Source organism: Pseudomonas sp. EA_5y_Pfl2_R50, assembly GCF_963970475.1.
Taxonomy (GTDB): domain Bacteria; phylum Pseudomonadota; class Gammaproteobacteria; order Pseudomonadales; family Pseudomonadaceae; genus Aquipseudomonas.
In genome coordinates, this window is sequence record NZ_CAXAPT010000005.1 from 167320 (window position 1) to 394014 (window position 226695).

Annotated in this window: 213 protein-coding genes, 2 pseudogenes and 2 riboswitches (1 of these 217 only partly in view); of the genes and pseudogenes, 108 read left to right on the plus strand and 107 right to left on the minus strand. The window is 59.9% G+C overall.

The window, feature by feature from the left end; genetic code table 11:
* The 5 genes from AACY19_RS10645 to AACY19_RS10665 all read right to left on the minus strand — a co-directional run.
* A protein-coding gene (locus tag AACY19_RS10645; RefSeq protein WP_339450202.1) for a flavin-containing monooxygenase crosses the window boundary here: on the minus strand, nucleotides 1–567 show its 5' end (the start). It extends 753 nt beyond the left edge of the window; 567 of the gene's 1320 nt are visible here — the first part of the coding sequence; its start codon is at nucleotides 565–567; its stop codon lies off the left edge, out of view.
* Nucleotides 568–877: 310 nt separating this feature from the next.
* Nucleotides 878–1096, minus strand: a complete 219-nt coding sequence (locus tag AACY19_RS10650) for a hypothetical protein (protein ID WP_339450203.1) — start codon at nucleotides 1094–1096, stop codon at nucleotides 878–880.
* 87 nt (nucleotides 1097–1183) lie between these two features.
* Nucleotides 1184–1681 carry a PaaI family thioesterase gene (locus AACY19_RS10655; protein ID WP_339450204.1) on the minus strand — a complete coding sequence of 166 codons (498 nt, stop codon included), beginning with the start codon at nucleotides 1679–1681 and terminating at the stop codon, nucleotides 1184–1186.
* An 8-nt stretch (nucleotides 1682–1689) separates the two neighbouring features.
* Complete coding sequence (locus AACY19_RS10660) at nucleotides 1690–2847, minus strand: GGDEF domain-containing protein (RefSeq protein WP_339450205.1); 1158 nt, start codon at nucleotides 2845–2847, stop codon at nucleotides 1690–1692.
* Between the two features lie 247 nt (nucleotides 2848–3094).
* Nucleotides 3095–3343, minus strand: coding sequence for a hypothetical protein (locus AACY19_RS10665; protein ID WP_339450206.1), 249 nt, complete (start codon nucleotides 3341–3343; stop codon nucleotides 3095–3097).
* Between the two features lie 169 nt (nucleotides 3344–3512).
* Between AACY19_RS10665 and AACY19_RS10670 the strand changes: the two genes are divergently transcribed.
* Together AACY19_RS10670 and AACY19_RS10675 are read left to right on the plus strand one after the other, a co-directional pair.
* Nucleotides 3513–4157, plus strand: a complete 645-nt coding sequence (locus AACY19_RS10670; protein ID WP_339450207.1) for an ATPase — start codon at nucleotides 3513–3515, stop codon at nucleotides 4155–4157.
* An 86-nt stretch (nucleotides 4158–4243) separates the two neighbouring features.
* On the plus strand, nucleotides 4244–4585 hold the full coding sequence (locus AACY19_RS10675) for a hypothetical protein (protein ID WP_339450208.1): 342 nt from the start codon (nucleotides 4244–4246) through the stop codon (nucleotides 4583–4585).
* 104 nt (nucleotides 4586–4689) lie between these two features.
* On the opposite strand, the gene AACY19_RS10680 is transcribed toward AACY19_RS10675, so the two are convergent.
* The 4 genes from AACY19_RS10680 to yghU form a co-directional block, all read right to left on the minus strand.
* Entirely contained in the window at nucleotides 4690–5409 is a 720-nt protein-coding gene (locus tag AACY19_RS10680; protein ID WP_339450209.1) for a phytanoyl-CoA dioxygenase family protein, read from the minus strand.
* A gap of 144 nt (nucleotides 5410–5553) precedes the next feature.
* Nucleotides 5554–6747 carry a GAF domain-containing sensor histidine kinase gene (locus AACY19_RS10685; protein WP_339450210.1) on the minus strand — a complete coding sequence of 398 codons (1194 nt, stop codon included), beginning with the start codon at nucleotides 6745–6747 and terminating at the stop codon, nucleotides 5554–5556.
* A gap of 140 nt (nucleotides 6748–6887) precedes the next feature.
* Nucleotides 6888–9065 carry a TonB-dependent siderophore receptor gene (locus AACY19_RS10690; RefSeq protein ID WP_339450211.1) on the minus strand — a complete coding sequence of 726 codons (2178 nt, stop codon included), beginning with the start codon at nucleotides 9063–9065 and terminating at the stop codon, nucleotides 6888–6890.
* Nucleotides 9066–9284: 219 nt separating this feature from the next.
* Nucleotides 9285–10124, minus strand: a complete 840-nt coding sequence (gene yghU / locus AACY19_RS10695; RefSeq protein WP_339450212.1) for a glutathione-dependent disulfide-bond oxidoreductase — start codon at nucleotides 10122–10124, stop codon at nucleotides 9285–9287.
* Nucleotides 10125–10410: 286 nt separating this feature from the next.
* Between yghU and AACY19_RS10700 the strand changes: the two genes are divergently transcribed.
* A complete protein-coding gene (locus tag AACY19_RS10700) occupies nucleotides 10411–12198 on the plus strand; it encodes a thiamine pyrophosphate-requiring protein (RefSeq protein WP_339450213.1) in 1788 nt (595 codons plus the stop codon).
* 135 nt (nucleotides 12199–12333) lie between these two features.
* On the opposite strand, the gene mntP is transcribed toward AACY19_RS10700, so the two are convergent.
* From mntP to AACY19_RS10720, 4 genes are all read right to left on the minus strand, one after another.
* On the minus strand, nucleotides 12334–12897 hold the full coding sequence (gene mntP, locus AACY19_RS10705; RefSeq protein ID WP_339450214.1) for a manganese efflux pump MntP: 564 nt from the start codon (nucleotides 12895–12897) through the stop codon (nucleotides 12334–12336).
* An 8-nt stretch (nucleotides 12898–12905) separates the two neighbouring features.
* Nucleotides 12906–13077: riboswitch (yybP-ykoY riboswitch) on the minus strand.
* Nucleotides 13078–13139: 62 nt separating this feature from the next.
* Complete coding sequence (locus AACY19_RS10710) at nucleotides 13140–14159, minus strand: hypothetical protein (RefSeq protein ID WP_339450215.1); 1020 nt, start codon at nucleotides 14157–14159, stop codon at nucleotides 13140–13142.
* 57 nt (nucleotides 14160–14216) lie between these two features.
* The gene (locus tag AACY19_RS10715) at nucleotides 14217–15185 is read right to left on the minus strand and encodes a hypothetical protein (RefSeq protein WP_339450216.1); all 969 of its coding nucleotides are present in this window, start codon (nucleotides 15183–15185) and stop codon (nucleotides 14217–14219) included.
* A 281-nt stretch (nucleotides 15186–15466) separates the two neighbouring features.
* The gene (locus AACY19_RS10720; protein WP_339450217.1) at nucleotides 15467–16285 is read right to left on the minus strand and encodes an alpha/beta fold hydrolase; all 819 of its coding nucleotides are present in this window, start codon (nucleotides 16283–16285) and stop codon (nucleotides 15467–15469) included.
* 272 nt (nucleotides 16286–16557) lie between these two features.
* On the opposite strand from AACY19_RS10720, the gene AACY19_RS10725 reads away from it, so the two are divergent.
* From AACY19_RS10725 to AACY19_RS10740, 4 genes are read left to right on the plus strand one after another with little or no spacing between them, the layout of a single operon-like run.
* A complete protein-coding gene (locus AACY19_RS10725; RefSeq protein WP_339450218.1) occupies nucleotides 16558–20310 on the plus strand; it encodes a hemagglutinin repeat-containing protein in 3753 nt (1250 codons plus the stop codon).
* Entirely contained in the window at nucleotides 20264–20878 is a 615-nt protein-coding gene (locus AACY19_RS10730; RefSeq protein ID WP_339450219.1) for a hypothetical protein, read from the plus strand. The genes AACY19_RS10725 and AACY19_RS10730 overlap by 47 nt, the downstream gene beginning before the upstream one ends.
* A complete protein-coding gene (locus tag AACY19_RS10735) occupies nucleotides 20842–21309 on the plus strand; it encodes a hypothetical protein (protein WP_339450220.1) in 468 nt (155 codons plus the stop codon). Before AACY19_RS10730 ends, AACY19_RS10735 begins: the two co-directional genes overlap by 37 nt.
* Nucleotides 21306–21878, plus strand: a complete 573-nt coding sequence (locus AACY19_RS10740) for a hypothetical protein (protein ID WP_339450221.1) — start codon at nucleotides 21306–21308, stop codon at nucleotides 21876–21878. The genes AACY19_RS10735 and AACY19_RS10740 overlap by 4 nt, the downstream gene beginning before the upstream one ends.
* A gap of 52 nt (nucleotides 21879–21930) precedes the next feature.
* On the opposite strand, the gene AACY19_RS10745 is transcribed toward AACY19_RS10740, so the two are convergent.
* Nucleotides 21931–23124, minus strand: coding sequence for an IS4 family transposase (locus AACY19_RS10745; RefSeq protein ID WP_339450222.1), 1194 nt, complete (start codon nucleotides 23122–23124; stop codon nucleotides 21931–21933).
* A gap of 47 nt (nucleotides 23125–23171) precedes the next feature.
* On the opposite strand from AACY19_RS10745, the gene AACY19_RS10750 reads away from it, so the two are divergent.
* The 4 genes from AACY19_RS10750 (at nucleotide 23172) to AACY19_RS10765 (ending at nucleotide 25274) form a co-directional block, all read left to right on the plus strand.
* On the plus strand, nucleotides 23172–23582 hold the full coding sequence (locus AACY19_RS10750; RefSeq protein ID WP_339450223.1) for a winged helix-turn-helix transcriptional regulator: 411 nt from the start codon (nucleotides 23172–23174) through the stop codon (nucleotides 23580–23582).
* A gap of 106 nt (nucleotides 23583–23688) precedes the next feature.
* Nucleotides 23689–24237 (plus strand): hypothetical protein, encoded by a 549-nt coding sequence (locus AACY19_RS10755; protein WP_127652472.1) that lies wholly within the window; start codon nucleotides 23689–23691, stop codon nucleotides 24235–24237.
* Between the two features lie 47 nt (nucleotides 24238–24284).
* Nucleotides 24285–24695: a hypothetical protein gene (locus AACY19_RS10760; RefSeq protein WP_339450224.1), complete on the plus strand. Its 411-nt coding sequence runs from the start codon at nucleotides 24285–24287 to the stop codon at nucleotides 24693–24695.
* Nucleotides 24696–24719: 24 nt separating this feature from the next.
* Nucleotides 24720–25274 carry a hypothetical protein gene (locus AACY19_RS10765; protein ID WP_127652470.1) on the plus strand — a complete coding sequence of 185 codons (555 nt, stop codon included), beginning with the start codon at nucleotides 24720–24722 and terminating at the stop codon, nucleotides 25272–25274.
* 138 nt (nucleotides 25275–25412) lie between these two features.
* Here AACY19_RS10765 and AACY19_RS10770 read toward each other — a convergent pair whose 3' ends face one another.
* Complete coding sequence (locus AACY19_RS10770; protein WP_208937775.1) at nucleotides 25413–26456, minus strand: LLM class flavin-dependent oxidoreductase; 1044 nt, start codon at nucleotides 26454–26456, stop codon at nucleotides 25413–25415.
* A gap of 137 nt (nucleotides 26457–26593) precedes the next feature.
* A complete protein-coding gene (locus tag AACY19_RS10775) occupies nucleotides 26594–27079 on the minus strand; it encodes a flavin reductase family protein (RefSeq protein WP_016987069.1) in 486 nt (161 codons plus the stop codon).
* Between the two features lie 324 nt (nucleotides 27080–27403).
* Here AACY19_RS10775 and AACY19_RS10780 point away from each other — a divergent pair, with 324 nt between their 5' ends.
* Nucleotides 27404–28810 carry a purine-cytosine permease family protein gene (locus tag AACY19_RS10780; protein WP_339450225.1) on the plus strand — a complete coding sequence of 469 codons (1407 nt, stop codon included), beginning with the start codon at nucleotides 27404–27406 and terminating at the stop codon, nucleotides 28808–28810.
* A gap of 251 nt (nucleotides 28811–29061) precedes the next feature.
* Nucleotides 29062–30162 (plus strand): polyamine ABC transporter substrate-binding protein, encoded by a 1101-nt coding sequence (locus AACY19_RS10785; RefSeq protein WP_339450226.1) that lies wholly within the window; start codon nucleotides 29062–29064, stop codon nucleotides 30160–30162.
* 357 nt (nucleotides 30163–30519) lie between these two features.
* Here AACY19_RS10785 and AACY19_RS10795 read toward each other — a convergent pair whose 3' ends face one another.
* The 3 genes from AACY19_RS10795 to AACY19_RS10805 form a co-directional block, all read right to left on the minus strand.
* Nucleotides 30520–31503 carry a TerC family protein gene (locus AACY19_RS10795; RefSeq protein WP_339450227.1) on the minus strand — a complete coding sequence of 328 codons (984 nt, stop codon included), beginning with the start codon at nucleotides 31501–31503 and terminating at the stop codon, nucleotides 30520–30522.
* A 267-nt stretch (nucleotides 31504–31770) separates the two neighbouring features.
* Nucleotides 31771–33474 carry an amidase gene (locus tag AACY19_RS10800; RefSeq protein WP_339450228.1) on the minus strand — a complete coding sequence of 568 codons (1704 nt, stop codon included), beginning with the start codon at nucleotides 33472–33474 and terminating at the stop codon, nucleotides 31771–31773.
* A gap of 125 nt (nucleotides 33475–33599) precedes the next feature.
* Nucleotides 33600–34388, minus strand: a complete 789-nt coding sequence (locus AACY19_RS10805; protein WP_339450229.1) for an AraC family transcriptional regulator — start codon at nucleotides 34386–34388, stop codon at nucleotides 33600–33602.
* 85 nt (nucleotides 34389–34473) lie between these two features.
* Between AACY19_RS10805 and AACY19_RS10810 the strand changes: the two genes are divergently transcribed.
* A complete protein-coding gene (locus AACY19_RS10810; RefSeq protein ID WP_339450230.1) occupies nucleotides 34474–35472 on the plus strand; it encodes a bile acid:sodium symporter family protein in 999 nt (332 codons plus the stop codon).
* 432 nt (nucleotides 35473–35904) lie between these two features.
* Here AACY19_RS10810 and AACY19_RS10815 read toward each other — a convergent pair whose 3' ends face one another.
* Together AACY19_RS10815 and AACY19_RS10820 are read right to left on the minus strand one after the other, a co-directional pair.
* Nucleotides 35905–37077, minus strand: coding sequence for a cystathionine gamma-synthase (locus tag AACY19_RS10815; protein ID WP_339450231.1), 1173 nt, complete (start codon nucleotides 37075–37077; stop codon nucleotides 35905–35907).
* Nucleotides 37074–38450, minus strand: a complete 1377-nt coding sequence (locus tag AACY19_RS10820; RefSeq protein WP_339450232.1) for a cystathionine beta-synthase — start codon at nucleotides 38448–38450, stop codon at nucleotides 37074–37076. Before AACY19_RS10820 ends, AACY19_RS10815 begins: the two co-directional genes overlap by 4 nt.
* Nucleotides 38451–38839: 389 nt before the next feature.
* Here AACY19_RS10820 and metE point away from each other — a divergent pair, with 389 nt between their 5' ends.
* Nucleotides 38840–41128, plus strand: coding sequence for a 5-methyltetrahydropteroyltriglutamate--homocysteine S-methyltransferase (gene metE / locus AACY19_RS10825; RefSeq protein ID WP_339450233.1), 2289 nt, complete (start codon nucleotides 38840–38842; stop codon nucleotides 41126–41128).
* 123 nt (nucleotides 41129–41251) lie between these two features.
* Entirely contained in the window at nucleotides 41252–41758 is a 507-nt protein-coding gene (locus tag AACY19_RS10830) for a GNAT family N-acetyltransferase (RefSeq protein ID WP_339450234.1), read from the plus strand.
* On the opposite strand, the gene AACY19_RS10835 is transcribed toward AACY19_RS10830, so the two are convergent.
* From AACY19_RS10835 to AACY19_RS10850, 4 genes are all read right to left on the minus strand, one after another.
* Nucleotides 41742–42506: an ABC transporter ATP-binding protein gene (locus AACY19_RS10835; RefSeq protein WP_339450235.1), complete on the minus strand. Its 765-nt coding sequence runs from the start codon at nucleotides 42504–42506 to the stop codon at nucleotides 41742–41744. The genes AACY19_RS10830 and AACY19_RS10835 overlap by 17 nt on opposite strands.
* Nucleotides 42503–43507 carry a FecCD family ABC transporter permease gene (locus AACY19_RS10840; protein ID WP_339450388.1) on the minus strand — a complete coding sequence of 335 codons (1005 nt, stop codon included), beginning with the start codon at nucleotides 43505–43507 and terminating at the stop codon, nucleotides 42503–42505. The genes AACY19_RS10835 and AACY19_RS10840 overlap by 4 nt, the downstream gene beginning before the upstream one ends.
* An 8-nt stretch (nucleotides 43508–43515) precedes the next feature.
* The gene (locus AACY19_RS10845) at nucleotides 43516–44526 is read right to left on the minus strand and encodes an ABC transporter substrate-binding protein (protein WP_339450236.1); all 1011 of its coding nucleotides are present in this window, start codon (nucleotides 44524–44526) and stop codon (nucleotides 43516–43518) included.
* A gap of 145 nt (nucleotides 44527–44671) precedes the next feature.
* Nucleotides 44672–44866: riboswitch (cobalamin riboswitch) on the minus strand.
* A 42-nt stretch (nucleotides 44867–44908) separates the two neighbouring features.
* Entirely contained in the window at nucleotides 44909–45844 is a 936-nt protein-coding gene (locus tag AACY19_RS10850) for a Ppx/GppA family phosphatase (protein ID WP_339450237.1), read from the minus strand.
* Here AACY19_RS10850 and AACY19_RS10855 point away from each other — a divergent pair.
* The 3 genes from AACY19_RS10855 to map all read left to right on the plus strand — a co-directional run bounded on the left by AACY19_RS10855 (nucleotide 45843) and on the right by map (nucleotide 47190).
* The gene (locus AACY19_RS10855) at nucleotides 45843–46073 is read left to right on the plus strand and encodes a hypothetical protein (RefSeq protein WP_339450238.1); all 231 of its coding nucleotides are present in this window, start codon (nucleotides 45843–45845) and stop codon (nucleotides 46071–46073) included. The genes AACY19_RS10850 and AACY19_RS10855 overlap by 2 nt on opposite strands.
* Nucleotides 46074–46174: 101 nt before the next feature.
* Nucleotides 46175–46402 (plus strand): TA system antitoxin ParD family protein, encoded by a 228-nt coding sequence (locus AACY19_RS10860; RefSeq protein ID WP_115984937.1) that lies wholly within the window; start codon nucleotides 46175–46177, stop codon nucleotides 46400–46402.
* Nucleotides 46399–47190, plus strand: coding sequence for a type I methionyl aminopeptidase (map, locus tag AACY19_RS10865; RefSeq protein WP_339450239.1), 792 nt, complete (start codon nucleotides 46399–46401; stop codon nucleotides 47188–47190). The genes AACY19_RS10860 and map overlap by 4 nt, the downstream gene beginning before the upstream one ends.
* Before the next feature lie 199 nt (nucleotides 47191–47389).
* On the opposite strand, the gene AACY19_RS10870 is transcribed toward map, so the two are convergent.
* The 5 genes from AACY19_RS10870 to ribBA form a co-directional block, all read right to left on the minus strand.
* Nucleotides 47390–48544, minus strand: a complete 1155-nt coding sequence (locus AACY19_RS10870) for an ABC transporter ATP-binding protein (protein ID WP_339450240.1) — start codon at nucleotides 48542–48544, stop codon at nucleotides 47390–47392.
* Between the two features lie 16 nt (nucleotides 48545–48560).
* A complete protein-coding gene (locus tag AACY19_RS10875; protein ID WP_007918021.1) occupies nucleotides 48561–49370 on the minus strand; it encodes an ABC transporter permease in 810 nt (269 codons plus the stop codon).
* Between the two features lie 6 nt (nucleotides 49371–49376).
* Nucleotides 49377–50324 (minus strand): ABC transporter permease, encoded by a 948-nt coding sequence (locus AACY19_RS10880; protein ID WP_339450389.1) that lies wholly within the window; start codon nucleotides 50322–50324, stop codon nucleotides 49377–49379.
* Entirely contained in the window at nucleotides 50321–51346 is a 1026-nt protein-coding gene (locus AACY19_RS10885) for an ABC transporter substrate-binding protein (protein ID WP_007918009.1), read from the minus strand. Before AACY19_RS10885 ends, AACY19_RS10880 begins: the two co-directional genes overlap by 4 nt.
* A 230-nt stretch (nucleotides 51347–51576) precedes the next feature.
* Nucleotides 51577–52686: a bifunctional 3,4-dihydroxy-2-butanone-4-phosphate synthase/GTP cyclohydrolase II gene (gene ribBA / locus AACY19_RS10890; protein WP_095050094.1), complete on the minus strand. Its 1110-nt coding sequence runs from the start codon at nucleotides 52684–52686 to the stop codon at nucleotides 51577–51579.
* Between the two features lie 68 nt (nucleotides 52687–52754).
* Between ribBA and AACY19_RS10895 the strand changes: the two genes are divergently transcribed.
* Complete coding sequence (locus AACY19_RS10895; RefSeq protein WP_339450241.1) at nucleotides 52755–53051, plus strand: DUF1330 domain-containing protein; 297 nt, start codon at nucleotides 52755–52757, stop codon at nucleotides 53049–53051.
* 36 nt (nucleotides 53052–53087) lie between these two features.
* Here AACY19_RS10895 and AACY19_RS10900 read toward each other — a convergent pair whose 3' ends face one another.
* The 7 genes from AACY19_RS10900 to AACY19_RS10930 all read right to left on the minus strand — a co-directional run bounded on the left by AACY19_RS10900 (nucleotide 53088) and on the right by AACY19_RS10930 (nucleotide 58418).
* Nucleotides 53088–53651, minus strand: coding sequence for an NUDIX hydrolase (locus AACY19_RS10900; RefSeq protein WP_339450242.1), 564 nt, complete (start codon nucleotides 53649–53651; stop codon nucleotides 53088–53090).
* Between the two features lies 1 nt (nucleotide 53652).
* Nucleotides 53653–54405 carry a GntR family transcriptional regulator gene (locus tag AACY19_RS10905; protein ID WP_339450243.1) on the minus strand — a complete coding sequence of 251 codons (753 nt, stop codon included), beginning with the start codon at nucleotides 54403–54405 and terminating at the stop codon, nucleotides 53653–53655.
* Nucleotides 54406–54447: 42 nt separating this feature from the next.
* The gene (locus tag AACY19_RS10910) at nucleotides 54448–54852 is read right to left on the minus strand and encodes a carboxymuconolactone decarboxylase family protein (RefSeq protein ID WP_339450244.1); all 405 of its coding nucleotides are present in this window, start codon (nucleotides 54850–54852) and stop codon (nucleotides 54448–54450) included.
* A gap of 134 nt (nucleotides 54853–54986) precedes the next feature.
* Nucleotides 54987–55472 carry a flavin reductase family protein gene (locus AACY19_RS10915; protein WP_339450245.1) on the minus strand — a complete coding sequence of 162 codons (486 nt, stop codon included), beginning with the start codon at nucleotides 55470–55472 and terminating at the stop codon, nucleotides 54987–54989.
* Between the two features lie 12 nt (nucleotides 55473–55484).
* Nucleotides 55485–56966, minus strand: a complete 1482-nt coding sequence (locus AACY19_RS10920) for an aldehyde dehydrogenase (RefSeq protein WP_339450246.1) — start codon at nucleotides 56964–56966, stop codon at nucleotides 55485–55487.
* Entirely contained in the window at nucleotides 56963–57796 is an 834-nt protein-coding gene (locus AACY19_RS10925; RefSeq protein WP_339450247.1) for an alpha/beta fold hydrolase, read from the minus strand. The genes AACY19_RS10920 and AACY19_RS10925 overlap by 4 nt, the downstream gene beginning before the upstream one ends.
* Before the next feature lie 31 nt (nucleotides 57797–57827).
* Nucleotides 57828–58418, minus strand: a complete 591-nt coding sequence (locus AACY19_RS10930; RefSeq protein ID WP_007917992.1) for an amino acid synthesis family protein — start codon at nucleotides 58416–58418, stop codon at nucleotides 57828–57830.
* A 462-nt stretch (nucleotides 58419–58880) separates the two neighbouring features.
* On the opposite strand from AACY19_RS10930, the gene AACY19_RS10935 reads away from it, so the two are divergent.
* Nucleotides 58881–59924 (plus strand): WD40/YVTN/BNR-like repeat-containing protein, encoded by a 1044-nt coding sequence (locus tag AACY19_RS10935; protein ID WP_339450248.1) that lies wholly within the window; start codon nucleotides 58881–58883, stop codon nucleotides 59922–59924.
* A complete protein-coding gene (locus AACY19_RS10940) occupies nucleotides 59921–62305 on the plus strand; it encodes an efflux RND transporter permease subunit (RefSeq protein ID WP_339450249.1) in 2385 nt (794 codons plus the stop codon). The genes AACY19_RS10935 and AACY19_RS10940 overlap by 4 nt, the downstream gene beginning before the upstream one ends.
* Before the next feature lie 63 nt (nucleotides 62306–62368).
* On the opposite strand, the gene AACY19_RS10945 is transcribed toward AACY19_RS10940, so the two are convergent.
* Nucleotides 62369–63088 (minus strand): FadR/GntR family transcriptional regulator, encoded by a 720-nt coding sequence (locus AACY19_RS10945; protein ID WP_339450250.1) that lies wholly within the window; start codon nucleotides 63086–63088, stop codon nucleotides 62369–62371.
* A 187-nt stretch (nucleotides 63089–63275) separates the two neighbouring features.
* Nucleotides 63276–65012 (minus strand): IlvD/Edd family dehydratase, encoded by a 1737-nt coding sequence (locus tag AACY19_RS10950; protein WP_339450251.1) that lies wholly within the window; start codon nucleotides 65010–65012, stop codon nucleotides 63276–63278.
* 193 nt (nucleotides 65013–65205) lie between these two features.
* On the opposite strand from AACY19_RS10950, the gene AACY19_RS10955 reads away from it, so the two are divergent.
* The 8 genes from AACY19_RS10955 to AACY19_RS10990 all read left to right on the plus strand — a co-directional run bounded on the left by AACY19_RS10955 (nucleotide 65206) and on the right by AACY19_RS10990 (nucleotide 71885).
* Entirely contained in the window at nucleotides 65206–66528 is a 1323-nt protein-coding gene (locus AACY19_RS10955; RefSeq protein WP_339450252.1) for an MFS transporter, read from the plus strand.
* 59 nt (nucleotides 66529–66587) lie between these two features.
* On the plus strand, nucleotides 66588–67580 hold the full coding sequence (gene araD1 / locus AACY19_RS10960) for an AraD1 family protein (protein ID WP_339450253.1): 993 nt from the start codon (nucleotides 66588–66590) through the stop codon (nucleotides 67578–67580).
* A 9-nt stretch (nucleotides 67581–67589) separates the two neighbouring features.
* The gene (locus AACY19_RS10965) at nucleotides 67590–69170 is read left to right on the plus strand and encodes an aldehyde dehydrogenase (NADP(+)) (protein WP_339450254.1); all 1581 of its coding nucleotides are present in this window, start codon (nucleotides 67590–67592) and stop codon (nucleotides 69168–69170) included.
* Nucleotides 69171–69336: 166 nt separating this feature from the next.
* Nucleotides 69337–69648, plus strand: a complete 312-nt coding sequence (locus AACY19_RS10970) for a DUF5629 family protein (RefSeq protein WP_339450255.1) — start codon at nucleotides 69337–69339, stop codon at nucleotides 69646–69648.
* Complete coding sequence (locus AACY19_RS10975) at nucleotides 69635–70810, plus strand: lactonase family protein (protein WP_339450256.1); 1176 nt, start codon at nucleotides 69635–69637, stop codon at nucleotides 70808–70810. Before AACY19_RS10970 ends, AACY19_RS10975 begins: the two co-directional genes overlap by 14 nt.
* A gap of 156 nt (nucleotides 70811–70966) precedes the next feature.
* On the plus strand, nucleotides 70967–71146 hold the full coding sequence (locus AACY19_RS10980; RefSeq protein ID WP_339450257.1) for a hypothetical protein: 180 nt from the start codon (nucleotides 70967–70969) through the stop codon (nucleotides 71144–71146).
* A gap of 272 nt (nucleotides 71147–71418) precedes the next feature.
* Nucleotides 71419–71631 carry a hypothetical protein gene (locus tag AACY19_RS10985; protein ID WP_339450258.1) on the plus strand — a complete coding sequence of 71 codons (213 nt, stop codon included), beginning with the start codon at nucleotides 71419–71421 and terminating at the stop codon, nucleotides 71629–71631.
* Complete coding sequence (locus tag AACY19_RS10990) at nucleotides 71628–71885, plus strand: hypothetical protein (protein WP_339450259.1); 258 nt, start codon at nucleotides 71628–71630, stop codon at nucleotides 71883–71885. The genes AACY19_RS10985 and AACY19_RS10990 overlap by 4 nt, the downstream gene beginning before the upstream one ends.
* Nucleotides 71886–71926: 41 nt before the next feature.
* On the opposite strand, the gene AACY19_RS10995 is transcribed toward AACY19_RS10990, so the two are convergent.
* From AACY19_RS10995 to AACY19_RS11005, 3 genes are read right to left on the minus strand one after another with little or no spacing between them, the layout of a single operon-like run.
* On the minus strand, nucleotides 71927–72523 hold the full coding sequence (locus tag AACY19_RS10995) for a glutathione S-transferase (protein ID WP_339450260.1): 597 nt from the start codon (nucleotides 72521–72523) through the stop codon (nucleotides 71927–71929).
* On the minus strand, nucleotides 72520–76161 hold the full coding sequence (locus AACY19_RS11000; protein WP_339450261.1) for an AAA family ATPase: 3642 nt from the start codon (nucleotides 76159–76161) through the stop codon (nucleotides 72520–72522). Before AACY19_RS11000 ends, AACY19_RS10995 begins: the two co-directional genes overlap by 4 nt.
* Nucleotides 76158–77402 carry an exonuclease SbcCD subunit D C-terminal domain-containing protein gene (locus AACY19_RS11005; protein WP_339450262.1) on the minus strand — a complete coding sequence of 415 codons (1245 nt, stop codon included), beginning with the start codon at nucleotides 77400–77402 and terminating at the stop codon, nucleotides 76158–76160. Before AACY19_RS11005 ends, AACY19_RS11000 begins: the two co-directional genes overlap by 4 nt.
* 332 nt (nucleotides 77403–77734) lie before the next feature.
* Here AACY19_RS11005 and AACY19_RS11010 point away from each other — a divergent pair, with 332 nt between their 5' ends.
* On the plus strand, nucleotides 77735–79336 hold the full coding sequence (locus tag AACY19_RS11010; protein WP_339450263.1) for an ABC-F family ATP-binding cassette domain-containing protein: 1602 nt from the start codon (nucleotides 77735–77737) through the stop codon (nucleotides 79334–79336).
* Here the strand turns inward: AACY19_RS11010 and AACY19_RS11015 are convergent.
* The 7 genes from AACY19_RS11015 to AACY19_RS11045 form a co-directional block, all read right to left on the minus strand.
* Nucleotides 79324–80961, minus strand: coding sequence for a BatD family protein (locus AACY19_RS11015; RefSeq protein ID WP_339450264.1), 1638 nt, complete (start codon nucleotides 80959–80961; stop codon nucleotides 79324–79326). The genes AACY19_RS11010 and AACY19_RS11015 overlap by 13 nt on opposite strands.
* A complete protein-coding gene (locus AACY19_RS11020) occupies nucleotides 80958–82697 on the minus strand; it encodes a tetratricopeptide repeat protein (protein ID WP_339450265.1) in 1740 nt (579 codons plus the stop codon). The genes AACY19_RS11015 and AACY19_RS11020 overlap by 4 nt, the downstream gene beginning before the upstream one ends.
* The gene (locus AACY19_RS11025; protein ID WP_339450266.1) at nucleotides 82694–83773 is read right to left on the minus strand and encodes a vWA domain-containing protein; all 1080 of its coding nucleotides are present in this window, start codon (nucleotides 83771–83773) and stop codon (nucleotides 82694–82696) included. The genes AACY19_RS11020 and AACY19_RS11025 overlap by 4 nt, the downstream gene beginning before the upstream one ends.
* On the minus strand, nucleotides 83766–84263 hold the full coding sequence (locus AACY19_RS11030) for a DUF4381 domain-containing protein (protein ID WP_339450267.1): 498 nt from the start codon (nucleotides 84261–84263) through the stop codon (nucleotides 83766–83768). The genes AACY19_RS11025 and AACY19_RS11030 overlap by 8 nt, the downstream gene beginning before the upstream one ends.
* A complete protein-coding gene (locus tag AACY19_RS11035) occupies nucleotides 84260–85204 on the minus strand; it encodes a DUF58 domain-containing protein (protein WP_339450268.1) in 945 nt (314 codons plus the stop codon). Before AACY19_RS11035 ends, AACY19_RS11030 begins: the two co-directional genes overlap by 4 nt.
* A gap of 5 nt (nucleotides 85205–85209) precedes the next feature.
* On the minus strand, nucleotides 85210–86169 hold the full coding sequence (locus AACY19_RS11040; RefSeq protein ID WP_007913915.1) for an AAA family ATPase: 960 nt from the start codon (nucleotides 86167–86169) through the stop codon (nucleotides 85210–85212).
* Between the two features lie 220 nt (nucleotides 86170–86389).
* Nucleotides 86390–86743, minus strand: coding sequence for a hypothetical protein (locus AACY19_RS11045; RefSeq protein ID WP_339450269.1), 354 nt, complete (start codon nucleotides 86741–86743; stop codon nucleotides 86390–86392).
* Between the two features lie 504 nt (nucleotides 86744–87247).
* Between AACY19_RS11045 and AACY19_RS11050 the strand changes: the two genes are divergently transcribed.
* On the plus strand, nucleotides 87248–92143 hold the full coding sequence (locus AACY19_RS11050; RefSeq protein ID WP_339450270.1) for an NAD-glutamate dehydrogenase: 4896 nt from the start codon (nucleotides 87248–87250) through the stop codon (nucleotides 92141–92143).
* 703 nt (nucleotides 92144–92846) lie between these two features.
* Here the strand turns inward: AACY19_RS11050 and AACY19_RS11055 are convergent.
* The 3 genes and pseudogenes from AACY19_RS11055 to AACY19_RS11065 form a co-directional block, all read right to left on the minus strand.
* Nucleotides 92847–93140, minus strand: a complete 294-nt coding sequence (locus AACY19_RS11055) for a putative quinol monooxygenase (protein ID WP_339450271.1) — start codon at nucleotides 93138–93140, stop codon at nucleotides 92847–92849.
* Nucleotides 93141–93263: 123 nt separating this feature from the next.
* Nucleotides 93264–93439, minus strand: a pseudogene (locus AACY19_RS11060) (PLP-dependent aminotransferase family protein); the annotation flags it as partial.
* Between the two features lie 314 nt (nucleotides 93440–93753).
* Nucleotides 93754–94068, minus strand: a complete 315-nt coding sequence (locus tag AACY19_RS11065) for a hypothetical protein (RefSeq protein WP_339450272.1) — start codon at nucleotides 94066–94068, stop codon at nucleotides 93754–93756.
* A 207-nt stretch (nucleotides 94069–94275) separates the two neighbouring features.
* Here AACY19_RS11065 and AACY19_RS11070 point away from each other — a divergent pair, with 207 nt between their 5' ends.
* The 3 genes from AACY19_RS11070 to AACY19_RS11080 are packed head-to-tail and all read left to right on the plus strand — an operon-like array spanning nucleotide 94276 to nucleotide 96461.
* Nucleotides 94276–94941, plus strand: coding sequence for an STN domain-containing protein (locus AACY19_RS11070; protein WP_339450390.1), 666 nt, complete (start codon nucleotides 94276–94278; stop codon nucleotides 94939–94941).
* Nucleotides 94938–95489 (plus strand): RNA polymerase sigma factor, encoded by a 552-nt coding sequence (locus AACY19_RS11075; protein WP_027613107.1) that lies wholly within the window; start codon nucleotides 94938–94940, stop codon nucleotides 95487–95489. The genes AACY19_RS11070 and AACY19_RS11075 overlap by 4 nt, the downstream gene beginning before the upstream one ends.
* Before the next feature lie 33 nt (nucleotides 95490–95522).
* The gene (locus AACY19_RS11080; protein ID WP_339450273.1) at nucleotides 95523–96461 is read left to right on the plus strand and encodes a FecR family protein; all 939 of its coding nucleotides are present in this window, start codon (nucleotides 95523–95525) and stop codon (nucleotides 96459–96461) included.
* A gap of 224 nt (nucleotides 96462–96685) precedes the next feature.
* On the opposite strand, the gene AACY19_RS11085 is transcribed toward AACY19_RS11080, so the two are convergent.
* Together AACY19_RS11085 and gspH are read right to left on the minus strand one after the other, a co-directional pair.
* Complete coding sequence (locus AACY19_RS11085) at nucleotides 96686–97297, minus strand: prepilin-type N-terminal cleavage/methylation domain-containing protein (protein ID WP_339450274.1); 612 nt, start codon at nucleotides 97295–97297, stop codon at nucleotides 96686–96688.
* Complete coding sequence (gene gspH / locus AACY19_RS11090) at nucleotides 97294–97740, minus strand: type II secretion system minor pseudopilin GspH (RefSeq protein ID WP_339450275.1); 447 nt, start codon at nucleotides 97738–97740, stop codon at nucleotides 97294–97296. Before gspH ends, AACY19_RS11085 begins: the two co-directional genes overlap by 4 nt.
* Nucleotides 97741–97858: 118 nt before the next feature.
* On the opposite strand from gspH, the gene AACY19_RS11095 reads away from it, so the two are divergent.
* Nucleotides 97859–98290 carry a type II secretion system protein N gene (locus tag AACY19_RS11095; protein ID WP_339450276.1) on the plus strand — a complete coding sequence of 144 codons (432 nt, stop codon included), beginning with the start codon at nucleotides 97859–97861 and terminating at the stop codon, nucleotides 98288–98290.
* Nucleotides 98291–98815: 525 nt separating this feature from the next.
* Here AACY19_RS11095 and AACY19_RS11100 read toward each other — a convergent pair.
* Together AACY19_RS11100 and AACY19_RS11105 are read right to left on the minus strand one after the other, a co-directional pair.
* The gene (locus tag AACY19_RS11100; protein ID WP_339450277.1) at nucleotides 98816–100243 is read right to left on the minus strand and encodes a hypothetical protein; all 1428 of its coding nucleotides are present in this window, start codon (nucleotides 100241–100243) and stop codon (nucleotides 98816–98818) included.
* A 50-nt stretch (nucleotides 100244–100293) separates the two neighbouring features.
* Nucleotides 100294–102624 (minus strand): P-loop ATPase, Sll1717 family, encoded by a 2331-nt coding sequence (locus AACY19_RS11105; protein WP_100848437.1) that lies wholly within the window; start codon nucleotides 102622–102624, stop codon nucleotides 100294–100296.
* A 717-nt stretch (nucleotides 102625–103341) separates the two neighbouring features.
* Between AACY19_RS11105 and AACY19_RS11110 the strand changes: the two genes are divergently transcribed.
* The 4 genes from AACY19_RS11110 (at nucleotide 103342) to AACY19_RS11125 (ending at nucleotide 105627) form a co-directional block, all read left to right on the plus strand.
* Nucleotides 103342–103701 (plus strand): DUF6124 family protein, encoded by a 360-nt coding sequence (locus AACY19_RS11110; protein WP_339450278.1) that lies wholly within the window; start codon nucleotides 103342–103344, stop codon nucleotides 103699–103701.
* Nucleotides 103702–104010: 309 nt separating this feature from the next.
* A complete protein-coding gene (locus AACY19_RS11115) occupies nucleotides 104011–104394 on the plus strand; it encodes a hypothetical protein (RefSeq protein ID WP_339450279.1) in 384 nt (127 codons plus the stop codon).
* Nucleotides 104395–104479: 85 nt separating this feature from the next.
* Nucleotides 104480–104866: a hypothetical protein gene (locus AACY19_RS11120; protein ID WP_339450280.1), complete on the plus strand. Its 387-nt coding sequence runs from the start codon at nucleotides 104480–104482 to the stop codon at nucleotides 104864–104866.
* Between the two features lie 401 nt (nucleotides 104867–105267).
* Nucleotides 105268–105627, plus strand: coding sequence for a DUF6124 family protein (locus tag AACY19_RS11125; RefSeq protein ID WP_339450281.1), 360 nt, complete (start codon nucleotides 105268–105270; stop codon nucleotides 105625–105627).
* Nucleotides 105628–105948: 321 nt separating this feature from the next.
* On the opposite strand, the gene gspI is transcribed toward AACY19_RS11125, so the two are convergent.
* Nucleotides 105949–106335 carry a type II secretion system minor pseudopilin GspI gene (gene gspI / locus AACY19_RS11130; RefSeq protein WP_339450282.1) on the minus strand — a complete coding sequence of 129 codons (387 nt, stop codon included), beginning with the start codon at nucleotides 106333–106335 and terminating at the stop codon, nucleotides 105949–105951.
* Nucleotides 106336–106482: 147 nt separating this feature from the next.
* Here gspI and gspG point away from each other — a divergent pair, with 147 nt between their 5' ends.
* The 9 genes from gspG to AACY19_RS11175 all read left to right on the plus strand — a co-directional run bounded on the left by gspG (nucleotide 106483) and on the right by AACY19_RS11175 (nucleotide 128863).
* Nucleotides 106483–106941: a type II secretion system major pseudopilin GspG gene (gene gspG / locus AACY19_RS11135; protein WP_445262298.1), complete on the plus strand. Its 459-nt coding sequence runs from the start codon at nucleotides 106483–106485 to the stop codon at nucleotides 106939–106941.
* A gap of 8 nt (nucleotides 106942–106949) precedes the next feature.
* The gene (gene gspK / locus AACY19_RS11140) at nucleotides 106950–107897 is read left to right on the plus strand and encodes a type II secretion system minor pseudopilin GspK (protein ID WP_339450283.1); all 948 of its coding nucleotides are present in this window, start codon (nucleotides 106950–106952) and stop codon (nucleotides 107895–107897) included.
* Complete coding sequence (gene gspL / locus AACY19_RS11145) at nucleotides 107894–109072, plus strand: type II secretion system protein GspL (RefSeq protein ID WP_339450284.1); 1179 nt, start codon at nucleotides 107894–107896, stop codon at nucleotides 109070–109072. Before gspK ends, gspL begins: the two co-directional genes overlap by 4 nt.
* The gene (gspM, locus tag AACY19_RS11150; protein ID WP_339450285.1) at nucleotides 109065–109613 is read left to right on the plus strand and encodes a type II secretion system protein GspM; all 549 of its coding nucleotides are present in this window, start codon (nucleotides 109065–109067) and stop codon (nucleotides 109611–109613) included. The genes gspL and gspM overlap by 8 nt, the downstream gene beginning before the upstream one ends.
* Entirely contained in the window at nucleotides 109610–111976 is a 2367-nt protein-coding gene (gspD, locus tag AACY19_RS11155) for a type II secretion system secretin GspD (RefSeq protein WP_339450286.1), read from the plus strand. Before gspM ends, gspD begins: the two co-directional genes overlap by 4 nt.
* Nucleotides 111973–113379 carry a type II secretion system ATPase GspE gene (gspE, locus tag AACY19_RS11160; protein ID WP_339450287.1) on the plus strand — a complete coding sequence of 469 codons (1407 nt, stop codon included), beginning with the start codon at nucleotides 111973–111975 and terminating at the stop codon, nucleotides 113377–113379. The genes gspD and gspE overlap by 4 nt, the downstream gene beginning before the upstream one ends.
* Entirely contained in the window at nucleotides 113379–114590 is a 1212-nt protein-coding gene (gene gspF, locus AACY19_RS11165; protein ID WP_339450288.1) for a type II secretion system inner membrane protein GspF, read from the plus strand. Before gspE ends, gspF begins: the two co-directional genes overlap by 1 nt.
* Before the next feature lie 451 nt (nucleotides 114591–115041).
* Complete coding sequence (locus AACY19_RS11170; protein WP_339450289.1) at nucleotides 115042–116151, plus strand: substrate-binding domain-containing protein; 1110 nt, start codon at nucleotides 115042–115044, stop codon at nucleotides 116149–116151.
* A gap of 190 nt (nucleotides 116152–116341) precedes the next feature.
* The gene (locus AACY19_RS11175) at nucleotides 116342–128863 is read left to right on the plus strand and encodes a filamentous haemagglutinin family protein (protein WP_339450290.1); all 12522 of its coding nucleotides are present in this window, start codon (nucleotides 116342–116344) and stop codon (nucleotides 128861–128863) included.
* Nucleotides 128864–128956: 93 nt separating this feature from the next.
* Here the strand turns inward: AACY19_RS11175 and AACY19_RS11180 are convergent, their stop codons facing one another.
* Nucleotides 128957–129904 carry a SphA family protein gene (locus AACY19_RS11180; protein WP_339450291.1) on the minus strand — a complete coding sequence of 316 codons (948 nt, stop codon included), beginning with the start codon at nucleotides 129902–129904 and terminating at the stop codon, nucleotides 128957–128959.
* A gap of 209 nt (nucleotides 129905–130113) precedes the next feature.
* Between AACY19_RS11180 and AACY19_RS11185 the strand changes: the two genes are divergently transcribed.
* The 9 genes from AACY19_RS11185 (at nucleotide 130114) to AACY19_RS11225 (ending at nucleotide 140089) form a co-directional block, all read left to right on the plus strand.
* Entirely contained in the window at nucleotides 130114–131181 is a 1068-nt protein-coding gene (locus tag AACY19_RS11185; protein WP_339450292.1) for an AraC family transcriptional regulator, read from the plus strand.
* Nucleotides 131182–131264: 83 nt separating this feature from the next.
* On the plus strand, nucleotides 131265–132152 hold the full coding sequence (locus tag AACY19_RS11190; RefSeq protein ID WP_339450293.1) for a Dyp-type peroxidase: 888 nt from the start codon (nucleotides 131265–131267) through the stop codon (nucleotides 132150–132152).
* Between the two features lie 188 nt (nucleotides 132153–132340).
* Nucleotides 132341–132958 (plus strand): transcriptional repressor LexA, encoded by a 618-nt coding sequence (gene lexA, locus AACY19_RS11195; RefSeq protein ID WP_339450294.1) that lies wholly within the window; start codon nucleotides 132341–132343, stop codon nucleotides 132956–132958.
* Nucleotides 132958–133575 carry a translesion DNA synthesis-associated protein ImuA gene (imuA, locus tag AACY19_RS11200; protein ID WP_339450295.1) on the plus strand — a complete coding sequence of 206 codons (618 nt, stop codon included), beginning with the start codon at nucleotides 132958–132960 and terminating at the stop codon, nucleotides 133573–133575. Before lexA ends, imuA begins: the two co-directional genes overlap by 1 nt.
* 7 nt (nucleotides 133576–133582) lie before the next feature.
* The gene (locus AACY19_RS11205) at nucleotides 133583–134998 is read left to right on the plus strand and encodes a Y-family DNA polymerase (RefSeq protein ID WP_339450296.1); all 1416 of its coding nucleotides are present in this window, start codon (nucleotides 133583–133585) and stop codon (nucleotides 134996–134998) included.
* Nucleotides 134995–138072 (plus strand): error-prone DNA polymerase, encoded by a 3078-nt coding sequence (locus tag AACY19_RS11210; RefSeq protein WP_339450297.1) that lies wholly within the window; start codon nucleotides 134995–134997, stop codon nucleotides 138070–138072. The genes AACY19_RS11205 and AACY19_RS11210 overlap by 4 nt, the downstream gene beginning before the upstream one ends.
* Nucleotides 138073–138349: 277 nt before the next feature.
* A complete protein-coding gene (locus AACY19_RS11215) occupies nucleotides 138350–139036 on the plus strand; it encodes a CsgG/HfaB family protein (protein ID WP_445262304.1) in 687 nt (228 codons plus the stop codon).
* A 28-nt stretch (nucleotides 139037–139064) separates the two neighbouring features.
* Nucleotides 139065–139433: a DUF4810 domain-containing protein gene (locus AACY19_RS11220; RefSeq protein ID WP_339450298.1), complete on the plus strand. Its 369-nt coding sequence runs from the start codon at nucleotides 139065–139067 to the stop codon at nucleotides 139431–139433.
* Entirely contained in the window at nucleotides 139430–140089 is a 660-nt protein-coding gene (locus tag AACY19_RS11225) for a DUF799 domain-containing protein (protein WP_339450299.1), read from the plus strand. The genes AACY19_RS11220 and AACY19_RS11225 overlap by 4 nt, the downstream gene beginning before the upstream one ends.
* 126 nt (nucleotides 140090–140215) lie before the next feature.
* Here the strand turns inward: AACY19_RS11225 and AACY19_RS11230 are convergent, their stop codons facing one another.
* From AACY19_RS11230 to AACY19_RS11260, 7 genes are all read right to left on the minus strand, one after another.
* Nucleotides 140216–140878, minus strand: coding sequence for a flavin reductase family protein (locus tag AACY19_RS11230; protein ID WP_339450300.1), 663 nt, complete (start codon nucleotides 140876–140878; stop codon nucleotides 140216–140218).
* Between the two features lie 11 nt (nucleotides 140879–140889).
* Nucleotides 140890–142377 carry an amidohydrolase family protein gene (locus AACY19_RS11235; protein WP_339450301.1) on the minus strand — a complete coding sequence of 496 codons (1488 nt, stop codon included), beginning with the start codon at nucleotides 142375–142377 and terminating at the stop codon, nucleotides 140890–140892.
* Nucleotides 142374–143570, minus strand: a complete 1197-nt coding sequence (locus AACY19_RS11240; RefSeq protein WP_339450302.1) for an amidohydrolase family protein — start codon at nucleotides 143568–143570, stop codon at nucleotides 142374–142376. The genes AACY19_RS11235 and AACY19_RS11240 overlap by 4 nt, the downstream gene beginning before the upstream one ends.
* Nucleotides 143571–143739: 169 nt before the next feature.
* Nucleotides 143740–144792, minus strand: coding sequence for an extracellular solute-binding protein (locus AACY19_RS11245; protein ID WP_339450303.1), 1053 nt, complete (start codon nucleotides 144790–144792; stop codon nucleotides 143740–143742).
* 18 nt (nucleotides 144793–144810) lie between these two features.
* On the minus strand, nucleotides 144811–145599 hold the full coding sequence (locus AACY19_RS11250) for an ABC transporter permease (protein WP_008085891.1): 789 nt from the start codon (nucleotides 145597–145599) through the stop codon (nucleotides 144811–144813).
* Entirely contained in the window at nucleotides 145596–146513 is a 918-nt protein-coding gene (locus AACY19_RS11255; RefSeq protein WP_339450304.1) for an ABC transporter permease, read from the minus strand. The genes AACY19_RS11250 and AACY19_RS11255 overlap by 4 nt, the downstream gene beginning before the upstream one ends.
* Before the next feature lies 1 nt (nucleotide 146514).
* Nucleotides 146515–147600, minus strand: a complete 1086-nt coding sequence (locus AACY19_RS11260) for an ABC transporter ATP-binding protein (protein ID WP_339450305.1) — start codon at nucleotides 147598–147600, stop codon at nucleotides 146515–146517.
* Nucleotides 147601–147740: 140 nt separating this feature from the next.
* On the opposite strand from AACY19_RS11260, the gene AACY19_RS11265 reads away from it, so the two are divergent.
* The 3 genes from AACY19_RS11265 (at nucleotide 147741) to AACY19_RS11275 (ending at nucleotide 153330) form a co-directional block, all read left to right on the plus strand.
* Nucleotides 147741–148430, plus strand: coding sequence for a GntR family transcriptional regulator (locus AACY19_RS11265; RefSeq protein ID WP_016985306.1), 690 nt, complete (start codon nucleotides 147741–147743; stop codon nucleotides 148428–148430).
* 133 nt (nucleotides 148431–148563) lie between these two features.
* Complete coding sequence (locus AACY19_RS11270) at nucleotides 148564–150675, plus strand: hybrid sensor histidine kinase/response regulator (protein ID WP_339450306.1); 2112 nt, start codon at nucleotides 148564–148566, stop codon at nucleotides 150673–150675.
* Nucleotides 150676–150696: 21 nt separating this feature from the next.
* Nucleotides 150697–153330, plus strand: coding sequence for an excinuclease ABC subunit UvrA (locus AACY19_RS11275; protein WP_339450307.1), 2634 nt, complete (start codon nucleotides 150697–150699; stop codon nucleotides 153328–153330).
* A 33-nt stretch (nucleotides 153331–153363) separates the two neighbouring features.
* Here the strand turns inward: AACY19_RS11275 and AACY19_RS11280 are convergent, their stop codons facing one another.
* Both AACY19_RS11280 and AACY19_RS11285 read right to left on the minus strand, forming a co-directional pair.
* Entirely contained in the window at nucleotides 153364–153525 is a 162-nt protein-coding gene (locus tag AACY19_RS11280) for a hypothetical protein (RefSeq protein WP_339450395.1), read from the minus strand.
* A 92-nt stretch (nucleotides 153526–153617) separates the two neighbouring features.
* A complete protein-coding gene (locus AACY19_RS11285) occupies nucleotides 153618–154139 on the minus strand; it encodes a DUF4142 domain-containing protein (protein WP_339450308.1) in 522 nt (173 codons plus the stop codon).
* A 206-nt stretch (nucleotides 154140–154345) separates the two neighbouring features.
* Here AACY19_RS11285 and AACY19_RS11290 point away from each other — a divergent pair, with 206 nt between their 5' ends.
* Nucleotides 154346–154588, plus strand: a complete 243-nt coding sequence (locus AACY19_RS11290) for a YdcH family protein (protein ID WP_339450309.1) — start codon at nucleotides 154346–154348, stop codon at nucleotides 154586–154588.
* A gap of 270 nt (nucleotides 154589–154858) precedes the next feature.
* On the opposite strand, the gene AACY19_RS11295 is transcribed toward AACY19_RS11290, so the two are convergent.
* The 3 genes from AACY19_RS11295 to AACY19_RS11305 all read right to left on the minus strand — a co-directional run bounded on the left by AACY19_RS11295 (nucleotide 154859) and on the right by AACY19_RS11305 (nucleotide 158052).
* Complete coding sequence (locus AACY19_RS11295; RefSeq protein ID WP_339450310.1) at nucleotides 154859–155935, minus strand: SMP-30/gluconolactonase/LRE family protein; 1077 nt, start codon at nucleotides 155933–155935, stop codon at nucleotides 154859–154861.
* On the minus strand, nucleotides 155932–157077 hold the full coding sequence (locus AACY19_RS11300) for a sterol desaturase/SRPBCC family protein (protein WP_339450311.1): 1146 nt from the start codon (nucleotides 157075–157077) through the stop codon (nucleotides 155932–155934). Before AACY19_RS11300 ends, AACY19_RS11295 begins: the two co-directional genes overlap by 4 nt.
* Nucleotides 157078–157188: 111 nt before the next feature.
* Entirely contained in the window at nucleotides 157189–158052 is an 864-nt protein-coding gene (locus AACY19_RS11305) for a LysR family transcriptional regulator (protein ID WP_339450312.1), read from the minus strand.
* Between the two features lie 166 nt (nucleotides 158053–158218).
* Between AACY19_RS11305 and AACY19_RS11310 the strand changes: the two genes are divergently transcribed.
* The gene (locus tag AACY19_RS11310; RefSeq protein WP_339450313.1) at nucleotides 158219–160207 is read left to right on the plus strand and encodes a peptidase U32 family protein; all 1989 of its coding nucleotides are present in this window, start codon (nucleotides 158219–158221) and stop codon (nucleotides 160205–160207) included.
* A 123-nt stretch (nucleotides 160208–160330) separates the two neighbouring features.
* On the opposite strand, the gene phnE is transcribed toward AACY19_RS11310, so the two are convergent.
* The 5 genes from phnE to AACY19_RS11335 all read right to left on the minus strand — a co-directional run bounded on the left by phnE (nucleotide 160331) and on the right by AACY19_RS11335 (nucleotide 164159).
* On the minus strand, nucleotides 160331–161098 hold the full coding sequence (gene phnE, locus AACY19_RS11315; protein WP_339450314.1) for a phosphonate ABC transporter, permease protein PhnE: 768 nt from the start codon (nucleotides 161096–161098) through the stop codon (nucleotides 160331–160333).
* The gene (locus AACY19_RS11320) at nucleotides 161095–161922 is read right to left on the minus strand and encodes a PhnE/PtxC family ABC transporter permease (RefSeq protein ID WP_339450315.1); all 828 of its coding nucleotides are present in this window, start codon (nucleotides 161920–161922) and stop codon (nucleotides 161095–161097) included. Before AACY19_RS11320 ends, phnE begins: the two co-directional genes overlap by 4 nt.
* On the minus strand, nucleotides 161916–162713 hold the full coding sequence (locus AACY19_RS11325) for a phosphonate ABC transporter ATP-binding protein (protein ID WP_339450316.1): 798 nt from the start codon (nucleotides 162711–162713) through the stop codon (nucleotides 161916–161918). The genes AACY19_RS11320 and AACY19_RS11325 overlap by 7 nt, the downstream gene beginning before the upstream one ends.
* Nucleotides 162710–163573 carry a putative selenate ABC transporter substrate-binding protein gene (locus AACY19_RS11330; RefSeq protein ID WP_339450317.1) on the minus strand — a complete coding sequence of 288 codons (864 nt, stop codon included), beginning with the start codon at nucleotides 163571–163573 and terminating at the stop codon, nucleotides 162710–162712. The genes AACY19_RS11325 and AACY19_RS11330 overlap by 4 nt, the downstream gene beginning before the upstream one ends.
* A gap of 184 nt (nucleotides 163574–163757) precedes the next feature.
* On the minus strand, nucleotides 163758–164159 hold the full coding sequence (locus AACY19_RS11335) for a RidA family protein (RefSeq protein WP_339450318.1): 402 nt from the start codon (nucleotides 164157–164159) through the stop codon (nucleotides 163758–163760).
* A 114-nt stretch (nucleotides 164160–164273) separates the two neighbouring features.
* On the opposite strand from AACY19_RS11335, the gene AACY19_RS11340 reads away from it, so the two are divergent.
* Entirely contained in the window at nucleotides 164274–165191 is a 918-nt protein-coding gene (locus AACY19_RS11340) for a LysR family transcriptional regulator (RefSeq protein ID WP_339450319.1), read from the plus strand.
* Here AACY19_RS11340 and AACY19_RS11345 read toward each other — a convergent pair.
* Entirely contained in the window at nucleotides 165181–166038 is an 858-nt protein-coding gene (locus AACY19_RS11345) for a LysR substrate-binding domain-containing protein (protein ID WP_339450320.1), read from the minus strand. The two genes, AACY19_RS11340 and AACY19_RS11345, sit on opposite strands and share 11 nt — an antisense overlap.
* 111 nt (nucleotides 166039–166149) lie before the next feature.
* Here AACY19_RS11345 and AACY19_RS11350 point away from each other — a divergent pair, with 111 nt between their 5' ends.
* From AACY19_RS11350 to AACY19_RS11370, 5 genes are read left to right on the plus strand one after another with little or no spacing between them, the layout of a single operon-like run.
* A complete protein-coding gene (locus AACY19_RS11350; RefSeq protein WP_339450321.1) occupies nucleotides 166150–167202 on the plus strand; it encodes an agmatine deiminase family protein in 1053 nt (350 codons plus the stop codon).
* A gap of 4 nt (nucleotides 167203–167206) precedes the next feature.
* Nucleotides 167207–168115: an N-carbamoylputrescine amidase gene (gene aguB / locus AACY19_RS11355; RefSeq protein ID WP_339450322.1), complete on the plus strand. Its 909-nt coding sequence runs from the start codon at nucleotides 167207–167209 to the stop codon at nucleotides 168113–168115.
* Between the two features lies 1 nt (nucleotide 168116).
* Nucleotides 168117–169220: an extracellular solute-binding protein gene (locus tag AACY19_RS11360; protein WP_339450323.1), complete on the plus strand. Its 1104-nt coding sequence runs from the start codon at nucleotides 168117–168119 to the stop codon at nucleotides 169218–169220.
* A 51-nt stretch (nucleotides 169221–169271) separates the two neighbouring features.
* Nucleotides 169272–170393 (plus strand): agmatine deiminase family protein, encoded by a 1122-nt coding sequence (locus tag AACY19_RS11365; RefSeq protein ID WP_339450324.1) that lies wholly within the window; start codon nucleotides 169272–169274, stop codon nucleotides 170391–170393.
* 50 nt (nucleotides 170394–170443) lie between these two features.
* Nucleotides 170444–171469, plus strand: a complete 1026-nt coding sequence (locus AACY19_RS11370) for a GlxA family transcriptional regulator (protein ID WP_339450325.1) — start codon at nucleotides 170444–170446, stop codon at nucleotides 171467–171469.
* 24 nt (nucleotides 171470–171493) lie between these two features.
* On the opposite strand, the gene AACY19_RS11375 is transcribed toward AACY19_RS11370, so the two are convergent.
* Nucleotides 171494–172534: an alpha/beta fold hydrolase gene (locus tag AACY19_RS11375; RefSeq protein ID WP_339450326.1), complete on the minus strand. Its 1041-nt coding sequence runs from the start codon at nucleotides 172532–172534 to the stop codon at nucleotides 171494–171496.
* A gap of 222 nt (nucleotides 172535–172756) precedes the next feature.
* A complete protein-coding gene (locus tag AACY19_RS11380) occupies nucleotides 172757–173137 on the minus strand; it encodes a RidA family protein (protein ID WP_339450327.1) in 381 nt (126 codons plus the stop codon).
* A 254-nt stretch (nucleotides 173138–173391) separates the two neighbouring features.
* Here AACY19_RS11380 and AACY19_RS11385 point away from each other — a divergent pair, with 254 nt between their 5' ends.
* Nucleotides 173392–173799 (plus strand): cupin domain-containing protein, encoded by a 408-nt coding sequence (locus AACY19_RS11385; protein WP_445262299.1) that lies wholly within the window; start codon nucleotides 173392–173394, stop codon nucleotides 173797–173799.
* Between the two features lie 9 nt (nucleotides 173800–173808).
* On the opposite strand, the gene AACY19_RS11390 is transcribed toward AACY19_RS11385, so the two are convergent.
* A complete protein-coding gene (locus AACY19_RS11390; RefSeq protein WP_339450328.1) occupies nucleotides 173809–174018 on the minus strand; it encodes a hypothetical protein in 210 nt (69 codons plus the stop codon).
* Between the two features lie 317 nt (nucleotides 174019–174335).
* On the opposite strand from AACY19_RS11390, the gene AACY19_RS11395 reads away from it, so the two are divergent.
* Complete coding sequence (locus tag AACY19_RS11395; RefSeq protein WP_339450329.1) at nucleotides 174336–175019, plus strand: lipopolysaccharide kinase InaA family protein; 684 nt, start codon at nucleotides 174336–174338, stop codon at nucleotides 175017–175019.
* An 86-nt stretch (nucleotides 175020–175105) separates the two neighbouring features.
* Nucleotides 175106–176311 carry a chromate efflux transporter gene (gene chrA / locus AACY19_RS11400; protein WP_339450330.1) on the plus strand — a complete coding sequence of 402 codons (1206 nt, stop codon included), beginning with the start codon at nucleotides 175106–175108 and terminating at the stop codon, nucleotides 176309–176311.
* Nucleotides 176312–176347: 36 nt separating this feature from the next.
* Here the strand turns inward: chrA and AACY19_RS11405 are convergent, their stop codons facing one another.
* From AACY19_RS11405 to AACY19_RS11435, 7 genes are read right to left on the minus strand one after another with little or no spacing between them, the layout of a single operon-like run.
* Entirely contained in the window at nucleotides 176348–177718 is a 1371-nt protein-coding gene (locus tag AACY19_RS11405) for a sensor histidine kinase (protein ID WP_339450331.1), read from the minus strand.
* Nucleotides 177715–178377, minus strand: coding sequence for a response regulator (locus tag AACY19_RS11410; RefSeq protein ID WP_339450332.1), 663 nt, complete (start codon nucleotides 178375–178377; stop codon nucleotides 177715–177717). Before AACY19_RS11410 ends, AACY19_RS11405 begins: the two co-directional genes overlap by 4 nt.
* An 11-nt stretch (nucleotides 178378–178388) precedes the next feature.
* Nucleotides 178389–179033: a tetratricopeptide repeat protein gene (locus tag AACY19_RS11415; RefSeq protein ID WP_339450333.1), complete on the minus strand. Its 645-nt coding sequence runs from the start codon at nucleotides 179031–179033 to the stop codon at nucleotides 178389–178391.
* Nucleotides 179030–179839, minus strand: a complete 810-nt coding sequence (locus AACY19_RS11420) for an SDR family oxidoreductase (protein ID WP_339450334.1) — start codon at nucleotides 179837–179839, stop codon at nucleotides 179030–179032. The genes AACY19_RS11415 and AACY19_RS11420 overlap by 4 nt, the downstream gene beginning before the upstream one ends.
* A complete protein-coding gene (locus AACY19_RS11425) occupies nucleotides 179826–180500 on the minus strand; it encodes a TenA family transcriptional regulator (protein WP_339450335.1) in 675 nt (224 codons plus the stop codon). The genes AACY19_RS11420 and AACY19_RS11425 overlap by 14 nt, the downstream gene beginning before the upstream one ends.
* Nucleotides 180497–181978 carry an AMP-binding protein gene (locus tag AACY19_RS11430; protein WP_339450336.1) on the minus strand — a complete coding sequence of 494 codons (1482 nt, stop codon included), beginning with the start codon at nucleotides 181976–181978 and terminating at the stop codon, nucleotides 180497–180499. The genes AACY19_RS11425 and AACY19_RS11430 overlap by 4 nt, the downstream gene beginning before the upstream one ends.
* Nucleotides 181968–182645 carry a thermostable hemolysin gene (locus AACY19_RS11435; RefSeq protein WP_339450337.1) on the minus strand — a complete coding sequence of 226 codons (678 nt, stop codon included), beginning with the start codon at nucleotides 182643–182645 and terminating at the stop codon, nucleotides 181968–181970. Before AACY19_RS11435 ends, AACY19_RS11430 begins: the two co-directional genes overlap by 11 nt.
* 187 nt (nucleotides 182646–182832) lie before the next feature.
* Here AACY19_RS11435 and AACY19_RS11440 point away from each other — a divergent pair, with 187 nt between their 5' ends.
* A complete protein-coding gene (locus tag AACY19_RS11440; RefSeq protein ID WP_339450338.1) occupies nucleotides 182833–183381 on the plus strand; it encodes a cytochrome b in 549 nt (182 codons plus the stop codon).
* 429 nt (nucleotides 183382–183810) lie between these two features.
* Here AACY19_RS11440 and AACY19_RS11445 read toward each other — a convergent pair whose 3' ends face one another.
* Complete coding sequence (locus AACY19_RS11445) at nucleotides 183811–186408, minus strand: hypothetical protein (RefSeq protein WP_339450339.1); 2598 nt, start codon at nucleotides 186406–186408, stop codon at nucleotides 183811–183813.
* 352 nt (nucleotides 186409–186760) lie between these two features.
* On the opposite strand from AACY19_RS11445, the gene AACY19_RS11450 reads away from it, so the two are divergent.
* Nucleotides 186761–188095, plus strand: a complete 1335-nt coding sequence (locus AACY19_RS11450; protein ID WP_339450340.1) for a chloride channel protein — start codon at nucleotides 186761–186763, stop codon at nucleotides 188093–188095.
* Here the strand turns inward: AACY19_RS11450 and AACY19_RS11455 are convergent.
* Together AACY19_RS11455 and AACY19_RS27915 are read right to left on the minus strand one after the other, a co-directional pair.
* The gene (locus AACY19_RS11455) at nucleotides 188085–189362 is read right to left on the minus strand and encodes a DUF2254 domain-containing protein (protein WP_339450341.1); all 1278 of its coding nucleotides are present in this window, start codon (nucleotides 189360–189362) and stop codon (nucleotides 188085–188087) included. The two genes, AACY19_RS11450 and AACY19_RS11455, sit on opposite strands and share 11 nt — an antisense overlap.
* A gap of 198 nt (nucleotides 189363–189560) precedes the next feature.
* A complete protein-coding gene (locus tag AACY19_RS27915) occupies nucleotides 189561–189743 on the minus strand; it encodes a DUF7079 family protein (protein ID WP_445262300.1) in 183 nt (60 codons plus the stop codon).
* Between the two features lie 200 nt (nucleotides 189744–189943).
* Here AACY19_RS27915 and AACY19_RS11460 point away from each other — a divergent pair, with 200 nt between their 5' ends.
* Genes AACY19_RS11460 through AACY19_RS11470 form a run of 3 tightly spaced genes read left to right on the plus strand, consistent with a single transcriptional unit; the run spans nucleotide 189944 to nucleotide 194035 of the window.
* Nucleotides 189944–191284, plus strand: a complete 1341-nt coding sequence (locus AACY19_RS11460) for a cytochrome C (protein WP_339450342.1) — start codon at nucleotides 189944–189946, stop codon at nucleotides 191282–191284.
* Nucleotides 191285–191288: 4 nt separating this feature from the next.
* The gene (locus AACY19_RS11465; RefSeq protein ID WP_339450343.1) at nucleotides 191289–191780 is read left to right on the plus strand and encodes a sorbitol dehydrogenase; all 492 of its coding nucleotides are present in this window, start codon (nucleotides 191289–191291) and stop codon (nucleotides 191778–191780) included.
* Nucleotides 191777–194035: a GMC family oxidoreductase gene (locus AACY19_RS11470; RefSeq protein WP_339450344.1), complete on the plus strand. Its 2259-nt coding sequence runs from the start codon at nucleotides 191777–191779 to the stop codon at nucleotides 194033–194035. The genes AACY19_RS11465 and AACY19_RS11470 overlap by 4 nt, the downstream gene beginning before the upstream one ends.
* Nucleotides 194036–194481: 446 nt before the next feature.
* Here the strand turns inward: AACY19_RS11470 and AACY19_RS11475 are convergent, their stop codons facing one another.
* The 5 genes and pseudogenes from AACY19_RS11475 to AACY19_RS11495 form a co-directional block, all read right to left on the minus strand.
* Nucleotides 194482–195531, minus strand: coding sequence for a tyrosine-type recombinase/integrase (locus AACY19_RS11475; RefSeq protein WP_339450345.1), 1050 nt, complete (start codon nucleotides 195529–195531; stop codon nucleotides 194482–194484).
* 1 nt (nucleotide 195532) lies between these two features.
* Nucleotides 195533–195775, minus strand: coding sequence for a DUF4224 domain-containing protein (locus AACY19_RS11480; RefSeq protein ID WP_339450346.1), 243 nt, complete (start codon nucleotides 195773–195775; stop codon nucleotides 195533–195535).
* Between the two features lie 46 nt (nucleotides 195776–195821).
* Nucleotides 195822–196315 (minus strand): annotated as a pseudogene (locus AACY19_RS11485) (hypothetical protein).
* 361 nt (nucleotides 196316–196676) lie between these two features.
* Entirely contained in the window at nucleotides 196677–197138 is a 462-nt protein-coding gene (locus AACY19_RS11490) for a hypothetical protein (RefSeq protein WP_339450347.1), read from the minus strand.
* Between the two features lie 73 nt (nucleotides 197139–197211).
* A complete protein-coding gene (locus AACY19_RS11495) occupies nucleotides 197212–197799 on the minus strand; it encodes a hypothetical protein (RefSeq protein WP_339450348.1) in 588 nt (195 codons plus the stop codon).
* Between the two features lie 387 nt (nucleotides 197800–198186).
* Between AACY19_RS11495 and AACY19_RS11500 the strand changes: the two genes are divergently transcribed.
* Together AACY19_RS11500 and AACY19_RS11505 are read left to right on the plus strand one after the other, a co-directional pair.
* Nucleotides 198187–198498: a hypothetical protein gene (locus AACY19_RS11500; protein WP_150687422.1), complete on the plus strand. Its 312-nt coding sequence runs from the start codon at nucleotides 198187–198189 to the stop codon at nucleotides 198496–198498.
* A 113-nt stretch (nucleotides 198499–198611) separates the two neighbouring features.
* Nucleotides 198612–198857, plus strand: a complete 246-nt coding sequence (locus AACY19_RS11505) for a hypothetical protein (protein WP_127928174.1) — start codon at nucleotides 198612–198614, stop codon at nucleotides 198855–198857.
* Nucleotides 198858–198863: 6 nt separating this feature from the next.
* Here the strand turns inward: AACY19_RS11505 and AACY19_RS11510 are convergent, their stop codons facing one another.
* Nucleotides 198864–199538: a hypothetical protein gene (locus AACY19_RS11510; protein ID WP_339450349.1), complete on the minus strand. Its 675-nt coding sequence runs from the start codon at nucleotides 199536–199538 to the stop codon at nucleotides 198864–198866.
* Between the two features lie 49 nt (nucleotides 199539–199587).
* On the opposite strand from AACY19_RS11510, the gene AACY19_RS11515 reads away from it, so the two are divergent.
* Nucleotides 199588–200412: a DUF2971 domain-containing protein gene (locus AACY19_RS11515; protein WP_339450350.1), complete on the plus strand. Its 825-nt coding sequence runs from the start codon at nucleotides 199588–199590 to the stop codon at nucleotides 200410–200412.
* Nucleotides 200413–200445: 33 nt separating this feature from the next.
* Here the strand turns inward: AACY19_RS11515 and AACY19_RS11520 are convergent, their stop codons facing one another.
* Complete coding sequence (locus AACY19_RS11520; RefSeq protein ID WP_127928168.1) at nucleotides 200446–201222, minus strand: DUF2786 domain-containing protein; 777 nt, start codon at nucleotides 201220–201222, stop codon at nucleotides 200446–200448.
* A gap of 103 nt (nucleotides 201223–201325) precedes the next feature.
* Between AACY19_RS11520 and AACY19_RS11525 the strand changes: the two genes are divergently transcribed.
* The gene (locus tag AACY19_RS11525; RefSeq protein WP_127928166.1) at nucleotides 201326–202192 is read left to right on the plus strand and encodes a hypothetical protein; all 867 of its coding nucleotides are present in this window, start codon (nucleotides 201326–201328) and stop codon (nucleotides 202190–202192) included.
* A 234-nt stretch (nucleotides 202193–202426) separates the two neighbouring features.
* A complete protein-coding gene (locus AACY19_RS11530; RefSeq protein WP_127928164.1) occupies nucleotides 202427–202717 on the plus strand; it encodes a hypothetical protein in 291 nt (96 codons plus the stop codon).
* Here the strand turns inward: AACY19_RS11530 and AACY19_RS11535 are convergent.
* From AACY19_RS11535 to AACY19_RS11550, 4 genes are all read right to left on the minus strand, one after another.
* The gene (locus AACY19_RS11535; protein WP_339450351.1) at nucleotides 202686–203066 is read right to left on the minus strand and encodes a hypothetical protein; all 381 of its coding nucleotides are present in this window, start codon (nucleotides 203064–203066) and stop codon (nucleotides 202686–202688) included. The two genes, AACY19_RS11530 and AACY19_RS11535, sit on opposite strands and share 32 nt — an antisense overlap.
* An 81-nt stretch (nucleotides 203067–203147) precedes the next feature.
* A complete protein-coding gene (locus AACY19_RS11540; RefSeq protein WP_339450352.1) occupies nucleotides 203148–203438 on the minus strand; it encodes a hypothetical protein in 291 nt (96 codons plus the stop codon).
* Nucleotides 203439–203449: 11 nt separating this feature from the next.
* Nucleotides 203450–203752, minus strand: coding sequence for a hypothetical protein (locus AACY19_RS11545; RefSeq protein WP_339450353.1), 303 nt, complete (start codon nucleotides 203750–203752; stop codon nucleotides 203450–203452).
* A 435-nt stretch (nucleotides 203753–204187) separates the two neighbouring features.
* Nucleotides 204188–204607: a superinfection immunity protein gene (locus tag AACY19_RS11550; protein ID WP_339450354.1), complete on the minus strand. Its 420-nt coding sequence runs from the start codon at nucleotides 204605–204607 to the stop codon at nucleotides 204188–204190.
* Between the two features lie 136 nt (nucleotides 204608–204743).
* Between AACY19_RS11550 and AACY19_RS11555 the strand changes: the two genes are divergently transcribed.
* Entirely contained in the window at nucleotides 204744–204965 is a 222-nt protein-coding gene (locus tag AACY19_RS11555; RefSeq protein ID WP_339450355.1) for a hypothetical protein, read from the plus strand.
* 65 nt (nucleotides 204966–205030) lie between these two features.
* Here the strand turns inward: AACY19_RS11555 and AACY19_RS11560 are convergent, their stop codons facing one another.
* From AACY19_RS11560 to AACY19_RS11575, 4 genes are all read right to left on the minus strand, one after another.
* Complete coding sequence (locus AACY19_RS11560; RefSeq protein ID WP_339450356.1) at nucleotides 205031–205507, minus strand: hemerythrin domain-containing protein; 477 nt, start codon at nucleotides 205505–205507, stop codon at nucleotides 205031–205033.
* 490 nt (nucleotides 205508–205997) lie between these two features.
* Nucleotides 205998–206513, minus strand: a complete 516-nt coding sequence (locus tag AACY19_RS11565; RefSeq protein ID WP_339450357.1) for a DUF4411 family protein — start codon at nucleotides 206511–206513, stop codon at nucleotides 205998–206000.
* Nucleotides 206513–207688 (minus strand): ImmA/IrrE family metallo-endopeptidase, encoded by a 1176-nt coding sequence (locus AACY19_RS11570; protein WP_339450358.1) that lies wholly within the window; start codon nucleotides 207686–207688, stop codon nucleotides 206513–206515. The genes AACY19_RS11565 and AACY19_RS11570 overlap by 1 nt, the downstream gene beginning before the upstream one ends.
* 323 nt (nucleotides 207689–208011) lie before the next feature.
* Nucleotides 208012–208743, minus strand: a complete 732-nt coding sequence (locus tag AACY19_RS11575; RefSeq protein ID WP_339450359.1) for an XRE family transcriptional regulator — start codon at nucleotides 208741–208743, stop codon at nucleotides 208012–208014.
* 87 nt (nucleotides 208744–208830) lie between these two features.
* Between AACY19_RS11575 and AACY19_RS11580 the strand changes: the two genes are divergently transcribed.
* From AACY19_RS11580 to AACY19_RS11620, 9 genes are all read left to right on the plus strand, one after another.
* On the plus strand, nucleotides 208831–209046 hold the full coding sequence (locus AACY19_RS11580; protein WP_339450360.1) for a YdaS family helix-turn-helix protein: 216 nt from the start codon (nucleotides 208831–208833) through the stop codon (nucleotides 209044–209046).
* Between the two features lie 54 nt (nucleotides 209047–209100).
* Nucleotides 209101–209718 carry a hypothetical protein gene (locus tag AACY19_RS11585; protein ID WP_339450361.1) on the plus strand — a complete coding sequence of 206 codons (618 nt, stop codon included), beginning with the start codon at nucleotides 209101–209103 and terminating at the stop codon, nucleotides 209716–209718.
* A gap of 283 nt (nucleotides 209719–210001) precedes the next feature.
* On the plus strand, nucleotides 210002–210778 hold the full coding sequence (locus AACY19_RS11590) for a helix-turn-helix domain-containing protein (protein ID WP_339450394.1): 777 nt from the start codon (nucleotides 210002–210004) through the stop codon (nucleotides 210776–210778).
* A 26-nt stretch (nucleotides 210779–210804) separates the two neighbouring features.
* A complete protein-coding gene (locus AACY19_RS11595; RefSeq protein ID WP_445262305.1) occupies nucleotides 210805–211440 on the plus strand; it encodes a replication protein P in 636 nt (211 codons plus the stop codon).
* Nucleotides 211433–211642: a hypothetical protein gene (locus AACY19_RS11600; RefSeq protein ID WP_339450363.1), complete on the plus strand. Its 210-nt coding sequence runs from the start codon at nucleotides 211433–211435 to the stop codon at nucleotides 211640–211642. The genes AACY19_RS11595 and AACY19_RS11600 overlap by 8 nt, the downstream gene beginning before the upstream one ends.
* Nucleotides 211633–211935, plus strand: a complete 303-nt coding sequence (locus AACY19_RS11605; protein ID WP_339450364.1) for a nuclease domain-containing protein — start codon at nucleotides 211633–211635, stop codon at nucleotides 211933–211935. The genes AACY19_RS11600 and AACY19_RS11605 overlap by 10 nt, the downstream gene beginning before the upstream one ends.
* On the plus strand, nucleotides 211932–213212 hold the full coding sequence (locus AACY19_RS11610; protein ID WP_339450365.1) for a tyrosine-type recombinase/integrase: 1281 nt from the start codon (nucleotides 211932–211934) through the stop codon (nucleotides 213210–213212). Before AACY19_RS11605 ends, AACY19_RS11610 begins: the two co-directional genes overlap by 4 nt.
* Nucleotides 213213–213214: 2 nt before the next feature.
* Complete coding sequence (locus AACY19_RS11615) at nucleotides 213215–213529, plus strand: hypothetical protein (RefSeq protein ID WP_339450366.1); 315 nt, start codon at nucleotides 213215–213217, stop codon at nucleotides 213527–213529.
* Nucleotides 213530–213532: 3 nt separating this feature from the next.
* Nucleotides 213533–214096, plus strand: coding sequence for a hypothetical protein (locus AACY19_RS11620; RefSeq protein WP_339450367.1), 564 nt, complete (start codon nucleotides 213533–213535; stop codon nucleotides 214094–214096).
* Here the strand turns inward: AACY19_RS11620 and AACY19_RS11625 are convergent.
* The 3 genes from AACY19_RS11625 to AACY19_RS11635 all read right to left on the minus strand — a co-directional run bounded on the left by AACY19_RS11625 (nucleotide 214058) and on the right by AACY19_RS11635 (nucleotide 215170).
* Nucleotides 214058–214597 (minus strand): hypothetical protein, encoded by a 540-nt coding sequence (locus tag AACY19_RS11625; protein ID WP_339450368.1) that lies wholly within the window; start codon nucleotides 214595–214597, stop codon nucleotides 214058–214060. The genes AACY19_RS11620 and AACY19_RS11625 overlap by 39 nt on opposite strands.
* 80 nt (nucleotides 214598–214677) lie before the next feature.
* Nucleotides 214678–214917 carry a hypothetical protein gene (locus AACY19_RS11630; protein ID WP_339450369.1) on the minus strand — a complete coding sequence of 80 codons (240 nt, stop codon included), beginning with the start codon at nucleotides 214915–214917 and terminating at the stop codon, nucleotides 214678–214680.
* A 4-nt stretch (nucleotides 214918–214921) separates the two neighbouring features.
* Nucleotides 214922–215170, minus strand: coding sequence for a DUF6555 family protein (locus AACY19_RS11635; RefSeq protein WP_339450370.1), 249 nt, complete (start codon nucleotides 215168–215170; stop codon nucleotides 214922–214924).
* Nucleotides 215171–215408: 238 nt separating this feature from the next.
* Between AACY19_RS11635 and AACY19_RS11640 the strand changes: the two genes are divergently transcribed.
* From AACY19_RS11640 to AACY19_RS11715, 16 genes are all read left to right on the plus strand, one after another.
* Complete coding sequence (locus tag AACY19_RS11640; protein ID WP_339450371.1) at nucleotides 215409–215753, plus strand: phage holin family protein; 345 nt, start codon at nucleotides 215409–215411, stop codon at nucleotides 215751–215753.
* A 308-nt stretch (nucleotides 215754–216061) separates the two neighbouring features.
* Nucleotides 216062–216631 carry a terminase small subunit gene (locus AACY19_RS11645; protein WP_339450372.1) on the plus strand — a complete coding sequence of 190 codons (570 nt, stop codon included), beginning with the start codon at nucleotides 216062–216064 and terminating at the stop codon, nucleotides 216629–216631.
* Between the two features lie 4 nt (nucleotides 216632–216635).
* The gene (locus tag AACY19_RS11650; RefSeq protein WP_339450373.1) at nucleotides 216636–218630 is read left to right on the plus strand and encodes a phage terminase large subunit family protein; all 1995 of its coding nucleotides are present in this window, start codon (nucleotides 216636–216638) and stop codon (nucleotides 218628–218630) included.
* A gap of 1 nt (nucleotide 218631) precedes the next feature.
* Complete coding sequence (locus tag AACY19_RS11655; protein ID WP_339450374.1) at nucleotides 218632–218838, plus strand: phage head-tail joining protein; 207 nt, start codon at nucleotides 218632–218634, stop codon at nucleotides 218836–218838.
* Nucleotides 218838–220319 carry a phage portal protein gene (locus AACY19_RS11660; RefSeq protein WP_339450375.1) on the plus strand — a complete coding sequence of 494 codons (1482 nt, stop codon included), beginning with the start codon at nucleotides 218838–218840 and terminating at the stop codon, nucleotides 220317–220319. Before AACY19_RS11655 ends, AACY19_RS11660 begins: the two co-directional genes overlap by 1 nt.
* On the plus strand, nucleotides 220316–221464 hold the full coding sequence (locus tag AACY19_RS11665; RefSeq protein ID WP_339450376.1) for a head maturation protease, ClpP-related: 1149 nt from the start codon (nucleotides 220316–220318) through the stop codon (nucleotides 221462–221464). The genes AACY19_RS11660 and AACY19_RS11665 overlap by 4 nt, the downstream gene beginning before the upstream one ends.
* A 2-nt stretch (nucleotides 221465–221466) precedes the next feature.
* Nucleotides 221467–221811 carry a head decoration protein gene (locus AACY19_RS11670; RefSeq protein WP_339450377.1) on the plus strand — a complete coding sequence of 115 codons (345 nt, stop codon included), beginning with the start codon at nucleotides 221467–221469 and terminating at the stop codon, nucleotides 221809–221811.
* A gap of 63 nt (nucleotides 221812–221874) precedes the next feature.
* Nucleotides 221875–222870, plus strand: a complete 996-nt coding sequence (locus AACY19_RS11675) for a major capsid protein (protein ID WP_339450378.1) — start codon at nucleotides 221875–221877, stop codon at nucleotides 222868–222870.
* A gap of 2 nt (nucleotides 222871–222872) precedes the next feature.
* Nucleotides 222873–223193 (plus strand): head-tail joining protein, encoded by a 321-nt coding sequence (locus AACY19_RS11680; RefSeq protein ID WP_186622938.1) that lies wholly within the window; start codon nucleotides 222873–222875, stop codon nucleotides 223191–223193.
* Nucleotides 223190–223855 (plus strand): hypothetical protein, encoded by a 666-nt coding sequence (locus AACY19_RS11685; RefSeq protein WP_141128056.1) that lies wholly within the window; start codon nucleotides 223190–223192, stop codon nucleotides 223853–223855. Before AACY19_RS11680 ends, AACY19_RS11685 begins: the two co-directional genes overlap by 4 nt.
* Nucleotides 223848–224360 carry a hypothetical protein gene (locus AACY19_RS11690; protein WP_273898289.1) on the plus strand — a complete coding sequence of 171 codons (513 nt, stop codon included), beginning with the start codon at nucleotides 223848–223850 and terminating at the stop codon, nucleotides 224358–224360. Before AACY19_RS11685 ends, AACY19_RS11690 begins: the two co-directional genes overlap by 8 nt.
* On the plus strand, nucleotides 224357–224941 hold the full coding sequence (locus AACY19_RS11695) for a phage baseplate assembly protein V (RefSeq protein ID WP_339450379.1): 585 nt from the start codon (nucleotides 224357–224359) through the stop codon (nucleotides 224939–224941). The genes AACY19_RS11690 and AACY19_RS11695 overlap by 4 nt, the downstream gene beginning before the upstream one ends.
* A gap of 55 nt (nucleotides 224942–224996) precedes the next feature.
* Entirely contained in the window at nucleotides 224997–225245 is a 249-nt protein-coding gene (locus AACY19_RS11700; RefSeq protein ID WP_339450380.1) for a hypothetical protein, read from the plus strand.
* Between the two features lie 5 nt (nucleotides 225246–225250).
* Nucleotides 225251–225577, plus strand: a complete 327-nt coding sequence (locus tag AACY19_RS11705) for a GPW/gp25 family protein (RefSeq protein WP_339450381.1) — start codon at nucleotides 225251–225253, stop codon at nucleotides 225575–225577.
* The gene (locus AACY19_RS11710; protein WP_339450382.1) at nucleotides 225574–226455 is read left to right on the plus strand and encodes a baseplate assembly protein; all 882 of its coding nucleotides are present in this window, start codon (nucleotides 225574–225576) and stop codon (nucleotides 226453–226455) included. The genes AACY19_RS11705 and AACY19_RS11710 overlap by 4 nt, the downstream gene beginning before the upstream one ends.
* A 1-nt stretch (nucleotide 226456) precedes the next feature.
* A partial coding sequence (locus tag AACY19_RS11715) for a phage tail protein I (RefSeq protein ID WP_339450383.1) occupies nucleotides 226457–226695 on the plus strand: 239 nt, incomplete at its 3' end.

The window sequence follows — 226695 nt, forward strand, 5'->3', positions numbered from 1 at the left end:
ACGCTGCAGCTCATCGGCAATCTGCACCCCCGATGAGCCGGCACCCACCACCAGCACCGCGCCGTTTGGCAGTTGCTGCGGGTTGCGATAGTCGGCGGAGTGGATTTGCAGCAGACGCTCGTCCTTTGGCGCAATGGCCGGGATCACCGGTTTCTGGAAGGGCCCGGTGGCCGCGACGACGCGGCTGGCTTCGATCACGCCTTCGGAGGTCTCGACGGTGAAGCCTGGACGACCGGTATTGCGCACCACGCTTTTTACCTCGACGCCGGTACGGATCGGCGCGTTGAATTTCTTCGCATAAGCCTCGAAGTAGTCGGCCACGCGCTCTTTCGGGGCGAATCCGTCGGGATCGACGTCATCGAATTCCAGCCCCGGGAAGCGGTCATGCCAGGCCGGGCCGTTGGCGACCAGCGAGTCCCAACGCCCGGTGCGCCAGCGTTCGGCGATACGATTACGCTCCAGCACCAGGTGCGGCACACCGAGTTTGCTCAGATGCTCGCTCATGGCCACGCCCGCTTGGCCGGCACCCACGATCAGCGTGTCTGTTTTTATTATTTCAGTGGTCATCTCTACATCCTTCCTAACAAGGCAGTTGGATTCGGGCGCTGTTGGCTTGTCCGTTTTGCTTGAGGTCAGACTAGGGAGAGGGGGGATATCGGTAAAATATTATTAAGCTGGGATGTGAAGATAAAATTCTGATGCAGACAGGCGAAAGCCTTTAAATACGGGGCTTCAAAGCGTTCTAGGTGTGGGGCGGGGGACGTCTTGGCGACGACTTTTTGCGCAACCCGACATGACCGGCCATGACACCGGTCAGCGGATGTTTGCGGCTGATGAAACGGCGACGGGCTCGTCAACCGCGAGCCCGTCATCCCGCCTAGTTTCCATCGGCCACTTTGCGTTCGATCTCGTCGATCTTGCGCTGTAGCGTTTCGGTGTCCTGCTCCTTGACGCGGTTGGCCGTGGGGGTGACCACCTCGTCCACGGCGTGGGCCGCGTCGTCACCGTCTTCAAGATCACGTTTCACCACATCCACCGGTTTGCCCGACGTATCGACGGGCGGTGCCACAGGCTTGCTGTCATCAGTGTTGTTCATCTTCGCTACCTCCATTGTCCTGTACGTTGGATGCAGCGGTGGCGGACGAGTTCGAGATATTTTCAGTGCACGGGACGGCGAGGGGCCTTATCCCTGAGCGTGTGCTGCGGCCGCCAGCGCGTCGGTATCGACCCGCACAAACACCGAATCGCCAATGGCGGTGAGGACGTCGCCGGCGTACACCTCGCAGATCACCCGGGTCTTGCGCCCGACTTCACCCTCGACTCTGGCCTTCAACAGCAAGGGCACGCCCATCGGCGTCGGCTTGATGAATTTGATCCCGAGGTTGCCGGTGACGCAGTCGATGCGCGGCAGGCTGCCAGCCTCGCGCTGTTCCTGACGATAGTGACAAGCCATCGCGGTCCAGTTCGAGTGGCAATCGACCAGCATGGCAATCAGTCCGCCGTACACCAATTGCGGCCAGCCGCAGAATTGCGCGTCGGGCAGGTGTTCGGCGACGACATGCACGCCGTCCTCGTGCCAGCGGCTCTTGATGTGCAGGCCGTGAGGGTTGCGGCCGCCGCAGCCGTAGCAGACGCCTTCGGGGGCGGCGAGGTCTTGCAAGGGGGTGTCGAGGCTGGACATGGGTCTGGTCATCCTGGAGTGGTGAGCCCGGTCAGGCGAATACGGTTGCGGCCGCCGCGCTTGGATTCGTAGAGCGCCGCGTCGCCTTGTTCGATCAGCGCCGACAGGTTCGCTGGCGGCGTATCGAACAGCGTGGCGCCGATGCTCAAGGTCACGGCGGCGGAGGTGGGGAACGACTGCGAGGCGGTGATCAGGAACTGTTCGCGCAAGGCGTCGCCCAGTTCGATGATGCGTTCGCTCGAGGCACTGTTGAGCAGCATGACGAATTCATCGCCCCCCAGGCGCGCCGTCAGTGCGTTGCGCGGCAACAGCGAGCGGATCATTTCACTGAGGGCGATCAACAAACGGTCACCGGCGGTGTGGCCGTACTGGTCGTTGACCAGTTTGAAATTGTCGATATCGATCAGCAGCAGGGCGCCGGGGCGTTCGGTCGAAACGTCAGTGAGCAGGCGCGGCGCGCGTTTTTCCAGGGCCCTGCGGTTGTACAGGGCGGTCAGCGGATCGCGCTCGGCGAGGCGGGCGATTTCCTTTTCCCGGCGATAGCGCTCGGTGCCGGTCATCGACAAGGCAATCAGCATGATCGCCATCGCGCCTTCGACCAGGGAAATCTGAATGATCTCGCCTTTGAACGCGGCGAGGTCGATCAGCGTGCCGGGAATCACCACGGTCAGTGCCTTGGCAACATAGAACAGGCCGTGGGTGAGCAGCACGTAGCGCAACTGCACGGCGCCGACGCTCAGCGAACTGCCGTGGGGGCGCAGGAGGAAACTGGCCTTGAGGGTCGCCAGCGCCACCAGCAGCGAGTTGGCCGCGAGCATGACCTTTGACCACAGCTGGCCGTCGGGAAACAACAGCATGACCAGCCAGGTGAGGAAAATCAGGTACCAGGCCCGCGACAGGCGCGTCTGGGTGAAGCGCGCCACCCCCAGCAGAAACAGGAAGTGCGCGGTCACCAGCAAGCCGTTGGCGAACCAGATGCCAATCAGCGTGAAGCCACTGCTGCGCAGCAGCGCGAGGGTAGACCCTACGGAAATAGTGGCGAAACCGGCGCTCCAGAACAGCAGAGAAGGTTCGCGAATGCTGCGCCATTCGACCGCCAGGTACAGCGCAGCGGCGGCGGCCAGGGCAATCGAGATGGTCAGCATCGTTAAAGGGTCGAGCGGCATTTCTGAGCAGGCCTGTCTGAGTGGCGTCAAGACCGGCGATTGTAAGCGTTTGGGCCTGTTTTGGCAGGAGTGGCTGCCAACCAGCGGACCGGCGCGCCGACTTTTTACTGGCTGGCGTCAGCACCACGCGGCAACGACGCGCCGGGCCGCTGCGAAAAGGATCGACGGTTTCGCTGGACGTGCTCGCGGGGCGCCTCTGGTTCGCCAGGGCCGCAGGGCCGCAGGGCAGCCCGGCAAGTCAGGCCGGTCATTGCTGCGGCGCGAGCCAGGTGTCGACGACGCGCCGATCCAGTTCCTCCCAGTACGCCATGCCCAACACCCGCGTGGTGTTCAGCCCGCGCAAATAGCCGCGCAATTGCTGGGCGGTGTCGTTGATCAGCTGTGCATCACTGATGTTTTTGTCCAGCAATACGCTTTCGTACTGGACCAGGTATTCGGCCACTCGCTCGCGGTATTCGGGCAGAACGGCACTGCGAATCAGGTCAAACGTTCTCAAGGACGGCTCCTCATTGAGCTTTTTCTATTTGTAGTGAGTGTGTATCAGCCTGTTCGGCGCGCAACTATTGCTAGAAGTAATAGTGACCATCACGAAACGCAAGTTCTGCTTTGTCGGCAATCGGCGGAAAATCAGCCCCATCGAACACGCAGCTCAAGGAATTTGCGCGATGAAAACGTTGACACGACTGGCGCTGGTGGCCCTGCTGACAGGCGGGGTGTTCGGCACTTTACCGGCCGTCGCAGACGACGCCCGGTCTTGTCATTTCCAGGCCATCGCCGGCAGCAGTGCCAGCTTGCAGCACACTCAGACCGTGGGCGTGCTGTACAGCGACAACACGCTGGAAAACCTGCAATACCTGGAGCGTTACCACGACATGGCCGTCAACGGCGCGAAAGATGCGCTCGATGCGCGGATTCGCCAGGCCTTTGTCAGCAGTTCCGATCCGGAGCTGGCTGTCGACTGGCTGGTGAGTTCGCTGCAACAACAGTTCTCGTCCGTGACCCTCTACGACAGCCTCGATGCCCTGCTGCAGGCGCATCCGGACGTGGTGGTCAAGCTTGATACTTTCAATCGTCTGCTGACTCAACGCAACAGTCTGGTTGAAGCGCGGTTCACCGCACGCTTTTACGACGCCGACCTGCAATACATCGGCAAGGCTGAGGGCGCCGTGGAGAAACAGCTGCCGTCGGTCTGGGTACATGACCAGGCGGCGCCGCAGATCGCGGCGCAGATCAATCAGCAACGTGACCTGCAACTGAACGCGTTGAAGCAATTCGATGTGTCGCTCAAGGCTCTGGTGGCGTCGAGCTGAACACTTGAAACCTAAATGGCGACGGCGGCTCCGTGAGGCTGAACCGTTGCCCGTTGAACCGAACCTTTATTTTCAGGATGACACCCATGCGTTCTTTATTTGTGCCTGCCCTGGCGGTTGCCTCCTTGCTGCTTGCCGGCTGCGCCTCGGCGCCGAATAACCCGACCCTGACCTTGCAGACCAGCAAGACCCCGGCGCAGTACGCCGATTGTGTGGTGCCGAAGCTGCAAGGCAGCGCGCTGAGCCCGACCGTTTCGCAGACCCAGCGCAGCTACCGCATCGTAGTGCCGAGCAAGATCTCCGCCGACAACGTGCTGGAAGCGTACAAGGCCGGTAATGGCGGCAAGGTCTTCATCTATGAGCGTCACCTGCTGGCCTCGAACTTCCTGCCGTCGACTTTCGAGCGCGCCGCCCAGGACTGCATCTGATTCTGCCCCGAACACGTCTGTGAAAGTGCTCCTTTGGTTGGCCGCAACCAACCAATTCCTTGCCCCGCGCCGTCATTCGGTCGCGGGGCTTTTTTTGCCTGCGATTATCTGTGCGACGTCGACACTTGCAGGCGCTGTGAAACGGGATTGAATGCATCGGCAAAATCCGCCGGTTCGAAATGCTCGCGGGTGTCCATGCCGATACTGCGCAGGCTCAGGGTTTGCACATGCGAGGGGTACAGCGCCTGGGAAAAGTAACTGATCAGGAGGGAGCGACGGCGGGCGCCGCTGATGTTCAGGCTGGCGCCGTGCAGCAGATCGACATCGAACAACAGAATGTCTCCGGCATGCCCGTCAATCTGCACGGCGCGGGTTTCGTCGCTGCCGTTGGGGGGCGGCGCGTCTGGGGCGGGGCGATGGCTGCCGGGGACGAGGCGGGTCGCGCCGTTCTGCGGGCCATAGTCATCGAGGAATGCCAGGGCAATCGCCATGTCGCCCGGACGTTGCGCCGACAAGTCACGGTGCAACGACTGATGGCCGCCCCCGGCCAGCGGTTCGCGACCTTCGACCTGGGCGAGGAAGAAGCGCTCGGCAATCAGTTCACCGACCACCGCCAATACCATCGGCAACCGACACACCGCCTGAACCTTGGCATCTCCATCGAGCAACGAGTGGCGCCAGTCCGCGCCCCGTGGCGCCGGCCACAGGTGCGAAGGCTTTACCCCGGCATCGAACGTGGCGCGCAGATCCGCCAGCCATTCACTTGGAATCGCACGGCGCAGGAGGGTGTAGCCGTCTCGGTGAAGTGGCCCGCGATCTGTCATGGTTTGCCCTGTGGGTGTCAGCGCTGTCGCAGAAGGTATAGCCGCACAGGCGCCCCTTCGCCCGGCTGCGATGACAGGTTTTACCTTATGTCCCACGAGCACGGAACATGGAGGTTTACCCCGGTGGCCGCGATTGCCATCGGTTCAGACCCATTTGAACCGGGCGGGGAATCTGGCGGTAAAGCAGGTTCCCGATGCGCTGTCTGACGTCACTTGCAATGTCCCGTTGTGCGCTGCGGCAATCTGCGACGCGATATACAACCCCAGCCCCAGACCCTCGCAACGCTGCCCGGCTTCGGCACGGGAAAACGGTTCGAACAGCAACGGCATCAGCTGCGCTGAAATCGGTGTGCCCTGATTGGTCAGGGAAATCACGATCTCGTCGTCTCGCGCATAGGCCTTGAGGACGATCGGCGCGCTGTTCGAGCCGTGGGTGACCGCGTTGCCCAGCAAGTTGGAGAGCAATTGGCTGATGCGCAACGCATCGCAATAGACGCCCGCCGGAACAGCCAACTCCTGGATGAACGTCGCCTGCGGATACGAGGCTTGAACCTCGGCGAGGGTCAATTGCAGGGTGTGCTGCAAGTCATCCACCAGTTTGCGCTGCACGGGAATCCCGCCGCCGAGCCGTCCCCGGGCAAAATCGAGGATGTTTTCGATCAGCACGCCCATGCGCACGGAGCTGTTGCGAATCGCGGAAATCAGGCTGAGCGAGCGTTTTTCTTCGGTTTTGATTTCCAGCAGATCGGCGCTCATGCGGATCGCGCTCAGCGGCGTGCGCAGGTCATGCCCGAGCACCGCGATGAATTGCTCGCGCAGGCGCCCCAGTTCATTGGCGTTGTTGAGTTCGAGTGTGGTCGCCTGGAGACGGCTTTGGGTGTCGAGACTCATCGCAATCAATTGCGCGAAGAGGGTGAGGGTTTTGGCAATTGCCGGCTCGTCGAGATTCGCCGGTACCGAGTCGATGGCGCAGAGCGTGCCGAAGAATTCACCACTGGCCTTGACGATGGGAATGGAAATGTAGCTTTCCAGACCATAGGTTTTCGGCGTGTGATGCAGGGAAAACACCGGGTGGGTGCTGGCGTGCCCGAAGATCACCGGCTGCTGATGCTGGCGGATTTCATGACAAATGGTCGATTCAAGCACCAGTTCGCCGCCGGGCTTGAGGCCGAAATCGATGGAGTCATCGACAGCGCAGGCGACCCAGTTCTTTTCTGTGACGCGTGCGACGGCGGCGAAACGCATGCCGGTCAGGTGTTTGACGATGCTCAGGATCACGGGCACCGCATCAATGCTGCGGATGGCTTCAATGTCGGAAGCGAATGCTGGGTTGGTCATGAGCGTGCTCGAATGGAGATCGCTCAGAGACTATCGCTTATTGTCGACGCTGACTAACGGACTCGTCTGAAAAATCACAAGGGGCGCCTGGATTTCCCGGGCGCCCCTGTTTTTTTGCGGTGATCGAATGTTTCGCGAACTCAGAACCTGTATTTGGCGGTCAGCATGTAGCTGCGCGGATTGCCGTAGTTGTCGGTGGAGCCCCATGTGGTGTTGTAGCCGATGGACGAGTAGTAGACGCGGTCGAAGATATTGTTCGCGTTGACCTGCAGATCGAGGTGCTTGTTGACCTCGTAACCGGCCATCAGGTCGGTGACCGCGTAGCTGCCTTGCTCCAGACGGTAGCTGCCAACGGTGAGCGGAACATCGTTGTACAGGCGGCTCTGCCAGTAGACGTTGCCACCGACGCGGAATTTCTCCAGCGGCCCTTGCAGGCGATACAGGGTCGATACCTTGAACAGGTGCTCAGGCACATCGGTGTCGAAGCGCTGATTGTTGTTGGCCGGGTTTTCGTCCTTGATGTAATGCGCACGGGTGTAGGTGTAGCCGGCGCCGACCTGCCAGTTCTCGGTCAGTGCACCTTGCAGTTCGACATCCAGGCCCTGGCTGCGCACCTTGCCGGAACCCTGGTAGCAGGTCATGACCGGGCACCCGAGCTGACTTTCGGCCAGGGTGGCGCGGTTGCTCTGGTCGATCTGGAACACCGCCAGGCTCGCGTTCAGCGCGCCATCGAAGTATTCGCCCTTGATACCGACCTCGTAGTTCTCACCGACAATCGGTTCGAGCAGTTTGCCGGAAAGATCCTTTTGGGTTTGCGGGGTGAAGATGTCGGTGTAGCTGGCGTACACGGAGTGATGATCGTCGAGCTTGTAGATCAGGCCGGCGTAGCGCGTGAGGTTGCGCGTGACTTTGTAGTCGCCGTCGCCGCTGCGGTCGTCGTTGTCGTACCAGTCGAGGCGGCTGCCGAGGATCAGTGTCAGCGGGTCGGCCAGGCTCAAACGGGTGGTCAGGTAAACCGCATCCTGAGTGGTGACGTTGCGGGTTTTGCTGTCACGCACGAAGTCGGGCTTCGGCGCACCGATGGGCCAGGCGGTGGTGTAAGGGCTGTACTCTTTGCTGGTCGCATCAAAGACGCGGTTGCTGGCGCCGACGACCAGCTCATGCGTGCGTCCGAAGGCCTCGAACGGGCCGCTGGCAAAGCCGTCGAACGCTCTCTGCTTGTCGGTGTTGTGCGATTGATAGGCGGTGGTTTCCAGCGGACCGGCATAACGTGACAGGTAGGTGCCGGAGAACTCGCCGTTCAGCGTCGAGGACGAGCCGGCGACGTGCAGTTTCCAGTCGTTGTCGAAACGGTGCTCGACTTCACCGAACACGGTATCGATCTGCAGTTTCTTGTTTTCCCAATCCGTGCCGGGATAGGTGGAGCGGGGCAGATCGAGGTGATGGCCGTCAGTGCCGATCGGCAAGCCGCCCCAGAAATAGTTGGTCTGTTCATTCTGTCGGGAGAAACCCAGGGTCGCCGTGGTGCTGTCGCTCAGATCGGCTTCACCGATGGCGTAGAACAGACCGTGCTCGTTCTGTTCTTTATCGCGGAAGCTGTCGGCGCCCTGATAGGAACTGACCACCCGGCCACGCACGGTGCCGCTTTCGTTCAGCGGGCTGGAGGCGTCGATCTCGCCACGGTAATCATCCCAACTGCCGGCAGCCCCCGTGAGGGTGACTTGCTGATCAGCGGTCGGGCGCTTGCGCACCATGTTGATCGCGGCCGAAGGGTTGCCGGCACCGGTGACCAGACCGGTCGCGCCACGGACGATTTCCACGCGGTCGAACATCGCCAGGTTCGGCTGCACGGCCATCGAGAACGGCGAATACGAGCTGGGCAGGCCGTCGTACATGATGTTATCGATATCGAACCCGCGCGAGCTGTAGGTCTGACGCCCCGGGCCGCTGGACTGATTGAGGAACAACCCCGGCGTGGCTTTCACCACATCGTTGATGCTGGTCATGTTCTGGTCGTCCATGCGCTGGCGGGTGATGACCGTCACCGCCTGAGGCGTTTCGCGCATGGTGAGCGACAGTTTGGTCGCAGTCTGCATCGGGCCGGTGGTGTAGGAGTCCGTGCCTTCGGTGGTGCTGCCCATCTGCGTCGCGCCAATTTCAGTGGCGCCAAGTTCAAGAGGACCCGAAGGCGCAGCGGTTTCGGCTGCAGCCTGTGGCGTTTCATCTGCCGAAACGGATGCGACGCCGGCCATGCAAATCGCGATGGCCAGCAGGTTCGGTGAGAGATTCGAGCGGCGATAAAGGGTTTGAAACGACATCAATCTGCTTCCCCAAGTGAACAAAGACGAATCCAGTGCGAGTGCGTGTAAGAATTATTCGCATTAGTTTGTCAGATCGAACCCCTCGAAGAAAGCCATACGAGTCAGTTAGTTAATGAATTTTTCACATTTGTGCAGGCGTGCGCCGGCAGCGAATGATCGAAAAAGCTTCGATCAACGCTGCTGGCGGACGGGGGGAAATGTAGAAGAAACAGGCGCTTAATTCAGATCTTCAGCCTGGTGTCGTTCAGGCACCTGGGTGTCTTCGTCGCCCCACGTGCGGTTGACGCGCAGGCCGCGAATCACCGCCGGTCGATTGGCGATTGCCTCGGCCCAGCGTTGCAGGTGGGTGTACTCATGTGCCGCAAGGAATTGCGCCGCCGAATACACGCTGTTGCGCACCAATTGCCCGTACCACGACCACACCGCGATGTCGGCAATGGTGTAGCTGTCGCCGGCCAGATAAGCGGTTTGTGCCAATCGCCGGTCGAGCACATCCAGTTGGCGCTTGGTTTCCATGGTGAAGCGGTTGATCGGGTACTCCATCTTCTCCGGCGCATAGGCATAGAAATGCCCGAAACCGCCGCCCAGATAAGGCGCCGCGCCCATCTGCCAGAACAGCCAGTTGAGGGTTTCGGTTCGGCCTGCCGGGTCTTTGGGCAGCAAGGCGCCGAACTTTTCCGCCAGGTACAGCAGGATCGAGCCCGACTCGAACACGCGAACCGGTGGCTCGACGCTGCGATCCAGCAGTGCGGGGATCTTCGAGTTCGGATTGATCTCGACAAACCCGCTGGAGAACTGATCGCCTTCACCAATGCGAATCAGCCACGCATCGTATTCGGCCTCGCTGTAACCCAGTGCCAACAGCTCCTCCAGCAGGATGGTCACCTTGACGCCGTTGGGTGTAGCCAGCGAATAGAGCTGCAACGGATGCTTGCCGACCGGCAAGGCCTTGTCATGGGTCGGCCCGGCAATCGGGCGGTTGATACTGGCGAACTGACCGCCAGACGGCGCATCGTTTTTCCAGACCTTGGGCGGAACGTAGGGCGTTTTGCTCATGAAACGGACCTCATCGTTGACGGCTGAGAACAGACACACACCCTAGGGAAAATTCCCCTGCCGTGCCAGGGTTACTTGGCGCGGCTGGCTGGCGCAATGTCTGCGCGAAAAAGTCCACGCTGCCGTCGGATGCCGCCGTGTGCGAGGGCAGTCGCCTCAGAAAATCTTGCCCGTGGGCGTGCAAATCAATCGAAACTTCGTCGCCGACGCGGCTGTCCAGAGCCTTACACCTCCTGGCAGCTGTGATGCCAGGAATGCTCTGGCACCGGCGAAAAGCGAGGATCGAATGACGATGACAGTGGGCGACTTTCTGGTTGAACGACTCAGCCAATGGGGCGTTACGAGGATTTTTGGTTATCCGGGTGACGGCATCAACGGTGTGTTCGGGGCGCTGAGCCGGGCACAGGGAAAGATCGAATTCGTTCAGGCCCGGCATGAGGAAATGGCCGCATTCATGGCCTCGGCGCATGCCAAGTTCACCGGAGAGCTGGGCGTGTGCATCGCCACTTCCGGCCCCGGCGCATCTCACCTGATCACCGGTCTTTACGATGCGCGGATGGATCACATGCCGGTGCTGGCGATCGTCGGCCAGCAGGCACGCACGGCGCTGGGCAGTCACTACCAGCAAGAACTCGATCTGGTTTCGATGTTCAAGGATGTCGCCGGCGCCTTCGTGCAACAGGCCTCGGCACCGTCGCAAGTGCGGCATTTGCTCGACCGGGCCGTGCGCACAGCGGTCGGCGAGCGTCGCGTGACCGCACTGATCCTGCCCAATGATCTGCAAGACCTCGCATATGAGTCGCCGGCTCGCGCCCATGGCACGGCGCATTCCGGGGTCGGTTACAGCAAACCGAAAGTGATGCCCTACGACGTCGACTTGCAGCGTGCGGCAGAGGTGCTGAACACGGGTGAAAAGGTCGCGATTCTGGTCGGCGCCGGCGCGCTGGAGGCGACCGATGAAGTGATTGCCGTCGCGGAAAAACTCGGCGCCGGCGTCGCCAAGGCCCTGCTCGGCAAAGCGGTGTTGCCGGATGATCTACCTTGGGTCACCGGCAGCATCGGATTGCTCGGCACGGAACCCAGTTATAAATTGATGACCGAGTGCGACACCTTGTTGATGATCGGCTCGGGCTTTCCCTATTCCGAGTTTCTGCCCAAGGAGGGCCAGGCGCGCGGCGTGCAGATTGATCTGCAACCCGACATGCTCAGTCTGCGCTATCCGATGGAGGTCAATCTGCACGGTGATGCGGCGCAAACCCTTGGCGCGCTGCTGCCGCTGCTGAAAGAAAAAACCTCACGCAAATGGCGCAAGAAAGTCGAAGGCTGGCGCGGCAGTTGGGAGCACACCCTGGAAAAACGCGCGATGGCCAAGGCCGATCCGGTCAACCCGCAGCGCGTGGTCTTCGAGCTGTCGCCGCGTTTGCCCGAGCAGGCGATCATCACCAGTGATTCCGGCTCCTGCGCCAACTGGTATGCCCGCGACCTGAAAATCCGCCGTGGCATGAAGTGCTCGCTGTCCGGTGGCCTGGCGTCGATGGGCGCCGCCGTGCCTTACGCGATTGCGGCCAAGTTCGCCTTTCCCGAGCGCTCGGTGATCGCCCTGGTGGGGGACGGCGCGATGCAGATGAACAACATGGCCGAGCTGATTACAGTCGCCAAGTACTGGCGGCAGTGGGCGAGTCCGAAGTGGATCTGCGCGGTGTTCAACAACGAGGATCTCAATCAGGTCACCTGGGAGCAGCGGGTGATGGAGGGCGATCCGAAGTTCGAAGCCTCGCAAAGCATTCCTGACGTGCCGTATCACCTGTTCGCCATCTCCATCGGCCTGAAAGGCATTTTCGTCGACCGCGAAGAGGACGTCGCCGCCGCGTGGGAACAGGCGTTGGCCTCGGAAGTGCCGGTGGTGATTGAGTTCAAGACCGACCCAAATGTGCCGCCGCTGCCACCACACATCAAGCTTGAGCAGGCGAAGAAATTCGCCACGACCTTGCTCAAGGGCGACCCGGATGAAGCGGGCGTCATTGTGCAAGCCGCCAAACAAGTGCTGGCGAGCGTCCTCCCGGGCAAGAAGTAACCCGAGCAGGCGCGGCCGCCAGATGCGCTCTTTCAAATGGTGAAGTGCAGGATCGCACCGAGCTTGAACAGCGTCTGGCGGCGTTCGACGATGAGCGTTATCTGTTGGCACTGACAGCGTTGATTGCAGGTTGAATCAGACCGACAAGTGCTCGTAGAGGATGGTCGCGCCGACGATCATCAACACCACGCCACCAACGATTTCCGCACGCTTGTCCACCACCGCGCCGAGCACCCGGCCGAGCATCACACCGATGGTCACCATGGTCATGGTCGCCAGGCCGATAGCGGCCGCCGCTCCCCAGATATTCACGTCGACAAACGCCAGACCCACGCCCACGGCGAGCGCGTCGATGCTGGTGGCGAACGCTGTAACGGCAAGAATGACGAAGGAGTGCTGGCCGGTTTTTTCGTCTTCCTCGGCTTCGTGCCTGAGGCCGTTGTAGATCATGTGCAGGCCGAGAATCAGCAGCAGCGTGAAGGCAATCCAGTGATCCCACTCCGCCACCCAGAGACTGGCCGCCTGGCCGATCAGCCAGCCGATGACAGGCGTGATGGCTTCGATCACGCCGAAGATCAGGCCGGTGCGCAGCGCTTCACTGAGACGGGGTTTATGCAGACTGGAGCCTTTGCCGATGGCGGCTGCGAACGCATCCGTGGACATGGCCAAGGCAAGGAATATGAGGGAAACAGGATTCACGGTGGCACACTTCCAGTCGGGCTATGAGTCAACGACACAACCACACGCCCGACGTTAGGCATGGATGTGTCGTCGGTCTCACCAACCAAAAGGTGTTCGCACCACGGCGTGTTGCCGAGAATGTTGATACGAACGCTTCCGAGGGACTCGGAAACAGGCTACTCCCCAACGAGGAGCCGGATCTTAAACGGCTGTACATGAAAATTTTGTATACGCGCCGCGCTAGAACACTCAGGCTGAAATCAGCTGAGCGGGTCGGTGATGAAGCCGAATTCCTTCGAGGCTTTCATGACTTTTTCTTGTAAATTCCCTGGCTGATGCAGGCTGATGCGCAGGCTGATCTCGTGGCGATGGGGGAATTTAAAGCCCAATGAAACAAACTGATAATGATGGTCGTTGTTGTAGCGAGCGACGGCTTGAGTGTGACTGTAAATAGCATTGTCGTAAGTTCCGCATAATACGATGGCCTTGTATTGTGGGAGGTTCTGTTTTTCTGGTGAGAAATCTTCGATATTTATCTTATTGCAACGAACTCTGATTTTTCTGAACTCGTCGATAATTTCGTTGTGCAGTTTATTCTTCGTGGCAGTGCTGAGGAGAGCGATGGGAGGACTTTGCCAGACGTTAAGGTTCATTGAATCGGGTGTGAGTGAGTCTTTACGGTAAATAGCTCTGGTGAACGCTTGTCCGAGTTGGGTGATGCCTCGCCCGGAGGTAAGGCCAAGCTGCTGCAAGGTGTTAATTGACAGTGCCTGGATCGGGCTCATGTTCTTGACGTTAAAAATGTTGCCTTGGGATAGAACAGTATTCCCGTGCTGAGGCATTACTTCATGCTCTGAAGCAATTTCTGCATATCTTAGTAGTTCGATGTCGCCGAACGTCAGTTGTTTTAAAGCAAGAACAAAGTGTCTGCGGGTTTCTCTGTCAAGTTCGCCGTATCGAAGTGAAATAGTCAGCTGGGCGTAGGCTTTCGCTTTGCCACTATCACTATCGTTCATGCAGGCTTGCAATAAATCGCCGAATTCAATTTCGTATCCGGCATTGTCGAAGTTTTTATTGGTTTCGGCAGTCTCATTGCAGATCATCAGCTCTTGGCAGAACAACTCGATCCGTTCATTTTTCTTTTCTTCCAGTAGCTCGATAAGCCGTTTTGCCACGTCTGCCACGTCTTTCAGGCCTGGAATCAGGCCTGCGATAGGCAGAATTTTGTTTTCAAGCTGCTTGACCAGTTTTCCGGCCTTGTTTTTTTTATCGGTGCTCATGTACTTGGACCCGAAAGTAATTGGCTATCGTGAAAAAAGTTTTGTCGGTATGGAAGATCAATTCTGGACAGGCACTTTCCATTCGCATTCGACCCGGGCAAAGTGAGCCGGAACCTCTACGTGGGCAGTGAAGAATGTCGTGAAGTCGAAAGGCGTGAACGCTTCGGGGGCTACCAATACGCGCTGCTGAGTAGGCCCGAGGAAAATAACCGGGTTGCCCTTGTCAATGTTGACGCAATCGTGACGGCTATTGAAATCCAGTGCCTGAGCAATCAAATAAACTTTCTGGGTCAGGCGTTCGTCTGACAGTTCGTTGTTCCTCCAGCCGTAGACCTGGAATCCGAAAATGCAGATGATGACCGCGAACAGCAATGGCTGCCAGGAGAAGTTCTTTACATATCCTTCTTTGATAAAGCCCCAGAGCATCTGTGTACAAACAATGATATTTATGATCAGGGCGAAGCCGGAAAGGCCAATCAACCAGGGCAGTGCAAATTTGAACAGTGTCATCGCTGTGGTAAAGGCGTAGGTAATCGGAAGAAGGGTTGCGTCGACTGCAAAAACACTATTTACCAGTGCAGCGGCCTTACCGCTTGCAACCAGTAACATTGCAGTGAAGGAAACGTAAGTTATCCATCGTATCGACGTAAATGTCCAAAGCGCACTCCAGAGTGTCGACTGCTCGAGACTCGCGCTGAGGAAAAGCATCGCTAGCAAGGCTCCCCAGATTTTAAGGGCAAGTAGATTGCTTTGAATCCAGGAAATGTCAGGATTCGATTGATTGCCGTTGGCCATGAGCATCAGGGCGATCAGACCAATGATTGCCAGTGCCCAGCGCACTTGGCTCTGCTGTTCGTCTGCTCGCTGGTCAGTCTGCCGAAGAAGACGACGGAGCAGCGTATGAATTTCACGCACATGGAATTTCATCGACTTGGTCGAGTTACGCGACAGGTCGGTTTCATTGCCTTTTAATTCGTGGTGAATTTTTTCCAGCCAACTAGTGACGGGTTTGTCGGATTCGTTCATTTCTCAGTCCCTTTTCATGCTCAACGCTTTGGAGTGCAGTGGCGAGCTACGTTGATCATTCCTTCCACTGGATTTTTCTGGATCGACTCACAAGTCGGCGTTACTTCATCAAACTTGAGCGAAATGATCCATTACGCTGCGGTCGATATGGGCAAAAAAAGATGGCTCTCCATTGATAGGGCCTCCACTGGCACCGGCGTGCCCTCGCTATTGCTCCTCCAATGAAAAAGGCCGGAGTAAGTATCCGGCCAGTCTTTTAAGCAGTGCTTTTGGTAGGCGTATCAGCGGTTGAGAAACGCCAGCAGATCTTCATTCAACGCTTCAGCGTGGGTCACTGCAAAACCGTGCGGCGCGCCGGCGTAGACTTTCAGCTCGGCACCCTTGATCAGCGCAGCGGCCTGCTTGCCGGTGGTTTCGAACGGCACGATCTGATCGCCGTCACCGTGGATCACCAGGGTCGGCACATCAATCTTCGCCATGTCCGGGCGGAAGTCGGTTTCGGAGAACGCGGTGACGCAATCCACGGTGCCTTTCAGCGAAGCCAGCAGGGCGACGTTGAGGGTTTGCGTCAGCACGCCGTCGGAGACTTTCTGGCCCTGATTGGTGCCGTAGAACGGCGCGGCGAAATCAGCGATGAACTGCGCGCGATCCTTGAGCAGACCGGCCTTGATCCCGTCGAACACCGAGGTGTCGACGCCTTGCGGGTAGTCGGCTTTTTTGCCGAACAGCGGCGTCACCGCGCCCAGCAGCACCAGACCGGCAACGCGTCCGGTGCCGTGACGCGCGATGTAGCGGCTGACGTCGCCGCCGCCCATGGAGAAGCCGACCAGCGTCACGTCGCGCAGGTCGAGGTGCTGGATCAGTTGCGCGATGTCATCGGCAAAGGTGTCGTAATCGTAGCCGGTCCACGGCTGGTCGGAACGGCCAAAACCACGGCGGTCGAACGCGATGGTGCGGTAGCCGCGACTGCTCAGGTATTCCATCTGGTATTCCCACATGTCGGCATCCAGCGGCCAGCCATGGCTGAACAGCACGGGTTTGCCGCTGCCCCAGTCTTTGTAATAGATCTCGGTGCCGTCATCGGTAGTGAATGTGCTCATGAAAACTCCTTGCTTGAGTAGGCGTTCGGGAGGGACTTTGAAAGCAGGATTCACTATCCGCGCAATCGAACGCGGGCACTTGTATGCAGGTGCTGCGCTGTTGGCAGGGTTCTGTTTCGCGAACACGGTTGTAAGGTCCAACCCCACAAAAGGATTGAAGGGGAGACGCATTGACCGAGCAATAACGCTGAAAAATCTCCCGCCAAGTCGGTGGCTACAGCGGCAATGGCCGACTGTCGAGCCAGCGCGGGACTCACCTCTCTGCTGCACAGATGAACATCGGCGCGGGCGGCAGTTTTGCGGCGGGTGCGACCTCGACCATCAGTGTGGACGGGGCACTCATCAACTCCGGGCGCATCACCTCCAGCGAAGACCTGACCGTCAATGCCGGCAGCGTGACGAACTACGGCACCCTGGGTGCCGCGCAGAACCTGAACATCAACACGCCTTCGCTGCTCAATGATCGTGGGCTGATTTTCAGCGGTAACGACATGACGCTCAGTGTGGGCAATCTGACCAACCAGAACGGTGACTTCTACGGGTTGGGGAATGTGACGATCAAGGGTTACGGGACCGCACAAGCCAGTCAGGTGTCGAACCTGTCGGGTTCTATGGAGAGCGGAAAGACCTTCAAGATCGACGCAGCGAATTTCGCCAACCGCACCTCGGGAGATGACGGTACGCAGAGCTTCGCCCTGAACCGCAAGCTGGTCTCCGGCTTCATCGGCGTTCAGTGCGGCGATTGCTCGGGCGGTACCTACGACGTCAATCTGATTGCCCACGAAGTGTTCGAGGGGGGGCAGGACAATGACACTACGGCTTCGTCGTTGCTGACGGCCGGCGCCGATTTCATCTTCAACGGCGGTGAATTCCTCAACAGCAAAAGTACGCTCAGTGCCTCCGGCAACATCACCATCAATGCCAACAACATGAGGAACGTCGGTGCGGTCAGCGGTAGCATCGAGCGCACCCGAATCTTCCGTACCGGCGCGATCGACTCAGGCTCGTTCAATGTCTTCATGCCTGAGGTGGTGGCGTATAACCAGCGCAATAACCCTGACTTTCCGAACGTCTATTACATCGACGGAACCGGGAATTTTGCCCAAGGCGTTGTTACATCGGCAACGGGGCGGGAGCCTGGTCACGATGGCGGTCTGACCCGAGTGGTCGTGATCAAGGACTCGGTGACGAACAAGTCGGTGGGGGACCTCACTCTCTCCGGTTATGCCTGGGGTAACACTAATCCGCAGTCTCAGTACGATCCCAATAACCTGGTCGAAATGCCGACCAGACTGCAGGGCTTCACGCTGACCTCTGATAAAGAGGTCGCCACTGACGGCACCAGTCCCGTCGCGGGTCGCAACGCGGTCATTCAGGCCGGCGGCAATGTTTCAATCAACGCCACCAAGGAACTGCAAAACAGCGTGATCCATCAGGATTACGGCTCCGCCGGTGGCACCAACAAGGTCGGCAACACCAACGTCGGCAACACCGGCACTACCGTTATTCGCATCAACAGCCAACTGCCGCCGGACCTCGCCCAGCAGCAGGTGAACCCGCTGTCCCTGCCAGGCTTCTCCCTGCCAACCGGGGAAAACGGCCTGTTCCGCCTGAGCGGCCAGGGCGCCGCTGATATCGCACCAGTCGCCACGACCGGCCCGGCGCCGACCTGGACCGTGGGTGGGCAAACCGTTGCTACGGAAGCTCACGTCGTGGCTGCCAGCAGCGGCGGTCCGCGAAATCTTTTCATTGACGCACCGCCCGCAGTCTCCGACAGCACGCGCGCGGTAGACACGTTCCACCGCTCCCCGAGTGTCGTGCAGGCCGTGGCCAGCACTGTCGACGTTAACGTGCCGGTGAAACCCGCCGGCCCGGGCATGAAAGATCGTGGTACCGACGCCAAGGAGTCGATCAACACTCGCCCGGTGACCCGCGTCACCGGTCTGCCAGACACCAAGGCGCCGTCCAACGCGCACAAATACCTGATCGAAACCAACCCGGTGCTGACCGACCTCAAGTCGTTCATGAGCTCCGATTACTTGCTGGAAAAGCTCGGCTACGACCCCGACCAGAGCGCCAAGCGCCTCGGCGACGGCCTCTACGAGCAACGCCTGATCCAGCAAGCAGTTACTGCACGCACCGGCCAGGCTTTCATCGACGGCCAGACCTCCAACGAGGGCATGTTCAAGTACCTGATGAACAACGCCATCGCCAGCAAGGACGCCCTCAACCTGTCGGTAGGCGTCGGCCTCACCTCGCAGCAAGTCGCCGCGCTGACCCACGACATCGTCTGGCTCGAAGAGCACGAAGTGAACGGCGAAAAAGTGCTGGTGCCGGTGGTGTATCTGGCGCAAGCCAATGGCCGTCTGGGTCCGACCGGGGCGCTGATTGCCGGTAATGATGTGACGCTGATTGCCGGTGAAAACCTGGATAACGTCGGCACGTTGAAGGCGACGAATAATCTGTCGGCGACGGCGGGTAATAATCTGATAAATAGTGGACTGATTCAGGCTGGGAATCGTCTGGATCTGTTGGCGACCAACGACATTATCAATAAGTCCGGGGGCATCATCACCGGGCGTGACGTGTCGCTGAACACACTCAATGGGGATGTCATCAACGAGCGCACCATTACCTCGTCCGACAGCAGCACGCGTTTCGGTACTCAGCATCACGATTTTGCTGATACCGCTGCACGTATCGAAGCCACCAATGACCTGAGCATCATGTCCGGGCGCGACATAAATATCTCCGGTGGTGTGCTGCAAAGCGGTCGAGGCATGGATCTTGATGCCGAGCGCGATCTCAATATCGCAGCGACACAAGTCACTAACAGCGTATTTCACGACAGCAAACACAACAGCAGTGACGTCACTCAACTGGGTTCGAACGTCAATGCGGGACGCGATTTCACAGCGCAGGCCGGTCGCGACCTGGCAGTGATCGCCAGCCAGATTGATGCTAAGCGCGATGTCTCGATGAGCGCTGCCGAAAACTTGATCATCAGTTCTGCGGCGGACGAACAGCACTCTTTGTCCAAGAGCAAGAAACTTACCGTTCAGGAAGATCATGTCAGCCAGGTCATGTCGGGGGTGACGGCAGGCGGCAGTGTGGCGCTTAGTTCTGGCGAAGATCTGACCGTTGTCTCCAGCCGGGTCACGGCGGGCGACGAGGCGTATCTGGTAGCGGGTAACAACCTGAATATTCTCGCGGCTCAGGACTCTGATTACTCTCTGTACGACAAGAAGAAAAAGGGCTCTTTTGGTTCCAGTAAAACCAAGCGTGATGAGGTGACCAAGGTCAACAACATTGGCAGTGTGATCACCTCGGGTGGTGACATGGTACTGGTGAGTAATGGCGATCAACACTACCAGGCCGCCAAACTGGACAGTGGTAATGACCTGACCATCACCAGTGGCGGCTCAGTTACTTTCGAAGGCGTCAAGGATCTGCATCAGGAAAGTCACGAGAAGAGTAGTTCAAGCTCGGTTTGGAGTTCTGCGAAGGGTCGAGGGAATACCGACGAAACACTGCGTCAGACCGAACTCACAGCCAATGGCAATCTGGTGATCAATGCCATTGACGGATTGAATATCGACCTGCGCGACATCAACCAGAAGTCGGTCAGTCAAACGATCGACGCTATGGTCAAAGCAGATCCGGGGCTCGCCTGGTTGAAAGACGCCGAGAAACGCGGTGATGTTGACTGGCGCATGGTCAAGGAAACCCACGAATCGTTCAAATACAGCAACTCCGGAATGGGGCCGGCGGCGATGTTGGCGGTGGTCATCATTGTTTCTGTGCTGACAGCAGGAACCGGAACAGCCGCGACGATAGGGGCTACTGCAGGTCAAGCGGCTTCGTCTGCGGCAATCGCTGCGGGTGCTTCCGCATCTACGGCTGCTACCATTGCCGCGGCTGCATCTGCGGCAGCCACGGCGGCGTTTTCTGCAGCGGTGGGACAGGCTGCTACCAGCGATGGGTGGCGATTTCCGTACCGGTGCGATTGCAGCGGGGGCGAATGAGGCACTGGTTGATTTTCTGGCCGACAAACTGTTGCCGGTAGGTGTTGACAAGAACAGTGCGGTTTATCAGCAAGGGATAAACAAGTTACTGGCAGCCTCGCAGTTGGTTGGCGTACTGACGGCTGCAATTACAGGTGGGGATGCGTCCACTGCTGCTGCTGTGACAGCCAATGCAACCCAGTACAACAATCTTTACCATCCGTCCGCCGAACGATTGCTCAAAGAGCTTGAGGGATGTCGATCAACTGCTGGTTGTAGTGCGCAAACGATCCGCGACATCGTCACGAAGTATGAGGATCTGTCCGCCCAACGTTCGATGGCAATCAATGATTGCAAAAGTCGGGCATGTGTTGATGAAATCCAGAGCAGCGCCGTTTCCATGGATACTCCGGTGGCGAAGGATCTGTTGAATTTCCTTCGCAGGAACGTTTCTTACGACATGGTGGGTTTGCTTAACGGCAACCCCTGGTCGATAGCCGTTCCATCGCAGGGCGTTGACGGTTGGGGGCTTTATTTACCTCCGATAAACAAATGGCCTTCGCCAAAAACCTGGCAGAAGGTTGGTTGACCCCCGACGAGATGGCTCTCGCAGATCAGTGGGCAAAAGATACCAGTTGGCTGGATCAGCAAGCGGGTCAGCCGCTAACGCTGCAACAGCGGGCGACGTTGATGACTGAGCTGCAGATGACAGCAGGGATGTTACTGATCGGCAAAAGCGCCCCTTCCCAAACTGGTATAGAGTTTAAGCCAAAATGGACGCGAAGAAGCGCGGGCCAAATTGACGCTTATACCTCACCCTCAGAAGCAATAAAAACGCTGGAGGCCAATGGTTACAACAGAACGTTTTCAGGGGACGGAACGGTCTCCATGCTGACCAAGGGAGACAGGACTTATAAGTTCTATCCAATGTCTATGTCGACAAAAGAACCTACGGCAGAATTGCTGATCAAAGGCATCGACAAAAAGATTGTCAAAATCCGATTCAGGTTGAGTAAATGAGCGTGTCAAAAGTGGAATTTAAAGAAGTGAATCGGATAACGGCAGCGTTATCGAGGCACCTTGATCTGGAAAAAGATCTTCCCGCGATGGTCTTTCTTGATTCAGGGCTTGAGTATTATTTTTTTGAAAGGCCACTGCTAAGTACTACGGATGTTCTCAGTGAATTGGTTTGCTTGAGCTATGAGGTTTTCTCGACAGACGTATTCGCCTTGTTCAGCGCACCTCCTAATAGCTCGTGCTACCTTTTCGATGGGAACAACGTCGATGAAGGTATCGAAGTCTTGAATTCTGGCTTTCGGGACTTTTTCAAGGGCACTGCGGATTATCCGATGATCATCGGTAATCTGGGTTTTGATTGGCTATTGTTTGAAAGCGCTTACGAAGAGTTTGGTGTGCTGGCTCTTAATAAGGCCAATGCCAAGTTAAAATTTTCTGAGGGCGTAGGGCGTAACTTGATCCGTTCCAAAGAGTTTCAAGGCCTTAAAGGTCGCGATGGAACTTTGGACACAATCATTGACGCGTTTCATGATTATTTCAATGGTAACGGTGGGCGGATCCCGCTCGAATAAAACATACCACTTTAAAGGTAAGTGGGGACAGGCCCTGAGGGATCCCCACAAACTACTCCAGCACCTGCGCCTGTTGATGTACCTCGGCTCGCAAGGCGCGCTCAAGTCTCACCAAAGTTTTTCGAGAGTTTGAGCCGCGTCCACTGCGCCAGTATTCCAAGCCCAGTCGCCACAGCGACAACACCCGTCGGCGTTTAAGACTATTGCTTTGAATACGCTGTTCATGACCCGCTTCGCGGGCCTGCAACCCCGTTAAACAAATGATGTAATTGGCCAAAGCCGAGATCAGTAAAAGCACTTCGATTCGGCGTGGACAGTGACTCCGATGGCGAGTCACGCCAACGCCAAAGTGCTCGCTTTTTACATCCCTGAAGCCTTCCTCTATCTGCATACGCTGCTTGTAAATGGCCACGATTCTCGATGGATTCCATTGATCCTCCGGTAAGTTGCTGGCCAATAACCAAGGCTCTCGCTCACGATTGGCCGATTGCCTGCTGAGTTTGTTTTTGGCGATTGAACCGGTGACACGCTGATGCTTGCGACCCTTTGCAGAATGCCTGATGCAGTACAAATGGATGAAGTGCGGAGCGCTTTGGGTCATCTCGATCCGACCCAGTGATTTTGGTGAGGACGACGCCAAGGCGTAGAGGTTTTTAACCGGCAGCCAAATTTGTGCGTCGTTGCGGTAGAGGTCCCGGTTACGCACTCGACCCACGTAATACCAGCCTTGCGCCTCGACGGCTTTGATCCATGACCGACGAAAACCTGCATCAGCTACAAGGATCGGAATGCAGTCTTTGGGGAGCATTTCGGCCAACGTTTGCAGCAGCCGTTTTTGATATTTCGGACAACCTTCGCGCTCATGAACGCTCTCGTAAATCGGGAACGAACGTCCTGCCAGAGGAATGGCTGCACGCAACAAAAAGAACTCTCCAGCCGCATCGATCGGTGACCAATCGACCAGGATCAACGGATGTCTCAGCGACCCCAGCAAGGCTCGCAACATGACCCAGTAAAACAGCGAACGCTCAGTTTGCAGATGCCGGTTACCCAGCAACCGATCGACTCGTTTGATGGCGTGTTTGGGGTAGGCCTTGCCTGACATGAATCGACCAAGCCCCGTCAAAGTGAGCCGACGTCCTTGGAGTAAGGCGCTGACACAACACATCAATGTTTTCAAACGACGAGAATGGACAGTGGGAAGTGCTTGGGCGAGCGCGCTGTGTAAGAATCGGATGGCCTGCATGGGATCGGGATCTTGTTTTTGTGTGGTGCAATACAAGCTGCCGACCCATGCAGGTCTCTTCAATTACTAACTTCTTGATTTATTGTAAGAAAAATCGGGGATTTCTCAGGGTCTGTCCCCGTTTTACTAATTTCCAGAAGAACCTCGACATTGCGAAGAACATGCTCAGTGCCCGGCTCAAGGGCCTGGTGGAGCAGGGGATCCTGCAAACGGTGCCGGCAGCCGATGGCGGCGCCTACAAGGAATACGTGCTGACAGAGCGCGGCAAGGCCTTGCAGACAGTGATTGTCGCGCTGTCGCAGTGGGGCGCAGAGCTCATGTACGCGCCGGGTGAGCCGGGCTCGGTGATGGTCGATGCAAAAAATCACCAGCCGATTCGCACGCTGCAATTGATGTCGGCCGACGGCCGCTTGCTCGCACCGGACGAGGTGGCGACGCAGTTTGGCGTTGAGCACTGAGATAACGACCGCAACATAGGTTTGACGTCAAAATGATGGCTATCTAATATCGCGGCGTTGTTTTGAGATCATTCCCAGTCCTGTTGTGCTCAATAGAGATTTCTACGTGAAAAAACGTGTGCTCGTGACGCTGACCCTGCTGCTTGCGCTGTCAGGTTGCCATTCCAATGTGCGTAACTCTTCTCCCAGCCTGCTGAAAGACGGCATCCAGCTGCATCAAGACAAAGTGGTGGTGGACGCCCAGCACGCCAAGGTCATCATGAAGTCTTCTGGCGGCACCTATCCGGTGGAGTTCTCCATTCGCCGCGCCGATGATCCCGACCAGCGCATGGAGGTGCTTGGCACCGTGGTGGATTCAGGTCGCGGCAAGGTCTTCGGCTGGATCGCCAACCTCAATGAAGTGGCCAACAGCGCCACGGTCAAACGCTTTCCGCAACTCGAAGCACAAGCCGACGCCGATAAGCCGTTCGAGGTTTCGGGGTATTCGAACAGCCGGGTGACTGCGGGGATTTATACCTGTGGGCCACTGAAGACCACGTTCACTCCCCAGCGGGGCAAGGTGTATCAGGTGGAGTTCCAGTTCAACGGTGAGCTTTGCGAGCAGCATGTCTACGACGTTACCCAACCGCAGCAGCGCATCCCTGTCGCGGGTTGATCCTGCAACGCGCCGCACTGAATTCAGTTGAAGAAAGGACATACCACGTGAAACGGAATCTCTCCCTGGCCCTTATCGTCCTGGCGGCAACGCTGGGTGGCTGCGCCGTCAACAAACCGAGCAACGATCCAGCCTTGATCGGTGCGTGGAAAGGTGTACGGGCCGAAAACGGCAAATGCCAGTTCCTCTCCTGGAAAAACAACTTCAAACCTGACGGCACCTTCACCATCACCTTCTTCCGGGATGCCCAGCAGACCCAGGCGATCCAGTCCGAACACGGCACCTGGAAGGCGGCCAATGGCAAGAACGAGTTGCGAACCGCCGGCGTTCCTCTGCCCGATATCTACACCTACACGTTGATCAATGCCGACACGGTGCATTACGTCAATGTGGCGAAGGACCCGTCGGGCGATTGCCAGGAAGACTACGAGTTCACTGAGCGTCGTATTCGCGGTTAAGCTGGTTTGAAAAAGGACGACTTGATGCGTTATCTGGCATCCACGATTCTCATGGGGCTGATGGCACTGCTGTCAGGCTGTAACACCACGCCGTACGACAAAGCGACGATTTACTACGACCGTACACAGTTCCCCGCACAAATCGTAAAAGACGACCCATCGCTGAGTGATCCGATTCTTCAGCACGGGCGCTGCTCATTGATTGTCTCCACGCCTGGGTCGAACACCGGCAGTTATTACTTCTGCACCTACGCACTCACTGCCAAAGGGCTTTATGTGCAGGGATGGGATGCCAAGGCGCTCAAATATGAGGAGATCATGCACGTTGATTTTGCGACGCTGAGAAAGATTTCTCTGGCTTCATTTCTGCGTACAAACCAGCTTCAGTTGACGGAAGAGCGTCGGCAGAGTGCGTTGAGTGCCTGTATCGATGAAGGCGGGTATATCGATACTGCCGCCACTGAGCGGCTGTTCGAAACCATCAAAGGCAAGGGCGTTGCCGTGGTGAAAAGCGAAGGCATGATGAACCCGCCTGCGCCACCTTCGCCTGTTTTCGTTCCAATCATTATTCCGCGTTGATCTGATCACCGATGCGTTGCGCAGACAGCAACACTCCCTGAGACGCGGAAATTCCCGGGGGTGAAGAACTCACTCAAAAGTAAGTGCCCCGAACAATGTCGGGGCGTTTTCACTCACCGGGTTTGAACGGTAAAACGTTTACCGAAACGCCGGCACCACATGCTTGATAAACAGCTCCAACGACTTCTTCTTCTCCGCATGCGGCAGACTGTTGTCGCACCAGAAGCTGAACTCATCGACCCCCAGTTCCTGGTAGTACTTGATGCGCGGAATGATCTCTTCCGGCGTACCGATCATTGCAGTCTTGTGCAGGCTCTCCAGCTCAAACTCCGGGCGGCCGGCGAATTTCTCTTCCGGGCTCGGGGCGAGGAAGCCATTGACCGGGGTTTGCTTGTTGCCGAACCAGGCATCGAAGGTGCGGTAGAAACGTGAGATCGCTTTCGCGCCGACTTTCCAGCCGTCCGGATCGTCAGCGGTGTGCACGTGGGTGTGGCGCAGCACCATCAGTTGCGGACGCGGGACGTCAGGGTTGTTGTCGAGTGCGGTCTGGAATTTGTTCTTCAGGTCGACGACCTCTTCGTCGCCCTTCATCAGTGGCGTGACCATCACGTTGCAGCCGTTTGCCACGGCGAAGTTGTGCGAATCCGGGTCGCGGGCGGCGATCCACATCGGTGGGTTGGGTTTCTGAATCGGTTTCGGCACGCTGGTGGAGGTGGGGAATTTCCAGATGTCGCCGTCGTGGGCGTAGTCGCCTTGCCACAGAGCGCGGACCACCGGAACCATTTCGCGCAGGGCCTGACCGCCGCTGGAGGCGGGCATGCCGCCGGCCATGCGGTCGAATTCGACCTGGTAGGCGCCGCGTGCCAGACCGACTTCCATGCGCCCGTTACTGATGACGTCGAGCAACGCGCATTCACCGGCCACCCGCAGCGGGTGCCAGAACGGCGCAATGATGGTGCCGGCGCCGAGGTGGATGGTTGTGGTTTTCGCCGCGAGGTAGGCCAGCAGCGGCATCGGGCTCGGCGAGATGGTGTATTCCATGGCGTGGTGTTCGCCAATCCACACGGTGCTGAAACCGCCGGCTTCGGCCATCAGGGTCAGTTCGGTCAGGTCTTCGAACAGTTGGCGGTGGCTGACGCTTTCGTCCCAGCGTTCCATGTGGATGAACAGGGAAAATTTCATGACGCTTCCTCGGATCTTTTATTGTTGAGGCTACAAAACCTGTCGGAGCGAGCGGTGTGTCAGAAAGAAATCGAAATCTGATACACCGCTATCGCGAGCAGGCTCGCTCCTGTAGTTGATTTGTGTAGGGCTGACGATCAGGCCAGAACGGGCAGGGCGCCCATCTTGCCGTGGCAGTACACCAGCGGCCCGGCGATCTGTTCGGGAACGATCAGGTTCTTCACCGCGCCGACCATGATGGCGTGATCGCCGCCTTCGTATTCGCGCCACAACTCACACTCGATAATAGCCGTCGCATTGGCCAGGATCGGGTTGCCCAGCTCGCTCAGTGTCCACTCGATGCCTTGGGCCTTGTCCTTGCCTTTGCGGGCGAAGGCGTAGGCTTCGCTTTGCTGGCCGCCGGACAGAACGTGGATCGCAAAACGCTTGTTCTTGATCAGCACCGGGTAGGAATCGGAGCTGTAGTTGGGGCAGAACAGCACCAGCGCCGGGTCCATCGACAGCGAGCTGAACGCACTGGCCGTCAGACCGACGATCTGACCGTCATCGTCCAGAGTGGTGATAACGGTTACGCCGGACGGGAACGAGCCCATGACTTGTTTGTAGATGGCGGCATCGATCATTGCTCGGTCCTCAGGTGTTTTGACGCTGTTTTTATGTGTTTGTTGGTCTGATGGTATACCAGTATTCGATCTTTGCAAGGGCTTTTGAGCTGAACCGATAAACGTGTCGCGTTCGTCGGAAACTCAGCATTTACGGGGCTTTCGGCTGGTCTGCAGGCCTCGGTTTCAGCGAGGATGGCGGATCAGATTGCGCTGAAAACTACGGATCAGTCTTGTGAATTGTTTGGAATACCATAATATGGTCGGCATCTGAGGGGCGGCCAAAGAGTCCCCCCGGTTTGGCTTCATACAACGATAAGAACAGACAAACTCGAGTTCATGCATATGTCCCAGATGTCCCGGCAAGAGCCGTTGATCGAGAATCATACGGTCGACTACGTCCCAATCGCGGAACGCCACGGGAAGGCCCGCGACCTGTTCACCCTTTGGTTCAGCACCAACATCGCGCCACTGCCCATCGTCACCGGCGCGATGGTGGTTCAGGTGTTCCATCTCGATTTGCTTTGGGGGCTGCTGGCGATTGTGCTGGGGCACATGATCGGCGGCGTGGTGATCGCGCTGGCCTCGGCCCAGGGGCCGCGCATGGGCATTCCGCAAATGGTCCAGAGTCGCGGCCAGTTCGGACGCTACGGTGCGCTGTTGATCGTGTTCTTTGCGGCGATCATCTACATCGGCTTCTTCATTTCCAACATCGTGCTCGCCGGCAAATCCATCGTCGGTATTGCGCCTGCGGTGCCGGCGCCGCTGAGCATCCTGATTGGTGCGCTGGCGGCCACGGCGATTGGCGTGATCGGCTACAACTTCATTCACACGCTCAACCGCATCGGCACCTGGGTGATGGGCAGCGCGCTGCTCGCCGGCTTCATCTATATCTTTGCCCATGACTTGCCGGCGGACTTTTTCACTCGCGGCGGCTTCAACCTGTCCGGCTGGCTGGCGACGGTGTCGCTGGGGATCATCTGGCAGATCAGTTTCTCGCCTTACGTGTCCGATTATTCGCGCTACCTGCCAGCAGACATCGGCATCGCCAAGCCGTTTTGGGCCACCTATCTGGGCGCAACGCTGGGGACGATTCTGTCGTTCACCTTTGGCGCCGTTGCGGTGCTGGCAACCCCGCAAGGCACTGACGCGATGGTCGCGGTCAAGCAGTCCACCGGTTGGCTCGGGCCGATTCTGATGGTCTTGTTCCTGCTCAATATCATCAGCCACAACGCCCTCAACCTGTACGGCGCGGTGCTGTCGATCATCACCTCGATCCAGACCTTCGCCAGCCAATGGACGCCGAGCATCAAGGTGCGCGTGGTGTTATCCAGCGTGGTGCTGGCGGGCTGTTGTGTGGTGGCGCTCGGTGCCTCGGCGGATTTCATTTCCGAGTTCATCGGTCTGATCCTGGCGTTGCTGCTGGTGCTGGTGCCCTGGGCGTCGATCAACCTGATCGACTTCTACCTGATCAAGCGCGGCCACTACGACATCACGTCGATCTTCCGCGCAGACGGCGGGATCTACGGACGCTTCAATCTGCACGCGATCATTGCCTACCTCATCGGCATCATCGTGCAACTGCCGTTCGCCAATACTTCGCTGTATGTCGGGCCTTATGCCAACCTGGTCGACGGAGCGGATCTTTCCTGGCTGGTCGGCCTGGTGGTCACCGTTCCGCTGTATTACTGCCTGTCGACACGCGGCCAGCCTCAACAGAGCAGGGCGGCGAAGCTGGGTTACACCGACTGACGTAATCAGCGTAAACAACAATGCCCGGCCAAGTGCCGGGCATTGTTGTTTACGCATTCGCGCGGTCATTCATATTGGCCACATCGATCCCCTTTTGGCCCATCACCCACTGTGATCCAGCTACGCTGTCAGCAAGAATCAAAACCATAATCAAGCGCCGAACTATTTTTGCCCTTGGCTGCCTTTCAAGCCGCTGCCGTGTACAGAACATAAAAACCATCGAACTCACGCCGCATTTTGGGGAAACAACCATGGTCACGATGAAACGCATTCTGGGTGCCGCCGTGTGCGGGCTGACGCTGCTGGCCAGCGCCGTTCAGGCCGAGCAGCGCGAACTGCGCGTGTACAACTGGGCGGATTACATGCTGCCGTCCGTGCCCAAGGATTTCGCTGCGAAAAGTGGCGTCAAAGTGACTTGGGACACGTTCGACACCAACGAATCCCTGGAAGCCAAACTGCTCACCGGCAACTCCGGTTACGACCTCGTCGTGCCGTCGAACCAGTTTCTCGAAACGCAGATCAAGGCGGGCGTGTTTCAGAAACTCGATAAATCGAAACTGCCGAACTGGAGCCATCAGGACCCGGAGCTCTTGAAACTGCTGGGCAAGAACGACCCGGGCAATCAGTACGGCGTGCCCTACATGGTCGGCACCGTACTGATTGGTTTCAACCCGGCCAAGGTCAAGGCAGCATTAGGTGACAACGCGCCGGTGGACAGCTGGGATCTGGTGTTCAAGCCAGAGAACATGGAAAAGCTCAAATCCTGCGGTGTCGCGATGCTAGATTCGCCGACCGAAATCCTGCCGCTGGCCCTGCATTACCTCGGCCTCGATCCCAACAGCCAAAACCCCGCCGACTATGAAAAGGCCAAGGCGCTGATGCTCAAGGTTCGCCCTTACGTGACCTATTTCAATTCGGCCAAATACATGACCGACATCGCCAACGGTGATATTTGCGTGGCAATCGGTTATTCGGGCAGTTTCTATCAGTTCGGTAACCGTGCCAAAGAGGCGAACAATGGTGTGGTGGTCGACTGGCGCTTGCCGAAGGAAGGCGCGCCGATCTGGTTCGACACTTTCGCCATTCCGAAGAGCGCGAAGAACGTCGAGGAAGCGCATGAGTTCCTCAACAACCTGCTCGACCCGAAAGTGATCGCGCCAATCAGCGATTTCCTCGGCTACCCGAATGCGAACAAGGATTCCATGCCACTGATCAACAAGGAAATCACCGGCAACCCGAACCTGACACCGACGCCGCAAGCCCTGAAAAATCTCTACGTCGTCCAGCCGTTGCCGCAGAAAATCGAGCGCGTGCGTACTCGCGTCTGGACCAACATCAAGTCCGATAAATAACAGCCAACGCAAACCCGATGTGGGAGCGAGCCTGCTCGCGAAGGCGGTGTGTCATTCAACTTCGGTGTTGACTGGCCCGACGTCTTCGCGAGCAAGCCCGCTCCCACAGTTTTTTTGGGGTTTCATTCAGTTCGGTGTCCGGCATCTCGGGTCATGATCAGGCTGAGCAGGACAGAGCCAGAAAATCGAGCGCGTGCGTACTCGCTTCTGGACCAACATCAAGTCCGATAAATAACAGCCAACGCAAACCCGATGTGGGAGCGAGCCTGCTCGCGAAGGCGGCGTGTCATTCAACTTCGGTGTTGACTGGCCCGACGTCTTCGCGAGCAGGCTCGCTCCCACAGTTTTTTTGGGGTTTCATTCAGTTCGGTGTCCGGCATCTCGGGTCGTGATCAGGCTGAGCAGGACTGAGCCAGAAATCACCCCGCCCACCACCAGCAGCGACCACTCCACCGGCATGTGCAACCAGGGCATCAACACCATTTTCCCGCCAATGAACACCAGCACAATCGCCAACCCGTATTTGAGCAAATGAAAGCGGTCGGCCATGTCCGCCAGCAGGAAGTACAGCGCCCGCAGGCCCATGATCGCGAAGATGTTCGAGGTGAAGACAATGAACGGATCGGTGGTGACGGCGAAGATCGCCGGGATGCTGTCGACCGCGAACATCAAGTCACTGGCCTCGATCAGCACCAGCACCAGAAACATCGGCGTCGCCCAGCGCACGCCGTTCTGCAGGATGAAAAAACGCTCGCCATGAAAACTGCTGGTGATGCGCATATGCCCGCGCACCCAGCGCAGCAATGGATTCTTTTCGAGGTCAGGTTGCTGGTCGGCGAATATCAGCATCTTGATCCCGGTGATGATCAGGAACACGCCGAAGGCATACAGCAGCCATTCGAACTTCGTCACTAGCCACACGCCGGCAAAGATCATGATCGCGCGCATCACGATGGCCCCGAGCACGCCGTACAGCAGCACCCGCCGCTGCAATTCCGGCGGCACCGCGAAGTAGCTGAAGATCATGACGAAGATGAACATATTGTCGACCGACAAAGATTGCTCGATCAGATAACCGGTGAGAAATTCGAGGGATTTCTGCCGGGCGATGTCCGCGCCGAACTCACCGTGCAAATACCACCAGAGCAGAGCCGCGAAGCTCAGGGCCAGCAGGCACCAGGCAATGACCCATGACAACGCTTCGCGCACTGACACCCGATGTGCCTTGCGCCCGCCGAAGACAAACAGGTCCAGTGCCAGCATGGCAAGAACGAATGCGATGAAGGCGCCCCACATCCAGGGTTCGCCGATACTGATGTTATCGATGTTCGTGGCGGGCATGTCTCGCTCCCCGTCTTGTTGGTTTTAGAGTCAGACAAGGCCATGCTAGCGACGAGTTTGTGGCAAAGAAAAATCGTTTATTTCGCGGCAACAGTTCGTTAATAACGAAGTGTCGGGTCGCCACGTGGATTCCCGGTAGCGCGATTTTCAGCGTGGCGACGATCAATGCCGGCGTGATTGCCCGGCTTCGCCAATGTGGCGATGAATCGAAGCGCTCGCTAAACGTCAACGGCGCCGGGGCTGTTCAGTCCCGGCGCCGTGTTGACTTCAGGACAGCGGCGGCGTGCGCGGTGGCACCTGACGTCTGGAGCCGGTCGACTCGAATGCCGACGCCAGACGCAGCAGCGTCGAATCGTCGTAGGCACGGCCGGCGAACGTCAGCCCGGCCGGCATGCCGATATCGGCCATCACGCCCATCGGCACCGTGACCGTCGGTACGCCAAGGTGACGGATCGCGAGATTACCGTTGGCAACCCAGACGCCGTTGCTCCAGGCGATGTCTGCCGATTGCGGATTAACATCGGCATCGGCCGGGCCGACATCGGCGACGGTCGGGAACAACACCGCGTCCAGCTTGAGTTCATCCATCCAGTCTTCCAGGTCAAGCTTGCGGGTTTTTTCCAGGCCACGCAGGCCGTCCGGCAGCGTCGGGATCTGGTCCCACGGCGTAATGCCGCGCTCGGCCATGCGCACGTATTCATCCATGCCTGCGGCCAGATCGCCCTCGCGGTTGGGCAGGGTGCCGGGATCGTGAGGGAAGATTTTCGGCCCGTCCACATCGGCCAGACGATTGAGCTTCGGATCACCGTTGGCCCGCAGAAAATCATCGAACGCCCAGGCCGACAGGTCCCACAGTTCGTGGTGCAGGAACTCCTTGGAAACGATGCCGCGATTGAACACGGTCGGCGCACCGGGGCGGTCGCCTTCGCAGTTGGAGACCAGCGGGAAATCCACTTCGATGACTTCAGCGCCGGCCGCTTCCAGCGCTGCGCGCGCCTGTTTCCACAAGTCGATCATCGATTCGCGGGTGTTGATGCGTTGCCCGGTCGGGCCGCCTATGCCCGGTTCTGCGCTGGTGCCGGCTTCAGGGTCAGCGTTGATGTACATCTTCGGCACGCCCAGGCGCTTGCCGGCCAGTGCATCGGCGTTCACCGCCAATTCGGCGTAGGAAGCCGGGCGCACCGACATCACGCTCGGGATCGGTACCCACGGTTGCAGGCGCCACAAGTCGCCACGGGTGTCGCTGTCTTCGGCGACCACCACGTCGAGCACTTCGAGCAAGTCAGCCATGGTCCGAGCGTAGGGCACGACCACGTCCATGGTCGGGGTCAGTGGCCAGTTGCCGCGCACCGAGATCACCCCGCGCGACGGCGTATAGGCGCACAAGCCGTTGTTCGACGCCGGGCCGCGACCGCTCGACCAGGTTTCTTCTGCCAGGCCGAATGCGGCAAAACTGGCTGCCGTGGCGGTGCCGGCGCCGTTGGAGGAACCGGAGGCGAATGGCGCCGTCAGGTAGTCGGCGTTGTAGGGACTTTCGGCGCGACCATAAACGCCACGCTGCATGCCGCCATTGGCCATCGGCGGCATGTTGGTCTTGCCCAGGCAGATCGCCCCGGCGGCGCGCAAGCGTTCGATGGTAAACGCGTCACGGTGCGCGACAAGATCGACAAATGCCGGACTACCGGACGCTGCCGTCAGGCCTTTGACCAGATAGCTGTCTTTGGCGGTGTAAGGAATCCCGTCGAGCGGGCCGAGGGTTTGGCCCTTGGCGCGACGCTCGTCGGCAGCGTGCGCTTCGTTCAGCGCTTCGGGGTTGCGGACCACCACGGCGTTGAGCGCGGTGGCAGTGTCAGCACCGTCGTAGGCATCGATTCGCGCCAGATACGCCTGCACCAGCTCGACCGAAGTGGTCTGGCCGGATGCCAGGGCTGCACGCAGTCGGGCAATGGAAACTTCAGTGACTTCGATCATGTGATTACCGCCGTCAGGTTCTCAAAAGGTTTTTATTGTGGAACGTGCGAAAGATTTCAGATGGGTGTAACTCTACCCTGAACTTTGCGCAAAGGCTTGCTCAAACTCGATAATTATCGGGTAATTCAGCGGAAAAATTCTCCCGGCGTCTCACCAAACTGTTGCCGGAATGCCGAAATGAACGCTGACGTCGAGTCATAACCGCACGCCAACGCTACGTCAGTCACGCGTTCCCCACGCTCCAGCGGTGTCAGCGCTCCGAGCAGGCGCAAGCGCTGGCGCCAGTGGCGAAACGTCAGGCCGGTATCGCGCAGGAATAACCGACTGAGGGTCTTTTCGGTCACCGCGAATTTTTCGCTCCACTGACTCAGGGTGGTTTGCTGTTCCGGGTGTTGCTCCAGGCTCTGGTAAATCTGCCGCAAACGGGCGTCCTGGGGCAGCGGCAGCATCAGGTCGATGGCCGGGGCTTCGGCCAATTGATCAAGGATGACCTGGGCCAGCCGCCCGTGCGCGCCGCGCTCGTCGTATTCGACCGGCACCCCGCTGAACGCGCGGATCAACTCCCTGAGCAGATCACTGACGGCCAACACATGACAGCGCTCGGCGGTGCGACCGGCGACACTGCAGTCAATGTAGAGGCTGCGCATTTCAGTATGTGGCGAACTGAACACCCGATGCGGCATGCCCGCCGGAATCCAGACTGCGCGCTCCGGCGGCGCAACGAAACGTCCGGCGGCGGTCTGCACTTCGAGCACGCCCGCAATCGCGTAGGACAACTGCACCCACGGGTGGCTGTGGCGGCGGGTCAGCGCACGATTGGGCAGCGATTCGGTACGCCCATAGAGCGGGCGCGGCAGGCTGGGCAGCCCGGGAATGCTGCGTCTGACGCTTTTGTCGTGTCCTTTTGGCGGCATCTGAGGGTTCTTCGGCGTTAGTCGGTAATTTCCGATCACGTTAGAGTCGCAATCACGTACTGGCAACCCCCTGGATGAGCACACCATGACCCGCCCAAGATTCCTGCCCGACAACTTTACCCTGACCCTGATCGGCGTCGTGCTGCTCGCCAGTTTCCTGCCGGCCAGCGGTCAGGTCGCGGTCGGCTTCGGCTGGTTGACCAACATCGCCATTGCGCTGCTGTTCTTCCTGCATGGCGCCAAGCTGTCGCGCGAGTCGATCATTGCCGGCGCCGGTCACTGGCGCTTGCACCTGCTGGTGTTTGGCCTGACCTTTGTGCTGTTCCCGATACTTGGTCTGGTGCTCAAGCCGCTGCTCTCGCCGCTGATCGGCGACAAGCTGTACATGGGCATGCTCTACCTCTGCGCGTTGCCGGCCACGGTGCAATCGGCGATTGCCTTCACGTCGCTGGCGCGGGGCAATATTCCGGCAGCGATCTGCAGTGCGGCGGCGTCGAGCCTGTTCGGGATTTTCCTCACGCCGTTGCTGGTGACGCTGCTGCTCGACGTTCACGGTGACGGCGGTTCGACAATCGATGCGATCCTGAAAATCAGTGTGCAATTGCTCCTGCCATTCATTGCCGGGCAGATCGCCCGGCGCTGGATCGGTGCATGGGTCGGGCGCAACAAGCACTGGCTGAAATTCGTCGACCAGGGTTCGATTCTGCTGGTGGTTTACGGCGCGTTCAGCGAGGCGGTCAACGAAGGCATCTGGCATCAGATTCCGGTCGTCGATCTGCTGGGGCTGGTGGTGGTCTGCTGCATTCTGCTGGCGCTGGTGCTCGTGGCTTCGACGCTGCTGGGCAAGGCCTTCGGTTTCAGTCAGGAGGATCGCATTACCATCCTCTTCTGCGGTTCGAAAAAGAGCCTGGCCACGGGTGTGCCAATGGCGCAGGTGCTGTTTGCCGGCAGCACGATTGGTGTGCTGATTCTGCCGCTGATGCTGTTTCACCAGATTCAGCTGATGGTGTGTGCGGTGTTGGCCCAGCGTTATGCGAAACGCCCGGAGTCGGTGCCGGAGCTGATGGCGCAGGTTGATCCATAACGCTTACAGCGTTCCTGTACGCATTCAGCGCTGGTAGAGGTCATCAACGCTGAGGCGACAGTCGCGGTAGGGCGGGGGAATCGACGGGCGTTAGGCGTTTCTTTTCCTTCACCCCGCCGGCAAAGCTGAAATCAGTCTAAAAACACTCATCCATCATTCGATGGTTTTTGCTAGCCTCAAAGGTGTAGGCGAAGACGCAGACTGATGCGCAATCGGATAGCAAGGGGGCGTGGGGCGCGCTCCGAAAGGTACACGGTTAGAAAGATCTCCGCGCTGAGATCCAGCCCTTATGCCGTGTGAAGCAGTTGAGGCCGTCCTTTTCCTGGGCCCGGCTGTGGGAAGCCCGATAAACCTTGTAAGCCAGAGACCAGCACTGGCCGCCTACTCGAACACCAAAGCCCGCTTCGTGCGGGCTTTGTCGTTCTTGCCAGGTCAGATCGATTGCAGCGCCTGCGCCAGGTCCGCGCGCAAGTCTTCGAGGTCCTCCACGCCCACCGACAGACGCACCAGCCCATCACCGATGCCGAGTTTGGCGCGGGTATCGGCGGGAATGGTCGCGTGGGTCATGATCGCCGGGTGCTCGATCAGGCTTTCGACACCGCCCAGGCTCTCGGCCAGGGCGAAGATCTTCACGTTCTCGAGGAAGCGCCGGGCACCGGCCAGATCGCTGTTCAAGTCCACGGAAATCATCCCGCCGAAGCCGTGCATCTGCCGTTTGGCCAACTCATGCTGCGGGTGCGACGGCAGGCCCGGGTAGTGGACGCGTTTGACCTGCGGCTGTTGCTCCAGCCATTGCGCCAGCGCCAAGGCATTGCTGCAATGACGTTCCATGCGCAGCGCCAGGGTCTTCACCCCGCGCAGGGTCAGGAACGCGTCGAACGGCCCGGAAATCGCGCCGACGGCGTTCTGCAGGAAGCCGAGTTTGTCCGCCAGTTCGGCATTCTGCCCAACCACCGCAATGCCGCCGATCACGTCCGAGTGACCGTTCAGGTACTTGGTGGTCGAGTGCAGCACGATGTCGAAACCCAGCTCCAGCGGTCGCTGGATATACGGGCTGGCGAAGGTGTTGTCGGCCACGCTGATGATCCCGCGTGCGCGGCAGATACGGGCGATGGCGGCGAGGTCCGAGAGGCTCAGCAGCGGGTTGGTCGGTGACTCGACCATGACCATCCGCGTGTCGTCCTGCAGCGCCGCTTCGAACGCCGCCAGGTCAGTCAGCTCGACGTAGCTGAAATGATGCCCGGCACTGCGCTGGCGCACCTTGTCGAACAGGCGGAACGTGCCGCCGTACAGGTCATTGCCGGAGATGACGTGCGAACCGGCATCGATCAGTTCGAGCACGGTGGAAATCGTCGCCAGCCCGGACGCGAAAGCAAACGCGCGGGTGCCGCCCTCCAGATCCGCCACGCAACGCTCCAGAGCAAAACGCGTCGGGTTGTGCGAGCGCCCGTAGTCGAAGCCCTTGTGCACGCCAGGGCTGTCTTGCAGGTAAGTCGAGTTGGCATAGATAGGCGGCATCAGTGCGCCGGTGGTCGGGTCCGGCTCTTGCCCGGCGTGGATCACCCGGGTCGCGAAGCCTTGGGATTTATCGTCGTGCTGACTCATGCGAGGGATCTCCGTAATTGATTGAGCATGTCGGTGCGGGTGATCAGGCCATGGAAGCCCGAGGCGTCGGCGATGATCGCCACGAGGCCGCGACTGAGCACCGATTCCAGCTCGGCGAGGTCGGCGCCGGGCGCGAGGGTTTGCAGTTTGTCGGTCATCACGCTGGAGACCGATTGACTGAAGCGTGCGGCGTCTTCGTGTACTGCCAGCAGGATGTCCGATTCGTCGATCACGCCGACCAGTTGCTTGCCTTCAACCAGCACCGGCAGCTGTGAGACATCCGCCAGACGCATGCGCTGGAACGCGGTCAGCAGGGTGTCGCCGGGGCCGACGCTGATCACCCGGCCGTCCTCGAAACGGCGGGCGATGAGGTCGCGCAGGTCGCCATAACCCTTGCGTTGCAACAGGCCCTGATCGGTCATCCACTGGTCGTTGTAGACCTTCGACAGATAGCGCGTGCCGGTGTCGCAGACAAAACTCACCACACGTTTCGGCTCGGTCTGTTCACGGCAATAACGCAGCGCCGCAGCGAACAGGGTGCCGGTCGACGAGCCGCCGAGAATGCCTTCGGCCTTGAGCAACTGGCGGGCGTGATCGAAGCTTTCTTCATCGCTGATCGAGTAGGCGTGACGCACGCTGGAGAGGTCAGTGATCGACGGAATGAAGTCCTCGCCAATGCCTTCCACCGCCCATGCACCGGGCTTGGGCAGCGTGCCGTCGCGGCTGTATTGCGCCATGACTGAGCCGACCGGATCGGCGAGGACCATTTCCAGATCCGGTTGCACCCGTTTGAAAAAACGGCTCAGGCCGGTCAGCGTACCGGCCGAACCGACACCGACGACGATGGCGTCCAGATCATGCTCGGTCTGCGCCCAGATTTCCGGCGCGGTGCTGCACTCATGGGCCAGCGGGTTGGCGGGGTTGTTGAACTGGTCGGCGAAGAATGCGCCGGGAATATCTTTCGCCAAGCGTGCGGCGACGTCCTGGTAATACTCGGGATGACCCTTGCCGACATCGGAGCGGGTGATGTGCACTTCGGCGCCCATGGCTTTCAAGTGCAGGACTTTCTCGGTGGACATCTTGTCTGGCACCACCAGCACCACGCGGTAGCCCTTGGCGCGGCCGACCAGTGCCAGGCCCAGCCCGGTATTGCCGGCGGTTGCTTCAACGATGGTGCCACCGGGTTGCAGGCGACCATCGCGCTCGGCGGCGTCGATCATCGCCAGACCGATACGGTCCTTGATCGAACCACCGGGGTTCTGCGATTCGAGTTTGAGAAACAGCGTGCACGGGCCAGTATCGAAACGAGTGACTTGAACCAGCGGAGTGTTGCCTATCAGCCCAAGTACGGCAGGGCGTGATTCCTTTGACATTTCTTCACCTCTTAGTGGTGTTGATCGCGTTCCAATCGCGGGGAAAAGACTCGCGTGCAACATAGGCTCAGACATCAGCCCTCGCAACCTTTAGTCAGCCGCGAATGCTGCGATTTCGATCTAACAATAGAACCAAGTGAGAAACCTTGAAGCAATGAATCGAGTGCGTTTATACGCAGGCGCCATTGAGTTTCCAAAGGGCGTCTCTGCGTGATGAATGGCTTGATCTGCAACTGAATATGCTGCCCTGACCAGGGCATTTTCTGCTGCCGACAACGATAGTTTTATCATGAGGGAAACTCGTGTTCATCAATATTAAAATGAGTTTGTCTCACTCGCCACCGATGCCGACAATGGCCGCCATCAACAGAACATTGGAGTTGTTTGTTATGGCACTGGCCCATTCCCTTGGATTTCCGCGCATCGGTCGCGACCGCGAACTGAAGAAAGCGCAAGAGGCGTTCTGGAAAGGAGAACTGGACGAGGCGGGCCTGCGTAAAGTCGGCAGCGAGCTGCGCAAGGCTCATTGGGACTTGCAGAAAAACGCCGGCATCGAGCTGCTGCCGGTCGGCGATTTTGCCTGGTACGACCAGGTGCTGACCCACTCGCTGATGTTCGGCGTGATCCCGGAGCGTTTCCGCCCGCACGACGGCAAAGCCAGTCTGCAAACCCTGTTTGCGATGGCGCGTGGCGTCAGTAATAGCTGTTGCGGCGGTGCCCACGCCCAGGAAATGACCAAGTGGTTCGACACCAACTACCACTACCTCGTCCCGGAATTCAGTGCCGATCAACAGTTCCAGTTGGGCTGGGACCAGTTGTTCGAGGAAGTTGAAGAGGCTCGCGCACAAGGGCACAACGTCAAACCGGTGATCATCGGTCCGCTGACGTATCTCTGGCTGGGCAAGGCCAAGGGAGCCGAATTCGACAAGCTGGAATTACTCGATCGTTTGCTGCCGCTGTACGGCCAGATCTTCGCGCGTCTCGCTGCGCTCGGCGTGGAGTGGGTGCAGATCGACGAGCCGATTCTGGTGCTCGACCTGCCGCAGGAATGGAAGAACGCTTTCGAGCGTGCCTACAACCAGATCCAGCGTGATCCGCTGAAGAAACTGCTCGCCACGTACTTCGGTGGTCTGGAAGAAAACCTCGGTCTGGCAGCCAACCTGCCTGTCGACGGTCTGCACATTGACCTGGTGCGCGCACCGGATCAGTACCCGACCATTATTGATCGTCTGCCGGCTTACAAGGTGTTGTCCCTGGGCTTGGTCAATGGCCGTAACGTCTGGCGTTGCGATCTGGAGAATGCCCTGGCGACGCTGCAGCATGCCCATGAGCGTCTGGGGGATCGCCTGTGGGTCGCGCCCTCCTGCTCGCTGCTGCACAGTCCCGTGGATCTGGGCCGCGAAGACAAACTCGATGCCGAACTGAAAAGCTGGCTGGCCTTCGCCGTGCAAAAGTGTGAAGAGGTGGCGGTGCTGGCCCGGGCGGTTAACGCGCCGCAAGCGCCGCGCGTGCAGCGTGCGCTGACTGAAAGCCGTTCGGTGCAGGCTGCCCGTGCGGCCTCGCCACGCATTCACAAACCTGCGGTGCAGGCTCGGGTGGCGGCGATCACCGCCAGCGACAGCCAGCGGCAATCGCTGTTTGCAACGCGAATCGCCAAGCAGCGCGCCGGTCTTGATCTGCCGCTGTTCCCGACCACGACGATTGGTTCGTTCCCGCAGACCGCGTCGATCCGCCTCGCTCGCCAGTCGTTCAAACAAGGCAAGCTGACTCAAGCCCAATACACCGAAGCCATGCACAGCGAAATCCGCCACGCGGTGGACATTCAGGAGCGTCTGGGCCTCGACGTGCTGGTGCACGGTGAAGCCGAGCGCAACGACATGGTCGAGTATTTCGCCGAGCAACTGGACGGCTATGTGTTCACCCGTTTCGGCTGGGTGCAGAGCTACGGATCGCGCTGCGTAAAACCGGCGGTGATTTTCGGCGACCTGAGCCGTCCGCAAGCCATGACCGTGGAGTGGATTCGCTACGCCCAAGGCCTGACCGACAAGGTCATGAAAGGCATGCTGACCGGTCCGGTGACCATGCTCATGTGGTCGTTCCCCCGCGAAGACATCAGTCGCGAAGTGCAGGCCCGACAACTGGCGCTGGCTATCCGTGATGAGGTGGTCGATCTGGAAGCGGCTGGCATCAGGATTGTGCAGATCGACGAGGCAGCGTTCCGTGAAGGTCTGCCGCTGCGTCAGGCGCAGTGGCAGCCTTATCTGGACTGGGCGACCGAAGTGTTCCGTCTGTGTGCCTCTGGTGTACGTGACGAAACGCAGATCCACACGCACATGTGCTACAGCGAGTTCAACGATGTGATCGAGTCCATCGCCGCCATGGATGCCGACGTGATCACCATCGAAACCTCGCGCTCGGACATGGAACTGCTGGACGCCTTCGAAGCTTTCGCCTACCCGAACGACATCGGCCCGGGCGTCTACGACATCCACTCGCCGCGCATTCCGGATGCTTCGGAGATGGCTGGCTTGCTGCGCAAGGCCGCCCAGCGGATTCCGGCCGAGCGCCTGTGGGTCAACCCGGACTGCGGTTTAAAAACCCGTGGCTGGCCGGAGACGGAAGCGGCGCTGGTGCACATGGTTGCCGCTGCCCGCCAGCTGCGCAAAGAGCTGGCGTAACGCTCGGGTTGCATGAAACACCACAGGGTTGTGTGCATGGCATTCGGATTGGGCATTTCTGATGGCGTCGACCGGTAGCGAGTTGTTAATGTGGCCAGCCGCAGTTCAGGTGTTTGTCGCTAGATGAGTCATCAACCGATTATTCAGGCAGTGTCTGACGCCGACATTCCTGAGGTGCTGAAATTTGTTCTGGCAGCCCGCGCCGAGCTTTTCCCCAAGCTCAGCGCGACGGGCATGCCCGACGATCTGGCACGTTTTGCCGAGGTTTATCTGCATGGGGCAGGGCGCTTTCTGATTGCTCGCCACGAAGGGCAGATCGTTGCCTCGATTGGCTATCTCCCTTACGACCGACGCTTCGCGCACTTACCCTATCCGGGCCTTAAAGTGGTGGAAATCGTGCGTCTGTTCGTCCTGCCATCGCAGCGTCGTTCGGGGCTGGCCGGCGCGTTGTACCGGTCACTCAAAGACCTGGCGCTCGCCGACGGAGTCGAGGTGATCTACCTGCATACCCATCCTTTTTTACCGGGCGCCATCGCGTTCTGGCAGCGACAGGGTTTCGAGATTATCGATGTCGATGCTGACCCGGTCTGGCAAACAACGCACATGCACAACGTCATGAGTGGAATCTGAGAATCTGTGCGCCGTCGAGCGGGTCCGTCAGGTAATGCGCTTTAACCCCGAATGTCTCTTGCAGCCGCTGCGGTGTCAGCACTTTGAGCGGCTCGCCCAACGCCACCAGTCGCCCGCGCTCCAGCACCGCCAGACGATCACATTTCAATGCCTGATTGAGATCATGCAAAGCGATCAGCGTGGTCACCGGCAACGCCTGCACCACATTCAAAATCGTCAGTTGATGCTGGATATCGAGGTGGTTGGCCGGTTCGTCGAGCAACAGGATCTGCGGACGTTGCGCCAGTGCGCGGGCGATATGCACCCGCTGCCGCTCACCGCCGGACAGACTGCGCCACAGACGCGTGCGCAGGTGCATCGCGTCAACGTCGGTCAGCGCCTGCCGAACAATGGCATCGTCGCTGTCCGACCACGGTTGCAGCGCTGACAGCCAGGGTGTGCGCCCCAGTGCCACGGCGTCGAACACGCGAATGCCGTCATCGGTGTCGGCCTGTTGTTCGACCACTGCGAGTGTCTGCGCCACGCTTCGGCGCGACAGTTTGCCGAGGCGCTGACCTTCGAGGCGTACTTCACCGGCGCTCGGTTCGCGCAGACCGGCCAACAGTTTCAGCAGGGTGGATTTGCCCGAACCGTTCGGCCCGACAATGCCCAGAGTCTCGCCGCGCTGAACCTCCAGGCAGACGTCATTGAGCAACTGCGCGCCGCGCACCTTGAACGCCAATCCTGAACAGCTCAGAACACTGCTCATCGCGCGGATCTCCGGCCCACCAGAATCAAGGCAAATACCGGCGCACCGACCAGCGCAGTAATCACCCCGACGGGAATCACCTGACCCTTGATCAGCGTGCGCGACAACACGTCGGCGGCAATCAGAAATACCGCGCCGCCCAAGGCACTCGCTGGCAGCAGGCGCGCGTGCCCGGTGCCAAGCAACAGGCGCACGGCGTGGGGAATGACCAGGCCGACAAACCCGATGGAGCCGACAATCGACACCATCACCGCCGTCACCAGCGCAGCACATCCGATCAGCAGAATCTGTACCCGCCGCACGGCAATGCCAAGGGACGCTGCGGAGTCGGCGCCAAAGGTAAATGCATCCAGCGCCCGTCGATGCCACAGACACACCACCAGGCCCAGCAAGGCCACCGGCACCGCCAGCCACACCGACGGCCAGCGCACGCCACCAAGATTGCCGAGCAGCCAGAACATGATGCCGCGTGCCTGTTCGGAACTTGCCGAACGGGTGATCAGAAACGCGGTCAGCGCATTGAACAGTTGCGAGCCGGCGATCCCGGCGAGAATGATCTGCCCGGTGCCGCTGGCCGAACCGCTGACCCGCGCCAACAGGATCACCAGCACGAACGCCGTCACTGCGCCGGCAAACGCACCCGCCGACAGCGAAATCGCCCCGGCGCCGACGCCGAGCAGGGCGACCATCACCGCGCCGGTCGAGGCGCCGGCGGAAATCCCCAGCAGATACGGATCGGCCAACGGATTGCGCAGCAGCGACTGCAGAATCACTCCGCATGTCGCCAGGCCGGCACCGCACGCGGCCGCGACCAGCGTGCGGGTCAGGCGGTAGTTCCAGACAATGCCTTCGTCGATGGGGTCGAGCCTGTAACCGGCGCCCCAGAGCTTGTTGGCCAGCACCTGCAGGACCACGTTCGGCTCAATCGAGGTTTCACCGATGGCGACGCCAGCGACCACTGCAACCAGCAGGGTCGCCAGGGCCAGCAACGTGCGGATCAGTCTTGCGCTCATTTCGACAGGTCATAGCCGTTGATGGCCGTGGCCAATTGCTCAATGCCCTCGAACACGCGCAGGCTGGCCTGCATCGCCATGGCATCGAGAATGACGATGCGGTTGTTTTTCACCGCGTCCATGTTGCGCGTGACCGGGTCGCTGCGCAGGAAGGCGAGTTTCTTTTCATAGTCGTCAGCCGGGAAGCGGCGGCGGTCCATGCGCGCGATGACGAGGAACGTCGGGTTGGCCTTGGCGATGGTTTCCCAGCCGACCGTCGGCCACTCTTCATCGGATTGCACGACGTTGCGCAGGCCGAGGGTGGTGAGCATGAAATCCGGAACGCCTTTGTGTCCGGCCACGAACGGCTCGATGTCCATTTGCGCGCTGGAGAACCACACCAGCGCACTGGCGTCTTTCAGTCGTTTGCCTTGCGCGGTAGCGATGGAGTTGGCGAGGCTGGCCTTGAGCTGATCATTGAGCCGTTCACCGCGATCCTGCACATCGAAAATCTGCGCCAGTTGGCTCACGCTTTTGTAGATGCTGTCGATGCTGAAAGGCGCCAGTCGCGTGCCGTCGGCGCCGACCAGATTGTCCTTGGCTTCGCAATCGGATGGCAGCAGATAGGTGGGGATTTTCAGTTCATGGAACTGCTCGCGAGTGCCGACGGCACCCTGCGGGCCGACCATCCATTCCAGCTCCACGGCGACCAGTTCCGGGCGTTTGCCGATCACGGCTTCGAAGCTCGGCTCGTTATCGGCCAGGCGCTCGACCTTGTCGTTCTGCCCCTTGTACCTGGCCAGCACGTCGTTGAACCACAGCGAAGTACCGACGACCTTGTCGCCCAGGCCCAGGGCGTAGAGCATTTCCGTGCCGGCCTGGCCGATGGTCACGGTGCGCGTGGGCGTGTGCTCGAAGGTCAGGGTGCTTGCGCAGTTTTCGACGGTCAACGGATAGGCAGTCGGTGCCGCCTGGGCCAATGTGCAAAGGCTCAGGCCGGTGATCAGGGTGGCAACGCGGGGCAGCATGGGCAAGTCTCCAATGGAACCGTACAGGGAACGGGAGAGTACGGTTTGGAAACACACCATCGAACGCCGTCTGGGCAACAGCGCAAGGCCGGTCAAGTCGCGAAGACGCGCACGGCACGATGTCCTTCCCGGACACCCCGCCGGTTAGTCAGTCACTGTGCCGGCAGGTCTCCTGACTGATGCGTCATCGCCTGGCTCCGGCCTTCCCGGGCATCATCCCAGTGGCAGTCGTGGAGCAGGCTCAGCACCTACAGTTGCGGGGGCAGTTCCGATTGATGCTGTGCAAGCATTTCGGATTCCCTATTAATCCCGTGTGGAAACCGGCGGCGGCATGGTAGACGATCAGGCCGCTGAAGGGGAGACGAATCTGCCCGGGCGAGGATTAATGGCGGCTCATCAAACCGTGCAGCACCCCCAGACGCAGGCCCGGTTCAGACGGCAGCATCTGCGCAATGCCGAACACTTTGAACGCGGCCAGCATCAACACCAGGCCGCCGGGCAGGATGCTCTGGCGATGCGGTTGCAGGCCGGCGAGCTTGAGTTGTTGCACGTTGCTCACTTTGAGCATCAGCAGCGACAGGCGCAGGAGCCCGCCGTAGGTGATGCCGTCCTGACCGTAGTCGTTGAGGCGATTGGCCTTGAGCACTTTGGCGAGCATGCGTGCGGTGCCGGAGGAGCCGATGGTTTGCTGCCAGCCCTGCGCGCGATAACGCCGGGCGACTTTCTCAAACGCGAGGATGGCGACGCGTTCGGCTTCTTGCAACGCACCGGCGGACACCTCGCCGCCGCGAAAGAAACGCGTGCTCAGGGTGCCGCTGCCGATGGCGATGCTTTCGGTGAGCAATGGCTGCGAGCCCTGGCCGAGGATCAGTTCGGTCGAGCCGCCGCCAATGTCGACCACCAGACGCATGTCTGCGGCGCTCGGCAAGGCATGGGTCACGCCGGCGTAGACCAGCCGCGCCTCTTCGTGCCCGCAAATGACGTCGATGGGGAAACCCAGGTGCCGTTCGGCGCTGGCGAGAAACAGCTGTGCATTGTCGGCCTCGCGAACGGCGCTGGTCGCCACCGCACGCACCCGACCGGCCTCGAAACCGCGCAGCTTCTTGCCGAACCGTGCCAACGCCTGCCAGCCGCGATCCAGGGCCAACGCATCCAGTGCACCGCCATCAAACCCCTCGGCCAGGCGCACCGGCTCGCGCAGGGTTTTGACTTCCTGAATCTGCAGGCCCTTTCGACTGCGCACCGACTGGCCGATCATCAGGCGAAAGGCATTCGAACCCAGGTCGATGGCGGCAAACAGCGAGGCGTCGTCTTTCATGGGAATCCTTGCAGAGCATCCGCCTGAGGCTCAAGACGGTTTGCGACGATTCTGCCGTGATCTTGATGACATCCTGATGACGGGGCAGGGGCGGTTCAATGAATGTATGGCTGTCATGACACTGTCATTATCCGGCGTCTATGCTGAGCCCAATACATCGCGTGTTCTTGAAGTTTTTGCTGCCGACTCTGGCAGCTTTTTTTTGCCTGGAATTTACCCGGCGACATGATCGTGCTCCTGCAAAGCGAGGTAGCGATCAGCGTGTGTTTGCAATTCCTGGCGATGCTTGGCTAATATATGATCCATATACACATCGTATCGGATTCATATATGGGCATCGTAAAGATTTCAGAGGACATGCACGAGAATCTGCGCATCTCCAGCACTGCGCTCAGCCGCTCGATCAACGCACAGGCCGAGCACTGGATGCGCATCGGCATGCTCGCCGAACTGCACCCCAACCTCGACCACAGCGCCATTTGCCGCTTGCTGATCCGCGCCGAACAGAACGGCGGGCTGGATCTGCAACAACTGACTCAGGAAGCCGTCAGCGCATGAGAAACCAGATCAAGATCAACACCCCTGCCGAGATCGCGCAATCACGGGCGGCAGGCAAGCTCGCCGCTGAAGTCCTTGCGATGCTGGTGCCGCACGTCAAGGCCGGCGTGACCACCGATGAACTGGATCGGCTGTGTAACGACTACATCGTCAACGTGCAGAAAGCCGTGCCGGCCAACGTCGGTTATCACGGTTTTCCGAAAACCGTCTGCGCCTCGGTCAACGATGTGGTCTGCCACGGCATCCCGTCGGGCACGCCGTTGAAGGATGGTGACATCGTCAACCTCGACATCGCGGTGATCAAGGACGGCTGGTTCGGTGATACCAGCCGCATGTACGTGGTCGGCGAGGCCACACCTGAGGCGCAGCACCTGATCAAGACCACTTACGACGCCATGTGCGCGGGCATTCGGGTGGTGAAACCGGGCGCGACACTGGGCGACATCGGCCACGCGATTCAGACGCTGGCGGAGAAAGAAGGCTTCAGTGTCGTGCGCGAGTATTGCGGGCACGGGATTGGCAAGGTCTATCACGATGAGCCGCAGATTCTGCATTACGGCTTTCCCAATCAGGGCATGAAACTCAAGGCGGGGATGATTTTTACCGTTGAACCGATGCTCAACGCTGGCAAGCGTCATGTGAAGAACATGCCGGACGGCTGGACCGTGCTGACCAAGGATGGCTCGTTGTCGGCGCAATGGGAGCATATGGTTGCGGTGACGGAGACGGGGTTTGAAATCCTCACGGCCTGGCCGGATGAGATTGAAGGTCACCGCGCCATTACCTGAGACCGTGTTGACTGGTTCCCTCACCCTAGCCCTCTCCCAGAAGGAGAGGGGACTGACCGGGTTGTTTGGACAAGTTACAGCGACCTGAGAATGCAGCGTCGAACTCAGGTTTTGAACAACATGAGATCGGCTCCCTTTCCCCCTCGCCCCCTTGGGGGAGAGGGCTGGTGAGGGGGTAAATCTCACAGACAACACGATTTCAGTGGGAACCGGCCGCTTTGTTGAGGTCGCTGTCGGTCCACTCTGTGTAGACGCAGGCGTCAGCGGTGGCCCAGCGCACGTGCACCGGATCGCCGGCCTTGAGCGGCATGCCGGCGGCGGACAAGGCTTTCACCGTCATCGACGTTCCGCCCGAGGTGACTACGCTGCAGGTCTGGCTCTCACCGAGAAACAGCACTTCCACCACCTTCGCCGAAACCTCGTTCCAGCCTGCCGCCAACGGCTCGCTGATTGCCTGCGGCACACTCAACGCCAAGGCCTTTTCCGGGCGCACCATCAGCAACACATCCTGATCGGTGTGCAACCCCGTCGTCAGTCGAATCGACAACGACTGCCCCTCAAAACTCGCCGCTGCATTGCCCTGCGCCTTGAGCTTGAGGAAGTTCGAGTTGCCCAGGAACGACGCGACAAACGCATTGGGCGGATTCTGGTAAAGGTCATAACCGCTGCCTAGACCGACAATCTTGCCGTGGCTGAAAATCGCAATGCGCTGCGACAAACGCATGGCTTCTTCCTGGTCGTGAGTCACGTAGACGATGGTGATACCCAGACGGCGGTGCAGTTGGCGCAATTCATCCTGCAAATCCTCGCGCAGCTTTTTATCCAGCGCACCGAGCGGTTCGTCCATGAGCAAGATGCGTGGCTCGTAAACCAAGGCACGGGCAATGGCCACACGTTGCTGCTGACCGCCAGACAGTTGCGAGGGACGGCGATGGGCGAACGGCTCAAGCTGCACCAGTTTCAACATTGCATCGACGCGTTTGTCACGTTCGGCAGCGGCGAGTTTGCGGATCGCCAAAGGGAACGCGATGTTGTCGCGCACCGACAGATGCGGAAACAGCGAATAACGCTGGAACACCATGCCAATGTCGCGCTTGTGCGGCGGCACGTTCACCAGCGACTGACCGTTGACGAGAATCTCGCCGCTGCTCGGTGTTTCGAACCCGGCGAGCATCGACAGCGTGGTGCTTTTGCCCGAGCCGCTGGAGCCGAGGAAGGTCAGGAATTCGCCGTCCTTGATGTCCAGCGAGATGTTGTCGACGGCGGCAAAGTCGCCGTAGTGCTTGTTCAGGTTGCGCAGGCTGACCAGAGGTTTGTCATTCTGCTGGGAGGCGTCTTTGATCACGGCACTCATGTCGTACTCCTGGCGCTCAAGCGCTGATTTCGTTGCGCCGGCGCAGTGCGGCGGCGATCACCATGACCAAAACAGACAAGCCGATCAGCAGCGTCGAAGCGACGGCGATCACTGGCGTCAGATCCTGGCGCAAGGTGGTCCACATTTTCACGGGAAGGGTTTGCAGGGTTGGGCTCGCCATCATCACGCTGAGCACCACTTCGTCCCACGAAACCAGGAAGGCGAAGAGGGCGCCGGCGACCATGCCCGGACGAATCGCCGGGAACGTGACCTTGAACACCGCTTGCAGACGCGAAGCGCCGCAGATCACCGCCGCGTCTTCAATCGACTGATCGAACAGCTTCAGCGAGTTGATGATCGAGATGATGGTGAACGGCAGCGCGACGATCACATGGCTGACCACGAAGGCGAACATCGTCCCGGTGTAACCGAGCTTGAGGAACAGCGCGTACACCGCCACGGCAATAATCACCAATGGCACGATCATCGGCAAAGTGAACAGGCCGTAGAGCATTTCCCGGCCCGGGAAACGTCCGCGCACCAGCGCAAACGCAGTCGGCAAACCGAGGGCCACGGCGCAGATCGTGGTCAGCACGGCCACCTTGAGGCTGGCGGCTGCGGCGTTCATCCAGTCGGGGTTGGAGAAGAACTGGCCGTACCATTTCAGCGTCCAGCCCGGTGGTGGGAACACCAGCCACTGGGAGGAGCCGAACGACAGCAGCACGATGAACACGATCGGCAACAGCAGGAACAGACCGATCAGCCCGGTGGTGGCGTAGAGGCCGAAACGCATGCGGCGGCTCATCGCATTGGGAGTCAGGAGCATCTCGGCTTACCTCGCGTTACTGGCGCCAACCGGGGATTCCGGCTGAAGCTTCAGGTAGAAGTAGAACAGCACCAAGGTGATCGCGATCAGCAACGCGGCGCCGGCACTGGCCAGGCCCCAGTTGAGGAACGATTGCACCTGCTGAATGATGAACTCCGGCAGCATCATGTTCTGCGCCCCGCCGAGCAGCGCCGGGGTCACGTAGTAACCGAGCGACATCACGAACACCATCAAGCCACCGGAGGCCAGACCCGGCCGGCACAGCGGCAGGAACACCCGGAAGAAGTTGGTCCACGGACTGGCACCGCAAATCGAGCCGGCCTGCAGAATCATCGGATCGATGGCCTGCATGGTCGCCTGCAACGGCAGGACGATGAACGGGATCATGATGTAGCTCATGCCGATCACCACGCCGGTAAGGTTGTGCACCATTTCCAGCGGCTGATCGATGATGCCTATCGCCATCAAGGCCTTGTTGATCACGCCGGATGCCTGTAGCAGCACCAGCCACGAATAGGTGCGGGCGAGCAGGCTGGTCCACATCGACAGCAGCACGATGTTCAGAATCCAGCGACCCCAGCCGCGCGGCACCAGGGTGATCGCCCAGGCCAGCGGAAAACCCAGTAGCAGGCTGAACAGCGTCACCAGCCCGGCCACCGAAAAGGTGTTGAGCAGCACCCGTGCATAGGCCGAGTTGGCGAACAGTTGTTCATAGTTGCCAAGACCCGGCACAGGTTCGAGCACGCCGCGCAACAGCAGGCCAATCAGCGGCGCGAGAAAGAACAGGCCGATGAACAGCAGCGCCGGGGCGAGATTGCCGGCGCCGCGCCAGCGTTGTCTGAGGGACGGGGCTTGCTGCATCGCAACCGCCTGTTTTCCTTGGGCCGAACCGGCAGCGCTGTTCGCGCTCCCGGTGGCAGTGGAGGGACGGGACGCGGTGGCCGCCATTTTCATTTGACCAGCCATTCGTTCCACCGTGTCGCGATGGCCTGGCCGTTTTTGGCCCAGTACGCGAAATCAAGAGTGATCTGATCCTTCGCGTAGGCAGTCGGCAGGTTGGGGGCCAGCGTCGAATCCAGACGCTCCACACTGTCGAGATTGACCGGGGCGTAGGCGGTCAGATTGGAGAAGTCGGCCTGGCCTTTGGCGCTGCTGGCAGCGGCCAGAAACTTCATCGCCGCGTCCTTGTTTTTCGAGCCTTTGGGGATGACCAGAATGTCGGCCATGACCAGGTTCTGTTTCCAGCTCACGCCCACCGGTGCGCCATCTTCTTGCAGGGCGTGAATGCGACCGTTCCAGAACTGGCCCATGCTTGCTTCACCGGAGGCCAGCAATTGCTGCGACTGCGCGCCGCCGCCCCACCAGACGATGTCTTTCTTGATGGTGTCGAGTTTCTTGAAGGCGCGGTCGAGGTCGAGCGGGTAGAGCTTGTCAGCCGCTACACCGTCGGCCAGCAGCGCCAGCTCGAGCACGCCAGGGCTTGGCCATTTATAGAGGGCGCGTTTGCCGGGGTAGGTCTTGGTGTCGAACAGCGCACTCCAGTCCTGCGGCTTGTTGGCGCCGAGTTTGCCCTCGTTGTAGCCGAGGACAAAGGAGAAGAAGAACGAGCCGACGCCGTGATCGCTGACGAAGCGAGGGTCGATCTTGTCGCGCTGGATGACTTTGAAATCGAGGGGTTCGAGCAGGCCTTCAGCGGCGGCGCGCAGGGCGAAATCAGCTTCGACATCGACCACGTCCCACTGCACGTTGCCGCTCTCGACCATGGCTTTGAGTTTGCCGTAGTCGGTCGGGCCGTCCTGCACGACGGTGATGCCGCTGGCCTTGCTGAACGGATCGGCCCATGCCTGTTTCTGCGCATCCTGGGTGCTTCCGCCCCAGCTGACAAAATTCACGCTTTCGGCAGCCATGGCAGCCTGGCCGGTAACGCTGAGCAGTCCCGCAAAAAAGATCGCGGTTGCAGCTTTGTTCAACACCATTTTCACGCCCTCATTGTTGTGTTTTTGAGCGGGCTTGCGTTGTTGCCCGCCTGTCGGGAGCAGTAGCTGGACGTTCGTTCGAGTGTCCGGTCTATGGAATATCATATTATGGTATTCCAAACTTTGTGCAAGCACTTTGCCTTACCGGTTATCTGGCGAATATGCGTTTTTGCCCCGCAGGACATATGTATTTGAAACAGAAACTCCCACAGGGAATATGGTTTTGTGGGTTATTCGGTGAACGGAATGCTCTCGACCACTTCCAGGTCATACCCGGTCAAGCCTGCGTATTTCAGAGGAGGGCCCAGGTGACGCAGTTTGCCCACCCCCAGATTTTGCAGAATCTGCGCCCCGGTCCCAACCTCGGAATAAATCCGCGATTGCGAACGACTGAACTGCCGTGGCGGCTGGGTCAGTTGCGGCACGCGCTCCAGCAACGCCTGCGACGATTCATGATTGGCCAGCACCACCACAACCCCATGACCTTCAGCAGCAACCCGTTGCAACGCCGCCCACAGCGTCCAGTTGGTGGGCCCGCTGTACTCGGCACCGACCAGATCACGCAGCGGATCAATCACATGCACGCGCACCAGCGTCGGCTCTTCGCGGCGCAGATCGCCCATGACCATGGCCATGTGCACGCCGCCTTCGATGCGGTCCTCAAAGGTGATCAAGCGGAAGGTGCCGTGCACTGTTGGCAGCTCGCGTTCGCCAATCCGCTCGATGGTGTGTTCGGTGCTCAGGCGATAGTGGATCAGGTCGGCGATGGTGCCGATCTTGATCCCGTGCTTGCGCGCAAATACTTCCAGGTCAGGTCGGCGGGCCATCGTGCCGTCGTCATTCATCACCTCGACGATCACCGAGGCCGGCGTAAAACCGGCCAGTCGGGCCAGATCGCAGCCCGCTTCGGTATGACCAGCGCGAGTCAGCACGCCACCTTCCTTGGCGCGCAACGGGAAGATATGGCCTGGCTGCACCAGGTCTTCAGCGCGAGCGTTCGGCGCGACGGCAGCGGCAACGGTGCAGGCGCGATCCGCCGCCGAGATGCCGGTGGTCACGCCAACCGCCGCTTCAATCGACACCGTGAACGCGGTGCTGAACACGCTGCCATTGGCCGGCACCATTTGCTCCAGGCCCAGACGCTGGCAGTGTTCGTCGGTCAGGGTCAGGCAAATCAGCCCGCGCGCTTCACGGGCCATGAAACTGATCGCCTCGGGCGTGCAACGGTCGGCGGCCAGCAACAGGTCGCCTTCGTTTTCGCGGTCTTCGTCATCGACCAGCAGGACCATTTTGCCGAGGCGATAATCTTCGATGATTTCTTCGATGCTATTGAAGGCCATGCTGGACTCTCAGGGTTCGTTGGAAATATATTGGTATACCATAATACAAAATCAACAAAGAGGTCACTATGAAGGCGTACTGGATTGCTCATGTGGATATAGCCGATGCCGATCACTACAGCCAATACACCCAGCGCGCGCCGGCGGCGTTCGCTGAGTTTGGTGCGAAATTTCTGGCGAGGGGCGGGCGCAGCGAAGCGATGGAAGGGCGCAAGACGCCGCAGCGCAGCGTGGTGATCGAGTTCGAGAGCTATGAGAAGGCTGTGGCGTGCTACCACTCGGCGGCGTACCAGGAGGCGAAAAGTTACCGCGAAGAATGGGCGAGGGCAGAGATCATCATCGTCGAGGGCATTGCCCCACACTAACAAGCACCACTAAACCCCCTGTGGGATAGGTGGTGATCAACGGATAAAGTGAATCTTGCCGCTGTCGTCATTGCCCATGTAGATCCCATACACCCCAGCCTGGCGTTCTTCGATGTAGCGCTCAAGAATCTGCCGGATCGCCGGGTAGTAAATCTGTTCCCACGGGATGTCGTCAGGCGCGAAGAATTTGTAATCCATGGTCTCAGGGCCGTACTGGCCGGTGATTTCCAGCGCCATGGCGCGGAAGATGATGTACACCTCGCTGATCTTCGGCACGCTGAAAATCGAATACGGCGAGAGGATTTCCGCACGCACGCCGCTTTCTTCCCAGACTTCACGGATGGCCGCTTGCTCGGTGGTTTCGCCGCTTTCCATGAACCCGGCCGGCAGCGTCCAGGTGCCGGGGCGCGGGGGAATCGCCCGTTGGCACAAGAGGTATTTGCCGTCTTGCTCGATGATGCAGCCGGCAATGATCTTCGGATTGACGTAGTGGATGTAGCCGCAGCCGCGGCACATCAGGCGCTCGTGCGTATCGCCCGGCGGCACTTGCTGACCGAGGTCAGGGCCACCGCATTTCGGGCAAAAGCTCGGGCTGAACATGTCATTGACCTATGCGCGGTTCTTTCAGCGCGATGGGCAGGGTGATTGCAGGCGTGGCGCCTGTTTCTTCCTGTTTGCGCTTGAGATAGTCGAGGGCCACGGCAGCCGCTGCGCGAACATGATCGACACAGGCCTGGTGCGCCACCAGCGGGTCGCCGCTCTTGATCGCCGCGACCATTTTTTCCATTTCCTGATTACTCGCGCCGCGACGGTTTTCCTGGGATACCGAGGTCGCGCGCAAGTAGCTGATGCGCGCCTGCAACTGGCGCAGCTGAGTCGCCGCGACATGGTTGCCAGAGCCTTCCAGCAGCACGTCGTAGAAGCCCTGCACCGAGTCAATCACCTGTTGCAGTTCGCCGTCCTTCAACGCCTTGCGGTTGTCGTCGAGGGCTTTTTCCAGGGCTTTGATGTCCTTGGCCTTGGCGCGCAGGGTGAACAGTTGCACGATCAGGCCTTCGAGCACGCAACGCAGTTCGTAGATGTCGACGGCATCGGCCAAGGTGATGATGGCGACACGCGGGCCCTTGGCGTCGGCGAATTCCACCAGACCTTCGGATTCGAGGTGACGCAAGGCTTCGCGTACCGACGTGCGGCTCACGCCCAGGCGATCACACAGATCGCGTTCGACCAGGCGGTCGCCCGGCAGAAGCTGGAAGTTCATGATGGCGCTACGCAGTTTATCCAGCACGATTTCGCGCAGGGTAACGGGGTTGCGATTGACCTTGAAGCTGTCGTCGAGTGGCAGGCGTTTCATGGGATCCGCTCTTTCGGTTGGCTGTCCATGCCAGACGGGCATCTAAACAGCCGAGGGGTTAACTGAGGCTTCGGTGTCGGCTTCTGCGAAGGCTTCACGGGCCAGCCGGAAACTGTCCACGGCTGCCGGAACGCCGCAATAAATGCCGACCTGAAGCAGAATTTCGCGTATTTGCTCACGACTCAGGCCGTTACGCAAGGCGCCACGCACATGCAGCTTGAGTTCGTGCGGACGGTTGAGCGCCGAGATCATCGCCAGGTTGATCATGCTGCGCTCCTTGAGCGACAAACCCTCTCGGCCCCAGACGTGGCCCCAGCAGTATTCGGTGACCATTTCCTGGAGAGGGCGGGTGAAGTCGTCGGCGTTCTCTATTGAGCGCTGGACATAGGCTTCACCGAGGACCTGAGTGCGGATTTTCAGGCCTTTGTCGTACTTGTCGTTACTCATGAATCCTCCATTTACCACCATTCCCTTGTGGGAGCGGGCTTGCTCACGAATGCGGTGGATCATTCAACATGGATGTCGACTGACAGGACGCCATCGCGAGCAAGCCCGCTCCCACAGGGTTTTGCATGGTTGCCTCAGGCCAGGGTTGGCAACGGCCCGAGCTTGCCCTTGTGATAAATCATCGGCGTCACCGGTTGTGCCGGCAGGATCAGGTTCTTCACCGCGCCGACGATGATCGCGTGATCACCGCCATCGTATTCACGCCACAGCTCGCACTCGATGATCGCCGTGGCTTTGCCGAGGATCGGGTTACCGAATTCGCTCAGATGCCATTCGATGTCCTTGGCCTTGTCCTTGCCTTTACTGGCGAAGGCGTAGGCCTCGGCGGTCTGGTCGGCGGAGAGCAAATGGATCGCGAATTTCTTGCTGTCACGCAGGATCGGATAAGTGTCGGAAGCGTAGTTGGGGCAGAACAGCACCAGCGCCGGGTCAATCGACAGCGCGCTGAAGGCGCTGGCGGTGATGCCAACGATGCCGCCTTCCGGGTCGAGGGTGGTGACCACCGTGACGCCGGAGGGGAACGAGCTCATGACGTCTTTGTAAATGCCGGGTTCGATCATTTCGCAGGACTCCTAGCGCATCACAAACGGATCAGGCATTGGCGCCTGGGAAAGGTTGATCCACACCGTTTTCAGTTCGGTGTAAGCCAGCACCGAATCGATGCCGCTTTCGCGTCCATAGCCACTGTTCTTGAAACCGCCAATCGGCGCCATCGCCGACACCGCGCGGTAGGTGTTGACCCAGATGATGCCCGAACGGACATCGCGAGCGAGGCGATGGGCGCGGCCCAGATCGCGGGTCCAGATGCCGGCGGCGAGGCCGAACTGCGAGTCGTTGGCAATCGCCAGCGCTTCGGCTTCGTCTTTGAATCGAATCACCGAAGCCACCGGACCGAACACTTCTTCCTGCATGATCTTCATCGAATTGCGGTCGCATTCGAACAGCGTCGGCTCATAGAACCAGCCTTCGCCGAGATTCGCCGGACGCTTGCCGCCGGTGCGCAAACGCGCGCCCTCGGCGATGGCATCCGCGACCAGACCTTCGACCACCGCCAGTTGCTGCGCGGTGGCCATCGGGCCCATTTCGCTGTTGTCTTCCTGCGGGTTGCCGATGCGAATGCGCTGGGCGCGTTCCACCAGTCGGTTGACGAACTCGTCGTAGATGTCGTCCTGCACCAACAGGCGCGAACCGGACACGCAACTTTGCCCGGACGCCGCGTAGATCCCGGCAATCGCGCCGTTGATCGCGCTGTCCAGATCGGCGTCGGCGAAGATGATGTTCGGCGATTTGCCGCCCAGTTCCAGCGACAGCTTGGCGAAGTTTTCGGCGCTGCTGCGCACCACATGCCGGGCCGTCGCCGCGCCGCCGGTGAAGGCGATCTTGCGGATCAGCGGATGGCGGGTGAGGGCGGCGCCGGTGCTCGGGCCGTACCCGGTGACGACGTTGACCACGCCCGGCGGAATTCCGGCTTCGAGGGCCAGACGCGCCAGCTCAAGAATAGTCGCCGAAGCGTGCTCGGAGGGCTTGATCACAATCGTGTTGCCGGCGGCGAGGGCCGGGGCGAGCTTGATTGCGGTCAGGTACAGCGGGCTGTTCCAGGGAATGATCGCGGCGACCACGCCCATCGCTTCGTGCACGGTGTAGGCGAACAGGTCAGGCTTGTCCAGCGGCAGCGTTCCACCTTCAAGCTTGTCGGCCAGGCCTGCGGTGTAGTGGAAGAACTCCGGCAGATAGCTGACCTGACCACGTGTTTCGCGGATCAGTTTGCCGTTGTCGCGGCTTTCCAGCTGCGCCAGTTGTTCTTTGTTTTCGGCAATCAAATCACCGAGGCGGCGCAGCAATTTGCCCCGTGCGGTCGCGGTCAGGCCGCGCCACGCCGGGCTGTCGAAAGCGGCTTGTGCCGATTGTACGGCGCGTTCGACGTCTGCTTCATCGGCGTCGGGCAATTGCGCCCAGGCTTGTGCCGTGGCGGGGTTGAGGCTGTCGAAGGTCTTGCCGGAGAGGGCGTCGACCCATTCTCCGCCGATGCACATCTGGAAGCGTGCGAGTGTCATGCAACGATCCCCTTTATAGGGTTGGGTCGGGCGTGTGCGAATGCGAGAAATTCCAGCAGCGTCTGATTGACCAGACGCGGTGACTCTACGGGCATCATATGCCGTTGCTCGGGCAGCACGGCAACCTTCGCACCGGGGATGCGTCGGGCCAGTTGCTCGGCCATTTGCGGGGTCGAACCCGGATCGAGTTCACCGGTGGCGATCAGCGTCGGCGCCTGAATGCTGCCCAGGTCGTCGACGCGGTACATGTCTTGGGTGGCGAACAGCTCGTAGGTGGTCAGATAGCCTTGCGGATCATTGCCGGCCAGGGTCTGGCGAATCGCGGCGATCTGCGCCGGATTGGCGGCCTGATATTCACGGCTGAACCAGCGTGACAACGCTGCTTCGGCATTGGCGTCCGGGCCGTGCTCGGCGGCTTGTGCGGTGCGTGCGATGACACCGGCTCGCTGTTCTTCGCTGCGGTTGAACACACTGTTGAGTACCACCAGGCTTTGCAGGCGCTGCGGGTAATGCAGGGCAAAGGCGCGCGCGACCAGACCGCCCATGGAGAAACCGATCACGGCTGCCTGCGGCAGATTCAAGTGATCGAGCAACTCCAGCAACTGATCGGCATAACCGAGCAGGTGGGTGCCGCTGGCCGGTCGCGGGCTGGCGCCATGACCGAGCATGTCATAGGCGATCACCCGGTACTGGCTGGACAGGCCGACAATCTGGCCGCCCCACATTTCTTTGTTCAGGCCCACGCCGTGGATCAAAACCACGGGCTGGCCTTGGCCGGTCGCCAGGTAACTGGTGCCAGCCGGGGTGAGTTCAGCGGTGAGCCGAATCATGGAGCGCTCCTGCAATGCCTTTTTATTGTGATTACTGGGCTTTTTCGGCGGCCAGTTCTTCCAGATCGATGTAGCGGTTACCGATGCGCGGGTGCAGGCGGCCACCGTCGGCGCAACCCAGCACCACGACGATTTCGTCGGCGCGCGGCGCGTCTTCGATCTGCATTTCCAGAGTGATGTAGTGCGAACGCTGACCTTCGTCGTCCTTGTGCATCATCGGGATCTGGATCGAAGTGCCTGGGCCACCGCGTTTGTTGGTGAAGCTCAGGTAGCTTTTGGCGTTGACCGCTTCGCGATAGTGATTGCCGAAGCGCAGGGTGTGGATCACGGCGGAGGCGTGTTCGATCTCGCCGTCAGCACCGACCACGGCGGCTTTGCCGTAGGCCTCGATTTTTTCCGCACCGCCGATGATGCCGACCAGACGCTCAACCATCAGCGCACCGAGGTCGGAGCAATTGGCGCGGATCTGCGGCTTGAGGTCTTCAACGAAACCGTTGCCCACCCAAGGGTTTTTCATCACCACGGCCAGGCCAACCATGGTCACTGGCTTGTCAGTGGCCTTGCCGCCTTCGATGAAGGTTTCTTCGACATAGCTGACGATCTTGCGAATTTCGAAACTCATGAGCTGCTCCGTAGGGGGATTGAGAGTGTCTGTGCGTCTGATGGTATACCATAATACCGATCGTGCAAGTCCCCCTCGCAAGATTTGCCGCATCCATCCGGCGAATGGCGCTGCATTCACTGACAACCACAAATCCCAAGACCGCCTCTAAACCCTGTGGGAGCGAGCCTGCTCGCGAAAGCGGTGGGTCAGCCAATAAACTGGGTGACTGGTGCACCGCATTCGCGAGCAGGCTCGCTCCCACAATGCAAATCAGCGTCGGTAGAGGGCCGCTTTCGGTTAACAAAAGATAACGTGGCGCCGATTGTCAGACGTTTCGAAAGCCCGATAGGATGAGCCAGCTTCCGAAGGCGCTCTGGATTGCGGGTTTCAGGACTATGCTTCTGACCAGCCATCAGCGGAGCACACTTGCGGCGCCCTTGAAGGCCAAATGGCCTAACAATAATAAAGAGGGAAAGGTCTATGAGTCGTTGCCGCCCGCCGGCGTTACGCAACACCGCTTTGCTGGCCACAGCACTCTCCATGCTGGGTTTCGTCACGTTGTCGGCACCTGTGATTGCCGCCCAGGCGCCCGCCGACGCGGTCTATGCCACTGAATCCGCCAAAGCCGCAAAAAGTCTGATACTGGATGTTGTCCACGCCGGAGCGCGTCTGGTCGCCGTCGGGGATCGCGGGCACATTCTGTATTCCGATGACCAGGGCAAGACCTGGCGCCAGGCCAAGGTGCCAACCCGGCAACTGCTGACCGCCGTGTATTTCGTTGATGACAAGCACGGCTGGGCCGTCGGCCATGACGCGCAGATCCTCGCCAGCGAAGACGGTGGCCTGACCTGGACCAAACAGTTCGAAGACCTCAAACGTGAATCGCCGCTGCTCGACGTCTGGTTCAAGGACATCAACAGCGGCCTTGCCGTGGGCGCTTATGGCGCGCTGCTGGAAACCAGCGATGGCGGCAAGAACTGGGAAGACGTCAGCGACCGCCTCGACAACGAAGACCAGTTCCACCTCAACGCCATCGCAGCGGTGAAGGACGCCGGGCTGTTTATTGTCGGCGAGTCGGGCAGCATGTTCCGCTCCGCCGACTGGGGCCAGACCTGGGAAAAACTCGAAGGCCCTTACGAAGGCTCGCTGTTCGGTGTGATCGGCACGGCGCAGCCGCAAACCCTGCTGGCCTACGGCTTGCGCGGCAATCTCTACCGCTCCACCGATTTCGGCAGCAATTGGGAACAGGTCGAGCTGAAAGCCGCACGCGGCGCGCTGGAGTTCGGCCTGTCCGGCGCGACCCTGCTTGAAGACGGCTCGATTGTGATCGTCGGCAACGGCGGTTCGGTGATCAGCAGCAGCGACGATGGCGAGACGTTCAGCGTATTCAACCGTGCGGATCGCATCTCGCTGTCTTCCGTCACCGCCGCTGGCGACGGCAACCTGATTCTGACCGGGCAGGGTGGCATCCACACCACGCTGCCAAACGGCGCCGAAGTTAATAACAAGAAGGCGGGGCTATGACTACCTTGATCACACCTCAGCAGGAAAAGGCGACGGTCCTTGAACGCCTGATTTTCAACAATCGCCCGGCAGTGATCCTGATCTGCCTGGTGGTGAGCATTTTCCTGTTCTGGCAGGCCACGCTGATCCGTCCATCGACCAGTTTCGAAAAAATGATCCCGCTCCAGCATCCGTTCATCGAGAAGATGATGGAGCACCGCAACGATCTGGCGAACCTGGGCAACACCGTGCGCATTTCGGTGGAAGCCAAGGACGGTGACATCTTCTCCAAGGATTACATGGAGACCCTGCGCCAGATCAACGACGAGGTGTTCTACATCTCCGGCGTCGACCGTTCCGGCCTGAAGTCGCTGTGGAGCCCGAGCGTGCGCTGGACCGAAGTGACCGAAGAAGGTTTTGCCGGCGGTGAAGTGATTCCGCAGAGCTACGACGGTTCGCAGGACAGCCTTGATCTGCTGCGCAACAACGTGCTCAAGTCCGGTCAGGTCGGGCGTCTGGTGGCCAACGACTTCAAGTCGAGCATCGTCGACATCCCGTTGCTGGAGTCCTACCCGGACCCGCAAGACCAGGGCAAGCTGCTCGCGCTGGACTACCGCAAGTTCTCCCATGAACTCGAAGACAAGATCCGCAACAAGTTCGAAGCGCAAAACCCCAACGTCAAGATCCACATCGTCGGTTTCGCCAAGAAGGTCGGCGACCTGATCGACGGTCTGGTGATGGTGGTGATGTTTTTCGGCATCGCGTTCGTCATCACCCTGATCCTGCTGTTGTGGTTCACCAACTGCCTGCGCAGCACCATCGCGGTATTGAGTACGACGCTGGTGGCGGTAGTCTGGCAACTGGGTCTGATGCACTTTTTCGGCTTCGGGCTCGATCCGTATTCGATGCTGGTGCCGTTCCTGATCTTCGCCATCGGTATTTCCCACGGCGTGCAGAAGATCAACGGGATCGCCCTGCAATCCAGCGAGGCCGACAACGCGCTGACCGCCGCGCGGCGCACGTTCCGGCAACTGTTCCTGCCGGGGATGATCGCGATTCTCGCGGATGCGGTGGGCTTCATCACCCTGTTGATCATCGACATCGGCGTAATCCGTGAACTGGCCTTCGGCGCGTCCATCGGCGTGGCGGTGATCGTGTTCACCAACCTGATCCTGCTGCCGGTAGCGATTTCCTATGTCGGCATCAGCAAGCGGGCGATTGCCAAGAGCAAGAAGGACGCAAACCGTGAACACCCGTTCTGGCGCCTGTTGTCGAATTTCGCCAGCCCGAAAGTGGCACGCATCTCGGTCGTGCTGGCACTGATCGCCTTCGGTGGCGGCCTCTGGTACAGCCAGAACCTGAAAATCGGCGATCTCGACCAGGGTGCGCCAGAACTGCGTCCGGACTCGCGCTACAACAAGGACAACAACTTCATCATCAGCAATTACTCGACCAGTTCCGACGTGCTGGTGGTGATGGTCAAGACCAAGGCTGAAGGTTGCTCGCGCTACGAAGCCATGGCGCCCATCGACGAACTGATGTGGAAGATGCAGAACACCGAGGGCGTGCAGTCGGCGATCTCATTGGTGACCGTGTCCAAGCAGATGATCAAGGGCATGAACGAGGGCAACCTGAAATGGGAAACCCTGTCGCGCAACCCGGACGTGCTGAACAACTCGATTGCCCGCGCCGACGGTCTGTACAACAACAGTTGCTCGGTGGCGCCGGTGCTGGTGTTCCTCAACGATCACAAGGCCGAAACCCTGGATCGTGCGGTAAACGCGGTGCAGGAGTTCGCCAGGGACAACAACAAGGATGGCCTGGAATTCATCCTCGCGGCCGGTAACGCCGGCATCGAAGCGGCCACCAACGAAGTCATCAAGCAGGCCGAGCTGACCATCCTGATTCTGGTCTACATCTGCGTGGCGGTGATGTGCATGATCACCTTCCGTTCGTGGGCGGCGACCTTGTGCATCGTCCTGCCGCTGGTACTGACCTCGGTACTCGGCAACGCGCTGATGGCGTTCATGGGCATCGGCGTGAAGGTCGCGACGCTGCCCGTGGTGGCGCTGGGTGTGGGGATTGGTGTCGACTACGGCATCTACATCTACAGCCGACTGGAGAGTTTCCTGCGGGCCGGCCTGCCGCTGCAGGAAGCCTATTACCAGACCCTGAAGTCCACCGGTAAAGCGGTGCTGTTCACCGGCCTGTGCCTGGCGATTGGCGTGTGCACCTGGATCTTCTCGGCGATCAAGTTCCAGGCCGACATGGGCCTGATGCTGACCTTCATGCTGCTGTGGAACATGTTCGGTGCGCTGTGGCTGCTGCCGGCACTGGCGAAGTTCCTGATCAAGCCTGAGAAGCTGGCGGGGCAGAAGGGTAACTCGCTGTTTGCTCACTGATCTGAAGGCCTGAAACGACAAAGCCGCAACCTTAGGGTTGCGGCTTTTTTTGTGGCTCAAACCTTAAGTCAGTTCAGCGCCAAGCACAACACTCAACGCACTTCGGGCATCATCCAGCTGCACCAGCGTCGCATGCCGAGCCCCAAGCGAATCACGATTTTCGATGGCGGTCAAAATCGCCTTGTGCCGAGGCAACGCCAGTTCATGCAGGTTCGGCCGCTGATTCGAATGCTTCAACGCCTCGGCAATCGCCACCGACAACATGTTGCACAGGTTCGCCAGCAAATCATTGTGCGTTGCATCGGCGATCCGGCTATGGAAATCCAGATCCGGCTGCAACAACGCTTCCGGCGTCGGCGCCGCTTCCATGCGCTGGTAGGCCTCACCAATTGCCGCGATATCGGCATCGGTCGCGTGTTGGGCGGCGAGGGCGGCAGCGGCGGGTTCGATGATGCTGCGCACGCTGGTCAGCACGTTGAAAAATTCGTTCTGCGGACTGCTTTGCATCAGCCAGTGCAGCACATCCGGATCGAGCATGTGCCATTCCCGGCGCGCCTTGACCACCGTGCCGACGCGGGGTTTGGAGTACACCAGACCCTTGGCCACCAGCACCCGCGTGGCTTCGCGCAAGACCGGCCGGCTGACCGCGTATTCCTCACACAACAGGGCTTCTGCGGGCAGTTTGTCGTCGGGCAAAAAGCGTCCGGAGACGATCTGCATGCCCAGTTCCTGGACGATGCGCGAATGCATGCTTTTACGGTCGGAAGGTTTGCGGTAATCCATGGGGAACGGCGCGATCCTGAGCGATGGAGATGCCGCGCATCATAGCAGGCACCGGACAATCTTGAGGCAGACACACAAGCCAAATGTGGGAGCGGGCTTGCTCGCGAAGGCGGCATATCAGTCAAATAGATGTCGACTGACACTCCCTCTTCGCGAGCAGGCTCGCTCCCACAGAAGCATTGCGCTGTTAGTGAGAGTGGCGTGGGACCTCGGCCCCTCGGCAACCGACCAGGAAGTCAAAGTCACACCCCTGATCCGCCTGCAGTACATGGTCGATGTACAACTGACGATAACCCCCCACCAGCAACTGCTGCGGCGGCTGCAGGTCGGCCATGCGCGCTGCCAGTTCGGCATCCGGAATATCCAGATGCAAACGCCCGGTGGCGCAATCCAGCTCGATCCAGTCGCCTTCCTTCACCGTCGCCAAAGGCCCGCCGGCGGCTGCTTCCGGGGCCACGTGCAACACCACCGTGCCATACGCGGTGCCGCTCATCCGCGCATCGGAAATGCGCACCATGTCCGTCACTCCCTGCGCCAACAGCTTGGCCGGCAAACCCATGTTGCCGACTTCGGCCATGCCCGGATAACCCTTCGGCCCACAGTTCTTCATCACCAGAATCGAATCCTTGTCGACATCCAGCTCCGGATCGTTGATTCGCGCCTTGTACATGTCGAAGTTCTCGAACACCACCGCACGCCCACGGTGCTGCATCAGCGCTGGCGTGGCGGCGGACGGCTTGAGCACCGCGCCCAGCGGTGCCAGATTGCCGCGCAACACGCAGATACCGCCATCGGCGCGAATCGGATTGTCGAGGGTGCGGATCACCTCGTCTTCGCCATAAATCGGCGCGTCCTGGGTGTTCTCGCCGATGGACTTGCCATTCACCGTCAGCGCATGCGGGTTAGGAATCAGATTGGCTTCACCGAGACGGCGCAGCACCGCAGGCAAACCACCGGCGTAATAAAACTCTTCCATCAGGAAGCGCCCGGACGGCTGCAGGTCGACGATGGTCGGCATGCCGCGACCGATGCGCGTCCAGTCGTCCAGATCCAGCTCGACGCCGATGCGCCCGGCGATGGCTTTCAAGTGAATCACCGCGTTGGTCGAACCGCCGATGGCCGCGTTCACACGGATAGCGTTTTCGAAGGCTTCCTTGGTCAGAATCTTCGACAGTCTCAGATCTTCGCGAACCATCTCCACCGCACGCATGCCGGACATGTGCGCCAGCACATAACGTCGTGCATCTACCGCAGGAATCGCCGCGTTGTGGGGCAGGGAAGTGCCGAGCGCTTCGGCCATGCAGGCCATGGTCGACGCGGTGCCCATGGTGTTGCAGGTGCCCGCCGAACGCGACATGCCGCCTTCGGCCGCAAGGAAATCGTCAATCGTGATGGTGCCGGCCTTGACCTGTTCGCTGAGCTGCCAGACCACGGTGCCGGAGCCGATGTCCTTGCCCTTGTGCTTGCCGTTGAGCATCGGCCCGCCGGTGACGACGATGGCCGGCACGTCGCAACTGGCCGCGCCCATCAGCAGCGCTGGAGTGGTTTTGTCGCAACCGGTCAGCAGCACCACGCCGTCAATCGGGTTGCCGCGAATCGCTTCTTCAACGTCCATGCTCGCCAGGTTGCGGGTCAGCATGGCGGTCGGGCGCAGGTTCGATTCGCCGTTGGAGAACACCGGGAATTCCACCGGAAAGCCACCTGCCTCGATCACCCCGCGTTTGACGTGCTCCGCGATCTGGCGGAAGTGCGCGTTGCACGGGGTCAGTTCCGACCAGGTGTTGCAGATGCCGATGATCGGCTTGCCATGGAACTGGTGGTCGGCGATGCCCTGATTCTTCATCCAGCTGCGGTACATGAAGCCGTTCTTGTCGGCCGTGCCAAACCATTGGGCGGAGCGCAGGGTGGGTTTCTTATCAGACATGATCGATTCTCTTATTGTATGACTATAGTGTTCCAGCTACGGCTTAATCTAAGCGCAAAATCCTACGTTTGGAAGTGTTGTTGGTGAATTAGTATTACTATATAGTCGTTTTCGACGGAGGGATGGCCCTGACGGTTTACCGTGAGAGGCGTCCCCCGAGGTTCTATAAAAACAACAATCGGAGACCGATCTCATGAGCCAGGAACTGCGGCTAATCCGGCGAATTACGCTGAAACTGATTCCCTTCCTGATCCTGCTGTACCTGATCGCCTATGTGGATCGCTCTGCGGTCGGCTTTGCCAAGCTGCACATGGGCGCCGACATTGGCATTGGCGATGCGGCTTACGGCCTCGGCGCCGGACTGTTCTTCATTGGCTATTTTCTCCTCGAAATTCCCAGCAACCTGATGCTCGAACGCTTCGGCGCGCGGCGCTGGTTTGCGCGGATCATGATCACCTGGGGCGCCATCACCATCGGCATGGCGTTCGTCCAGGGCCCGCACAGTTTTTACGTGATGCGCTTCCTGCTCGGCGCCGCCGAGGCGGGGTTCTTCCCCGGCGTTCTCTACTACATCACCCAATGGTTCCCGGTGCGCCATCGCGGCAAGATCCTCGGGCTGTTCATTCTTTCGCAACCGATCGCGATGATGATCACCGGCCCGGTGTCCGGCGGTTTGCTCGGCATGGACGGCGTACTCGGCCTGCACGGCTGGCAATGGCTGTTCATCGTCATCGGCACGCCGGCGATCCTGCTGACCTGGCCGGTGTTGCGCTGGTTGCCGGACGGCCCGCAACAAGTGAAATGGATGGATCAGGCGGAAAAAGACTGGCTGACCGGCGAGCTGAAAAAGGACCTGCAGGAGTACGGCCAGACCCGCCACGGCAATCCGCTGCATGCATTGAAAGACAAGCGCGTGTTGCTGCTGGCGCTGTTTTACCTGCCAGTGACGTTGAGCATTTATGGCTTGGGCCTGTGGCTGCCGACGCTGATCAAACAGTTCGGCGGCAGCGATCTCGTCACCGGTTTCGTGTCGTCGGTGCCGTACATCTTCGGGATCATCGGTTTGCTCATCGTGCCGCGCAGTTCCGACCGTTTGAATGATCGCTACGGCCATCTCGCCGTCCTTTATGTGCTGGGGGCGATTGGCCTGTTCATGAGTGCCTGGCTGTCGTTGCCGGTGGCGCAACTGGCGGCGTTGTGCCTGGTGGCGTTCGCGCTGTTTTCCTGCACGGCGGTGTTCTGGACGCTGCCGGGGCGGTTCTTTGCCGGCGCGAGTGCGGCGGCGGGGATTGCGCTGATCAACTCGGTGGGGAATCTGGGCGGGTATATCGGACCGTTCGTGATCGGGGCGTTGAAGGAGTACACCGGCAATCTCGCGTCCAGCCTGTACTTCCTCTCGGGGGTGATGGTGTTCGGTTTGATTCTGACGGGCGTGGTGTATCGCGTGCTGGAGCGCAAACACGTCCTGCCGGTTGAACAATTCGCCGCCAGCGCGCGGGGCGCAACCCGCACCTGACTGACCAACACTGGCCCCTGTGGGAGCGGCGGTGTTTTTAGAGGGAATAGGAGAAATTCATGCATCTGGTTCAATTCGAATTAAGCAACCGCGAACGCCGCGTCGGCGTGGTGGACGGCGCTCTGGTGCGCGAAGTGCAAGGCGCACGCACTACCCGCGATCTGGCACTGGCGGCCATCGAAGCGGGCAACACCCTTGAGCAGCAAGTGCAAATCCTCGGCCTCGGCATCCGTCACGACTACGCCGAACTGCTGTCGCAACGGCGTGTCCTGCCGCCCCTCGATCATCCAGATCCGGCACACATGCTGATCAGCGGCACCGGCCTGACGCATCTGGGCAGCGCCTCGGCCCGGGACAAAATGCACCAGCAGGCCGGTGACGAAGCGGCGATGACCGACACCATGCGCATCTTCAAATGGGGCGTGGAGGGCGGCAAACCGAAGGCGGGGCAGTCTGGCGTACAACCAGAATGGTTCTACAAGGGCGACGGCAGCATCGTCGTCCGTCCCGGCCAGCCGTTCCCGGTGCCACCGTTTGCCGAGGACGCCGGTGAAGAGCCGGAAATGGCCGGCCTGTACCTCATCGGCAACGACGGCAAGCCCTATCGCCTCGGTTTCGCGGTCGGCAACGAATTCTCCGATCACATCATGGAGCGCAAGAATTACCTGTACCTCGCGCACTCGAAACTGCGCAGTTGCAGCTATGGCCCGGAACTTCGCACCGGTGATTTGCCTCAACATCTGGCAGGCACCAGTCGCATCCTGCGTGACGGCGAAGTGCTCTGGCAGAACGAGTTTCTCAGCGGCGAAGCGAACATGTGCCACAGCCTCGCCAACCTCGAATACCACCATTTCAAGTACAGCCAGTTCCTCCGTCCGGGCGACGTACACATTCACTTTTTCGGCACCGCGACCCTGTCGTTCGCCGATGGCATCCGCACCCAGCCGGGTGACGTATTCGAAATCAGCCAAGCCGAATTCGGCGCACCGCTGGTCAACGGTATCGTCCCGGTCCCCGCGGCGTTTGAACCGGACAGCATCGGCACCCTTTAAGGAGATCCCATGACTCAGATTCTCGGTCACAACTACATCGGCGGTCAGCGCAGTGCGGCTGGCAACGTCAAATTGCAATCCGTCGACGCAACCACCGGCGAACCGCTGCCGCACGACTTCATCCAGGCCACGGCTGAAGAAGTCGACGCCGCCGCCAAAGCCGCCGCCGCCGCGTACCCGGCCTATCGCAGCCTCAGCGCCGAACGTCGCGCGCAGTTTCTCGACGCGATTGCCGATGAACTGGACGCCCTCGGTGATGACTTCGTTGCCGTGGTCTGTCGCGAAACCGCGTTGCCAGCCGCACGGATTCAAGGCGAGCGCGGACGTACCAGCGGACAAATGCGGCTGTTCGCCAAAGTCCTGCGCCGTGGTGATTTTTACGGGGCGCGGATTGATCAAGCGCTGCCGGATCGTCAACCATTGCCACGCCCGGATCTGCGTCAATACCGTATTGGCCTCGGCCCGGTGGCCGTGTTCGGTGCGAGCAACTTTCCCTTGGCATTCTCCACCGCTGGCGGCGATACCGCTGCAGCGCTGGCCGCCGGTTGCCCGGTGGTGTTCAAGGCCCACAGCGGCCACATGGCCACGGCGGAACGGGTCGCCGATGCGCTGATTCGTGCTGCAGAAAAGACCGGCATGCCCGCCGGCGTGTTCAACATGATCTACGGCGGTGGCGTCGGTGAATGGCTGGTCAAGCACCCGGCGATTCAAGCCGTCGGCTTCACCGGTTCGCTCAAGGGCGGTCGAGCGCTGTGCGACATGGCGGCGGCGCGTCCGCAACCCATCCCGGTGTTCGCCGAAATGTCGAGCATCAACCCGGTGATCGTCTTGCCGCAGGCATTGGCCTCGCGTTCGGAAACCGTCGCCCGTGACCTCACCGCTTCGGTGGTGCAGGGCTGCGGTCAGTTCTGTACCAACCCGGGTCTGGTGATCGGCATTCGGTCGCCGCAATTCAGCGCGTTCGTCCAGCAAGTGACTGGCCTGATCGCTGATCAACCGGCGCAAACCATGCTCAACGCCGGCACCCTCGGCAGCTACGGCAACGGTTTGCAGAAGCTGCTGGCGCATTCCGGCATAGAGCATCTGGCGGGTAATCCGCAACAAGGCAATCAGGCGCAGCCGCAGTTGTTCAAGGCTGACGTGAGCCTGTTGATCAAGGGCGATGAAGTCTTGCAGGAAGAAGTCTTTGGCCCGACCACGGTGATCGTCGAAGTGGCTGATCAAGCGCAACTCAGTGCTGCATTGAACGGCCTGCACGGGCAACTCACCGCGACGATCATCGGCGAGCCGGCAGACTTCGAACAGTACGCCGAACTGACGCCACTGCTGGAACAGAAGGTCGGGCGGATTCTGCTCAACGGCTATCCGACCGGTGTCGAGGTGTGCGATTCGATGGTCCACGGCGGGCCGTATCCGGCGACGTCCGATGCGCGCGGCACTTCGGTTGGCACCTTGGCCATCGACCGCTTCCTGCGTCCGGTGTGCTTCCAGAACTACCCGGACAGCTTGCTGCCGGAGCCGCTGAAAAACGCCAACCCGTTGCGCATCCAGCGCCTGGTTGACGGCAAGCCTTCACGCGACGCGCTCTAAAGCTACCGCCAATTCCCGGTGGGCGCGGGCTGGCTCGCGAATGCGTTGTGTCAGTCGACACATGTGTTTCTGAAACACCGTATTCGCGAGCCAGCCCGCTCCCACAGGGGATCTGCGTTCACAATGAGCTATCATTGCCGGTTTCCCCCTGAAAGACTTTACTGCCATGACTGCCCAAACCCTTCTCAACGCCCTCGAACATTGCGGCATGGTCGAAATCGACGGCCTGCACGCCTTCGAATTCGCCCTCGACGAAGACGACAACCTGCACATCGAATGCATCGATGGTCGAGCAGCCAGGCATTGGCAGTTCACCCCTGCACAAGTCGCAGCGGCAACGTTCGACGAAGACCTGCAGAGCTGGCTGGTCATTGGTTATGCCAGCGATACCAAAACCACCGGCGAACACCGTCTGGTCTGCCTCGGCGATGTCGTCAGCAGCAGTGACGATGAGGATGACACTGATGAAAATGCGTAAATTCTGGCCGCTGCTGATAGCCGGCAGCGTCGGCGCTATGGGGCTTTCCAGCGCATCCGCCGAGAACTTCCAGTTGCTGGTCGGCTCGTACACTGCCGGCACCAGCCAGGGCCTCTATCGGATGAACTTCGACAGCGCCACGGGCCAGATCAACGCCAAACCGCTGCAAGTGGTCAAGAGCGAAAACCCGTCCTGGCTGACCCTGTCCCAAGATCAGAAGCGCTTGTTCGTGGTCAACGAAAACGGCCCCGGCCAGAATGACCCGGTAGGGCGCGTCAGCAGCTATTCGATCGATCCGAAGACCCACGCCCTGAGCCTGATCAATCAGGTGCAGAGCCTCGGCAACGAGCCGACCCATTCGAGCCTCAGCGGTGACGCCAGCCATCTGTTCGTCAGCAACTATTCGGTGATGGAAGTTCCGGGCGGCACCCTCGCGGTATTGCCGGTCGGTGCCGATGGCAAGCTCAAACCTGTCGTGCAGATGAGCGCGCACCCGGCTAGCCGGGTCAACCCCGAGCGTCAGGCGTCCAACCACGTGCACTCGACGGTCTCTTCCCCGGACGGTCGCTACGTGTTCTCCAACGACCTCGGCGCGGACAAGGTCTTCATCTACCAATTCGACCCGAAGGCCAACCCGGATTTGCCGCTCACTCCAGCAAAAACCGCCTCGGTCACCTTGCCCGCCGGTAGCGGCCCGCGTCATCTGCTGTTCAGCGCTGACGGCAAACACGCCTGGCTGACCATGGAAATGAGCGCGCAGGTTGCGGTGTTCGATTACAACGACGGCGTGCTGACCCAGACGCAACTGGTCGACCTCGCTGCTGGCAAGCCGACCTCGGACAAGGCCGCTGCGGCGTTGCACGCGTCTGCCGATGGCAAGTTCCTGTACGTCAGCAACCGTGGCACCGCCAATCAACTGGTGGTTTTCGCGATTGATCCGGCGACCGCGCAGCTCAAGGAACTGCAAAAACGTTCGGTTGAGGGTGATCACCCGCGCGAGTTCAGCCTCGACCCAAGCGGCAAATTCCTGCTTATCGCCAACCAGAAGAGCAATGAGATTGTCGTCGTCGAGCGCGATGCCAAGACCGGTCTGCTCGGTAAAACCGTGCAGAAATTGCCGATGGACGCGCCGAGTGACCTCAAGTTCATCGTGCGACAATAAGCCACAGGCCCCGGTTTACGGGGCCTGTCTCTTAGTATTAATCGCGCTGATAACCGGTAATGCTACAAAGCATTTCAAGCGATCAACCCTCCAGCGTTAAGTTTGCTTCACGGCCCAACCGGGCAGACAAGCCAACCGAACACGAGGGTTACCGCCATGAACTTCAATCTCTTCTCCGTCATTGCCGCTTCCGCCATCTCCGCTACCGTCGCTCTGCCAGCCAGCGCTAACGTCGAACTCAGCAGCAAGAAATCCCACACCCAGAGCTACACCCAGAAATACCTGCAACAGAGCGCCAACTTCTACGCTGCCCTGGATCACAAAGCCCAACACTGAAATGCCCGCTTCGAACAACTCCCTGCAGGAGCTGCCGAAGGCTGCGATCTTTTGACCTTGTTTTGTTAAAAGCAAAATCAAAAGATCGCAGCCTTCGGCAGCTCCTGGACGTGTCCGTGTGTTTTTCGCGGCCCGATAGCTTTCTTGAACCGCGCAAATAGACTGGCTAAATAATCAACGAAGCTGATGTTTACTATGGCAAAACCTGAGTGGTTAGCACGGCTTTTTTGATTGATTCTGTGGACATCGAAACATGCCCACGGGAGAACACCATGGCCAGCGCAATCCTCACCTCAGCCAGACGCGGCGCCTATCTGGCCATCGGTCTTTACCTGACCGTGGTCCTGGTCGTCAGCATCGCCTCGCAGATGGAACACCGCTTCGACGCACCGATTCAAGTCGCCCATCCTGGCATCCAGTTCGAAGTCCAATCGCAGAGCGCGATGGTCGATCAGGTCGAACTCGCGGGGGTCGGCGGCGCATGAAAGGCTATCGATTCTGGGTGATCGCCGGCTTGGCCTTCTTCACCAACGGCGCATCGTTACTGGGCATCGGCCAAGGCTCGGTAGGCGCACTGGCCCGAGCCATAGAGGCCAATCACAATATTGCGCACAACATTGAACGGGCAAATATCCTGGGGCTGATGGCTGGCAATCCACCGGTCAAAGTCTCGGCGGATTTTCTCGGCCCCTTTGAAGTTGATTGCTCGGCGCTTGGCATGTGCCAGGCCCTGGCCTGACTGAGCGTTCCACGCTCTGCGCGGGAACGATCAGGTAAGGGTTACTTCTTCATGATCGAAGTGAAGAGCCCGGATTCGAGGAAGCGCTGCAACCAGGCCTGCAATCGTGGATACGGCGTCTGGGCAAACCACTCGCGATCAACATGGGCAAATTGCCGCACGAACGGCAGCAGGGCGATATCGGCCAGGCACGGATGATCAGCCAACAGGTAGTCGTATTCACCCAGCGTCAGATCCAGATGATGCGCAATCATTGAGCATTGCATCCGATAGACTTCCATCGGCTTCTCGGGATAGCGCTCGGCGTATTTGTAGTGGTTCAACGATGTTTTGAAAACCTCATCGTTGGTCTTGATCAGCCTGTCCATGATGACTTGCGCTCCCGGATCATCTTTGAGCAGCCAGTCATCCGGGTCATTCTGCGCCAATGCCCAGCGCATGATCTCCAGGCTCTCATCGATCACCCGTCCACCCGCATCCAGCACCGGCACTGTGCCCTTGGGCGAGAGCGCCAGCATCTGCGCCGGTTTGGCCTTGAGGCTGACTTCGACGATGTCCACCGCCACGCCCGAATAACGCAGGGCCATCCGCGCGCGCATGGCATACGGGCAGCGGCGAAAGGAATACAGCGTGTTCATTTCACCTCCAGTGTGCTCAAGCCGTTGCCCTGACGTTGTACCTGAATCTGCACCGGAATCCGCTCGTGCATTTCCTGCACGTGGGAAATTACCGCGACCTTGCGCCCCTGCGCCTGCAAGCCGTCGAGGGCGTCCATCGCCAGTTGCAGCGACTCCGGATCAAGACTGCCAAAACCTTCGTCGATAAACAGCGATTCGATTTTCAGCGTGCTCGATGCCATCGAGGCCAGGCCCAACGCCAGCGCCAGCGACACCAGGAACGTCTCACCGCCAGACAACGAATGCACCGAGCGCAATTCGTCTCCCATTTCCGTGTCCATCACCAGCAGGCCAAGCATGCTGCCGCCGCGCTTGAGGCGATAGCGTTTGACCAGTTGGCGCAACTGCACGTTGGCGTGATGCACCAGCAAGTCGAGATTGTAGGCCTGGGCGATCTTGCGGAACGTGTCGCCGGTGGCGGAGCCGATCAAGGCACTCAGTCGTGCCCAGCGTTGATACTCGGCATAGGCCGAGGCAATCTGCTGCGCCAACGCCTGATTGGCGTTTTGCCGACGCTGATCCTCGACTTGCTCGGCGCGCAGTTCGGCGCATTGCTGTTCGCTGACGTTGAATTGGTTCTGCAGGTCAGTCAGGGCTGCGGCGAGTTGTCCGGCATCGAGATTGCCGTTGCTTTGCGCCTGATGGTCGACCAATAACCGGTCACGCTCCTGCAACAAGACCGTGGCCTGTTCGATGGCTTTTTCATTTTGCTGCAAGCGTTGGCGCAGTTCGCCGAGCTGCGTGTCATCGACCCGCAGAAGGTCTTCGAGGCCGCCGTCATCCAGTTCGGGATGACGGGCGCGCCAGTCGGCAATCCTGCTCGCCAGATCCTGTTCCTCGCTTTCCAGGGCCTGCAAGCGTTCCTGCTGTGCCTTGAGTTCAGCGGCAATCTGCACAAGCTGCGTGCGCACGCTTTGCAGTTCCTGCGCGGTGCCGTTTTCGGCGTTGCGCGCCTGTTCCACGGCTTGCTCAAGCTGCTGCTGCCAGTGCTCGGCGCTGCTGTGCTCAGCCAGCAATTGCGCGAGTTTCTGCTGGCAGTTTTGCTGCTGCTCGGCCAACGCTGCGAACTGCTGCTCTGCGGTCTGCGCTTGCTGGGCTCGGGTCTGCTGACGATCCTGTTCTTTTTCCAGCGTCTGCTGGCGTTGCTGCTGTTCGCTCAACTCTTCCTTTTGCTGATCGACTTGCGCCAGGCGCTCGGCGATCTGCCGGTCGAGTTGCATGAAGGTCGCCGCCGGTTCCTGGCGCAGGGCTTCAAGGGTGTCGGCGGGCAGCAGGGTGGCGAATGCCGTCAGTTCCTCGTCGAGGCGCTGACGGTCGCTGCTCAGTTCGCGTTGCTGGTTGCTCAGTTGTTGCGCGGCTTGTTGATGCGCGGTTTCGGCTTGACGCAATTGCTGAGTCAGGCGCGCGGCATCCTGTTGCAAGGTCAACAGGGCGCTTTGACGCTGTTCGTCCTGAGCGATGCTCTGGTTCAGTTGCTCGCTTTGCCGGACGAGCCAGTTATCACGCTTGTCGGCGTCCTGATTGAACAACTGCGCCGACAGCGGATGCGCGTCGAGGCTTGGCGCCAACGCTTGCTGCTGGGTCGCCAGTTGTTCCTGCTGTTGCAGCAGTTCTTTCTGCTGCGCAATCACGCCCCCGACTTCGGCGCGCAGTTCGATGAGCTTTTCCTTGAGCTGATCGACCCCCTGCTGCGCGTTGGCCTGTTCGCTTTCATCGTGGCGGCCGAGGCTTTGCAGCAGCGCTTCGGGCTGATGATACGGATGTTCGTTGCTGCCGCAGACCGGGCACGGCTGATCATCCTGCAACTGCGCGCGTAACTCCTCGACACTGGCACTGCGCGCCAGACGCTGGCGTTCAAGCAGTTCGCGGGTGACGTTGAGGGTTTGCTCGGCGACGGTCAGCTCGGCTTTGGTTTTCACGCCGTCCTGAGTCAGACGCTCGCGTTCCTGCTGGGCATTGAGCTGGCGCTGTTGCAACTCGCTGCTGCGCTTGTCGAGATCCTGATGAGTGGCCCACAAGCGCGACAGGTCTTCGAAGGCGCGCAGTTGCTTGCGGTTGTCCTGCAACAGCGTGCCGAGGAGGCCGATTTGTTCGGCGACGGCATCGGGTTCGGCGCCGGCCTCCTTGAACAGCACTTCAAGTTGCTGTTTGTGCGTGGTCAACACTTCGGCGCTGCGGGTGGCGTTTTCTTCGAGGCTTGCCAGTTCGGCCTGGCCCTTGTTCAAGCGATTGCCGATCAACATCAGCTGTTGCAGACGATCACGGTAGGCATTCCACGCATCGCTCAACGGCGCCAGATGAGCACTTTGCTCAAGCTCGGCGGCGATACGTTGCAGGCGCTCGGCGACCTGGCTCTGCTTTTCCAGCAAGGCTTGAATGGCGTTCTGGCCCTCGATGCACGCCTGTTGCGCATGGGCTTTGGCGTCTGCGCTGGCGGCGACATCCTTGGCCAGACGGGCGAGGGTGCTTTGTTCTTCAAAGGCCTGACGCAACAGCGGCGCGTTTTCGCTTTGTCGTTGCTGCGCTTCGCTCAGGGCGACTTTCGCCGCCTCAAGGTTTTGCTCCAGCTGCGTCTGGCGCTCAGTCAGTTCGGCGCTTTGCCGGGTGTGCGCGGCGATTTGCGCGGCCAGTGGCGTCAGCAGGCCATCGAGTTCGGTTTTGCGCGCGAACTGATGCCGCTGCGGGCCGAGTTGCTCCAGCCGCGTTAGCTTGACTCGCTCACCGGCCAGACGTTCCGATTGCTGCCGGGCACTGTGCAATTGCTCGGCGGCAGCTTGCTGCGCGTCCTGCAGCACACGCAAATCCTTGAGCCAGGCGTGCTGCTGTTCCAGTTGTTTAAGCTGCGCCTGCTGCAACTTCAATTGCTGTTGTGCCGTGTTGAATCGCTCATCCAGCTCGGCCCGGGCTTCGGGGGGCAGTGGCGTGACGCCAATGGCCTGATCCTGCAACAGCTTGTGCGCTTCGCGGGCCTCTTTGGTCTTGTCGAAGGCGCGGCGGCCGAGGCGGGTATAGAGCGCCGTGTCGGTGAGTTTTTCCAGCAGTTCGCTGCGGTCGTTATCGTCGGCCTTGAGGAACGCACTGAACTCGCTCTGGGCCAGCAACACGGCACGGGTGAACTGTTCGAAGTTCAGGCCGAGCGCGGCTTCCAGTTGAGTTTTGTATTCACCTTTCTGGCTGGCGAGCAATTGATCCTGATCGATGTCGCGCAAGCTCTGACGGCTGGCCTGCAGCTTGCCGGCGGCCTTCTCGCGGGCGCGATTGGCTTCCCAGCGCGCCCGATAGCGACGGCCATCAACGCCGACGAAATCGACTTCGGCATAGCCTTCGCCAGTGCCGCGCCGCAGCAGGGTGCGCGGGTCGCCAGTAGCAATTTCACCGTCGGCATCCGGGACTTTTGCGTCACGACCGGTGTTGTTCAGGCGCGGCACAGCCCCGAACAGCGCCAGACACAAGGCGTCGAGCAGGGTGCTTTTGCCGGCGCCGGTCGGGCCGGTGATGGCGAACAAACCGGCGCTTGCCAGCGGTTCGGCGGTGAAATCGATTTCGAACGGCCCGGCCAGCGAGGCGAGGTTCTTCAAACGAATGGCGAGAATCTTCATGGCTGCTCGCCCTCCAGTTGCACGTCGTGCAGCAGTTCGGCGAAGTCCTTGAGGGTTTGCTCATCGACCTCGCTGCCATAGTTGTCGAGCCAGGCGCGGCTGAACAATTCCTGCGGAGTGAGTTGGTCGAGCTCGATCAGCGTGCTGCCGTCATCGCTGCCATCCGCACCCCGGTTGCCGGCGTATTCAGCGGCAATGCGCACCAGGCGCACGGCTTTGCCTTGCAGGGCATTTTCGACTTGATGGCGCAGATCCGGCTGCGGCTCGTCGAGCGTCACGCGGACTTCCAGCCACGGCTGGCGCTGGGTTTCAGCGAGCAGGTCGATGTTCGGCAAGTCGGCCAGTTGCAGCAGAATGTCGGCCAGCGGTGCCGGCCCGATGCGCTGCAGATTGACCGAGCGCGGAATCAGTTTCGGCTCGACACTGACCAGGGTTTCGCCGTCGAGGGTGACGTCGAGAATCTGATGCTGATAGCCGATTTCCGAGAACGACAAAGGAATCGGCGAGCCGCTGTAGCGAATGCGCTCTTCGCCGTTGACCTTCTGCGGCTTGTGCAAATGGCCGAGGGCAACATAGCTGATGCTCGGCCCGAACAGACTGGCGGGCAGGGCTTCGGCGTTGCCGATGATCAGGCTGCGCTCGGAGTCTTCCGACACCGAGCCGCCAGCCATGTGCGCGTGGCTGATGGCGACCAGCGCCTGACCGGGTTTGCGCTTGGCGTTGGCCGCTTCGATCAGCCATTCATGCACCTGACCGATGCCGCGCAAATAGTTGTCGCCCAGATGCGCGCCCGTCACTTCCGCCGGACGCAGAAACGGCAGCGCCAGGCACCACGCGGCGACTTCGCCGGTTTTATCCGGCAACGGCAGCAGCAGACGTTCGGCATCCAGTTGCCCGTCATCCAGCCACAGCACCCGGCCCAGCGCATGGGTGCGCAAACGGCGCATCAACGGCGCAGGCAGTTCGATCCGGGAGCCGGAATCGTGGTTGCCGGCAATCATCACGATGGTCAGCAACGGCTGCTGCTCGTGGGCGCTGACGATGAAGTCGTAGAGGCGTTCCTGGGCTTTGACCGGCGGATTGACCGTGTCAAAGATGTCCCCGGCAATCAGCAGCACATCCGGCTGCGCCAGTTGCAGTTGGCGCAGCAGCCATTCGAGGAAGCACGCATGCTCGAAATCGCGCTCCTGGCCGTGCAGGTTTTGCCCAAGGTGCCAGTCGGAGGTGTGGAACAGACGCAAGGTGGACTCCGCAACAGAAAAGATGATGGCCGCGCGCGACAGGGTGGCGGCTGCAAAGACAGGGAGTTTACTGGCAAAAGGTGCAGAATGCAGAAAGGCAGAACAAATCGCAGACTTGGCTAGTTGCAGCATCAGATGCCAACCTCAGGACGGCTGGTGCTAAGGGTGACCCAGGATCTCTCAACGTCGATCAGGGCCGGTATGCTCTTCGACGGTCATTTTCAATGGTGGGATGGCGCCGTGTTTACGGTCATTGCCCATCCGCCTGGGCCTGTTGCGCCTCATCCGGGAGTGGAGCTTTGCCCATCGGGCCGATTATTCAAGGAAACCTCATGACTCAACGGTTACTGCAACTTGATCAGGTGTCGTTCAACCTGCCCGACGGGCGCTTGCTGTTCGAGCACTTGAACCACACATTCAATACCAGGGCCACCGGCATCGTGGGCGCCAATGGGTGTGGCAAGTCGTTGCTCGGCCGGCTCCTGACGGGCGAGCAACAACCCACCAGTGGCATCGTCCGCCGCGAAGGACGGGTTTACGCGATGGCGCAATTACTCGAACCCGAGCGCTATCCCACCGTCGCCGCGCTGGCGGGGGTCGAGCCCATTTTGGCGGCGCTGGAACGCATTGCCCAAGGCAGCGTCAATGATGACGATCACGCACTGGCGGTCGACCAATGGGATTGTGCGACGCGGCTTGAGGCACAACTGCAGCACATCGGCCTCGGTCACTTGAGTGCCGACGCACCGACTGGAGCGCTCAGCGGCGGCGAACGGCAACGGGTGGCGCTGATGGGCGCATGGTTATCGAGGGCTGAATGGTTGATTCTGGATGAACCGAGCAACCACCTGGATGCCTCTGAGCAACACAAGCTCGCGCAGCAAATCGAACGCTGGCCCAATGGCTTGATTCTCATCAGCCACGACCGCGGCCTGTTGGAACACGTCAACGAGATTGTCGAGCTTTCGCCCCTCGGGCTGGCGGTGTATGGCGGTAATTACAGTCATTACTCGGCCACGCGTGAGCAAGAGCAGCAGGCGTTCCAGTCGGCATTGCAAGGGGAACGGGCAAAAGCCAGGCGCGAGCAGCGCGAGATGGTCGTGCAGATGGAGCGTCAGCAGCGGAGCAATTCACGCGGCGACCGCCAGGCCCGTGACGGCAACCAGACCAAACTGATTACCAATGCGCAAAAAGAGCGTAGCGAAAACAGTCAGGGCAAATTACGCCTCAATCAACAATTGGCCTGCGAACAACAACAGCAACGAATCGCCGAGGCTCGGGCGCGTTGCGCACCGGACATGCAGCGCGTGATGCTTTCACCGGAGTGCTCGGTACCCAATGGCAAGCTGATCGTGCAGTTGATCAATGTGGTGCTGCCTTTCGGCCACGCCGAGCCGGTCAACCTCACGCTGACGGGGCCTATGCGTATGGCCATTCTTGGTGCCAACGGGAGCGGCAAGTCGACCTTGTTGCAGGTCATCGCCGGGCAACTGCCGGCGCGTGAGGGGGAAGTGGTGCGCAGTTGTCATGTCGGCTGGCTGGATCAACATGCCGGTTTGCAGCACCCTCAACGCACGGCAGTGCAATGGCTTTACGAAAGTAATCCGCAGTTGCCGGAAGCCGAGGCACGGACGCGACTGGCGCAGATGGGTATCGATGCGGATCGGGCGATGCTCCAAACCGCTCGGCTGAGCGGCGGAGAGCGTCTGAAAATCGCCTTGGCCGCCGAGTTGTACGCGCTGCGACCCCCACAATTGCTGTTACTGGATGAGCCGGATAATCATCTGGATTTGCCCAGTAAGATCGCCCTCGAACAGATGCTTGATCAATACACCGGGGCATTGATCGTCGTCTCCCACGACAACGCCTTTTTACAGGAGATACATCTGGACGCCGAATTCCACCTCGGCCACGGAGGGCATCATTTGGGATAAAGCGGCGGCAATCCACTATCACCCACCGGGTCCTGCACCCGTTCCGCTGCCGGAATCGTGCGGATTGCGCGCCACAAATCCTCACCCTGCCAATGCTGCCCCGTCTCGCTGTACAGCGCACCATTGAGCCCATCCAGCGCATCCGACAACGGCACAAACCGCGCCGCCATGTCCGCCAGTGTCTCCGGCTGCTGCCGCGCCCAGGCATCCAGTGCCTGCCGCGTCGCCTGCGGGTCATTGGCCTGGCTCGCCCGTTTGATGTCGTCCATCAACGTGCGCGGACTCGGGCCGGCTTGGGCGGCGCGGTGCACTGCCGGTTGCCAGCGAGCGCGCCACCACAGGCCGAAACCGAGGAGGGTGGTGCAGGCCAGAATCAGGGTGCTGAGTTTCCACCACCACAACACATCGTTATCGACGACGCTCGGTTGCAGGTTGCCGGCCGGGGTGTCGACTTGCAGGCTCGGGTTGTTCGCCACTTGCAGGGTGCGCGCGGGCAGGCTGCTGTGTTCCAGATGATCTTCGAAGGTGTTCCACCAGACCACGTCCACCGTCGGCAAGTCGATGGCGCCGCTGCGACTTGGCACCAGCGCTTCGCGTTCTTCGCGGCTGCCGACAATGCCGCGGTCGGTACTCTGGTTGCTCAGCACCGGTTGATCGGGATAGCGGCGCAGGCCGTTGACTTCGGTGGCGGGCAGCGCCGGCAGTTGCGAGGCGGCCAGCCCCTCGACTTTCAACGTCAGGCTGCGGGTCAGGGAATCACCGACCTGAGTGTGTTCCGGCTCCGGGTTCCAGCTTTCGCTGAGGCTCAGGCTGCGCGCGGGCAACCACGGTGCGTCGACCGGGTAGGTCAGCGGTTTGGGTTTGACGGTCAAGGGGATTTCGGCGGAACTGACGCGCATCAGTTTGCCCGGCTTCGGCCCTTGCGCATTGGTGTCCTGCGACGGTTGAGTGTCGACCAGTGTGGCGCTGAACGTCTGCGGCGCGATGGTCAGCAAACCGCTGTGCTGCGGGTAGATCGCATAGCGCATTTCGATCACGCCATGGCGCACGCCGTTGAGGTCTTTTTCGTAGGTGCGCGTGTCACCGAGTTGCTCGATGCGGGCATCGGCGATTTGCAGCGGCGTCAGGCTGCTGTCGTCGTACAGCGACACCGAATGGTAGATGCGCAGGGTCAGGATCGCCTGGGCCTGCACATAGACGCTGGACTGGTCGAGGCTGGCCTCGATGAACACTGGATCAAGGCTGTTCTTGTTTTCGCGGGTGTCGCTCTCGACCACTTGCACGGTGATCGGCTGGCTCTGCGCGTCGCCCAGTTGCAGCGGCGGGATCACCACGCTGCCATTCTCTTTGGGGCGCAGGGTGATGATCCAGCGCGTGGTCGCGCGGTTGTCGCCGTTGAGGGTATTGAGCTGGTTGACCTGCCGCGTGCCGCGCACTTCGAACAACGCCTCCAGCGCGGTCAGGTCGGGTTTGCCGAACTGGGTGACGTCGCTGGTTTCGAGGGTGAGTTCGACCGTCTCGCCGGAATTGAGGCGACTGCGATCCACGCTGGCCGTCAACTCGGCCGCCTGGGCGGTGGCCGTGCAGAGCAGCAGGGGCAGCAAGAGAGCGGTGAAGCGGGTCATCGAGTGTTTTCCTGATCCTGATGTTGTTGCTGTTCGTACCAGAATTTGCGTCGCAGCAATTCGCCCGGATCGTCCGGGATCTTGCCCAGCCATTGTTCCAGTGCCTGACGTTGCTCGCCTTCGAGGTTGTCTTCGCTCGGGCGCAGCGTTGGCACGGTGTCCGTTTCTTCTGCCTCATCGCTACCGGGCACTTCGTCGGGACCCGGTAGCGGTGGCGTGGTCGGCGGCGGTTCGCTGGCCGGCTCGGCTGGTTGCGTATCGCCCTGGGTTTCACTTTTCACGGCAGGCGGCGGGGCGGTCGCGGGCGGCGGTTCATCCCCCGGCAGGCTTGGTTGCTCGCTCGGTTTGCTGTCCGGCTCGGCGGGCGGTGGCGTATTTTTCTGCTTCAGCAGATTTTCCACCAGCGCCTTGTTGGTCTGCGCCGGACGCAAATCCGGTTGCAGTTCCAGCGCCTGTTCATAGGCGTCGATGGCCGCTTCCAGCTCGCCGCTTTTTGCCAGGGCGTTGCCACGATTGTAGTGGGCGCGGGCATCGCTGCCTTGAGCAAAGCGCTGGGCGGCGCCACTGTAGTCGCCGGCCTCGTACAGCGCCACTCCTTGCCACTGGTGATCGGCAAAATGCTGCGCGGCTTCGGCAGGGCGTTTTTGCTTGAGCAGGTGCAGGCCCTGTTGGTCGGGACGCAGCCACAGGTCTTCGAAGTCAAAAGCGTAGCTGGGCTGCGGCAAGCAAAACAGCAGCGGCAGGCAGAACAACCAGCCACGGCGCCCGGCGCAGGCGGCGAGCAACAAAAGCGGTAACAGCAGCCAGTAACCCTGATCGGCCCAGGTATCGAGGCGCACGGTCTGGCCGTCGTCGCGCAGGCTGCGTGGACCGTTGAGCAGACCAAGGGCGCCGAGATCCGCTTCGTCCAGCCGCGCAGGGTGGTATTCGCCGCCGACGCTGTTGAGGAATGCCGCGAGGCCGGGACTGTCGAGTTGCGGCACGCGGATCGCGCCTTGCTCGTCCTTGAGGAAGCTGCCGTCCTCCTGCGCAATCGGCGCACCTTCGGCGGTGCCGACGCCGAGCATCAGCAACTGCGTCGATTGTCCGCTGAGCGCGCGGCGAATGCCTTGGCGTTCCTGTTCATCAAGCGACGAACCGATCAGCAGAATCCGTCCCTGACCAAGCGCGCCTTGTTTGAGCAAGGCCAGCGCTTTGATCACGGCCAGATCAGCGCGATGACCGCTTTCGGGCATCAGCGAAGGCTTGAGCGCGTCGAGCAGATTGCGACTGGTCGCCAGATCATCCGACAGCGGCACCAGCGTGTGCGCGCTGCCGGCGTAAACGACAATGGCGGTCTGCGCGTCGCTGCGCGCCTGCAACAGGTCGAACAGCTTGCGCCGGGCCTGTTCCAGTCGCGTCGGTGGCGAGTCGGTGGCGAGCATTTCCGGGGTCAGTTCCAGCACCACGACCAAGGGATCAGCGGGTTTCTGGCTGGTCTGTTCGACCCGCTCCCAACTGGGCCCGAGCAACGCGAGAATCGTCAGCAGCCACGCGCCGCCGAGGGCGACCCACGGCAACTTGCTGTCGCGCCCATTGCCGCCGCTGAGCAGGGTGGCATGGAACGCCGGGGGCAGAATCATCTGCCAGCGCCCGGCACGCTTCTGCCGATGCCAGAGCTGCCAGATCAGCCAGCCGAGCAGCGGCAGCAACAGCAACCACCACGGACGGAACCAGTGCGGCCAGAGCGCGATCATCGGCGCCTCCGCAAACGCAGGCGCTTGAGGCGCTCGCGCCAGTCAGGCAACGGACTTTGCAGATACAGCTCTTTGGTGAACAAGCGTTGCAGCGGGTTGTCCGGCCACAATTCGCGGGCGACCAGCAACAGGCTCAACCACAGCGCCAACGCCAAAGGCCAGTGATACAAGGCTTGCGCCGGGCGGGCCTGGGTCGGTTGTTGAGTGACGGGCTCAAGTTGATCGAGGGTGTCCTTGATCGCTTGCAGTTCCTTGCCATCGTGGGCACGGAAATACTGGCCGCCGGTGACTTCGGCGATGGCTTTGAGCGCCGGTTCGTCGAGGTCCAGGCTCGGATTGACGCCGAGCAGTCCGGTCGAGCCGCTGTCCTCGGGATTGGCGCCAATGCCGATCGGATAAATCTTCACGCCTTCGCTGGCCGCCAGTTTCGCTGCCGTCAGCGGATCGATTTCACCGCCGTTGTTGGCGCCGTCGGTGACCAGAATCAGCACGCGGCTTTGCGCCGGGCGCATGCGCAGACGTTTGAGGGCCAGACCGATGGCGTCGCCGATGGCAGTGTTCTTGCCGGCGATGCCGATGCGCGCTTCATCGAGCCAGACACGCACGGTGCGGCGGTCAAAGGTCAGCGGCGCTTGCAGATAGGCCTGGCTGCCGAACAGGATCAGCCCGACACGGTCGCCATCGCGGCTTTCAAGGAAGTCGCCGAGCAAATGCTGAACCAGCGACAGACGACTGACTTCTTCGTCCTGCCACTGCATGTCGGGGAAATCCATCGAGCCTGAGACGTCCACGGCTACCAGCAGATCGCGACCGCTGGCGGCAATCGGCAATGGTTCGCCGAGCCATTGCGGACGGGCGGCGGCGATCAGCAACAACAGCCAGAGCACCATGAACGGTGCCTGTTGACGCCATGCCGGCAGATTGGCGCGGGCGCGACGGCGAGCGAGGCCTTCGAGGTCGGCGAGGAAACTGACTTTGAGTGCCGGCTCGCCGCTGTCGGCCACCGGCAGCACAATGCGCATCAGCCACGGCAGTGGCACCAGCACGAAGATCCACGGCCAAGCGAACTCAAACATGTTTGCGAATCCACGTTTCGACCGCTTGGGTCAGGCCGGCGATGGCTTTGTCGTCGAGTTTGCATTCCGGTTTGTACGCGCCTTCAACCAGCACCATCCAGCGGGTCAGGCCGGCCGCCGGGCAACGGTTATCGAGAAACGCCAGCCATTTACGCCCGTTGAGCGTGTGGCTCTGGCTGTAGGGGTAATGGTTGCGGCACAGGCGTTTGAGCAGGCCGTTGAGTTGCTGCAGCCAGGCACCGGCCGGCGCACCGTCGTAAGGTTTGGGCATTTGCGCCAGTTCCGCGAGGGCGGCGATGCGCACGGGGTCCAGCGGTTGCTCGGCGCGCACCACCGCGCGTTTCTTCATCGGAATGAAACGCCGCAGCTTCCACGCGGCGAAACCCATCAACGGCAACAACAGAAGCAGCAGCCACCAGCCCGGCGCCGGCGGCCAGAAGCCAATCGGTGGCGGGGAAATCAGCGGTTGCAGTTGTTCGAGGCCGTTCATCGAACTTTTCCCGGACGCTGCGGATTGAGGAACTCGCGCATTTGCTCGACCATCTCGCTTTGCGTGCTCAGCGGCATCAGCAGCACGCGCAGTTTCTGCGCGAGCAATTCCCAGCGGGCGATACGTGCTTCGGCCTGGGCGCGGTAGGTCTGGCGCAGGTCAAAGTTCAGCGTGTCGATTTCCAGTTGCGCGCCGCGTTCGGCGAAGCGCAGCAGGCCGGCAGCGGGCAGGGCGTGATCGAGCGGATCGGACAGCGGCAGCATCAGCAAGTCGCAATGCCGCGAGAGCAGACTCAGTTGCTGTTCGGCGCTGTCGGACAGCGCGCGCTCATCGCAGATCACGATCACCAGACTGCCCGGACGCAGCACTTCACGGGCCCGGCGCAGCGCCACGCCTAACGCATCGCGATCCGGTTCGCGCTCGCTGTGCAGCGACTGATTGACCTTGACCAGACGGTTGAGCAATTGCAACAGGCTTTGTTTGCTGCGGCGCGGTTTGATTTCGTAGTGCTCGTTGTCGCCGAACACCAGCCCGCCGACGCGGTCGTTGTGGCCGAGCGCGGCCCAGCCGATCAACGCTGCAGCCTGCGCCGCCAGCACCGATTTGAACATCAGCCCGGAGCCGAAGAACAGCCGCGTGCTTTGCTCGACCATGATGAAGATCGGCCGTTCGCGTTCTTCATGGAACAGCTTGGTGTGTGGCTCTTGGGTGCGCGCCGTCACGCGCCAGTCGATGGTGCGCACGTCGTCGCCGGCCTGATAGACCCGCACCTGATCGAAGTCGACGCCGCGACCGCGGAATTTCGAGTGATGCAGGCCGATCAGCGGGCTGCGCTGGCTCGGCGTGGAAAACAGCTGCACCTCGCGCACGCGGTGACGCATCTCGATCAGCTCGGCAAGGCTGACGCGGATACCCGGTTCGGACGGCAGAGGGGCGTTCATGGGGGTCAAGCGACGGCTACGACGTCGAGAATCCGCTGCACCACCCGATCCTGATCGATGCCGGCGGCCTCGGCTTCAAACGACAAAATGATGCGGTGACGCAACACGTCGAACAGCACGGCCTGAATGTCTTCCGGGCTGACGAAGTCGCGACCGGCCAGCCAAGCGTGGGCGCGGGCGCAGCGGTCGAGGGCAATCGAGCCACGCGGGCTGGCGCCATAAGCGATCCACTCGGCCATTTCCGGGTCGAACTTGGCCGGGTTGCGCGTGGCCATGACCAGTTGCACCAGGTATTCCTCCACGGCGTCGGCCATGTACAGACCAAGGATTTCCTTGCGTGCAGCGAAAATCGCCTGTTGGCTGACGCGGCGCTCGGGTTTGGTTTCGCCGTTCAACGCCTCGCCACGGGCCTGCTGGAGGATGCGCCGCTCGACGGCGGCATCGGGAAAGCCGATTTTCACGTGCATCAGGAAGCGGTCGAGCTGCGCTTCGGGCAGCGGGTAGGTGCCTTCCTGTTCGATAGGGTTCTGCGTGGCCATCACCAGAAACAGCGGCGACAGCTCATAAGTGCTGCGCCCGACACTGACCTGACGCTCGGCCATCGCTTCGAGCAGCGCCGATTGCACCTTGGCCGGCGCGCGGTTGATTTCGTCGGCCAGCACCAGGTTATGGAAGATCGGCCCCTGCTGGAACACGAAACTGCCGGTTTCCGGGCGGTAGATCTCGGTGCCGGTGATGTCGGCCGGCAGCAGGTCAGGGGTGAACTGGATGCGATGGAACTGGGCTTCGATGCCCTCGGCGAGTTCTTTGATCGCTTTGGTCTTGGCCAGGCCCGGAGCGCCTTCGACCAGCATGTGGCCGTCGGCAAGCAAGGCGATGAGCAACCGCTCGATGAGTTTTTCCTGGCCGAGAATCTGCGTTGAAAGAAAGGTTCGCAGCGCCAGCAGCGCTTCACGATGTTCCATCGGTGACTGTTCCTGGAAAGGGGTGGCCACAGGCGTTCGGATAACGCCGGGGCTGGGGGCGTTACTTTAATCCATCGCGGGGGGTGGCGACTAACGGCATTTTGCGCAAAGTGCGGGAAATGACCGGGGGAATTGTTGGATTTTTGTAGCCGGGGAGTATTGAGGTGGCAGTTCTGGCCTCATCGCTGGCTTGCCAGCGATGAGGCCAGTCCAGGCGGCATCAAACCTCGTTGATGAAGGTCCCCGTCCCATCAAGGATATTCGTCAGGGTTTCGACCACCTCATCCAGATCCACCATGTCCGGGTTGAAGCTGATCTCCAGCACATCATCCCCATTCAGCGCATCGGCATCCGCCGCCGCGATCTCGATCTTCAACAGGTTCGAACCCAGGGTGACCTTGACGCCGTCGAGGGTCGAAGGCTCGCCGTCCAGGGTGATTTCCAGCTCGTCTTCGTCCGGGTAGCGGCTCATCAGGAACATGTCGCCCTTGTCGCTGTGGCAGCAGAGCATGGCCATGTTGTCTTCTTCGTCGTCGCACGGGTTGACGATCAGTAGGGCGGTGGTCATTTGCATGGGGAATTCCTGCCTCGGCGGGCGTGTTGGTCGCTAATGGGCGCGATTCTGCCAGTCCTCGGGAATTTCTGCATGTGAGAGTGTCAGAGGATGTGTCGTGAACGCGACATGGATCAATGGTCATTTCTGGCACGCAGGTACCGTAAAAACGGGCATTCAGACCGGCATTTTCCGCCAAGACTGCTAGTGTTTACCGGTGCCAAAGCCTTGGTTTACGTGCCAATGACCGAATATGTCGCAGCACCGCAAGCAGACACATTGTCGCACCCTTTAAGCTGCGCAACGGATGAGCACCCGTAAAGGCATTTCCGGCAGCGCCGGCAGTCGTTTTTGCAGATGCTCATTCTATGGAAGGTGAATGTGACCTGAGTGTCCCGTCCAGCTTCACCCACCTGTCACCCTGTTTCCTCTGCCCGAGAATCAGGAACAGGGCGACACAGGCCCCGAAAGGGGTGTTGCACGCGACGCTTTCCATCAATAACAAGCTTAAGCGGAGTACCACAGATGGCGTTCTTCACCGCAGCCAGCAAAGCCGACTTCCAGCACCAACTGCAAGCGGCACTGGCGCAGCACATCAGTGAACAGGCACTGCCACAAGTGGCGCTGTTCGCTGAACAATTCTTCGGCATCATTTCCCTGGACGAGCTGACTCAACGTCGCCTCTCCGACCTCGCTGGCTGTACTCTTTCCGCGTGGCGCCTGCTTGAGCGCTTCGATCACACGCAACCGCAAGTGCGCGTCTACAACCCCGATTACGAGCGTCATGGCTGGCAGTCGACCCACACCGCGGTCGAAGTCCTGCACCACGACCTGCCATTTCTGGTCGATTCGGTCCGCACCGAGCTGAACCGTCGCGGCTACAGCATCCACACCCTGCAAACCACCGTGCTCAGCGTGCGTCGGGGCAGCAAGGGCGAGTTGCTGGAAATCCTGCCAAAAGGCAGCACTGGCGAAGGCGTTCTGCACGAATCGCTGATGTACCTGGAAATCGACCGCTGCGCCAACGCGGCCGAACTGAATGTGCTGAGCAAAGAGCTGGAACAGGTTCTCGGTGAAGTCCGCGTCGCGGTTGCCGATTTCGAGCCGATGAAAGCCAAGGTGCAGGACATCCTCACCCGGCTCGACAACAGCGCGTTTGCCATCGATGCCGATGAAAAGAACGAAATCAAAAGCTTCCTGGAATGGCTGGTGGGCAACCACTTCACCTTCCTCGGCTACGAAGAGTTCGTGGTTACCGATCAGGCCGACGGCGGCCACATCGAATACGACCAGAACTCCTTCCTCGGCCTGACCAAACTGCTGCGCACCGGCCTGAGCTACGAAGACCTGCGCATCGAAGACTACGCGGTGAAGTACCTGCGCGAACCGACCCTGCTGTCGTTCGCCAAGGCTGCGCACCCGAGCCGTGTCCACCGTCCGGCGTACCCGGACTACGTGTCGATCCGTGAAATCGACGCCGACGGCAAAGTCATCAAGGAACACCGTTTCATGGGCCTGTACACCTCGTCGGTGTATGGCGAGAGCGTGCGGGTCATCCCGTTCATCCGCCGCAAGGTCGAGGAAATCGAGCGTCGCTCCGGCTTCCAGTCCAAGGCTCACCTGGGCAAGGAGCTGGCGCAGGTCCTCGAAGTATTGCCGCGTGATGACCTGTTCCAGACCCCGGTCGACGAACTGTTCACCACCGTGATGTCGATTGTGCAGATCCAGGAGCGCAACAAGATCCGCGTGTTCCTGCGCAAAGACCCGTATGGTCGCTTCTGCTACTGCCTGGCCTACGTGCCGCGCGACATCTACTCCACCGAAGTTCGCCAGAAGATCCAGCACGTGCTGATGGAACGCCTGAAGGCGTCCGACTGCGAATTCTGGACGTTCTTCTCCGAATCGGTACTGGCCCGCGTACAGTTGATTCTGCGCGTTGACCCGAAAAACCGTCTCGACATCGACCCGGTGCTGCTGGAAAAAGAAGTCGTACAAGCGTGCCGCAGCTGGCAGGACGACTACGCCGCACTGACCGTCGAAAGCTTCGGCGAAGCCCACGGCACCAACGTGCTGGCCGACTTCCCTAAAGGCTTCCCGGCGGGCTACCGCGAGCGTTTCGCTGCGCATTCGGCCGTGGTCGACATGCAGCACCTGCTGAGCCTCAACGAAAAAAATCCGCTGGTGATGAGCTTCTATCAGCCGCTGGGCCAGGTCTCCGGTCAGCGCGAGCTGCATTGCAAGCTGTACCACGCCGACACGCCGCTGGCGTTGTCCGACGTCCTGCCGATTCTGGAAAACCTCGGCCTGCGCGTGCTGGGTGAATTCCCGTACCGCCTGCGTCACACCAATGGCCGCGAGTTCTGGATTCACGATTTTGCGTTCACCGCCGCTGAAGGTCTGGACCTCGACATCCAGCAACTCAACGACACCCTGCAGGACGCTTTCGTCCACATCGTCCGTGGCGAAGCCGAGAACGATGCGTTCAACCGTCTGGTGCTGACCGCCGGCCTGCCATGGCGCGACGTTGCGCTGCTGCGTGCTTACGCGCGTTACCTGAAGCAGATTCGCCTGGGCTTCGACCTCGGTTACATCGCCAGCACCCTGAACAACCACACCGACATCGCTCGCGAGCTGACCCGGTTGTTCAAGACCCGCTTCTATCTGGCGCGCAAACTCAGCGACGAAGATCTGGAAGACAAGCAACAGCGTCTGGAACAAGCGATTCTGACCGCACTGGACGACGTCCAGGTGCTCAACGAAGACCGCATCCTGCGTCGTTATCTCGACCTGATCAAAGCCACGCTGCGTACCAACTTCTATCAGACTGACGCCAACGGCCAGAACAAGTCGTACTTCAGCTTCAAGTTCAACCCGCACGCGATTCCTGAACTGCCGAAGCCAGTGCCGAAGTTCGAAATCTTCGTCTACTCGCCACGCGTTGAAGGCGTACACCTGCGCTTCGGTAACGTCGCCCGTGGTGGTCTGCGCTGGTCCGACCGTGAAGAAGACTTCCGCACCGAAGTCCTCGGCCTGGTAAAAGCCCAGCAAGTGAAGAACTCGGTCATCGTGCCGGTGGGCGCGAAGGGCGGCTTCCTGCCGCGTCGCCTGCCACTGGGCGGCAGCCGTGACGAGATCGCGGCGGAAGGCATCGCCTGCTACCGCATCTTCATTTCCGGTCTGCTGGACATCACCGACAACCTGAAAGACGGCGCGCTGGTACCGCCAGCCAACGTCGTGCGTCATGACGACGATGACCCGTACCTGGTAGTGGCCGCGGACAAGGGCACTGCGACCTTCTCCGACATCGCCAACGGCATCGCCATCGACTATGGCTTCTGGCTGGGTGACGCGTTTGCGTCCGGTGGTTCGGCCGGTTACGACCACAAGAAAATGGGCATTACCGCCAAAGGCGCGTGGGTTGGCGTACAGCGCCACTTCCGCGAGCGCGGCATCAATGTTCAGGAAGACAGCATCACCGTAGTGGGCGTCGGCGACATGGCCGGTGACGTGTTCGGTAACGGCTTGTTGATGTCCGACAAGCTGCAACTGGTCGCGGCCTTCAACCACATGCACATCTTCATCGACCCGAACCCGAACCCGGCCACCAGCTTCGTCGAGCGTCAGCGCATGTTCGACCTGCCGCGTTCGGCCTGGACCGACTACGACACCAGCATCATGTCCGAAGGCGGCGGCATCTTCTCGCGCAGCGCGAAGAGCATCGCCATCTCGCCACAGATGAAAGAACGCTTCGACATCAAGGCTGACAAGCTGACCCCGACCGAACTGCTGAACGCCTTGCTCAAGGCGCCGGTGGATCTGCTGTGGAACGGCGGTATCGGCACTTACGTCAAGGCCAGCACCGAGAGCCACGCCGACGTCGGCGACAAGGCCAACGATGCACTGCGCGTCAACGGCAACGAACTGCGCTGCAAAGTCGTGGGCGAGGGCGGTAACCTCGGCATGACCCAGCTGGGTCGTGTGGAATTCGGTCTCAATGGCGGCGGTTCCAACACCGACTTCATCGACAACGCCGGTGGCGTGGACTGCTCCGACCACGAAGTGAACATCAAGATCCTGCTGAACGAAGTGGTTCAGGCCGGTGACATGACCGACAAGCAACGCAACCAGTTGCTGGCGAGCATGACCGACGAAGTCGGCAATCTGGTGCTGGGCAACAACTACAAGCAGACTCAGGCCTTGTCCCTGGCGGCGCGTCGTGCCTACGAGCGCATCGCCGAGTACAAGCGTCTGATGGGCGATCTGGAAGGCCGTGGCAAGCTGGACCGTGCCATCGAGTTCCTGCCGACCGAAGAGCAACTGGCCGAGCGTATTGCCGAGGGCCACGGCCTGACCCGTCCTGAGCTGTCGGTGCTGATCTCTTACAGCAAAATCGACCTCAAAGAGCAGCTGCTGGGCTCTCTGGTGCCGGACGACGACTACCTGACCCGCGACATGGAAACGGCGTTCCCGCCGAGCCTGGTCAGCAAGTTCTCCGAAGCCATGCGTCGTCACCGTCTGAAGCGCGAGATCGTCAGCACCCAGATCGCCAACGACCTGGTCAACCACATGGGCATCACCTTCGTTCAACGACTCAAAGAGTCGACCGGCATGAGCCCGGCGAACGTGGCCGGTGCCTATGTGATCGTGCGCGACATCTTCCACCTCCCGCACTGGTTCCGTCAGATCGAAGCGCTGGACTACCAGGTTTCCGCTGATGTGCAGCTGGAGCTGATGGACGAGCTGATGCGTCTGGGTCGCCGTGCCACGCGCTGGTTCCTGCGTGCCCGCCGCAACGAGCAGAACGCTGCCCGTGACGTCGCGCACTTCGGTCCGCACCTGAAAGAGCTGGGTCTGAAACTCGACGAACTGCTGAGCGGCGAAATCCGTGAAAACTGGCAGGCGCGTTATCAGGCTTACGTCGAAGCCGGTGTGCCGGAATTGCTGGCGCGCATGGTCGCGGGCACCTCGCACCTGTACACCCTGCTGCCGATCATCGAAGCCTCCGACGTGACTGGCCAGAACCCTGCCGAAGTGGCGAAAGCTTACTTCGCCGTGGGCAGTGCGCTGGACATCACCTGGTACCTGCAACAGATCAGCGCGCTGCCGGTTGAAAACAACTGGCAAGCCCTGGCCCGTGAAGCGTTCCGCGACGATGTCGACTGGCAGCAACGTGCGATCACCATCTCCGTCCTGCAACAGGGCGACGGCACTCAGGACGTGGAAGCACGTCTGGCGCTGTGGATGGAACAGCACGAAAGCATGATCTCGCGCTGGCGCGCCATGCTGGTGGAAATCCGCGCCGCGAGCGGCACGGACTACGCCATGTATGCGGTGGCCAACCGTGAGCTGCTTGACCTGGCGTTGAGCGGGCAAGCGGTCGTGCCTGCGGTAGCTGCGAATGCCGAGCTTGAATTGGCGTAAGTAGTGGCTGAATGAAAAAGCCCCGGTGTCGTGAGATGCCGGGGCTTTTTTGTACCTGAGGGATTTGTGCTGGTGGGTCTGGCCTCTTCGCGAGCAAGCCCGCTCCCACATTTGAAATACATTCCCCCTGTTGGAGCGGGCTTGCTCGCGAAGGGGGCCTCACATTCAATACAACTTCTGACCCAGTCCACGGCCATGTCCGGTTTTGAACTGGCGACATAGGCGTCGTGGTTTCATGGTGTTTCTCCCGTGAAACAACATCAGTCGGAAAGTGTGAATGGTCGTCGTTGACGACTGTGAATTCAGACTAAACCCGCCAAGCTGACAATTTGCTGTCTTGTTTGGCATTGCATAGTTTTGTTTGCTGTAACCCGATTCGCTTAATTACGCCGGGAAATAAAACAGCGATTCGCGCCGGTTTATTTATGGCTGCTCGAACATCCATCAGTTTTTCAGCGGGATCAACACTTGCTCATCCGGGGCCAGCACCAGCGAGGGCTGAGGCGAGCAAGGGCAGGGTTTTCATGGCGGGTTACCTGTGATGATCGGATGTGACCAATCGGCGAGGTAGGCAGGACGGTTATCGCTGTGGCGGAGTACGCCTTCGCGAGCAAGCCCGCTCCCACAGGTTCTGCGGTTGCTCACCTATTTTGTGAACAACAGATAACCCTGTGGGAGCGAGCCTGCTCGCGAAGACGTCAGATCAGACGATAGGGAAACTGTTGAAGTCGACGCTATTGGCCAACCGGCTATCGATCAGGTCAATAAACCCCTGTGCCTCGGGCCGGTTGAAATGCGCCTGCATCGCCGCTTCCGACTGCCAGCGTGCACTGACCATCCAGCGGTGGCTGTCCTCCGGGCAGCGGTCGACCAGATAGGAATCGCAGCCCGGCGTTTCGCGCAGGGTTTCGACGATCTTCTGCAGTTGCCTGCCCAGTTCCTCCGAGCGGCCGGAGGCAGCCTGCACCTGAACCGTATTGATCACTTCGTTGGACATTGCTCACACTCCTGAATCAGGCCGGACGAATCCTGCTCACTGAGGGATAACGTCTGTGCAGAATAGGCTTGCACCTGCCGATCACCAATAACCAATCGGCAGTTAATCGCCCAGACCAATCATTCAGGCAACGTGTTGCAGAATGTCGCGCAGGCGCTCCAGCGCGATGTCGATGTCGAGCGTCTCGATGGCGCCGAAGCCGAAGTACAGACCGTTTTTCGGGGTTTGCTGGTAATAGAAACCGTTGGTCGCATACAGGCCACTTCAACTTTTTTCGCCAGTTCGAGCACCAGCGGCAGGGTTTTCGAGAAGGTGCCGACGTAGGCGACGAGGCCGCGCTGGTCGAGATTGAACAGCGAATCTGTCTGGAAGGGCGCTTTCGCGAGCAAGCCCGCTCCCACAGGGATCGTGGGGATCTGTCATTCAGTGGTGTACCCACAATTCGATAAATTGGGGCTGTGTTGCGTCGCTGTCGGCGTTTACGGTGAAGTCACTATTCCCCTGTGGGAGCGGGCTTGCTCGCGAAGGCGGTGTGTCAGTCGCCGAAAAGGGTAGGCGGTGACGTTGTTGGCGCAGCGCCATGTGCCGGAAACCAAGCATGACCGGTGGGTTGTCACTGAGGTGGACGTTGCGGTTTCACCGAGGTGCCGAAGGTGTTGCCCATTCGCGTGCTCGTGGCGGACGGAGTCGCGAGGCCGACCTGATTCGGCGGCCGTTTGTTTACCGGTACGTTCATCGCCTCCTGATGCTTTTCCGCCGCCGCCGCGCCATCCGGGTTGTTGCCCATCTGCTGGCTCAAGCAGTCGTAATTCGGCGCCTTGTAGCCGCCGACCGTCACCTCGACACAGCCCAAGGGCTCCTCGGCATAAGCGCTCGAAAGCGCCGTCAACAAAAGCCCGCCCAGGGTGAATCGCCACAGAGTGTTCATGCTCGCCTCCTGGCCGGCCCAAAGGGGCCGCGCTATGGCTTGAGTCTAGTGCAAGCCTTGCGCAATTCCCGTGATGGTTTTTTTGCACCGCCCGTCACACCAGATTCATAAACAGTCATCAGGATGACGGTTTTCAAGGATTCGTCAGCCGTGCAGCGAGGCAGTTCCAGGGACGGTCTTCAGCGTTCAACGAGGCTTGTGCGCCGGATGTGTCTGGGGCTGCTGCTTGGCTGGCTGGCAGACGCGACGACAGCGGCGCCGGCGCCGGCCGACCTGCGCATGACGCTGCACATTCCGGCGCAGGATCTGGCCCGCGCGCTGGACCAGTACAGCCACGCCACTGGTGTCGCGGTGCTGGTCGACAGCCAGCTCAGTCGAGGTCGCCGCTCGCTGGCCGTCGACGGCGAATACACCGCCGCCGACGCCTTGCGTCGTTTGCTCGGTGGCAGTGGCTTGATGGCGCGTTATGCCCGCGACGATGCGTTCACGCTGCAAGTGGCGCAGGTCGAGGACGTGCCATCGTCGACGGAGAAAATACCGCCGCCCAGCGCTGCGGTGAGCCGCAACTATGCCACGGCGGTGCAGGCAGCCATCGAGCGCAACCTGTGCCGTTCGCCGCTGACCCGCCCGGGCAGTTATCGCGCGGTGTTGCAGGTCTGGGTCGGGCGCGATGGCGTGGTGCAGCACAACCGGTTGGTGACATCGACCGGTGATGTACGGCGCGATACCGCGCTGGTGGAAAGTTTTCGCACTCTCAGGATCGACCGGCCGACGCCCAGTGCCTTGCGTCAGCCGGTCACGTTGCTGTTGTTACCGGAGTCGTCAGGGAAACGCATGGAATGCACCAAATGGGAAGGAGTTTCCGGGGGATGAAAGACACCGGACAAGGTTCGATGGTCCAACTGTTCCTGACGTCCTACGAGGACTTTCGGGTGCGCCTGCGCAGGCGTCTCGGTTCGGAAGATCTGGCCAACGACGTGCTGCACGAAACCTACCTGCGGGTCGACCGCATGGAGACGCCGCCGAACCTGCTGCGGCCCAACGCATACCTCTATCGCATGGCCCTGAACATCGCCGCCGACCGCCGCCAGGCCGATGCGCGCCTGCTCACCGGCGAAGAAGTCGAAGAGCTGCTGCAAATCGGCGACGAGGCACTGGACCCGGCGCGGGTGGTGGGCGGGCAAAAGGAAATCCAGTCACTGCTCAGCGCCCTCTACGAACTGCCCGCACGCCGTCGCCGAATCTTCATCGCGGCGCGCCTGGAAGAGGCGCCGCACCTGGAAATCTCGCAGCGCTTCGGCATTTCCACGCGCATGGTCGAGAAGGAAATCAAAGCCGCATTGGGCTTTTGCGCCGCAAAACTGGAAAGAAAAGTGTTTCAGCGGTTCGGTCGCGGGGCCGGAAAACCGTCTTCAGAGTAGTGTCCCGATTAATCCGTTGAGAATCTGCGCGTTTTGAACATCTTTCGACTGACACCCGCCGAGCCCTCGGCGGACAAACGCCTGCAAAACGAAGCCCACGACTGGCTGCTCCTGCTGACATCGGGTCGCGCCACCGTGGCTGATGCCCGCGCCTTGCGCCAATGGTGCGCCCAGAGCGCCGAGCATGCGCAGGCGTTCGAGCAGGCCAAGGTGTTGTGGCACAACCTGCGACCCGCCGCCGAAGCATTGCAGGCTCCGCGTGGGTTTGGTCGTCGTGCCTTTCTGGGCGGGGCGATTGCTGCGTCCGCGGCATTTTTGCTGGTGCGCGCCACCATTCCCGGCGGCTTCGAAGGGCTCGGCGCCGACTACATCACCGAAGTCGGCCAGCAGCGTCGCTTCGAACCGGCGCAGGGGGTGAGCCTGGAGTTGAACACCCAGACGCGGATCAATCAGCGTGCAGTGTCTGACGGTGTGCAGGGTTTTGAACTGGTCAGTGGCGAAGTCGAAGTGCAGACCGCACGGCTGCCGCTGGCGATGCAGGCGGGGGGAGGGTGGTTACGGGCCCGTCAGGCGCGTTTCAACCTGCGCAATACCGATCAGCAAGTCTGCGTGACTTGCCTCGATGGCGCGGTAGAAGTGGATGTTGAGGGTCGCAGCCTGCGCCTGGAGCCCGGGCAGCAGGTGACCTATGACGCGCGGCAAGTCGGCAGTGTGCAGAGTGTCGACACGGCGGCGGTGATGAATTGGCGTCAGCAAGTGCTGGTGTTCAACGGCGCTACGCTGAGCCAGATGATTGATGAGATCAACCGCTATCGGCCGGGGATGTTGTTGCTGCTCAACCGTGAGCTTGGGCAGCGGCGGGTGCAGGCGCGCTTCAGCCTTGATCAGCTCGCCGGGGTTGCACTGCTGATCCGTGATGCCTATGGCGTCAAATGCACCGAGTTGCCGGGTGGCGTCGTCGTTTTGAGCTAGTGGGGTTGATTGGGGACATATCCGTTGCTGCGGTAACGGCGGCTTAGGGTTTGGCTGCGCTCCCACCCCCCGGATGAATCCCGGAACGAAGCCTACCGACGTCGCCCGTGGATCAAGATCAAGAGCGGCAGCCGAGCTAACGCTCATCCTGTTGAGTGGGGCGGCTTTGCCGCTTGGGGTGTACGCAAATTAAAACTGTGGGAGTGAGCCTGCTCCCACAGGGTTTACGGTTGCAGCGGCCCCATCACCTGTCGGTACTTCTCCACCCCCTGCGCCGTCCCCCGACTCAACCGAATCTCCAACCCCAACGGATCTTCCCGCCGATTCCCGCTCAACTGCCGCCAACCCTTGTCCACTTCCCAAACCCGCACCTGCACATCACGGACATCACTCAAAACAGCCACCCCATTGCCAGGCGCCGGCAACGGATACCGACTCCGCGCCTCAGCCACCGCCCGATACAACGTGCCGCCCTTGACCCACCACCGCACGCGCTGCAACGCCCCCGGCTCATCCGCCGCCGTGCGAATGATGTCCAGCCGAAACCCCTTACTGTCGCTACTGCGCACGGTCAGAGCGGGCGGCGCCGTCACCGGCTCATCCTCCACGCCAACCTTCTTCGGCTCGGTCAACTCAATCCCCGCCCGCATCTCCACATCCCGCTGCAACTGATTCAACGCCCGCAACAAACCGTCACTCTGCTCACTGCTCGCCTGCAAATGACTGTCCGCCCGCGTCACACTGTCCAGCCCCCGCCAGGCAATCAGACTCACCACCGCCATCAGCAAAATCGCGACCATCACCTCAATCAGCGTAAACCCTTGCTGGCGCTTCATTGCAGGCTGATCCTTCCACTGCTATCACGCAGCACACTCAAGCGATTCAAGCCATCCGACAACGTCAATTGCAGCGGCGGATTAATCCACTCAGCGTTCAGCACCACCCTCTGTTTCGGCTCCACCCGCACCTCCATCTTCGGACTCTGCCAGGCACGCGGCCGCAACTGCGCGTCCTGCGCGAAATGATCAAACCCCTTGCCACTGTCACTGCGCCGACTAAACCGAAACCCCTTGGCATCACTCACCCACACAATCGGCCGCCCATCGGCGCGCGCCTCCGCCTGCGCCACCTGCAGCAACTGCGCCACACGCTCGGCATCCTTGCGCAGCAACTGCAACGGATCGGGCTTGATACTCAGGCTGATCGCCGCACTGGCGATACCGATGATCACCAGCACCACCATCAACTCGATCAGCGTAAAACCCTGTTGCCTGTTCATCGCGCGCGCTCCTTTGCGTCCTGCGCCATCGTGCACGGCCAACATGTAAGGCGTGTGAAATAAAACGGAGAGAATTGCCGCGTAGGCTGGCAGCAGGGATAAAAAGGAGATTCAACCCATGACCTTCACCGCACGCATTTCCCCACCCCAAATGGTCCAGGCCCTCGCACTGCTCGCCGCCCTGGTCGGCGTGGCGACATGGTCGTCGCTGCTGCTGACCTCCGCCGAATCACACACCCCGGTAGCGGCCCCGCAGTTGCTGGCGGCGCGCAGTGATAGCCCGGCGTTGCAGTGGTTTTCCAATCAAACGGCGCCGGTGGACATCAAGGTGAGCGGAGTGATGGCGGGGAGTCGGGGGGCGGTAGCGATACTGAGTTTGAACGATGGGCCGCCGAGGAGTTTTTTGCAGGGGGAGAAGGTGGGGACTGGGGTGAAGTTGGTGGCGGTGGAGGGGGATGGGGTGGTGATTGAGCAGGGTGGGGAGAGGGTGCGGTTGGGGGTGGAGAGGTTGGGGGAAGGGGTGGTGTTGCCTAGGTTGGTGAGGCCGTGATTTCTAATGTTGAAGGAAGTTGGTTTTTACGGTTTAGACGGATGCCATTACAAGTGCTTCTGAAAAAGAGAAGGAATTAAAAGCAAAAAATATTTGCTCCTTCACGCAAGGGTAGACTGATGTGAATACCCACTATCGGCTAAAAGCGGGCCATTAAAACTATTTTCACCGGAAAGTTGTAGACGGAATGATCGTGCGATCAATGAAGGCGGTCTCTGCGTTTATTAAGAAGAACTCCCCGGAGCAGCGCCGGGTGATACACGCCGACAAGGTGGGTCTATGAGTTCGTTTTGGACTCGCCAATCCAATGTAGCAATTCCCAGAGTTTGATAATTTCTTCTATCATTAGATAGACGGAGCAAAATTCGGTAGTTGGGCAATTGCGGCGAGATGTACCCGTACCCAAGAAGATCATGAAAAGCCCGTGATACCAGCTTTCATTATGTATACGGGCTTTTCAGGTGAATCTAAGCTGAATTTAAATTGTCTGTATAGATGAGAAGGTTGTCTTTTTCTGAATCAGAACTATGGCCACGTTAAGTATCCTGCGGTTAGTTGTTTGAACCGGCTATCAAGTGGAGCTTTGCCATTACCCGGTAGATTGGCAAGGAGAAAGTCAATGCATTCAAGCAATCGCTGATTGACTACACCTGATTTTAGTTTTTCTAAGGCCTTACATGCTTGTTTTCGGCAAATCTCTTCGCTTAACTGGAGCTGTATCTCGTATGAGGTTAAAGCAGCCAGCGCTGATGGAGCCCACGCGTCTCCTAATAAAACAAGGAGTTGGTCGTAGTATCCTGTGCCTCGTGGCGAAACGCCGTTGTTATAGGCTCGGCCATTACCAATACGGCACATGAGAAATACTTTTATCAGTTTTGGGCCAAAGTTCTGCAGTATATCTTGCTGGTTGTGGATATAAGACATGATCTCATCAGCTACAGGGGCTTCATGATGATAATTATCCCAAGCATGATGTTTTTCTAGCAATGTGTCGACCAGACCATCAACTAATATTGCACGCTCTGCGTTGGAACGGAAGGCATTACCGTTGACAACCTGGAAGAACTGAGCCCCGAGATCATATTTATCTTTGTGGAGATTTGTATTGTATCCTTCTAATGTCAGACCAAGGCGATATTTGAAATCATCGTTGCTTGCACGCCAAACAGGTATAGATAAAAGTGAAATATTTTTTCGAACCTGTGGGTCTGTATCATGAGCAACGTATATCCCAAACATTGTTCTCAGAACGTTCCCGCAGTGATGAGAAGCGAGTTCATTGATTTTTGCAGTTATTCCAGCAAGATTGGTGGCGTCTAATGGCTGGGTATAACTGCGTAAGTTTTGAATAAATGCCTGAACCTGTAGTGCGGACTCTGTAGGTCGGTCTTTCAGGACGTCTTTGATGCAGTTTGTAAGCCAAGCTAGTAATTCATAAGCATTGATAGTGTAATTAGTTGGGTGCGAAATACCTATGTCATTCCGCATGTCAAGCATATGTTTTAGTTTCTTGGATGTGGTTTCACTGATTAGTTCAAGTTTACGGCACGTATCAAGCAGTGTTGAATCTTTTACTGAGCGAAGATCCTCCTCTGTTTGATAAAATTCTCTGTTTTTTCCGCCAATGGCTGCGTCGTAGAAAATATCAAGGCCGTAAGCTATAACTTTTTTGTGAAGGTCTAGGACTACTTCGTTCCAGATTGCATTGAGGGAGTAATCGAAAAGACCGAATCCCGCGCCTACTACAAATTTTGAAAGATATCTAGCACCTTGCTTGGCTTCGGGAGGGAGCGATTCAATAAGAGCCGGCAAGCTCTGCCCAATTATCGCTCTGTCTTCAGCAGACGCAATAATATTGTCGTGTGGTAGTCCAATACTTTGCAGTACGTCCACAATCATCTGTGCTTGTGGGTCAACTAACTGCATTTGTGGTTTTTGAATTAGATTGTTCATCGATGATTCCCTTCGTTGACGGATGTGCTAGCTTGGCTTCGAGCAATGATCTAGTGGGTTGGTAAATTAGTTTTTATCATTAATGCTGGCCAGAAGGCTGGGTTTATGACGTAGGATATGTCCGGTTTTTTCTTTATTACTCCATTCATAAGTTGGGCGCTGTAGTTGAAGTTGTAAATGTATTTGGCCTCTCCTTCAATATCTAGACCAATAAAGCCGTACCAAAGCAGTAAATCAAATATTTTTTCAATTAGTGACTCATCTACACCGAAATCTTTCAGGGCTGAGTGAATTTCTGTTTTGCTCAATATCGCGTTACTATCTATAAAGGCATATAAAATATCGTCCACATGGCTTTCTACGTCTCTTATTTCATAGTTTATATCGATAAGTAAGTCGGTTGAGTAAGCCGCCATTCCTTTTATGATGTCGTCACTATCTATTTGCTCATGATTTAAGTTTATCGCGAAGCTTTTACACTGGCTGATGAGATTTAGAAGAAATCTTGGTCTCATTAAAGATCTGTCGATTAGAAACTGGGAACTTTCTTCGCCGTCAAAGTGGCTTACACAAAGCTTCGGCCAAAGGCCTTGAAACTGCTCTTTCCCGGTAAAGTTGTTGGCAACAATCCTTAATCTAATAAGCTCTCTAAGTAAGTCAGGGTCCGTCCAGTCTAGAAGGACTTTTGCTTCTTTGCCGCGATCCGAGGTGCTTTTTACCAAAAGTTCATAGACGTCATTTCGAAGGAAAACGATAGTGTTAACAACAACACTTGATCTGCCGAACTGGCGTTCAATTTTTTTAGTTGCATCAATGAGCGCTCTTACAATTAGCAGGTCTTCTACTTGTAGTCCGGAGGTTGGCCAGCCTTTATCAAGATTGTCAAATAGTAGCCAGCAAACATCTTTGTGTCGCATGTATTCGATGATTTGCTCTGTAAGCTGCTTCACGTCGTGGCAATAGAGGAGTTCAGTAAGCTGTCCTGTTGAAAGTCTAACTTCTGTGGCAGTGCCATGTTTTGACCGATATTCAGTGGTTATCTTTTCCATAAGGATGCTCATCCTTTCTGAAAAATCACCCTCACTATCGTATCCTTCGCTTTTATATAGTTTGGCTAGTTTTTGATATGGGTCGTAAAGATGATGGTTGTGTATATGGGCTTCACGATCTTTTTCTAAGATTTTGTAGCATATCTCCAAAAGTAAGACATACTCCCAGAATGCCATGATAGTGTGTTGAAAAGTACCTTCCTCTAAAAAAGATAAAATTAATTCCTTAAATTTAATTAGCTTGTAGCCGTCAGGCTTCAGATCTAAAACAATATTTCCATTTTTGTTGCGTTCTCTGTCGCGCACTTGTAGGAATATAGCTGATTTTCCAGAGCCTTTTCGTCCGACTACAATGTTGGCTTCACCTCTTAAAGATTTTAAAAAAGGATCCGTTTTCAAATAGTATGATTCCAGCGTCCGCATTTCGTTTTCGGCGGAGGTTGCACCTAGATCTAGGGACTGTAGAAATGTATCGTTTGTAGTTATGTTTAGCTTAACATCTTGTTGAAAGGATTCGGCTACGCGTCCTGCGAAATCCGCTATATAGTCGTTAATGTCATTCGGATGAAAGGTGGTATTTACGAAGTCGCGATAGTCAATTGGAACTGGACCTTCGCCATCCTGCAAGATACAAAGTGCTTTACCCATTCCATCAGCCAAGCCAGCAAGAAAGGCACCACGCATGTTATGGGATTCGGCACCGACAGACCTAAAAGATAATAAGGGTATTACTACTCCATGGGACTGGGATATTTGACTAATCGCGTCGTTCGCAGAAAGCCTTGGTTGTTCATTAGGATCGAATGATCTGAAGAGGTATCTTGCTTTTTTTATGCGGGAAACAATGCGTGTGGCCCAGTCTGTTTTATGTAGTCCCTCAAGCAAATACACTGGGGACTTGTTATTTATTCTGTTGGGTATTGGGATCGGGGTTGAAATAATTGCTGTCTTTATGAACTCGCTTAAGTCTGCTGAATTTTGGTATGTTTTATACCCCAAGGTGTCGAATATTCCAATTTCTCGAATTGAGGGCGTTCCCTCTTTTATGCTTTCATTTCGAGTGATTAGAATCCTTTTTCCTATTCCTATAGCGAATCCTATTTCATAAGTGACATTGAAGTTTAGGACGGAAATATCAGCGACAAAAAGGTCTGCTTGTTTGATGCCAGTTAAAACTTCCCCTGCGATAAATTGACCGACGATATCTAATGCTCGCCAAGACTTTATAGATAGATTGTTGTTTTCGTTCGCGACGAGTATAGCTCGTTCAATAGTTTGACCAATTTCATTAGGTGAAGCTGCATAAGCGAAGAAGCCAGAAAATTTGGCCATAACAAATCCCTGTTTAAAGGTCTTTTTGCTTATAAAGAGCATTTTCGCAATGCTCTACTCCCAATCGTTAGCAACCAGTTATACGATCCAAGCTAGCTGTTTGCCACCACTCTGTCCAGAGCTACGGATTGAACCGATCTTAGGTTGGTGGGAAGGGCGCATCGGCATCATGCCTCGTTAGACTTTTTGAACTGCCGCTTTTAGCTGATACCAGACTCTGATGATGATCTGGCGTTCGGAAAGCCTGCTTCGGTAGGCCTCATGCAATGACCGCCCCGTTTATGGGGGCGTTCGTCCTAGAAATTATTTCGTGGTATGAGGGGACGGATCTGTTGTGAATACATGACAGAATGAGGCCTCGATAAACACCAACGTTTAAAAAGACATCTCCAGACACTCTCTCAGGCTACACATCCTTGCGCCTTTGCCTACAGCTACGCCAGAATCCGCCGGCTTGTGCGCTTTTGGGTCGGATTCTATTGTGGTCCGGTCGCTGACGAATCAGCGATCGGGTTTGGTAGCCCGGCTTAGACTTGGCGCATAGCGTCACCCGATACAGGCCTTTTTGGGGCTGTGTATTAATGGTGGCCATGCGTAGGGCGTCTTCGGGCGCGCCGGTTCTCCAAGTCACCGGTCTACCAACCTTCGTATGGCCACCACCCCTTCGTTTGGTAGCGAAAGATGATGGCTCCTTTTCTATGATTTGGAGATTCACTCATGATCAAACCAACACCCAACCCGCCCGAAACCGCCTCGGTTTCCCCCTACGAATCCATCGATTCCAAAAAACTCCACGAAGCCGCCGACCGCGCGCTCGACCATTACCTCTGTCCACCCGGTTCCACGCCGCCGCCACGTAAAGTCCGTGGGATGTATGCCGTCACGGCGGACAACAAAAACGAAGAACTGTTGGTCGATGCCAGTGAAACACTTGCTTCGGCCCAGACGCTTGCCCAGAACGTCGCCAGTTTGTTGCCTGCGTCGCAGCGTCGGGCGTTGTTGGGGATTGCGCAGTTGATCATGCTCGGGGAGCTGGCGGTGAATCGGGCGTTGGATAATTTGCAATTGCCGGGGTGATGCTCGTATCTGGGGCACCTGTGATTGATCGGGTGTCCGTTCTGGCGCTTTCGCGAGCAAGCCCGCTCCCACAGGTTTTTTATTGGTCATGGATTTGTGGATGACGTTTAAACCTGTGGCGCCGACTACAGGCGCAGCAATGACTGCGCCTGTAGTCGGCGCAATCTGTGTAGGGCTTGGCGTCCCCACGGGCGGTTTGGGAACCCTCGCTTGCGGCGTGGTAGTTGTAGCGGCAGGCTCATATGCTGGCGGGGCGGTAGGAGGGGCCGGTGGTGAGATGTTCGGCGAAGTGATTTACGAGGTGACTAAATGAGTACCGCTGAACTGATAGTCGGAGGATTGTGTGGCGTAGTGATTATCTCGATGATCATCTGGATCGGGATTGCCCTTTACATTGCACATATCAAGATGGACTTGATCCTCGAACATCTGAAAAACAGCTCTGCCGGCACCAGGTTAGCTGCGCTGAAACACGGAGGTGCGTGGGGCAGATTGCTTTTAGTTGGTGGCGCCTCTGGTCTAGTTACATTCACGAATTTCTATATGAAACGCGGCACGCTCAGCGCCGATGATGTCGAGAATTTTCCTTCCTCACTCAAGCAGAGACTTGTGTTGATGCAATGGAGCGCAATAGCGCTGCTTTCTGCGATGGTTGTGCTGGTTGCTTTGGGGAAGTCAGGAATACTCAAGTAACCGGATGAGAGGCCTGTTCAGTCCCGTTTGAACGCTTTGAGGCTCTAAGCGAATGGGCCGTCGAGAGGATCTATTTGGTAGGGAAATGAGTTTGAACGTCGTTGATAAGGTACTTCTGTTCATTGCTATCGCTGATCTGGCAGGGCTTATTCTTTGGATAGGCATCTGTTTGCGCCTCGCCTACACGAAGATGGATGTGATGCTGGAGCACCTGAAGAATTGCTCAGCCGTTACGGCTCGCGCTCCACTTCGGCATGGTGGGCCTTGGGGAAAGCTTCTGCTCGTAGGTGGTATTTCGGGGATTGTGACCTTTCCTGAGTTTTATCTGAAAAGGGGCGAGCTGAGCGCCGAAGATCTAGCCAATTTCCCAGCCCCCCTCAGACGAAAGCTGGTGGTGTTGCAATGGAGCGTCATTTCTCTGTTGTTGGTCATGATCAGTTTTGGGATCGCTGTTAAGTCCGGTTTTGTGTAGTGCTGCTGCACTGCGCGGTTCCCATTGCAGGTACCGCGAGGTCCCGATAAACGCCAACGTTTAAAAAGACATCTCCAGACACTCTCTCAGGCTACATATCCTTGCGCCTTTGCCTACAGCTACGCCAGAATCCGCCGGCTTGTGTGCCTTGGGGGCGGGTTCTATTGTGGTGCGGTCGCTGACGAATCAGCGATCGGGTTTGACCGCCCGCCCAATATCAAGGCGCGCCAGCGTTCTGCACGTGTTCAGGCATTGTCTGAAATCATGTCGCGGTGGCTGTGCGTGGGACACCTTCGGGTGTGCCGGAGTCCTTGATGTCCGGTCGGTCAACCCGCGTACAGCTGCCACCCTGTTTGTTTGACCGCGAACGGTGGCGGCTCCAGTCATCAAGGAGCTTCACCATGATCAAACCAACACCCAACCCGCCCGAATCTATCTGCACGTCCCCCTACGAATCCATCAATTCCAAAAAACTCCACGAAGCCGCCGACCGCGCGCTCGATCATTACCTCTGTCCGCCCGGTTCCACGCCGCCGCCACGTAAAGTCCGTGGGATGTACGCCGTGACGGCGGACAACAAAAACGAAGAACTGTTGGTCGATGCCAGTGAAACACTTGCCTCGGCGCAGACGCTTGCCCAGAACGTCGCTAGTCTGTTGCCTGCGTCGCAGCGTCGGGCGTTGTTGGGGATTGCGCAGTTGATCATGCTCGGGGAGCTGGCGGTGAATCGGGCGTTGGATAATTTGCAATTGCCGGGGTGATGTTGGTGTCGGGATCACCTGATTATTGATCGGGTGGTTGTTCTGGGGAATTCGTGATTAGAAGCGGCCCTCACCCCAGCCCTCTCCCGGAGGGAGAGGGGGCCGACCGAGGTGTTTTGCGGGGTACGTCGACCTGGAAGATTTTGGCGATTATGGTTCGGTGAAGGGCCTTAGCGATTATGGCTTTGGTGAAGGACCTTCGATTTGGTTTTGTGAGCTTGGCCATTTTGGATTCAATGAATGGCTTTCAAGTCGGTGTAGCTCTCGAATATCCCCAAATTGGTCCCCTCTACCTCTGGGCGGTCCGACGTTTCGGGAGGGCTAGGGTGAGGGGCTTTCCGTTCGGGACAGCAAAGTCTCAAGCCTGGCCAGCGGCGGAGCATCCTGGTTGCGGTCGAATACCTGAATGCCAATCTTGAGCAACCGTCCATTTTCGGCTGCGCTGATCACCTGTTCACAGCGCAGCAATAGCCGCCCCTGATCGCACTCCTGCGCCTTCATACCCATCGGCAACCTGCCTTCCAGCCGCAACTCCGCCATCCGACTCTGCGCCGCAATCATCGCCACCGACCGATCCCTTAAAACCCCGCTACTCTGCGTCATCAACCCCGCCACGCGCACAGCCGCCGACATCGCCACGGCAATAATCGCCAGCGCCACCAGCACCTCAATCAACGTGAAACCCGCTTCCCGCGAACGCGCACGCATACATGGCCCAAAACCAAAACCCAGCCCTCGACGCTAACCCGCGTGCTTGAAGGCTTGACGACGAAAACACCCGAGGATTTTCAACATCACTGACATATCTTCTTGCAACACTGCGCGTCGAATCGAATCAAGCCAGGGAATGTCGAGATGGATATCGCACCTTTCAAATCGCTTCAGCAACCGATGCGCACGCTGCGTGGTCAGCAGGGTTTTACCCTGATCGAGATCATGGTGGTCGTGGTGATTCTGGGGATTTTGGCGGCGATGGTGGTGCCCAAGGTGCTCGACCGGCCGGATCAGGCGCGGGCGACGGCGGCGAAGCAGGATATTGGTGGCTTGATGCAGGCGTTGAAGCTGTATCGCCTTGATCACGGCAGTTACCCGAGCATGAACCAGGGCCTGAAGGTGTTGGTGGAGCGGCCGGCGGATGCCAAGAACAGCAATTGGCGCTCGTACCTGGAGCGCTTGCCGAACGATCCGTGGGGTCGTCCTTATCAATACCTCAACCCCGGCGCCAATGGCGAGATCGACATCTTTTCCCTCGGTGCCGACGGTCAGCCTGACGGCGACGGCGTGAATGCCGATATCGGTTCCTGGCAGTTGTAAGGCCGGCGATGAGCAACCAATCGAACCAGCAGGGCATGGCGATTATCAGTGCACTGTTGATTGCGGCCGTGGTGGCGGTGATGGCGGCGGGCATGTTGACGCGCCAGAGCGTGGCGACCCGGGCACTGGAGGCCGATCAGCAGCGTGTGCAGGGGCGTTGGCTGGTGCAGGGCGGTCTGGAGATCAGCCGTCAATTACTCTGGGATGCACGTCAGCGCGACCCGTTGACCCGGCTCGATCAGCCGTGGGCGCAGCGTCTCTCCGCGCAAGGTTTTGAAGGGCGACTGGAGGATGAGCAGGGTAAGTTCAACCTGCGCAATCTGGTGGCGAACGAGCGGGTGGATGAGGCACAGGTCGCGGCGTTTCAGCGCTTGTGCGCGTTGATCGGGGTCAGTGCGGGGTTGAGTCAGCGCATCAGTCAGCGGGTGATTGCCTCCTACCCGCGACTGCTGAATCCGCAGATGGCCGAGGCGCCGAAAACGGGTTTCGACAGTGGTCGCGCGACCTCGCCCAACGCGACACGCAAACCGCAGAACCCGACGCTGCCGATGCTGCGCAGCATCGATGATCTGCGCAGTGTCGACGGCGTCAATGAGGCGGTGATCGGCAAACTGGCACCGTACCTGACGGTGATTCCGGCCATCACCTGGATCAACGGCAATACCGCCACGGCGCCGGTGTTGGCCGCTTATGTGCCGGGGCTGTCGCTGGAGCGTGCCAATGCGCTGATCGCCGAGCGCGATGCCGGGCGCTGGTTTATCAACCGTGGCGACTTCGTTAACCGCTTGCGCCTGCCGCAACTGGAACTGACCAGCGTCAAGGTCGGCATCACCAGCGACTGGTTTCGCCTGCGCGGCGAGGCGCGGCGCGATCAGCGGCGGGTCAGCCTGGAGGCGTTGCTGCATCGCAGCCAGGACCGCTTGCCGCAGGTGATCTGGTCGCGGGTGGGCGTATGAGCCAGTTGAAGGTTGCGTTGCCGCCCTTGGCGGAACTGGATCTGCACAGTCAGTTGCACTGCGCCTGGCTGGATCGTCAGGGCCAGGTCACGCGGGAAGAACTTCACAGTCTGAGTCAGTTGGGCGAACTGCCGAAACGGCCGCCGCTGGTGTGTTTTCTGCACCCGGCTGACAGCCTGTTGGCGAGTCTTGATTTGCCGCCGTTGCCGGCCAACAAGATCGTCGCGGCGGTGCAGTGTGCGGCGCAGGCCTTGATCCTGGGCGGCAGCAGCGAGATGCACATCGCCCACAGCGCGCGGGACGAGGCCGGGCAGGTGCAGATCGCCTGGGCGCCTCGGCACCTGCTGCTGCGTGTGGGCGAATTGTGCAAGCAGGCGGGACTGAACCTGCGCGGTCTCTACCCGGCGCCGTTCACTTTGCCGGTGCTGCCGGGCACCGTTGCTTGCGTGCAGGACGGGCATCTGTTGCTGCGCGACAGCGTGCACGCGGCGCGGGTGCAGCCGTTGTTCGACGATGGCCTCGACGGCGTGGTGTGGGAGCCGGGCAGCACGCTGCACTGGATCGGGGATCAACCGCCGCCGGGCGCCGAATTGCCGATGGTCGCTGCGCAACGCTGGGCCGGGCCGCTACCGGGTTGGGGCCTGCACGGCGCGGTCCAGCAGCAACAAACCGAGCATCGCGGCTGGGGCCGTGCCGTGGCGTTGTCGCTGTTGGCGGTGGCGGTCTGGGTGATCGGTTTGAACCTGTACGCCGCTCGCGAAGCCGCGCAGGGCCAGCAACTGAAAACCCAGATGAACCTGCGGGTAAAGCAGGCCTTTCCCGAATTGCCGGTGATCCTCAACCCGTTGCAGCAGGCCCGTCAGCAACTGGCGGCGCGGCACAAGGGCGCGGCGGATGATCCGGCGCAGACGTTCACTCGGCTGGTGTTGCAGGCGGGCAGCGGCATGCCGTCGATGGCCGGCAGCGTCGAGCGCCTGATGTTTGTCGACGGCAGCATGCAACTGAGTCTGCAGAGCGACGCCCGTCGTGGCGGCAATGATCAGGCGTGGCAAAGCACCCTGGCGCAGGCGGGCATCAGTGTCACGGCAAACGACGACGGCTGGACCTTGCGCGCGACCGGTGAAGCCACCCCAAGCGACAGCGATGACAGCGGCGGAGCAGCAGACGATGAATAAGCCCTCGCTCGCGCTGTATCGCGCCAGGTGGCAACGCTTTAATGCTCAGCTGCAGGCGCGTTGGCAGCCGTTGGCCCTGCGCGAGAAACGCATGGTCGGCGGCATGGCGGTCGGGCTGTTTGGCCTGTTGATCTGGGGCGCACTGATCCAGCCGCCGCTGAAAAAAATCACCTATTGGCAGACCGAGACGCCAAAGCTGCGCGCCCAGACCGAGGCACTGGAGGTGCTGTTGCGCGAAGTCAGCGTGCGTCCGGCGGGGCAAAGCGTGGCGCAGTCGCTGGAGCAGACCCTGCAGGCCAGCGGCCTCGGTGGGCACTATCAATTGCAGGCCGGGGAGGCTGGCGCATGGCAGCTGACCTTCGATGCCGCGCCCGCCGATGCGTTGCTCGACTGGCTGCTGAGCCACCCGGCACAACTTTCTCTGCAAGTGGTCGAGGCGCGTTTGCAACGTGCAGACAACCCCTCGACCGAAGTCACTGCCGGCACTTTGTCAGGCACCGTTCGCATGGATCAGGCGCAGGGCGCTAAGGAAGCTTCATGAAGGGGTCAGGGTCGAAACCGGCACATTTGGCGTTGCCGCTGTTGCTGATGGCATTGAGCGCGTGCAGCCACACCACCACGCCACACAACCCGCCGCCATTGCTGGTCGACAGCGAACTCGGCCGTCCGTTGGCCAACACCCAGCGCAGCGGCGACGCGGTGCTGGATCGGGAACGCGCGCAGGCCCAGGCGCGACCTGTGCCCAAGCAATTGCACAACATCACCAAGAGTGCCCGCAGCGGCGCGGCACCGTCGGGCATTGCCTTGCCGAGCAACCCATTGGGCGATCAGCCGGTGACGCTGAATTTTGTCGACGCCGATATTCAAGCGGTGGTGCGGGCGTTGTCGCGTTCCACCGGCCAGCAGTTTCTCGTCGATCCACGGGTCAAGGGCACGCTGACCCTGGTCTCGGAAGGTCAGGTGCCGGCGCGACAGGCTTACGACATGTTGCTCGCGGCGTTGCGAATGCAGGGTTTCAGCGTGGTCGATGTCGGCGGCGTGGCGCAGGTGGTGCCAGAGGCGGACGCGAAACTGCTCGGCGGGCCGATCTACAGCGCCGACAAACCCGCCGGTAACGGCATGCTCACCCGCACGTTCCGCCTGCAATACGAGAACGCGGTGAACCTGATCCCGGTGCTGCGCCCGATTGTCTCGCCGAACAATCCGATCAACGCCTATCCGGGCAACAACACCATCGTCATTACCGATTATTCGGAAAACCTTACCCGTGTCGCGCAGTTGATCGCCGGCATCGACACGCCGAGCGCCATCGACACCGACGTGGTGCAGATCCAGAACGGTATCGCTGCCGACATCGCGCCGATGGTGGCGGATTTGCTCGACGCGCCGGGCAATGATCCGACGCAGAAGATTGCCGTGATCGGTGATCCGCGTTCCAACACCATCATCATTCGTGCCGGCAGCCCGGAGCGCACCGAGCTGGCGCGTAATCTGATCTACAAACTCGATAACGCGCAGAGCAATCCGAGCAATCTGCACGTGGTGTACCTGCGTAACGCGCAAGCGGCGAAACTGGCCCAGGCCCTGCGCGGTTTGCTCACCGGCGAAAGCGACAGCGGCACCAGCGACAGTGCGCGTTCGGTGCTCAGCGCGATGGGCAGCAGCACCAACGGTAGCGCTGGGCAGAACGGTCAGAGCGGTACGCAAAGCAGCGGCAGTACGTCGACCACCAACAGCAGCGGCAGCACGGGCGGCAGTTACGCGCAGGGCAGCAGTGGCGCCAGCAGCGGTGGTGCGCAAAGCAGCGAACAGAACGTCGCCTTCAGCGCCGGCGGCGTGACCATTCAGGCCGACGCCACCACCAACACCTTGCTGATTTCCGCGCCGGAACCGCTGTATCGCAACCTGCGCGAAGTCATCGACCTGCTCGACCAGCGCCGCGCACAAGTGGTGATCGAAAGCCTGATCGTTGAAGTCGGCGAGGACGATGCCAGCGAATTCGGTGTGCAATGGCAGACCGGCAATCTCGGTGGCAACGGTGTGATCGGCGGAGCGAACCTCGGCGGCTCGGGGATCAACGTCAACGGCAAGACCAGCATCGACGTACTGCCGCAGGGTTTGAACCTGGGCTACGTCAACGGCACTGTGGACATCCCCGGGATCGGCAAGATTCTTGACCTGAAAGTGCTGGCCCGGGCCTTGAAGAGCAAGGGCGGCACCAACGTGCTGGCGACGCCAAACCTGCTCACGCTGGACAACGAAGCGGCGAGTATTTTTGTCGGCCAGACCATCCCGTTCGTCAGCGGCAGTTACGTCACGGGTGGCGGCGGCACCAGCAACAACCCGTTCCAGACCGTGACCCGCGAAGAGGTCGGCCTCAAGCTCAATGTGCGCCCACAGATTTCCGAGGGCGGCACGGTCAAGCTCGATATCTATCAGGAAGTCAGCAGCATCGACGAGCGTGCTTCGGCCAGTTCGACCTCGGCGGGCATCGTCACCAACAAGCGTGCCATCGACACCAGCATTCTGCTCGATGACGGCCAGATCATGGTGCTCGGCGGTCTGCTCCAGGACGGCTATAGCCAGAGCAATGATGCGGTGCCGTGGCTGGGTACGTTGCCGGGCATCGGCGCGCTGTTTCGCAACGAACGTCGGGCGATCACCAAGACCAACCTGATGGTCTTTCTGCGCCCGTACATCATTCGCGACAGCGAAGCGGGGCGCAGCATCACCCTCAATCGCTACGACTTCATGCGCCGCGCCCAGGGTGGTTTGCAGCCGGAACGCAGCTGGGCGATGCCGGACATGCAGGCGCCGCAATTGCCGACGGCAGCGCAGGGTGTGCCGGCGGTATTACCGGCCTCAGGGCCTCGCGCGACGATCAAAGCGGTGCCCATCCCATGAGTGTTTTGCCTTACGCCTGGGCCAAGGCGCAGCGGATTGTGTTGTGCGATGGCGTGTTGACGGTGTGCCCGTCGACCCCCGGCTGGTCGATCAGCGAGGCACGACGGCAGTTTGGTGCGACCACGATTGAGCGTGTGCGCGATGACCAGCTCGACGGCTTGCTCGCCAGTGCCTACGCCGATACCGGCAGCGCGGCGGCGGTGGTCGGCGCGGCGGAGAACGAAGTCGACCTCGACCGCCTGATGCAGGACATGCCGGAAATCACCGACCTGCTCGATACTCAGGACGGCGCGCCAGTGATCCGCATGATCAACGCTTTACTCACGCAAGCGGCGCGCGATGAGGCCAGTGACATCCACATTGAGCCGTTCGAAACCCATTCGGTGGTGCGCTATCGCGTCGACGGCACCCTGCGTGACGTGGTCTCGCCGCGCAAGGCGTTGCACGGTGCGCTGGTGTCGCGGATCAAGATCATGGCGCAGCTCGACATCGCTGAAAAACGCCTGCCGCAGGATGGCCGTATCGCGTTGCGTGTGGCCGGGCGGCCCATTGATATTCGTGTGTCCACCGTGCCCACCGGTCACGGCGAGCGGGTGGTCATGCGATTGCTCGACAAGCAGGCCGGGCGTCTGCAACTGGAGACCCTCGGCATGGACGCGCAGGTGTTGGCCAAACTCGATCACCTGATCCGCCAGCCCCACGGCATCGTGCTGGTTACCGGCCCGACCGGTAGCGGCAAGACCACCAGCCTCTACGCGGCACTGGCGCGCCTGGATGCCAGCACCAGCAACATTCTTACCGTCGAAGACCCGGTGGAATACGACCTGCCGGGCATCAGCCAGATCCAGGTCAACGCCAGGATCGACATGACCTTTGCCCTCGCGCTGCGGGCGATTCTGCGTCAGGACCCGGACATCATCATGATCGGCGAGATTCGTGACCTCGAAACCGCGCAAATTGCCGTGCAAGCCTCGCTGACCGGTCACCTGGTGCTGGCGACTCTGCACACCAATGACGCGGTGTCGGCGGTCAACCGCTTGATCGACATGGGCGTTGAACCGTTCCTGCTCGCGTCGTCGATGCTCGGTGTGCTCGCGCAACGACTGGTGCGGCGGTTGTGCAATCAGTGCAAGCAGCAAGACCCGGCGGCGCCGGGCACTTGGCGCCCGGTCGGTTGCCCGGCGTGTAATCAGACCGGTTACAGCGGTCGCACCGGCATCCACGAACTGTTCTGCATCGACGACGACATCCGCACCCTGATTCACCAGGGGGCAGGGGAGCAGGCGTTGCGCGCTGCGGCGGCGAAAGCCGGGATGTTCAGCCTGCGCGAGGACGGCGAACGCTGGATTCGCAGCGGCGCCACCGCCCCTGAAGAAATCCTTCGCGTGACACGGGACGCCTGATGAATCGCTATCGTTTTGAGGCCGCCGATGCCAACGGCAAGATCGAATCCGGGCATCTGGAAGCCGACAGTCAGGGCGCCGCTTTCAGTGTTTTGCGCGGGCGCGGATTGACCGCGCTGTCGGTGCACAAGGAAAGCAACGTCGCCAGTCACGGTGGCGGTGGCCTGTTCAGTGCGCGGCTGTCGGACAACGATCTGGCCTGGGCCACGCGGCAACTGGCGAGTCTGTTGGGCGCGAGTCTGCCGCTGGAAGCCGCCTTGAGTGCCACGGTCGAGCAGGCCGAGAAAAAACACATCGCCCACACCCTCAGTGCCGTGCGCGCCGACGTGCGCAGCGGCATGCGTCTGGCCGAAGCGTTGGCGGCGCGGCCACGGGATTTCCCCGAGATTTATCGGGCACTGATTGCGGCGGGTGAGGAGACGGGGGATCTGGCCCAGGTGATGGAACGGCTGGCCGATTACATCGAGGAACGCAACAACCTGCGCGGCAAGATTCTCACCGCATTCATCTATCCCGGCGTGGTCGGGCTGGTGTCGATTGGCATCGTGATCTTTCTGCTCAGCTACGTGGTGCCGCAGGTGGTCAGCGCGTTTTCCCAGGCGCGGCAGGACTTGCCGGGGCTGACGCTGGCGATGCTCACCGCCAGTGATTTCATCCGCGCCTGGGGCTGGTTATGCGCGGCAGTCATGGCGGGGGCATTCTGGAGTTGGCGCCTGTACCTGCGTAACCCGGCGGCGCGCTTGAGTTGGCATCATCGGGTGCTGAAATTGCCGCTGATCGGGCGCTTCATTCTCGGCCTCAATACCGCGCGTTTCGCCTCCACGCTGGCGATTCTCGGTGGCGCCGGGGTGCCGTTGTTGCGTGCGCTGGAAGCGGCGCGACAGACGTTGTCCAACGAGCGTCTGAGCCTGAGCGTCAGCGATGCCACGGCCAAGGTGCGCGAAGGGGTGAACCTGGCGGCCGCGTTGCGTGTGGAGAACGTGTTTCCGCCGGTGCTGATCCACTTGATCGCGAGCGGCGAGAAAACCGGTTCGTTGCCACCGATGCTTGAGCGTGCGGCGCAAACCCTGTCGCGGGATATCGAACGCCGGGCGATGGGCATGACCGCATTGCTTGAGCCGCTGATGATTGTGGTGATGGGTGGAGTGGTGCTGGTGATTGTGATGGCCGTGCTGCTGCCGATCATTGAGATCAATCAGTTGGTCCAGTAGTGGCGTGTCTGAAATATTGATGGTGTCTGGGCCGGCCCCTTCGCGAGCAAGCCCGCTCCCACCTTTGAAATGCGTTCCCCCTGTGAAGGGGCCAGTCAGGGCAACAAATAATCCAGATTTTTTCCCGGAACTTGCCCATCACCCGAGCCTCGATTGCCCCATCCTCGGGTTCTCCTTTCTGTCATCTGCGACCACCCGCCAACGCCTCCAGCGCGATTGCGTCAAACCCTTGATCCAGACCCTCGGCCAGCCCCCACAAACTCCCGAGAAAATCCCTTCGGAAACGCCGCACAGCTCCCGAGGTTTTTTCCTTTATCTGTCACCGGAACCTGCGAATTTCTCAGTGCGACTTAACCCAGGCCAACGCTAGCGAGGGCCCGGTGAGTCCTCCCAGTGTCATGCAAGCAATCTGAAACCTGTGTTCACAACCTCGTTGAAAAGGAGATTCTTCATGTTCAAGCGCACTCTGATCGCCGCCTCACTGACCGTCGCCGCTCTGGCGTCCGCCCAGGCCATGGCCGCCAACGTAACCGGTGGTGGCGCGACTCTGCCTGCCGCTCTGTACAAAGGTTCTGCCAACAGCATCCTGCCAGCCAACTTCAGCTACCTGGGCACCGGTAGCGGCACTGGCAAAACCGCGTTCCTGACCAACAACTCGGCACTGTTCAGCACCACCGGTTCGGTGCACTTCGCTGGCAGCGACTCGATCCTCAGCGCTGCGGAAATCAGCACCTACAACAGCACCTACGGCGCTTCCTACGGCCCGCTGATTCAACTGCCTTCGGTAGCCACTTCGGTTGCCATCCCTTACAAAAAGTCTGGCCAGACTGCTCTGAACCTGACCAGCACTCAGCTGTGTGATGCATTCTCCGGCGCCAAAACCACTTGGGGTGCGCTGTTGGGTACCGCCGACACCACACCGATTCGCGTGGTTTATCGCAACGTTTCCAGCGGCACTTCGGAAATCCTCACGCGTCACCTGAACTCGATCTGCCCGACCCGTTTCGCCACCAGCTCCACCTTCACCAGCGCACGTCTGCCAGCCGGTTCGGCTGTGCCAGCCAACTGGGTCGGTGTTGCCGGTACCGCTGACGTCGCCACTCAAGTCAACGCCGTTGACGGCTCCATCGGTTATGTCGGTCCGGACGGCGTGAACGCCTCGAGCAACGCTGTGGTTGCCCGCGTCAATGGCGTGCAGCCAACCACCGCCAACGTTTCCCTGGCATTGGGTTCGGCAGCGCTGCCAACGACGCCTTCCAACCCGGCCCAGTGGGTTCCGGTCGTGCCTAACCCGGCGAGCGGTTATCCAATCGTCGCGTACACCAACTTCATCTTCGGTCAGTGCTACAAGGATGCAGCGGTGGCCAACGATGTTCGCAACTTCCTGACCACCCACTACAGCAACCCGGGCAACAACGCCGCCACCATCGCGCACAGCTTCACGCCGGTTCCAACCAACTGGAAAACCGCTGTGACCGCCAACTTCATCACCAACACCTCGGGCAACAACCTGAACATCAACAACGCCAGCGTCTGCAACGCTATCGGTCGTCCGTTGTAAGCCTCGCTTCACCTGCAACACCCCAGCAGCAGCCTTCGGGCTGCTGCTTTTTTTTGGGCCGGTCTACTCCTCGATCATGAAGTTTGTGTGACATCCGTTCGGTCGCGGCCCTCGCCAACCGCCTATCACGTAACAGCAGGGTCAACCCGACCTGTGGCCACGTCTGGCAACCCAAAAGGATCTCGTAGTGATGCTCGCTCGCCCATCCCGTCGCAGTACCCGTGTTCAGCCACAATCGCGTGTCGCCGTCGATCCGGCGCTGTGGCTGCTCAAGCCGTTGGCGCAGGCGATTGCCCTGTGCCTGGTGGCGGGCAGCGCCGAGGCGGCCACCGCGTTCAGTTCGGGATGGTTTGCCGCCAAGGGCGCGGCCCAGCAAGCCGCCGCCGCGCGTCCGGGCAGCCCTGGATTGCCGGGGATGACGCCGCCGCTGGCGCAGCAGCAAAAAGCCCAACAGCAACTGCAGCGTTCGATTCAAACCTTGAACAACACCGTCGCCGCAATTGCTGCACAGCAGGCCGCGCAAGCTGCAGGTCGCGCGAATGCATTGAACACGGTGCAGTTTGTGCCGGACGGCCTGGCCGAGGGTGGGCTGAAAGTCGATAACAGCCTGAGCCAGGGCTGGCAGAACGCCAAAGGCCCGCAACAGACTCAGGCCAACGGCAAGACCACGGTGAAGATCGAGCAGACCGCCGACAAAGCCATCCTCAACTGGGAAACCTTCAACGTCGGGCGCAACACGAGTGTTGAATTCGCCCAGCAGGCGAACTGGGCGGTGCTCAACCGGGTCAACGATCCGGGCGCGCGGGCCAGTCAGATCCAGGGCCAGATCAAGGGTGACGGCACGGTGATGCTGATCAACCGCAACGGTATCGTCTTCAGCGGCACCAGCCAGGTCAATGTGCGCAACCTGGTGGCTGCGGCCGCCAGCATCACCGATATCCAGTTCCGCGACCGTGGCCTGTATTTCGACAGCACCGGCAGCCAGCCGACCTTCACCGACGCGGCGGGCAAAGTGTTGGTGGAGCGCGGTGCCTCCCTCGAAACCGCGCGCCCGGCGACGTCCACCGACGCCGGCGGTTATGCCTTGTTGCTGGGCAGCGAGGTGCAGAACGACGGCAGCATCAACACCGCCAAGGGCCAGACCGTGCTCGGCGCGGGTGATCGCTTTTATATTCGCAAAGGCTCGGGCACCGAGGGCAACGGCTTCTCGACGACCTTCGGCAACGAAGTCACCCCCGGTTTCACAGCCGCGAGCAATGCCGGCAAGGTCAGCAACAACGGTCTGATTCAGGCCGCGACCGGGGACATCACCCTGACCGGCCATGAAGTGGTGCAGAACGGCGTATTGCTCGCCAGCACCTCGGTCGCCACGCGCGGCACCCTTCATTTGCTCAACCCGGCAACGGACAGCACCGGCAGCGTCACGCTGGGGCAGGGCAGTGCCTCGGCGATCCTGCTCGACAGCAGTGACCTGACGGCCCTCGACAGCCAGCATCAGGCGGCACTGACGGGCGTCACGCCGACCAATCCGATCCGCAGCGATCAGTCGCGCATCGATATCCAGAGCGGGGGCAGCGTCGAGTTCCAGAATGGTTCGATCACCCTCGCCACCGGCGGGCAAGTGGCGGTGGCCGCGCAGCGTCGCAGCCTGGTGCGCGACGGCGCGTTGATCGATGTGTCCGGGGCCATCGGCGTGAAAGTCGCGATGGAATCCAACAGCATCAAGATCAACGTGCAGGGCAACGAACAGCGCGATGCGTCGGTCAATCGCGAGAAAGGCGCGCTCAACAGCAACGACGTCTGGGTCGATGTCCGAGAGCTGGTGTACGTGCCCGCCGGCACCCAGGGTTACGCCACGGATCGCTGGTACACCGCCGGTGGTTTGCTCGAAGTCGGCGGTTATCTCGGCACCCAGGGCCACAGCATCGGTGAATGGATGGCCCAGGGCGGTGCGGTCAATTTTGCCGGCAACGATGTGGTGACTGAAAAGGGCTCGTTGATCAACCTGTCCGGCGGCACCCTCGATGTGCAAAGTGGCGAAATTCGCCAGAGCTGGCTGCGCGGCGCCGACGGCAATCTGTATGAATTGTCGAAAGCGCCGGGCGATCTGCTCTACACCGGTTTCTATAAAGGTTATGAAGACAGCAGCCAGCGCTGGGGTCAGACGGACTATTACTACAACCCGCTGATCGCACCGACCAAGCGCTTCGAGGCCGGTTACACCGTGGGCCGCGATGCCGGGCAATTGGTGATCGGTACGCGCAACGCCGTGCTCGACGGGCAACTGCTGGGCGAGGTGTATCAGGGCGAGCGCCAGACGCAGGCGCCGCGTGCCGTGCTCGATGGCTACGCGCAGCGTCAGACCGCACTCGCGCGGCGTGGGCAATTGATTGTCGGCCGTTACGATGCCGCTTATGTGGCGGCGGCCGGCGGCGTGCTCTACGGCCTCAATCCGTTGCTCGATCAGGTGCAGATCGGCGCTGAGCGTCCGCTCGCCGGCGATGACCTGGGCCTGACCGGCGAGGTGTCCGCGGCACGCCAGGGCAAGCTGTTTCTCGATGCCGCTCAACTCAGTGCCTGGCAACCGGGCGCACTGAAAATCGCCGCCAGGGAGCGGATCAGCGTGGACGGCGCGGTGAGCGTCGGCAGCGGCGGCGACATCACCCTCTACGGGCCGGATGTGCAGGTCAACGCTGACCTGACTGCGCGGGGCGGCAGCCTGCATGTAGGCAACGTGCTCAATCAACTCAACACCGACCGCCTCACCGACACCCGAATCGCTGCGCCGGCTGGCAAGACCACGGCTGTTCGTGTCGCCGAGAATGTGCAACTCGATACCCGGGGGCTGTGGAGCAACTTGCGCACCAACCCGGATGATGCGAACAGCCTGGCGTACCTGGACGGTGGCGTGGTGTCGATCCGCAGCAGCGGCGACATCGATATCGGCGCCGGCAGCCTGCTCGACGTGTCCTCCGGCGGGGCGATTCTCGCCAGCGGCCAGACACGGGGCGGCAAGGGCGGCGACCTGACGCTGGAATCCAGCGCGCTGTCGGCTGCGGGTGACAGCCATCTGCGCCTCGATGGTCAGGTGCGTGGCTATGGCGTGACGGGCGGTGGCAGCCTGTTGATTCAGGCGGCCAACGTGCTGATCGGGCAGAGCGACACAGACCTCGCCGACAACACCTTGCAGTTGCAAGCGGATCTGTTCGACAAGGGCTTCGCGGCCTACAACCTCATCGGCCTGAACCGCCTGACGGTCGCGGACAACACCCGCATTGACGTGCTGATGCCGACCTACCGCTTTGCTGACACGGCGCCGGCGCAGGCCAGCGGTGTAGACCCGCAACAGGCGCTGGCCGAGTGGATGGCGCCGCTCTACCAGGAAAATCCGACCCAGGCGCAATTGACCCGGCGCGCGGGCGCCAGCCTGACCTTGCAGGCCGGTTCCAGCGAGGTGGCGCTGGTTGATCCGGCGCGTAATACCCTGACCCTCGGCCAGGGTTCGCGGATCAATGTCGATCCAGGGCAGAGCATCACACTGCGCGGTGCCGGACAGATCACCGTCGACGGTGAGTTGAATGCCTGGGGCGGCACCCTCGATATTCGCCAACAGCCATTCGGTTCGATGAACGTCGCCGATTCCTCGCAAACCGCCGACAAGGACGTGCATCACCGTTCGATCTGGATCGGCGAACACGCGGTGCTCGATGTCGCCGCCCGCGCCGCCACGGGCATGGATGCGCTGGGCCGGGTTTACGGTCTGGTCGGCAAGGGCGGCAGCATCATCATCGGCGGTGAAATCGATGCGACCAAGGCCACGGCCACGGCGGCCGATGCCTACGTCATCGTGCGCAATGGCGCGCGGCTCGATGCGTCCGGCACGCAGGCGCTGCTGGATATCGCCGGGCAGGGGCCGACCCCGGTCGCCACCGATGGCGGACGAATTTCCCTGAGTTCCTACAACGGTCTGTTCATCGACGGCGACCTGCGAGCGGCAGCCGGCGGTGCAGGGGCTGCGGGTGGCCGGCTGGACATTGCGCTGGAGACGCCGAGTTATCTGCGCAGTAACGCCAGCAATGACGTGCGCGTGCCCCGCGAAATCATCCTCAGCCAGGCCCCCGGCAAAGCGCTGTTGCCGAGCGATCTGCAAGCCGGTGAGGCCGCGCCGTTGCTGCAATACGGGCGCGCGCGCCTGAGTGCCGATCAGTTGATGGCCGGCGGTTTCGACAATCTCAGCCTGTTGAGCAATGGTCTGCTGTCGTTCGACGGCGACGTCAATTTGCACCTGCAACAAAGCCTGAGCCTGTACGCCGGCGCCCTGTCGCTGGCCGAAGGCGCGCCGGACACGGCGCGTGTCGACCTGTCTGCGCCTTACCTGCGCCTGTCGGGCACGGGCAAGTATTTCGAAGCGCCGGGCAACCTGCGCCCTCGGGTAATGAACGCTCCGACCACGCAGGTATCGCTGGGGCAATTCACCGCCAGCGCCGATCAGCTGGACCTGAGCAACAGTCTGTCGTTCGGCACGGCGGGGAGCATCGCCCAACTCAGCGGGCCGGCGTTGCAGGTGGCTCGGCGTGGCTTTGATCAGGTCAGCCTGCACAGCCGTGGCGATCTGCGTTTCCTGGCGCCGAGCGGTTTCGTCGAGAAAACCGAGTTGTGGACGCCGGGCGACCTGAACCTGCGTGCCGCGCAAATCTATCCGGCCAGCGATGTCAGCGCCGAGGTGCGGGTGGGTTACCAAAGCGTGACTCCCGGGGCCGATCCGGCGCGCACCTTGCGCATCGGCAGCAGTGGAACAGCACCCGCCACGCTGCCGTATTCGGTGTTCGGCAACCTGACCCTGGCGGCCGGGCGCATCGAGCAGGGCGGCGTGATTCGCGCACCGTTGGGCATGATCAGCCTCGGCGGCGAGACGGTGGTCAACACCCGCGAACTGCGCCTGCTGCCGGGCAGTGTGACGTCGGTCAGCGCGGCCGGGCTGGTCATGCCTTATGGCGGCACCACTGACGGCATCGACTATCGCTATGACGGCCAGTCGGTATTGCTCAAGGGCATCAGCGCCGACACTGCCGGGGTGACGCTGACCTCGCGCTACGTCGATGTGCAGAGCGGCGCGCTGATCGATCTGTCCGGCGGTGGTGATTTGCGTGGCGCCGGGTTTGTGTCGGGGCGCGGCGGTTCCACCGATGCCCGCTACAACCCGCTGGTGCGCAATGCCAGTGACGGCACGTTCAGTTTGCCGAGTCTCGCCAGCAACCCGGTGTACGCCATCGTGCCGGGCAACCAGAGTGCCTACGCGCCGATGCTTGGCGAGGCCGGGGCGGTCGATCCGCGCATCGGTCAGCAGATCACCCTCGGCGCTGGCGTACCGGGTCTGGCGGCGGGCACCTACACCTTGCTGCCATCGACCTTTGCCTTGCTCCCCGGTGCGTTCCGCGTCGAGATCAACGGCCAGGCGACGGCGGGCGTGACCCGTGGCGCGTTACCGTTGCGCAACGGCTCCTGGACAAGCTCCGGGCAGCTGTCGATTGCCAACACGGGGCTGCGTGACAGCCTCGCCAATCAGGTCATCGTGACGTCGGCGGATGTCCTGCGTCGGTATTCGCAGTACAACGAGACCAGCCTCAGCCAGTTCATTCAGAGTGACGCGGCGCGCCGTGGTGTGCCCCGGGCCCTGGCGCCGATGGATGGCAAGTCGCTGAATGTGTACCTGATGGCGGGCGGCGAGCAGGACATCGCCCTCGATTTCAACGGTCGCGCCGTGTTTGCACCGGCCGCCGGCGGGGTGCGCGGCGCGGCAACGCTGCGCGGGGCGATGGACATCGAAGTGCTCGGTGCCGGGCAGGCGCGCAGCGATGGCTTCACCGGCGTGTCGGTGTACGCCGACAGCCTTAACGGCCTCAACGCCGGGCGGTTGACCGTCGGCGCGCAACCGCTGATCGATTACAGCGGCGCGGGCAACATCATCTCGTTCACCGGCGATACCTCGACCATCACCCTGCGCGAGGGCGCGATGCTCTCGGCGCCCGAGGTGCTGCTGCTCACCACCCGCCCCGATGGCGGGATTACGCTCGAAGCCGGCTCGGGTATCAACACCCTGGGCCGGGGCGATGTGCCTTTTGATTCCAGCACGGGGTTCCTTTATCAGCCGGGCTCGGCGGGTCTGCTGGTGGTGTCGAACGGCTGGACCAATGTGCTCGCACCCTCGGTCGCCGACAGCACCTTCGGGTCGGGCAGCATCCATATCGGCCGTTGCCCGACCACGCTCTGCAACAACCCGACCCTGCTGTATTCCAACGGCAGCATTACCGCCGCCACCGACAAACAGTTCGAACTCGATGAGGCGGTACGCTTCGGCACGCGTCATCTGGCGCTGTCCGTCGGTTCGGTCAACGTCGGCAGCGCCGAGGCCCTCAGTGCCGCCGGCAATCGTGTGCCGACAGGCCTGACCCTGAACCAGAACGTGTTGAATCGCCTGTTGCGCGGCGATACGCAATTTGCCGCGCCGGCCCTGGAAACCCTGAGCCTGACCAGCCGCGACGCGTTCAACTTCTACGGTTCGGTCAGCCTCGATACGCTCGACCCGCAGACCGGCGTGAGCAAATTGCAGAACCTGATGCTTGCCACGCCAGCGATTTATGGCCTGGGTGAAAGCACTGATGTGGCCTCCATTCGCACCGCCAACCTGATCTGGAACGGTTCTGCCCAGGACCCCGGCGCCGTCATCACTGGCGGCGCGGGGACGGGGCGCGGCACCCTTGATATTCAGGCGCAGCGCATTGAGTTCGGCTACGGCGCCAATCCGCAGGCCAGCGGTCTGGAGCAGAACAACCGCTTGGCGCTGGGCTTTGCCAACGTCAATCTCAGCGCCAGCGAGCGCATCACCGCCAACCACAAGGGCAGCCTGGCGGTGTATGAGCAGCAGGGCGCGTTCGATCCGATCAAGGGCTACGCCTACAGCGGCGGCAACCTCAACGTGCGCACACCGCTGCTGACCGGGGAGGCCGCCTCGGTCAACCTGCTCAAGGCCGGTGACAAACTGACCCTCACGGGCGCCGGAACCTCGGCGGCGGCCAATGCCTTGGGCGCAGAGCTGACCCTTGATGCGCGCAGCATTGTGCTCGACAGCCGCATCAGCCTGGCGAGCGGAAAGTTGCGGGTGACGTCTGACGGCGATCTGACCCTTGGCAACGGCGCGATTGTGGATGTGGCCGGGCGCACCTTGCCGTTCAATGACGTCAACAAGTACAGCTGGGGCGGCGACGTGGCGCTGTACAGCCGTAACGGCAACATTCGTCAGGCCGCCGGCTCGCGCATCGACCTCTTGGCGCAGAACAATCAGGCCGGCAACCTCACGGCTGTCGCACTGGCCAGCGATGCCGGCATGGTCGATCTGCAGGGGCAGATCCTCGGCGCCAGCAGTGGTCATTACGATGCCGGCGGTACGTGGGTGCCGTACAAGGCGGCGGGCGTGGATATCCGCGCCCGGCACTTGAACGGTGATGCCAGTCAGCAGTTTGCCGCCCTCAACCAGCGCTTGAATGCCGGCCAGGTGTTCGGCAGCCGCAGCTTGCAGCTCAAGCAGGGCGATCTGTCGATTGGCGACGGGCTCAAGGCCGGCGAGGTCAATGTTTCGGTGGACAACGGCCGCCTGACGGTGGCGGGGTTGATCGATGCCAGCGGCGAGCGGGTGGGCAGCATTCGCCTGTCGGCACAAAACGGCCTGACCCTGGCTGGCAACGCCGTGCTCGATGCTCATGGCCGTGTGCTGCGAGTCGACAGCTACGGCAAGATCATCGACGCGCCGAACCGGGCGACGGTCGAACTCAATACCGCTGAAGGTGTGCTGACCCTCGGTCACGGCGCGCAGATCGACCTGCGACACGGCACCGACGCCGTGCGCGGCACGTTGCCCGGCCAGGCCGACGGGGTGTTGCGTGGCACGCTGGAGCTGAACGCGCCGCGCCTCGCGGGCGGCGACATCGGCATTGATGCCAGCGGTGCGCTGAACATTCAGGGCGCCCGCTCGATTGGCCTCAACGCCACGCGCCGTTACACCGATGCCACTGACGGCGTCGACCTGACGGCGAGCGGTCGGCCGTATCAGGTGATCGATCAGGCTTATCTGGATCGCATCCATGACGACAGCAACGCGTTCATCGACGCCGCGCTGGTCAACAGCAACCTGCTGCAGAACAAACTCGCCGGGTTGAACAACGCGACTTACGCCGATGCCTTCCATCTGCGCCCAGGCGTGGAAATCGCCAGCAAAACCGTCGACGGTGATCTGGTGGTGCAGGGTGATGTCGACTTGTCCGGCTACCGTTATGCCAGTCTTAATCGGCATACGCAGAAAACCGCTGTGTACGGCTCGGGCGAGGCGGGGAACCTGGTGATTCGTGCTGGCGGCAATCTCGATATTCATGGCAGCCTCAACGATGGTTTCGCGCCGCCACCGCAGACCGTGGACGATGCCGGCTGGAAACTGTTGCCGGGCATCCAGCCGTTTGGTGGCGACTTGATCGTGCCGACGGCGGGCGTGACCTTGGCCGAAGGCACGCTGTTCCCGGCCGGTGTCACGCTGAACTACGACGTGCCGCTGCAAGCCTCGACACTGCCCGCCGGGACCTTGTTGCCCACCGAAGCGACCCTGACCGGGCCGTATACGCTGGGTGCGGGAACCGTGCTGTCGGCGGCGGTCCACGATGCTTCGGGAACATTGCTGTATGCCGCCGGTACGTTGCTCGGCGACAGCGTGACCCTGCCGGCGGGCAGTCGCCTCGGCGCCGGCATTCGCCTGAACGACGTCACCGCCATCGCGGCCATTCGCTGGCCCAAAGGCGTGCCGTTGCCGGGCAACGTCGAGGCCGGCACCCAGGCAATCAAAGGTGTCCGGTTGAGCGGTTCGCTGGCGCTGTTGCGCGGTTCGCTGATTCCGTCGATGACCGACGTGGTGCTGGCCGAAGGCACCGCGTTCATCGATCTGCGCCCGGTGAACGGCACGCAACAAGGCCGTAACTGGGCGGTCGCCAGCCTGCTGCCGTCGGGCAGTGCGGCGTGGTCGATGCGCGTGGTGGCAGGCGCCGATCTGAGTGCGGCGGACAGCCGTGCGATCAAGCCGCTTGCCAGCGACGGCAATCTGCGTCTGGCCGACACCCACTACGGGCTGAAAGTGACGGAGAAACCGCCGACGCTGGTCTGGGGCGAAGGCAACCTCGGCGGCTTCACCCCCGGCGAACCGGTGCCCGACGATCTGAAGGACTGGTGTGACTGGGCGCCCAATTCCTGTGTGCCGGCCCCGCGTTGGGCGTGGGCACCGGACAACTGGATGGGTATGCCGCCGGGCTCGCCGATGAGCGACGATGACGTGGCGGCGTGGTGCGGTTCGTTCCCGGAATTGTGCGTGGAGAACAACCCGGGCATCACCGTGAAAACCCGTGCGCAAATGTTCAGCGTACTGCGCACCGGCACGGGCGATCTGGACGTGCTCGCGGCGGGCAATCTGAGCATGGATTCACCGTTCGGCGTGTACACCGCCGGCACGCAGTCGCCGGATATCGACCCTCTTTACAATCAGCCGCGCGGACGCCTGTCGGACAACGGCTCGGTGCTCGGCAGCGGCGGCAGCGGCGGCAGCGATTATGAGCAGTGGGTCAGTGGCAGCGACAGCCTCTATCAGGCGTGGTACCCGCAGATGGGTGGCAACCTGACGATCAATGCTGGCGGTTCGATTTCCGGCGATGTGCTGGGCCGGCGCGTGTACTCGCAAAACATGGATACCCCGGAACAGGTGCCGAGTGTCGCGGTGGGCAACTGGCTCTGGCGCCAAGGCACCGGTAACAGCGATGTGCCGACCGCGTGGTGGATCAACTTCGGCAGTTACGCGACTCAGCCGTTGCCGGATCAGAGCGTCGATGGCGGCGCTTTCCTGGTCGGGTTCACCGGTTTCGGCACCTTGGGGGGCGGCAACCTCAGCCTGCGCGCCGGGGCTGATGCGGGCATGCTCAAGGTCATGGGCGACAATGGCAATGGCAGGCTTTATCCACGCGGGCAGGGCCTCGTCGTGGCGGTGGGCAGCACCGGGCGGGTGGGCAGCGATGGCAGCCTGCAATTGACCGGCGGCGGCGACATGGATATCCGCATTGGCGGATCGGTGAATCCGTCGTTGCAGGCCCGGGCCGGGCAGAACGGTGTGGGTGTTGCCCAGCATGACCTGCAAGGCGCCTTGATCAACCTGCGCGGTGCCGCGCAATTGAGCGCTGGCGCGCTGGGCGGCATCAACTTGCAATATGGCGCTGCGGCACCGGTGCAGGACGTTCGGGAGGTGCGCCCGTATGATCCGTTTACGGCGACGTTGGGCAGTGCCTCGGGCGGCCTCGTGCTGATTCCCGGCGACTCTGGCATGCGCCTGAGTGCCCGTGGCGATCTGGTGCTGGGCGGGGCGGCGGACCCGGGGCGGGTGCGCTTGCAAAACTCGACGCCATTCACCAGCGATGACGGTGTTGAACACGCGGGCGGCGGCTTGAGCGGTTTCTCGTTGTGGACCGATCACACGGCGATTGATCTGTTTGCGGCGGGCGGCAACCTGACGCCGAGTACGCAACTGGGCGAAACCACCGGCCAGGGGCCGGTCACCGGGCACAACACGTCACCGACGGACGGACGCTTTGTCTATCCGTCGATCCTGCGCGCCGTGGCTGCGCAAGGCTCGATTTACGCCGGGCCATCGGCGGTTTACAGCCGAGGCAGCGGCGTCGCCCCGGCCACCGCGTATTCGTTGCTGCTGGCACCGTCGAATGCAGGGCAACTGGAGTTGCTGGCGCAGGACTCGATCTATGCCGGCGGCTATGCGATCAACCAGTCAGGCGCCAGTCCGCTGGCCATCGCTACGCCGTTCGCCCCGGCGTTCAATGGCTACGCCAGCGATAACGCGGCGAAACCGATCATGACCAACCGGGGCAGCGACGGTGTCTCGCCGGATAAAAACCTGCGCTATCCGTTGTTCGCCTTGGGTGCCAACAGCTACTCCGGCCTGAGCGCCGTTCAGGCACCGGCACGCTTCTATGCGCTGAACGGCGATCTGGTTGGCGTGCGCAGCGGGGAAACGCTGACGTTCAGCCTGTCCAGACGCACCTGGTACGAAGCGGCGGGGCCGGTGTCGATGCTGGCCGGGCGCGATATCGTTGCTTCCGGTACTTACCTCGGCCAGCCAACGTCTGTGCCCAGCGCCGAAATGGGCAACCCGGGCACCGAAAGCATCGTGTCGACCGGCAACCTGTTCGTGCATAACGATCCACGGGATGTCTCGCGGGTATCAGCGGGTCGCGACATTCTCTACAGCAGCTTCGACATCGCGGGGCCCGGTGTTCTCGACATCAATGCCGGGCGCAACCTTCTGATGGAGGATCGCGCGAGCATCACCAGCATCGGGCCGCTGGTGGCGGGGGACAATCGTCCGGGGGCGAGCGTCGTGATGCAGGCGGGCGTGGGCGCGCAGGGGCCGGGTTACGGTGACTTCATCGCGCGTTATCTGAACCGGCAGAACCTCGCCAGTCCTGATAAAGCCCTGAGCGCGCAACCGGGCAAAGTGGTCAAGACCTACCTCGAAGAATTGCGCAACTGGCTGACCCTCGGCTATGGCTTCAGCGGCAGCGAGGAACAGGCGCAAGCGTTGTTCGCCACACTGCCGAGTGCCGAGCAGGCGATCTTTGCGCGTCAGGTGTACTTCGCCGAACTGCGTGCCGGCGGCCTGGAATACAACGCCGTCGACGGCCCGCGCAAAGGCAGTTACCTGCGTGGCCGCAATGCGATTGCCGCACTGTTCCCCGGCACCGATGTGGCCGGTAATCCAATCCGCTATGACGGCGACATCACGCTGTACGGCGGAGCAGGGGTCAAGACCCTGTTTGGTGGCGACATTCAGATGCTCACGCCGGGCGGTGGTCAGGTGTTCGGCATCGAAGGCGCGGCGCCGCCGTCTACAGCGGGGATCATCACCCAGGGCTCGGGCAACATTCAGCTCTACTCCCAGGGCAGCATTCTTTTGGGGCAGAGCCGGATCATGACCACGTTCGGCGGTTCGATTCTCGGCTGGTCCGCTGCGGGTGATATCAACGCCGGTCGCGGGTCGAAAACCACCGTGGTCTATACCCCGCCCAAACGTGTTTACGACAACTGGGGCAACGTCACCCTGTCGCCCTCGGTGCCGAGTACCGGCGCCGGTATCGCCACGCTCAACCCGATTGCCGAGGTGGCACCGGGGGACATCGACCTGATTGCGCCACTGGGCACCATCGATGCCGGCGAAGCGGGGATACGCGTGTCGGGCAACGTCAACATTGCCGCACTGACGGTGGTCAACGCCGCCAACATCTCGGTGCAGGGCAAGGCAACCGGCGTGCCGGTGGTCTCGGCGGTGAATACTGGCGCCATCACTTCGGCCAGCGCCGCCGCGTCCTCGGCCACCCAGGCGGCGGAGGATGTCGCGCGTCAGCAGCAAGCGGCGTCGCGGCAGAATCAGGCTTCGGTGTTCACCGTGCAGGTGCTGAGCTTCGGCAACGAACAACTCGCCCCGTCCCGCGATGGCGCCAGCCGCACCCCGGCCCCGGGCTATAACCCGAACAGCCCGGTGCAGGTGTTGGGTGCCGGCGCCCTGGATGAACAGGCGAAACAGCAGTTGACCGAGGAAGAACGTGGGCAACTGACGCTGTAAAAGACTCTCGTGCAGTACGTTTGGGCGACCGGTGGGTCGCCCTTTTTTTTGCAAGCATTCACCAACGCGCCGAAACCTCTGTGGGAGCGGGTTTCAGAAAGCGTAAGGGATGCTGACTTTTGCCCAGAGCATTTCCCCTTCAGGCCGGTTCTCCACATCAAACTCCTTGGCCCAGCGAATCTCGGCGCTGGCGTATTTGAGGAAGGTGAAGTGCAGCGCCGGACCGATGGCGAAAACCTTGCCGCGCACGCCGTCATCGACGTCTTGCCCGGCGAACTGCACGGTGTGGCCGAACTGTTTGTCGTCGGTGGTCTGCTTGAGGTAGTAGCCGTTGATGCCGAGCATCAGGTCGTCGGTGAGCTTGTAGCTGGCCGAATAATCGACGTGGAAGATCTGCCCGGATTTGTAGTCGGTGTCCTTGTTCTTCTCGTTGAAGCTGTAGGTGCTCTTGACCGAGACTTCGCTGCGGTCGGTGGGCAGCCAGGTGAACGAAAACAGAGGTTTGTAGGTGTAGAAATTGTTGCTGGTGTTGGCCAGCCGATCAACGCTGTACTCGCCGGTCGGCACAGTGATTTCCAGAGCGGCGCCGAGGGTCAGGTGCTTGCCCATGTCCCACAGGATGATCGGCGCCACGGTGGTGTCGCCCATGCCTTCGCGGGTATCGCTCAAACCGAACACCGAGACTTCCTGTTTCAGCCACGGCTGGGCGATATAGCCGGCGAGGCGCCCACCGAACACCCGCAGCGGGCTCAGGTAATCAAGGCGCGGAATCACCGCCGTCGATTCGATCTCGATAGTCGGCACCTTGCCGCCGAGTGAGCTGATGTTCAGTTTTCGTGACTTGTAATGGTTGTAGTAGAGGTTGAACGCGACCATGTTCTCCGGAAGGCTGTCGACCTCCAGCGGGAGCATGAAAAACCCGTCGGTACCGGGGCCGATGTTGTCGACGCCGGCTTCGGTGGCCAGGGCCGGGAGGGTGGCGGCGCATCCCAGCAAGGAAAGGGCCAGGCGCAAGGGCAATGTCGCGCGATTCGGGTGCATATCCGTCCTCATTATTATTGTGTTTGGGCGCAATGCCGGCACGCAGGACGCCGGGCACTATAGAAATAAGCGCCTGGCGCCCGACGGGGCAGGGTATTGGCGGACAGTCAGGGGGACTTCTGCGGACAGTCGGCGAACCCTGTGCTAACTTCCTTCGACATAACCGGTAACAAAAATAACAATCAAGCGTGATCCGGAATGTCAGCCCCATGAACGTAAAAGTCCAAGACCCGACCTTCGAGCTGGCGATGGTGTCGCCGTTCCTCTTGCAAACCCTGGCCGAAGTCGCGCAGAACAAGGGCGTCGACCCGCAAACCCTGTGCCGGGGCCTGGGTTTTACCCTCGAAGACCTGCAGGACCCGGCGCAACGGATTTCCTATCGCCAGGCCGTGGCGATGATTCAACGCGCGCTCAAAGTGCTGCCCAATCAGGGCCTGGGCCTTTGGGTCGGGGCGCAAAACGTGCTCGGCACGCTGGGCCTGCTCGGGCATGTGCTGTCGCTGTGCAAGACCTTGCGCGATGCGTTTGCGCTGGGCATTCGTCATCAGCACACCTCGGGCGGGATCGTGGTATCGAGCGTCGACGTGGTCGGCGGGCAGGTTTGCCTCGACGCCGAATGCCGCCTGCCATTCGCCGATGTGCAGGTGTTTGCGGTCGAGGAGTTTTTCGCCAGCCTGCTGGTGTATGGCCGCGCCCTGGTCGGGGCGCAGTTCAAGGCGATTGCCGTGGAGTTCGTGCATGCTGCGCCGGATTACCTCAGCGAGTATCACCGCCTGCTCGGCCCGGACGTGCGTTTCGGTTGCCTGCACAATCGCATGCTGATCGATTTGCAGTGGCTTGATGTGAACCTGCCCACTCATCATTCACTGGCGTTGCGCCAGGCGGTTGCGTTGCTGGAGCTGGAAGCGGCTCAGGTGCATCAGAAACTCGATCTGATTCAGGCGGTGGAGCGGGCGATTGCCCGGGATCTGACTTGCGGCAGCCATATCGAGAGAATTGCCAGCGACTTGAACATGAGCAGCCGGACCTTGCGTCGGCGCCTGACCGAGCATGCGTTGACCTTCGAGGCCCTGCTGGAACAGGTGCGCCAGGCGCGCACCCTGAGTTTGCTGGCCAACCCGGACATGCCGATCGAGCGGATTACCGAGGAAGTGGGCTACAGCGATGTACGCAGTTTTCGCCGGGCGTTCAAGCGCTGGACGGGGATGAGCCCTAGCGCGTGGCGTAATGACGCTAACCCTCACCCCAGCCCTCCCGAAACGTCGGACTGCCCATAGGGAGAGGGGCTTTTGACTCCATCCAAACCCCCACAAATCCTCCGGCCACAGGTAAACTCCGCGCACTTTTTCAAGGAGTTCACATGAGTTACTACCAGCCGGGCATTCTCGCCACCCCTGTTCCGCCACAAGCACGCCACCTGTTTTTCGCCCTGGCGTCGGTTGAAGCGTTGCCGCAGGCGCTCGACAACCTGATCAATCAGGTGGACGGCAAGTCGGCGGTGGTCGGTTTCGGTGAATCCCTGGTCAAGGCTCTCAACGTACAGATCGACGGCCTGCGCAGCTTCCCGGCGCTGACCGGCGTCGGCGTCGAGAACCCGTCGACCCAGCACGCATTGTGGGTCTGGTTGCACGGCGTCGACCGTGGTGAATTGCTCAACCGCTGCAATGCCCTCGAAGCCGCACTGGCGCCGGCCCTGCGCCTGGTCGAGATGCAGGAAGCCTTCCGCCACAAGGACGGCCACGACCTGACCGGCTATGAAGACGGCACCGAAAACCCCCACGACGAAGCGGCCATCGCCGCCGCCCTGCAAAGCGCGGGCACTGACGGCATGGTCGGTGGCAGCTTTGCCGCGATTCAGCAGTGGCAGCACGACCTCAAGGGTTTCCACAAACTGACCGCCGACGACAAAGACAACATCATGGGTCGTCGTCTGAGCGACAACGAAGAGATCGACGACGCGCCGGTTTCCGCCCACGTCAAACGCACCGCGCAGGAAAGCTTCGCGCCGGAGGCGTTTGTCGTGCGCCGTTCGATGCCATGGATCGAAGGTGATCGCGCCGGTTTGATGTTCCTCGCCTTCGGCTTCTCGCTGGACGCCTTCGAAGCGCAACTGCGGCGCATGAGCGGTCTGGAAGACGGCATCCCCGATGGCCTCTATCGCATCAGCCGGCCGATCACTGGCGGCTACTACTGGTGCCCGCCGCTCAAGGACGGTCTCCTCGATCTGCGCGCCTTGCGCATCGGCTGAGGACTGAGCATGGACGTCGCCGGGTTATATGCGCACATTCGTGGCGACTGACGACACCCCGCCGACGGGGTCATGAACCAGATCCTCAAACGCCACTGAATCTTCCGGCGTACACCATCCCCCTCTGGGAGCGGGCTTGCCGTGGGCCGACTGGTGGTCGTTGTCAGAAAATTCCGAAAAGAGTACAAATGTACTCCATGACGAACCTGACTCCCCGCCGTACCGCCATCCTGACCTTTATCCGCGAACGCATCGCCGAACACGGTCAGCCCCCAAGCCTCGCTGAAATCAGCGAGGCTTTTGGTTTTGCCTCGCGCAGCGTGGCGCGCAAGCACGTGCTGGCACTTACCGAAGCCGGATTTATCGAGGTCAACCCGCATCAGGCCCGGGGCATTCGCCTGCTCGGGCAACCGCCGCGTGCCGAGTTGCTCGATATCCCCGTACTCGGTCGCGTGGCTGCCGGTGCGCCGATTGGCGCCGATGCCGACATTCATGGCCGCTTGATGCTCGACCCGGCGCTGTTCTCGCGCACACCCGACTACATGCTGCGGGTGCAGGGCGATTCGATGATCGAGGACGGCATTCTCGACGGCGATCTGGTCGGCGTGCGGCGCAATCCCGAAGCGCTCAACGGCCAGATCGTTGTGGCGCGGCTCGACGGTGAGGTCACCATCAAACGCTTCGAACGGCTCGGTGATGAAGTGCGCCTGCTGCCGCGTAACCCGGCGTACCAGCCGATTGTCGTGCGCGATGATCAGGACCTGGCCATCGAAGGGGTGTTCTGCGGTCTGGTGAGGCAAGGCTGATGGGCGCCGTCGTTGCGTTGGATACGCTGTTCAATGGCGGCCAGGTCTGGAAGGGCCGGCCTGCGCCACCCGCCGCCAGTCCGCAACCCACCGGGCACGCCGCGCTGGACGCGGCATTGCCCAGCGGTGGCTGGCCGGAAGCGGCGCTCAGCGAAATCCTCCTGGCCGGCCCCGGTGTCGGTGAGCTGCAACTGGTCTGGCCGACGCTGGCGCGGTTGTCAGCGGCGGGCGAGCGCATCGTGCTGGTGGCGCCGCCGTTCGTGCCATACCCGCAGGCGTGGGAGAACGCCGGGGTCGATCTGCGCCAGTTGTCGGTGATTCAGGCCTGTGAGCGCGATGCCTTGTGGGCGGCGGAACAGTGTTTGCGTTCCGGCAGTTGCGGCGCGGTGCTGTGCTGGCCGCACAAGGCCGATGACCGCGCGTTGCGGCGCTTGCAGGTCGCCGCGGAAACCGGCCAGACCCTGGCGTTTGCCTGGCGGCCGTTGAGCGAGGCGATCAACCCGTCACCGGCGGCGCTGCGCATTGCCATTGATGCCAAACCTGCACAATTACGCGTGCTCAAGTGCCGTGGCGGGCTGGCGCGTGCGGCGCCGATTGCCTTTGCCGTGGGGCATTGAGGTCGACATGCGCTGGGTGTGTATTCTGTTTCCGCAATTGGCCCTCGACGCCGTGCTGCGCCAGCGTCCCGATGCCGATGAGCCGTTGGTGCTGCTCAGCGGCCCGGCCCAGCGTCGGGTGTTGCAAGCGGTCAATCCGGCGGCGCACAAGCTCGGTTTGCGGGCCGGCCAGTCGATGACTGCCGCCCAGGCCATGAGCAAAGGCTTTGCCACCGCCGACTACGAGGCCGCCGACGTCGAGCACTGGCAGCAGTTTCTCGCCGCGTGGGCCTATCGCTTCAGCGCGCAAGTCAGCGTGCATTACCCGCGTACCGTGGTGTTCGAGATCGAATCCAGTCTTGGCCTGTTCGGTTCCTGGACGCAATTCGAAGCGCGCTTGCGCAAGGAACTGACCGACCTGGGCTTTCGTCATCGCATCGTCGCCGCGCCCAATCCGGTGGCAGCACGGGTGCTGGCCAATGCTTACGATGGCCTGGTGGTGCCGGACGGTGAAGCCTTGCAGCATCACCTCGGGCAGTTGCCGGTCGACCGTGTCGGCCTGGAACCGGCGGTGGCCACGGCGTTATCGCGCATGGGCCTGCGCCATCTCAGTCAGGTGCAGAGTCTGCCGCGTCAGGCCCTGGCCCGGCGTTTCGAGGCGCAGATGCTCAAACACCTCGACACCCTGTTCGGTGCACGTCCGCTGGCGCTGGCCTTTTACCTGCCGCCGGACCGTTTCGATGTGCGCATCGAACTCAATTTCGACGTGCAATCCCATCAGGCCTTGCTGTTTCCGTTACGCCGTTTGACCGGCGATCTGTCAGCGTTCCTGTGCGGACGCGACAGTGGCGTGCAACGTTTCGATCTGCATCTGGAGCACGCCGGGCTGCCGGACACTGTCATCAAGGTCGGCTTGCTCAGCGCCGAACGCGATCCGTCGATGCTCTTCGAGTTGGCCCGTGGGCGGCTGGAGCAAGTGCAGGTGGAGGCCCCGGTACGCGGCTTCCGGTTGCGCGCCGAGGATCTGCCGAGCTTCGTGCCGCAGTTTCAGGAATTGTTCGACGACCGTCCGCAGCAGACCTTGCCCTGGGAGCAATTGCGAGAACGCCTGCGTGCACGCCTGGGCGATAACGCGGTGCAGGGGCTGCGTTTTCAGGCGGATCATCGTCCGGAATGCGCGTGGCAGCACGGCGTCGACAAACAGCGTTGCGCCGGGTTGCCCGGTGTGCAGCGGCCGGGCTGGTTGCTCGGTGAACCGCAGAGTGTGGCTGAAGGTTCAGCGCGGATTCTCATGGGGCCGGAGCGCATCGAATCCGGTTGGTGGGACGGTGACGACGTGCGCCGCGATTACTACCTGATCCAGAACCGCGCCGGTCAGCAAGGCTGGGCTTATCGCGCGGTGGGTGAGGGCGGCCCCCTGTGGCTGCAGGGCTGGTTTGCATGAGCGACGGTTATGCCGAACTGCACTGCCTGTCGAACTTCAGTTTCCAGCGCGGTGCTTCCAGTGCCCTTGAACTGTTTCAGCGGGCGAAAAAACACGGCTATCAGGCGCTGGCGATCACCGATGAATGCACCCTGGCCGGGATCGTTCGCGCCTGGCAAGCGGCGAAATCGGTTGAACTGCCGCTGATCATCGGCAGTGAAATCCGCATCGAAAACGGCCCGAAACTGGTCCTGCTGGTGGAGAACCTTGCGGGCTATCAAGCCTTGTGCGGCTTGGTCACCCGCGCCCGACGGCGGACGCAGAAAGGCCAGTATCAGGTGCTGCGCGAGGACTTCAGCGAGCCGTTGCCGGGATTGCAGGTGTTGTGGGTGCCGGATTCGCCGGAAGACCTGAAAGAGGGCCGATGGCTGCAAGCGACTTTCAGCGAGCGGCTGTGGCTGGCGGTGCAATTGCATCGCGGACAGAACGATCAGCAGCGTCTGGCGAAGTTGTTGAGCCTGGCCGCAGCGTTGCAGATCCCGGCGGTAGCCAGCGGCGATGTGCACATGCACGCCCGTGGCCGCCGCGCCTTGCAGGACACCATGACGGCGATCCGGCATCGCGTGCCGGTGGCCGAGGCCGGATTGCGTCTGCACCCCAATGGCGAGCGGCATTTGCGCAGTGTCGAGGTGTTGCGTGAGCTGTATCCGCCGGCCTTGCTGGACGCGTCAGTGTCACTGGCCCGGCGCTGCACCTTCGATCTGGGCGAGTTGCGTTATCAATACCCGAAAGAACTGGTGCCCGAGGGGTACAGCGCCAGTTCCTGGCTACGCCATCTGACCGGGGAAGGCATCGCCTGGCGCTGGCCCAAAGGCCCGCAAGCCAAAGTGCTCAAGCAGATCGACGATGAGCTGAAGCTGATCGCCGAACTCGGCTACGAAAGCTACTTCCTCACCGTGCACGACGTGGTGCGTTTCGCCCGCGAGCAACACATTCTCTGTCAGGGGCGCGGTTCGGCGGCCAACTCGGCCGTATGCTTTGCCTTGGGCATCACCGAAATCGACCCGGATCGCACCACATTGCTGTTCGAGCGCTTCATGTCCAGGGAGCGCAACGAGCCGCCGGACATTGACGTCGACTTCGAACACGAACGCCGCGAAGAAGTCCTGCAATACGTGTTCCGCCGTTATGGTCGTGGCCGTGCGGCGCTGACCGCCGTGGTCAGCACTTACCACGCCGCCGGGGCTGTGCGCGACGTGGCCAAGGCCTTGGGCCTGCCGCCGGATCAGATCAATGCACTGGCCGATTGCTGCGGCCACTGGAGCGATGAAACACCGCCGGTCGAGCGTTTGCTTGAAGGTGGCTTCGATCCCGAAAGCCCGGTGTTGCGGCGGGTGCTGAGTCTGACCGGGCAACTGATCGGTTTCCCCCGGCATCTGTCGCAGCACCCCGGTGGTTTCGTGATTTCCGAGCAACCGCTGGACACCCTGGTGCCGGTAGAAAACGCGGCGATGGCCGAGCGCACGATCATCCAGTGGGACAAGGACGACCTCGACGCGGTGGGCTTGCTCAAGGTGGATATCCTCGCCCTCGGCATGCTCAGTGCGATCCGCCGCTGTTTCGACCTGCTGCGTCGCCATCGCCATCTGGACTTGAGTCTGGCGACGATCCCGGCCGAAGACAAAGCGACCTACGAGATGATCAGCCGTGCCGATACCATCGGCGTGTTCCAGATCGAGTCGCGGGCGCAAATGTCGATGCTGCCGCGTCTGAAACCGGCGAAGTTCTACGACCTGGTGATTGAGGTGGCCATCGTCCGGCCGGGGCCGATTCAGGGTGGCATGGTGCATCCGTACCTGCGTCGCCGGAACAAGGAAGAAGAGGAAACCTACCCGTCGCCAGAACTTAAAGTCGTCCTGGAGAGAACCCTCGGCGTGCCGTTGTTTCAGGAACAGGTGATGCAGATCGCCATCGTTGCCGCCGACTACAGCCCCGGCGAGGCCGACCAGTTGCGTCGCTCGATGGCCGCGTGGAAACGCCACGGCGGCCTCGAACCGCACAAGGAGCGCCTGGCCGCCGGCATGAAGAAAAACGGCTATACGCCGGAGTTCGCCGCGCAGATTTTCGAGCAGATCAAAGGCTTCGGCAGTTACGGATTTCCCGAATCACACGCTGCCAGTTTTGCCTTGCTGACTTACGCCAGTTGCTGGCTCAAGTGCCACGAACCGGCAGCGTTCGCCTGTGCGCTGATCAACAGTTGGCCGATGGGTTTCTACAGCCCGGACCAGATTCTTCAGGACGCCCGCCGGCATCAATTGCAGATCCGTCCGGTTGACGTGCGCGCCAGTGACTGGGATTGCAGCCTGGAAACCATCGCGGCGGCACAACCGGCGATTCGCATGGGCCTGCGGATGATCAAGGGGTTTCGCGAGGACGATGCCCGGCGCATTGAAGCGGCGCGCGAGCGCGGGGCGTTTGCCGATGTGGCCGACCTTGGCGAGCGGGCCGCGCTGGACAGTCGCGCGCAGGCGTTACTGGCGGATTCCGGAGCGTTGCGCGGGTTGGCCGGGCACCGGCATCGGGCGCGCTGGGAAGTCGCCGGGGTGCAGAAACAACTCGGACTGTTTGCCGGGTTGCCGAGCCAGGAAGAGCCTGACGTGACGTTGCCCAAACCCAGCGTCGGCGAAGACCTGCACGCCGATTACACAACGGTGGGCACCACGTTGGGGCCGCACCCGCTAGCGCTGTTGCGCGGCGAGTTGAAAGCGCGACGCTGCCGCAGTTCGCAGGAATTGCTCGACGTCGAACATGGCCGACCGGTGAGCATTGCCGGGCTGGTCACCGGACGCCAACGCCCGGGCACCGCCAGTGGTGTGACCTTCGTGACCCTGGAAGACGAGTTCGGCAACGTCAATGTGGTGGTCTGGCGTGATCTGGCCGAGCGTCAGCGTCAGGTGCTGGTCGGTTCGCAACTACTGAAAGTCGACGGCCGCTGGGAGCGCGAGGGCGATGTGCGCCACCTGATTGCCGGCCGCCTGAGCGACCTCAGCCCGCTGCTCAACGGCATCCGCGTGCAGAGCCGCGATTTCCACTGATTCCTACCCCCAAGCCAAACACAAAATTTCATGTGGGAGCGAGCCTGCTCGCGAAGGCAATCCATCCGTTAAAGATGATTCGTCTGACACACCGCTTTCGCGAGCAAGCCCGCTCCCACAGTTGATTGTGTATGGCCATCAACCAGCCAATTCATTGGCGTCAAAAAAACCTGTCACCAATGATGGCACTTTGTCATAATGCCGGCCCTTTTCAGCCCCGTACCGCTTTGCGGTGCCGGTACACCCCCTGTTTTTCAAGAAGGAATGCTCAGTGAGAATGATCTCCCGGATGTTGGTCTCGGGCGTGGCGATTGCCGTGCTTGGCACCCTGGCTACCAACCTTGCCGGTTGCGCCACCGAAAGCTCGCGCGCGTTGCCGGTGGCCAAGGTTGAAAGCGCCACTCAAGTCTGGACCGGCGTTCGCGTGCCAATGGCAGTGGGCAAGTTCGACAACCGCTCCAGCTACATGCGCGGGATCTTCTCCGACGGCGTCGACCGTCTCGGCGGCCAGGCCAAAACCATTCTCATCACCCACTTGCAGCAGACCAACCGCTTCAGCGTGCTGGATCGCGACAACATGGGTGAAATCCAGCAGGAAGCGGCCATCAAAGGCCAGGCCCAGCGTCTGAAAGGTGCTGATTACGTGGTCACCGGTGACGTCACCGAGTTCGGCCGCAAAGAGACCGGCGATCACCAGTTGTTCGGCATTCTTGGCCGTGGCAAGACCCAGGTCGCCTACGCCAAGGTCAACCTGAACATCGTCAACATCAGCACCTCCGAGGTGGTCTATTCGACCCAGGGCGCCGGCGAGTACGCCTTGTCCAACCGCGAAATCATCGGCTTCGGCGGCACCGCTGCCTACGACTCCACCCTCAACGGCAAAGTACTGGATCTGGCCATGCGCGAGGCGATCAATCGCCTGGTGGAAGGCATGAACGCCGGCGCCTGGAAACCGGGCAACTGATCGACACCCATTGCAAGGAGCAACAACCATGAACCTGACTTTGTCGCGCTCGTTAATGGCGCTGACGCTGGCGACCAGCGCTTTGCTGGCCGGTTGCAGCAGCCCGCAAACCCTGTACCAGTGGGAAGGCTACGAGCCCCAGGTCTACGAATACTTCAAAGGCGAGGAGCCGAAGGAAGCCCAGGCCGAAGCGCTGGAACGTGACCTGCAGAAAATCCGCTCCACCGGCAAGGCCGTACCGCCGGGTTACCACGCGCACTTGGGTCTGCTCTATCTGAGCATGGGCAAGGACGATCAGATGGTGCAGCAGTTCAACACCGAGAAAAACCTGTTCCCCGAGTCCGGCAGGTACATGGATTTTCTGCTTGAAAACGCCAAGGGCGGAGAGAGCAAATGATCTCGCGTACTTTGAAACTGCTGGCTGCCGGCCTGGCGTTGGCCGTGCTCGGTGGCTGTGTCGCCCCCAAGACCGTGGATTACTCGGCATACAAACAGGCACGCCCCAAGACCATTCTGGTGCTGCCGCCGCTGAACACCTCGCCGGACGTCAAGGCGTCGTACAGCCTGCTGTCGCAAGTGACCTTCCCGCTGGCCGAGGCCGGTTATTACGTGCTGCCGATTGCCCTGGTGGACGAAACCTTCCGCCAGAACGGCCTGACCACCCCGGATGACATCCATCAGGCTGCGCCGAACAAGCTCAGGGACATCTTCGGTGCAGACGCGGCGCTGTACATCACCGTGAGCGAATACGGCACGCGTTACATGGTGATCAGCAGTGAAACAGCGGTGACCGCGACGGCGAAACTGGTTGACCTGAAAACCGGCACCACCCTGTGGACCGGCGCGGCCCGCGCGTCGAGCGAAGAGGGTGGCAACAACGGTGGCGGCGGTTTGATCGGCATGCTGATCACGGCGGCGGTCAAGCAGATCATCAACAGTTCCACTGATGCCGGTCATCCGATTGCCGGTGTGGCGAGCAATCGTCTGCTCTCGGCCGGGCATCCGGCGGGCTTGCTGTATGGCCCGCGCTCGCCGAAATACGGCACGGACTGAGTCATCAGGTACAACTGAAAACCATTGTGGGAGCGGGCTTGCTCGCGAATGCGGTGTGTCATTCAAAGATTATTTGTCTGATACACCGCTTTCGCGAGCAAGCCCGCTCCCACATTGAGAAGGGGGTTATTTGGCGGCTGGCCAAAACCGCTCGCCACCCCCCGGTGCTTCCGTCCACGCTTGCAACGAGCGGGTCGGCAGGTCGAAGTAGTCGCGGGTGCGTGCATAGCCGTGGCCGCCCATGCGTCCGATGGCGTCCAGCGCCAACTGATCGATGTACAGCGTCTTCGGATCGATCAGTTCATCGCGCACATGTGCCATCAACACCTCGCCAAAAATGATCTCCCGTGACTGGCCGATATTCAGCGCCATCATCCGTCGGCATTCCAGCGCCACCGGCGCCTCACCGATGCGCGGGCATTTCACCGTGGTACCGGCAATCGCCGTCAGGCCGGCAGCGGTCAATTCATCGAAGCCCGGCGCGAAGGGCACGGCGCAGACGTTCATCGCTTCCACCAGCGCATCGCTGACGATGTTCACGGTGAATTCCTGGTTCAGCTGGATATTGCGCGTGGTGTCCTTCGGGGTCTGGTCGCCGTAGTTTTCCACGCCAAGGGCGAGAATCGGTGGATCGGCCGACAACGCATTGAAGAAGCTGAACGGCGCGGCGTTGACCCGGCCTTCGCCATCGATGGTGGTGACCAGAGCGATGGGCCGTGGCACCACGCTGCCGATGAGGATCTTGTACTTTTCCCGTGGGCTGAGCTGGCTGAAATCAAAGCTGTGCATGGCAGAAGTCTCTAAAGAAGGGGATCAATCGCGCTCAACGGCGCGTCGGCGCTGTAGTCATCGGCGAACGGAATGGCTGGCTGGAACAACGTTTTCCAGTCCGGTCGGCCCAACGCCCGGTCGCTGTGGCTGCGCATGAGTTTTTCGTATTGGCGTTGCGCCTGACGTTGCAGGGCGGGGTAGTCGACGCCGCTGACCTGACCGTCGTGCATCACGCAACGCCCGTCGATGTAACTGGCGATGCAGTCGTCGCCACGTCCGGCCAGCAGCAGGTTTTTCAAAGGATCGAACAGCGGCCCCAAATGCAGTCCGCGCAGGCTGAACACGGTGATGTCGGCTTTGGCGCCGGGGGCCAGGCGTCCGAGGTCATCGCGTCCCAGCGCCTTGGCACCCCCCAGAGTGGCGGCGTTGTACAGATCGAGGCTGCTGGTCAGCGCGGAACCGCCTTCCATCAGCCGTGCGATGTTCAGGCCGTGACGCATGTTCTCCAGCAGATCCGCCGGCCAAGTGTCGGTGCCGAGGGCGAAGTTGATACCCATGGCGCGATACCGCCCCAATGAATTCAGCGCCTCGCCATCGCGGGCGAACACCACCGGGCAATGCACCAGACTGGCTTCGCCGTCGACCAGACGCTGCAAATCGTCAGCGCCCGAGGTGTAAATGCCGTGGGGCAACACGCTGCGCGGCGTGAGCAGGTCCAGTTGCTCCAGCCAATTGAGCGGCGACACCCCGTGCAGGCGCTGAACCATCCGGTATTCGCCCGGCGACTGGCAGCAATGCAGGCGCAGCGGCGCTTGCAGCTCACGGTTGAGATCGGCCGTGCGCCGCAACAACGTCGGGGTGCAGGTCTGGATGCGATCAGGCAGCAATGCGCCGCGAATCAACCCATGGTGGGCACCGTCGAAATCCTTGAAAAACCGTTCGGCTGCCGCCAGCCCGGCCAGCCCCCGATGTTCATCCCAGTGATGAGCGAGGCTGCCGTCCGCGCGCCAGTAAGCCATGCCGCTCATGTAGCAAGGGCCGAGGTAAGTGCGCAGTCCGAGTTCGCCGGCAACAGCCGCGACGGCCGCGAATTCGTCGTAGGTTTCCGCCCATTGGCGGTAGTACATCGAGGTGATCGGCATCGCCGTGGTGATGCCGTTGCGGATCAACTGGGTGAAGGCGTAGCGGTATTTGAAAACCTCTTCGTCGACGCTGTACGTCTCACGCGGGCCGTTTGCCAGGTATTCTGATGACCACATGCGACCCATGGCGCGCTCGTCGCCGTTGTCCAGCGTCAGCACGGTGGAATCGAGATCGCCCAGGGCGTCGAGATCGATGAACCCGGGGCCGATCAACGCGTTGCCGTGGTCGATCCATTGATCCACCGGGCCGGCATAACCACGGCCGACAAACTCGATGCGCGCCCCGGCGAACACCACTTCGCCGTCACGCCACAGCACATGTCGAGTGCCGTCGAAGCCGACCACGCAACTGGCGCGCAGACCGATGCGTTTCACAGACGGCTGCTCAGCAAGCGGCCACCTTCGGCGATCAACTCACCGCCGCGATAGACCTGACGCAATGGCCGCGCCACCACGGCTTCACCAAGTGTCTCGACCGGCATGAGCAAAAAGTCTGCACGGTGCCCGAGTGCAAATCCGTAATCCTCGATACCCAACGCCCGCGCGCCATTCACCGTTGCTGCATCAAACGCCGCCGCCAGCTCATCGTCCTTGCTCAAATCAAACCGGAACGCCAGCAACATCGCCCGTTCGAGCATGTCGCCATTGCCCATCGGTGACCACGCATCGCGAATGCCGTCGGAACCCAGGCAGACATTCACGCCAGCCGCACGCAGGGTCAGGAACGGTGGCACGGCAGTGTCGGCGGGCGCCGAACTCATCAGCGAAATGCCCAGTGCCGCCAAACGCTCGGCGACCGGGTTGACCTGGCGCCACGGCAACATGCCCAGGCAGTAGGCGTGGCTGATCATCACCCGGTTTTGCAGGCCGAAACGTTCGGTGTAGTCAGCGATCAGCGCGATCTGCCACAGGCCCAACTCACCTTTGTCATGCAGGTGAATGTCCACGCCACGGCCAAATTCAGCCGCCAGTTTGAAGACGAAATCCAGTTGCGCGATGGGGTCGTTGTCGATGCCGCACGGGTCGAGGCCGCCGACGTTCTCCACGCCCAGCGCCATCGCTTCGCGCATCAGTTCGGCGGTGCCGGGGCGGCTGATCAACCCGGTTTGCGGGAACACCACCAGTTGCAGGTCGATGAGGTCTTTGTAGCGTTCGCGCAGTTGCTGCATGGCTTGGACGTGGCGCAGGCCGAATTCCGGGTCGATGTCGACGTGACAACGCATCGTCAGCGAGCCACGGGCGATGCAGTTTTCCAACAGGGCGCCGGCGCGTTCGGCGATGGGCGCTTTCACTTCCCGGAGGATGCGGCGTTCGTTGCTGATGTAATCCTTGAGCGTCGGGCCGGCGCTGTTCGGGCGCCAGGGTTGGCCGTAGAGGGTTTTGTCGAGATGGACATGGCTTTCGACCAAGGCGCTGGTGAGCAGTTGGTGTTGGCCGTCGATGTCAGTAGCAGTCACGGGCGCGTTGGACGCCGGGCGGCGCTGGGCAAACCGGCCGTTTTCGATCAGCAGGTCTTCGGCGGGGGCACCGTAGGGGCGCACGTTGCGGAGCCAGTGTGGCTGGGGCATACAAACCTCATTCAGGTCTTCGAATTATGTGTTGGCCGGGCGGGCCTCTTCGCGAGCAAGCCCGCTCCCACATGGGCTCAGTGTTGTGCTCAAAGTTGGTGGGCAACCAAAATCCCCTGTGGGAGCGGGCTTGCTCGCGAAGGCCGCGCCTCGGTTTCAGATCAAGCAATCAGCCCTTGAGCTTCGACCAGATGCGGTCCTGCAGCTCCCGCGCCTTGTTGCTGCATTCCTTTTCAGGGCGCAAACGCGAGGCGTATTCCTCAGGCATGTTGATCGCGTCCATCACCTTCCATTTCGGATCAAGCAATGAATCGCTCTGAATCCCGTTGGCGTAGGCAATGGCGTTGGACACGGCTGCCGCGTTCTCCGGCTTCATCATCCAGTCGATAAAGATCTTCGCGTTGCCCGGGTGCGGTGCGCTTTTCGGCACGGCGAAGTTGTCCTGGAACATCGCCAGGCCTTCACGCGGATAGACGTACTTGATCGTGCTCTTCTGCAACGTCGCCCGCGCGGTCGAGCCGTTCCAGTTCTGCATCATGATCACCTCGCCCGAGGCCATGCGATCCACAGTGTTGTCCGAGCTGTACATCTTCAAAAACGGCTTCTGTTTTTGCAGCAGTTCGAGGATGCGTTTGGCGTCCTGCGGGTTTTCGCTGCATTCGTCGATGTTCAGATAATGGCTGGCGGCGTTGATCACGCTGCTCGACGTATCGAGGGCGGCGAGCTGGCCTTGCAGTTCCTTGCGCGGTTCGAAGAACTCTTTCCACGAGTCATCCAGTTTGCCGCCGGGCACCCGTGCGCTGTCGTAGGAAAACCCGGTGGTGCCCCACAGATAGGGCGCCGAGAACTTGCGCCCCGGATCGAAGCCCGGATCGCGGAACGGCCCTTTGACGTACTGGAAGTTGCTCAGGCTTGGCGCGTCGATTTCCATCAGCAGGTCCTGCTTGATCAGCGTCTGCATGATCGACTGCGACGGCACGATCACGTCATAGGCGGCGCCGCCGGCCTGCAATTTGGCGAGCAGGGTTTCGTTGCTGTCGTAGCCGTCCATGGTCACCTTGATGCCGGTTTCCCTTTCGAATTTGGTCAACAGGTCGACCGGGTAGTAGTCGGTCCAGTTGTAGAAAAACAGCTCTTTGGGTTCGGCGGCGTGAGCGCCGAACGCGGCGAAACAACTCAGGGCCAGACCGGACATTGCCAGACGCATGCTTTTGTTTTTCATGAACAGAGCGCTCCAGATTTATTGTTGTTTACCGCGTTGGCCCAGCCAGAAGGCCAGCACCACAAGGACGATGGAAATCACCAGCATCAACGTCGAGATCGCATTGATCTCCGGCGTCACGCCAGCCTTGATTGCCGAGAAGATGTACACCGGCAACGTCGTCGAACCGGGCCCGGCGACGAAGAAGGTCATGATGAAATCGTCGAGACTGACCACGAACGCCAGCACCGCACCGGACAGCACCGCCGGCCACAGCAACGGCAACGTCACGCGGCGGAAGACTTGCCACGGATTGGCATACAGATCGTTGGCCGCTTCCAGCAGGCTTTTGTCGAGATCGTTGAGTCGCGCACGAATCGGCAGATAAGCGAAGGGAATGCAGAAGCCGATGTGCGCAACGATCACCGTCAGCAAACCGAGCTTGATGCCCAGTGCCATGAACAGCAGCAAGGTCGCCACAGCGGTGACGATCTCTGGCAGGATCAGCGGCAGGTTGATGCCGCCCTCGACCATTTTCTGCCCGTAAAACGGCCGGTAAGTCGCCAGCGCCGCGAGCAGGGCAATCGCCGTGGCACAGACTGTAGCGATGGTCGCGACGATGATCGAATTCAGCGCCGCCGTCTGAATCGACGGGTTGGCCAGAATCCGCCCGTACCAGGCAAACGAAAACTCGGTCCACACCGTCGCCGAGCGGTTGGCGTTGAAGCTGTAGGCGATCAACACGAAGATCGGCAGGTACAGATAAGCGAGGATCAGCAGGCTGATTTCGCGGGTCGCCGGAAGTTTTTTCAGGTGCAGGGAAATCATGCTTTCGCCCCCCGATTGATGGTCTTCGCCGCATGGCGGCTGTACAGCGCATAGAGCACCAGCGACACCAGCAGAATCGCCAGCAACAGGAACGACAGCGAACTGCCCAGCGGCCAGTTACGTGCCGTGCCGAACTGCTGCTGGATCAGGTTGCCGATCATCAAGGTTTTGCCGCCGCCGAGAATCGCCGGGGTGATGAAAGCGCCAAGGCTGGGGACGAACACCAGCAACGCACCGGCAATCACCCCGGGCATCGACAGCGGCAGGATGATCCGGCGCAAGGCGTGCCAGCGATTGGCGCCGAGGTCGTAAGCGGCTTCGACCAGACGCCAGTCGAGTTTTTCCAGGGTCGAGTAGATCGGCAGGATCATGAATGGCAGGAAGCTGTAGACCAGACCGACGCTCACCGCGAAGTCGTTGTAGAGCAGGGTGATGCCACCGGCACCCGGCAACAGCGCATTGAGGCTCTGTGCGACCCATCCGTGCTCGCGGAGGATGATCAGCCACGCGTAGTTGCGGATCAGCAGGTTGGTCCAGAACGGAATGGTGATGAGCAACACCATCAGGTTGCGTCGGCGCGGAGTCAGGCTCGACATCCACAATGCCACCGGAAAGCCGAAGAGGAAGCACAGCACGGTGGTGCCGCCGGCCTGCAGCACCGAGCGCAACAATGCCTGGGCGTAGACCCAGTTCAGTTCCAGCTCACCGTCGAAGCCTTCCTGGAAAAACAACTGGACATAGCTGTGTAATTGCCATTGCGCTTGCCAGTCAACGCCGCCGTAAGTGTTGCGCGGCAACAGGCTGATGTAACCCATGATCCCCAGCGGAATGGCGATCAGGGCGAGCAGGGTCAACACCACCGGGCTGAGCAACAGCGCACGGTTGAGGGCAGGGGAAGTGCTGCTGACGCTCATCTCAGGCCTCCATCAACAGGCAGGCATGCGGTGGCAGGTGCACGGCGACGCGCTCGCCAACGGCGCGACCAGGATTCAGGCCTTCGTTGTTTTCGCGCAGCATGACTTTGATGTCATTGTTCAGGCGGCACTGGTACAGCGTCGCGGTGCCGACGTAGAGCACCGCTTCGATGATCCCGCGCAGATGATGCGGCTCGCTGGGATCGACCAGTTGCGAACGCTCCGGGCGAAACGCCAGTTGCACGCTGCTGCCGTCGAAGCCCTGGGGCTGACAGGCAATCTCGACCGGCATGCCGTTGGGCACGAAGAGTTTTTCATTGTGTTCGCCGTGCTTGAGCTGGCCCGGGAGGAAGTTGATGTCGCCGATAAATTGCGCGACGAAGCGATGTTTCGGGTGTTCATAGATGTCGGTCGGCGTGCCGATCTGCAGAATCTTGCCGGCCGACATCACCGCGATACGGTCCGACAGGGTCAGCGCTTCTTCCTGATCGTGGGTGACGAAGATGAAGGTGATGCCGGCTTCTTTCTGTACGCGCTTGAGTTCGACCTGCATTTCCTTGCGCAGCTTCAGATCGAGCGCCGACAGCGGTTCATCCAGCAAGAGCACTTTGGGTTTCGGCGCCAAGGCCCGTGCCAGAGCCACGCGCTGCTGTTGACCGCCGGACAGTTCAGCCGGTTTGCGCCCGGCCAGATGCTCCATTTGCACCAGCGCGAGCATTTCGTTGACCCGTTCTGGAATCAACTTGCGATCAAGACCCTGCATCTCGAGGCCGAAGGCGATATTCTGCGCAACACTCATGTGCGGAAACAGCGCGTAACTCTGGAACACCGTGTTGACCCGGCGCTTGAACGGCGGCAAATCATTGACCGGCTCGCCAGCCAGGCGAATCTCGCCTTCACTGACGTGTTCGAAACCGGCGATGGTGCGCAGCAGGGTGGTCTTGCCGCAGCCCGAGGGGCCGAGCAGGGTGAAGAATTCGTTGTCGGCGATGTTCACCGAGACATTATCGAGGGCCGGCGCGAGGCCAGGATCATCGGAGTATCGTTTGGAGACGTTGCGCACTTCAATTGCTATTGGTTGACCCATAATGGTGTAATCCTCTATTTATTGTATGCAATATATGAATGCAATTTAGAAATACCCGGATTAATCTGCGTGTGCAACCCCCTTTTTTCCATGGCAGCGAATCGCCAGAGGCGGTTGCCCGACGCTAAAGGAGTGTCTGAATGACCGAGAAGAAACTGGAGACCACGGTCGACCGCGTCTACCAAGGGGTTTACGAGGCGATCAGCAAGCGCTCGTTGCGTCCTGGAATGAAGTTGGGCGAGGCTTCGCTGGCCGAATTGTTCAATGTCAGCCGCACGTCGGTTCGTGCCGCGCTCAAGCAATTGGAAGCCGACGGACTGGTCACCACCGAGCCCAATAAAGGTGCATCGGTGTCGCTGCCGAGCAACGAAGAGATCCGTTCGCTGTTCGAAACCCGCCGGCTGATCGAGATCGGCATCGTCACCGAACTGTGCCGGCGCAAGGACACGGCAGCGATGCAGGATTTGCGCGAGCACCTGCTGCTGGAAGATGAGGCCCACGCCGCCGGTGACCACGAACGGCTGATTCACCTGCTCGGCGAGTTCCACATCAAGCTGGCGCGCAGCCTGAACAACCCGGTGCTGCTCGACTGGTTCCAGAAACTGATCTCGCGTGCCTCGTTGTACGCCGCTGCGCTGGACGACGACAGCCATGAAGTGTGCCGCGACGATGAACACCTGCGCCTGATCGAGTACATCGAGGCGGGCAATCAGAGCGCCGCCATCGAGCTGACTTGCATGCATTTGAACGGCATCGAAAAGGCCATTCTCGACGTCGCCGCGAAGATGAAGACTGGCTACCATCCGCTCAAGCACCTGATCGGGGTCTAGTCCCCGGAAGGCATGAAATCGGCTATACCTCTAATGAAACCAATGCGCTTGCAGACGCTCGAAAAAGACGGGCGCCGCGTCATTATGGCGTCGCGATTTATCGGGCAATCACCACAGGGCACTGAGTCAGTCGATGCAGTTTTTATCCGATAGCCATGGTTGTGACGGCTGGAAAGGCGAAATGGCCGCGCGCATCATTGCGTTCGACTGGAGCCGCACCGAACTAGGTCCGCTGAACAGCTGGCCGGCCAGCCTGTGCAGCGCGGTGCAGTTGATGCTGGCTTCGCCGCTGCCGATGGTCATGCTCTGGGGGCACGCCGGGTACATGATCTACAACGATGCCTATTCGACATTTGCCGGTGGTCGCCATCCGTATCTGCTCGGTTCGCCAGTGGAGCTGGGTTGGCCGGAAGTCGCCGAATTCAATCGCCATGTGGTTGATACCTGTCTGGCGGGTGGCACCTTGTCGTACCGCAATAAGGAACTGGTGCTGCTGCGCGATGGCGTTCCCGAAGACGTCTGGATGGATCTGTATTACAGCCCGATCGCCAACGATGCCGGCGTACCCGCCGGGGTGATGGCGATGGTGGTGGAAACCACTGAATTCGTGCACTCCGAACGCCGGCGTCAGGCGGCGGAACAGGCCTACCGCGCCGACAATGAGCGGGTCCGTCTGGCGCTGAATGCCGGGGCTTTGCTCGGCTCGTTTGTCTGGGATGTGAAAAACAACACGCTGTCGGCCGATGAGCGTTTCGCTCGCACGTTCTCGTATCCGCCGGATCAGGATCTGAGCAATCTGCCCCAAAACATTGTCGAGTCGCGCATCCATCCCGATGATCACCCGTGGGTACAGGAAAGCGTGGCTCATTCCGTGCAGACCGGCGAGCCGTACAACGCCGAGTATCGCGTCCAGCGCAGTGACGGCAGTTATCTGTGGGTGTTGGCCAGTGGTGGGTGTGAGTTCGACGAACACGGCAAGCCGCTGCGCTTTCCCGGGGTACTGATCGATATTCATGAACGCAAGACTGCTGAAGAATCCCTGCTCAAATTTACCCGCAACCTCGAACAGCGCGTGGCCGAAGAAGTCGAGGCGCGGCTGACGGCTGAAGAACAGTTGCGACAGTCGCAAAAACTCGAAGCCATTGGTGGTCTGACCGGCGGCGTCGCGCACGACTTCAATAACCTGCTGCAAGTGATCGCCGGCAATCTGCATTTGCTCGCCCGTCATGAGCCGGACAATGCCAACGTGCAGCGCCGCGTCAGCGCCTCGCTGGCGGCCGTCGAGCGCGGCGCCAAGCTGTCCTCGCAATTGCTCGCGTTTGCCCGACGCCAACCGTTGTCGCCGGCGGTGTGCAATCCACGGCAGATCTTCGAGGGGGTCGGCGAGTTGTTGCAGCGTGCGCTGGGCGAGACCATTCAGATCAACGTGCAACTGCCACAATCACCGTGGCACTTGAACGTGGACCGCAATCAACTGGAAAACGCGATCCTCAATCTCGCCATCAATGCACGCGATGCGATGAAGGGCGAGGGCACCATCGGCCTGAGCGCCGCCAATGTGCGCCTCAGTCGTGAGTTTTGCGCCGGTAAAGATATCGCTCCCGGCGATTTCGTGCGGGTGGCGGTTACCGATTCCGGTGTCGGCATCTCGCCAGACACGCTGGAGCAGGTGTTCGAACCGTTCTTCACCACCAAAGCCGACGGTCAAGGCACCGGATTGGGCTTGAGCATGGTTTTCGGCTTCGTCAAGCAGAGTGGCGGGCACGTCGAGATTGACAGTGTGGTCGGTGAGGGCACACGGGTGCAGCTGTACTTCCCGCGCAGTCTGCGGCCGATTCTTGATGAGTCGCCCAATCTGCAACGGCAACAGAGCGGCGGGCACGAGACGCTGCTGGTGGTCGAGGACAACGAAGCCGTGCGCGCCTCGGCTGTCGAGTTGCTCCGCGAAGAAGGTTATCGGGTGCTGACCGCCGGCAATGGCGATGTGGCCATGCAAATGCTGCTGGAAGGCATCGACGTCGACCTGATCTTCACCGATGTGGTCATGCCGGGGCTGATCAAAAGCGCTGATCTGGCGGCATGGGCCAAGGTGCAGACGCCGCCGGTGCCGGTGCTGTTCACCTCCGGCCATACCCGCGACATCATCTCGCGCAATCACCAACTGAGTCCTGAAACTCACTTGCTCGGCAAACCTTACAGCCCCGAAGCGTTGTTGCAGATGCTGCGCGTGGTGCTGAGTGCCTGAGCCCTCAAGCAAGGCCCGTCAATGACATCCAAGCGAAACCCGAAAGCGCCGGCCGGCATGGTCCGGGTGCGTGGCGCCCGTGAACACAACCTGAAGAACGTCGATGTCGACATCCCTCGCGATGCGTTGGTGGTGTTCACCGGGGTGTCCGGTTCGGGCAAGTCGTCGCTGGCATTTTCCACGTTATATGCCGAAGCCCAGCGGCGCTATTTCGAATCCGTGGCGCCTTACGCGCGGCGGCTGATCGATCAGGTCGGCGTGCCGGATGTCGACTCCATTGAAGGCCTGCCGCCCGCGGTGGCCCTGCAACAGCAGCGTGGCACGCCGAGTACGCGTTCGTCGGTGGGTAGCGTGACGACGTTGTCGAGCCTGATCCGCATGCTCTATTCCCGTGCCGGCAGCTATCCGCCGGGGCAGCCGATGCTGTACGCCGAGGATTTTTCGCCGAACACGCCTCAGGGCGCCTGCCCGGATTGCCACGGTCTGGGGCGGGTGTATGAAGTCACCGAAGCCTTGATGGTGCCCGACCCGAACCTGACCATTCGCCAGCGCGCCGTGGCGTCTTGGCCGCTGGCCTGGCAAGGGCAGAACCTGCGCGACATCCTCGTGACCCTGGGCATTGACGTCGACATCCCGTGGAAGAAACTGCCGAAAAAAACCCGCGACTGGATTCTCTTTACCGAAGAAACCCCGACCGTGCCGGTGTACGCCGGGCTGACCCCGGAAGAAACCCGTGTCGCCCTCAAACGCAAGATGGAGCCCAGTTACCAGGGCACGTTCACTGGCGCGCGGCGCTACATCCTGCACACCTTCACCCATTCGCAAAGTGCGCTGATGAAAAAGCGCGTCTCGCAGTTCATGCTCGGCAGCCCTTGTCCGCTGTGTGAGGGCAAACGCCTGAAGCGCGAGGCGTTGTCGGTGACCTTCGCCGGCTACGACATCGGCGAGCTGGCGCAGATGCCCTTGCTGCAAGTCGCCGAAGTGCTCAGGCCGGTGGCAGCAGCCAGTTACCTTGAACACGCCGAGGAAACCGGCGACACCCTCAGCCATGCGCAAACCCGCGAAGCCCGCGAGCAACGGGTGGCCCACGGCGCCAGTGGCCACGCCAGCGCGCCGGACGTGCGGCATACGCCGAACATGTCGCTGGAAAAACGTCTGGCCGCGCAACGAATTGCCGAGGATCTGCTGGAGCGCGTCAGTACGCTGACCGATCTGGGCCTTGGTTATCTGGCACTGGAACGCAGCACGCCGACCCTGTCGTCCGGCGAGTTGCAGCGTTTGCGGCTGGCTACGCAGTTGGGCTCGCAACTGTTCGGGGTGATCTACGTGCTGGACGAGCCGTCCGCCGGGTTGCATCCGGCCGATGGCGAGGCGTTGTTCGAAGCCTTGCAGCGCTTGAAGGCGGATGGCAACACGTTGTTTGTCGTCGAGCATGACGTGGAGACCATGCGCCGTGCCGACTGGTTGATCGACGTTGGCCCGGCGGCGGGCGAGAAGGGCGGCCAGGTGTTGTACAGCGGCCCGCCGGCGGGGTTGGCCGCCATTGACGCATCACAAACCCGTGCCTATCTGTTTGCTGAAAACCGGCGTTCAACCCGTGCGGCGCGTAAACCGACGGCGTGGCTGAAACTCGACGGCATCACCCGCAATAACCTCAACAACCTCAGCGCTGAATTCCCTTTGGGCTGCTTTACCTCGGTGACGGGCGTGTCAGGCTCGGGCAAGTCGAGTCTGGTCAGTCAGGCGTTGCTGGAACTGGTGAGTGCGCAATTGGGCCGTGCGCCGGTGGAGAGCGAGCCGGAAGAACTCAGCCTCGAAGATGACGCGCCACAAATCAGCACCGGGCAGGTCACTTCAGGGCTGGAATCGATCAAGCGCCTGGTGCAAGTCGATCAGAAACCCATCGGTCGCACGCCGCGCTCCAATCTGGCGACCTACACCGGGCTGTTCGATAACGTGCGCAAACTGTTCGCCGCCACGCCTGAGGCGCGGGAGGCGGGGTACGACGCCGGGCAGTTTTCCTTCAACGTTGCCAAAGGGCGTTGCGCAACCTGCGAGGGCGAGGGCTTCGTCAGCGTCGAGTTGCTGTTCATGCCCAGCGTGTATGCGCCATGCCCGACCTGTCATGGCGCGCGGTACAACCCGCAGACCCTGGCGATTCGCTGGGAGGATTTGAGCATTGCCCAGGTGCTGCAACTGACCGTCGATGAAGCCGTAACGGTGTTTGCCGAGCAAGCAGGGATTCGCCGTTCGCTGGAAGTGTTGCGCGATATTGGCCTCGGCTATCTGCGCTTGGGGCAGCCGGCTACGGAGTTGTCCGGTGGCGAAGCGCAGCGGATCAAACTGGCCACCGAGCTGCAACGCAACCAGCGCGGCGCGACCTTGTATGTGCTGGACGAACCCACCACCGGGCTGCATCCACGGGACGTTGACCGGCTGCTGGAGCAACTGGATACGCTGGTGGCGGCCGGACACACGGTGATCGTCGTCGAGCACGAAATGCGCGTGGTGGCGCAGAGTGACTGGGTGATCGACATTGGCCCGGGGGCAGGGGATCAGGGCGGCAGGATTGTCGTGGCCGGCACGCCGCAAAAAGTCGCCGCGAGCAAAAAGAGCAAGACCGCGCCGTTTTTGGCGCGGGCCTTGAACCCATAATTGCGGTGCCGGGCGACGCTGCGGATGTGCGCGTCACCGCCCGATTGACGGGCAAACCATAAATCGTCGACAGCCCTGCACCTTGTCCAGACGTTGATCGGCGACACGTTTCTGGCTCAGTTCAAGGCTGGTGATGATGCCGGTCAGCAGGTTGTTGAAGTCGTGCGCGATGCAGCCGTCAATCCATTCGCTCAACAGTTGTGATTGCTGTTTTTTTGCTTGATGCAGACAGACAAAAAGGGCCGTCCCCCCATGGGGACGGCCCTTTTTGTGGGTGCGCAGTACTACTATTTGCTGGGGTGTTTGGCTTGCAGTTCTTTGGCGGCGGCCAGATGTTTTTCCAGCGCGGGCAGCATTTTCTGGGCGAAGGCTTTCAGCTCAGGTGCGCCTTCGACCTTGTCGTCGGTGACGGTGTTGGCTTGTTTCTTGAACAGCTCGATGGTCTCTTCGTGGGCCTTGACCTGATTGTTGGCGTAGGCGGCATCGAAGGATTCATCGCGCATGTCGAGGATTTTTTCCTTGGCCTGCTTGACCAGGGTGGTGGTGTCCGGCACTTCGATGTCATGGGCCTTGGCGATGCTCGCCAGTTCATCGTTGGCCTTGCCGTGGTCGGTGATCATCATGTTGGCAAACGCCTTGATGTCGGCAGAGGCGCTTTTTTCCAGGGCCAGACGGCTGGTTTCGATTTCGGCGATGCCACCGGCGGCGGCGTTATCGACGAAATCATTCTCGGTGGCGGCCAGGGCGCTGCCCATGCCCGAGCTCAAGGCCACTGCCAGAACCAAGTGACGCAGTTTGAATCCGTCCATTGATGTTTCTCCACTCAGGTTGTTGTTGGTGTTGTTCAATGGAGAGAACACGGCGCGCAAAGGTTTTATCGCATTTGCGACAGGGCGACGAACGGACACCGCTGGTCTGACAGGTGGTCGACAGAACCGTGCAAGCAAGGCCATTCTGATAACTGACCAACGCAATCAATCGCGTTGACCAGCCGATCAACTGACGGAGGTGTTCCATGCCGGCGACTCATGACCTGCTACAGGATTTGAAGCTTACCAAGGAAGAGATCCAGCAAAAACGCGCTGCGGACCCTCATCTGGATGCACTGATCACCAAGTATTCCCAGGCGGATGCAGACGTCGTCAACGCCGAGACCGCCACCTCGGATGCGCCCAGCGATGACACCCTGAAAAAACTCAAAGAGAAGCGCCTGCAGGTCAAAGACAAGATCGTCGAGCAATTGCAGGCGCGATCCTGAAGCCCGCTTGATTCGCCGACCTGTGGTTGCGGATTGACTGGAACGACAGCCTCGACCGGCACCTCCAATGTACAGAGTCTTCCATCATCGACTCTTTGCGAGGTGCCTTATGAACGATCCCGGATTTCCCAGTGAAGAGCAGGGCGCATTCGACCCGGTTCCGACCCACCCCGAACCCAACAGCCCGGCGCATACCACGGCCAATCCTGATGAGCCGGATGAGGGCTTGCTCGCGAAAGCGTCTATCCATTCAACCTAAATCCCACTGATTCACTTCAAGGCCGCTTCCAACGACATCCGCCCCATATGCGTCGCCTTCAGCGAGCCGAAATACAACCACGGTCCGTACTCGCGCACGGTGGTAATCGGCGAATAATTGCCACTGCTCGCATCCTGCAGACTGGCAATCACCTTGCCCTGCAGATCCAGCCCTAGCACAAACCCGCGCTTGTCCACCGGTGCTGGCAGCACGTGCAGTGCCCGGACAATCATCTTGCGCACGAATGGATACCCGGCGGTGCCATCGAGCAGGGCATTGCGCGGTGCATAAAGGGCTACCCAGAAGCGGTCTGTGCCGTTGAAGGCGAGGTTGTCCGGCAACCCTGGCAGGTTATCGATGAACAGGTCGTGGGTGCCGGCTTTCGGCCCGCTCAACCAGTAGCGGCTGATGCGGTAGGCGCCGGTTTCATTGACCAGCACATAAGCGTCATCCGGGCCCAGGGTCACGCCGTTGGCGAACTCCAGTTTGTCCAGCAGCACACTGGTTTTGCCGGTCTGGAAGTCATAACGCAGCAGGCGCCCGTCACCGCCGTGCTCGATGATCGCCTCGCCGTCATGGCCGTAGCCCCAGCGACTGGAGGCGTCGCTGAAATAGGCGTAGTGCCCGGACTTGTCGATGGCCACATCATCGGTAAAACCGAAATCCACACCATTGGCGGACGTGGTCAATGCAATCAACTGCCCCTGGGCATCCAGCGAGAGCAGGCCTTTGACCCCGTCGGCAATCACCAGCAACCCATTGGGATGTCGCGCGAGCCCCAGCGGGCGGCCACCGGTGTCGGCGAGCACTTTGCGTTGCGTGCCGTCGAGGCTGGTACGGATGACTCGCCCGTCGTGCAGGCCCGTGATCAGGAAGTCGCCCTCCAGCAACAGCGCCTCCGGCCCTTCGATGTCGCTCGGGCCGACCTGGGCCACGCCTTTGAGGCGCTGGTTTTCGGCGTACACGCCTTCCGTCAGCGAAGGCGCCTCCGCAGGCTTCCAGGCCACCGGTTCAATCCGGGTCGGCATGAGCAGCAGATAGGCAATGACGATGACGATCAACAACAGCAGAACCGAACGCAGCCTCACGCGCTGGCCCTCACTGACGCCAGGTATTGCGCGGCCATGTCTCGCAAAGCGAGCATGGAGGCGGCGGACTCGCGCTCGATGCGCCGCTTCAGCAACCACTGATTGGCGATGCGCATGCCCAGTCCTTCGAAACGATAATCCAGTGTGCGCACAAACCGTGTGCCACTGCCCTGCGCCGAGCATTCATAGGTCAACCGCAGGGACAGCCCGTGATCGCCTTGCGCCCGCGCGCACCAGCGCCGGCCCGGCAGGTATTCGGTGACCTCCCAGCTCAAGTGACCTTCGCGGCCACCGGCATGAATATCCTCTTCGAAGCGCGAGCCGGCGTGCAGCGGGCCCTGGGCGCCGACAATCTTCAGCGACGACGGATGCCACTCGGGCCAGCGACTGACGCTGGCGGCATAGGCAAGCACGGCAATCGGCTCACCGCTGATATCGATCTGGTGCTGCATACGGGTCATGGCGGCTCTCGAAGGGCTTGAAGGGGTGGCTTCCGGCTCCCAGTACAGGGTGCCGAACAGGTAGTCCATCAGTGGGAAAACGATATTGAAATTGCGCTCCTGCATGCGCTCGCGGCGGTGATGCAGTTCGTGCAGGCGGCGCATCTGGCGAATCCACGGCAGGCGCGTCAGCGGATTGTGCGGTGGCAGGTGTTCGCAGGCGTGAAACACCTCGTAGGCCAGATAACCGAGGACCATGCAGCCACCAAACAGGCCCGCGACGTTGGCGTTGACCTGCGCCAACAGCCACCACAGCGGCAGCGTGACCAGCAGGGTATGAATGACGATCAGCCACGCCGGAAACAGAATCACCCGCCAGTCGCGGGCGGTGTCGTAAGTCATGTGGCCGGGGGTGAAGAAGCTGTGATGGTCGCCCGCGTGCCGGGCGTAGAACATCTTGGCGAAGGTCTTTTTGTGATGGCCGAGATGGCGATGGACCATGTACACACCAAAGTTGAACCCCAACAGGGTCAGCGGCACGGTCAGCCATTGCAGCGCCGTGACGCTGTGCACCGTGCTCCAGAATGCACCGATGGCCAGAACACCGAACAGCAGCACGAACGCGCCGTGCAGCCAGGGGTTGTAGAAGGGATGAATGGCCGCGCGATAGCGGCTGCGGAATGCCTCGGTGGTCTGCCTCACTGCCTTCACCTGTCGGTATTGTCGTCATACCGGGCAGATTAGCCGATCCGGCCGTTTGTGCAGGCCGGACCTGCAAGGCACATGCGCCATGATCCGGTGTAAAGCGCAGGGCTAGCTCAACGGATTCCAGCGTTGCGACCAGTCGTCATCGGTCTTGATCACTTCGCGCAGCAGATCGAAGGCCTGTTGCAGGATCGCCGAGTCGCGATCCCGCGAGTACACCAGATAAGTCGGATAACCGAATTCCGGGGCTTTGGTTACCGCTTCCAGCGCGCCGTTTTCCAGATAGGTGCGTACCACGCGGGTGCGGAAGTAGCCGCTGCCGCCGTTTTCGAGGATGTATTGCAGGGCCAGCGGGCCGAGGTTGAAGCTCAGTGCGGCCTTGGCCTTTTCCGGCAGGGCGGCGTCGTGCTGGCGGCGAAAGTCCGGGCCCCAGTCGATATAGACATAGGGATCAGGACGATCCGGCGCGCGCACCAGAATCAGTTTTTCCTCCAGCACCTGCTCGACTTGCAGCCCCGGCCAGTATTCCGGCTGATAGACCAGCGCCGCGTCGAGCACGCCCAGTTCCAGTTGGCGCAGCAGGTTCTCGCCGTCGCGAATCTCCATGCGCAGGGCGTGACCGGGGATTTTCTCGCGCAGTTCGGCGGCCCAACTGAGCATCAGCGGATTGCACAGGCTGACTTCGCCGCCGATGTGCAACACGTTGTGATAACCCTCGGGCAGCGGCAGGTCGCGGCGCGCCGCTTCCCAGGTCTGCACCAATTGATTGGCGTAGACCACGAAGGCCTCACCGTTGGGCGTCAATTTCGCCCCGGCGCGGTTGCGCACGAACAACGTGCTGCCCAATTGGCTTTCGAGTTTCTGCACCCTGGCGGTGATCGCCGTTTGCGTGACGAACAGCTTTTGTGCCGCAGCGGCGAGGCTGCCGTGACGGACGATTTCGAGGAAGGTGCGGGCGAGGTCGATGTCCATGGGCGGGCCACTGCAAAAGGTGCGCGCATTGTAAGTGCAGCCTTGCGGGCGCGTCATTGTTCATCGTCTACCGCCTGCGGGTTGCCATCGGGCAGCAGAGGCGTGCCGGGCGCGCGTTTCGCGGGTAGAATGCGCGCCTAACCGTGACAGCCTGACTAAAAAAACTATGTCCTTGCCCAAGCATCATCTGGAACTGCTCAGCCCCGCCCGTGACGTTGCCATCGCTCGTGAAGCGATCCTGCACGGCGCCGACGCCGTGTACATTGGTGGCCCGAGCTTCGGCGCCCGCCACAATGCCTGCAACGAGGTGAGCGAGATTGCCGAGCTGGTGGAGTTTGCCCGCCGTTATCACGCGCGCATTTTCACCACCATCAACACGATCCTGCACGACAACGAACTGGAGCCGGCACGCAAGCTGATCCATCAGTTGTACGACGCCGGTGTCGATGCACTGATCGTTCAGGATCTGGGCGTGATGGAACTGGACATTCCGCCCATCGAACTGCATGCCTCGACCCAGACCGACATCCGCACCCTTGAGCGAGCCAGGTTCCTTGATCAGGCCGGTTTCTCGCAGCTGGTTCTGGCCCGTGAGCTGAACCTGCAGGAAATCCGCGCCATCGCCGACGAAACCGACGCCGCCATCGAGTTCTTCATCCATGGCGCGTTGTGCGTGGCGTTTTCCGGCCAGTGCAACATCTCTCACGCGCAAACCGGGCGCAGCGCCAACCGTGGCGACTGCTCCCAGGCTTGCCGCTTGCCGTACACCCTTAAAGATGAAAAGGGTGGCGTGATCGCCTATGAAAAACACCTGTTGTCGATGAAGGACAACAACCAGAGCGCCAACATCCGCGCGCTGGTCGAGGCCGGTGTGCGTTCGTTCAAGATCGAAGGTCGCTACAAGGACATGGGCTATGTGAAGAACATCACCGCCTACTATCGCCAGCGCCTCGACGACGTACTCGAAGACCGCCCGGACCTGGCCCGCGCTTCCAGCGGCCGAACTGCGCATTTCTTCCTGCCCGACCCGGAAAAAACCTTCCACCGTGGCAGCACCGACTACTTTGTCACTGACCGCAAGATCGACATCGGCGCGTTCGACTCGCCGACCTTCACCGGTCTGCCGGTGGGCGTGGTCGAAAAAGTCGGCAAGCGTGACATGCAGGTCGTGACCCACGAGCCGCTGTCCAACGGTGATGGCCTCAACGTGCTGGTGAAGCGCGAAGTGGTCGGTTTCCGCGCCAACATTGCCGAAGCCAAAGGCGAATTCGAGGAAGAGGGCGAGAAGCGCTATCGCTACCGCGTCGAACCGAACGAAATGCCCGAAGGCCTGTTCAAGCTGCGCCCGAATCATCCGTTGAATCGCAACCTTGATCACAACTGGCAACAGGCGCTGCAAAAGACCTCTTCCGAGCGTCGTGTAGCCCTCAGCTGGTTTGCTCGCTTGCGTGAAGATCAGCTGCAAGTGACGGCCACCAGTGAGGAAGGCATCAGTGCCAGCGTCACCCTGAGCGGCCCGTTCGGTGTGGCCAACAAGCCTGAGCAAGCGCTGGAACAGTTGCGCGACCTGCTCGGGCAGCTCGGCACCACGCAGTACCATGCCACCGACATCAAGCTGGATGCGCCACAGGCATTCTTCATCCCCAACTCGCAGCTCAAGGCCCTGCGCCGCGAAGTGATCGAAGCGCTGACCGCCGCCCGCGTCGCCGCGCATCCGCGTGGCAGCCGCAAAGCCGAAACCACGCCGCCGCCGGTGTACCCGGATTCGCACCTGACCTTCCTCGCCAACGTTTACAACCAGAAGGCGCGTGACTTCTACCATCGTCACGGCGTGAAGCTGATCGACGCGGCGTATGAAGCGCACGAAGAAGCGGGCGAAGTGCCGGTGATGATCACCAAGCACTGCCTGCGCTTCTCCTTCAACCTGTGCCCGAAACAGGCCAAGGGCGTGACTGGCGTGCGCACCAAAGTCGCGCCGATGCAGTTGATTCATGGCGACGAAGTGCTGACGCTGAAATTTGATTGCAAGCCGTGCGAGATGCACATCATCGGCAAGATGAAAGGCCATATCCTCAACCTGCCGCAACCGGGCAGCGTGGTCGGTCACATCAGCCCCGAAGACCTGCTCAAGACCATCCCGCGCGCGCCGCACTGAGTGGCCAGCAGGCATGACGCTTCGGCGTCATGCCTGTTTTTTTGACTGGATTCCCCGCGTTTCTGAACGATCTGCACCGGTTGCAATAATTGCCGGGCGGCACTGACCCGTCCTGAGCCGGCGTCAGGCCTTGACCCAGCGTTGCCGGCTCCAGGCGCTCAGCGAATCAACCCCCAGCACCAGCACCAGCATCGCCAGGATCACCGTGCTGGCCTGCGCCTCCTGAAACAGGCTGAGGCTCACATAGAGCATCTGCCCCAGGCCGCCCGCGCCGACAAAGCCGAGGACGCTGGCCATGCGGATGTTGTTTTCCCAGCGATAAAGGCAATAGGCGAGCAGTTGCGGCGCAAGGTTCGGCAGCGTGCCGTAGCAGAAAGCGATGAGCGGATTGCCGCCCTGCAAGCGGATCGCTTCGGCGGGTTGCGGCGGGGTGTTTTCCAGGGCCTCGGCGAACAGTCGGCCCAATACACCGGTGGTGTGCAGGGCGAGGGCGAGGGTGCCGGCGTTCGGCCCGAGGCCGGCGGCGAGCACCATCAGCGCCGCCCAGACCAGTTCGGGAATCGCGCGCAAGCCATTGAGCAACAGCCGCGCAGCGCTTTGCAGCGGCCAGCCGAAACGGCCGGCGGCGGGCAGGGCGAGGAGGATGCCGAACACCGCCGCGAGCAAGGTGCCAAGCGCCGACATCGCGAGAGTTTCCAGCGCACCGTGGAGGATGGCAGTGAGGTAGCCAGCGCTCAAGTCCGGGCTGAGGAAGCGCTGCACGTAAGCGCCCATCTGTTTCAGGCTGTTGGCGCTGCTCAGCTCGCCGAGGTCCAGGTCCAGGTACGCGAACGAGGCAATCACCGCCGCACCGATACCGGCAATCAGCAGCAGATTGATCAGGCGATTCATGCCAGCCTCCAGCGCAACAGGCGGCTGAGCTGATCGGCGGCCAGCACCAGCAGGAGAAAGGTGAGCAACATGCTCGCCACTTCACCGCCGGCGAACATGCGGATCGACAGGTCGATCTGTTGACCCAGGCCGCCTGCACCGACAAACCCCATCACCACCGAAGCGCGGATCGCGCACTCCCAGCGATAGACCGTGTACGACAACAGTTCCGCCGAGACATTGGGCAGAATGCCGTAGGCAAAACTCGCCAGCCGACCGCTGCCCGATTGCAGCAGCGCGTGGGCCGGGCGCTGGTCGGTGGATTCGAAAATCTCTGCGTAGACCTTGCCGAGCATGCCGCTGTAGGTAATGGCGATGGCGAGCACGCCGGCCGCCGGGCCCAGACCGACCGCGCGCACGAACAGCAAGGCCCAGACGATTTCCGGCACGCTGCGCAGGAAGATCAGCAAACCGCGAATCGGCCAGCGCAGCAGGCGCCCGAACACGCTGGGAACGCCACAGCGCGACGCTGCGGAAAGCGACAACGCACGACTGGCGAGCAGCCCGGCGGGTACCGCCAGCAACAGCGCCAGCGCCATGCCGGCGGTGGCGATGGCCAGGGTTTGCAGGGTGGCCTTGAGCAACAGCTGCAGGAACGCTTCATCATGCGCGGGTGGCCAGAACCCCGAGACAAAACGGCCCATTTCGCTACGACTGTCGGCATTGAACAGCACGCCAAGGTCAAGCTCACTGAGCTGAATTCCCGGCCACAGCAGGGCAATCGCCAGCACGGTCAGCAGCAGTCGTGGCCAAGCGGCGGGGTCCCGGGCATCAGCGCTCAGCATCGCGGGATCTGCACGATCAAAGGCGTCGCCGCAGCGGTCGGCGATTGCAGTTTTTCGTTGGCATACAGGGCATCGAGCATCGGCGGGCTGACCTGGTCGGATGGGCAGTCGAACAGTATCTGCCCGTCACGCAAACCGATGATCCGCGGGAAGTGCGACAGCGCCAGATCCACCGCGTGCAGGCTCGCTACCAGCGTGACGTCATGTTCACGGGCATGGCGCGACAGGATCGACAGGGTGTGGCCGGCCATCACCGGGTCCATCGCCGACACCGGCTCGTCGGCCAGCAGAATGTCCGGTGCCTGATACAGCACGCGGGCGATGCCGACACGTTGCAATTGGCCGCCGGAGAGTTGCTGGCAATGGGCGAACAGTTTGTCGCCCAGATCCAGCCGCGCCAATGCTGCCCGTGCACCGGCGACGTCCAGCGGATGCAGCAGGTTCAACAGGCTTTTGCCCAGACTCCATTGCCCGAGCTTGCCGGCCAGCACTGCCGTGACCACTCGCTGGCGGGGCGGCAGCGGCGGCGCCTGATGCACCAGACCGATCCGCGCCCGCAGGCGCTGGCGTTGCCGCGCCGACAAGTGCCAGGCGCGTTCGCCGAGCACTTCGATGTCGCCGCTGCTGGGCCGCAGCGCCGTCGCCAGCAGGTTGAGCAAACTCGATTTACCGGCGCCGGACGGGCCGATGATGGCGACCTGTTCGCCAGCGCCGATGTGCAGGTCGACACCCCGCAAGGCATCGACTCCATTGGCGTGGCGCAGGCTGCCCTGGTTGAGGCGTAGGGTCATTTCAGCAGTTCGGCGGCGCGGGCGGCTTCCTCGATGCCCTTGTAGTTCTCAGGCTTGGTATCGATGAAACGGCTGGCGGCCTGCAGATCGAGAATCTTCTTCTGCTCCGGGTTGGCCGGGTCGAGGTCGAGGAAGGCTTTCTTGATTTTCGCCGCCAGGGCCGGATCAAGGGTGCCGCGCACGGTCCAGTTGTAATCGAAGTAGGTCGGGGTGGTGGCGAAGACTTTCACCTTGCTGGTGTCGACCTTGCCGGCATCCACCAGTTTCTGCCAGACGCTGGCGTTCAGCACCCCGGCATCGACCTTGCCGGCCTGTACCCAGGCAACAGTGGCGTCATGGGCGCCGGAATAGGCGACTCGGCTGAAATACCCCTCAGGCTTGATGTTGTCGTTTTTCAGCATGAAATAACGCGGCATCAGGCTGCCGGAGGTCGACGACACCGAACCGAAGGCGAAGGTCTTGCCCTTGAGGTCGGCGAGGCTGTGGACATTCGGGTCGGCAGTGATGAATTTGCTGGTGAACTGCGCATCCTGTTCGCGCTGCACCAGCGGGATCACGGGCGTGGTGGCGTCGGTCTTCAGGCGCGCCTGAACGAAGGTAAAGCCGCCCAGCCAGGCCATGTCGAGACGGTCGGTGGCCAGCGCTTCAACCACCGCCGGATAATCGGCCACCGGAACAAACTGCACCTTCATGCCCAGTTGCTGTTCCAGATAGGCGCCCAGCGGCTCGAACTTGCGCAGCAACTCGGTCGGGGCTTCATCGGGAATGGCGCTGACTTTCAATACATCGGCAGCGTGGCTAACCAGCGCAGAAAAGGACAGGGCCAGGCCGGCCGTCAGTGCCAGGGTTCGCTTGAGCATGGAATTCTCCGTTTCGTGAGCGTCAAAGTCGATGCGTCACCGCTGCACAAAGCCATCGGCGCGCTTCGTCAGGGTAGACGAAACGGCGAGGTTATACGCACTCGATGGGGCAATGACCAGCGTCAACCGATATCGATTTGTAAGCAGACCGGGCCTGGCAGGCAAAACAGCAGGGTTCTCGGGATCAAGCGCCTTCTGGCGTTCTGGCGATCACCTTGATCTCGAAATCAAAACCATACAGCCACGTCACACCGACGGCGGTCACGGTCGGATGCGGCGCGTCGCCCCAGAACTCCGCGAGGGCAATGTTCCAGATGGTGTCGAATTTCGACGCCGGGTCGACGATGAACAGGGTCACATCGACCACGTCGTCAAAGCTGCCACCGGCCTCTTGCAGAATCGCATTGAGATTGTGGAATGCCTGGCGCACCTGGTTTTCCAGCAGCGGTTCCGGCGAGCCATCCTCGGTGGTGCCGACCTGTCCGGAAATAAACAGAAAACCATTGGAACGCACCGCTGGCGAATAACGATTGCGCTCGTAAAGTGCACGGCGTGTAGGTGGGAAAACGACATCGCGCTGGGTCATGGGGCCTCTCCATCAGTGAGTTGATGCAGGCACTTTAGGTGTTTGCAGGTGGGCGATAAACGCGCAAGCTTGGCGTTCACTGTTTGTAAATTCCAAACAATCGAGGGGCGCACTTTGGACCGTTTTGATGCGATGCAGGCGTTTGCCCGGGTGGTTGAGGCGGGCAGCTTCACCAAGGCCGCCGAAACCCTGCACATGAGCAAGACCACGGTGACGCAACTGGTTCAACAACTGGAGGCGCGGCTGCGGGTCAAGTTGCTCAACCGCACCACACGCAAGGTCAACGTCACTGCCGATGGTGCGGTGTTCTACGAACGGGTGATCAAGCTGCTGGCGGATATGGACGACGCCGAAACCAGCCTGCCCGGCGCGTCAGCCTTGCCCAAGGGACGCTTGCGCGTCGACGTGCCAAGCCCCTTTGCGCGGTTGATCCTGATGCCGGCGCTGCCGGCGTTTCATCAGCGCTATCCGGACATTCAGATTGACATGGGCGTCAGCGACCGGATCGTCGATATCATCGATGAGAACGTCGATTGCGTCGTGCGCGGCGGCGAGTTGCTCGATCAGTCGCTGATGGCGCGCAAGGTTGCCGATCTGGCTCTGGGCGTGTTCGCCGCGCCTGCCTATCTGGCCCGCGAGGGCACGCCACAACACCCGCGTGACCTGGAAGATTCCCACCACCGCGTGGTCGGGTTTCTGTGGGCGCGTACCGGCAAACCCGTGCCGTATGCCTTGCACAACGCCCGCGAGACGCTGCAGATCAAGGGGCGCCATGTGCTCGCGGTCGACGATGGCAATGCTTATCTTGCCGCCGGACTGGCCGGCATGGGCGTGTTGTGGCTGCCGCGATACATGTCCGATCCCCATGTTGCCCACGGCGAGTTGGTGCCACTGTTCACGGATTGGCAGTTGGAGGCGATGCCGCTCTACATCGCGTATCCGCCGAATCGGCATGTCAGCCTGAAGTTGCGCGTGTTTATCGACTGGATCGTCGGGTTGATGGCGCAACCTGCGCCGCCCATCAATCGTTGAGCTGACTGATCAGCCATTCGCTGAAGCGGCGCGCCATCGGATCGTGTTCACTGTCGCGATGGGTCAGCAGCGCCCAGTTCGGTCCGCGAATGGTGTCTTCGACCAGCGGCAGCAACAAACCGTCAGCCCGCGCCTGACGGCTGAGCAAGCGGCTCACCAGGGCGATGCCGAGCCCCCCGCAGGCGGCGTCGAGCAGCAAGCCCGGATCGGAAAAATTCAGTCCCTGATCCTGCTGGCCAACATCGATCCCGGCCTCGACCGCCCAGTGGCTCCAGTCCATTTCCCGCTCGCCATGCAATGTGGTGCGTTGCGCAGCCGGCAATGCCAGAACATCGGGATGACAGGCCGGATAGAGGCGATCGGCGTGCAGCACTTTGAAGCTGCATTCGGCTTGCGAACTGATGTCGTCGCGCACCGCGAGGTCGATGGTTTGCGTCGCCATGTCCGGCACCTCGTCGGTGCTGTAGATCCATAGATCGACCTGCGGATGCTGTGCGCGGAAATCCCCCAGACGCGGCAACAACCAATGCCGGGCGAACGCTGGCGTGGTGTTGAGCACCAGTTGATTGGGCTTCTGGTATTGCCCGAGACGCCGGATGCCCACCGCCAGTTGCTGCAGCATCGCTTGCGTGGTGCTGAGCAGATCGTGTCCGGCATCAGTCAGCGCCACACTGCGCCCGCTACGGAAAAACAGTGGCTGCTCAAGGTACGCCTCAAGGCTGCGAATCTGCTGGCTGATCGCCGATTGCGTCAGGCTCAGCTCTTCGGCGGCCTTGTGAAAACTGCCCAGCCGGGCAGCCGCTTCAAAGCCGCGCAGAGAGCTGAGCGGCGGCCAGTGTTTAAGCATATCGATAAGCCCTTCTAATCAGTTATCCACTAAATCCATCGTTTGTTTGCCTGTTTTCGTGTCCGTAGCATGGTCGGTGTGAACACATTGGCTTAACTAACGAGGCTTATCATGCAGCACAACGACAATAAAAACAGCGCCTGGATGATGCCGGCAGAGTGGGGCACCCATGCCGCGACATGGATGGTCTGGCCGCACAACACCGCGTTGTGGGAATCGGGTTGGGGTGTGACGCTGGCGCAGGTGCAGGAAGATTTCGCCCGCGTCGCCAATGCCATCGCCCGCTTCGAACCGGTGAAACTGGTGGTCGATCCCTCGGCGATTGCCAGCGCCAAGGCGTTGTGCGGCGCGAACATCGAGTTGATCCCGTTGGCGGTCAATGACAGCTGGTGCCGCGATTCTGGCCCCAGTTTCGTTTGTCATCCGCAGCAGGGCCTCGCCGGCGTGAGCTGGCGCTTCAACGCCTGGGGCGGCAAATCGGCCCACGATCTGGACGAAAGCCTGGCGCGGCGGGCACTCAATCATCTCGGCCTGGAGTGCTTCGGGACACCGCTGAGCAACGAGGGCGGTGCGATCCATGTCGACGGCGAAGGCACCCTGATCACCACCGAATCGGTGCTGCTCAATCCCAACCGCAATCCAGGCATGAGCAAGGTCGAGATGGAAGCAGTCTTCGCCCGTTTGCTGGGTGTGAAGAAAACCATCTGGCTGCCGGGCGACCCGGATTACGTCACCGGTGACATGACTGACGGCCACGTCGATGGTGTCTGCGCGTTTGCCCGTCCGGGTGTTCTGCTGCTGGACGCGACCCGCGATCAATCGTCGGTGTACGCCGAAGTGGTACGGGAAAACCGTCGTGCACTGGAGCTTGCCACCGATGCCCAGGGACGCAGGTTCGAGTTGATCGAACTGTTCGAAGCCACTGACGCCGTGGACACCGAAGCCGACGTGTTCTGCGCCTCGTACACCAATTTCTACATCGCCAACGGCGCGATCATCATGCCGGCCTACGGCATCGAAGCGGACAACGCCGCCGCCCGCGTGCTGGAATACGCTTTCCCCGGTCGCGAAGTGGTGCCGGTGCGGATCAATCATCTGGCCCATGGCGGCGGCGGTGTGCACTGCATCACCCAACAGCAGCCCGCCTGGCCGCTGCGGGGTTAAGACCATGACGACGCTGACCCTCGCCACCACCCAGATGCCGTGCACCTGGGATCTCCCCGCCAACCTTGATCGCGCCGAACAACTGGTGCGCGATGCGGCGCAGCAGGGCGCGCAAGTGATCCTGTTGCAGGAACTGTTCGCCACGCCGTACTTCTGCATCGAACAAAGCCATCAGCACATGGCCCTGGCCGAGGAATATCGCGACAGCCGCGTGCTCGCGCGCTTCGCCGCACTGGCCCGCGAGCTGGGCGTGGTGCTGCCGCTGAGCTGGTTCGAGAAGGCCGGCAACGCCTGCTTCAACTCGCTGAGCGTGGCCGATGCCGACGGGCGTCTGCTGGGTGTGTATCGCAAAACGCACATTCCCAATGCCATCGGCTATCAGGAGAAGGAATATTTCAGCCCCGGCGACACCGGTTTCAAAGTCTGGGATACCGCGTTTGGCCGTCTCGGCGTGGGTATCTGCTGGGATCAGTGGTTCCCGGAAACCGCGCGCTGCCTGGCGTTGATGGGCGCGCAGGTGCTGTTGTTTCCCACCGCCATCGGCTCCGAACCGGGTTGCGCGGCGCTCGACTCCCGCGATCACTGGCAGATGACCATGCGCGGCCACGCGGCAGCGAATCTGCTGCCAGTGGTCGCGGCCAATCGTGTCGGGCGGGAAACGGCGACCACCGACCCAAGCCTGCAGATGAATTTCTACGGCTCGTCGTTCATCAGCGATCACAAGGGCCAGTTGCTCGCCGAAGCCGACCGTGACACGGCCGGCGTGCTGATGCACAGCATTGATCTGGCGGCCATGCGCGAAGAACGTCTGAGCTGGGGCATCTACCGTGACCGGCGCCCGGAGATGTACGGCGCACTGCTCAGCCAGGACGGTCGCCACCTTCACGCACGCTGGAACACTCAAGGGGTTTGACATGACGACCAGACACACGCGTTTGCTCGGCGTTTTCGGCCTGGCGTTGACCTGCGTTATCCCGACGCTGCACGCCGAAGACAAAACCCTGCGGCTGTACAACTGGGCCGACTATTTTGCCGAAGACACCCTGAGCCGTTTCACCGGCGAAACCGGAATCAAGGTGATCTACGACGTCATGGATGGCAGCGAAACCCTTGAGGCGAAGATGCTCTCCGGCGGCAGCGGTTACGATCTGATCTTCCCCGGCGACACCGTCGCCGAGCGGCTGATGCGCGCCGGCAGCCTGATGCCGCTGGATCAGTCGAAGCTGACCGAACTGGCCGACATCGAACCCGGTTTGCAGAAACTGCGCAGCCATTACGCACACTCCAGCACGGCCACAGTGCCTTACACCTGGGGCACTATCGGCCTGACCTACAATGAAGAGCAGATCAAAAAGCGCATGGCCGATGCGCCGGTCAACAGCCTCGATATGCTGTTCAAACCAGAGTTGGCGGCGAAGTTTGCCGGTTGCGGGATTTCGCTGATCGACTCGCCGGATGAGGCGTTGGCGGTAGTGCTCAATTATCTCGGTCGCGATCCGCGCAGTGGTAAAGCCGAGGATCTGGCGGCGGCGAGTGAACTGCTGATGAAGCTGCGCCCGTACATCCGCAAGTTCCAGTCGCAACCGGTGACCGATCTGGTCAACGGCAACCTGTGCCTGTCCCTTGGCTACAGCGGCGACATTACCCCGGCCCAGCGCACTTCGGACAGCGCCGGCAAGCACACGAAGTTTCAGTACCGCGTCCCTCGCGAAGGCACCACGGTGTGGATGGACACCATGGCGATACCCGTCGATGCCAGACACCCGGAATACGCCTACGCGTTCATCAACTACGTCATGCGCCCGGAGAACATGGCGGCGATCAGCAATTTCACCGGTTACCCGACCTCCAACGCCAAGGCGCGGGCTGACGTCGATGCAAGCATGCGCGACAACCCGGACATCTACCTCGACGAAGCGACTTATGCTCGTTTGATTCCGGGCAAGGATATCTCCCAGGCAGACATGCGAGCGCGCATGCGCACCTGGACAAAATTCAAGACCGCCACTGGCCAATGATCAACGGCCGGCGTTCGCGCCGGTTCTTTACGGAAAAGACAGGAAACCCCCATGACAACTCGTCGCGACTTCATCAAGCAGGCCTCGGTGGTCGCCGCCGTCAGCGCCACGATTACAGGCCTGGGCCTGTCACCGACCAAGGTTCTTGCCGCCGCACAAGGACGCTGGTTCATGCCTGACGAGGGTGACAGGCATGAGCGCGCCTTCATCGCTTTCGGCGCGCAAGACGCGATCTGGGAAGACTTCACCGAGGACGTTCAGGAAGCCCTCGGCCGCATCGCCCGGGCCATCGCTCGTTACGAGCCGGTCACCGTGTTTTGCCGCAAGAACGAACGCAGTATTGCCGAAGAGTTCTGCGGCACGAGCAACATCACCTACGTCACTGCCGGGCTCGATGACATCTGGATGCGCGACATCGGCGCCAACTTCGTCATCGACGATAAGGGCGGACTCGGCGCGGTGGATTTCAACTTCAACGGGTGGGGCAACAAACAGCGGCACAGCAAGGACGCGCAAATTGCCGCGCGGGTCGCCGACGACGCACAGGCCACCTACATTCGCACTGAACTGGTGGGCGAGGGCGGCGGCATCGAAGTCGACGGTCACGGCACCGGGATCATGACCGAAAGCAGTTGGATCAATTCAAACCGCAACCCCGACTGGAGCAAGGCTGACGTCGAAGCGGAACTGAAAGAACGCCTCGGCCTGCGCAAAATCATTTGGCTGCCGGGTATCAAGAACAAGGACATTACCGACGCTCATGTCGATTTCTATGCACGCTTTATCAAACCCGGCGTGGTGATTGCCAACCTCGACACCGACCCTGAATCCTATGATCGCAAAGTCACTTTGGCGCACCTCGAAATCCTCAGGAACGCCACCGATGCCGACGGTCGCAAGTTGCAGATCCACACGATTTCGCCGCCACTCAAGCCGCGCAAGAGCAAGTTCAATCAGAACAACCCGGATTTCGCTGCCGGTTACATCAATTATTTCGTGATCAACGGCGCGGTCATTGCCCCCGAATTCAGCGACAAAGCGGCAGACAAAAAAGCCTTCGACCTGCTGTCCGGGCTGTATCCGGATCGCGAAATCGTCCAGCTCGACATCGATGCAATCGCTGCCGGTGGGGGCGGGATTCACTGCGTCACCAGCCATCAACCGCAGGCGTGATTGACTCTGGCGCGGATCAAGCCAACTATCGGTGCATAACAACATGACCGATGGACCACAACTTGATCGAACGACGCCAATTCAGCGGAGGCATGAAGGGGAAAAACCTCCGCTATCTGAATGAACAAAGCGCGGCTGACCCGCGCACGACCCGCACCGGTTTTGTGCTCCTGGAACACTTTTCACTGCCGGCCTTTACCCAGGCGCTGGACACGGTGGTCACCAGCAATCTGTTGCGTCCGGGGTTGTTTTCTTCGCGCACGTTCGGGCTGGGCGAGGGTGAGGTGATCAGTGATCTTGGCCTGGTCATCCGCCCTGATGCACGTCTGGTTTTGTCAGCACTGGATGAGTTGGACCTGTTGGTCGTGTGCGGCGGGTATCGCACTGAGTTGCGCGCCAGTGACGAGTTCATCCATTTGCTCAAAGCGGCGGCGGAGCGCGGCATCAGCCTCGCCGGATTGTGGAACGGTGCGTGGTTTCTCGGGCGGGCCGGATTGCTCGATGGCTATCGTTGCGCCGTTCACCCGGAACATCGCCCGGCGCTGACCGAAATCGCCAAGACCACCCATGTCAGCAGCGAGCCCTACGTGATTGATCGCGACCGCCTCACGGCGTCGAGCCCGTCCGGGGCTTTCCACATGGCACTGGACTGGATCAAGGGCCTGCACGGCAAGGCACTGGTCGAAGGCGTCGAGGATATCCTGGCGTTCGAAGAGTCGCGCTACCGGCGGATCAAACCGGATGAAAACATCTGCGTCAGCGCGCCGTTGCGCGAGGTGGTGAAACTGATGGATGCCAACCTCGAAGAACCGCTGGAACTGGAACAACTGGCCGTCTACGCGGGACGATCCCGGCGCCAGCTGGAGCGCTTGTTCAAGGAACAACTGGGCACCACCCCGCAGCGTTATTACCTGGAGTTACGCATCACCGAAGCGCGGCGCCTGCTGCAACACACCGAACTGTCGCAGGTGGAGGTGCTGGTGGCGTGCGGGTTCGTTTCGCCGAGCCATTTCAGTAAATGCTACAGCGCCTACTTTGGTTATCGACCGTCGAAAGAAAAACGGCTGGTCAAATAGTCCCCGCCGTTTCCTGAGGTTCGATCAGAGGTGGTCGGCGTCGATCACCGCTTTGGCGAATGCCTGCGGGTCTTCCTGCGGCAGATTGTGGCCGATGCCGCCGTTGATCAAGCGGAACTGATATTTGCCGGTAAAGCGTTTGGCGTAGTCTTCCGGCGCCGGGTGCGGAGCGCCATTGGCGTCGCCTTCGAGGGTGATGGTCGGCACGCTGATGGACGGTGCGCTGGCGAGTTTCTGCTCCAGCGCGGCGTACTTTGCCTCGCCCTGCACCAGTCCCAGACGCCAGCGGTAGTTGAACACGGTGATGTCGACGTGATCCGGGTTCTGCAGGGCCTTGGCGCTGCGGTCGAACGTGGCATCATCGAACGCCCATTTCGGCGAAGCGGTTTGCCAGATCAGCTTGGCAAAATCGTGGGTGTTTTTCTCGTAGCCGGCGCGGCCACGGTCGGTCGCAAAGTAGAACTGATACCACCACTGCAATTCAGCCTTGGGCGGCAGCGGGTTCTGCCCGGCAGCCTGGTTGCCGATCAGATACCCACTGACCGAGACCAGCGCTTTCACCCGTTCCGGCCATAGCGCCGAAACGATGTCAGCCGAACGCGCGCCCCAGTCGTAGCCGCCGAGCACCGCTTGCCTGATCTTCAGCGCGTCCATGAAGTCGATGACGTCACTGGCCAGCGCCGCCGGCTGGCCGTTGCGCAGGGTGTCTTTGGAAAGGAAGCGGGTGTCGCCATAACCGCGCGCATAGGGCATCAACACCCGATAACCCTTGGCCGCGAGCAATGGCGCGACTTCGTCGTAGCTGTGAATGTCGTAAGGCCAGCCGTGCAGCAGAATGACCACCGGGCCATCTGCCGGGCCGGTTTCGGCGTAGGCGACGTCGAGCAGGCCGGCCTTGATGTGCTTCAGCGGGCCGAACGGCGAGGGCGTGGAATAGCTGGCAGTGGCGGTTTCTGTGGTGGGCGGGGTTTGCGCTTGAGCGCTTGCCATGGCCCCGGACAGCGAGAGCGCCAAAAGCGAAAAACCCAATGCGGTGCCGGTTTTGCGGATGTGCAGTGCCTTCATGATGACGTCTCCTGTGCGAGCCTGTGGTGAAGGGTTCTGAATGAATCCCTCAAACCGTGGGTGCATTTGAGCGTTGAGACGTATCCGGACTGTGTCGAAGAGAGGCGAAGTTGAAAGTCGCTGTATCCAGTGGAGGTGTGTACACACTGTGATACATGGCGCCCTGGCGCCACACACCTGCTCGCGAAGGCATCGGCTGATGCACTCGCGAGCAGCGGGCAATCAGGCCTTGGCAGCCATCGCGGTGACTTCCACGCGCATGCCTTCAACCGCCAGCGAGGCAACACCCACCGCCGCGCGAACCGGCCACGGCTTGGCGAAGAAGCGCTTGTAGACTTCGTTGAATGCTGCGCGATCAGCCATGTCGGTGAGGTAGATGGTCAGGTGCATGACCCGATCCATCGAACTGCCGGCACGCTCCAGGGCAACTTTCAGGGCTTGCAGCGTGCATTCGCTTTGCGCGGTGATGTCGCCCAGTTCCAGGCTGCCATCGGCACGGGTCGGGATCTGGGTGGAAACCATGATCCCGCCAAACGTGGCGACATCCGAGGAAATCGAGTCGGCGTCCGGGTCGGGAGTGAAGATGATGTCTTGGTTGGCCATGAAAGTCTTTTGTCCGAGCGAGTGAAGGTCGCGGCAGTTTACAGAATCGCAGTCCATCTGGCCCGCTTGCGGCGTCGTTCTGCGTCGATGCCGCGATGGAGATGCAGCATGACGACGATGCCTTTGTATAAGCGTGTAGCTATCCCGCTCCGGTACACACGCCGATAACAAACGCCCGGTTTGCGACACATTTGCCCTACATGCCGAGCTCACAGTAGCGGTCACTCCACCACTACGTTTGAGAGGGCAACACCATGCGACTGTTTATGGCTTCTGCGGCGCTACTCGTTTCGATGATCGGCATCGCCCACGCGGCGGACACCCAGCCCAGGCACTGGCAACAAGGTTTGAGCCGTATCGATCTGGTTCACCAGGATCTCGGCGCGGCGGATCGCGAGGTGATCCAGGCTCGGGTCGATTTTGAGCCGGGCGTGACCTCGCCCAGACATGCCCACCCGGGCGTGGAGGTGGCCTATGTGATCAGCGGCACGTTTGAATACCAGCTGGAGGGCAGGGCACCGGTGACGCTGAAGGCCGGGGACTCGCTGTTCATCCCCGAAGGCGTAGCGCATGTCGCGAAGAACGTCGGCCAGGACAAGGGCTCGGAGTTGGCGACATACATCGTCAAGAAGGGTGAGCCGGTGCTGATTCTCAAGCCATAAGCGCAAGACTTAATGCAGCGTGACGACCCTGCGGCTCTCGCCGATCCTGATCCGGTCGAGGGCCCGGTTCAGTGCGTCGAGCGCGTCGAGCAGGGCCTTGGCTTCGGCCTCGCGGCCATCGCCCCAGAGGCGCTCGGCCATTATGTTCAAGGCCTGGATCGAGCGTTCGATGTCGGCGGCGGTGGCGGGTTTTTCAGTGACGGGTTGTTTCTTTGGCATGCGGTGACGATCCTGCGAGGCGTTGCACAGAGGTGCAGTTTTAGCATGAATGGGTTGGCCCAAGCCGCAGAAACGACAAAGCCCGGACTGATCCGGGCTTCGTCGTTATTGAATCAAGGACAGACTCGACACGGCGACCAGTTCCTCTACGATGCAGAACCCGCGGTGATTGTGCCAGCAAGGCGGGTCATTGCGGTAAAAGTGCCAAACGGGCACCAACATCCTCGATTGAGAGGGAACTATTATCCCTCGCCAATAGACTGAGCTGCTATTGCGACCTTAATACAACGTCGCAGGCTAAAAGATTTCTACAATAAATGGAGCAGACGATGGGCCGCGCATGCGATGAGTTTGAATTTTGGTGGGGTACGTCCGGTCCGTGGGTTGAACCGCCGAATGTGCGCCGAAGCGGCACCAGCGGTGTCCAGCTGGTTGTTCAAGACAACCGGACGTTCTTCGTCAAGCGGCAAACCGGCCATCTGTTTCGCAGCCTGCGTTACCCCACTGGCAGACCCACCGCTCTGCGTGAGGGTATCGCGCTTTCCCGTCTCGAGGAACTGGGCGTGAATGCGCCAAGACCGGTGTTTTATGGCGCGAGAAAAGTCAAAGGTACATGGGAAGGTGTTTTGGTCACCGAAGACCTGGGCGGCTTTATTGATCTGGATACCTGGTACAGCCAGGGCGCTGCCAGCATGTTGACCACCGAGCAGCATCAGCAGCTTTTTGAGCGTTTGGCGCAAATGCTGGCGCGGATGCACTCGGGCAAATGGCAGCACGGTTGCATGCGCTCCAAACACATCTTCATCAAGGCTTCGATTACTGAGACGGACTTCGATTTCGAGCTGGCGTTGCTTGATCTCGAGAAGTCGCGCGGTCGTACTACGGCGATGGGCGCGGCGCGTCACGACATTCCTCAACTCAGACGGCATTCGTTTTGGGATGAGTCGCAGTGGCGCCATTTCCTTTCTTGCTACGAGCAAGCAATTGGCAGAACCCTGTAAGCAAGGATGTCTTCAGCACTCAGCGTGCTGACCCGCCCGTTCATTCCGAATATCATGTAACCCCGATATTTCCAGTAGAACAGCGCATGTTCCAGGCTCACAGCGAAGATCGAAGTGCGTGGCAGGTATTTCTTGTCTTCCTGCGATTGGGCTTAACCTCGTTCGGTGGCCCCATTGCCCATTTGGGTTATTTTCGAGAGGAATTCGTTAACCGCCGGCGCTGGTTGAGTGACCGCAGCTACGCGGATCTAGTGACGCTCTGCCAGTTTTTGCCCGGACCCGCCAGCAGCCAGGTTGGCATGGCGTTGGGGCTGTCGCGTGCGGGCTACGCTGGCGCGTTGGCGGCGTGGATGGGTTTTACACTGCCTTCGGCGCTGATCCTGATCGTGTTTGCACTGGGGGCTGCAGGGTACGGCGCAGAGATAGCTCCCGGTGCCATGCACGGTTTGAAAGTGGTGGCCGTCGCGATAGTCGCCCAGGCTGTCTGGGGAATGGCGCGCAATCTGTGCCCGGATGCGCTGCGTGTCTCGATGATGGTTGTTGCAACCTGCGCGGTACTGCTGGTTCCGTCTGCCTGGACACAAATAGGCGTCATTGCCGCCGCCGGCATCGCAGGCTTGTTTCTGTTCAGGCCGGCCGAGGTGCCTGGATACGATCCGTTACCCATCACCATCAGTCGTCGAGCCGGTGCGCTGTGGCTGGCACTCTTCTTTGTTTTGCTGATTGGCCTGCCGACAGTGGCGCAATGGCTGGCCAGTCAGACGCTGGATATGCTGAATGCTTTTTACCGCACCGGCTCGCTGGTGTTCGGTGGGGGACACGTCATGTTGCCGCTGCTGCAAATTGAAGTCGTACCCAATGGCTGGGTCAGTAACGAGCTGTTTCTGGCCGGGTACGGCGCCACTCAGGCGGTGCCAGGCCCACTGTTCACGTTTGCAGCGTTCCTCGGTGCCTCGATGAACGGTCCGCAGTCGGGTTGGGTCGGTGGCCTGATTTGTCTGTTGGCAATCTTCGCACCCTCATTCCTGCTGGTATTCGGCGTACTGCCATTCTGGGAGCGACTTCGCCTCAATCGGCGCATGCAAGCTGCGATGCTCGGGATCAATTCGGCAGTGGTCGGCCTGCTGCTGGCTGCCCTTTATCAACCGGTATGGACGAGCGCCATCTATCGGCCGTCGGACTTCTGTCTAGCCCTGATCGCCTTTGTGGCGCTGATGTTCTGGAAGCTCGCGCCGTGGGTGGTTGTCCTCGCCAGCGGCATTGCTGGCTGGCTGATGAGCGTCATGCTCTAGGTGCTCGGAACGACGTAACAGCTCCATGCGGTGCGGTTATTCTGCGGCTGGAATTGATAACGTCGCCCTCAAACCACCCGCTGTGCGGTTTACCAGTTCAATGCGTCCTTTGAGCAAGGTGCTGATGGTGCTGACGATGGTTAAACCCAGACCTGCTCCCTGCGCTGTGCCACGGCTGTAGAAACGCTCAAACAATCGTTCCCGGTCTGCTTCATTTATGCCGGGCCCCAAATCTTCGACGCTCAGATGACAAAAGCCATCCGCCCGGCTAAGGCGCACCGTGATCGTCCCGTTCTTAGGGGAAACGTTCGCCGCGTTGGTGATCAGATTATTCAGGGCGATGTCGATTGACGCAGGGTCGGCGAACACGTGATAAGGCGAGTCCTCCACGTCGAAAACCAGTTCCAGGTGTCTGCTCAGCAACCATGGCGTCAGTTGCACCAGGCTATTGCGCACGGTTTCGCTCAGATCAATGCGTTGCAGTGGCGGCGGGTTGGATTTGGGCTCCAGACGCGCCATGGTCAGCAACTGGTTGACCAGTCGACTGGTGCGGTCGACGCCGGAAATCAGGAACTCCAGGGATTCGCGGCGCTCCTGCTCAGTGCCGGCTTCCAGCAGGTTCTGCGCATGCACTCGCAGCACCGCCAACGGCGTGCGCATTTCGTGCGCCGCGTCGGCTATGAAGCGGCGTTCGCGGCCAAGCACTTCCTGAATCTGCGCGAGCATACGGTTGAGGGCGGCTTGCATGGGTTCCAGCTCGCTGGGCAGCGGCGCCAGTTGCAAGGGCTCCAGTGAACCGCTGTGCCGTGCGCGCAGCGTTTCAGCCATGTTGGCCAACGGCTTGAGGCCCCAGCCGATCGCCAGCCAGATCATCGCCGCGAGCAGCAGGCTACCCACCACGTTCGGCCACAGTGTATGACGCACGATGCGGCCGACCAGATCCGCGCGTACATCATCGCGCTCACCGACCCAGATGCGCATGCCGTTCTGGGGGTCTTGGAGGAGGAACGCGCGCCAATGACGGTTGTTCAAATCCACCACATCACTGAAGCCGGGCTGAGTCGGCGCAGTGCTGAAGGAGGGTGCGCTGGCGGTATGCACCAGCACATCACCGGCAGGGTCCCAGACCTGGAAGGCAATCTTGCGTTCATAAGGATGACCCTCGCCGGGCGGCACCGCCTCGCCAAGTGCACTGTTGAACGCGCGGTACAATTCGGCGTGCTCCTTGTTCGCCAGTGGCATACGCATCACGCCCTGCAGCAGGCGCGCGTTCTGTGCCAGTTGAGCGTCGTAGACCTCGGCAATTTCATGGTTGCTGTCGTGCACGTTGAAGGTGCTCAGCACCGCGAGACCGGCCAGCAGCAGGCCGATGATCAAGGTCAGTGTGCGGCGGCGGATCGAGCTCATCCATGTTCCTCCACCAGATAACCCACACCGCGAACGGTGCGGATCAGGTCGGTAGAGAACTTCTTGCGCAGGTGATAAATGTGCACTTCGAGGGTGTTGCTTTCGGCTTCTTCGTTCCAGCCGTAGAGCAGTTGAATCAACTGGTCGCGCGTCATCACCCGACCCGGCGGGGAGAGCAGTTCATGCAGCAACTGATACTCCTTGGGCGTCAGCGCTACAGGATGACCCTGATAGCTGACTTGCTGGGTGCCGGGGTTGAGGCTGATGCCGGCGTGTTCGATCAGCGCTTGCGCGCGGCCGGCACTGCGCCGCAACAAGGCGCGCAGGCGCGCTTTGAGTTCGGCCAGGTCGAACGGTTTGATCAGGTAATCGTCGGCACCGGCATCCAGCCCCGCGATGCGATCCTCGGTCGCATCGCGGGCGGTAAGAATCAGTACCGGCAGGTTCGAGCCGCTGTCGCGCAGACGGCGCAGCACTTCGAGGCCGTCCATGCGCGGCAGACCGAGATCCAGCACGGCGACATCGAACGTTTCGCTGAGCAGGGCATGCAGCGCGCTGCTACCGTCCTTGAGCCAATCGACGGTGTAACCCTCGCGACCCAACGCCTGATGAATACCTTCACCCAGCGCCACATCATCCTCAATCAGTAATAAACGCACGCGGACTCCTGTCAGTCGAGTTGCTTGTTCACGTCCACCAGCAGGGCGGCGATCTCTTTGCGGCGACCGGCATCCGCCGTTTCGCGGCCCGGGCGCGGCGCCGCTTGCAGGGCTTTTTGCAGCGCTGCTTTTGCTTCAGCGTAGCGTTTCTGACGGTAGAGGTGATCGCCCCAGAAGTACAGGCTGTCGATACCGTCCGGGTTCAGTTGCAAAGCTTGCTGGAGCAGTTGCCCGGCCTTGTCGCTGTCGCCGAAACCGATCGGCCAGCCCGGGACGCGATCATACAACGCCGCCAGGCTGGTGTAGGCCGAACCTTGCAGGGCTTTCGGGTCGAGCGTCATGGCCTTTTCCAGATCGGCCTTGGCGTCCTTGGCTTTGCCCAGCGCGCCGAGTCCGCCTTGGGCACCGGCCCAACTGCTGGTGACGATGCCTTGCCAGATCCAGGCTTCGGCCAGCGCCGGACGCTGCGACGTGAAGGCGTGGGTTTCACTGGACAACTGTTCAAATTCGGCGGCGCGCTGTTTTTCCGCCACTTCATATTGGATGTGCGCCCAGTTGTGCTGGATGCTGCTCAGGCGCTGTTGGTCGGCGGGCTCCAGTGCCCAGATGCTTGGGCTAAGGGTGGCGATCAACAGGAAGGCGAAGGTTTTTTTCATGGCTTGAGGCTCTCGTTGTCAGGTTTTTCGCTGAGACGGCGGATCAACGGCAACTGCTTGCGCAGACCGCGGTCGACCAGATGCGGGAGAAGGTTGTTGAGCCGCACGAAGAAGCGCTCGGGCCAGCCCAGATACAAATCGCGGCGGTCGCCGGCAATCGCGTGGATGACCGCCGAGGCCACGGTTTGCGGGTCATCGACGTTGGCCTTGAGCGCATCGTTCAAGGCTTGCGCCGCCGCGCTGTTCATCGACGTGCGGGTGGCCCGGGGGGCAACGTAGAGCACGCTGACTCGGGTGTCGGCCAGCTCTCGGCGTAGCGCTTCGGAGAACCCGCGCAAGGCAAACTTGGACGCGCAGTAGCTGGCGTAACCGGCATAGCCAATCGAGCCGTAAGTCGAGCCGACGTTGACCACCATGGCGCTCTCGGCCTGCTTGAGCATTGGCAGCAATAGCCGGGTCAGGCAGATGGGAGCGCTGATGTTGACCGCGAGCATTGCGTTGATGTCGCTGTCGTCGAGCTGTTCGAGCATGGCGAAGTGATTGACCCCGGCGGCGTTGATCAGCAGATTGACGCCGCCAATCGCTTCGGCGGCCGCGAGTACTTTGCGCCGGTCGCTGAGCAGCGTCAGGTCAGCGGCGACCCAGCACAGGGCGTCCGGGTAGCGCTTGAGCAACGGGGCCAGGGCGTCCTGATGCCGCGCCACGGCCAATACTCGAGCACCGGCGGCGCACAAGGCTTCGGTAATGGCCATGCCGATACCGCCACTGGCGCCGGTCAGGACCACGCGTGCGTCATGCAGCTGCATGTTCAGTCTCCGCGTCACGCGGCAGGCCACGGAACATGTCGGTGTACAGTCGGTACACGACTTTCGAGGCATGAATCACCGCCGCCTGGTCTTCGGGATCTTCCAGTTGATTCATCAGGCGGCGATAGGTGTGCATGTGCTCGATGTCGAGCGAACCGTGTGAACTCAGATAACTGAAGGCAGTTTCCGGCAACGCCAGACGCTCGCGAATGCTCCCCGCCGCGTGCGTGGCCAGGGCGATGCTGGTGCCTTCAAGTACATTGACCATGCCGAACAGCCCCACCGGATTACCACGGGCGATCAGGTCATAAAGAAAGCTGACCATCAGCTCGATTGGCAGCGACGGCTGACCATCACGCACCGCATCGCGATCACCACCGCAGGCCGCAATGTCGTTGAGCACCCAATGCTCGTGGCCGTATTCGTCGTCGATGTACTCGCACACCGCTTTGCGCAGCCATTCCAGGCGCGTCGGCAAGCGTGCGCCGCATGCCATCATCAACGGCACAGTGTGACGCACGTGGTAGTAGGCCTGCGCGAGAAACGCCCGATAGCCTTCAAGGCTGACTTTGCCGTGCAACGCATCGACGATGATAGGCAGGTTGAACAGCTCTTTGCGTTCGTGCTGTGTGGCTTCTTGCAGGGTGTCGAAAAAAGTCATGATGCGGATTCCTCTCGGAGAACGGATTCGGTCAATTGCGCGTGGTACTGCGCGACGATGGCGTCGCGACGGGGGCGGCCATTGGCGGTGAGCAGCCCATTGGCGTGGGTGAAGGGACACGGCAGGCGCGTCCATTGATGCACTTGGGCGTAATCAGGCAAGTCGTCGTTGGCTTCGGCGACGGCAGCGGCGAGTTCGGCATCGGTGCAGTCAGGTCGATGTGGCCAGAGCAGGGCGTGGTTACGCGGCTGGGCCTCGCCGTAAACGAAGGCCTGGGCGATGTGGCGGCGTTGAGTGAGTTCCGACTCGACCCATTCCGGATTGACGTTGCGCCCATAACTGGTGATGAACTGATGCTTTTTACGGCCTTTGATATAGAGGAAACCTTCCGGGTCGAATTCGCCCAGATCGCCGCTCGGCCACCATTCTTCGCTGTGCGGCGTTTCCCCCAGATAACCCAGCAGCGACGAGCCCTTGATCAGCACTTCGCCGTCTTCGGCCAAGCGCACCTCAACGTGCGCCAAGGGCTGGCCGACGCTGCCCGGACGCCGTGCACCGGGGCGATTGAGGCAGACCACCGAGGCGCATTCGGATAGCCCGTAACCTTCGTAAACCGGCAGCCCTACGCGTTGCGCGCGTTTGAGCAGATCCTCGCTGACGCGTGCGCCTCCGACCGCGGCAAAGCGCAGGGTTTGCGGTTCGAAGGCTTTCTGTTCGGCGGCGCCGACCAGCAACAGCAGTAATTGCGGCACCAGAATCAGGCTCTGCGGCGCGCGACTGGCCAGATAACCCAGCAGGCGCTGCACGTCGACGCCACTGGCGCTTTGCATGCCGAGGGTTTTCTGGCTCGGCAGACTCAGCATCGCGCCGGCATACAGCGCGGCGTAACAGCCGAGGTTTTCCAGGAGAATCGCCAGCGGCAACAATGCCAGATGATGCTGCGGGTCGGCAGGCTCGCTCGCCTGTTGCAGCTCCCGTGCGACCCGCAACAAGCTGTCGGCACTCAGGCAAACGCCCTTCGGCGTGCCGGTGGTGCCGGAGGTGAAGGTCAGCTTGGCGGTGCCCATGGGCATGCGGCTTGGGCTGCTGAAGGCGCGGCACCAGAACTCGCCGCGTTGCTCATAACCGGCAGCGCGCAGTTCGGGGTGAAACGCCGGTTCGGCAATCACGCGCTCGGCCTGACTTTGCTCCAGACAGTGGGCACGTTGTGCCGCGCTGAAAAACGGCGGCAGCGTTACGCACGTCAACCCTTCGAACAGAACGGCCAGATCCCAAAGCATCGCGTCGACGCCGTTGTCCAGCGCTAGGGCGACGACGTGCACCTGCTCACTGCGCAGGCGCTCCTGGCGATACAACACTTCTGCATACAGGGTGGCGTAATCGAGTTTAAGCGTGTCGCCCCACAGTGCGGTCGCGTTGTCATTGCGTCTGGCGTGATCGCGCAGGGTTTCCTGAAAGCGCTGCAGTTCAAGCGACATGGCAGGCTCCTTCAATCGAGGTCGGCAGACCCAGGCGGCTGAACAGGCCGATATTGCGTAGATGGACAAAACCGGCGCGGATGTTGCCAACGTGAACCCAGGGTTTGCTTTCGTAATAACTGCCCCAGTGTTTACGCTCGTCACCCAGGCGATCCGGGTCGGCGGCGCACAAGGTCAGGGGTTTCAGGCCGAGACGATGGAAGCTGTTGACCAGCCCGACGTTGCCGGTGAAGGTCACCCATTCCAGGCCACCCATGGCCAGCAGATAGGTAATGGCGATGATGCTCAGGCGCGCGCTGCCGGTATCGCTGGCCGCCAGATTGCCGACCTCGACAATAGCGCTGCGGTCTACCGGCTGATCAGCCGCTACACTGATCAGCGGCTCGATCGGGTTATCCAGATAGCGCTCCAGAAACAGCGGCTCAAGGTGCGCGCGACGCACGCCGGCCACTGCGCACAACTGGCCTTCGCTGTTGTGCATGCCGAAGAGCTCGGGCATGAAGTGGCGGATGTCGGCACCGTGAGCCTTGCGGAAACGCTGCTGGATGAACGCTTCGAACGTCGCCCGCAACGCGTCGTCCGGCGGCGCGCCCGTCAGGGTCAGCGGTGGCGTTTCGGCTTGGCCGAAATGCAAGGGCAGGGTAATGTTCCAGTCAAAATCGGGCATGGGCCGAACGCCTCCCTCAATGGTTTGAGCGAAGTATCCAAGCCATTTCTTAACGAATTCTGAAGGTGAAAAATGGTTAACCCGAGCGCTGATCTTCAGACTCTCTTAAGGCTGGACAAGCAACGTGACGCGACCGGTTCAAGGCAATTGGATTGGCCGACGCTCAGCACAATCAGAAGGTATTTTTATGACCCACAACACCGCCGTCACCCGTTATGGAAAACTCTCAATCATCATGCACTGGCTGATGCTGGCGCTGTTCGTCGGCGTGTATGCCTGCGTGGAAATCAAGGGTTATCTGCCCAAGGGCAGCGAGGCGCGTGGCCTGTTCATGGGCTTGCATGGCCTGTTCGGCGCAAGCATCTTCGCGCTGGTTTGGCTGCGTCTGATCGGCCGCTTGAGCCCACGACCACCGATCACCCCCAAACCACCGGCCTGGCAGACTGCGGTTGCGCATCTGACGCACCTGGCGCTGTATGGGCTGATGATCGTCACGCCGATCCTCGCCTGGCTCATGCTTGCCGCCGGTGACAAACCCTTCCCGTACTTCGGTTTCCATGTGCCAGCGCCGGTGGCCATTGACCCTGACTTTGCCAAACAGCTGAAGTACTGGCATGAGCTGATCGGTACGACGGGTTATTGGCTGATTGGTCTCCATGCGGCGGCGGGGCTGTTTCATCACTATTGGATGAAGGACAACACGCTGCAAAGGATGTTGATTGAGCGAAACTCATAAACAGCAGGTGTTGCCGGAATCGGTCACTGGCGAGTGGCTGGTTTCGGCCAAAAGCGGACATCGGCAAGCGACCCCTGTCGGCCAGAAGCGGTCATTCTTGGCAGGTATTCAATCTCCACCATGGCTGCCTTCGATTAGCGATCCCAGGCACTAGCGTATCGCCTGCTAATCCAATCCGTCTTAGAAACGTAACTATCGCATTTCATGCCACAGATAATTTAGGTCCTGCTACAAATTTATAGAACAGGTCATAGCCATCAAGTCCAGCATAGGTGACGCTGTAACCTGACTAAGGAGTTAAGTGAAGATTATGCCTTGGTAATCGGCGTTTAAACTCTTGCAGCCGGTCGGCACCAGATAAGATCGGCTGCAAAAGCGGAACGTTGTAATCTTGACTTTAGCGCTGGCCGATTTCGCCAGAGACGGCGATTATTTCCCACGATCAAGCTGACCCAGTGTAATGCCTTTGCTCAAGAGCGCATTGGCGACCTGTTCGCGCACTGCAGGGCTTTCATCCCGGCCGTAACGCTGCTCAATCTCGTCATAGATGGCGATTTCTTCCTCTCCACGATCATGCTGACCCAGTGTGATGCCTTTGTTCAAAAGCGCCTTGGCGACGTGTTCGCGCAATGCAGGGCTGTCATCCTGGCCGTAACGCTGGTCGATCTCGTCGTAAAGTGCGATTTCTTCCTCACCACGGTCAAGCTGAGACAGTCTAACGGCTTTGTTCAAGAGCGCCATGGCGACGTGTTCGCGCAATGCAGGGCTGTCATCCTGGCCGTAACGCTGGTCGATTTCGTCATAGACGGCGATTGCTTCCTCACCAAGGTCAAGCTGACCCAGTGTGATGCTTTTAAAGATGAGCGCCTTAGCGACCTGTTCGCGCAGTGCGAGGCTGTCATCTTGGCCGTAGCGCTGGTCGATCTCGTCGTACACTGCGACTTCTTCCTCAACACGATCAAGCTGAGACAGTCTGACGCCTTTGTTCAAGAGCGCCATGGCGACCTGTTCGCGAATTACAGGGCTGTCATCCTGGCCGTAACGCTGGTCGACTTCGGCATAAACAGCGATTTCTTCCTCACCACGATCAAGCTGACCCAATCTGACGCTTTTGTTCAAGAGCGCCATGGCGACCTGTTCGCGCAGTACAGGGCTGTCATCCTGGCCGTAACGCTGGTCGATCTCGTCATAGACGGCGATTGCTTCCTCACCACGGCCAAGTTGATCCAGTGAGACGCCTTTGCTCATGAGTACGTTGGCGACCTTTTCGCGCAGTGCGGAGTTGTTATCCTGACCGTAACGCTGGTCGATTTCGTCATAAACGGCGATTTGATCCTCACCACGATCAAGCTGACGCAGTCTAATGCCTTTGTTCAAGAGCGCCATGACTACCTGTTCGCGCAGTACAGGGCTATTATCCTGCCCGTAACGCTGGTCGATTTCGTCATAAACGGCGATTTCATCCTCACCACGATCAAGCCCGCCCAGTCTAACGCCTTTGTTCAAGAGCGCCTTGGCGACCTGTTCGCGCACTGCGAGGCTGTCATCCTTGCCGTAACGCTGGTCGATCTCGTCGTACACTTCGACTTCTTCCTCAACACGATCATGCTGACCCAGCGTGATGCCTTTGTTCATGAGCACCTTGGCGACCTGCTCTCGCAGTGCGGGATTGTCATCCAGGCCGTAACGCTGATCGATTTCGTCATAAACGGCGATTGCTTCATCACTACGGTCAAGATGACCCAGTCTGACGCCTTTGTTCATGAGCACCTTAGCGACCTCTTCGCGTAGTAAAGGGCTGTTATCCTGACCATAACGCTGGTCGATTTCGTCATAGACGGCGATTGCTTCCTCACCAAGGTCAAGCTGACCCAGTGTGATGCCTTTAAAGATGAGCGCCTTGGCGACCTGTTCGCGCATTGCAAGGCTGTCATCCTTGCCGTAACGCTGGTCGATCTCGTCGTACACTGCGACTTCTTCCTCAACCCGATCAAGCTGACCCAGTCTGACGCCTTTGTTCAAGAGCGCCATGGCGACCTGTACGCGCACTGCAGGGCTGTCATCCTGGCCGTAACGCTGGTCGACTTTGGCATAGACGGCGATTGCTTCCTCACTACGACCGAGCTCTCCGAGAGTGAGCGCACGAGCAATAATGAGTTTGATGAGTTTCTCAGGCGAAAGCGATTCCGCTTGTGCTTGTTTTATAGCCTTCTCGAAACTGAGCAAAGATGAATCAAAGCGATGAGCGAAGTATTCATCGAGGCCGCGGGCAAAATGATCGTCTGATGTGAATTCCTTTTCCGGTTTCAATTCGAGAGCTTGACTGGTTTCTCGAACAGTGTTGACGGTTGTCGGGTCAGTTAGTTGTTGCGATTCTTGATCTTTGCTGCCGACTCGGGACAAAAAGTTCTGAGCTATCTGATCAAAGGTTTGGCGGGTTTGCTCTGCGTGATGATTGACCTCCGTCCTTTCCCGATCAATTTCCTGAATCGTATCTGTAATGTACTTCCGGATCACTGAGATCTCTGACTGCAGTGCATCGGTATTGTTTTTTCGAAGCTCCAACATATCTGACTGCAGTGCATCTGTAGTGTTTTTCCGGAGTGCCAACATTTCTGATTGCAGTGCATCGATCTGTTCATGATGCTTTACGCTATGTTCTTTAAACCACTGCTGAGCTGCTTCCTTGGCTTCTGCTACTGCACGGTTCTTCGCGCTGACGTAAACGGCAAGACCGGCAATAATTGCAATAATCGCAATAATTACAGTGATTCCTAGGCCAACTAGTGAAGACAAATTCGAAATGGCACCCATGTAGTTGGCCTGCTGCGCCGTCGAGATGCCCAGGTCGCCGATGCGTTTATCCTGCGCATCGAGCCTGTTGCTCGTGACCTCCTTGAGGATTGTGATGCTCTCTTCCAACGTCTGGATCTGCTGGATCGCGTTTTGATTTTTTGGTAAAGCGGAGGTCGCCATCGGGGCAAAAAGTGCAAGACATAGGAATATGCCCGATAGGATTATGTGCATGCTCATTCACTCGGCGTAGGACGTTATTTTTAAGTATGGGTGGGAATTTACCAGTTATGGACCAAGTGGTGTTATACGAATGTACTGCGGTATTGCAGCTAGGTCAGACGTTGGCTGTAGGGAGGGGAATCCTCCGCTCTTGGGCGATAGCGGTCGCCTGCCAACGTCCTCTTTTTTCCCGAAGCGGACGGTCAGGAGCGGCGGCTTACGGCCAATAGCAGTCACTCAGCGTCTAAAAAACGGAGGGCGACTCACAGGTCGTTTTCTTTACTCAACAAAACCGTCGCTATGAGGGCAAGAGGCTATTTCGTTAGTCTTACGGTCAAGAAGGCGAATTCAAGGAACACTTCGTGTGATCAAACCGATAATGCTGTTGCGCCGAGGCTTCGCCTCCATGCGCTGGCGCACCAGAGTGACGTTATGGCTTGCGGCAACCATTGCCGGCTTGCTGGTGGTGGCATTCGCAAGGCTGGCAGACATGGCCCTGGCGCAGTTTGCTCAACAGGCCGCTGAGCGAGCGTGGCTTCCTCTTGTTTACACCCCGTTGATCGGCATGCTTGTAGTCTGGCTGACAACGCGCTTTTTCGTGGGTGCCCAAGGCAGCGGAATTCCTCAGGTAATCGCAGCAACACGACTTGCGCGTCAAGGTAAGCCCATTAACAGACTGGTTTCATTGCGCATTGCTTTCGCCAAGATAAGCCTTGGAACTCTGGCGCTGACGGGCGGCTTTTCGGCGGGGCGTGAAGGCCCCTCAGTTCAGGTTGCCGCATCCATCATGCACTTCTTTCATCGCTTTCTGCCCAATGCGCGAATCGTGCGCAGCGAGGATCTCATTCTGGCGGGAGGCGCGGCAGGTATCGCGGCAGCATTCAATACACCCCTGGCAGGGATCGCATTCGCTGTAGAGGAACTAGGACGCAAGCTGGAGACCCGTACCAGCGGGGTTCTTCTCAGCACCATTATCCTCTCCGGGATGGTTGCCATTGCCTTGCAGGGAAACTACAACTACTTCGGTCACTTCGGCATTCAGGATATCAACCTCGACATAGTCGTCCCGGCATTAGTCATAGGGATTGGATGTGGGCTATTGGGTGGTTTGTTCAGCCGAATGTTGTTATGGCCGCACCGGCATCCACACTTCATCATCTGGCAATGGCGGCGAATGCACCCGGTGTGGTTTGCCGGAGTCTGTGGATTGGTCGTCGCCATATTGGGGTGGCTGAGTGGCGGAATGTCGTTCGGGAGTGGATACGGCATTACCTCTCAGGTCATCGCATCCGATGTAGCACTGCCGTGGCACGCCCCCATTACTCGCTTCCTGGCGACGGTAGTGACCTATTTTTCTGGTATTCCGGGCGGTATTTTCGCCCCTTCGCTCGCGGTAGGGGCCGCAGTAGGCGCCAGTACCGCAGAACTATTCCACCTGGCCGCGCAGCCCACTATTGCACTCTGCATGGTTGGTTTTCTGGCTGCCGTCACTCAGTCGCCAATCACCTCCGCAATTATTGTGATGGAGATGATTGATAGCCACAGTATGGTGATCAGTCTCATGGCGGTCGCTTTGATTGCCAAGGCTGTCAGTTCAAGAATGGGGCCTGAGTTGTACCAGCAATTGGCGCGAGGCTTTCTCGAGAATGCAGAAGCTGACACCAAGCCAAAGAATCCAACTCATAAGCCTACCGCGTGATTGTTCTAGCCAGTGCGCTAAGTTGATCTTTCTCATGCTGCAGCGCTAGCGTGGTCTGTGCACGAGTGATGAGAAGAGCCACGTGCCTGTCGCATGGATCTTTAAATATCGTTGGGCTTATTTCAGCGAGACTGATGAGGGCTTTCAACAGGCGCACGTTAACTTCCAGCAAAGCTGCACCGTCCCTGCTGATCGGGGCAAAAAAATCATCGAACAGATCATCAACCGTCAATCCTCGGAGAAAGACCTGTTTACACCCTTGATCTGTTTGCGAGGCAGAGAGGAGAGGCTTGCTCCAGCAAGTTAGTGTCCTCACTCCCCGGCCAATGACATCGATGGCTGTTCCTGGGTCGTTCACCGCAGGCGATAAGGCGCGAGAAGCGATTTCCGAGAGCACGCAAAGTCCGAATCGTGGATCATTTTCAAAGGTACGACGGACGCCGATGGTCAGCGTTGCCAATACCTTCTCTCTGGCAGCATCGGCCTCACCGGCCATCGTGTCGGCCAGGTTCACAATGTGGAGGAGTGGCATTCCTTCGTGCACAAATGTCCCCGGAAGTACCTCCAGATAAATCTGTATCTGATCGTCCTGCGCGATGCCTCCAAGTGCACTCACATCAATATGTTGCACATAGCCGGTTAGCTCACTTCTCACTGTTATTGCGCCAGGAGGTAACGACAGATCGTTCGGGTAAGCTGAACCGCCCAAGTAGGGCCACTGAACTCGTTGAGTGATTGCCTTTATCGCAGCCTTTTCGACACGGTCGATGGTTTCTCCCACCCTTCCGAGTTTGGACAGGTGATCGATCCAGCGCAGAAGGGTGTAAACGATCAGGATGACCACAATAATCGTGACTGCGAACAGCAATACTCGACCTTGCGTGCCATAGGCACCCGTGCTCAACGCGATGATCCCTACCAGGCTAAAGAGGAATGAGCCTATAAACGTGGCAAGGGCATTTTGGGTCGTGGTGTCTTCCATCACCAAAGTGGTGGCGCGCGGCGTCACTCCGCTGCTCGCGGCCCCATAAGCGCTGACCATCGTGCTTAACGAGAAGGTCGTAACGGCCAGCATGCTGGAGGCAATGATCCCCAGAATCTTGTCCACTGCGTCCGCACCGATACGCGCCGGCAATGATTCTGGGATGAAGTCTTTCAATACAACAGCGAGCAGCGCCGTAGCTACCCCTAGAAGGGAGAATAGGGAGGCTCTGAACCAAAGCCGTTTAGTGAGTTGATTCGTGACCCAGCGCCAACGGGCGATCATGTGCAATCCTTCAGTGAATAGGTCGATATAGTCGCAGATGGGGCGGGAGTTTTATTCGACTATGGGCCGACACAGGAGATGAACAGCAAGACGCACAAGTTATCTGATTTTGAGTTGATGAAAGTCAATAGCGGGGCATCAAGCCGACGTGCGCTTCTGGCCGAATGCAGACCCCCAAAGGAGGCTTCTCGGGATGATTTAGGGCATGTCCTGGGCCAGGATGGGCCGAGGTATGATTTCTTTCCATATGTAACCGTAGCTGTAGCGTAGCCAGGCGACCTTTAACCGGTCGAAGCTACGTCTTACCCAGCTACTTTCTCGTGCTGTGAGTTCTTTGGCTATTTCATCTAATAGCCATTCATCCTGAAAACCGGCCCACACAGGAGGAACGACTCGCCGCCCAAGAGCGTCTGTTTCTGTGCGACAACCCCTGCTTATCCCTACCGCTAGTCGGATATTTCTGACGGTTCAAGTGCAGCGGCTAGCCTGCAGCCTAGCGTCAGGGATAACGCTGAACATTCGGTCCATGATGGGCCAGTACGCCTCATCGTCCCGACGCTTTATCTGCTGAGGAGACGATAATGAAAAAAAACCTGAAACGGTTGGCGTGCCTTGGTGCTGGTTTCACCAGCGCGCTCGCCCTGGCCGATGTGGCCAGCCCGCCGGTGCTGTCACCTGCGATTCCCTTCGACGTCACCGCTAATCCCCCCTTTACTCTGGACAGCCTGCAACACGATTTCGACGTGCTTTCGTGGCAGACCTTCGTCGCCCTGAACTGGCCCGCAAGCGCCGACGGCAGCGCCAACACCTCGGCGAAGATCGGCGCGCCGGGGCAGACGGTTTGGGAGTCGTGGAAGGAGAGCTACGAGATTTTCCTGCCCCAAGGCCAGAAGCCGGTCGCCTGGAACCAGAAGGCGCCGCTACCGGCGGCGTGCCAAGGCAAGGGTGATCTGCCGGTACTGCAACAGATGGGCAAGGTCGCCGGTGTGCTCGACGAATTCATCCAGCCGTTCAAGACCGGCCCACTGGTGGACCAGAACGGCACTTACACGCGCAACGCGATCATGGTCAACCAGCCGATGTTCGACAACATCGTCAACAATGGTCTCTACAGCAAGGAAGGCCAGCAGGCTTTCTTCACCAAGGCCGACAACCGCATCGCCTTCTCCTGCGGCTCGGAGGAAGCCCGGCAGGTCGGCGCGATCATGGTCAAGTCGGCCTGGAAGGTGCTCGGCGGAAACGATAACCCGCAGGAGTTTCACGCCGTCGACGCCTTGGTCTACACGCCCGGCAACGCCGACCCGAACAAAGGCGCGGTGATCCCCGAGTCGTGCAGCGCGCAGAAGGTCGGGCTGGTCGGCCTGCACATCGTGCACAAGACCAAGGACGCGCCGCAGTGGGTATGGTCGAGCTTCGAGCACGTGCGCAACGTGCCGGAGAAGACCACGCCGATGAACGAGCGCAAGGGTCCCTACCTGTTCTACGACGCCCAGGCCAGCGACCGCCCGGTGAACGAGCCGCCAGCGCAGCCGTGGGACCCGTCGAAGAAAGCCACGCCTTCGCAGATCGTGCGGGAAATCCCGCTCACCCCTGCGACCCAGCAGCTCAACGCGCAGTGGCAAAGTGCGCTCAAGGGCACGGTCTGGGCCAACTACCAACTGATCAGCACTCAGTGGCCGACCGACCGGGCCAAGGATTGCCAAGTGCCGTCGCCGACCAATCCACTCGGCACGCCTGCACCGACATTCCTGGCCAACGCCACTCTGGAAACCTACAACCAGGGCACCACGCCACAGGCTTCGTCCAGTTGCATGGAGTGCCACAACAACGCGACCACCCGGGTGACCCAGTCCCCGCGCACCAGTTTCGCCGATTTTACTTTCCTGCTTGAACGTGCCCAATCCACCGGCGCCAAGGAGTGATGCCATGAGCGACCCGAACCTGCAGAACTTCATCGACCTGTCCGCCGTGCTGACTGGCCTGTCAGCCAAACTGCTCGCGCCCTCCGTCGACCCGATCAACCTGCCGCCGCTTTTCTTCGCCACTGCCCAGCAAGGCATGGGCACCTCAGCGTTCAGTAACCTGCTGGAGCTGTACGCCAGCATCAAGAACCAACCGCCTGCACAAATCGCCAGCGCCGTGCTCGGCAACCCGGACCCGCAAATCGCCCAAGGGGCTCGCTCGATCATGAAGCTGTGGCTGCTCGGCAGTTGGTACCAGCCTTATGACCTAGGCAACGCCCACGAGGGTGATACCCGTGTGGTCTCCGACCAGGCCTACAAGGAAAGCTGGGCGTGGAAGATCGCCCAGTCCCACCCCATGGGCTACAGCCAGTACCACTTCGGCTACTGGGCCGAGCAGCCACCGACCCTCAAGCAATTCACCGGTGTCGACGCCAAGGAAGGGCAAAAGCCATGAGCAATCTACACACCCAGAACATCGAAACCGCCGATGTGATCGTCGTGGGCGCCGGCATGGCCGGCAGCGTCATGGCCTATCAATTGGGCCTGGCCGGCTTGAAAGTGCTGGTGCTCGAGTCGGGCCCGGCGATTCCGCCCAACCGCAGCGAGTACCTGGAGCGTTTCTACACTGCCGTGTTCAAGTCGCCCGAGTCGCCATACCCACCGGAGCAGACCGAGCAGACTCCGGCCACGCAGTTCGCCCCGCGAGCGACTATCCAGGACTTGATCACCGCCGGCAGCGACGACCCGAACAAGGTGCAGAAGAGCTACCTGGTACAGAAAGGGCCGCAACTCTTCGCCAGCACCTACGAGCGGGTAGGCGGCGGCACCATGTGGCACTGGATGGGCACGGCCCTGCGCCTGTTGCCCAACGACTTTCGCATGCAAACTGCGTACAAGGTCGGGGTCGATTGGCCGATCAGCTACGACGACCTGCAGACCGCCTACTGCCGTGCCGAGGAGGAGATGGGCGTGTCCGCCGATGTCGCCTCGCAGACCTACCTGGGCGTGACCTTCCCGCAGGGCTATCAGTACAGCATGCACGGCATCCCGCCGTCGCTGGTCGACCAGGGCCTGGGCGACAACGTCACTGGAAAGGTGTACCAGAGCCCGGAGAAGTCGCCCGGCGGCAAGTCGTACCCAGGTGTCACGCTCAACGTCCGGCAGACCCCGGCCGGGCGCAACTCGCAAAGCGACAACGGCCGCCGGGTGTGCGCCGGCAACACCAGTTGCACACCGATCTGCCCGATCCAGGCCAAGTACGACGCCACCGTGACCATGGCCAAGGCGCTGGACACCGGCAACGTTCGTATCCTCTACCAGACTGTGGCCAGCAAGGTGCAAGTCGATGCCAGCGGCGTCACCGGCATCGAGTACATCCAGTACCAGAACGACGGCACGCGCCAGAACGGCATGGCTCAGGGTCAACGCTACGTGATCGCCGCCCACGCGATCGAAACGCCGAAACTGCTGCTCAATTCGGTCGGCCCGCACAGCCCCAACGGCGTGGCCAACAGCAGCGGTCAGGTCGGCCAGGCGTTGGCCGACCACCCGGTGTACCTGGCTTGGGGCCTGATGCCTGAAGGCAAGCCGTTGTTTCCGTTCCGCGGGCCACTGTCCACCTCGGGGATCGAGGACATGCGCGATGGCCCGTTCCGCAGCCAGCGTGCCGCCTGGCGTATCGAGATCGGCAATGAAGGCTGGAACTGGTCGGCAAATGATCCGTACAAGACGGTCTGCGATTTCATCGACGGCACCAACAACGGCGGTGCTAACCCCAAAAATCTGGCGTTGGCCGGCGAGACGCTGGTGCAGGAGCTCAACAGCGTGCTGACCCGCCAGTTCCGTCTGGGCTTCTTGATCGAACAGGTGGAGAAAGACCCCGACAATGCGTTGTGCCGGGTCGAGAAGAGCAAGGCGTTCACCGACGGCTTGGGCCTGCCTCGGCCAGAGATCACCTACGAACTGTCCGACTACACCAAGGAGGGCTTCAAGCAGGCGCGTCTGGCCGCCACGCATATCATCACCGAACTGATGGGCGCCACCGAGCTGACCGACCTGAACCCTAAGCTGGCGTCCGGCTCGCAAACGGTGTTCGAGTACCATGGCCAGAACTACACGTTCTTCGGCGCTGGCCACCTGATGGGCACCTACCGCATGGGCTCGGACCGCAAGAACTCGGTGGTGGACAAGGACCAGCGCAGTTGGGATCACCCCAATCTGTTCCTGGTCGGCGACGGCGTGTTTCCCACCACCGGGACCGCCAACCCGACCTTGACCATCACCGCGCTGACCTTCCAGGCGGCCGACGTGGTCGCCAGCGATCTGCTCAAGCGAACCGTGCAGGTGCAGGCCAACCAGGCCTGGCAGGGCACCGGCGTGCAGGTCAATGGACACAGCTGGCAACTGGCGGTGTGCACCGAAGGGCAGTGGACGGCCAACCCGGCCACCGGGATGGTCGGCGCGGCGGGCAACCCAAGGGTGATCGCCAAGCCCGGCTATACCTTGCCCGGTCAGCCGGAAGGCGCGTTGATCGGGCGTATCGGCAGCAGCGGCGCGCCGTTCCTGGTCGGCAACCGGGCACAAATGCCGCGTGGCCAGCAGGGTGAGTTGCAACTGTGCATCAATGACGACCTGGACGGGCGCTTCGGGGCTGGTCTGAGCGATAACCTCGGCAGCCTCTCGGTGGAGGTGCGTTTCGGCACGGTGTAGGCGCTGTCCTACCAACCCCACCCTGCTGAGGCAATGCCGCAGCAGGGGTGGGGTTGCTCTATCAGTTCTGGTGAAACAGGGAGGTGCAGCAATCCGTCGTCTACTGCGAACATTTGCAATCCGTTGCAGGCACCCGAAAGGGGGCAGGGCGCTGCGGAAATACTGGAAAAGAGGCGGAAACAATCCAGAGAAGGAGGACGCAAAATCACAAAGTCCAGAAACGACAAAGCCCTGAAAAATCAGGGCTTTGTCGTATCAAATATGGCGGAGGCGATGGGATTCGAACTCATGGACCTGTTACAGTCGACGGTTTTCAAGACCGCTATGGAAAACCTTTGAATGCGCGGCGTCAGCCGTTTTTTTGTTCCAATACTTTTGTTTTGCAGCACCTCTACAGACCGCATTCTACAAGGGGCGTGTTTCGAGTTGTGGAACGCATTTTTTGCCTATTTTGAGGGTTTGGCGATCGCGCCGACACGGCGATAAACCCGCTCAGTAATGTCGCCTTTTGTGTGCCCGAGCAACAGGCTGGCGTCACCGACATCGCTGATTTCTGACGCCGCTTTCGGCCGAATATCTCGGAACTGGAATTCACCGATCCGCTTAGCCAGCAGCTCGTCTCCCTGCTCAAGAGCTTCCAGTTTCGCCTTCTCTCGCGCCGCGTCCCATCGCTTCCTCAGCATCGTCGCAGTCATCCGTTTACCGCTCCGGTTGATGATCAGGTAGCTCGAAACGTGCGCAGCGTTTCGCTCTGTGATCGCTGCGATCAGAATGCCTAGGCTGTTCGGCTCTCCGGAAGTCGTCATCTGAATGCGCAGCTTCTTGTGCGTCTTGTTCTGCTGAACAGTCAGATATCCGCCTTCAACATCATCCTTCCGCATAACCAGCACATCTGCCGGCCTTTGCCCGGTCAGATAGGCCAGGTCCATCGCTTCCTTCAGCTCCTGAGCTGCCTTCTTGTACACCGTCTCCCACACCACATCATTCGCGTAGTAGTCCCTCGGTGTCTCTTTGTTCTTGCGCACCCCTTGGCAGGGGTTCTCCTTCGTCGTCAGCCCCCATTCTCGGGCGATATTGAAAATGTGGGAGAGGGTAGCGATCTCACGGTTCGCACGAACCTTCGCCGATCTCGCATCGCGGTATCCAGCAATCGTTGCCGGAGTGATTGAGTCGATTGGGGCGCTGTCGAACATCGGCCGGAGCTGCTTGATTTCCGCCAAGTTGTCCTTCTGCGTGCGAGGTGCTTTCTTTGGCACCACATCACGAATGTACCGGTCGAATATTCCCTTCATGGTGCGCAGGTCGAGCGGTTTTTCCTTGGCTTCGAGTTCGGCCCACTTCAGCCTGGCCTTGTCGAGATCCTTGCCAAGAGGGATATCGTTGCCGAGCAGGTCACGGTAGTAATACGCGGTCCAAGTAGTACCGTTTTTGCGCTTCCGTGAGCGCTTGTACATCCGAGGGGGAAGGTGCTGGTGCTCGGTCTTGCGGGGGCGCATATCAGTTCACTCGCGAATAGTCTGGCGTCCATGTCGGCGCGGCCGGCGGCGGGTTAAGATCGGCAATCGTTGGGCTGATCATGCCCAGCTTCATGCGGGCATACATGCGGCCCACCAGCGGGCGTTTGCCGCGGCTTTCGACAAACACCCATTGGCGATCAATCAGCCAGCGCCGCTGGTAGGCCCGGGCCTTGTAGCCGGTGAGTTCGGCTAGCTCCTCGTCAGAGAGGATTTCGGTTTCCATGATGTATTGCTCCATGTCGCGCGTGGCGGCATAAGGTGGTGATGGGTTACACGCCGGTCTTGGCCAGCACCGCGTCGGCAACACCCATTGAGGCCTGCGCATCGTCGACATATGCGGGGGCGAACCCGCCTGCTAGGTGAATGGTGGCTTGGCAGGCGCGCAGGTTCTCGCGGGTGAGCTTCAGTGCCGCGACCAACTCTTCGTGCAGTCCGCGTTCCTCTCGGCCGATACCCCAGAAGCGCTGGCCCCAGTGTCCGGCCGGTGGCTGGTTATTGTTCTGCGCGCCGAACGCCAGCGCACCGACTACAGAGTCCAGCAGGTCACGCTTGTAGGCGTTGTCGCCGTCGATGCTCAGACCGCGCCGACGTAGCGTTGAAACGACCTCGTTCAGGTCGAGCCCTTTGTCCTGCAGCACGATGTCGAGTTCTGGTTTTTCCGGGGTGTATATGGCCAAGCAAAGTTTGGCGCCGGCCGGCAAGCTGGCGCTGATCTCTCCAGCGCATCGCTTGCTGTTTCATGAAAGCGGTTCAGTGCGGACATACGAATTCCTCGCCTGCCTTAAACCGGCAGGCTGTTGTTAAGTTAATGGATTGATCTAATGTGAATGCGTCGACGCCCAATCCCAGGAAATTCACATGAGCAAAGCGCTAGAAATAGAATTCGAGGGGAAGACGTATAGGGTCACGTATTCAGTAGACAAGGGGCTGATCACTGTCCGCACCGTATTCGGCTCAAAGGCCACTCAGGTGGGCGGATCTCCTCCAGGCCTGCTCGCTCAAATCATGGGGCGAGAGTTGCTGTCGGAAGCGAACGGTAGAGGGCAACTGTGAAGGCATAGAAGTAGTTTTCACTTGTTACTTCATCGTGTAGCAGTACACGTAGGCGAACCAGGCGAGGGCGATCATGGCGTCACCTCGAGATCGCCGAATAACCGCATCAGCTCTTCCTCAAGCTGGCCGACCAACACCTCGTAATCGCTGAGCCGGATCGTGCGCATGCGATTTTGTTCTCCGTCGAACCCGGCTGGCACGCCGCGATCTGCCCACCAGTTACGCGCGAAGTGGAACATTTCGGTGGCTGCCGGGGTTTGGAACTCGTAAGCGTTCCCCGGCCAACCATTCCATTTCAGGTATCCCGTGCCCACCAAGGACTTGATGCGTCTCGCAAGCTGCCCTTTGCTGAGTTCGATTCCAAGGCCGCCGCGACTGATCATGCTCAGGTACTGCGCATGGTGGCGGTCGATATCGCGATCACCGGTAAGTCCTTTGCTGCCACCGATGTAGTTGACGATCACGCCCTTCGCGGTTCGCTTTACCTGCGCTCGCCAGATGGCGCGCAGGATTTCTGAGTCGGTTACTTTCATACGATCACCGCCTTTATGGTCAGTATCAATGGAAGACAGAAGAAGAGGGTGCAGTCGGCAATGCACTTGGTGATCATGGCGCGGCTCTCGCGGCGGTGACCTCGTCGATGAGCGATTGCGGAAGGCGTGCTGCAAATTCGCCTTCCGACCACGACAGCGGCCGAGACTGGCGGACCATCTCGTTCAGCAGTTCGAACGCCGCAAGCAGCTGACCATCGTTGATCTCGCCGTCCTCCGGCAGGTCGTCGCAGAAATGTTCTTCGGGGTCTATTTCGCGGGGATAGTTCGGCTCACAGATGCAGAGTTGCATGTCAGCCAGCTCGATATCGCTGTCGACCAGGTAGTCGCGGAGGTCATCCTCATCGAAGAAGTAGCGGTCTCCATCGAAGATAACCAGAGGCTCGCCGGCCCAATCCTTGACTGGCATCGCCGCGAACTTTGCCTGGCGCCTGTCGTGCCGGCATTCATTACAGGAGCTGTTCACCTCATAGATGGGATGTTCAGGGTTCGCTTCGCAGCGGCGATGGGTGGCACCGCAGTAGCGGGCAAGATTTTCGTCGGCGCCGAAAAAACGACCGTCAGCGGAAACCCAACCGGTTACCGTTTTGAGGCTGGCCGCTTCCGGGGCGTCGTACATGATGATTGGCTTTTTTACAGACATGACTTCGTCCTTGCCGCTATAGCGGCTGACTCTGTGGTTAAATTGGAATAATTCTTAAAGGAGGCGTTTCGTTATGGAAAACACGATCAAAAGGCCAATGTTCATATTGGGCACTTCATTTTTTGCCGTTGGCTTGGCCTGCTCACTCCCCGGAATTTGGATTCCCGGACTCGTCTTCCTGGTTATAGCGATTAGCCAAAAACCTAAGAGCTGATTCCCTGATGGTCCTTGCCGCTATAGCGGCTGAAAGTTGTACGGGGAATTTGAGTTCGTACAGTTTTGGCGACCAGCTGTCAGGCGCCGTTTAGATTCGGTTGCGCTTTGTTCTGATAGAGCTATTTTTGGTTTTTTTTTGAACCAAAAAAATAGGCACAGGAGGACAGCCAAATGAGACTTCGAGGCGATGTTTTCTGGTCATGGGCAGACCCTTCGCTGCACAGCAGAACGCACGAAGAAACGCTCGGTAGCGGGATCTATATCGACGTGCAGGTCAGGCTATCGCGAGCGGGCGAGACTCAACTGTTCATAGGTATATATGCCTCGGATGGGATGGCCTTGCATGAAGAGTCCGATAACTCTCGCCCACGGGAGTCGATGACGAGGGTTTTAGCTTGGGGCGTCGGTCGTGCTCGAGAGCTCGCTGGTGCTGTAGGAGTGAGTGCTTCTAGGTCAGCTTCTTCGGGATTGCGGCGAGCCTAAAAAGGGCGGCATAAACCTCGTATCTCATGAAGAGGTATTGGTACCATACTGGAAGAATAGGAATAGCGGCTCGTAGTCCCGAGCCAGTACCTGTCGGGACCGCGTGTCCAAAAATGCATACCAGTGATGATTTTCGATTCAAAGCCCATCAACACCTACTTGATTTGGATGCAACCACGAACCAGTTGATGATGCTGGTGGTCGCATCGGAGGTTTCAGGACCTCGATGGAGTGAAGCTTTGCTGCGCCAGAAAATGGCTTATGAAGCTTGGTCTGCCATCCTCATTGGCATTCAGATAGATCCAATGCCAATTTTTGATGGTCGACCTCCTGAAGGGGGCAACCCTCCTGTCGGGTAGGTTCGCTCAGCCTGCAAACTCCATCGACACCAGATCATGGGCATTCGCTACGGGCTGCTGTTCCTGCCGCAGCGCTGCCTGAACTGCCTCGACAACGCGCTGTAGGTACGCGAAATCGTGGTTTTCCTCAACAGCCTTGTCGCCGACGGGGTAGTGCCACTCATCGCCAAACAGTTCAGTCAGCAGCCTGTCGTGATGCCAGCATTCGTTCGGTGACTCGATGCTTCGCAGAACTTCGATGTCGTGCCAGAGCTCACGAGCCTCATCCTTGCTCAGCTCATCCAGTTCCCAGTCGTGTCGGCCTGTCTTTTGCCGGCGGCGCTGGAGGATGCATTTTTTCGCGAAGGTATATATCGCGGCCCCGCTGAATCGGGTGCCGCTGATCCCTCGATCCAGACAATTCAGGACGTAGTGCCAATCACAGTCGGCGACAAACTCCGCAACCGTGCGCGGGCCCATGCCGCCCCAGTAGGCGTTCCAGCTATTGTCCCAGCAGTTGATCGTGATCTTGCCCTGGGCGGTCTGATAGCTCGGGTCGGATTCAGTAGGGCAGTCGCGGCGGCCGAAGTCCTCGAGGAACACGGTAATCGCATCGAGACGTGGCGCGCCGGTGATTACCAGCTTGGTCACCGTCGAGCGCTCAACCTTCAGCGGGTCGGCCGTTTTGTTTTCTGTGGGCATGGAGTTACCTCACCGGTATATTGGGCGAATGTTGATATTGGAGATTAAAATGCGGCTTTTTCACTACACGGATGTCTATGCCGTCAAGTCTATTATTGAAAATGGGAAAATGTGGCTAACAGATTCTCGATTCCTAAATGACTCTCAAGAAATGCATGATGGCGTAGAGAGAATAATTAATTATTTAGAGCATCAAAAGAAACACTTTTCGCATAGGCATGAATGTTTAGAGCGTGCTGCTGGATACTTAGCGCAGGACCTCGGCCTAGGGCCATATTTTAAGTCTGAAAGACGTCCTGTATATGTTTGCTCATTCAGCGCGCAACGCGATTTATTGAGCCAGTGGAGAGCTTATGGAAGCTACGCTATTGAATTTGAATCGGATGACATTCCTCTGCATGTAAAATATTGCGTATATGATGCTGATGAAAAAAATACGCAGGCAGCGCATGAGGCTTTGTCTGCCCTGGAAATCGTTGCAAGCGAAATGAGTGGCGATGGACTTTGTGGTGCTCCAAGCTTTGAAGCAGTAGCGAATCTCGTGTCCTTGGCTGCAACATTCAAAGATTCCAGCTTTTCAGAAGAGAAAGAGGTCCGTTTAATACTTGGCCACGATAAGGATCCAATGTTCGATCAGCGGCTTAGAGTTCAGTTTAGGGCTAAAGGTAACTATTTGATTCCATACGTAGAGCAAGAGATTCCCATCAAAGCGATAAAGGCAATACATGTCGGGCCTATGCGAGACCAAGACCTTGCCTATACCTCGATGAGTGCCTTTGTTCAAAGTCAGTCCTTGAGTGAAAGCATCTATGCTGAAAGAAAGCAGCATTGTGTCAAAGTCATCAAGTCTTCTATTCCATACAGGGCGCCTTAAACGAGTAGGCGCGGCAGAGCCAGGATTGGAAAGTCAGGCGCTTGCGGCGAGGGCCAAGGTTTCCTCGCCGCCATGTGTTATGCCAGCATGCAGATCCACCTTGCGTCCGGCAAGCATTCCCGCGATTTGCGCATCTAGGTCGATATCAACATCACGCGTTTTGCGGGCTTTGCCCACGCCTTTGTTAGCGAGGTATTCGGTGATCAGCGCCTTGTCTTGCGCTTCGACTGCGATGAGGTCGCGCCCATCGCTCGATGACTGGGTATCGTCCTCGCCTTTCGGGACAAGGGTGCTCAGCTTCCCGTAAACCTCGTTGACCCATGCGAGCGCGAAGTGGTCGCCCGCTGTTTCGGCTGAGTAAGGACTGCGATGCACGCCCGCCCGAATCTTGGCGACATATTGCTTGCGGGCAAATTTAAGCTTTGTCAGCAGCGCCTCAAACGCATAAAGCGCGATGTGCTGTGCAGGTGTCACCCCCACAAAGGAAGTTCGGGCGATGATTCGATCCTTTTCACTGCAGTACTGCCGACCGTACAAAGAGGTGCATCCGAAAACGTGGGCAACTGCACCGCTCAGGTTCCGCTCCCACGCCGGCAGGCGTTCGGCCCGGTAGAATTGCGACTCGACTTCGCCGACGTCGCTCAGCTTCACATCCATTTCGGTCAGCCGGTACTCGCGCATCAGTGCCTGCGCTTGACGAAGCGCCGTTGCAGCTTCGTTCTCATTTGCGCTTTGGGCCAGTGCCAGGCAGTGCTTGATCTTACGGATCGCGCGCTCGAGTTTCTTTTCGTCGAACCGTTGTGCGGACATAGGGGATCCTCGCCTAGGTGGCGTAATGCATAAAATTAAGGTATGTATTTATCTTGAGGGTGGCATTAGGCCGCCATGGAGTTCTATTTTGAGGAGTTTCGAAATGGCCAAAAAAAATGACGATGTCCAAGAGACGGCACCGTTGACTTGTGGATTGGTAATGCCCATTTCGGCCATGGACGGATGTAGCGCGGAGCATTGGGTTGAAGTTAAAAACATTATTTGTGACGCAATAGGCAGTATTGAGGATGTCGCGTTTACATCGAAACTTGTAAGTGAGCAAGACGATGTTGGGGTCATACAAAAACGTATCGTTCAAAATATTTATTTATCGGATGTGGTGGTTTGTGATGTAAGTTGTAAAAATGCCAACGTTATGTTTGAGCTTGGCATGAGATTGGCTTTTGATAAGCCGACTATTCTAATAAAGGATGATAAGACTGATTTTTCTTTTGATACAGGAGTTATCGAGCATCTAGTCTATCCCCGGGATTTACGATTTTCGCGTATTGTTACGTTCAAGAAGCTGCTTGCTGAAAAGGTGAGTGCGACATATCAAGCATCCTTGAATGACCCGCATCATTCGACTTTTTTGAAGAATTTCGGCAGTTTTAAAGTAGCGTCGGTGGATCAGACTGTGGGAACGCCGGATCAAGTGTTGCTTGATATGATGCAAGACCTAACTCGAGAAGTTGCTCGGATTGGTCGTCGAGTATCTCGAGACTATTCTTCCACAAGTTCCGGCTCAAGCGCATCGGTAAGTATTGAGTTTATAGATGAGTTGGTAGGGGTGCTGAAAAGCTATAAGGAGATTAACCCTTCCCGAGATACTGAGAGCTGTGTGGGTGATGCGTCTTTTTATAGCTTTTTGTTGGATCATATGAAAGAGGCTAGAAGGTTTGGTTCTTATGCCGATTTTAAAAAAACGGTGAACGGCTTTCTTGCAATTAATCCACAATTTCTCAATTAGATTTATGACTTTCGCGCAGCGGATTACACAAAGTTCGCCTTGTCGAATAGTTTGGCTTCGCAGCAAAGAATATTGCTCGGACCAGCCCATTTTGCGTCAGCAGCTTATGATGCCTCTTCAATAGCCACGGTGATCTCCGTGATCGGTGGTGGCAATTTGGCTAGGGTTGGTTTATTAGGAGTGATCAATCATCACGAATAGTAAGGAAGTCTTATGTACGCGGGAGAGGTTTCAGTGGATGCGATGACCGTGTTCGGCATCGGGATTTCCACTCGCCACGGGAAAGCATACGAACTCGCTGAAATGATAAATTTCTGCGTTGCATTGGAAAGTCGAGGCGTGCAAAAGAAGGTCGTAAGCGCCTTCTATGATTCGAACAGCTGCTGCTGTAGCTTTGAGCTATGTCCATCAGTCGATCGATACGACGATACAGAGCAGGCGATTCTTGATGCGGCGAAGGAAACTATCGGGCAGTTTGATTGGTTCGGTACGGTTAAGCATGGCGCACCGTTAGAGGGGGGCTAACAATTTCGTCGTCAGGCTCTAGCGGATCATCGGCCAGCGACTTCATGCCGGCGGCCTGAATAATGCGCGACACCTTTTCGGTAACAACAAAAGGTGTCGTGACACAGCGAAGCATCTTGGCCTGAGTTGCGAAGTCGGCGGCAATCAGGTTGATCAGAAGCCGCTGGTGAATGTCCTGCTGGTTGTTTATGCCGTGGGCGGCCATGACGCGCTTGAGGTCAGGCTTGAACACCCCGGCCACTTCAACCGTAAATTTTTCGACGCCCAATGCAGCGTCCTTTGTTGCTGCCTTCTCGCGCTTCTTGCGCTGTTTCTTGGCTTCCGCCGTCAGCTCCTGTTCTTCGGCCATAGTCTACTTCCTCAATTCCGCTGGCCGGCAAGTCCAGCCAGGTTTGTCGGCGGCGTGTAGTCGCCCGGTTACTAGTGCGTTTCATGAGTTGAACTTGAATGCGTTCTCGCTGGCGATGAGCGCAACCCGCTTGACGTGCATGTTCAGCGTCTTCGCTGTCTCGCTCATGGTCTTGCCGGATTTGGCCTGCTCGTGCACTTTCGGGGCGATTTTGTTGCGCTGGACGCGCAGGCGGTCGTGGTGCGGGGTTGATGCCAGCTTTGGATCGCCAGTGACGCCACTGGGGATTTGCTGAGCTTTACCGCCGGAACCGATGAACTGATCAAGTTGCTGGTTCAGGTTGTCGCGCAACTGGTCTCGTGGGTTTGGCATTGGTGCACCGATCAATGCACACCTTCCGCCAGGCGATTGGCCTGCTTTTCGAATGCGATCGCCATGTTCAGCGCGACCTGATAATTGAAGCGGAAGGCTTTTGTCTTGCCGGTGACCAGGTCAACGATGTGGTAGGCATTGCCGACCGTCCTCACCTGAAAGCGCACTTTCTTATCCGGCGCCGCCAGACCTGCAAGTCGGGCGAACTCTCCACGGGCTGCGTGGGAGCGAACAAACAAGGCGTTGAGAACGTCCCGGCGCTGCTGCATCAGTGGGTGCATTTCGACCTGAGCAATTTCTGTTGCGTGCTTCATGGTTGATTACCTATCGGTTGTCATCCCAAGCAGCCCTCGCGAGAAGGCTGCTCAGTGATGCTTTCCGTTTCTCGCTGCACTTCAACGCCGGAGTCCTCTCTCTGCCCGCTGCCGCAACTGGCGTCACATCGGGTGGCTGTGCAACTTTGCGTGCTCTCATGAGGGAGCCCGGCCAGTTCCGGAGCTGGCATGTGGATCGAAATTTGTGTTTCGCGCTGTGCCCGTTTCCGGGGATCGATCCGCGAAGATTTCTGGCTGTTAAAGAGCGGCGGGTTTGTTGAGGCCCCTTCGCAGTGGCTGTGTGTCGCTGCGATGGGTGAAATATAGGTAAACCCATATTTGATGTCAATGGGTATTCCCATAAAAGTTGGATCTCCAGTATTTCTGCCGCAAAAAAGCCCGCGCTTGGCGGGCTTCAGATGAAGCTCGTGCGATCTATACCGTCTGCTGTTCCAAGTCGGAACCGCAGTATCGGCACTTCTTGGCGGCGGCCTTGATGGTTTCAGCACAGAAAGGGCAGTCTTTCATTTCGAGCTTGCGTTCTGGTTCGCGGTGCGTCGATTGAGGAAAACCACTTTCCCTTGCGAATTCGATTGGTGCGGGCCTGCTGAGAGCCCATATGAACGCGACTAGCCAGCCAATAAACGTCCATCCGGCCAAAAGGTTCAGTGCGAAGATGGGGGTAGCCTTTGGATGTTCGCCAAGCGCACAGATCGCCGGGTAGAAGTACAGAGCTACGGCGCTCGGGATGAGCACAATTCGTGCGCGGACTGCAAAATCGCCGTAGCCACGACCAAATAATAAGCTGACTAGGCAAACAATTAACCAAATGGCTAACCCCAGAATTTTCATCATCGACCTCCCTGGAATTGTGGGAGAACTCTAGCACTCGTGGCCGAGCGCCACCATCTGTTACGCCGTCAGTCGCCGACATCGAACCGACATGTAACGTGCGGCCTCTACCGACTCACATTCCATTAGGTGAATCGCCATGAGAGTCGAAGAGAAACAAAGAGCACTGTGTGCTTGGCGCAAGCTGCTGGAGGAGCCCGAGCTTAGGATGGATGCAGAAGAGCAGTACGATGAACTGCTCAAAATGGCAGATGCCATGGAGCAGGAAGGATTGATTACTGCCGGCGAGTGGCGTCAGCTGGTGAGAGAGGCGGGTACGAGGTTCGCTCAGGCAACTGAAGGGCTTGGAGGCGGGACGTAAGAGGGGAGTTGCAGGAAGCCCGGCACTGGGCCGGGCTCCACGGTTAGCGTTTGATAGAGATCGCCTTAAGCCGCCATGTCGCCTTTAGCTAGGTTTTTTTTCAGCGAACTTTTCATCACTTCCATTTGCTCACCCAGTTCATCGAGCTTTGCCTTGCCCAGCAGCTTCTTGGCCTTCGGAAACATTTCGGTTTCCTCTTCCTCGATGTGATGTTCGAGCAACTCTTTCACCACCTTTACCCGGCCGGCGAACTCGGGTGTTGAAGGGTCAGTGCCTTTCAGATCGGGCAGCACCAGGGAGTCCACGGTGCGGTGCTCTTCCTTCGCCTCGTAGTACATCTCGTCCTGCTCTTTGCCACCGGCTTCTTTGAAAGCGGGGTAAAGAATTTGCTCCTCGAGCTGAGTGTGAATGGTGATCTCCATCTCCAGCTTATCGAGCAAGTCCACGCGCTTTTTCAACGCGCGATCAGTGGACTCGCTTAGTTGGCTCAAGATGCCTTTTACTTTTTCGTGGTCGGCTTTGAGAAGGTCAATAGCGTTCATTTATGTATGCCTCAACTATCACAGGTTAGCGTCAGCAGCTCTCCGGCTGCGGTTCACGTTCTCCCAGTATTAAGGGCATCTTCTGTGCCAAGTGCTCGATAGGAAAAAGGTCAGCGATTTCAGGCATTTCGAAGAGCTGATGGCGAGGTGAGGGCATGCACTCTGCACGGATGCCGCGCTTGCCACATTGCAGAAGGCAGTTATCACAAGCAAAAAAAAGCCCGCCAAGGGGGAGGCGGGCTGTTAAGTCATGAGGAGCTATGAGCATAGTCGATGTGAAGTTTTTTGCATGCCGTTCATGGGCTGCTAAGCGATCCTTACGTCTCCAGTAGTCGGGCATTGACGGTGATGATGGGCGCGACTTGACGGAGGAAGCGACAGACTTCTACGCGCACTCGGTCGAAGGTCTGGAAGGCGGTACTTAGGAGGGAAGGGCGGACATGAAAAAGCCCGGCGCTGGGCCGGGCCATATAAGCTGCAAAGCTCGTTCTTATTTGTTCCAGCCCGTTTTGAAGTCTAGTGCCCGCATCATACTGAAGACATCGCAGCATTGAGCGCCTAGTGCCCTGCAGACATCGGGCACCTTCCTATTTTGTCGCTGCGCTGAAGGTTTGGATGTCTCGAGGGAGACTACGCATCGTTCTACAGGGTTTAATAGTGCATACGAAATTAAAAATGGATCTCGCCCAATATAGGCAAGTTCGTTCTCATTCAGATCAACGGCATAACCGTTAAAGGTAACGTGAGCAACGGCTGCGGGATCTGCATCCTCTTGAAGCACAAGACTGTCTTTAACTTCTGGTTTTTTTAGCCATCCAGTCAAAATGTCCTCTTTGCCAGCCAAAATCTCTTCATAGATTTCAATTGGCATTTTTATGCGACCATTTTGGCTCTGGTGAAGAAGCCAAGACCACAGTTCTGGCACCATTGTTTGGGGGTAATAAACGCCATTAGAAGTAATCAGCGTGTTTGCATCCAGCAGGTAAAGCTTCCTATCAAGCGCCATTATAATGTGCCAACCAAGTTATAGACATTGGCGGGCTTTACGCCCAATACTCTTCCGGCCTTCGTGGCCGTTAATGCACCTTCGCGCATGGTTCTTTGAACCAAGTTTACGATGGCTCCACCTAATTTGTGCCTTTTAACCACGTAATAGCTGGGCCCGCTCGAGCTATCTCGCCCTTCTTTTGCTGCTGCTTTCTGTGCGGCCCACAATTCTCTGAATTTTTGAGAGAGAGTGTTCCAGGTGTCCTGTTCAATCACTCCCGATGCGAAGAGTCGATAAGCGACCAAAGAACTGCTCACATTGATGCTTCTCGCAAAGCCAGAAATTTTTTGTGTTAGCACATCAATATTTTCAGCGTGCCAATTCTGTTTGATTAAGTCATTGGCTGGAAGAAGGAGTAGGCTAGATATATCGTTACAATACCGTTCAATTTTCTGTTCCGCTCGACTGCCGCTCAAGCCAGTGACGCCGATCAAAATGTGCGCAAATTCGTGAAGAAGCGTAAATGACCTGGCTGGCGGCGCATCCTGATCATTAATAACGATGAATGGAGCTATCTTGTCAGATAGCGCAAATCCCCTGAAAGCTTCAACAGGTATGTTTGTATGATGACTGCCAAGGTTTCCAATTAGCAGAACAAATGTCCCCATCTCTTCAATTAGTTTTCGGAGATAAGAAAAAGCTTCTTCGGACTTCCCATAGCGTCGGAACTCATTAATGTCGAATCCGATCAGCTTACCTAGATAATCAGAAACGGAAGCGGGTTCTAAATCTACTCTGACGCTGCCAACGTAGTCGCGTGGGAAGGCCTCTTCAACGTCCTGTAAGACATTTTTCACGAGGTCTTGCCGCACGTAAATGTCACGCACTAGGGCGTCAAGCGGCCCCTTGCTTTCGATTCGTAGCTCTTCGGGCAGCGTGCGGAAATCCTCGCCCCTTTCCGCGCGGGCTGGAGGGAACGGGAGATAAAAAACAAGAAGCGGACGTCGATACACTGCTGCCATTTTGACAATAAGTGTTCTGGAAGCCTCTTTTTCCCCGGCTTCATAGCGCCGAAGCATCTCAGGGCCAGATACCTTGCTGCCGCCAATAGCTAGTGCCTTGGCAGCCTTTTCTCTGCTCAGTCCGGCAGTTTCTCTTGCCCATATGAGCACTTCTGGGTTAATTCCCGGCATACATCACCGCTTCAGCTCCGTCTTCATTTGCGCATCATCCATTATCACAGTAGCGGGTTTTTCAGGATACTGAGCTTCTCTACCGTCCATCGCAAGTGCCGTGTGCAGGCTAATGCAATGAAGCCCTCCACACGATCTTTCCAGCATTGATCTTTCGGATACGCCGTCAGCTAGGACTCAGGATTCTTCAAGCCCTGCTTCGATCTTCACCAACCCGCTGCACCGTCTTCAACCTATGCTTTGGACAGCTTCACTGTTGTCTGCTTTAGGTCGCCGTGGGGTTCGTGCATGAGTTTGGCAAGAGCATTGCAAAATTGCTCGCGTTAGCGTGAGTACATCGCCCACCAGAACACATGCCCGAGAATCGAGATCTGCTGTTCCTGAATTTGCTGGAACGTGTAGTCCTCGTCAGGATGCTCGTCACGGTTGAAGCTGCGCAGACGAAGGCCGGTTGGGATGCGATAAACCTGCTTCACACGAAGCTGCCCATTATGGTTGATGGCGTACATCTCGCCGTCGACGATATCGCTCAGTGAGTTTTTCCCCACATTCACGCCGACCGTGGCGCCGTCGCGCAGCACGGGCATCATGCTGTTGCCGCCTACCTTTACGCACTTCGCGTTGCTGAACTGGACGCCATTGTGGCGCAGATCTTTCTTGTTGAAGCGTAGGCGTGAGTTAGCGCTTTCTTCAATCGCAAACCTGCCTGATCCGGCCGCCAACTCGACTTCATGAAGGAAGGGGACGTAGACCTCGTCGTCATCAAGTGGGGTTTCGTCATCCCAGGTTTCGATGGTGCCAAGTTTCACGCTGGGCTGGATGCGTTCAGCCTGATGGTCAGGTACACCCTTGAGCATGTCGCCGACACCTTCAGCCAGCCACATAGGGGACACGCCACATACAGAGGCGATCTGAGCTGCGAAGGCTGTAGCCTTCGATTTTCCCCTCTCCAAATCGGAGATCGAGGTCTGCGTGAGTCCGGCACGCTCAGCTAGCTCAGTCTGATTGAGTTTTGCGTGGCGGCGGGCGGTTTTGAGTCGGTCTTTGAATTCCATCTGTGGAGTATTACGGGCGCTCCCATACCCTTGCAAATCGGTATTCCCATAACCTACTATATGGGTATTCCCGTATGGAGGGGCATCATGAACGCAATTTACAAGGGCCTCGTTGACTACTTCGGCACCCAGGAGGCCACCGCCGAAAGGCTCAAGGTTGATCAAAGCACCGTTTCCGGCTGGGTTCGGGGGAAGCACGGCATGTCTCCGGTTATTGCCAAGCGAGCGGAGGCGCTGACCAAAGGTGCTTTCAAAAAAGAAAACCTGTGCCCGTCGTTTCCTTGGGCCGAGATGGCCGCCTAAGTGACATCCCTGTCCGCCAATCCGTTGAAGCCAGATTAGAAGAGAGCAGTCCCCATGGAAACGTCCAGTCCAAGACACACCGCACAAACCCGTGATCAGGTTCTGATCGCGCACGCTCAAAACCAGATCGCACGCACCGCCCTGAGCCAAGACGATTTCGCCCAAGCGTTGAGTCGGGAGATCTGCCTGCGAGTTCCAGCAGCGAAAGTCGTCCAGACAAAGGTCCCAAACTTTGATGAGTTGGCGCGCCTGAACGACGTTGGCGAATTCGTGAAGGCTACAGGCCGCTGGCTGAAGCGTGTGCAGCGCTGGCTGTCGGGTGATCAGGAAATGCCGTCGTGGCTGGAAGAGTCCTGGGTGAATGCCCTGGAGCCCGAGTATCGCGACCACTGTATCAACGAACTGGCCGGTCGCCACGGCCTGACCGGTGCCCGCCAGATGCAGAGCGATCAGTGCGCCAACAAAAGCTTCGGTGCGCTGATCCGCGCCCTAGGCGATGTGATCGATACCGGTAGCGAAGTCTTTGACGACCAGGTGATGTGCGAAGAGGACCTGCCGCACCTGCCGGCGTTCGCCGAGCAATGCCGTCAGGTTGAAGCGCGGGCAGGGGAGCTTGGCCGGAAGGCTGAAGCACTGATCGCAAAACACCGACCGAATTTGAAGATCGCCTGATTTTCCGCGCATGCGCGGAAATCCTGAGTTCACCACCAAAAAAGGGGTCTTTGGGTTCGCACTCTCAAGTAGCAGCCCCAGAAAGCCCAGGCACAAAAAAGCCGACGGTCGAGGTCGGCTGATTCGTAAACTAGAGACGCCCGATTATGCAGAGCCAGCCAAATTCTAGCAATACCCAGAACAATGTCGCGACACGTTTTCAGAGTTCGCAAAGCGTGTCGCAACACACGTCATCTCGTTTTGCCGAATTGAATATCGGAGCCTCGCTGTGAGCGTTCAAGCAATGTCATGGGCGTTGTCTTTGCCCACGCAAGTTCTCAAGGACGCCAGCGCCCGCCACGTTCTCCTGTGCCTGGCCAACTATGCCGGATCGAATGGCGCGGGCGCTTTCCCGTCGGCGACGACTCTGGCCCAGGACACCGGCCTGTCCGAGCGTACCGTCCGCTACAAGCTTGATGATCTGGAGAAGTCCGGTCTGATCAAGCAGGGCAATCAAGCGATTGCCGCTGTTCACATTGAGCGCCACGACCGCCGCCCAGTCGTTTACGACCTTCAACTATTACGGGGTGCAAATGCTGCACCTCGCACAGATCGGGGTGCAGATGACGGCACGGGGTGCAATCCACAACAGAACGGGGTGCAACCTACAACAGAACGGGGTGCAGCGGCTGCACCCAATCCGTCACTTAACCATCAATTAACCGAAGAGCAGCTGCAGCAGCGCGAGATTGATGCCGCTCTTGCCGAACAGAACCGTGCTGCCGTCGAACCGCAGGATGATCGCCAACGCTTCGCCATGTTCTCCACCTGGGTTCCCAACGAGAAAGCGTTGTCGGATCAGATCGCTATCGCGGGGCTTCCGGCTGACTGCGTCCCTGACGAAGCGGTTCGCAAATTCAAGGGCTTTCACTGCGCCAAGCCAAACACTCTCGATTCCGGCTCCGGCTGGTGCTACCGCCTGGTCCAGTGGGTGAAGCGTGAGCGAGTGCAGGCAGCAGGCCGTGGTCAAGAGCCTGATTTCAACGACACCAGCTGGGGCGATGACCTGGGAGGTCTGTGATGAAGTCCGCTGCGAATGTGCTGCAAATGTTGCCCAACGTAGCGTCGGCCGAGGTGACGCCAGTGAAGGCTGACCCGGGGACTGTCCAAGTCATCAACGCCTTGTTTCGCGAGCTGATGGCGATTTTCCCGGCGTGGAAGCAGGCGTGGCCTGACAAAGATGCCACCAACGCCGCTAAAGCTACGTGGACCAAGGCCTTCATGGCCGAGAAGATCACGACGATCGAGCAGATTCGCTTCGGCATCGAACGGTGCCGGAAGCTTGGTTCTGACTTCGCGCCGAGCGTCGGCAAGTTCATCAATCTGTGCCAGCCCACCCCGCAAATGCTCGGTCTTCCGCCGCTCGAAACGGCGTTTCGCGAAGCGTGCCGAAATGTTCATCCGTCGATGGCCGGCGAGGCGAACTGGTCGCACGACGCGATTTGGCACGCGGCCAAGGAGTCTGGCTTCGAAAGCCTGAACCGTTTGGAAACCTCGCTGGCGCGCAAGCTGTTCGAGCGCAACTACGTGATCACTGTTCGCCGCTTGATCGATGGCCTGCCGCTGCAAAAGATGCCACTGGCATTGCCTGCCCGTGTTGATGGTCGGCGGACGCCTGAGGTCGGAAACAAGGCGTTGGCAGAGCTGCGCGCCATGCGTTCGAGTGGGGTTCGTCATGCCTGATCGCCGCCTCGCTGTCCCTGAGATCGAAACCTACCGTTGGGCCGTGTTCTGCTGCTCGTTCAAGGTCGACTTGAGCTCGCCGCCTGATCACGCACTGGCGCTGTTCGCCGACCAGGCCATGGCCAAACGCTACGGATCGTGGATGTGGCCGGGCACCTTTGAGGTGGTCGACGTCGTTACGGGGAAGCCGTCATGCGAGTGAGCTCGAAGAAGCTGCGCAACTCGGCGCAAGGTCAGGACTGCACAGTCTGTATGCCGGGCACCTGTAATCACAATCCGGAAACCACCGTTCTCGCGCACCTGCCATGCGGACAGAAGGGCATGGGCATGAAGGGCTTCGACACCGTCGCGGTGTACGCCTGCAGCGCCTGCCACGACGTGATCGATGGTCGCGCCGCTGGCGAGGTCGATTGGTCCGATATGCCGCGCGCCATCGCGGAAACCCACGAAAGTCTGATCCTGTCCGGAATTCTAACTGTAAAGGGGGCTGCATGAGCACAGCGGCGGTGAAGATCACCGAAGCGGAGATCAAGCGCCAAGTGGCCGGCACAGTGCAGGACGTGCGAGATCTCGAAAACAAAGGCCTGTACTTGCGCTTCAACAAGGCCCGCACCGGTGGCTCGTGGTTCCTGGTGCTGAAAGGCGCGTGGAACCAGATCGGCACCTTCCCCGAGCTGAGCCACAAGCAGGTCGTCGCGGCCTTGCCGTCGATTCGACTGCGTCTGGCCGCTGGCCAAGGCGCGAGCCTTTCGAAGTGGGATACGGTCGGCGAGCTGCTGGACTGGTTCGCCGATCGCATGTCGCGTGACCGCAATCTGTCGACCAAACGCAAGAACACCGGCGCCTCGATCATCAAGTGCCACCTGAAACCGCGACTCGGTGTACTGCCGCTGATCAGCATCGACAAAGCTGCACTCGATACGTTGCTGATGTGGCCGCTGCAGGAGATGGTTTCCATCGACTACGTGCGTTCTACATTCCAGTTGCTGGCCCTGGCATTCCGGCAGGCTGCCAAGCTGGGGATGATCACGTCCGACCCGATGGCGACGATCCGGTTCAACGACTTCTCCAAAGCGAAGGTCGGCATCAAGCCGTCTCGTCTGCGCGGCGTTCAGCTGGAAGGCCTACTCGCGCAGCTCGCCGATGTGATGGCCAAGGCGCCAATGGATTCGATGCTCGCACTGATGATGCTCTGCCATGGCACGCGGATCGGTGAAACCCGGATGGCGCGCTGGTCGCATATCAGCCTTGCCGAGCGCGAATGGTTCATCCCGGCCGAGAACACGAAAACCGGTGTCGAGCATCACCTGCCTCTGACCGAGCAAGTATGCACGCTGCTGACCCGGTATCGAGAAGGCCAATACGCTCGAGGCTATGAGGGCCAGTGCCTGTTCCCAGCACGTAATGGCAGGGCGCTAGGCGAGGCTCAGGGCTGCGCAGTGTTTCGTCGACTGGGGCAGGGCGATTGGACCAGCCACGACCTGCGCAAGGTGGCGCGCACCGGCTGGGCAGACCTTGGCATCGATCACCTGATTGGTGAGCTGCTGATCAACCACGCGATGGGCCACAACGTGAAGGTGTACATCCAGTCGGACGTGATGAGCCGCAAGCGTGATGCCCTCGAACAGTGGCACGCGCATCTAGATCAGAAAGGCTTTGCAGCGATTCATGGATTGACCGGCTTTAGATTTGAAGATTCCGGTAATTCGCTGCAAGCCACAGACCATAAGGCCTGCAAGGCCATTGAAGAAACAACCATAGGCGAGGTTTAAAGATGGATAAAAAGCAGCATGGCCCCGCCTTTGTGCGCCGCCAGATCCCGCTCACTGATTGCCCGTCCTGTGCAGGGAAGGGATTGATTAAGGGGGTGTTTCATCAGTTGGAGTGCATCGGTTGCCACGCCTCTGGCCTGGTACACGCCGAGACGCTCGAACCGCTTCCGGTGGAGGACCTGGTGGTTCAGCTTGGCATGTTGATCCGCCGTGAGCGTCACCTGGCGACTTTGCCGCAACAACCACCGACCATGGCTGATCTGTACCAGCAAACCAATACTCGCGGGCCGGGCGGCTCAGCCATGAAAGGAGACTGAAACGTGGGCATTTATAAGGACGTGATGAGCACGTTGGTGCGGGTGCTGGCTGCCGACAACATCGACAACAGCACAAAGCAGTCTTGGCAGAAGCTGATCGATGCTGAGCTTCGGCAGGGCGGCGCCGGCAGTTCGTTGTCGGTGCGAGACAAGTTCGACTATGACTGCTGCCTCTACGCGCTGCTGCATCGTCAGCTTGAACCGGCTCAGTGGGATGTACTGGTCGCCAAATACTCGACGCACAAGGCCAACAAGGTCGCGGCTATCGGCCGCTTGGTTGCCCGCATGGTTTCACCGGCACCGCAATTGTTCATCTACAAAGCCCTAACCGCGTGGGCCATCCCGAGGCTGAAGGGTATCCAGACTGGCAAGCGATCTACCGACATGATTGTGCTGCCTGCTGAGTTCTACGACATGAATACTTGGGACGTGGAGGGTAAGCCTGAGTCAACACGCCGGCGTTGGAAGACTGGTATTGCAAAGCGTCTTGAGTGTCTGGAGGAAGCGGCGGTCATCCATGCGACTGAGTTATTCGACAAAGAGGAAATCTTTATTGATGCCGCTTGACGCAATGGCGGAATGATCGTAATTTAAGCCCATCATGTCGATCTTGCGCGTTATGGATTGAAACCGGGAAGCCTTGTCTTTGAACGGGGCCTTTTTATGCCCGCTCGTCGAGCTGATCGCACTCCCTGGTTCAGCAGCTCCTCTCAGTTGTATGCGCAGACCATGCGCCACTGACGGGAGAGAGTGATGATTGACGACAACAACGGCCCTGAAGCGCCATACCCCGGGCCAGACGAGAAAGCACCAGAATCTGGCAAAGGTCATGATTCCGGTGTTGAGCAGGCTGAGTCTGAGCCAAAGCAGGGCGCTGACGAGAGACCAGAAGATTGGAATCCACCACCTGGAAACCCCGGATCTGACCAGGATGCCCACACGGGCCGCGGTAACGGCGGTGCGGCTGGTAGTGCTGATCAGCAAATGAATGACCAGCGCGACGAAGATAAAGAGCCTCGCGGCGTACCTGCGAGCGATCCTGAATCCGGCGCTTGAAAAACGAAACATCCCTTAGCCCGCCAAGTGCGGGCTTTTTTACGCCTCAGATTCACCTGTAGCCAGGACAGCCCGCCGAATGGCGAGCGTAGCTATTTTTTCATCGCCCGCTTGATGCGCATCCAGTCGCGGTAAGCGTCTGTTCGTCGGCGATCAGCTTGAGCCTTAGCCTCCGTAAACCGCACCCACGCGTCAGGACTCCCGTTATCTGCTTCGATGATTTTGTAGGCAGCTTCATCTAGCAGATCCGCCTGGCGAAACATTTCGGTATTTGCAGCGATTTGTTCATCCCAAAAGTGTCTATCTGATGACCCTAAGATGAGTTCTAACATCTGCTCAGACCTCCTCCCACGTAACGGGTACGGATTCACGCCATCTCACGTCGGTGATCCCGAAACGTTCCGCCATGGGTTTTGAAAACCGTCTCAGTGGAGGCCGTCCCGGCTTTGGTATTGGAGCAATGCCCGCGTCACAGCTCGCCCATTGCCAAGCCTCCGCGTTGTTCATCATCTTCGAGCGGATGACGAAAGACTTCGGCTCTCCGTAAAGTTTGTACTCAATCACGAAAATAGCAACGTTGCTCACGAGTCATGCTCCTTCTCGGCTCATGAAGTAAGTGATGTTTCGCACTGAGAAAGATTCCAAAAATTGTCTGACAATTCTTGATCGACTGATTTAAATCAATTACTTGTTCGATTCGCGCCTATTCAGGGCCTCCGCATTCGCTGAGGCGTTTTCGTTTTCGGCTCCCCGCACCCATTGCCCCGAGCTGGGAGTGCAGCTGGGGCCGAACCTATCAATGACTCCACCAAGGCTTTGAGCAATGACAAACGAACAGCAAGCGCTGGCAGAGATGCCGATTTGGTTAGTGATCATCTTGGCCTTGGTCGGTGGCGTGTCGGGAGAGATGTGGCGCGCCGACAAGGACGGGGCGCGAGGCTGGGCTTTGATGCGCCGGCTTGCACTTCGATCCGGTGCCTGCATTGTCTGTGGGGTCTCGGCGATGATGCTGATGATCGCGGCGGGCATGTCGATCTGGACGGCGGGCGCCTTGGGGTGCCTCACCGCGATGGCCGGTGCGGATGTTGCCATCGGGTTGTACGAACGCTGGGCTGCCAAGCGGCTTGGCGTGTGCGATGTCCCGCCGAATGGCGGCGGACCAGCCTGAAACCGCCGGGGACCCTAGGGATATCCGAGGGGTACGGGGTCGGAAACCCGCGGGAAAGCGTTAGCCACAGGGCTGGAAAGTTAGTTGACAGTGGTTGACAGGTTGACAAGGAATGCCGGGTTTTCAGCGACAGAATTTGCGTGATCCAAACAAAGGTTTTTAGTGAAGTCCCCCCCGTTCTATTGGGCTGCAGGCCTTTTCATGCCTGTTCATTTTCTTAAACAGCAGCCCCGGCGCAATGGTCAGAAGGCTTGTCAACTAAGCCGGGTTAGTTGACAGGCTTAACAAGCCACGACGATGGAGGCCGCATGGCTTTTGTAACTCGCAAGGAGTACTGCGAGCTGAAGGGGTGGTCTCGGCAGTACGTTGGCAAGCTGGTCAAGAATGAACGACTGGTTCTGAATGCTGCCGGGCAGATTGACGTGGAGGCCAGCGAGCAGCTTCTGGCCATGACGAGCGACCCGAGCAAGGCAGCCGTCGCCGCTCGACATGAGCGCAATCGCCCGAAGCGGAGTGATCAGCCACCTCTGGAAATAGTCATCGCAGACTTTGTAGATGACCCCTCTGGTCAGGTACCCGACTTTCAAAAGTCACGCGCTCTTCGTGAGCACTACCTATCGCTTCAGGAAAAAGACAACTTCCTTAAAGCCCGAGGCACCTTGGTAGAGCGCAAGGCGGTCGAAGATGCGGCCTATAACGCCGGTCGCTTACTGCGTGATCTTTTGCTTGGAATGGCGCCACAGCTCTCGCCGGAACTGGCCTCGCTGTCTGATCCATGGCAAATCGAAAAGCGTCTGACGTCGGCTTTGCGACAAACACTGGAAGATGCTGAGCGGCTGTCAGCAGCAGATCTACAACAAGCCATTACCCCGAGCTAACCCTATGTCCTTAGAAATGTCGAACGGTGCGACGGTGTACCGCGAAGCGTATTTCCGTGGGCAGCGACCAGAGCCGGATGTCTGGATTGATCAGTGGGCCGACGAGTACATGCGCATCCCGCGCGACACGGGTGCGGCCGAGCCTGGTCAATACCACACTTCGCGTACCCCTTATGCGCGTGAGCCGATGCGCTGTCTGTCACCAGCCCACCCGTGCAAGCGGGTGGTGACCATGGTGGCTTCGCAGTTGATGAAAACGCAGATTGCCTTGAACTGGATCGGCGGCCTGATCCATATGGCCCCGTCCAACATCCTCACGTTGTTGCCCAGTCTGGGGTTGGCCAAGCGGGTATCGTCGCGGATTAGTAAAACCATCAAAGCCACGCCGGTTCTGCGTGAGCGCGTGGCGTCTAACCGCTCGCGAGATGCGCGCAACACCATGGACACAAAGGAGTTCGAGGGTGGTTCGCTGTACATCACCACGGCCGGTTCTGCGGCCAACCTGGCGGAGCTTTCCGCGCGCTACATTTATGGCGACGAGGTTGATCGCTGGAGTGTGGACGTGGGCGAAGAGGGCGACCCGGTCGAACTGGCCGAGACTCGCGGCAGTACTTTCGGCCGTAACGCCAAATTTTATTTTTCTAGTTCGCCGACGGTCAGGGGGGCGTCACGGATCGCTGATCTGTTTGAGGTCAGCGATCAGCGTTACTACTACGTGCCGTGCCCAACCTGCGAACACATGCAGGTTCTGGAGTGGGAGCGTTTGCATTACTCGGCGGATTTTCAGGTTGTGCATTACCAGTGCGCCGGCCCCGACTGCGACGTACTGATCGAGGAGCGCTATAAGGGCGAGATGCTGGCGAAAGGGGAGTGGCGAGCACACACCCAAGGCGATGGCGAAACCATTGGTTTCAACTTGAATGCGCTGTACTCGCCGCCCGGCTGGACCGGTTGGGCCTCGTTGGCCAAGCAATTCGAGAAAGCTAAAAAGGCTCAGGCCAAAGGCGATCTGGAGCCGATGCAGGTGTTTTATAACACTCGTCTGGCCAAGGTCTGGGATAGCGCTCAGGAGCAAACCTCGGCCGATGTGCTGAGGGATCGAGCGCGGCTGGAAAACTACGGGCTTGGCTCAATGCCCGACGGCGTGTTGATGCTGACCGCTTCTGTTGACACCCAAGCCAACCGCCTGGAACTGATGGTGATGGGTTGGGGCGCTGGCATGGAGCGCTGGGTGGTCGACTTTCAAGTGATCTCCGGCGACCCCGCCGATGAGCGCACCTGGGCGGCGCTGGACGGGTTACTCAAGGCCCGTTACCGACACCCTTGTGGTGCTGAGCTGATGATCATGGCTACTGCGGTCGACTCCGGTGGTAACCATACGGATGAGGTCTATCAGTTCTGTCGTATGCGCCGCTGGCGCAGCGTGTTCGCCATCAAGGGGGCGAGCAAGCGGGGCCGGCCGGTGATCGCGCAGCGACCTTCGATGGTCGACGTGACATGGAAGGGCCTGACTGAACGGCATGGCGCCGAGCTTTGGATTGTCGGTACCGACACGGCGAAGGACTGGATCTACAACCGCTATGCATTCGACACCGGCCCGGGAGCGCTGCACTTTGCCAACGACCTGCCGGATGACTTTTTCGCCCAGTGTGTGGCTGAGCGCAAAGTCACCCGTTACGTCAGGGGGCATAAACGCATCGAATGGACCAAGGGCAAGGCCGAGCGCAACGAAGCGCTCGACCTGTTGGTTTACAACCTGGCCATGGCCCATTACCTCGGCATCAATCGCTACCAAGAGCACGATTGGGCACGGATTCGGCAGGCGATCTACCAGTCGGTTTCGGGCGATAACAGCCAGCCCGTTCAGAGCGAACGGCTCAGCCGGCCAGTCGTAACACCGGCCGCACCACAGGCGCCGCAACCAGCCGTGAAATCACGTCCGGCAGCCGCTCCCCCACAACGCCGCAGTTCCACCAGTGGCTACCTGAAGAGACGCTGATATGTCATTTACGAAAAAGCACCTCGACGCGGTTGAGGCGGCCATTGCTCGCGGTGAAAAAATTGTGCGCTACACCGACCGTACCGTGGAATACCGCACGGTCGATGAACTGCTGAAGGCGCGCGAAGAAATACGCTCGTCGCTGGCCAGCGCCGCCGGGCCACGTTCGCGCGTGGTTCGCCTTTATCACGGGGGCAGGGGACTTTAATGGCCCGACATTTTCCGACGTTGACCCGTAACGGCTTTGTGCTGCCGTCCAACATCAAAGCCAGTTACGAAGGCGCTGGTGAGGGCCGCCGATCCACTGGCTGGGACGCTCCCGACAACGGGATCAACAGCATCAACACCCCGGCACTGCGCAATTTGCGGTCGCGCTCCCGGGCGGCGGTTCGCAATGACCCGTATGCCTTCAACGTCATCGACAAGCGCGTCAGCAACCTGATCGGCACCGGCATCACCCCTCGGCCCGCGACCGATGATGATGCCCTGCGCAAGCTGCTGCAGGAACTGTGGAGCGATTGGGTCGATGAGTCTGATGCGGATGACCACACCGACTTTTACGGCCAGCAGGCGCTAGTGGCGCGCACGGTGGAAACATCGGGCGAATGCTTCGTTCGGTTGCGTCCTCGCAGTCGGGACGAAGGTTTGGCGGTTCCGCTGCAGTTGCAGATCCTGGCGCCGGAGTTCGTGCCGCACGACAAATTCGAGAGCACCAAGAACGGCAACATCATCCGAGCCGGCATCGAGTTCACGCCCGGCGGCAAGCGGGTAGCGTATTGGATGTACCTGTCGCACCCGCGTGATGCGGCCTCGTTGAACGCCGGCTACAACCAGCTAGTGCGCGTCCCGGCCACGCAGGTGCTGCACATCTTCGAACCGGTCGAACCTGGCCAGTTGCGCGGTGTGCCGCGCTTGTCGCCGGTTCTGAAACGGCTACGCAGTTTGGACAACTACGACGACGCGGTGCTGTTCCGTCAGGAGGTGGCCAACCTGTTTGCCGGCTTCATCACTCGCCCCCCGCCGGAATCGGGACCCATGCCGCGCGACCCGGTTACCGGTGCGCCGCTGGTTACGGATCGCGATGGTTTTACGCCGATGGTCGCGCTCGAACCCGGCACCATGCAGGAACTCGGTCCGGGCGAAGAGGTGGAATTTTCCAAGCCGCCGGACGCGGGCAACAACTACCCGGACTTCATGCGTCAGCAGTTGATGGCTGCAGCGGCGGGTAGCGGTACGCCTTACGAGATCCTTACCGGCGACATGCGCGGAATAAACGACCGAGCATTACGGGTGGTGCTCAACGAGTTTCGGCGCCGCCTGGAACAACTGCAATTCAGCGTGTACGTCCATCAACTTTGCCGCCCGGTGCGGGCCGCGTGGATGGATATGGCGGTGCTGTCGGGTGTTCTGGTGCTGGACGATTACGCACAGAAGCGCCGCCAATACCTGCGCACTCGCTGGGTACCGCAAGGCTGGGCCTATATCCAGCCGGTTCAAGATGTACAGGCAAGAGCGATGGAGGTGAGAGCCGGTTTTTCGTCGCGCAGCGAGATGGTCTTGCGTACCGGCTACGACGCCGAAACGGTCGATCTGGAAAACGCCGCCGATCTGAAGCGGGCCGCATTGCTTGGCCTCAACTACAACACCCTTGATGCCGTCGAAGACACCGACGACAAGGAGCAACCATGAGCAAGAGCGCGAAACCGCGTATTTACAACCGCGCCGGCAAACGCGTCGAGGTCAAGGACAAGACCTGGTACGCCGTTCATGCCAGCGGCGAGGCCACCGAGCGAGTGATCGAGGTCTTCGTCTATGGCGAGATCGGCGCGTGGGGTATCACTGCTAATCAGTTCGTGCAGGATCTGCGCGCCATGGATGATGGTGTGTCACCGGTGGTCGCCGCGTTCAACAGTATCGGCGGTGACCTGTTCGACGGTCTGGCCATGCACAACGCGCTGTCGCGGCTTGGCGAGCGCTGCACCGGCCGGATCGATGCACTGGCAGCGAGCGCCGCCAGTGTGGCTGTGTGCGGTGCCCACCGTGTGGTCATCGCTTCCAACGCGATGTTGATGATCCATAACCCATGGACTTACGCCTCCGGTGATGCGGAGGACTTCCGCAAGGTGGCCGACGTTCTCGACCAGACCATGGAAGCGATCATTGCGGCGTACAAGGCCAAAGCGCCCGACATTGATGAGGTGGAACTGCGGCGTTTGGTGGCGGCTGAAACCTGGCTGACCGCCAACGAAGCGGTGGCATTGGGACTGGCCGATGAGGTGGGCGACGGCGTCAAGGTCAAAGCCTGTCTCGGTCAAGGCGCGGTGCTGCAACGATTCCAGAACGCACCGGCTGATTTGCTGGCCCAGCTCGACGAGGCTCCCGAGCCGGATCCGGATCTTGATCCTGTCGATCCTCCGCTGGTGCCGCCCGTCGTAGACTCGGCCAAGTTGGCATTGATGGTCACTCAGCGCTGCACGGCGGCGGGTATCAGCAACCTGATCGAGCCGCTGCTCAAGTCCACCCAGCTTGAAAGTGAAGAGATCGTTTTGGCGGGTCTGGCACGCGCCAAGGCGATTAACGACCTCTGCGTGGCCGCGCGGCTGCCTGAATTCAGCGCCGAGTATGTCGCGGCAGGTCTGGATGCGCCGGCGGTGCGGGCGCGTCTGTTCGACAAGATTGTCACCAGCGGTAAGGGCTTTGAAATCGACAACAGTCTGCCGCTGGCGGACGATCCGGCACCCAAGGTGCTGGCCAAACAACCTGACCCCAACTCGATTTGGGCTGCCCGCCAAGCGGCTCAAACTGGAACCGCGCGCGGCGCGAAAGGAGCATGAGCATGACCATCAAACAGGAACCGATGCACGCAGGTGAATTTCTGCTGTCTGAAGGCGCCGGCACTATTTCGCGTGAAGCGATCAACGTCGCCGCCGGTCCAGCGTTGTGGCCGGGACAAATCCTCGGGCTGGTGACCGCCTCCGGTGAATTCGCCCCCTACGAACCGACGGCTGAGGACGGCACCGAAAACGCCGTCGCCATTCTCTACGGCCCGCTTGGCGAATCCGATGTGGTGCGTCGCGGCCGCGCCGTGGTGCGGTTGGCCGAGGTCAGCGAAGCGCATTTGACCGGCCTCGATCTGGCTGCCGAGAAAGCCCTGGCCGCACATTCGGTGATCGTCCGCTAAGACGCTTCCTTCTTTCATATGCATCCCGCCGCGTGCGGGATTTTTCGTTTCTGGAGAGTACCCATGGCCGATATCGCCATTTTTGAAGACGACGCGTTTACCGTTACCTCGCTGACCGCTGCACTCAATGATCAACCCTACCTGCCGGGGCGTATCAGCGCCTTGGGCCTGTTCCGCGAGGAAGGCATTACAACCCTGACCGTGCAGATTGAAAAGGACGGTGACACTCTGGCACTGGTGCCGGCCGGTGAGCGCGGTGGTTCCGGTCTGGTGGTTGCTGCCAGCAAGCGCACTTTAATCCCGTTCAACACTGTGCATCTGCCGGAGCGCTTCACCATCAAGGCGGATGAGATTCAGGGCATTCGTGCCTTCGGCACTCGTACCGAACTGCAGGCGGTGCAGGATGTGGTCAATACTCGCCTAGCCAAGGCGCGTCGCCAGTTGGACGCCACGCATGAGTTCCAGCGAATGGGCGCTCTCAACGGCCTGATCCTTGATGCCGATGGCCAAACCCCGCTGTTGGACATCTATGCGTCCTTCGGTGTGCAGCGTCAGAAGATGTCCATGGGGCTGGCTGATGCCGGTACCGAGCTGCGGGTCAAGTGCGGCGAAGCGCTGGACATGCAGGAGGATGCGCTGGGCAGCGTGACCAGTACCAGTTCGCGCGCTTTCTGCGGCAAGAACTTCTGGAACAAGCTGATTGTTCACAAGTCGGTCAAAGAGACCTACCTCAACAGTCAGCAAGCGGCAGCGCTGCGTGGTGACGCCCGGGAAAGTTTCGAATTCGGCGGCATCATCTGGGAGCGTTACCGTGGCAAGGTCGCCGGCGTTTCCTTCGTCCATGACGATAAGGCGTTGCTGGTGCCGGAAGGCGTGCCCGATTTGTACATCTCGGCGTTTGCGCCGGCCGACTACATGGAAACGGTCAACACGCAGGGCATTCCCTACTACAGCAAAATCGAGCCGATGCAGTTCGGCAAGGGCATGGCCGGTGAGGCGCAGTCCAACCCGCTGCACCTATGCACTCGACCGCGAGCCCAGATCACGCTGGAACTCTGACCATGGGCTTTCGCGATCTGATCGCCGAGGTCGATGCGGTGGTGTTCGAAACCTTGGGCGATACCGCACGGATCGAGGGTCGCGAAGAACCAGTGTTCGGCATGTTTGCCGCGCCGTGGCTGCAACCCAAGTTCGGCAAGCTCAATACCGGATTGCGCGAGCCGCGCTTCGAGATCCGCGTCAGCGATTCGCAAGGTCTGGAGCAGGGCATGCTGGTCAGCGTTGACTTACCTGCCTTGGACGGTGGCGGTGACTACGATCTGATCCAGCTCGAGCCGAGCGGTGACGGTCTGGTCGCGCTGATTCTGAGGTTGCGGCCATGAGCGTCGGCAGCTATTTCAAACCCTCGGCCGGGGGCGGGATGATCTCTATCCAGTCCTCGGCCGCAGATTTTCAGGCGTTCCAAGACTTTGCCAAGGTGGTGCCGAAAGCGGCTGCTGCGGCGCATCGGCGCGCGATCAACAAGACGTTGGGCTGGTTGCGCACGCACATTGCCCGAGCCGTCAGTCGGTCAGAGCGCATTGCTGTTGCAGCGGTGCGTCAGCGGTTGCGCAGCTATCCGGTTTCCGGCGGTGCCGCGAGCGGCAAACTGTGGTTCGGTTTGAACTCCATCGAATCCAGCCGGATCGGCCGGGCGCGGCAGACCGGGAGCGGTGTGTCGGTGGCGGGGCGGCGTTATGAAGGTGCCTTTCTCAAGAAGGTCTACGGCAACAAACCCGACATCTGGATCCGCACAGCCTCCAAGCATTTCAACGGGGACGACTACCCGGACAGCACGGTGTCCCCCGGTCGCGGGCCGAGTTCGGGTTGGGTCGCCGAAAACGGTAGTCGTTTCCCGCTGGCCAAAGCCAAGGTGTCGCTGGAGCAAGCCCGGCCGCATTTCGACAGCTGGGTCAAAAAGGCAGATGAGCGTCTGCTGGAGATTCTCAAACAAGAACTCAACTTTGAGCTGCAGAAATACCTTAAGAGGATCGGCAATGTCTGAAGAACCGTTCAGCCTGGACCAGTTTTATCGGGCGGTAGAACAGCATCTGCGTACCCACTTGCCTGGCGTGCAAACCGTCACAGCCTGGCCAGACATTAAGGATCGCGTGTTGCTGCCAGCGGTGTTTCTGGAGGTGGCCGAGATAGAGCCGGGTAAAGATATCGGCACCGGTGAAACCTCGCTGGTGTGCAAGTTCGAGGCTCGGATCATTGTTGACCCGATCAAGGCGCACCATCATCAACAGGCCGTGCAATTGGCGACGCAGTTGGCGGTGCTGCTGCGTTCGCAGACGTGGGGGTTGGCAGTTGAACCCGCCGAGTTTGTGCAATCGCTGCAGGACTGGACCCAGCCGCACCTGGATGGATACACGGTGTGGCTGGTGGAGTGGACTCAGCAGGTTTATCTCGGCCTTGAGGAATGGCCGTGGCCGGACGAGCCGCCGGGGTCGTTGGTGTTGGAAGTCGATCCGGGTGACGGGCAATTCAGGCCGGAGGATCTCCCGTGAGTTACGCGAGCGCCCAGCATGACCGCATGATCGCGGGTGCGGTAAAGGCTTGCTACGTGGTCGCGGTGGATCTGTCCGCTTCGCCGCCGGTATGTCGCGTGTCGGATGGCAGTGAATGGGTCAGCGCCTGGGTGCGGTGGCACAGCATCGCCGCCGGCAAGGCCAGGCACTGGCGGGCGCCGTCTTTGGGCGAGCAGGGCAGTTTGATCAGTCCCAGCGGTGACGTGTCACAAGGCACGTTTGTCCCGGGCCTGTATGGGAATGCCGGACCGCCGCCGGACAACCGCGACCACGTCGAGGTCTGGCGTTTCGATGATGGCGGCTCGCTGATCTACGACTGGCAGGCGAAGTCTTACACCATCACCCTGCCGAGTGGCACGGTGGCGATCAAGGTCGGCGGCACGGACGTCGTCGTTACGGATAACGCGGTAACGGTGAAGTCGGGAATGATCGATCTTGAAGCGACCGTGAATATCAAAGGGCCTGTCAATATCGACGGCCCGTTATCCGTAACGGGCAACATTGACGGCGCTGGCAACATCATGGCCGCCGGCAACAGCGACAACCACCACAAGCATTAACCCAAACATTTATCCAGCCCGCCCAGTGCGGGCTTTTTCATGCCTGGAGAAACACATGGCCAAGATCGATACGAACGTCACTGAGGTGCAAGCGTCCTCTGAGCCAGTAATTGCATCCTCAATGTTCTCATCGCCGGAGTTCTTGAAATTCCGCGACAAGCTCTACACGTCGCGACTGGTGATCGTGCCCGGTACTGACCGTTCCTATCCTGTCGAGAAGGCGACGGTCGAGGTGCCGGCCTCCGACATCGAAGCGGTCAAGTTCCTGAAAGCCAGCGAAGAATACGAGCCGTTAAAGGAGTGACATCGATGATCGGAATGGATCGCCACACCGGCCAGCCCATTTCCGGCATCGAGCACTTGCGCCAATCCATCGCAGACATCTTGGGCACGCCGCTGGGCAGTCGCCGGCACCGTATGGAGTACGGCAGCAAGCTGCGCCGGTTTGTCGATTTGCCCGTTAACGAGGGCTGGAAAAGCGCCGTACAGGCTGAAGTCGCCCGCGCTCTAGGGCGCTGGGAGCCGCGTTTGAAGCTGGATCAGGTGCGCGTTATTTCCGTCATTGGCGGGCAAATCAATCTGCAAATAGTCGGGAAGTACCTGGGCGACAGCGTCACGTTGGAGGTGGCCGCATGAGTACCGTTGATCTGTCGTCGTTGCCGGCACCTACCGTGTTGGAGCCTCTGGACTTCGAAGAGGTTTATCAGAACGGGTTAGGCGTGTTTCGCGGGTACATGGGTGGCAACTGGACGGCCGCGCTGGAAAGCGATCCAGTGGTCAAGACGCTTGAGGTCGGGGCTTATATCAAGGTCGGCAACCGCGCCCGGGTCAATGACGCCGGCAAGGCGCTACTGCTCGCGCACGCCATTCGCGGTGACCTCGATCAGTTGGGGGCTAACGTCAATCTGAAGCGCCTGGTTATCCAGGCCGAGGATCTGCTGGCGGTGCCGCCGGTGCCCAAGGTCATGGAAGAAGACGACCCGTTTCGCGAACGCATCCAGTTGGCCTATGAGGGCTTGACCACGGCCGGCCCGCGTAACAGCTACATCCTGCACGCGCGTAACGCCTCGGGGCTGGTGGCGGATGCCACGGCTGAAAGCCCGGAGCCTTGTTACGTTACGGTAACGGTGCTGGGGCTGGACGGGGAAGGCGAAGCGTCGCCGGATCTGCTGGCGACGGTGGCCGCTGCGTTGAATGACGATGACGTGCGCCCGGTCGGTGATCGGGTGACCGTGCAGAGTGCGCAGGTGATCCGCTACGAGATTGACGCCATCTTGCATATGACCGGCGCCGGCCCGGAAGTGGACGCCAGTTTGGCCGAAGCGAAAAGGCGATTGGCCGGCTGGATCAATCCACGCAAGCGGCTGGGCGTCGAGGTCGCACGCTCCGCTGTTGACGCTCAGTTGCACGTTGCCGGCGTTGCCCGGGTTGAGTTGGTTGGGTGGCAGGATTTGGCCCCGACCAAGGCTCAGGCGGCGTTCTGCACGCGCTACAACGTGAGGCTGGCGGGCTGATATGAAAAGTCTACTGCCGCTCAACAGCACGCAACTGGAACGGGCCATGGAGGCCGCGTTTTTCGAAAAGACGATTGTCCCGCTGCGCGACCTCTACAACCCCGACACCTGTCCGGTGCATCTGCTGCCGCATCTGGCGTGGGCGTGGTCAGTGGATCGCTGGGATTACCGGTGGACCGAGGCCACCAAGCGCGCGGCAATCAAGGCGTCGTTTTACATCCACAAGCACAAGGGCACCAT

Excerpts from the sequence above, each read along its gene's own strand:
- AACY19_RS10650 (WP_339450203.1), bottom strand. The coding sequence starts at position 1,096 with ATGAACAACACTGATGACAGCAAGCCTGTGGCACCGCCCGTCGATACG.
- AACY19_RS10655 (WP_339450204.1), bottom strand. The coding sequence starts at position 1,681 with ATGTCCAGCCTCGACACCCCCTTGCAAGACCTCGCCGCCCCCGAAGGC.
- AACY19_RS10660 (WP_339450205.1), bottom strand. The coding sequence starts at position 2,847 with ATGCCGCTCGACCCTTTAACGATGCTGACCATCTCGATTGCCCTGGCC.
- AACY19_RS10670 (WP_339450207.1), top strand. The coding sequence starts at position 3,513 with ATGAAAACGTTGACACGACTGGCGCTGGTGGCCCTGCTGACAGGCGGG.
- AACY19_RS10675 (WP_339450208.1), top strand. The coding sequence starts at position 4,244 with ATGCGTTCTTTATTTGTGCCTGCCCTGGCGGTTGCCTCCTTGCTGCTT.
- AACY19_RS10680 (WP_339450209.1), bottom strand. The coding sequence starts at position 5,409 with ATGACAGATCGCGGGCCACTTCACCGAGACGGCTACACCCTCCTGCGC.
- AACY19_RS10685 (WP_339450210.1), bottom strand. The coding sequence starts at position 6,747 with ATGACCAACCCAGCATTCGCTTCCGACATTGAAGCCATCCGCAGCATT.
- AACY19_RS10690 (WP_339450211.1), bottom strand. The coding sequence starts at position 9,065 with ATGTCGTTTCAAACCCTTTATCGCCGCTCGAATCTCTCACCGAACCTG.
- yghU (WP_339450212.1), bottom strand. The coding sequence starts at position 10,124 with ATGAGCAAAACGCCCTACGTTCCGCCCAAGGTCTGGAAAAACGATGCG.
- AACY19_RS10700 (WP_339450213.1), top strand. The coding sequence starts at position 10,411 with ATGACGATGACAGTGGGCGACTTTCTGGTTGAACGACTCAGCCAATGG.
- AACY19_RS10710 (WP_339450215.1), bottom strand. The coding sequence starts at position 14,159 with ATGAGCACCGATAAAAAAAACAAGGCCGGAAAACTGGTCAAGCAGCTT.
- AACY19_RS10715 (WP_339450216.1), bottom strand. The coding sequence starts at position 15,185 with ATGAACGAATCCGACAAACCCGTCACTAGTTGGCTGGAAAAAATTCAC.
- AACY19_RS10720 (WP_339450217.1), bottom strand. The coding sequence starts at position 16,285 with ATGAGCACATTCACTACCGATGACGGCACCGAGATCTATTACAAAGAC.
- AACY19_RS10725 (WP_339450218.1), top strand. The coding sequence starts at position 16,558 with ATGAACATCGGCGCGGGCGGCAGTTTTGCGGCGGGTGCGACCTCGACC.
- AACY19_RS10730 (WP_339450219.1), top strand. The coding sequence starts at position 20,264 with ATGGGTGGCGATTTCCGTACCGGTGCGATTGCAGCGGGGGCGAATGAG.
- AACY19_RS10735 (WP_339450220.1), top strand. The coding sequence starts at position 20,842 with ATGGCCTTCGCCAAAAACCTGGCAGAAGGTTGGTTGACCCCCGACGAG.
- AACY19_RS10740 (WP_339450221.1), top strand. The coding sequence starts at position 21,306 with ATGAGCGTGTCAAAAGTGGAATTTAAAGAAGTGAATCGGATAACGGCA.
- AACY19_RS10745 (WP_339450222.1), bottom strand. The coding sequence starts at position 23,124 with ATGCAGGCCATCCGATTCTTACACAGCGCGCTCGCCCAAGCACTTCCC.
- AACY19_RS10750 (WP_339450223.1), top strand. The coding sequence starts at position 23,172 with ATGCAGGTCTCTTCAATTACTAACTTCTTGATTTATTGTAAGAAAAAT.
- AACY19_RS10765 (WP_127652470.1), top strand. The coding sequence starts at position 24,720 with ATGCGTTATCTGGCATCCACGATTCTCATGGGGCTGATGGCACTGCTG.
- AACY19_RS10770 (WP_208937775.1), bottom strand. The coding sequence starts at position 26,456 with ATGAAATTTTCCCTGTTCATCCACATGGAACGCTGGGACGAAAGCGTC.
- AACY19_RS10775 (WP_016987069.1), bottom strand. The coding sequence starts at position 27,079 with ATGATCGATGCCGCCATCTACAAACAAGTCATGGGCTCGTTCCCGTCC.
- AACY19_RS10780 (WP_339450225.1), top strand. The coding sequence starts at position 27,404 with ATGTCCCAGATGTCCCGGCAAGAGCCGTTGATCGAGAATCATACGGTC.
- AACY19_RS10785 (WP_339450226.1), top strand. The coding sequence starts at position 29,062 with ATGGTCACGATGAAACGCATTCTGGGTGCCGCCGTGTGCGGGCTGACG.
- AACY19_RS10795 (WP_339450227.1), bottom strand. The coding sequence starts at position 31,503 with ATGCCCGCCACGAACATCGATAACATCAGTATCGGCGAACCCTGGATG.
- AACY19_RS10800 (WP_339450228.1), bottom strand. The coding sequence starts at position 33,474 with ATGATCGAAGTCACTGAAGTTTCCATTGCCCGACTGCGTGCAGCCCTG.
- AACY19_RS10805 (WP_339450229.1), bottom strand. The coding sequence starts at position 34,388 with ATGCCGCCAAAAGGACACGACAAAAGCGTCAGACGCAGCATTCCCGGG.
- AACY19_RS10810 (WP_339450230.1), top strand. The coding sequence starts at position 34,474 with ATGACCCGCCCAAGATTCCTGCCCGACAACTTTACCCTGACCCTGATC.
- AACY19_RS10815 (WP_339450231.1), bottom strand. The coding sequence starts at position 37,077 with ATGAGTCAGCACGACGATAAATCCCAAGGCTTCGCGACCCGGGTGATC.
- AACY19_RS10820 (WP_339450232.1), bottom strand. The coding sequence starts at position 38,450 with ATGTCAAAGGAATCACGCCCTGCCGTACTTGGGCTGATAGGCAACACT.
- metE (WP_339450233.1), top strand. The coding sequence starts at position 38,840 with ATGGCACTGGCCCATTCCCTTGGATTTCCGCGCATCGGTCGCGACCGC.
- AACY19_RS10830 (WP_339450234.1), top strand. The coding sequence starts at position 41,252 with ATGAGTCATCAACCGATTATTCAGGCAGTGTCTGACGCCGACATTCCT.
- AACY19_RS10835 (WP_339450235.1), bottom strand. The coding sequence starts at position 42,506 with ATGAGCAGTGTTCTGAGCTGTTCAGGATTGGCGTTCAAGGTGCGCGGC.
- AACY19_RS10845 (WP_339450236.1), bottom strand. The coding sequence starts at position 44,526 with ATGCTGCCCCGCGTTGCCACCCTGATCACCGGCCTGAGCCTTTGCACA.
- AACY19_RS10855 (WP_339450238.1), top strand. The coding sequence starts at position 45,843 with ATGGGAATCCTTGCAGAGCATCCGCCTGAGGCTCAAGACGGTTTGCGA.
- AACY19_RS10850 (WP_339450237.1), bottom strand. The coding sequence starts at position 45,844 with ATGAAAGACGACGCCTCGCTGTTTGCCGCCATCGACCTGGGTTCGAAT.
- AACY19_RS10860 (WP_115984937.1), top strand. The coding sequence starts at position 46,175 with ATGGGCATCGTAAAGATTTCAGAGGACATGCACGAGAATCTGCGCATC.
- map (WP_339450239.1), top strand. The coding sequence starts at position 46,399 with ATGAGAAACCAGATCAAGATCAACACCCCTGCCGAGATCGCGCAATCA.
- AACY19_RS10870 (WP_339450240.1), bottom strand. The coding sequence starts at position 48,544 with ATGAGTGCCGTGATCAAAGACGCCTCCCAGCAGAATGACAAACCTCTG.
- AACY19_RS10875 (WP_007918021.1), bottom strand. The coding sequence starts at position 49,370 with ATGCTCCTGACTCCCAATGCGATGAGCCGCCGCATGCGTTTCGGCCTC.
- AACY19_RS10880 (WP_339450389.1), bottom strand. The coding sequence starts at position 50,324 with ATGAAAATGGCGGCCACCGCGTCCCGTCCCTCCACTGCCACCGGGAGC.
- AACY19_RS10885 (WP_007918009.1), bottom strand. The coding sequence starts at position 51,346 with ATGGTGTTGAACAAAGCTGCAACCGCGATCTTTTTTGCGGGACTGCTC.
- ribBA (WP_095050094.1), bottom strand. The coding sequence starts at position 52,686 with ATGGCCTTCAATAGCATCGAAGAAATCATCGAAGATTATCGCCTCGGC.
- AACY19_RS10895 (WP_339450241.1), top strand. The coding sequence starts at position 52,755 with ATGAAGGCGTACTGGATTGCTCATGTGGATATAGCCGATGCCGATCAC.
- AACY19_RS10900 (WP_339450242.1), bottom strand. The coding sequence starts at position 53,651 with ATGTTCAGCCCGAGCTTTTGCCCGAAATGCGGTGGCCCTGACCTCGGT.
- AACY19_RS10905 (WP_339450243.1), bottom strand. The coding sequence starts at position 54,405 with ATGAAACGCCTGCCACTCGACGACAGCTTCAAGGTCAATCGCAACCCC.
- AACY19_RS10910 (WP_339450244.1), bottom strand. The coding sequence starts at position 54,852 with ATGAGTAACGACAAGTACGACAAAGGCCTGAAAATCCGCACTCAGGTC.
- AACY19_RS10915 (WP_339450245.1), bottom strand. The coding sequence starts at position 55,472 with ATGATCGAACCCGGCATTTACAAAGACGTCATGAGCTCGTTCCCCTCC.
- AACY19_RS10920 (WP_339450246.1), bottom strand. The coding sequence starts at position 56,966 with ATGACACTCGCACGCTTCCAGATGTGCATCGGCGGAGAATGGGTCGAC.
- AACY19_RS10925 (WP_339450247.1), bottom strand. The coding sequence starts at position 57,796 with ATGATTCGGCTCACCGCTGAACTCACCCCGGCTGGCACCAGTTACCTG.
- AACY19_RS10930 (WP_007917992.1), bottom strand. The coding sequence starts at position 58,418 with ATGAGTTTCGAAATTCGCAAGATCGTCAGCTATGTCGAAGAAACCTTC.
- AACY19_RS10935 (WP_339450248.1), top strand. The coding sequence starts at position 58,881 with ATGAGTCGTTGCCGCCCGCCGGCGTTACGCAACACCGCTTTGCTGGCC.
- AACY19_RS10940 (WP_339450249.1), top strand. The coding sequence starts at position 59,921 with ATGACTACCTTGATCACACCTCAGCAGGAAAAGGCGACGGTCCTTGAA.
- AACY19_RS10945 (WP_339450250.1), bottom strand. The coding sequence starts at position 63,088 with ATGGATTACCGCAAACCTTCCGACCGTAAAAGCATGCATTCGCGCATC.
- AACY19_RS10950 (WP_339450251.1), bottom strand. The coding sequence starts at position 65,012 with ATGTCTGATAAGAAACCCACCCTGCGCTCCGCCCAATGGTTTGGCACG.
- AACY19_RS10955 (WP_339450252.1), top strand. The coding sequence starts at position 65,206 with ATGAGCCAGGAACTGCGGCTAATCCGGCGAATTACGCTGAAACTGATT.
- araD1 (WP_339450253.1), top strand. The coding sequence starts at position 66,588 with ATGCATCTGGTTCAATTCGAATTAAGCAACCGCGAACGCCGCGTCGGC.
- AACY19_RS10965 (WP_339450254.1), top strand. The coding sequence starts at position 67,590 with ATGACTCAGATTCTCGGTCACAACTACATCGGCGGTCAGCGCAGTGCG.
- AACY19_RS10970 (WP_339450255.1), top strand. The coding sequence starts at position 69,337 with ATGACTGCCCAAACCCTTCTCAACGCCCTCGAACATTGCGGCATGGTC.
- AACY19_RS10975 (WP_339450256.1), top strand. The coding sequence starts at position 69,635 with ATGAAAATGCGTAAATTCTGGCCGCTGCTGATAGCCGGCAGCGTCGGC.
- AACY19_RS10980 (WP_339450257.1), top strand. The coding sequence starts at position 70,967 with ATGAACTTCAATCTCTTCTCCGTCATTGCCGCTTCCGCCATCTCCGCT.
- AACY19_RS10985 (WP_339450258.1), top strand. The coding sequence starts at position 71,419 with ATGGCCAGCGCAATCCTCACCTCAGCCAGACGCGGCGCCTATCTGGCC.
- AACY19_RS10990 (WP_339450259.1), top strand. The coding sequence starts at position 71,628 with ATGAAAGGCTATCGATTCTGGGTGATCGCCGGCTTGGCCTTCTTCACC.
- AACY19_RS10995 (WP_339450260.1), bottom strand. The coding sequence starts at position 72,523 with ATGAACACGCTGTATTCCTTTCGCCGCTGCCCGTATGCCATGCGCGCG.
- AACY19_RS11000 (WP_339450261.1), bottom strand. The coding sequence starts at position 76,161 with ATGAAGATTCTCGCCATTCGTTTGAAGAACCTCGCCTCGCTGGCCGGG.
- AACY19_RS11010 (WP_339450263.1), top strand. The coding sequence starts at position 77,735 with ATGACTCAACGGTTACTGCAACTTGATCAGGTGTCGTTCAACCTGCCC.
- AACY19_RS11015 (WP_339450264.1), bottom strand. The coding sequence starts at position 80,961 with ATGACCCGCTTCACCGCTCTCTTGCTGCCCCTGCTGCTCTGCACGGCC.
- AACY19_RS11020 (WP_339450265.1), bottom strand. The coding sequence starts at position 82,697 with ATGATCGCGCTCTGGCCGCACTGGTTCCGTCCGTGGTGGTTGCTGTTG.
- AACY19_RS11025 (WP_339450266.1), bottom strand. The coding sequence starts at position 83,773 with ATGTTTGAGTTCGCTTGGCCGTGGATCTTCGTGCTGGTGCCACTGCCG.
- AACY19_RS11030 (WP_339450267.1), bottom strand. The coding sequence starts at position 84,263 with ATGAACGGCCTCGAACAACTGCAACCGCTGATTTCCCCGCCACCGATT.
- AACY19_RS11035 (WP_339450268.1), bottom strand. The coding sequence starts at position 85,204 with ATGAACGCCCCTCTGCCGTCCGAACCGGGTATCCGCGTCAGCCTTGCC.
- AACY19_RS11040 (WP_007913915.1), bottom strand. The coding sequence starts at position 86,169 with ATGGAACATCGTGAAGCGCTGCTGGCGCTGCGAACCTTTCTTTCAACG.
- AACY19_RS11045 (WP_339450269.1), bottom strand. The coding sequence starts at position 86,743 with ATGCAAATGACCACCGCCCTACTGATCGTCAACCCGTGCGACGACGAA.
- AACY19_RS11050 (WP_339450270.1), top strand. The coding sequence starts at position 87,248 with ATGGCGTTCTTCACCGCAGCCAGCAAAGCCGACTTCCAGCACCAACTG.
- AACY19_RS11055 (WP_339450271.1), bottom strand. The coding sequence starts at position 93,140 with ATGTCCAACGAAGTGATCAATACGGTTCAGGTGCAGGCTGCCTCCGGC.
- AACY19_RS11065 (WP_339450272.1), bottom strand. The coding sequence starts at position 94,068 with ATGAACACTCTGTGGCGATTCACCCTGGGCGGGCTTTTGTTGACGGCG.
- AACY19_RS11070 (WP_339450390.1), top strand. The coding sequence starts at position 94,276 with ATGTGTCTGGGGCTGCTGCTTGGCTGGCTGGCAGACGCGACGACAGCG.
- AACY19_RS11075 (WP_027613107.1), top strand. The coding sequence starts at position 94,938 with ATGAAAGACACCGGACAAGGTTCGATGGTCCAACTGTTCCTGACGTCC.
- AACY19_RS11085 (WP_339450274.1), bottom strand. The coding sequence starts at position 97,297 with ATGAAGCGCCAGCAAGGGTTTACGCTGATTGAGGTGATGGTCGCGATT.
- gspH (WP_339450275.1), bottom strand. The coding sequence starts at position 97,740 with ATGAACAGGCAACAGGGTTTTACGCTGATCGAGTTGATGGTGGTGCTG.
- AACY19_RS11095 (WP_339450276.1), top strand. The coding sequence starts at position 97,859 with ATGACCTTCACCGCACGCATTTCCCCACCCCAAATGGTCCAGGCCCTC.
- AACY19_RS11100 (WP_339450277.1), bottom strand. The coding sequence starts at position 100,243 with ATGAACAATCTAATTCAAAAACCACAAATGCAGTTAGTTGACCCACAA.
- AACY19_RS11105 (WP_100848437.1), bottom strand. The coding sequence starts at position 102,624 with ATGGCCAAATTTTCTGGCTTCTTCGCTTATGCAGCTTCACCTAATGAA.
- AACY19_RS11110 (WP_339450278.1), top strand. The coding sequence starts at position 103,342 with ATGATCAAACCAACACCCAACCCGCCCGAAACCGCCTCGGTTTCCCCC.
- AACY19_RS11115 (WP_339450279.1), top strand. The coding sequence starts at position 104,011 with ATGAGTACCGCTGAACTGATAGTCGGAGGATTGTGTGGCGTAGTGATT.
- AACY19_RS11120 (WP_339450280.1), top strand. The coding sequence starts at position 104,480 with ATGAGTTTGAACGTCGTTGATAAGGTACTTCTGTTCATTGCTATCGCT.
- AACY19_RS11125 (WP_339450281.1), top strand. The coding sequence starts at position 105,268 with ATGATCAAACCAACACCCAACCCGCCCGAATCTATCTGCACGTCCCCC.
- gspI (WP_339450282.1), bottom strand. The coding sequence starts at position 106,335 with ATGCGTGCGCGTTCGCGGGAAGCGGGTTTCACGTTGATTGAGGTGCTG.
- gspG (WP_445262298.1), top strand. The coding sequence starts at position 106,483 with ATGGATATCGCACCTTTCAAATCGCTTCAGCAACCGATGCGCACGCTG.
- gspK (WP_339450283.1), top strand. The coding sequence starts at position 106,950 with ATGAGCAACCAATCGAACCAGCAGGGCATGGCGATTATCAGTGCACTG.
- gspL (WP_339450284.1), top strand. The coding sequence starts at position 107,894 with ATGAGCCAGTTGAAGGTTGCGTTGCCGCCCTTGGCGGAACTGGATCTG.
- gspM (WP_339450285.1), top strand. The coding sequence starts at position 109,065 with ATGAATAAGCCCTCGCTCGCGCTGTATCGCGCCAGGTGGCAACGCTTT.
- gspD (WP_339450286.1), top strand. The coding sequence starts at position 109,610 with ATGAAGGGGTCAGGGTCGAAACCGGCACATTTGGCGTTGCCGCTGTTG.
- gspE (WP_339450287.1), top strand. The coding sequence starts at position 111,973 with ATGAGTGTTTTGCCTTACGCCTGGGCCAAGGCGCAGCGGATTGTGTTG.
- gspF (WP_339450288.1), top strand. The coding sequence starts at position 113,379 with ATGAATCGCTATCGTTTTGAGGCCGCCGATGCCAACGGCAAGATCGAA.
- AACY19_RS11170 (WP_339450289.1), top strand. The coding sequence starts at position 115,042 with ATGTTCAAGCGCACTCTGATCGCCGCCTCACTGACCGTCGCCGCTCTG.
- AACY19_RS11175 (WP_339450290.1), top strand. The coding sequence starts at position 116,342 with ATGCTCGCTCGCCCATCCCGTCGCAGTACCCGTGTTCAGCCACAATCG.
- AACY19_RS11180 (WP_339450291.1), bottom strand. The coding sequence starts at position 129,904 with ATGCACCCGAATCGCGCGACATTGCCCTTGCGCCTGGCCCTTTCCTTG.
- AACY19_RS11185 (WP_339450292.1), top strand. The coding sequence starts at position 130,114 with ATGAACGTAAAAGTCCAAGACCCGACCTTCGAGCTGGCGATGGTGTCG.
- AACY19_RS11190 (WP_339450293.1), top strand. The coding sequence starts at position 131,265 with ATGAGTTACTACCAGCCGGGCATTCTCGCCACCCCTGTTCCGCCACAA.
- lexA (WP_339450294.1), top strand. The coding sequence starts at position 132,341 with ATGTACTCCATGACGAACCTGACTCCCCGCCGTACCGCCATCCTGACC.
- imuA (WP_339450295.1), top strand. The coding sequence starts at position 132,958 with ATGGGCGCCGTCGTTGCGTTGGATACGCTGTTCAATGGCGGCCAGGTC.
- AACY19_RS11205 (WP_339450296.1), top strand. The coding sequence starts at position 133,583 with ATGCGCTGGGTGTGTATTCTGTTTCCGCAATTGGCCCTCGACGCCGTG.
- AACY19_RS11210 (WP_339450297.1), top strand. The coding sequence starts at position 134,995 with ATGAGCGACGGTTATGCCGAACTGCACTGCCTGTCGAACTTCAGTTTC.
- AACY19_RS11215 (WP_445262304.1), top strand. The coding sequence starts at position 138,350 with ATGATCTCCCGGATGTTGGTCTCGGGCGTGGCGATTGCCGTGCTTGGC.
- AACY19_RS11220 (WP_339450298.1), top strand. The coding sequence starts at position 139,065 with ATGAACCTGACTTTGTCGCGCTCGTTAATGGCGCTGACGCTGGCGACC.
- AACY19_RS11225 (WP_339450299.1), top strand. The coding sequence starts at position 139,430 with ATGATCTCGCGTACTTTGAAACTGCTGGCTGCCGGCCTGGCGTTGGCC.
- AACY19_RS11230 (WP_339450300.1), bottom strand. The coding sequence starts at position 140,878 with ATGCACAGCTTTGATTTCAGCCAGCTCAGCCCACGGGAAAAGTACAAG.
- AACY19_RS11240 (WP_339450302.1), bottom strand. The coding sequence starts at position 143,570 with ATGCCCCAGCCACACTGGCTCCGCAACGTGCGCCCCTACGGTGCCCCC.
- AACY19_RS11245 (WP_339450303.1), bottom strand. The coding sequence starts at position 144,792 with ATGAAAAACAAAAGCATGCGTCTGGCAATGTCCGGTCTGGCCCTGAGT.
- AACY19_RS11250 (WP_008085891.1), bottom strand. The coding sequence starts at position 145,599 with ATGATTTCCCTGCACCTGAAAAAACTTCCGGCGACCCGCGAAATCAGC.
- AACY19_RS11255 (WP_339450304.1), bottom strand. The coding sequence starts at position 146,513 with ATGAGCGTCAGCAGCACTTCCCCTGCCCTCAACCGTGCGCTGTTGCTC.
- AACY19_RS11260 (WP_339450305.1), bottom strand. The coding sequence starts at position 147,600 with ATGGGTCAACCAATAGCAATTGAAGTGCGCAACGTCTCCAAACGATAC.
- AACY19_RS11265 (WP_016985306.1), top strand. The coding sequence starts at position 147,741 with ATGACCGAGAAGAAACTGGAGACCACGGTCGACCGCGTCTACCAAGGG.
- AACY19_RS11270 (WP_339450306.1), top strand. The coding sequence starts at position 148,564 with ATGCAGTTTTTATCCGATAGCCATGGTTGTGACGGCTGGAAAGGCGAA.
- AACY19_RS11275 (WP_339450307.1), top strand. The coding sequence starts at position 150,697 with ATGACATCCAAGCGAAACCCGAAAGCGCCGGCCGGCATGGTCCGGGTG.
- AACY19_RS11285 (WP_339450308.1), bottom strand. The coding sequence starts at position 154,139 with ATGGACGGATTCAAACTGCGTCACTTGGTTCTGGCAGTGGCCTTGAGC.
- AACY19_RS11290 (WP_339450309.1), top strand. The coding sequence starts at position 154,346 with ATGCCGGCGACTCATGACCTGCTACAGGATTTGAAGCTTACCAAGGAA.
- AACY19_RS11305 (WP_339450312.1), bottom strand. The coding sequence starts at position 158,052 with ATGGACATCGACCTCGCCCGCACCTTCCTCGAAATCGTCCGTCACGGC.
- AACY19_RS11310 (WP_339450313.1), top strand. The coding sequence starts at position 158,219 with ATGTCCTTGCCCAAGCATCATCTGGAACTGCTCAGCCCCGCCCGTGAC.
- phnE (WP_339450314.1), bottom strand. The coding sequence starts at position 161,098 with ATGAATCGCCTGATCAATCTGCTGCTGATTGCCGGTATCGGTGCGGCG.
- AACY19_RS11320 (WP_339450315.1), bottom strand. The coding sequence starts at position 161,922 with ATGCTGAGCGCTGATGCCCGGGACCCCGCCGCTTGGCCACGACTGCTG.
- AACY19_RS11325 (WP_339450316.1), bottom strand. The coding sequence starts at position 162,713 with ATGACCCTACGCCTCAACCAGGGCAGCCTGCGCCACGCCAATGGAGTC.
- AACY19_RS11330 (WP_339450317.1), bottom strand. The coding sequence starts at position 163,573 with ATGCTCAAGCGAACCCTGGCACTGACGGCCGGCCTGGCCCTGTCCTTT.
- AACY19_RS11335 (WP_339450318.1), bottom strand. The coding sequence starts at position 164,159 with ATGACCCAGCGCGATGTCGTTTTCCCACCTACACGCCGTGCACTTTAC.
- AACY19_RS11345 (WP_339450320.1), bottom strand. The coding sequence starts at position 166,038 with ATGCTTAAACACTGGCCGCCGCTCAGCTCTCTGCGCGGCTTTGAAGCG.
- AACY19_RS11350 (WP_339450321.1), top strand. The coding sequence starts at position 166,150 with ATGCAGCACAACGACAATAAAAACAGCGCCTGGATGATGCCGGCAGAG.
- aguB (WP_339450322.1), top strand. The coding sequence starts at position 167,207 with ATGACGACGCTGACCCTCGCCACCACCCAGATGCCGTGCACCTGGGAT.
- AACY19_RS11360 (WP_339450323.1), top strand. The coding sequence starts at position 168,117 with ATGACGACCAGACACACGCGTTTGCTCGGCGTTTTCGGCCTGGCGTTG.
- AACY19_RS11365 (WP_339450324.1), top strand. The coding sequence starts at position 169,272 with ATGACAACTCGTCGCGACTTCATCAAGCAGGCCTCGGTGGTCGCCGCC.
- AACY19_RS11370 (WP_339450325.1), top strand. The coding sequence starts at position 170,444 with ATGGACCACAACTTGATCGAACGACGCCAATTCAGCGGAGGCATGAAG.
- AACY19_RS11375 (WP_339450326.1), bottom strand. The coding sequence starts at position 172,534 with ATGAAGGCACTGCACATCCGCAAAACCGGCACCGCATTGGGTTTTTCG.
- AACY19_RS11380 (WP_339450327.1), bottom strand. The coding sequence starts at position 173,137 with ATGGCCAACCAAGACATCATCTTCACTCCCGACCCGGACGCCGACTCG.
- AACY19_RS11385 (WP_445262299.1), top strand. The coding sequence starts at position 173,392 with ATGCGACTGTTTATGGCTTCTGCGGCGCTACTCGTTTCGATGATCGGC.
- AACY19_RS11390 (WP_339450328.1), bottom strand. The coding sequence starts at position 174,018 with ATGCCAAAGAAACAACCCGTCACTGAAAAACCCGCCACCGCCGCCGAC.
- AACY19_RS11395 (WP_339450329.1), top strand. The coding sequence starts at position 174,336 with ATGGAGCAGACGATGGGCCGCGCATGCGATGAGTTTGAATTTTGGTGG.
- chrA (WP_339450330.1), top strand. The coding sequence starts at position 175,106 with ATGTTCCAGGCTCACAGCGAAGATCGAAGTGCGTGGCAGGTATTTCTT.
- AACY19_RS11405 (WP_339450331.1), bottom strand. The coding sequence starts at position 177,718 with ATGAGCTCGATCCGCCGCCGCACACTGACCTTGATCATCGGCCTGCTG.
- AACY19_RS11415 (WP_339450333.1), bottom strand. The coding sequence starts at position 179,033 with ATGAAAAAAACCTTCGCCTTCCTGTTGATCGCCACCCTTAGCCCAAGC.
- AACY19_RS11420 (WP_339450334.1), bottom strand. The coding sequence starts at position 179,839 with ATGCAGCTGCATGACGCACGCGTGGTCCTGACCGGCGCCAGTGGCGGT.
- AACY19_RS11425 (WP_339450335.1), bottom strand. The coding sequence starts at position 180,500 with ATGACTTTTTTCGACACCCTGCAAGAAGCCACACAGCACGAACGCAAA.
- AACY19_RS11430 (WP_339450336.1), bottom strand. The coding sequence starts at position 181,978 with ATGTCGCTTGAACTGCAGCGCTTTCAGGAAACCCTGCGCGATCACGCC.
- AACY19_RS11435 (WP_339450337.1), bottom strand. The coding sequence starts at position 182,645 with ATGCCCGATTTTGACTGGAACATTACCCTGCCCTTGCATTTCGGCCAA.
- AACY19_RS11440 (WP_339450338.1), top strand. The coding sequence starts at position 182,833 with ATGACCCACAACACCGCCGTCACCCGTTATGGAAAACTCTCAATCATC.
- AACY19_RS11445 (WP_339450339.1), bottom strand. The coding sequence starts at position 186,408 with ATGCACATAATCCTATCGGGCATATTCCTATGTCTTGCACTTTTTGCC.
- AACY19_RS11455 (WP_339450341.1), bottom strand. The coding sequence starts at position 189,362 with ATGATCGCCCGTTGGCGCTGGGTCACGAATCAACTCACTAAACGGCTT.
- AACY19_RS11460 (WP_339450342.1), top strand. The coding sequence starts at position 189,944 with ATGAAAAAAAACCTGAAACGGTTGGCGTGCCTTGGTGCTGGTTTCACC.
- AACY19_RS11465 (WP_339450343.1), top strand. The coding sequence starts at position 191,289 with ATGAGCGACCCGAACCTGCAGAACTTCATCGACCTGTCCGCCGTGCTG.
- AACY19_RS11470 (WP_339450344.1), top strand. The coding sequence starts at position 191,777 with ATGAGCAATCTACACACCCAGAACATCGAAACCGCCGATGTGATCGTC.
- AACY19_RS11475 (WP_339450345.1), bottom strand. The coding sequence starts at position 195,531 with ATGCGCCCCCGCAAGACCGAGCACCAGCACCTTCCCCCTCGGATGTAC.
- AACY19_RS11480 (WP_339450346.1), bottom strand. The coding sequence starts at position 195,775 with ATGGAAACCGAAATCCTCTCTGACGAGGAGCTAGCCGAACTCACCGGC.
- AACY19_RS11490 (WP_339450347.1), bottom strand. The coding sequence starts at position 197,138 with ATGAAAGTAACCGACTCAGAAATCCTGCGCGCCATCTGGCGAGCGCAG.
- AACY19_RS11495 (WP_339450348.1), bottom strand. The coding sequence starts at position 197,799 with ATGTCTGTAAAAAAGCCAATCATCATGTACGACGCCCCGGAAGCGGCC.
- AACY19_RS11500 (WP_150687422.1), top strand. The coding sequence starts at position 198,187 with ATGAGACTTCGAGGCGATGTTTTCTGGTCATGGGCAGACCCTTCGCTG.
- AACY19_RS11505 (WP_127928174.1), top strand. The coding sequence starts at position 198,612 with ATGCATACCAGTGATGATTTTCGATTCAAAGCCCATCAACACCTACTT.
- AACY19_RS11510 (WP_339450349.1), bottom strand. The coding sequence starts at position 199,538 with ATGCCCACAGAAAACAAAACGGCCGACCCGCTGAAGGTTGAGCGCTCG.
- AACY19_RS11515 (WP_339450350.1), top strand. The coding sequence starts at position 199,588 with ATGCGGCTTTTTCACTACACGGATGTCTATGCCGTCAAGTCTATTATT.
- AACY19_RS11520 (WP_127928168.1), bottom strand. The coding sequence starts at position 201,222 with ATGTCCGCACAACGGTTCGACGAAAAGAAACTCGAGCGCGCGATCCGT.
- AACY19_RS11525 (WP_127928166.1), top strand. The coding sequence starts at position 201,326 with ATGGCCAAAAAAAATGACGATGTCCAAGAGACGGCACCGTTGACTTGT.
- AACY19_RS11535 (WP_339450351.1), bottom strand. The coding sequence starts at position 203,066 with ATGGCCGAAGAACAGGAGCTGACGGCGGAAGCCAAGAAACAGCGCAAG.
- AACY19_RS11540 (WP_339450352.1), bottom strand. The coding sequence starts at position 203,438 with ATGCCAAACCCACGAGACCAGTTGCGCGACAACCTGAACCAGCAACTT.
- AACY19_RS11545 (WP_339450353.1), bottom strand. The coding sequence starts at position 203,752 with ATGAAGCACGCAACAGAAATTGCTCAGGTCGAAATGCACCCACTGATG.
- AACY19_RS11550 (WP_339450354.1), bottom strand. The coding sequence starts at position 204,607 with ATGATGAAAATTCTGGGGTTAGCCATTTGGTTAATTGTTTGCCTAGTC.
- AACY19_RS11555 (WP_339450355.1), top strand. The coding sequence starts at position 204,744 with ATGAGAGTCGAAGAGAAACAAAGAGCACTGTGTGCTTGGCGCAAGCTG.
- AACY19_RS11560 (WP_339450356.1), bottom strand. The coding sequence starts at position 205,507 with ATGAACGCTATTGACCTTCTCAAAGCCGACCACGAAAAAGTAAAAGGC.
- AACY19_RS11565 (WP_339450357.1), bottom strand. The coding sequence starts at position 206,513 with ATGGCGCTTGATAGGAAGCTTTACCTGCTGGATGCAAACACGCTGATT.
- AACY19_RS11570 (WP_339450358.1), bottom strand. The coding sequence starts at position 207,688 with ATGCCGGGAATTAACCCAGAAGTGCTCATATGGGCAAGAGAAACTGCC.
- AACY19_RS11575 (WP_339450359.1), bottom strand. The coding sequence starts at position 208,743 with ATGGAATTCAAAGACCGACTCAAAACCGCCCGCCGCCACGCAAAACTC.
- AACY19_RS11580 (WP_339450360.1), top strand. The coding sequence starts at position 208,831 with ATGAACGCAATTTACAAGGGCCTCGTTGACTACTTCGGCACCCAGGAG.
- AACY19_RS11585 (WP_339450361.1), top strand. The coding sequence starts at position 209,101 with ATGGAAACGTCCAGTCCAAGACACACCGCACAAACCCGTGATCAGGTT.
- AACY19_RS11590 (WP_339450394.1), top strand. The coding sequence starts at position 210,002 with ATGTCATGGGCGTTGTCTTTGCCCACGCAAGTTCTCAAGGACGCCAGC.
- AACY19_RS11595 (WP_445262305.1), top strand. The coding sequence starts at position 210,805 with ATGTTGCCCAACGTAGCGTCGGCCGAGGTGACGCCAGTGAAGGCTGAC.
- AACY19_RS11600 (WP_339450363.1), top strand. The coding sequence starts at position 211,433 with ATGCCTGATCGCCGCCTCGCTGTCCCTGAGATCGAAACCTACCGTTGG.
- AACY19_RS11605 (WP_339450364.1), top strand. The coding sequence starts at position 211,633 with ATGCGAGTGAGCTCGAAGAAGCTGCGCAACTCGGCGCAAGGTCAGGAC.
- AACY19_RS11610 (WP_339450365.1), top strand. The coding sequence starts at position 211,932 with ATGAGCACAGCGGCGGTGAAGATCACCGAAGCGGAGATCAAGCGCCAA.
- AACY19_RS11615 (WP_339450366.1), top strand. The coding sequence starts at position 213,215 with ATGGATAAAAAGCAGCATGGCCCCGCCTTTGTGCGCCGCCAGATCCCG.
- AACY19_RS11625 (WP_339450368.1), bottom strand. The coding sequence starts at position 214,597 with ATGTTTCGTTTTTCAAGCGCCGGATTCAGGATCGCTCGCAGGTACGCC.
- AACY19_RS11630 (WP_339450369.1), bottom strand. The coding sequence starts at position 214,917 with ATGTTAGAACTCATCTTAGGGTCATCAGATAGACACTTTTGGGATGAA.
- AACY19_RS11640 (WP_339450371.1), top strand. The coding sequence starts at position 215,409 with ATGACAAACGAACAGCAAGCGCTGGCAGAGATGCCGATTTGGTTAGTG.
- AACY19_RS11645 (WP_339450372.1), top strand. The coding sequence starts at position 216,062 with ATGGCTTTTGTAACTCGCAAGGAGTACTGCGAGCTGAAGGGGTGGTCT.
- AACY19_RS11650 (WP_339450373.1), top strand. The coding sequence starts at position 216,636 with ATGTCCTTAGAAATGTCGAACGGTGCGACGGTGTACCGCGAAGCGTAT.
- AACY19_RS11655 (WP_339450374.1), top strand. The coding sequence starts at position 218,632 with ATGTCATTTACGAAAAAGCACCTCGACGCGGTTGAGGCGGCCATTGCT.
- AACY19_RS11660 (WP_339450375.1), top strand. The coding sequence starts at position 218,838 with ATGGCCCGACATTTTCCGACGTTGACCCGTAACGGCTTTGTGCTGCCG.
- AACY19_RS11665 (WP_339450376.1), top strand. The coding sequence starts at position 220,316 with ATGAGCAAGAGCGCGAAACCGCGTATTTACAACCGCGCCGGCAAACGC.
- AACY19_RS11670 (WP_339450377.1), top strand. The coding sequence starts at position 221,467 with ATGACCATCAAACAGGAACCGATGCACGCAGGTGAATTTCTGCTGTCT.
- AACY19_RS11675 (WP_339450378.1), top strand. The coding sequence starts at position 221,875 with ATGGCCGATATCGCCATTTTTGAAGACGACGCGTTTACCGTTACCTCG.
- AACY19_RS11680 (WP_186622938.1), top strand. The coding sequence starts at position 222,873 with ATGGGCTTTCGCGATCTGATCGCCGAGGTCGATGCGGTGGTGTTCGAA.
- AACY19_RS11685 (WP_141128056.1), top strand. The coding sequence starts at position 223,190 with ATGAGCGTCGGCAGCTATTTCAAACCCTCGGCCGGGGGCGGGATGATC.
- AACY19_RS11690 (WP_273898289.1), top strand. The coding sequence starts at position 223,848 with ATGTCTGAAGAACCGTTCAGCCTGGACCAGTTTTATCGGGCGGTAGAA.
- AACY19_RS11700 (WP_339450380.1), top strand. The coding sequence starts at position 224,997 with ATGGCCAAGATCGATACGAACGTCACTGAGGTGCAAGCGTCCTCTGAG.
- AACY19_RS11705 (WP_339450381.1), top strand. The coding sequence starts at position 225,251 with ATGATCGGAATGGATCGCCACACCGGCCAGCCCATTTCCGGCATCGAG.
- AACY19_RS11710 (WP_339450382.1), top strand. The coding sequence starts at position 225,574 with ATGAGTACCGTTGATCTGTCGTCGTTGCCGGCACCTACCGTGTTGGAG.